This is a genomic window from Mesorhizobium shangrilense, assembly GCF_028826155.1.
In the GTDB taxonomy this organism is placed as follows: Bacteria; Pseudomonadota; Alphaproteobacteria; order Rhizobiales; family Rhizobiaceae; genus Arvimicrobium; species Arvimicrobium flavum.
Window position 1 is genome coordinate 1,109,017 of the sequence record NZ_JAQGPN010000001.1, and the last position, 223,021, is coordinate 1,332,037.

Consider the following 223,021-nt stretch of genomic DNA (forward strand, 5'->3'; position numbering starts at 1 on the left):
AACGGGTCTGAACCTGGCGCTTGGGCTCGGTGGACTGGTCTCCTTCGGCCACGCCGCCTTCTTCGGCATCGGCGGCTATGCGGCCGGCATCCTTGCCTCGCACGCGCTCTACATGCAGCCGCTTCTCACCTGGCCGGTGGAGATCCCGGGCAGCGAGAGCGCCCTGGTGATCTGGCTGGTCGCGGCAGCCGTGGCGGGGGTCGTCGCGCTGGCCATCGGCGCGATCAGCCTGCGCACGTCGGGCGTCTACTTCATCATGATCACGCTCGCCTTCGCCCAGATGATCTACTACTTCGCGATCTCCTGGCCGGCCTATGGCGGCGAAGACGGCCTTTCGCTCTCCGGCCGCACGGTGCTGCCCGGCGTCAACACAGCGGTCCCGTTGAACTTCTTCCTCGTCTGCTACGTCGTCCTTCTGGTGGCGATCCTGCTCTTCGCGCTGATCCGCAACTCGCGTTTCGGGGCCGCACTCCAGGCTGCGCGGCAGAACGAGACGCGGCTCGCGGCTGTCGGCATCGCGCCGTTTCCGGTTCGCCTCACCGCCTTCGTCATCTCCGCGATGATCACCGCCGTCGCCGGTGCGCTGTTCGCCGACCTAAACCGCTTCGTAAGCCCGTCGATGCTGTCCTGGCACATGTCGGGCGAGCTGATCGTGCTGATCATCCTCGGCGGCGTCGGCCGGCTGTTCGGTCCCGTGGCCGGCGCGATCCTCTACGTGCTGATCGAGTTCATGCTGGGCGGCCTCACGGAGCATTGGCAGTTCTTCCTGGGCCTGATCCTGCTCGGCGTGGTGCTCTTCGCGCGCGGCGGCATCGTCGGCCTGCTCGCCGGAAAGGCGCGCCATGGCTGATCCGATCCTCTCGGTGCGCGACCTGCGCAAGACGTTCGGCGCGCTGAAGGCGACCGACAATGTGAGCCTGGACCTGCGGGCGGGGGAGATCCATGCGCTGATCGGCCCGAACGGGGCCGGCAAGACGACGCTGATCCACCAGATTTCCGGCTCGCTGAAGCCCGACAGCGGCGACATCATGTTCCGCGGCGAGCGGATGAATGACCTCGGGCTTGCCCAGCGGGCTCGCAAGGGGCTCGGCCGCTCCTTCCAGATCTCGTCGCTGGCGCTCGAGTTCTCCGCGCTGCGCAACGTCATGCTGGCGGTCCAGTCCCGGCAGGGCGGCAGCTTCCGCTTCCTGCGGCCGGTCATGGGCGACAGTTCGCTCACGGAGCCGGCCATGGCGGCGCTCCGCCGTGTCGGCATCGCCGAGCGTGCGCGGGTGCCGGCCGGCGACATGTCGCACGGCGAGCGCCGGAAGCTCGAGATCGCGATCGCGCTGGCGCTCGGCTCGCAGGCTTTCCTCTTCGACGAGCCGATGGCCGGCATGGGACCGGAGGGCTCGAAGGAGCTGACGGGGCTTCTCGACGGCCTGCGGCAGGAGGCGCCGATCCTGCTGGTCGAGCACGACATGGACGCTGTGTTCGCGCTGGCCGACCGCATCTCGGTTCTGGTGTACGGCCGCGTGATCGCCACCGGCACCGTCGATGAAGTCCGGCGCGACCCGGAGGTGCGTCGCGCCTATCTCGGGGAGCAGGGTTGATGCTGCTTGAGGTTTCTGGTCTCGAAACGTCCTACGGCCACTCGCAGGCGCTGTTCGGTGTCGACCTCGCCGTCGCCCAGGGCGAGGTCGTCGCCCTGATGGGCCGCAACGGCATGGGCAAGACGACGACGATCGGTTCCGTGCTCGGTCTGCTGAGGCCGCGCCGGGGCAGCGTGCGATTCGACGGCGCCGAGATCGCCGGGCGACCCGCATATCGCGTCGCGCGGCTGGGCATAGGCCTGGTACCGGAAGGCCGGCGCTGCTTCCCCAACCTCACCGTGCATGAGAATCTTGTCGCGGCGGCGCGCGGATCCGGCTGGACGCTTGATGCGGTTCAGCAGCTCTTCCCCAGGCTCGGCGAGCGCGCCGGGCAATACGCCAACACCCTGTCAGGCGGCGAGCAGCAGATGCTGGCGATCGGGCGGGCGCTGATGACCAACCCCAAACTGCTGATCCTCGACGAGGCGACGGAAGGGCTGGCGCCCGTTATCCGGCACGACATCTGGGCGGCCATAAGGGCCCTCAAGGGTCGCGGTCAGTCGATCCTCGTGGTCGACAAGACACTGTCAGAACTGCTGCCGGTCGCCGACCGCGCCTTCATCCTTGAAAAGGGCCGGACGGTCTGGTCCGGAACGCCTGACGACCTCACCCCTGATATACAGGATCGCTATCTCGGCGTTTGACGCCGTCGAACCATGGAGACGCCAATGTCTGCACCCCATCAAATTCTCCAGCCCTCCCACTGGAAACCCGCCAGAGGCTATTCCAACGGCATCGCCACCGATTCCGGGCGGGTCGTCTTTCTCGGCGGACAGATCGGCTGGAATGCGGAGCAGGTCTTCGAGACCGATGACTTCGTCGGCCAGACGAGGCAGGCGCTGCAGAACATCCTTGCGATCCTTGCGGAAGCCGGCGGCGGCCCCGAGCACATCGTTCGCCTTACCTGGTTCGTCACCAGCAAGAAGGAGTATCTGGAAGGACTCAAGGAGCTGGGCGCGGCCTACCGCGAGGTGATGGGCCGCAATTTTCCGACGATGAGCGTCATGCAGGTCGTGGCGCTGATCGAGGATGCGGCCAAGGTCGAGATCGAGGCGACCGCCGTCCTTCCCTAGCCCCGTTCTCAGGCAGTATCCCCGACATCCCCACCCGACGCCATGCAACCCGTGTTCACCGACGGGAACAAATGTCCGCGCCGGGCGTTAGGTACGGTCGTCACTTGCCGCTCGCGGCTTGCCGATCGCACCCGCCAGTGGATGCCGATCACATAGCGCGCCGCGACGGTTCGTAAAGAGGCGAGACCTCAGACGGGCAATCAAGCCCGCCGCCGCGGGAGCGCAGGACAATGGAAGAGACGGCCAGACGCGCGTTGATCCGCGCCGCGATGAAGGCGCCCTATCTCGACAGGCAGGAGGAGCAGGAACTGGCGTTGCGCTGGAAGGAGCGCCGCGATCAGCAGGCGCTCCACCGCATCACGGTGGCGCACATGCGCCTCGTCATTGCTATGGCCGGCAGGTTTCGCCATTTCGGACTGCCGATGGGTGACCTGATCCAGGAGGGTCACGTCGGCTTGCTCGAGGCAGCGGCGAGGTTCGAACCGGAGCGGGAGGTGCGCTTCTCGACCTATGCCTCGTGGTGGATCCGCGCTTCGATCCAGGACTACATCCTGCGCAACTGGTCGATCGTGCGCGGCGGCACCAGTTCGACGCAGAAGGCGCTCTTCTTCAATCTGCGCAGGCTCAGGGCGCGTCTGGCTCAGGGCTCGGAAGTGCTTTCCAACGCCGAGGTCTACAAGCAGATCGCAGCCACGCTCGGCGTATCGGAAGGCGACGTGGCCGTGATGGACGCCCGGCTCTCCAGTCCGGACTCCTCACTGAACGCGCCGGTGAGCGACGAGGCGACGGGCAGCGACCGCATGGACTACCTCGTCGCCGACGAGCCTCTGCCGGACGAGGTGGTGGAAGACCTGATCGATCTCGAGCGGCGGGCTGGCTGGCTGAACAACGCGCTCTGCGTGCTCAACGAACGCGAGCTGCGGATCATTCGCGAGCGCCGGCTGCAGGATGAAGGCGCCACGCTTGAAGCGCTCGGCGCGCGGCTCGGCATCTCGAAGGAGCGCGTGCGCCAGATCGAGACGCGGGCGCTGGAGAAGCTGAAGACCGCGCTGTTGCGGGCTAATCCGGACATCGCCTATTACGCGGCGGCGTAGCGAGGCAACTCGCCACGCCATCGCTGACCTTCACGCGGCCAAGGCAGCGCGCGTCCTGGCAATCATCAGGGCCGCCTGCGCGGCCTCCTGGCCCTTCTTGATGAAGTGCGCCCGGTAGATCTCGGCGTGGTGCTCCGTTTCCTGGTAGTGGTGGGGCGTCAGCGATACCGACAGGACCGGCACGCCGGTGTCGAGCCCTGCGCGCATCAGGCCGTCGACCACCGCCTGGGCCACGAATTCGTGGCGATAGATGCCGCCGTCGACGACGAAGGCCGCGGCCGCGACCGCCTTGTAGCGGCCGCTGGCGGCGAGGTCGCGGGCAACGAGCGGCAGCTCGAATGCGCCGGGGACGTCGAAGACATCCACCTCACTGGCCGGGATGACCTGGCAAAAACCTTCCAGCGCGCGATCCACGATGTCGGCGTGCCAGTTTGCCTTGACGAAAGCATAGCGGGTCTGTGTCAACTTTGATCTCCTTGCGACGGACACATTCCCCAAGGCGATCACGCGCCCTCCACGGCTGACGCCGCGTGGACACGTTCTCTCTCATCCGGACTGTGACCGTCGGCTCAGGCATCTCACCTGATCTGCTGACCCTTCGATGAAGGCGCTCGCGGGCTCGCGGCGTCTGCCGCATACCGCCGGTGGGGAATTTCGCCCCGCCCCGAGAACGGGCGGGAACATAGGCAGGGCTGCGGTGCAGCGCAAGATGCCAGCGGAGCGGCTATGCAGGATTGTAAACGTCAGGCCAGCTAGTGCGCGGCCAGCTTACGCACCTTGCGCATGTCGGCCAGAAAACGCTCCCGTTCGGCCTGCTTGTCGTCGGGATCGCGGATGCGCAGGATGTAGGAGGGATGGATGGTGATGAACACCCTCAACCCGTCCTCGCGCTCGATCACCTCCCCGCGATGCTTGGTCACCGGCACCGACTTGCCAAGCAGAGACTGGGCCGCCGTGGCGCCGAGCGCGACCACCAGGTCCGGCTTGATCAGGTCCAGTTCCCTGTCCAGCCACCAGCGGCAGGCCTGGATCTCGCCTGCGTTGGGCTTGCTGTGAATGCGCCGTTTCCCGCGCGGCTCGAACTTGAAATGCTTCACCGCGTTGGTGACGTAGACCTTTGTGCGGTCGATCTCGGCGTCGTCCAGGATGGAATCGAACACGCGGCCAGCCGGCCCGACGAATGGCTTTCCCGCCAGATCCTCCTGATCGCCCGGCTGCTCTCCGACGAAAATCCATTTCGCGCTATCCGGACCTTCGCCGAAGACGGTCTGCGTGGCGTCTCGCCAGAGCGGACAGCGCCGGCAACCCTTCGCTGCTTCCCGTAGTGCGGTAATCGTGGCCGCATCGGCGCCATCCCCCCTGTCCGTCTCCTCGCGCTTCCAATGTCGCGCCTGGATCTTTTCGTGGCGGGTTGGAGCTTGTGTCGGTGTTCTGGCGATCATCTCTCGAGCGGCCTGGTCCGCGCCTGCGATCATGCCAGGAATGAGCGTCGCCTCCGGAAGGTTCCGCCAATATTTTCTGGGCATCTCCGCCTGCATCGCCTTCACCTTCAAGCGGGCGGGATTGAAGATCGACCTGAAGTAGGTCTTCCAGAGCTCTTCGGCATCGTCCTCGCGCGGCGCGCTTGCCCGGCTGGCGCCCGGCCCGAAGGCGAGCGTCTCGCCGTCCCAGGTCGCCGAGGCATAGGGTATCAGGATTGCCCAGTGCATGCCGGTGAAACGTCGTACGAAGAACTCCGCATTGCGCTCCAGGATGAAATGGTCTGGCTCGAACCAGGCGACATAGTGCTCGCCGCTCCCGTCTTTGATGCGCCGGAAGCGCACGAAGGCGCGCATCTTGTGGATGTCGCGGCGCACCGCCTTGTCCATGGCCTCGAAACGTCTCACCTCGGGATCGGAGGCGATCTGCATCAACTCCGGTTTCCGGGTGAGCCGCCACAGCAACTGGTAGAGAAAACCAAACCGGGCGGGATCGGAGTGGCAGAACACGGCTTCCGCCCGCTCGACGAAGCTGCGGGGCACGTTGAGCACCGCGCCGGCAGGAATCGCCGGCAGAGACGCCGCGAGCTCTGCCGCGCGAACTGGATCGACCGTCCAGGCGACATCCTCGGGCCTTGCGCCATTCAGCACCAGCCGTCGCGCTGCGTCCCGCCAGCTGGCGAAATCGATGTCGGACTTCAGGGCAACGGTGAAGCGCGCCAGCGAGAGCTGCGGGGCGGCGGTCACAGCAGGCTCAGCTGTCGGGGAGGCGGCGCGAGCTTCTGGCGCAAACGCTCGGCATCGAGCAGGCAGCCGGGCGACCAGTCCGCCGCAACGATGAAGGGCCGCACCGTGGCGATCGACCGGCAGATGCGGCCGACATCGGCGAGCCTCAGTCGTGCGTGCGGGCGCGTGTCCAGGATGCGCGTCACCGCGCGTGTGCCCAGGCCCGGCACGCGCAGCAGGTCTTCGCGGTGCGCCCGGTTGACGTCGACCGGAAAGCGCCCGCGGTTGCGTAGCGCCCAGGAGAGCTTCGGGTCGATGTCGAGATCGAGCATGCCATCGGGCGTGCCGGCCAATATCTCGGGCTGCAGGAAACCGTAGAAGCGCATCAGCCAGTCGGCTTGATAAAGCCGATGCTCGCGCATCAGCGGCGGTCTCTTCAGCGGCAGCGCCGAGGAGGCGTCGGGGATGGGGCTGAAAGCGGAGTAATAGACCCGCCGCAACTGATAGCTGCCGTAGAGCCGCGAGCTGGTGCGCAATATGCCGTCGTCCGATGTCGAGTCGGCGCCGACAATCACCTGCGTTGACTGCCCGCCGGGCGCGAAGCGCTGACGTTTTTTCGTCTTCAGCGTGGGTTCGGATTTCTCTTCCATCTTCTGGCGCAGCGACGCCATGGAAAGGCGGATCGTCTCCGGTCGCTTTTCCGGCGCAAATCGTTTCACGCCCTCGTCGGTCGGCAGTTCAATATTGATCGACAGCCGGTCTGCATATTTGCCCGCCTTCTCCAACAGGTCGGACGCGCATTCTGGAATGGTCTTCAGGTGAATGTAGCCCGCGAAGTTCTCCTCCTCGCGCAATCGGCGCGCGACCTCGACCATCTCGCTCATCGTCTCGTCGGGCGATCGGACGACGCCGGAGGAGAGAAACAGGCCCTCGATGTAGTTGCGCTTGTAGAACTCGATCGTGAGGCGAACGACCTCTTCGGTCGTGAAGCGGGCGCGGCGCGTGTTCGACGATGACCGATTTATGCAGTAGGAGCAGTCGTAAATGCAGAAATTGGTGAGCAGTATCTTCAACAGGGAGATGCAGCGCCCGTCCGGCGCATAGGCATGGCAGATGCCAATGCCTTCGGTCGAGCCGATGCCCCTGGATTTTACCGAGTCGCGCCGATCCGTGCCCGAAGATGCGCAGGATGCATCGTATTTCGCGGCGTCGGATAGGATCGCGAGCTTTTCGCGTGTGGAAAGCGCGGCCATGCGTTCATGATATGTTCCGCAAAGCCCTGCCGCTACTAAATTTGTTAGTCCCGCTCGATAAACGCGGTCACTGATCGGTGATGATCTTGACCTTGTCGCCGACCGAGACCGTCGCGCCCGGACCGAGCGCGTTGATGACGCGGAAAAGGTCGAGTTTTTTGTCGACGCCCACCATGCCCGCCGAAAGCGAAGCCACGGTCTGGCCGGGCTTTACCGTCACCACCTTGATCCGCAGCGGCTTCAGCGCCGCCTTCTCCCGTGCCGAGAGCATGCGGAACGAGCCGCTCACGGCGCGGGCGATCTGGTCGAGCCCGGTGCTAGCCGCCGGCGCTGCGGTCAGCAAGCGGTAAACCTGGTCGCCGGCACGGATCACGGCAATATCGAACTGCCACCCCTCCGCGCGCGCGCTCGCGACGGCCGCTTCGTTGCCGTTGATCGTCACCGCGCGCACGCTGGCCGGATCGAGGCCGGCCACCCAGCCGCTGCGGACGTAGGTCGTCAGCGGTGTGCGCGGATTGAGCTCGACGCCATCGAAGCGCACGGCGGTCTCGCCCGGGCCCGTCGCCGTCACTGCGGTCGCGCTGTTGTCGATTGCGAAGCCCGGCGGCACCGAGAAGGAGATGCCGAGCTTCGGATGCAGGAAGGTGTTGCCGCGCACGTAGCCTTCCTCGGGCGTGTCGCCGAAGAGCAGCCCGTCGATGCCTGCCAGGAAGGAGTCGCGGTCGCGCGCGCCGACGCCGGGCGCGCCGAACGAGCGCGCATGCCGCAACGCCAGTTCAATGCGCTGCGGCGCGTTGGGATGGCTCGCCAGGAAGTCGAGGCTGGGGTCGGTGGCGCCGCTTACCGATCGGAAATCCGTATAGGCCGACATCGACTGCAGGAAGCGCGACGCGGCGAAGGGATCGTAGCCGGCGCGCCCCGAGGTGCGGATGCCGATGGTGTCGGCCTCGAGTTCCTGGTTGCGCGAAAACTGCGCCAGGCGCAGCTTGCCGCGCACCAGCGCCAGCTTGGCCGACGGGCTGTCCGCCAGCACGTCGGACACCACGCGCGTCGCCAGGCCTTCCTCGGCCTCCTTGCGCTGCCGCGCCTGCCCGTGGTTGGCGGTGACATGGCCCATCTCGTGGGCGATCACCGCGGCAAGCTCGGCCGAATCGTTGGCGAGCGCCAAGAGCCCGCGGGTGACATAGAGATAGCCGCCCGGCAGCGCGAAGGCGTTCACGTTGGGCGAGTTAAGGATGGTGATGCGGTAGGTCTGCGTCGGGTTGTCGGTCTCCAGCGTCAGGCTGCCGACGACCTTCGCCACCATCCGTTCAAGCTTGGGGTCGGAGTACTCGCCGCCATAGGTCGCCAGGATGCGCGGATGCTGCGCCCTGGCGAGCTCGGCCATGCGGTCGTTCCGGCTCACCGTGTCGACGGTGACCGGGTTGTCGGAGGGCTGGAAGGCCTGCGCGTTGATCTGATCGACGGCGGACTGGCAACCGGCGAGCGAGAGCGCAAGCGCGACAAGCAGCGCGCCGCGCGGCATGCGCCGTGCTACGCTCGAAACTGCAGGCGTCTTCATGCACAAGCTCGACAGAGCCTTCTCCTTCGCGTCAGGGCAATGCGTCGCGGGAACCTACCACGAACGCGCGGCGAACAGAAATTGTCCTAACGTCATGCCATGTGACGAGGAATTATGTCTGCAACCGGGCAATATGTGGTGCTCATGACGCTGTGCTGCCATCACCGATGTAGTCGCGAAAGCTTTCCGGAGCCTTGTCGGAGAAAAAATCTTCCGCCTTTCCGGCCGCAGATACGTTGCCATCCCCGAGGAAGATGAGGTTTTCGGCAATTCTTCGCGCATCGTCGGGGTGGTGTGTCACAAATACAACGGTCATGCGCCGTTCTGCGTGAAGGTCCGAAAGCAACTCCAGCATGTCGCCGCGCAGTGCCGGTCCCAGCGACGCGAAGGGCTCGTCGAGCAGCAGGACGGGGCGGTCCCGCACGAGCACACGCGCCAGCGCCACCCTTTGGCGCTCGCCGCCGGAGAGCTCGCGCGGCAGTCGCTTCTCCTTGCCGGCAAGGCCGACGCGGGCGAGCGCATCTGATATCGCGGCGCGGTCGGGGGCGGTGAGGGTGAGAGAGGGCGACCGGCCGAGCCCGACGTTCTTCTCGACCGTGAGGTGGCCGAACAGGTTGTTCTCCTGGAACACCATGGACACCGGCCGCGAGGCTGGCGGAAGCGTCGTCACGTCCTCGCCGCCGATGCGGACCGCACCCGATTCCGGCGTCTCGAAGCCGGCAACGAGGTTGAGCAGCGTCGACTTGCCCGAACCGCTCGGCCCCATCAGCGCCGTCATCGCACCGGCCTCGATGGCGACGTCGAAGCGGAATTTCTGTTCGCCGTAGCCGAAGACGACCTTTTCCAGGGTGATCGGAAGCCCGCCCGTCATCGTTCCTCTCTCCTGCCAAGCCAGTCCGCGGCGAGGATCAGCGCCAGGCAGAGCGCCCCAAGCAGAAGCGCCAGCCCGGCCGCGTCGGCCGTACGGTAGCTGCCCATGCGCTCGAACAGCAGATAGGGCAAGGTCTTCACCGCGTCGCTGCCGAACAGGGCGATGACGCCGAGGTCGCCGAGCGACAGCGCCATGGCGAAGGCGAGGGCGGTCGCCAGCGGCCGCCTGAGCACCGGCCAATCGATCAGGCGCAGCCGGTTCCAGCCGGAGATTCCCAGCGAGGCGCACAGCCGCTCGTGCCGCCCGGCCGCGGCATCATGAGCCGGCCGCACCGCACGCAGCGCAAAGGGCATGGCCATCACCGCGTTCACCGCAACCACCATCACCGGCGCGATCGCGAAGACGTCGGCGACGTGCCGGATCAGGATGAACCAGCCGGCCCCGATGACGATCGGCGGCACGACCAGCACGAAGCTGGCGCCGGTATCGAACAGCCGTTCGAGCAGGGGGAGGCGTCCGCCGGCGGCAGCACGTCGTGATGCGGCCAGCGCCCAGGCCATCGACGCGGCGAGGCTGGCCGAGAGCAGGGCCAGCACGACGCTGGTCAGCGCGGCCCGGTGGAATGCGGGTTCGGCGAGCAGCCGGCCGAGATCGGCCTCCAGCCCCGAGGCGACGATCGCCGCCATCGGTCCGGCGACGAACACCAGCGCCAGCAGGATCGCCACCGTGTTGAACACGCGCTCAGGCGTCTTGACGGTGACGAAGCTTCGCCGCGCGACGGCCAGGTTGGCATCCCCCGTAACATTTGCGCCAAGCCGCATCAGCACCGCCACCACCGCCAGCGTCATGGCGATCTGCGCCAGCGTGAGCGTCACCGCGCGCGCCGGATCGAAGTCGAACCGAAGCGCCTGGTAGATCGCCACCTCGAGCGTCGATGCGGCCGGGCCGCCGCCCAGCGTCAGCACGATGGTGAAGGAGGTGATGCACAGCATGAAGACCAGGCCGGCCACGCCGGGCAGCGCGGCGCGCAGCACCGGCCATTCGATCAGCCGGAACGATGCGCGCGCATCCATGCCGAGCTGGCTTGCCAGCCGCCACTGGTCGGCGGGCACCGTGTCCAGCGCCTCGACGAGCAGTCGCGTCGCCAGCGGCAGGTTGAAGAACACGTGGGCGACGAGGATGCCCGACAGGCCGTAGATGCCCGGCCACGTGCTGCCGGTCGCGGCGGAGAAGACCGGCGCGAGGTATCCCGCGCGCCCCAGCAGCGCCAGCACGCCCATCGCCGCCACGATCGCCGGGAGCGCCAAGGGAACGGCAAACAGCTTCAGGATGAGACCCCGTCCCGGGAAGCTGGGATGCCGGGAAAGCGCCCGCGCCACCAGGATCGCCGGCGTCACCGCGAACAGCGTCGAAAGCACTGCCTGCAGCAGGGTGAAGCGCGCCACCCGCAGCATATAGCCGTCGAACGCCGCAGCGGCCCCGGCCCAGTCCCGCGCGCCTTCCAGGAGAAGGCCCGCAAACGCGCCGCCGATCAGGAGCGTGATGGCCGCGAGGGCTGCGATACCGGGGGCGATGCGGGCCGTCGAATGGGCGCGGTTCAGCATTGGAGCGGCTCAAACGTCAGGCGGACGGCCTCCTGGATGCCCCCCTCTCCGTCGCGCTTCGCGCGACACCTCTCCCCCACTCCGTGAGGGGAGAGGATCGACGGCCGCAAGCCTGGCGCCCATCCTCGCCCCCGCATCGCGGGGGAGAGGTGCCGAGCGCAGCGAGGCGGAGAGGGGGACGTGGCCTCCTCTGCGTCAGCCCAGTTCCGTTTCTCCGTTGGAGAGGGAAGTGTTCGATAGAACGGAGAGGTGTGCCGGAGCATCAGCGCAGCGAGCAGCGGTGTGCTCACTCGCTCATCACGGAAAGCCACTCGTCCACCCAGGCCTTGCGGTTCTTCGCCACCTCTTCCGGCGTGAAGGCCAGCGTCTTGGCGGGCTTCACCAACCGGTCGAAGGCCGGGTTCAGCGGCTTGTCCGTCTTGCCTGCCGGCAGCATCCAGTTGGTCTCGGGGATGGCGTCCTGGAAACCGGGTCCGGTCATGAACGCCAGGAACTTTGCTGACAGCGGGTTCTTGGCGCCGTTGACGGTCGTCCCGGCCACCTCGACCTGAAGGTAGTGCCCGTCGGAGAAGGCTGCCGCCTGGTAGCGGTCCGTGCTCTCGGCAACCATGTGGTAGGCCGGCGAAGTCGTGTAGGAGAGCACCATCGGCGCTTCGCCCTTGGTGAACAGGCCATAGGCCTCGCTCCAGCCGGGCGTCACCGTCAGCACGCGGCCGCGCAGCTTCTCCCAGGCCTCTCCGGCCTTGTCGCCATAGACGGACTTGACCCACAGCAGCAGGCCGAGCCCCGGCGTCGACGTGCGCGGATCCTGGATCACGATCTTCTGCGACGGATCGCCATCGACCAGCTCCTTGAGGCTCGCCGGCGGCGTCTTCACCGTCTCGGTGTCGTAAACGACGGCGAAGTAGCCGTAGTCGAACGGAACGAAGGTCTTGTCGGTCCAGCCGCCCGGCACGTTGACGTTGGCGAGGTCGATATCGGACGGTGCGAACAGTCCGGTCGCCTGCGCCTCGGCGGTCAGGTTGGTGTCCAGCCCCAGCACGATGTCGGCCTTCGTTGAGGCGCCCTCCAGCTTGATGCGGTTGAGCAGGGCCACGCCGTCGGCCACCGAGACGAACTTGATGTCGCAGCCGCACTCCGCCTCGAAGGCCTTCTCCACCTGCGGCCCAGGGCCCCATTCGGAGGTGAAGCTGTCATAGGTGTAGACGGTGAGCGTGTCCTGCGCCCGGGCGGCCGCGGTCAGGCCGACCAGCGCGCTGGTCGCCGCGAGAATAGAGAGTATGCGCATCCGAGGCCTCCTCAGTTCAAGGTTGAAAGGGAATTGGCGCCGGATGAAGCGTCTAATCCCTCCGCCGGTACGAGCCGGATCAGGTTCAGCGGGTTGGCAGGAACTCTCGTTCCCTTGCCTCTCAGCCTGTGCGCGTCACCGCGCACGGCACCCCGTTAGAGCGCGGCCAAACTAGACCGAACGCTGCGCCCGTGCAACGCCCGGCGCATGGCCCGCGCGCATGGCTGCCTTTCGCTTTCGCGCGACCTCGTATAGAGGCGCGGCATGAGCCGTTTCACGCTTCTCCTCGGTGGCGATCTGGTCACGACGCCGCGCCTTCTCGCGCAGGTCGCGCAGACGCGCGTCATCGCGGCCGATTCCGGCATGCGCCATGCCCGCGCGCTCGGCCTCAGCCCGGAACTCTGGGTCGGCGATTTCGATTCCGCCACGGCGCTTCTCGAACGCGCCTATCCCGACGTGCCGCGCGAGGTGTTCCCCGCCGAGAAGGATATGACCGACGGCGAACTGGCGGTCGCGACCGCAGTACGGGAGGGCGCGACGTCGCTCGTGCTCGCCGGCGCTTTCGGCGGCAGCCGGGCCGACCATGCCTTCCTCCACCTGGCGCTTGCGATGCGCATCGCGGAGAAGGGGATGGAAGTCATCCTCAGCAGCGGCTCGCAGGAAGGTCGCCCGCTTTCGCTCGGCGGAACGGCCTTTGACTTCGCCGACGCGACGCTGTTTTCCGTCGTCGGCTTCACGCCGCTCTCGGGCCTGACGGTGCGGGGGGCCAAATGGCCGCTCCATGACGTCGAGGTGCCGCTCGGTTCGTCGCTCACCATATCCAACCAGATCCAGGGGAGACTCGAGATCGAACTCCGCTCAGGCCGCGCCATGCTGATCGCACATCCGTTTCCCGCCGAGGGGGCCTGAGCCATGGCGCCGCCTCTCCTGAAACTCGACGACATCCGCCTCACCTTCGGCGGTACGCCGCTGCTGCAGGGCGCAAACCTGTCTGTCTCCCCCGGCGATCGGATCGCACTGGTCGGCCGCAACGGGTCGGGCAAGTCCACCCTCCTCAAGATCGCCGCCGGGCTGGTCGAGCCGACCGACGGCGAGGTGTTCCGCCATCCGTCGGCGACCATCCGCTACCTCCCGCAGGTGCCCGACATGGACGGCTTCGCGACCGTGCGCGCCTATGTCGAGGTAGGGCTCGGCCCCGCCGACGATCCGCACCGCGCCACCTACCTCATGGAGCATCTCGGCCTGACCGGCGACGAAAAGCCGTCCGACCTCTCCGGCGGCGAGGCCAGGCGCGCCGCGCTCGCCAAGGTCATGGCGCCGGAGCCCGACATCCTGCTCCTCGACGAGCCGACCAACCATCTCGACCTCGCCGTCATCGAGTGGCTGGAAGAGGAACTGATCCGCACCTCGTCGGCCGTCATCCTGATTTCGCACGACCGCCGTTTCCTGGAGCGCGTCTCGAAGGCGACCGTTTGGCTCGACCGCGGCGAGACGGCGCGACTCGATCGCGGCTTCGCGCATTTCGAGGAGTGGCGCGACAAGATGCTGGAGGAGGAGGAGCGCGACCAGCAGAAGCTCGGCCGCCAGATCGTGCGCGAGGAGCATTGGCTGCGCTACGGCGTCACCGCGCGGCGCAAGCGCAACATGCGTCGTCTGGGCGAGCTGCACGCGATGCGCCAGAAGCACCGCAGCCATCGCGGCGCCGAGGGCGTGGCGACGATGGTCGCTTCCGAGGCGGCCGAATCCGGCAAGCTGGTCATCGAGGCGAAGAACATCGACAAGGCCTATGGCGACCAGGTCGTCGTGAAGGGCTTTTCTACGCGCATCCAGCGTGGCGACCGCATCGGCCTCGTCGGGCCGAACGGCGCCGGCAAGACCACGCTCCTGAAGATGCTCACCGGCGAGCTGGCGCCCGACGCCGGCAAGGTCCGGCTCGGCGTCAACCTGGAGATCGCCACGCTCGACCAGAAGCGGGCCGCGCTCGATCCGGAGGAGTCGCTGGCGCACTTCCTGACCGACGGCCGCGGTGAAACGGTGGTGGTCAACGGCGAGGAGCGCCACGTCGTCTCCTACATGAAGGACTTCCTGTTCAAGCCCGAGCAGGCGCGCACGCCGGTTCGCGAGCTGTCGGGGGGCGAGCGCGCGCGGCTCATCCTTGCCCGCATCCTGGCGCGGCCGTCTAACCTCCTGGTGCTGGACGAGCCCACCAACGACCTCGACATGGAGACGCTGGACCTGCTGCAGGAACTGGTCGCGGGTTACGCCGGCACGGTGCTGCTGGTCAGCCACGACCGCGATTTCCTCGACCGCACCGTCACGTCGATCATCGCGCCGGAAGACAACGGCCGCTGGCTCGAATATGCGGGCGGCTACGCCGACATGCTGGCGCAGCGCGGCGGCAAGAAGCTGGAAGACCGCAAGGCGGCCAAGGTGGCGTCGTCCGGCAACGGTAGCGGGTCGACGAGCGGCGCCGCGTCCGCAGCGGACACCCAGAAGGCCCCGGCCAAAAAGCTCTCCTACAAGCAGAAGTTCGCGCTGGAATCGCTGCCGGGCAAGATGGAAGGTGTCTCCGCTGCGATCTCGGCGCTGGAAGACAGGCTTGCCGATCCAAAATTCTACGAACGCGACCCCAAGGGCTTTGGCCAGAGCATCGCCATGCTCGACAAGGAACGCGCCACCCTCGCCACGATGGAGGAGGAGTGGCTGGAACTGGAGATGCTCAGGGAAGAGCTTGAGGGGTAGTTGGGTGGCAGTTTTGCTGCGCCCTCGGCCAGCGGGGCAAATTTGTCCCCGGTGATATGGCTCCGGGTCAGGCGGGCCGGATGCTCATGATGCAGAGAACGAGCAGGGCAGCGGCAAGCGCGGTCATTACGATGTCTCTTCGACCGAGTTTCGGCGCACCCATGACGGTGCGCGGCGATCCGGGTTCGAGACCCCGCGCCTCCATCGCGATCGCAGTCCTTCCGGCGCGCCTGATGGCATAGGCCAGAAGCGGGATGAGCAGACCGGACAGTTCGATGGGCCCGGGGATCCGTCTTGGGGCTTTTCCGAGCTTCATGGCGCGCGCCAGCCGCATCTGCTGCACTTCGGCGGCAAGGTCCGGCACGAGCTGCATGGCTGAAAAGAGGGCATAGGCAATCTGGGGCGGAAGCCGCCAACTGGCCATCAGCGACCGCACAAACGCTCCAGGGTCGGTGGTCAGCGCGAACAGCGCCGAGATCATCCCGCACGCGATCGCCCGCAGGAAAAGCGTGATGCCGGCGGAAAATGCCGGCGAGGCCAACACCGACTCGGCCGCCATCTGAAGCGCGAAGCCGCCGTCTTGCCGGAAAAGGACGCTGGTGGTCAGGAAGCCGAATCCGAACAGCGCGAACGGCAACATCAGGGCCAGGATCAGAGCCAGCGAAAAACGCTCCACAACGAGGAGCAGGAGCACCACGATGACAATGGTCGCCAGCTGAAAGCGCGCGTCGAAGATCAGGACGGATGCCGCGACCCACACGAGGCAGACGACCAGCTTGGCGAGCGGATGCAGCGTCTTCAGCATGCGGCTGTCCCCTTCAGCCAGCGCAGGACCGGCGCGATGGCCGGCTCGGCCAGCCCCGCCCTTGCCACGAGATCGGCGTTTGTCAGGAGTTCGGCCGTCGGACCTTCCGCCAGGATCCCGTTCTCGCCGAGCACGATGGAGCGTGAGCAAAGGCGCAGCGCCAGATCCATGTCATGGGTGATCAGCGCGACCGCACGTCCTTCCGCGGCGAGGGCCTCGATGTGGTCGAAAACCGTCTCCGCGCCTCTCGCATCGAGGCCGGCGAACGGCTCGTCGAGGACGAGGAGCGGCCACCGGCTGCTCGACGTCAGGCACGCCAGCGCCAGCCGCCGCTTCTGCCCTTGCGACAGTTCGGCGGGGTGGCGCTCCTCCAGACCGTCGAGACCCCACCGGGCAAGGATCTCCCCCAGGCGAAGCGCATCGGCCTTTAGCCAGGTGGAAAGCTCCTCCCTGACGCTGGCGGCGGTGAAGTGGTGCTCTGGCTTCTGCAGCGCGATTGCGCCGGCCGCGCCATCGCGACTGCCGCCCTTCAATCGAAGCAGGCCCGCGAGGCTTCCGCCGAGCGTCGTTTTGCCGGCGCCGTTGGCGCCGAGAAGGCCGAGCACCTCGCCTTCGCGAATTTCGAGGTTCACCTTGCGAAGGACGGTCGGCCCCAGGAAAGGCGCGCAGTCGGCCTCCGTCAGCCGCGCCACGGTGCGTCCGTGCGATGCTGGCGGCGCGGCCCGTCGCGCGCTGGCGAAGCTTGCGAGGGCGTCCCGCGCGCGGCTCCGTTCTTCCGGCGGCAGATCTTCGAGGTGACGCAGCACGGCGTCAATGCTGAGCGGCGGCTCGGCAGGCGCCAGCCCGGCCTGCGACAGTTCGGCATCGAGATGGCTGGCAAGGGGACGCCAGACACCCAGGGCGTCCAGGCGCTCGCGCTGTTCCCGAAACAGCGCCGCCGGGGGACCCTGGGCGACGATCCGGCCGTCGTCGCCCAATACCGCGACACGGTTGATGACGCCGATCAATCCGTCGAGACGATGGTCGACGATGAGAGCGGCTTCCATCCGTCTGTTGTCCAGCAGAAGCCGGTAGAGCTGCGCGGCGGCCGCGGGCGCGAGATGCGCGGTGGGTTCGTCGGCGACCAGCAGCGGCGCTTCCTGTGCGAGGGCCGCGGCCAGCGCGACGAGCTGCCGTTCGCCTCCCGACAGTGTGGTGCTGCGGCGGCTCCGCCACTCCTGCGGCAATCCGACGAGATGCATGGCCTCGAGGATCTTCGCCTGGATGCAGGCTTCCGGAAGTGCGGCGTTTTCCAAGGCGAAGGCGATCTCGTCCTCGACCCGCATTCCGCAGAGCGTCCTGTCCGCGTCCTGGAACAGATGCGCGACCGTATCGGCCCAGCCGGCAGGGCTGCGGTTGGAGACCGGCTCTCCGCGCAGACGTGTGTAACCCGCTACCTCCGCGGGGATGCTGACGGGCATCAGACCCGTCAGCGTCATCAGGAGGGTCGACTTTCCCGATCCCGATGCGCCCAGGAGCAGCACCCGCTCGCCGCGCCCGATGGCGAGCCGGACGGGTCCGACGGCCGCTTCCTTCGCATAGGGGTAGCGGACCGCAACCTCGTCCCATTCTGCCAGGGCGGCGCGGTCAGCGGCGCGCGGTTCGCCGGTCATGGTCTATCGCCAGGCCGGAGAGGACGCCTGTGCCGTAGAGGCCCTGGACGATCACATGACCAAGCCATCCGCCCAGCAAGGCGCCGCTCAGGCAGCGCAGCACGAACATGGTGACGAGAAGGCCGGGCGCAAGTGCGCCATAGTCGAAGCGGATCCAGGTGTAGATGAAGGAAAACACCGCCGCTCCGACGCCGGCCGCCAGCAGGACCGGAAGGCGATAGTTCCGCCAGCGCGTGGCCGCGAACACGACCTCCGCACCGGCGCCCTGTACCGCCCCCGTGACCAGGAGGAGCAGGCCGGCCGGGCTGCCGAGCATGATCTGGACCGCCGCCGTCAGCATCTCGGCTGCGAGGGCGACGCCGGGCTTGCGGATGATCGCCGCAGCGACAATGGAGGCGACGAACCAGAAGCCCATCACCACATCCATGGTGACCGGGCCGAAGACCGCCTGGGCGAGAAGCCAGACCTGCACCCAGGCGAGATAGAGGGCGCCGAACACCGCGCCGAGCACGGCGACGATCATGGTTTCGCGCAGGGTCCACCTGTTTTGACGGGTCATGCCATTCCTGCCTGGAATTGAGAAGAATTGGTTCGGCGCTGGATGATCGCGCCGAGGAGCGGATGCCGATTGTCGGCAAAAGTGATGCGAAAACAAAAGGCTAAGGCAACCGTGCGATTTTGATCGCGCTGGGGCTCCCTAGCGGGGCGTCGGGCTGTTGGCCGAGACGGTCAGATCGAGTGCGACGTGCCCTTCAGGCGAGCCGAAGCGCAGGAACGCCTGTTCCAGCGTGGCGAAGACCTGGCCTGCGTCGCCCCTGAGCTTGGTGCAGAAATTCTTCGATCGTTCGAACACGCCGGACGATTTCAGAAAGTCGATGCAGCCGTAGATCTCGTCCATGTGGTGGCCCCGGCCGAGCGGGTAGAACGAGAACTGGACTGCGATTTCCTGGCCGGTGTCGGCCGCTTGCGCCGCCGTCCGCACGGCCAGCGCGACCCGCTCCTCAAGCGGAGCGGGAACCTCGGGCCGCTCCGCCGGCGTGCAGATCGGATCGTCGGGTTCACCGGGACAGCCGCGCGAGACCGTGGCGGACAGCACGCAGTGCCTGCCGCTCGCCGCGGCGGCGACGAAAAGGTCGCGCATCGCTGGAAAGAGCTGTTCGGGCGGACCGACGAGCAGGGTGGACAGGTCGTCCGTTTCGATGCGGAACGAATCCCGGTAGGGATCCAGCGCCTTGATGGCGTTCAGGATGATGTCCACGAAATCGTCGGACATCGGATAAAGGGATATCTGTGCGCCGGAAAACATGACCGCCTCGCTCCGCTGGCATTACCCAGATCAGCTTTAGGGTCTGAAGGCTTGCCGCCTCGCATCTCAGCCCCGACGGTACGGAGCACCCCTGTGGATGTCTGCCGTTAGCATCAACGATCGGCGCGGCGCAAGGCGCTGCGGATCAATTGTGGACAATGGCTGTTGACGGCCGCGGCAGCGAGCCCGGGGGACGGATCCCCGTCCGGAACCGCCGTGGGGATGCCGATCGCGCCGGGGAGGGACGCGCGAGAGCAGCGTGTCGAGGAAAGCGGAACGCCGGTCGCTGGGAACTGCCGGCCTTAGTTCGCCTTGCGAACCGCCAGGCCTTCCGCCAGTGTTTCCATGCGCTGCGCCAGGCCTGTCAGTGCCCCGGTCAGCGCCGCGTCGTTCTTGTCGGCTTTCACAAGAGCCTCGTCGCGCGTCTTCCTCAGCGTTCCGATCTCGCTCTCCATGCCCTTGACCCGCTTCTGCAGCTCCGAGAGTTCGTCCATCACCATGATGGCGGCCATGATTGTCAGCCGCTGGTCGCCGATCTCGCCGAAGGAGCTCTTGAGATAGGAGACGTAGCGGTCAAACTTCTGGCCCATCTCCATGAGGTGCTCTTCCTGCCCCTCGTCGCAGGCCATGCGATATTGCTTGGCGTCGATGGTAATCGTGACTTGCGCCATGTCGCACCTACCTGTCCAGCACGGCGCGGATGGTCTCCATCGCCGTCACCAGCCTTCGCGAGACTTCCTTGTTGGCCTCCTCGAGCCGCTCGGCGCGCGATTCAGAATTGTCGAGTTCCTGCGCCAGTCGGCTGCGGTCGGCATTCATCCGCTGCACCTCGGCTTCGGCTTCGGAATAATCCTGTTCCTGCTCGAGGCGTGCGGCGACGGCATTTTCCAGCCCTTCGATCGCCTTGGTGAGGCGCGAAATGGCCTCCCTGAGTGTGGTTTCGCCGGTCATCGTTTCCGTCTCAACCCGCCCGCCGTGGAATCTCCGCGTTCAGAACGCGTTACACGGAAAACATTAGGCAGCGCTGGAAGCGCACGTCAACAAAGCTGTTCATCTGTCCCCTGCTAATGCGCCGGCGGCCTTTCAGCCGGGGAGCCGAGTTCGGCCAGGGAAACGCGCGGACGCGCCTTTTCGCCGCGTCTGCGCGTTTGTTGACACCCGGACGGCACCTGCTATGTGTCCGCTGCCTTTTTGGCCCGAGCCACCCCAACTGCGAGCGATCCATGAGCAACAGCGAAAAGCACGACCGCATGGCCAACGCGATCCGCTTCCTGTCCATGGATGCGGTGGAGAAGGCGAATTCCGGCCATCCCGGCCTGCCCATGGGCGCTGCCGACATCGCGACTGTGCTGTTCACCCGCTATCTCAAGTTCGATCCGCAGAACCCCCACTGGGCCGACCGCGACCGCTTCATCTTGTCGGCCGGCCACGGCTCGATGCTGCTCTACTCGCTGCTCTACCTGACCGGCTACGAGGACATCACCCTCGACGAGATCAAGAATTTCCGCCAGCTCGGCTCCAGGACCGCCGGCCATCCCGAATACGGCCACGCGGCCGGCATCGAGACGACGACCGGCCCGCTCGGCCAGGGTCTGGCCAACTCGGTCGGCTTCGCGCTCGCCGAGCGCATCATGAACGCCGCCTATGGCGACGACCTCGTCGACCACTACACCTACGTGCTGGCCGGTGACGGCTGCCTCATGGAAGGCATCAGCCAGGAGGCGATTACGCTCGCCGGCCACCTGAAGCTGAACAAGCTGATCGTCTTCTGGGACAACAACAACATCTCGATCGACGGCGCCGTGTCGCTGGCCGATTCGACTGACCAGCAGGCGCGCTTCGCCGCCTCCGGCTGGTCGACGATCGCCTGCGACGGCCACGACGCGGAGGCCATCGCCAAGGCGATCGACTTCGCCCGCGCCTCCGACCGCCCGACGCTGATCGCCGCCAAGACCACCATCGGCTTCGGCGCGCCGACCAAGGCCGGCACGGCCAAGGCCCACGGCTCGCCGCTCGGCAAGGACGAGATCGCCACCACCCGCAAGACGCTCGGCTGGGACTACGCGCCGTTCGAGGTGCCCTCCGACATCCTCGACGCATGGCGTCTCGCCGGCCTCAACTCGGCCAAGAAGCGCCAGGACTGGGAGAAGCGGCTCGCCGCTGCCGGCTCCGACGTGCGCAGCGAGTTCGAGCGCCGCATGCGTGGCGAGCTCTCCGGCGGCCTCGACGGCGCCATCGCCGACTACAAGAAGAAGCTCGCGGCCGACAAGCCGAAAGTCGCCACCCGCAAGTCGTCCGAGATGGCGCTGGAGGTCATCAACGGCGTGCTGCCCGAGACCATCGGCGGCTCGGCGGACCTGACCGGCTCCAACAACACCAAGACCAGCCAGACCAACCCGATCCAGGCCGGCAGCTACGGCAACCGCTACGTCCACTACGGCATCCGCGAGCACGGCATGGCGGCTGCCATGAACGGCATGGCGCTGCACGGCGGCATCATTCCCTATGGCGGCACCTTCCTCTGCTTCTCGGACTATGCGCGTCCGTCGATGCGCCTTGCCTCGCTGATGGGCATCCGCTCCATCTTCGTCATGACGCACGATTCCATCGGCCTGGGCGAGGACGGCCCGACGCACCAGCCCGTCGAGCATGTGGCTGCGCTGCGCGCCATCCCGAACCATCTGGTCTTCCGCCCGGCCGACGCCACCGAGGCGGCCGAGTGCTGGCAGCTCGCGCTGGAAAGCGCCAAGGCGCCTTCGACGCTGGCGCTCACCCGCCAGAACCTGCGCGCCGTGCGCACCGAATATGTGGAGGAGAACCTCTGCTCGTTCGGCGCCTACGAACTGGCGACCGCCGACGGCGAGGCCCAGGTGACGATCTTCGCCACCGGCTCCGAGGTCGAGATCGCTCTCGACGCACGTACGGCGCTGCAGGCGCACGGCCACCCGACGCGCGTCGTCTCGGTGCCCTGCATGGAACTGTTCGAGGCGCAGCCGGCCGCCTACCAGGAAGCGATGATCGGCGTCGCTCCGGTCAAGGTCGCCATCGAGGCCGGCATCCGCATGGGCTGGGACCGCTTCATCGGCGCCGACGGCATCTTCGTCGGCATGCATGGCTTCGGCGCTTCCGGCACGATCGAGCAGCTCTACAAGCACTTCGGCATCACCGCCGAGGCCGCGGCGCAGGCCGTCGAGGCGCGCCTGCACCCCGCCAAGCGCTGATCGGCGCGACACGCGAACGCGCCCGGCTCCCGCTTCGGGGCCCGGGCGGCACGCCCTATCTGGATCGGGACCGCCGATGATCCGCCACATCGTCTTCTTCAGTGCGCCGCCCGGCGGCGATGTCGTCGCCATCCGCGACGGCCTGATGGCGCTGGCCGAGATTCCGTTCTCCACCCATTTCGAGGTGGCGCTCAACCGCAAGGTCGATCCGCTGTGCGACCAGATCGACGTGGTGGTCTACGCGGAATTTCCGGACGAGGCGGCGCTTGCCGCCTACAAGGCCCACCCAACCTATGACGCCACGACCCGGGCGGTGCGGCCGCTCCGCGAGCTGCGCTTTTCCGCGGATTTTCCGGCACAGCCCTGATCGAGACCGCCAAGGCGCCGTCTCCCGGTGCGCCTTTCGCCGCCCCGCGCCGAGATGTCGCGTGGAGCAACCGGCGTTAATCGATTTGACCAGACGGCATCGCCGCTGGATTCCTGACCACGTCGCGTTTAAGAAGCGGCTGCACGCGCGGCGCCTCCCAGGCATCGCAGCAGCCGCGCCGAATTGACCCCGGCCGCCTTGTCTTGGTCGGCTTACGCTCCGCAGGAGGACTATTCATGACCGTAAGAGTCGCAATCAACGGATTTGGCCGCATCGGCCGCAACATCGTACGCGCCATCTACGAGTCGGGTCGGACCGACATCGATGTCGTCGCGGTGAACGACCTCGGCCCGGTCGAGACCAACGCCCACCTGCTGCGCTACGACAGCGTGCATGGCAAGTTCCCGCATGAAGTCGGCGTTGACGGCGACACCATTTCGATCGGCAAGGAGAAGTTCAAGGTCCTGGCGATCAAGGATCCGGCCCAGCTCCCGTGGAAGGATCTCGGCGTCGACATCGCGCTCGAGTGCACCGGCATCTTCACGTCCAAGGACAAGGCCTCCGCGCACCTGACCGCCGGCGCCAAGCGCGTGCTCGTGTCGGCGCCTGCCGACGGCGCCGACCTGACGGTCGTCTATGGCGTCAACCACGACAAGCTGACCAAGGACCACGTCGTCGTCTCCAACGCCTCCTGCACCACCAACTGCCTGGCCCCGGTCGCCAAGGTCCTCAACGACGCCTTCGGCATCGAGAAGGGCTTCATGACGACGGTCCACGCCTACACCGGCGACCAGCCGACGCTGGACACCATGCACAAGGACCTCTACCGCGCCCGCGCTGCGGCCATGTCGATGATCCCGACCTCGACCGGTGCGGCCAAGGCCGTCGGCCTCGTGCTGCCGGAGCTCAAGGGCAAGCTGGACGGCGTCTCGATCCGCGTGCCCACCCCGAACGTCTCGGTCATCGACTTCAAGTTCGTGTCCAGGAAGACGGTCACCGTCGACGAGGTCAACGCCGCCCTGGTGGCCGCCGCCGACGGCCAGCTGAAGGGCGTCCTGGCCTACACCAAGGAGCCGCTGGTCTCGATCGACCTCAACCACAACCCGGCTTCCTCGACCTTCGCGCTCGACCAGACCAAGGTCATCGACGGCAACCTCGTGCGCGTCATGTCCTGGTATGACAACGAGTGGGGTTTTTCCAACCGCATGGCCGACACGGCCGTCGCTTTCGGCAAGACCATCGGCTGATCCGAGCCACATTCTCATCAGCGAAAGCGCCCGGCATCGTCCGGGCGTTTTTCGTTTGCGGTCAAGGCAGCGTGGCGCCACCTGCAGCGAGTGTGGCAGCCCGGCAGGCGGCGGCGTCGGGTCCATGCCCGCACCACTGGGCGGGTATCCGAACGTAACGGCATGGGTCCCAGGGTCGCGCTCCGCTTCGCTGCGCTTGCCCTGGGATGACGAAGTAGGGGTGTCAGCGGCCAATCATCGAAGTTGGACTGCTAGCGGCCAATCATCAACGTCGGCGCTGTCGATTGGCGAACTCACTTCCCCCCTTCGTCATCCTGGGCCGAAGCAGGAGCGAAGCGAACTGCGGAGAGCCTAGGACCCATGCCGTGACGCCCCGGCAGCACGCCGACGGCGCAATGCAACACCCCGTCGCCAAACGGAACGCCCGCCCAGAGCGCGAAAATGGGAGTTGCGCAGGGAGAAAAACGCCCCCTTTCGCAGCCACTCGCAGCGCCGAGCTTCTCCTAACATATTGTTATCGCTTGCATTTCAGAGCGCCGACATCTCCCGCTCGAAAAAAGATTCTCCCCACCCCAAGAACCGCCCTCATAATCCGTCTCGCCCCTGCACGGGAAACGGATGGCCACCGACCCTCCGGGCAGGCGACGGTGCCGGATCGGCAGCGCTACGGTGGCGCTGCTGGGTGATGAGCCCCCAGGTCCGGGCCCCGACCGCCGACCGCGACCCGATGGGCCGGGCGGGACAGGTGGGGCAAGACCACCGGACGGGCGGCCGCGAGGCCGCATATTCTATGTTACGAGCGACCGGACGGCCGCCCGTCTTCCCGGTCGGGTCCCCCGACCCCCATCGGGACCGTTCTTTGACAATGGCCAGACGCGACAAGCGGGCGTGGCGATGCGAACTGATGGGGAGGCTTCATTCTCTGCGGGGGGAATGGCAGTCGCTTCCGGGCGGAGGCGATAAAAAGCAAACTGCTCCTCGGAACTGTGGCTTGCGCGGTTCCCGTCTTCGCCGCACTCTGTCGCAACGAGGAACGGAGATCGGAAAGGGGGCAGGCGACGGATGGATCATGCGATCTACCTCGTGACGCTGATCGGCACGGCGCTCGTGCTGGTCGCGTCGTTCTCGAGCCTGATCGCCTTTCGCTTCGGTGCTCCGCTGCTTCTCCTGTTCCTGAGCATCGGCCTGCTCGCCGGCAACGACGGCCTCGGCGTCGATTTCAACAATGCCAGCCTGGCCTATTTCGTCGGCTCTCTCGCGCTGGCCGTCATCCTCTTCGATTCCGGCTTCGGCACGCCCTACAATGTGCTGCGACAGGCGGCACTGCCGGCTTTGTCGCTGGCGACTGTCGGCGTTGCCCTGACCACCATCATCTTCGGCATCGCGGCGCACGCGCTGGTCGACTTGTCCTGGCTGGAATCGTTCCTGCTTGGAGCTGCCGTTGCCTCGACCGACGCCGCCGCCGTCTTCTTCCTGTTGCGCGCCGGCAACCTGCATCTGCGCGACCGCGTCAGGTCCACCCTCGAGATCGAATCGGGCACCAACGACCCGATCGCCATCTTCCTGACCATCACCCTCGTCGAGGTCATCGCCGCTGGCCAGAATCCCGAGGCCGAGATCCTGCTGATCGACATTCTGGTCGGCTTTGTCACGCACATGGTGCTGGGAGGCCTCGTCGGCATTCTCGGCGGCTTCGCCATCGTGCGCCTCATCGAGCGGCTCGACCTCGACCACGGGTTGGTGCCGATCTTCGTTCTCGCGTTGTCGCTGATGGTTTTTGCTGGGGCCGGGGCCATCGGCGGGTCCGGCTTCCTTGCCGTCTACGTGGCCGGCCTCATTGCCGGCAATTCGCGCGTTCGCTCGACGGCGGTGCTGAGGCGCTTCCAGGCGGGCGTGTCCTGGCTGGCGCAGATCATCATGTTCCTGGTGCTCGGGTTGTTCGCCACGCCCTCCCAGTTCCTCGGCATCCTGCCTGCCGCAGTGGCGCTCGGCCTCGTGCTCATCTTCATCGCCCGGCCGGTGGCGGTGTGGCTCTGCCTGGCGCCTTTCCGCTTTCCCCGCGCGGAAACAGCTTTCATCGCCTGGGTGGGCTTGCGCGGCGCCGTGTCGATCCTGCTGGCGATCACGCCTCTGCTCGGCGGGCTGGAGAACGGCCGGTACATCTTCAACGTCGCCTTCATCGTGGTGCTGGTCTCGCTGCTGGTGCAGGGCTGGACGGTGGGCCCGTTCGCCCGGCTGCTCGGCCTCGTCGTGCCGCCGCGCATCGGGCCGCTGGACAAGTTCGAGCTGGAGCTTCCCGGTTCCGCCCACCACGAACTGCTCGCTTACCGCATCGTGGCCGACAGCCCGGTGGCGCGCGGCGAGCGCATTCCGCGCTGGGCGCGACCGTCGCTGATCGTGCGCGACGGGCGTTCCATGCGCTTCCAGGATGCCGGCCGGCTGGTCGCGGACGACCACGTCTACATCTTCGTGCCCGACCGCTATCCGCGCCTGCTGGACAAGCTGTTCGCCAGCCGTGCGGCCGTGGACCCGGAGGACGCGGATTTCTTCGGCGCTTTCGCGCTCGACCCGCAACGCCCGGCGGAAGAGCTGGAGATGGCCTATGGGCCCGGCCTCACGGAATCCGAGCGCCGGCTCACCATCGGCGAACTGGTGCGGGCGCGCGTCGGCGGTCATCCGGAATATGCCGACCGCGTGGCGCTCGGCCCGATCGAACTCATCGTGCGCGACGTCGACGAGAAGGGACGCATCACGGAAGTGGGCGTTTCCTTCGAGCCGCAGGCCGCGCACGGCCACGGGCCGGTCGTGAGCGCCGGGGATATTTTCGAGCGCCTGCAGAAGGTCATTCGCCGCATCCGGAGGAAACCGGGAACGGAGGAGCCGACGTCGGATCTCTGAGCTGGACGAGCGACCCAGAATCCTGCCGGAGGGGTCTCGAAATGCCTTGCATCGGAGCCTTCGCGCGATAATGTCCGCCGCGATTTGCACACAGGAGACGCCGGTGACCAAGTTCAAGACACTCGATCTGATCGGCGACGTGAAAGGCAAGCGCGTGCTGGTGCGCGTCGACCTCAACGTGCCCATGGCCGACGGCAAGGTCACCGACGCCACGCGGATCGAACGTGTCGCGCCGACCATCATCGAACTCTCGGACAAGGGCGCCAGGGTCATTCTGCTGGCGCATTTCGGCCGCCCGAAGGGCGGGCCGGACCCGCAGTTCTCGCTCGAGCCCATCGCCCGCGCCACGTCGGACGTCATCGGCCGCACGGTCACCTTCATCCCGGATACGATCGGCGAGAAGGCCCAGGGCGCCATCTTCGCCATGAACCCGGGCGACATCGCACTTCTGGAGAACACCCGGTTCGACAAGCGCGAGGAGAAGAACGATCCGGCCTTCACCGAGGAATTGGCCAAGGATGGCGACGTCTTCGTCAACGACGCCTTTTCCGCAGCCCACCGTGCCCACTCGTCGACCGAAGGGCTGGCGCATTTCCTTCCGGCTTTCGCCGGCCGCACGATGCAGGCCGAGCTCGAGGCGCTGGAGAAGGGCCTCGGCAGCCCGGTCAAGCCGGTTGTCGCCATCGTCGGCGGCGCAAAGGTGTCGACCAAGATCGACCTGCTGATGAACCTGGTGAAGAAGGTCGACGCATTGGTGATCGGCGGCGGCATGGCCAACACCTTCCTCGCTGCGCGCGGAACCGACGTCGGCAAGTCGCTCTGCGAGCACGATCTCGCCGACACCGCAAAGCAGATCATGATCGAGGCCGCCTCAAGCGGCTGCGCCATCGTCCTGCCGGTGGACGGCGTCGTGGCCAAGGAGTTCAAGGCCGGCGCCGCAAACGAGACGGTGGCGATCGATCAGGTGCCGGCCGACGGCATGATCCTCGACGTCGGTCCGAAGACCGTCGAGGCGGTGAATGCCTGGATCGATCGCGCGAAGACGCTGGTCTGGAACGGCCCGCTCGGCGCTTTCGAGATCGAGCCCTTCGACAGGGCGACGGTCGCGGCGGCCAAGCATGCCGCCAAGCGCACCAAGGCCGGCGAGCTGGTCTCCGTCGCCGGCGGCGGCGACACGGTGGCCGCGCTCAACCATGCCGAGGTCGCCGACGACTTCACCTACATCTCGACCGCCGGCGGAGCTTTCCTTGAATGGATGGAAGGCAAGGCGTTGCCCGGCGTCGAAGTGCTCAAGGCCTAGGCATCGGCGGGGGGCGCGGTGGCGAGGGACAAGTTCAATCCGGCCGCGCTGCTCACCTGGCTCGCCTCTTCGATCTACGTCTGGCAGGGCGTCGGCGTCAGGCTGCGCACCGAGCGGCTGGCGCCGGCGAAAGGCCCGGTGCTGCACCGGATCGACGGCGCTGAGCCGCCGATCGGACTGCTGGTGCTTGGCGACTCCTCAGCGGCATCCGTCGGCGTCGGCAATTCCGAGCAAGGCCTGGCGTCGCAGCTCGCGGCGATGATGGCCGAGCGGACGGGCAGGGCGGTCAACTGGCGCGCGGCGGGTTTCAACTCGGCGACCGCTGGCGGCATCCGGGACCAGGTCGTGCCCAATCTGCCGCACGAGCCGTGGACCCATATCGTGCTGTCCATCGGCACCAACGACACCAAGAATTTCCACTCCGTGTCGCGCTGGGGCAGGGAGTTCGGCACGCTGCTCTATGCGCTGCGTGCAAAATGGCCGGAGGCGCGGCTGATCTGGTCGCCGGTCGTCGACATGACGCGCGTGCCCGCTTTGCCCAAGGCGCTCGGCAGGATCCTCGAGGTCCGGGCGCAGGCGATCAACGGCATGGGCGTCCGGCTCTGCCGCGAGCGCAGCGCGCTCGGCGCGCCGCGCCTGCCGATCCTGGATCCGGCCGCCGGCTTCTCCACCGATGGTTTTCATGCGTCGGAAGCCGGATATCTCGCCTGGGCGGAACACCTCGTCGAGCTGTTGCTGGCGGAAGACTGAAGATGGCCGCGGCGCAAGGCGGCGTGCCTTTACTGGCCGTGGCCCAGCAGCGCCGTCGCCGAGATCGCCGCGAGTGCCGCGACCGCCAGCTTCCAGAAATCGCGCCGCTGCTTCAGACCCGGCAGGCCGAGGGGCCTGATGATCTGAATCACCATCATGCCAAGGATGAGAAGCGAGAGTATCTTGGTCATGCCGCCTTTGATCAGGCCGGATGCGTCCTGTCAAAGCATCAGCCTTTCGTCACATGGACTGACTGGCGACAGACCTTTAAAGCAGCGCCCAAGACCGGGAGAAAAGACATGGCGTCACGCTATCGCGAAGTCTACGCGGCATGGAAAAGCGACCCAGAGAAGTTCTGGGCGGATGCCGCCAGGGATATCGATTGGTTCAAGCCCTGGGAGAAGGTCTTCGATGCGGATGCGGGCGTCTACGGACGCTGGTTCGCGGGCGCTGAATGCAACACCTGCTACAACGCGCTCGACCGCCACGTGGCGGGCGGTCGCGCCAACCAGCTTGCGCTGATCTACGACAGCCCGGTCACCGGCAAGGTCAGCAAGTTCACCTATGCCGAGGTGAAGCAGCAAGTCGTTGCACTCGCTTCCGTCCTGAAGAACCAGGGCGTCGGCAAGGGCGATCGCGTCATCATCTACATGCCGATGGTGCCTGAGGCGGTGTTTTCCATGCTGGCCTGCGCGCGGCTCGGCGCCATCCATTCGGTCGTGTTCGGCGGCTTTGCCGCGCGGGAACTCGCAACCCGCATCGACGATGCGCAGCCCAGGATGATCATCTCGGCTTCCTGCGGCGTCGAGCCGGGCCGCATCGTCGCCTACAAGCCGCTGCTCGACGGCGCCATCGAGATCGCCCACCACAAGCCGGAGCGCTGCCTCGTCCTGCAGCGCGACGAACAGCGCTGCGACCTGGTCGATGGGCGCGATCTCGATTATGCCGACCAGGTTGCGCGCGAGCGCGCCGCCGGCGCGAATGTGGATTGTGTTCCGGTTGCCGCCACTGATCCGCTCTATGTGCTCTACACCTCCGGCACGACCGGCCAGCCCAAGGGCGTGGTGCGCGACAATGGCGGCCACATGGTCATGCTCAAATGGTCGATGGAGAACGAGTTCGGCGTGAAGCCGGGCGAGGTGTTCTGGGCGGCATCGGACGTCGGCTGGGTGGTCGGGCACTCCTACATCGTCTACGCGCCGCTGCTGCACGGCTGCACCACCGTCCTGTTCGAGGGCAAGCCGGTCGGCACGCCTGACGCTGGCACCTTCTGGCGGGTGATCGCCGAGCATGGCGTCGTTGCGCTGTTCACCGCCCCGACCGCCTTCCGCGCCATCAAGGGCCAGGATCCCGAGGGCACGTTCGTGCCGAAATACGACCTGTCGCAGTTCCGCACCCTGTTCCTGGCCGGCGAGCGCGCCGACCCGGAAACCATCAAGTGGGCGGAACGGCAGCTGAAGAAACCGGTCATCGACCATTGGTGGCAGACGGAAACCGGGGCTCCCATCAGCCAGAACCCGATCGGCCTCGGCCAGCTGCCGGTGAAATACGGCTCGCCCGGCGTGCCGATGCCCGGCTACGACATGCAGATCCTCGACGATGCCGGCCATCCGGTTCCGCGCGGCACGCTCGGCAATGTGGTGATCAAGCTGCCGATGCCACCCGGATGCCTGCCGACGCTCTGGCATGCCGACGAGCGCTTCCGGCAATCCTACCTCGCCGAGTTCCCCGGCTACTACAAGACCGCGGACGCCGGGATCATCGACGACGACGGCTACCTGTTCATCATGGCGCGCACCGATGACATCATCAACGTCGCCGGCCATCGCCTCTCGACGGGCGGCATGGAGGAAGTGGTCGCCGAACATCCTGATGTCGCCGAGTGCGCCGTCGTCGGCATTGCGGATGCGATGAAGGGCCAGATCCCGTGCGCATTCGTGGTGCTGAACGCCGGCGTGGCGCGGGAACTGGTGACGGTGGAGAAGGAGATCATCCAGCTCGTCCGCGACCGCATCGGCGCGGTAGCCGCGTTGAAGACGGTGGTCACGATCAAGCGGCTGCCGAAGACGCGCTCCGGCAAGATCCTCCGTGCGACGATGCAGAAGATCGCCGACAAGGAGGAGTGGAAGATGCCGGCGACCATCGACGATCCCGCGATCCTCGACGAGATTACGGCGGCGCTGAGGGATCGGGGCATCGGGGAGTAGCGGGCCCCGCGCGTCGGACCGGCGCGGGACAATCGCTTGAAGAGATTACCCCCACCCCTCACCCCTCCCCACAAGGTGGAGGGGACGTGCCTGCCGCCATGCCCGGCCAACATCATCATCGTTTCGCGCTGAGCGAAGCCGCTGCAGGATTCCCCCTCCCCCTTGTGGGGAGGGGTTGGGGTGGGGGGTACACCCGGGTGGTCCTTTAAGCGATTGCCCCACGGACTCACGACGCCGTGTTGCGAACATATCGGAAACGATGCTTCATGCCCGGCATGAACGTCGCCGTCCGTGATTCGACCGTCCATCCCGAGCCGATAGACCATCTCGCCCGCCTCAATGCCGAGCAGCGGGCGGCGGTGGAGCATGGGGGCGGGGCGGTGGCCGGACCGCTGCTGATCATCGCCGGGGCGGGTTCCGGAAAGACCAACACGCTGGCGCACCGCGTCGCGCACCTGATGGTCAAGGGCGCCGATCCGCGCCGCATCCTCTTGATGACCTTCTCCCGGCGCGCTGCATCGGAGATGACCCGGCGGGTCGAGCGGATCGCCGGGGAGGTGCTGGGCGACAAGGCGGCGGTGCTGAGCGAGGGACTGTCCTGGGCGGGGACGTTCCATTCGGTCGGTGCGCGCCTGCTTCGCGACTACGCGCTCGAGATCGGCCTCGACCCGGCGTTCACCATACACGACCGCGAGGATTCCGCGGACCTGATGAACCTGGTCCGGCACGACCTCGGGCTGTCGAAGACCGAGAGCCGCTTCCCGGCCAAGGGCACCTGCCTCGCCATCTATTCGCGGGCGGTGAACGCCCAGGCGGAACTCGGTCAGGTGCTCGGCGCCTACTTCCCCTGGTGCATCGGCTGGGCCGACGAGCTGAAGTCGCTGTTTGCCGCCTATGTCGAGGCCAAGCAGGCGCAGAACGTGCTCGATTACGACGACCTGCTGCTCTACTGGGCGCAGATGGCCGAGGAGCCAGGCATCGCCGCGCATCTCGGCGGCCGCTTCGACCATGTGCTGGTCGACGAGTACCAGGACACCAACCGACTCCAAGCCTCTATCCTGACGGCGCTGAAGCCGGACGGGCGCGGACTGACGGTGGTCGGCGACGACGCACAGTCGATCTATTCGTTCCGTGCCGCGGAAGTGCGCAACATCCTGGACTTCCCAAAACTGTTCCCGGCGCCGGCGGACGTCGTCACCCTGGATCGCAACTACCGCTCTACCGAAACCATCCTCGCCGCCGCGAACGCGGTGATCGAAGAGGCGGAGGAACGCTTCACCAAGAACCTCTGGACGGAGCGTCGTTCTCTCGAGCGGCCGCAACTTGTGACGGTGCGCGAGGAGGCCGAACAGGCGAACTACGTCTGCGAGAAGGTGCTCGAGGCGCGGGAGGAGGGTATCGCGCTGAAGCAGCAGGCGGTGCTGTTCCGCGCGTCGCACCACTCCGGTCCGCTGGAGATCGAGCTGACGCGCCGCAACATCCCCTTCGTGAAGTTCGGCGGCCTCAAGTTCCTGGATGCCGCGCATGTGAAGGACGTGCTGGCGGTGCTGCGCATGGCGGAGAATTTTCGCGACCGCGTGGCAGGGTTTCGCGTTCTCCAGCTGCTGCCGGGCGTCGGGCCGTCCAGCGCCGCCCAGGCGCTGGAGACCATGGAGCGCTCGCTTGACGCGGCGATGGGACTTGCCGGCTTTTCCCCGCCGGCGCGCGCCGCGCCCGACTGGGCCGCCTTCGTCGACCTGTTCACCGGATTGCGGCAGAAGGCGGCGGCGTGGCCGTCGGACTTGGAGCGGGTGCGCCTGTGGTACGAGCCGCACCTTGAGCGCATGCATGAGAACGCCGCCGTGCGCCGCGCCGACCTGCTGCAGCTGGAGCAGATCGCGGCGGGATATGCGTCGCGCGAGCGCTTCCTGACCGACCTGACCCTCGACCCGCCCGACGCGACGAGCGACGAGGCCGGCCCGCCATATCTGGACGAGGACTATCTGATCCTGTCGACCATCCACTCGGCCAAGGGTCAGGAGTGGGCGAAGGTTTTCGTGCTCAACGCGGTCGACGGCTGCATTCCCTCAGACCTTGCCGTTGGCGAGCGCGAGGAGATCGAGGAGGAGCGGCGCCTGCTCTATGTCGCGATGACGCGGGCGAAGGATTCGCTTCACCTGATCACGCCGCAGCGCTTCTACGTGCACGGCCAGGCGTCGCGCGGCGACCGCCACGTCTACGCGTCGCGCACGCGCTTCATCGCGGACCACATGCTGGACAGGTTCGAGCGCGTTTCCTGGCCGCCGCCTGCGGCATCCGGCGGACGCGCGCCCCGGCCGGACGTCCGCGTCGACCTCAAGAGCCGCATGCGCGGCATGTGGCGCTAGGCGACGCACCGGGCGGCCGGCGTGCACCCTCGGCGGCGATTACGCGCCGTCAGGACGCCGGCACGTTGATTTCCGTCCGCCGTTTCGCCACTGTCCGCATCGAAAATCCGGCAGGACCGGCGAAAAAATGGAGATCAGCATGGCACTGGATGGCAAGACGGCGATCGTGACGGGAGCGGCGAGCGGCATCGGCTACGCGATCGCGGAGCGCTTCGTGCGCGACGGGGCCAAGGTCCTGCTGGCCGACCTCGACCAGGCGAAGGGCGAGAAGGCCGAGAAGGACCTGTCCAAGCTCGGCGAGGTGCGCTTCCTCAAGACAGACGTGGCGAAGCGCCTCGATGCGCACAACCTGGTCGCCGCGGCCATCGACGCGTTCGGCGATATCGATGCGCTGGTGAACAATGCGGGCATCGTGCACGGCGCCGATTTCCTCGATCTGAAGGAGGAGGATTTCGACCGTGTGCTCAGCATCAACCTGAAAGGGTCGTTCCTCGTCGGCCAGGCGGTCGCGCGCTACATGGTCGACAAGGTCAACAAGGGGGGAACGCCTGGGGTCATCGTCAACATGTCGTCTGTCAACGCGGTGTTCGCCATCGCCAACCAGGTACCGTACTCGGTCTCCAAGGGCGGCGTGAACCAGCTCACCAAGGTGATGGCGCTGTCGCTCGCGCCCTACGGGATCCGCGTCAACGCCATCGGGCCTGGCTCGATCATGACGGAGATGCTGGCATCGGTGAACTCTGACCCGGCCGCCAAGAACCGCATCCTCTCGCGCACGCCGCTCGGCCGCATCGGCGAGCCTTCGGAAATCGCCTCTATCGCGGCATTCCTGGCGTCCGACGATGCGAGCTACATCACCGGCCAGACGATCTATGCCGACGGTGGACGACTGCCGCTGAACTACACCGTCCCCGTGAAAGGTGCATGATACGATCCGCTGCTGACGGGCTGTTGTCAGGAGGCATGTGAGAGACTGGGTTCCCAGGAATGAAGAGGAACCCGTCATGAATCTCACCACGCCGTTTCGCACCGTCCAGCGCTACATCGGCAAGATAAAGACTTTCCGCGACGAGATTCGCACGGAACGTTTCATGAACGCCTTGCCGGACGAACTGCGCAAGGACATCGGCTGGCCCGACCGTTACACGAGCCGGTTCGATTGACGATTTGGAAGCATCGATTGTGCCACGCGTTTGTCTCGCGAGGCCCGCGACACTACTTGAAGCGGAGTCGCCACGGAGGACGACCAATGAACGCTCCGGCCAGGACCATCGGTTTCGTGTTCATCGACCGCTTTGCCGACTGGGAGTACGGCCTTCTGTCCGCATCGGCGGTCGAGTGGTTCGGCGCCAGCGCCGTGGCCCTGACGCCGGACGGCGAGCCGGTAACCTCCTGCAGCGGCTTCGGCCTCACCCCCGCCAGATCCACCCGGGTCGCTGACAACGGCGACCTCAATGCCGTCGCAGTCATCGGGTCGGACGCCTGGGCGAGCGAAACGCCGCCAGACGTCGCCGACCTGCTGACAGCCGTCAACGAGCGTGGCGGGGTCGTCGGCGGCATCTGCGCCGGCACCCTTGCGCTGGCCCGGGCCGGCCTGTTCGAGAATGCCAGGCACACCAGCAACGGGCGTGACTGGATCACGCACCACATGCCCGACTATGTCGGCAAGGCGCATTATGTGGACGTGCCGCACGCGGTGGCCGACCACAGGATCGTTTCCGCCCCCGGGTCGGCTCCCGGCACGTTCGCGCACCAGTTCCTGCTGACGCTGTATTCCGACCAGGAAGCGGCGTTGGCCGAGATGCGGGCCATCTTCGCGAAGGAGTACGGGGAGGCGGGACAGGCCTCCTGACAATATGCTGTCAGTAGACCCATGGCATAAGGAGAGCGTCAAACAGCGGGAGTGAGACGATGACGCAGTCCGCAGCGCCCCAGCGCGCCGCCGTCTGGTTCGAGATACCGGTTTCCGATCTCAAGCGCGGCATGGCCTTCTACGGCAGCGTGCTCCAGGCGGAGCTGAGCCTGGACGAGACGGGAGCCAACCCGACCGCCGTGTTCCCTTCACTGGATCCCATGCAGGCGGGGCACCTCTATCCCGGCAAGCCGGCCACCGGCGGCATCGGACCAACGGTGCATCTCGCCGTCTCCGATCCGATCGAGGCGGCGCTGGAGCGCGTCACGGAAGCCGGCGGCAAGGTCGTCTCGCCGGTGATCACCATACCGCCCGGCCGCTTCGCCTATTGCGTCGATCCGGACGGCAACAGTTTCGGCGTTTTCGTCTGAGGACGCGATGAAGAGCTGGACCGACAAGCTCGACGCAGGGCATTCCGTGGTGAAACCTACGCCGCGGACTGTGGGCGACGTGGTCGAGGGCCAGACGATGCTGGTTCCGACCGCACGCCAGGTCGACGACTTCATCCGCTCCATTCCTGCCGGCGTGAAGATCGACGTGCGCGCGCTGCGCACGGCGCTCGCCGTCGAGCACGGCGCCGAAGTCTCCTGCCCGGTCTACACGGGCTACCATCTGCGGACCGTCGCCGAGGCTGCGCATGAGGCGCTGGAGCGCGGCATGCCGCTGTCCGACATCACGCCGTTCTGGCGGGTGCTCGACGACGAAACCCCGACAACCAAGCGCCTCACCTTCGGCACCGAGCTGCTGAAGAGCCAACGCGCCAAAGAAGGGCTGGACTGACCAATGCGCCGCGCCGACCGTCTATTCCAGATCGTGCAGCATCTGCGTGGCGGCCGGCTGGTCACCGCCCAGAAGCTCGGCACATGGCTCGAAGTTTCCGAGCGAACCATCTACCGTGACATCGCCGACCTGCAGTCGACCGGCGTGCCGATCGATGGCGAGGCGGGTGTCGGCTACATGATGCGGGAGGGCTACGACCTTCCGCCGCTGATGTTCACACGGGACGAGATCGTCGCCCTGGTCGCCGGCGCGCGCATGGTGCGCGCGTTCGGGGGCGCCACCATGGCGCGCGCTGCGGAAGAGGCGCTGGTCAAGATCGGCGCCGTCCTGCCGGAGCAGGAAAAGGACCGCATCGCCCGCACCGAGATCCATGCACCGATGTATGTGGTCAGCGACGCGGCGCGCGCCGCGATCGACCTGATCGAACGAGCCATCGAGAAGCGGCAGGTGCTGAGCCTCGACTACCGCGACGAGGCCGGCCGCGGCACGATGCGCGACGTGCGTCCGCTCGGCCTGTGGTTCTGGGGGCGCGTCTGGACGCTGGTCGGATGGTGCGAGATGCGCGCAGACTTCCGCGCCTTCCGCATCGACCGTATCGCCGAAGTGCGCTGCGCCGAGCGCCAGTTCAAACCCGAGCGTGGCAAGCAACTCGCGGACTTCTATCGGGCCATCGAGCGCAACGAGGACATGCTGGAGACCGGTGTGCGTACGCAGGGGCGCTGACCCCCGCGTCGCCACGCGGAGTCCATTCCATTGACGATCACAACGATTGCGCGCGGGAAGGGCGTGGCTGAACGCTCTCCATCCCCTTGCACGGGGCTTACTTTCCGCGGCCTGCAATGATGCGCTGCACCATCAAAAGCGGCGGCGGCGGCCGGCATTCGCCTTGCGCAAACGTTTGCTGTTGGTTAGGTTTTTCGAGCCGGCGCTTGTGGAGGACAAGAGGCGCCAGGCCATTGGGAGGAGAGTTCCATGAACAGACGTGAATTCTTGTTGTCGTCTGCGGCAACCGGCGCGCTGATGCTCGCCCCCGCGGCATTCGCCCAGGACAAGCTGACGGTTCTCGGTTCCGTGCCGAGCCTGAGCTTTCCGTTCTTCGTGCACATGTTGAACCAGATCAAGGTGGAGGCCGGGGCTCAGGGCGTCAACCTCATCGAGAGCGACGGCCAGAATTCCGCGCCCAAGCAGACTGCCGACATCGAGTCGGCCATCGTGCAGAAAGTCAACGCCATCGTGATCTCGCCGCTCGACGTGAACGCGCTGGCGCCTGCGGTCGAGCAGGCGGTGCAGGCGGGCATTCCGGTGGTGACGATCGATCGTCGCGTCGACGGGGTCGAAGGCATCCTGGCGCATGTCGGCGCTGACAACGTGAAGGGCGGCGAGGCCGAGGCGCAGGCCGTGGTCGACGCATTCCCGAACGGCGCCAAGCTGTTCCACCTGCAGGGCCAGCCGGGCGCGGGTCCCGCGATCGACCGGAACAAGGGCGTGCACAACGTTCTCGATCCGGTGAAGGACAAGTACCAGATCATCTTCGAACAGACCGCCAATTTCGCACGCGCCGAAGCGCTGTCGGTGACGGAAGCCGGCCTTGCCGCCAACGGCAAGCCGGACGCCATCATCTGCGCGAACGACGACATGGCGCTGGGCGCAGCCGAGGCATGTGCGGCGCGCGGCTACAACGACGTCAAGATCTATGGCTTCGACGCGCTGCCGGAAGCCCTCGTGGCGGTTCGCGACGGCAAACTCGCGGGCACGGTCGAGCAGTTCCCGGGCGAGCAGTCGCGCACGGCGGTCCGCATCGCGGTCGCCTACGCCAAGGACAAGACCGAGCCCGCCGAAAAGCTGGTGCTGCTGACGCCGGTCGTCATCGGCAAGGACAATCTGGACAAGGCCGAGCGCATCGGCGAAGCCACCTGAGCTGCCTCCCAGGGCGAAAGCGATGCGCGGCGGGTCCCTTGCCCTTCAGCCCGCGCATCGCAACCGCCCGTGGTGGCTGCACCGCCTTCCTGCTTGACTTTACCGCGCAAAGATTCTGCGTTGGTGATGGCGGCCGGATGTGGACCCGACAAAACACATGACCTCCGGGAGGGAGCGAATGTCGCCAGCGCAGGTGGAGGAGCCGGCGCCGGACGACGTCCTGTTGGCCGTCGACGGCGTGACGAAGCACTTTGCCGGGGTGACTGCCCTGAACGACGTCTCGCTCGACGTGCGGCGCGGCGAGATCCTTGGCCTGCTGGGCGAGAACGGCGCCGGCAAGTCGACCCTGCTCAAGATCCTGTCCGGCGTGCAGCCGCCGACCAGCGGGCGCATGGTCTTCGACGGACAGGATTACGCACCGTCGAGCCCGCAGGACGCCAAGCGTCTCGGCATCGTCACCATCTACCAGGAACTCAGCCTCATCCCGACGCTCACCGTCGCCGAGAACATTTTTATCGGCAGGGCCCCGACCGGCCCGCTGGGCCTGGTCAATTGGCGACGCATGGAGCGCGAGTCGCGCGACATCGTCGCGCGGGTGGGCCTTAGGATCGATCCGCGCACGCCTGTTTCGGCGCTGTCGGTCGCCGAGCAGCAACTCGTCGAGATCGCCCGGGCGCTGTCGCTCCAGAGCCGCCTCATCATCATGGACGAGCCGACCTCGGCGCTCACCGAGACCGAAGTGCAGAAGCTGCTCGGCATCATGGACCAGCTCCGCAGGGACGGCGTCTCCATCATGTTCGTGACGCACCGGCTCGAAGAGGCGTCACACATCTGCGATCGCATGACCGTGCTGCGCGACGGCAAGCTGGCCGGCCATCTGAACCGCCGGGGCGGGCCGATCGAAATTCCGCGCATCATCGAGCGGATGGTCGGCCGGGCCGCGTCGGAACTCTACGCGCGGCCGACGGAACGCCACCAGGCCGGCGAGGTGGTGCTGTCGGTGCGCGGACTGCGCACCGCGCGCGATCCCGAGGCGCCGCATGCGATCGTGCTGGAAGGTGTCGACCTCGACCTGAAAGCGGGCGAGATCCTGGGCGTCGCGGGCCTCGTTGGTTCTGGCCGCACTGAGTTGGCGCGCGCCATCTTCGGCGCCGACCGCATTGCGGCCGGGACGATGACGCTCGAAGGCAAGTCGATCGCCCCGGCCTCACCTGCCGACGCCATCCGCCTCGGCATCGGGCTCGTGCCAGAGGACCGCAAGCACCAGGCGATCTTTGCGGCGCTGGGGATACTGAACAACTTCTCCATCGCGGCGCTGGGCTCCTACAGCACCGGGTTCGGCTTCATGTCCGAGAAGCGCGAGCGGGAAGCGCTGGCCACCTATAGGAAGATGCTGTCGATCCGCATGGCATCGCCCGAGCAGGCCATCGAGGGGCTGTCAGGCGGCAACCAGCAGAAGGTCATCCTGGCGCGCTGGCTGGCGCGCAACCCGAAGGTGCTGATCGTCGATGAACCGACGCGGGGCGTCGACGTCGGCGCGAAGGCGGAGGTCCACCAGATCCTGGTGCAGCTCGCCTCGCGCGGCATCGCCGTCATAATGATCTCGTCGGAACTGCCCGAGGTGCTCGCCGTCAGCGACCGGATCGTCACCATGCGGCGCGGGCGCATAACCGGCGAGATGCCGGCGACAGAAGCGAGCGAGGAGGGGCTGATGGCGCTGATGGCGCTGGACCAGCGGCAAGGGGAGGCTGCATGAGCACGACAGTTGCGGATGAGGCACGCGGCATCAACATAGCGCGGCTGCTGGTCAGTTTCGGGCCGCTGCTCTTCCTCGTGGCGCTGATGATCGTCTTCACCATCATGAAGCCGAGCTTCATTGACCCGATCAACATCTTCAACATCCTGCGCCAGATCTCGATCACCGGGTTGATCGCGCTCGGGATGACCTTCGTCATCCTCACGGCGGGCATCGACCTGTCGGTGGGTTCGCTTCTCGCGTTTTGCGGCATGGTGGCTGCGGTGGTCGCCAAGGGCGGCACAGCGAACACGCTCTCGCTCGATCCCTCCCAGGCAGCCGGCTACGGATGGTTCGCCGCGCTGATGGCGGCGATCACGGTCGGCGCTGCGGCCGGCGCCGTGCAGGGGATCGCGATCACCAGGCTCAAGGTACCGCCCTTCGTCGTCACGCTGGGCGGGCTCACCATCTTCCGAGGCCTGACGCTGACCATCTCCAATGGCGGCCCGATCTCCGGCTTCGACGCTTCGATGCGCTGGTTCGGCACCGGTCTCGTCGGGCCGGTTCCGGTGCCGGTGATCATCTTCGCCATCGCGGCGGTGCTCTGCCATATCGTCCTGCGCTACACGCGCTACGGGCGGGCGGTTTACGCGGTCGGGGGCAATGCCGAGGCGGCGCGGCTCTCCGGTCTGCGGGTCGACCGCATCCTCGTCTCGGTCTACGTCATCGTCGGCTTCTTCGCCGGCCTTGCCGCCTTCGTGCTCTCCGCGCGGCTCAATTCATCCGAGGCGGTGGCCGGCATCGGCTACGAGCTCAACGTCATCTCGGCGGTCGTGATCGGCGGCACCTCGCTGTTCGGCGGCGTCGGCTCTATCAGCGGCACGGTGGTGGGGGCGGCGCTGATCGGCGTGCTGCAGAACGGGCTGCAGTTCAACAACGTCTCTTCCTACACGCAGAGCATCGTCATCGGCCTGATCCTGATCTTCGCGGTGGCCTTCGACCGGTGGCTGAAGTCGCGGGTGAGGCGCTAGGCGCATGCAACAGAGCTTCCCCTGATGGTGACCATCAAGGACGTTGCCCGTCGCGCCAACGTCTCCTTCACGACGGTCTCGCATGTCATCAACAAGACGCGACCGGTGAGTCCGGAGACCGCCATTCGAGTGCAGGAGGCGATCGTCGACCTCGGCTATCTTCCGTCGGAAGTGGCGCGGTCGCTGAAATCCAACCGCACGCGCACGATCGGCATGATTGTGACGACGACCTCGAACCCGTTCTTCGGCGAGGTTATCCGCGGCGTCGAGCGGGCCTGCTTCGAAGCGGGCTACGCGCTGATGATCTGCAATACGGACGACGTGACCGAACATCTCGTTGCCTACATGCAGACGCTTTTCGCCAAGCGCGTCGACGCGGTGATCGTGATGACCTCCAATGCGAGCCCGGAATTTTTCGGCAGGCTCGGCCAGATCAAGCGGGTTCCGGTTGTGGCGATCGACGCGCCGTCTGGTTCGGTCGCCTCCGTCGTCTCGGACGATTCGTTCCTCGGCGGCCGCATCGTTGCTGATTTCCTCATGGACGGAGGGTTCACGCGCATCGCCTGCGTGTCAGGTCCGGTCGAGCATCCGCGCATGAAAGATCGGCTGGAGGGCTTCGCGAGCGCATTGCGCACGCGAGGGTTGGCGCTGGAGCCGGCGCTGCTGTGCCGCACGGCGCTCACGATCGAGGGTGGACGCGACGCGGCACGACGGCTGCTGGAGGCGACGCCTGAACAGCGCCCGCAGGCGATCTTCGCGCTCAGCGACATCATGGCGATCGGGCTGCTCCACGGCATCCGCGAGCTGGGCCTGACCATCCCGGAGGACGTCTCGGTGGTCGGCTATGACGACATCGAGTTCGCCGCCTATACCTTTCCCCCGCTCACAACGGTGCGCCAGCCAGCGGCGGACCTCGGAGCGGCGGCGGCGCACTCGGTCATGAACCATCTCGACCACGACCTGCCGCTACCGCCGACAGTGGCCCTGCATCCGACGCTCATCGTCAGGCAGTCCGTCAGGACCGGAGGGCCGGGACGTTCATAGGCGATGCCCGCCGGGACGCCTTTTCGTCAGGCCCGCACGTCGTTCCATTTCGGGGCGTGGCGTTTGAACTCGTCGGCCACGAACCAGCATGTCGGGGTGATCTTGAGCCCCTGTTGCCGAGCGTCGGCGAACAGCCGCTCCACCATTGCCTCGCCGATGCCGTCGCCACGATAGGGTGGCGGCACGAAGGTGTGGTCGGCGATGATGTGGTTCTCGCCCTCCTTCACGAAAGTCAGGCGCGACTGCTCGCCATTGGGCATGACCAGAAAATATCGGCCGCCCTTCGGTGTCGCCTCGAATTGAATCTGGCTGGCGATGTCGTTCATGCGATCCTCAGCAAAGCAAATGTGGCAGGCTACTGGTTCAGAACGTCCGCCCATTCGGGGTGGCGCTTGAACTGGGCGTTCGCGAACGGGCAGAGCGGGATGATCTTCTTGCCGGTGGCGCGCGCGTCCTCCACGGCGCGCGTCACCAGCCGCAGACCGACGCCCTGGCCGCGAAAGGCGTCCGGCACTTCGGTGTGGTCGATGATGATGCGCTGCTCGCCGACCCTGGTGAAGGTCATCTCGGCCTGCGCCCCATCGGGACTGCGGACGAAGTAGCGGCCCTTGGAGCCGCCGTCCTCGAGTTCGATCGCAAGGGGTGTGTCGTTCATGATGCCGTATCCGTCGCCGCGTTTTCCAGGAAGCGTTTTGCCGCCGCGACCTCGTTCGGCCGCAGTTCGTGCCCGCCCTCGTGCCACTCCAAGGTAGTGTCTGCGCCGTCGTCGCGCAAATAGGCTTCGAGGCGCGACGTCAGGCTCGGCGGGCAGATCGGGTCGCGCCGCCCGGCGGTGATCAGGATGCGCTTGCCGGCAAGGCTGCCCGCGATCTTCGGCTCGAACGGGATCAGCGGGTGCATCAGCACGGCTGCGTTGAAGAGGTCCGGCGCGGCGAAGAGGGTCGAGGCGAGGATGTTGGCGCCGTTGGAATAGCCGAGGCCGAACACCTTCCCGCCACCCTCGACGTGGGCGCGCACGAAGGCGGCCATCCTGGCGGTGGCGCGGGCCAGGTCGTCCATGTCGTAGACGCCTTCGCCGGTACGGCGGAAGAAACGGGCGGCCCCCATCTCCGAGACGTCGCCGCGCGGCGAGATGATCGCAGCATCGGGCAGCAGTTCGCGGCCGAGCGAGACGAACTGGTGCTCGTCTCCGCCGGTGCCGTGGAACAGGAAGAGAAGCGGCGCGCCGGGCGAACCCGGCAGCGTCTCGTGGATGTATGCGTCCTTCGACATCTCAGTCCTCCAGCGGTTGCAGGTGCTGTTCGAGATAGGACCGCAGGTGCGCATGCTGCTTCGGCAGCTTGAGCGCCTCGCCGAGATGGGCGGTGTCCTCGTCGCGGTCGAAACCCGGCTCGTGGGTGGCGACCTCGAACAACACGCCACCCGGCGTGCGGAAGTAGATGGCCCAGAAATAGTCGCGGTCGATCACTGGCGTCACCTGGTAGCCGGTGTCGATCAGCGCCTTGCGCACATCGAGCTGCTTTGCCTTGTTCTCCACGGCGAAGGCGACGTGGTGCACGGAACCTGCGCCGAGATCTGCGAAGGGCGCGCCCGGCAGCGTCTCGATGTCGACCACATTCGCCCCGTTTCCGTGCGGAGCTGCGAGCCGGGTGATGTTGCCCGCGATGTCGACCTCTTGGTAGCCCATGAACTTCAGCAGTTCCTTGGTGCGGTCGGCGTCCCGCAGGCGCATCGAGACGGAATGGAAGCCGCGTATCGCATCGTCGTCCGGCACGCCTCCCTTCACCCAGGCGGCGCGCTGGTCTCCCTTCGCCTCGATGAGGGCAAAACCGTCGCCGTCAGGTCCGTCGAAGTGCAGGCGGTTCTCGCCAAATCGGCTTTCGGGGTAGAGGCCGCCGACACCTTCGTCCGCAAGCCGCTTCGACCAGTAGCCGAGCGAGCCTTCCGGCACTGCGAAAGCTGTCGTGCCGACTTCGCCTGTCCCGTGGCGCGCCGCGCCGATGTTCGGGAACGGGAAGTAGGTCATCACGGAGCCCGGGGTCCCGAACTCGTCGGCATAGTAGAGATGATAGACGTCCGGCGCGTCGAAATTCACGGTCTTCTTGACCCGCCTCAGCCCCAGCGTATGGGTAAAGAAGTGGTTGTTCTGGCGGGCGTCGCCCGCCATCGATGTTACGTGGTGCAGTCCCTTGATCTGGTCGAGCATGGATTGGCTCCGTTCGTTGCGGACGACCTGGCCGTCCGTTCGCTTGGCCCCAATGTCGTGCGGCGAGCCTATCATGAAAAGCGCCGCTCCTCAGAATTGACTGTTCACACTGCGGAGACAGTGACGAGATATCGTTCAGGTCGGAGTGACGAGCCTCGGTTGCGCGGCGACCAAAATTCGGCTCCATGGATGGACTGACCTGAGGGGAAACAGATGGCCGAAAAGCGTAGGAAGCCGAACGTGTTGCTGATCACCTGCGACCAGTGGCGCGGCGAGTGCCTGTCGTCGGCGGGACATCCGGTCGTGCAGACACCGAATGCCGACCTTTTGGCAAAGGGCGGGGTGAGCTTCCGCCGGCACTATGCCGGAGCAGCGCCCTGCTCGCCCGCCCGCGCCTGCCTCTACACCGGCCTGTACCAGATGAACAATCGGGTCTGCTCGAACGGCACGCCGCTCGACGGACGCCACCTGAACATCGCACTTGCGGCGCGTGCGCTGGGCTACGACCCGACCCTGTTCGGCTACACCGACGTATCGCCCGACCCGCGACGGCACCATCCGAACGACCCGCTGCTCAGGAGCTATGAAGGCATCCTGCCCGGGTTCTCGGTGCGGCGGCAGCTCTTTGAGCATCACAGGCCCTGGCTTTCCTGGCTGTTGGCGCGCGGCGTCGATTCCAGCGCCGGTTATCCCGACATCCATCGGCCGGTGGGCGGCGCGTCCGAGCCGGTGACGTCCGCGCCGCCGATCTACTCGAGCGAGGAAACGCCGGCTGCTTTCCTGACCGACGAGTTCATCCGCTGGCATGGCGAGCAGAGCGATGCCGGCGCCTGGTTCGCGCACATATCCTTTATCAGCCCGCACCCGCCCTTCATCGTGCCGCCCCCCTTCAACACGATGTACGATCCCGCGGACGGGCCGGCCTTCAGGCGGGCGGGAAGCGTGAAAGCGGAGGCGAGGCAGCACCCCTTCGTCGAATACATGATCGACCGCCAGCGACGCGACAGCTTCATTCCCGGCGCCGAAGGAAGGGTCGCCAAATGGGACGAGGCCACGTTCCGCCAGATCCGCGCGATCTACTACGGCATGGTCTCGGAGGTGGACGCCCAGATCGGCCGCATCTGGCAGGCAATTAAGGCCGCGGGCGAATGGGAGGATACGGTGATCGTGCTGACCTCCGACCACGCCGAGCTGATGGGCGACCACTTCATGCTGGGCAAGGGCGGCTATTTCGAGGGTAGCTATCACATCCCGCTGATCGTCCATGCCCCGAACGTCACCGCGGCCGGCAGCACCGTCACCGCGTTCACCGAGGCCGTGGACGTCATGCCGACCTTGGTTGACCTGCTGGGCGGCGAGCCGCCGGCCTGGGTCGACGGCCGCTCGCTAAAGCCGTTCCTGAAGGGCAAGAAGGCGAAGAAGTGGCGCGACGCCGCGCATTGGGAGTTCGACTTCCGCAGCGTGGAACGACAGAAGCCGGAGGCCCATTTCGGCTTGCCGACGCAGCGCTGCAATCTCGCCGTCATCCGTGGCGAGCGCTACAAGTACGTCCACTTCGGCGGTCTGCCACCGGCGCTCTACGACCTTGCGGACGATCCGGACGAGACCCGGAACCTTGCAGACGACGCCGGCTACCTCGGCGTCCGCCTGGAGATGGCCGAGCAACTGCTTGCCTGGCGCGCCGAACACCTGGACCAGTCGCTGGCGCTGTCGGAACTGACGGAGAAAGGCGTGGCGGGGAAGTACGCGCCGCGGCTCTAGGAAGTCCCTAAAGCGTTGCGATCGTCTTCAGTGCGCCGTCCAGCATGTCGCCCTTCTCGTCCTTCAGCGCCGCCTCGCGCAGGCGGCGCAGCCAGTCGGCTGCGTCGGGGCGGCCCCGGAGCATGGGCAGCGCCGACAGCACGCGGTCGAACTTCGACTGCGCGCGGAGGTGCGTGTCCGAATAGCCCTTGATCAGCCGGCGGCAGTTCAGGATCTCGACGCCAAGCGCGTAGTTCTCTGCCGCCTCGTGGAGGGCCAGCCGATACCAGCGGTCGAGATGCGCCGCCTCGACCTCATGCCGGAGCAGTTTTCTGCGCCACTTGCGCAGGCCGCCGATCACCCAGAGCATGGCGAAGCCGGTCATGCTGTCGGTGCGGATACGGCGGCCGCGGTTGATGCGGCGGTCGAGCCAGGCCGCCAGCTTCGGACGGTCCTCGATGTAGTGGCCGAGCCGGGCCGGCAGGGTGCCGCAAAACTCCTCGATGCGCGGGTGGAAGAACTCGGTCACCTGCAGCACTGAGCCGTCCTTGACGCCCACCTCGCTGCGGACGCGGCGGTCGCGCGCCGAGCGCGTCTTCAGGTCGGCGACGCGGATCATGTCGTCGTAGCACATGGCGTTGGCGAGGTGTTTTGCGGCTGCGAGCGAGAGCGCATGGCCATGCTCATCGCCATCGACAGCCACGGCCCGGTCCAGCCGGTCCAGATATTCCCGCCCGTAGGCGATGTCCTGGTAGTCGACCACCTTGCGCACGCCGCGCAGCGCCATGTCGCGCACCGGCTCGGGCAGGGCGGCGACGCGCGCCGCGAGCGCCTGCCAGCAGTCGAGCAGGGACTGGGGTCCGACCGCGCCCACGAGGTCCGCGCCGCCTTTCATGGCATCGTGTGCCGAGGCCGCCCCACCCGCCTCGCTTCGCTGGGAGGGGGTGGCATGGGGCGCGATACCTGCCGACATTGCCTTCGCGGCGTCATGGGCCGCCGCGAAGGCCGCGAGGCTGGCCTTGACGCCCCGCTCGGAGGCCTTGACCGTTTCCTCGTAACTTTCACGGGGGAAGGGCAGCACGCCGGAGCCCGCCAGCGCGCCGAACAGGCTGGCGGAGATGACGGTTCCGTTGGCGGCGGCGATCTTTTCCATGTCGAAGGCGACGAAGCGCTTCGATGTGGCTTCCGCGGCTTCCCAGACTTTCTCCGACGAGGCGCGGCCGTCGCCCGGCTCGATCTTCTCCGACACGGCGGCGATGCGGTGCGACGAGGCGATCAGCGTCGTGCGCTCGGGCGTGACAAAGCCGCGCATGATGGCGCGTCCGGCCTCCATCAGTTCGGCGGCGATCAGAATGTCGACGTCGCCCTGTGACGGCGACAGCGCGAAGATGGGCAGCCTGCCGGTGTCGGGCGCCATCTCGACATAGTAGATCGTCGCCCCCGTGCGCTGTGCGACGCCTGCGACCGATGTCGACTGTGCGACGTAGCCGCTGCGCTCGGCGGCCTCCACGATCCAGTCCGACAGCACCCCGCCGCCTTGCCCGCCGACTGCGAGCACCGCGAGCTTGATGACGTCGCCCTGGCCGGGCGCGACGGGGCGGGCGGAGAGAGGGGGCGTCTTGTCAAGCATCGGCAAAGTTCAACCGGCGGCTCTCCCGGCGGCGCTGGAGGAAGCCGATCGCCCTGCGGCGAACGCCTTCGATGAAACGATCCCACCCGGTCGGGTTGTGCACCACGTCGGCGCGATAGAAGGACGGGCAGAGCACCGCCGCGTCGGCCACCTCGCCGCAGTTGCCGCAGCCGACGCAGGACTGGTCGATATGCGCCACCGGATCGTCGCGCAGCGGATCATCGAGCGACTTCACCGACAGCGAAGGGCAGCCGGAAAGCCGCATGCAGGCGTGGTCGCCAGTGCAGACGTCCTCGTCCACGCCGAAGCGCGGTTTTACCACGCGCTCGCCCTTCTTGATGGCCTCATTGACGAGGGGGCGCTCGCGGCGCTGGCGGTTCAGCATGCATTCCGACGAGGCGACGATGACCTTGGGCCCGGTCTCCCCGGTGGTCAGCGCCTCCTTCAGCGTGTCGCGCATCTTCGGCACGTCATAGGTGCGGTCGAGATGGCGCACCCACTTCACGCCCATGCCCTTCACCGCCTCGGTGATCGGGTGCTTGGTGGATTTGGAGCGGTTCGAGGCGCGCGACGAAAGGATGTCCTGCCCGCCGGTGGCAGCCGAGTAAAAATTGTCGACGATGACGATGACGCCGTCGTTCTTGTTGAAGACGGCGTTGCCGATCGAGGAGGTCAGGCCGTTGTGCCAGAAGCCGCCGTCGCCGACGAAGGAGATCGAACGCCTGGTGGCCTCGGGCGAGTTGAACGCGGAGGCGGAGGCCGGCCCCAGGCCGTAGCCCATCGTTGTCGCGCCGAGCTCGAACGGCGGCATGATCGAGAACAGGTGGCAGCCGATGTCGGACGCGATGTGGTGTTTTCCCAACTCCTGCTCGACCAGCTTCGTCGCGGCAAAGATCGGCCGCTCCGGGCAGCCGGTGCAGAAGCCGGGCGGGCGCCCGGGCACCACGCGCGACAGGTCCGGGATCTCGTCGACGTCGCCCGCCTTGTTCGGCGCGCGCACCTCGCTCGGCAGGAGCTGCGGCGCGTTCTGGCGCAGGAACGCGCCGATCCCGTCGAGCATCACCTGGCCGGTGTACTCGCCGGCCATGGGCAGCACTTCCTTGCCGACGATCTTCGTGCCGCGCCCGGCCTTGTGCAGCATGGCGGCAAACGCCTGCTCAATGTAGTTGGGCTGGCCTTCCTCGACCACGAGCACCGCATCCTTGCCCTCGCAAAAACCCAGGAACTCGTCGTCGATCAGCGGATAGACGGCGTTGAGCACGTAGATCGGGATCTCGGTGTCGCCATAGGTATCGGCGAGGCCCAACCGCTGCAGGGCGCGGATGACGCCGTTGTACATGCCGCCCTGGCAGACGATGCCGACCGTACCGCCGTCCGCACCGAAGAACTCGTTGATGCGGTTGCGGCGGATGAAGTCGACCGCCGCCGGCCAGCGTTTCGCCACCTTCTCCTTCTCATGGAGGAAGGAGGCGGGCGGCAGCACGATGCGACCGGTGTCGCGGCGGGGCGACGACAGCGCGTCGGCCACCGTCATGGCGGGCCGCTTGTTGTCCTTGGCGGTGAAGCGGCCATGCACATGGCAGCAGCGGATGCGCACCTGCAACATGACCGGCGTGTTGGAGACTTCCGACAGCTCGAATCCGTCCTCCACCGCCTTGACGATCGACGGCAGGTTCGGTCGCGGGTCGAGCAGCCAGACCTGGCTCTTCATGGCGAAGGCGTGGCTGCGCTCCTGCATGATGGAGGAGCCTTCGCCATAATCCTCGCCAACGATGATCAGCGCGCCGCCAGTGACGCCGCCGGATGCGAGATTGGCGAGCGCGTCGGACGCGACGTTGGTGCCAACCGTGGACTTGAAGGTGGCGGCGCCGCGGATCGGGTAGTGCACCGATGCGGCGAGCATGGCGGTCGCCGTGGCCTCGGAGGCGCTTGCCTCAAAATGCACGCCGAGTTCACCGAGGATGTCCTGCGCGTCGGCCAGCACGTCCATCAGATGGCTGATCGGCGCGCCCTGGTAGCCGCCGACATAGCCGACGCCGCATTCGAGCAGGGCCTTGGTGATGGCGAGAATGCCCTCGCCGGAGAATTCTTCGCCGGCTCCGAGGCGAAGTTTCTCGACTTCCTTGGCGAATGATCTCTCAGCCATGAGGCGTCTCCATTCGAGTGTCGAGCGCCCCCTCCACCACGCTTCGCGTGGGCCCCCTCCCCCGCTTCGCAGGGGAGGATCCGAGATTGCGGCCGTCAACACCGTGGGTCCTCCCCCGTTTACGGGGGAGGGGGATCGCCGAAGGCGGTGGAGGGGGCGCGCTTCTCATTCCCTCAAATCTCGTGCATGCGGATGTTGTTCAGCATCTTCTGCAGCGTGCCGATCAACGCGGCGTATTCGGCGTCGTCGATGCCGTCGAACATGCGTTCGAACGCGTCGTGCATGGCCGGCCAGGCGCGGTTGAACTCCGCGCGGCCCTTGTCGGTCAGGTACACCTTGCGCACACGGCTGTCGGACGCGTCGGGTTCGCGGCGCACGAGGCCGTGGCCTTCGAGCGCGTCCAGCGTGCGCGAAAGGGTCGACTGCTCGATGACAGTGTAGACCGAGAGGTCGCCGACCGTGACGCCGTCCATCACCGAGAGCACCGCAAGCGTGCGCACCTGCGGGATCGTTCGGTGCTGCCGCCGGAAGTTGTCGCGCAGCGTCGCGTTGTAGCGTCCCATGATGCGGTTCATGAGATAGGGCGCGAACTGCTGCAGCCCGATCTGTCCGAGGGTGGAGATGCGCTCGCGCTTGTCGGGGGCCTTCTGCTCCATCACAGCCTCTGCGCCAGGAGGAAGCCGGAGCCGCCGCCGAGGCCAGCCCCGGGATGGGTCGACGCGCCGATGTGATAGAGGCCGGGGATCTCCGTCTGGTGGTTGATGCTGCCCTTGAACGGCCGCCACAGGAACGACTGGTCGATGGTGGACGAGCCGCCATAGGGATCGCCGCCGACGAGATTGATGTTCATCGCCTCGAGGTCGGCCGGCGAATGGGCGCGTCGCGCCAGCACCGTCTCGCGGAAGCCGTCGATGTGACCGGCAAGGATCTCCTCGACGCGGTCGGCATAGGCTTCGCGCAGCACCTCGTTCCACTTGCCGTCAGCGGGCGCCGGCAGCTTGCCGGCAGCGTCGCCCCGGATATGGCGCGGCGCTTCGGGCAACTGCAGCCACAGGATCGCCCTGCCGGGCGGGCAGCGCGACGGATCGAGCGCGTGCGGCTGGCCGACGCAGATGGTGGGCGTCTCCGGAAGCAGGCCGCGCAGCGCCTCGTTGCAGGCCTTGGAAACGCCGTCGAGGCCGGGCGTGAGGTGCAGCAGGGCGACCTGCCCGAGTTCGGGATTGCGCCATGCCGGCGGACGGTCGAGCGCGTAGTGGACCTGGAAATTGCCCTTGCCGTAGCGATACGTTCTGGCGGGCTCGTCGTCCTTCCTGGGAGCTTCGCCCGCGAGCAGCCTGTCATAGAGCTGTGTCGGCGTGACCGAGCAGATGACGCCCTTCGTGGCCGAAATCTCCTCGCCGGAGGTGAGCCTGACGCCGGTTGCGCGCTCTCCGAATCGCACGACGGAGGCGACGTCCGCCCCCGTGCAGATTTCGCCTCCGCGTTCCTTGATCAGGGCTTTGAAGGCGGAGAGCAGATTGTCGGCGCCGCCCTTCACGATCGGTGCGCCGGCAGCCTCCAGCGCGAAGCCGATCACCTTGCCGATCTGGCCGGAGAAGGCGTCTTCGGGGCCGAGACCGGCGTGCAGCACCCACGGCGCCCATAGCGCGCGCGAAACGTCCGACTGGTAGCTTCCCTCCAGCCAGCTGCGCGCCGGGGTGAGCATGTCGCCGGCAAATGCCTTCAGGCCACGCGGCCCGCGCCGCCAGCCTTCGGCCAGCAGCAGCTTCAGCGTCGGCCAGCTCCACAGGCCGCCGCCGAGCAGCCCGAACAGCAGGCCGGCGTTCTTCTCGATGCCGCCGACGTCGCGGCCATACTGGTCGCCGTCGCCAGCCGCGAGGGCGTTGAGCGCCGCGATGTTGGCGGACCGGTCCATCCTCAGGATGGCATGGCTGCCGTCCGGCCGGAGCACGCCGGTCGGCGCCTTGGTGTGGCAGAACTGCAGGCCGTGGCGTGCGAGATCATTGCCGAGCGCGGCGAAAGCCGGCCCGGTGACGAACAGAACGAAGGTCGTCGCCATCACGTCGTGGGCGAAGCCCGGCGCCGTCACCTCCTCGGTGCGGATGCAGCCCCCGATGCGGTCGTTGCGCTCCAGCACCAGCACCTTGCGGCCCTTGCCGCCGAGAACGGCGGCGCAGACCAGGGCGTTGATGCCGCTGCCGACGATGATGTGGTCGGGGGAGGTCATGGTTGTCGAACGGCTCTGCACGTCTTCCCCCAGACCTTCGACCTACCCTATCTCTTCGCCACCAGCGCGAGCGCGCGCAGCGGGCTGCCGGTGCCGCGCTCGATCTTGAGCGGGGCGGCGACGAGGATCGCGCCGCGCGCCGGCAGCCGGTCGAGGTTGCACAGGCTGGCGAGCCCGTACTTGTTCGCCTTGTGCATCAGCGTGTGGGCGGGGAAGGGAGGCTCCATGCCGCCGGCCATGCCCGCGTCGGTGCCGATGGTCTCGCTGCCCCAGCCGCAGACGTCCCTGGAGATCAGGTAGTTGATCGCCTCGGCGGTCGGGCCGGGCGTATGCGGGCCGGTCTCGTTGGCGTTGAGGAATTCGGCCTCCGAGCCGTTGCGCTTGTACCAGTCGGTGCGCATGACGACCCATTCGCCGGCGTTGATCTCGCCGTGCTGCTTCTCCCACGCCTTGATGTGGTCGACGGTGAGGAGGAAGTCGTGGTTAGCCGCCGCTTCCTTCGAGCAGTCGATGACGTTGACGGGCGCGACGAACTTCTTCGCCGGGATCGTGTCGGTGGCGCCGTCGGCGTAGTCCTTGCCCGAGATCCAGTGGATCGGGGCGTCGAAGTGGGTGCCCGAATGCTCGCCCAGCTTCAGCCAGTTCCAGGCCCACCATGGGCCGTTCTTGTCGTAGTGCGAGATGGTGTGGATCTCGACCTTGGGCGTGTCGACCGCCAGGTCCGGCGGCAGCTTGATCAGCGGTGTGTCCGGCCCGAGCACGGCCGTCAGGTCGACCACCTCGATGCCACCAGAAAGCAGTTGATCGGCGAGTTCGCCAAGAAGTTTCTGTGCGTCCATCCTCGATTGTTCCCTTATAGCTCCATCCCAAGGCTCTAGCGGCCCTCACTATCCTACTAGACGAAAACATATGCATCTGCAATTATCTTTAAGCCTAAAGCAATTCGAGGGGGAGGCGTGAGCGAGTTCGACGCCATATGCATAGGTGCCGGCCACAACAGCCTGGCCTGTGCAGCGCATTTGGCCCGGAAGGGTTGGAAAGTAGGGGTTTTCGAACGAAATCCCGTACCCGGCGGCGCGGTCCAGACCCGCGAACTGACACTCCCTGGCTTTCGCCACGACTTCGGCGCGATGAATTTGAGCCTGTTTGCCGGCTCCGCGTTCCATCGGATGCATGCAAATGAATTGAAAGCGGCGGGGCTGGAGTTCGCTCCCGCCACGGACTGCTTCGCCAGCGTGTTCCCGGACGGCCGCTGGTTCGGCGTGAGCACCGATATCGAGAAGACGCTAGCGCGGCTGACCGCGTTCTCGTCTGATGACGCCGAGACCTGGCGCAAGCTCGCAGGCGGCTTCATGGACCGGGCGGAGCATCTCTTCCGCCTGCTCGGCTCGCCGATGAGCGGTCGCGCCCTGGCCGGCACTGTCTGGAACCTCTGGCGCAAGAAGGGCGCAGCAGGCGCTCTCGACCTCACCCGGCTCTTGCTTTCGTCGCCGCGCGAGTGGCTCGACGAGACGTTCCAGTCGGCTCATGTCAAGGCGACGCTCGCAGCCTGGGGCATGCATCTCGACTTCTCGCCCGATATCGCCGGCGGCGCCGTGTTCCCCTATCTCGAATCCATGGCCAGCCAGAGTTTTGGCATGGTCATCGGCAAGGGTGGAGCCGACACCATGATCCGCGCACTGGAGCGCATGGTGAAGGACGCCGGCGGCGAAGTGTACACAGGCGCGGAGGTTGCCGAGATCACGGTCGCGAACGGGCGGGCGACCGGCGTGCGCCTTGCCTCCGGCGAGACGCACAGCGCTTCCAAGGCGGTCATCGCGGGCGTCGCCCCTCGGGCGCTTGCGGACAAGCTTTTGCCCGGCGGTTCCGGCGACGCCCGCTTCGACGGGGCGATGAAGCGGTTCCGGCATGCGCCCGGCACCATGATGATCCATCTGGCGATGGACGACCTGCCCGACTGGAGCGCGGGCGAGGAGCTGCGGAAATTCGCCTATGTGCACATCGCACCCTCCCTCGACGCGATGGCGCGCACCTACCAGCAGGCGATCGAAGGGCTGCTGCCGACCGAGCCGGTGCTGGTCGTCGGCCAGCCTACGGCCATCGACCCGTCGCGCGCGCCGGAAGGCAAGCACGTGCTGTGGGTGCAGGTCCGCGTGCTGCCCGCCGACATCGTTGGCGACGCGGCCGGCGGGATCGAGCACATGCACTGGGACGAGGTGAAGGAGCTCTACGCCGACCGCGCGCTGGCGATCGCCGAGACATACGCCCCCGGGCTTTCGCGGAAGATACTCGCGCGCACGGTGTTCTCGCCGCGCGATCTGGAGCGCGAGAACCCGAATCTCGTCGGCGGCGACCAGATCTGCGGCAGCCACCACCTCACCCAGAATTTCCTGTTCAGGCCGGCGCGGGGCTTTTCTCGCGGCGAGACTCCGGTCGGGAACCTGCATCTCGTCGGCGCGGCTACCTGGCCCGGCGCCGGCGTCGGCGCGGCCTCGGGCTTCCTGCTCGCACAACGACTCGGCGGGAGGTGAGCGCCGACGTCCAGACGACATCCAGGGAAACCGGGATCGCATCTCCCGGCTGAGGAACATCAGACAAACCAAGAAAAAAGGGGAATGACGATGACACTCAACAGACGACAGATCCTGGGCTACGGCGCATCGACCATCGGCGCCGCCGCGCTCGGTATGCCTGCCATCGCCCGGGCGCAGGCTAGCAACGAACTGACCATTGCCTACAACGTCAACCTGCCCTCCTGGGACCCGACCACCGGTCCGTCGGCGGTGAACCCGACCATCCAGGGCTTCTACCAGTCGGTGTTCGACCAGTTCATCCCGCAGAAGCCGGACCTCTCCTTCGCGCCGGGGCTGCTGACCGAATGGGGCTGGAACGAGGACCGCACCAAGGTGATGATGACGGTGCGCGAGGGCGTCACCTGGCATGACGGCTCGCCCTTCACGCCGGAGGACATCGTCTGGTCGCTGGAGCGCGCCGGCAAGGAGGAGACCGGCAACCCGATCCAGTTCGTCTGGAAGAACGTCAACAACTTCAAGATCGACGGCAACAAGATTACCGGCGACGTCGTCCAGTTCGATCCGGTCTACTTCAAGTGGATGTCGTTCCTGACCGGCTACGTGATGCCGAAGGCCTATTACGAGAAGGTCGGCGCGGAAGGCTTCGAGGCCAAGCCGATCGGCACCGGCCCGTACATGGTCGACAAGTTCGAGCGCAACGCGTTCCTGCGCCTGAAGGCCAATCCGAACTACTGGGGCGGCAAGCCGGCCTTCGAGAACGTGACGATCAAGTTCGTCACCGACGCCGCGAGCCGCGTGGCGGAGATCGAGTCCGGCTCCTCGCAGGTGACGCTGGAGATCCCCTACGAGGAGTACGACCGCCTGATCGCCAAGGACGGCCTTGCCGGCTCGATGACCAACATCTCCGACATCGGCATGATCTTCTTCAACGACATCGACGTCATGAAGGACAAGAACGTGCGCCAGGCGGCCGTGATGGCCGTCGACAAGAAGCTCTTGGTCGACCGCCTGCTGCGCGGCTATGGCCTGCCGCTCGACACGCTGGAGACGCCCGAATACGCCGCCTTCGATCCGTCGATCAAGGTCGAGTACAATCCCGACAAGGCGAAGGAGCTGCTTGCCGCCTCGGGCTTTTCGCCCGACAAGCCGGTAAAATTCACCATCCAGACGACCAAGGGCTTCAAGCCGAAGGACTACGAGATGGTGCAGGCGATTGTCGGCATGTGGCGCAAGGTGGGCATCGAGGCCAATATCGAGGTCTACGAGATCGCCAAGCACTACGAGCTGCGCGCCGCCGACCAGCTTGCTCCGGCCGCCTTCTACAACTGGGGCAACTCGATCGGCGACCCGACGACCTCGACCGGCTTCGCCATGTATGGCCCGAGCCCGCACTCGGTGTGGGACGGACAGGACGTCATCGACGCCATCAACCCGCTCTGGGGCGAGAAGGACGAGGCCAAGCGCATCGCCGGATGGAAGGCCGTCAGCAAGCTGATCGCGGACGAGGCCTATGTGCTGCCGCTGATCCAGTACGCACAGCCGATCGTGCATGCGAAGAGCGTCAATGTCGTGCCGCATGTATCGGGCGCGCTGCTGCCGCACCTGATGACGCCGGCGTCCTGAGAACTTCGTGGTGAGGGGTGGCGCTGACGTGTCGACCCCCTCTCCGTCTCGGCTTCGCCTCGACACCTCTCCCCCGATCGACGGGGGAGAGGATGGGCGCCAGAATCGCGGCCGTCCATCCTCTCCCCTCACGAAGTGGGGGAGAGGTGTCGTGCGCAGCACGACGGAGAGGGGGCTGCCGACCCGAGTCCAGATGCGGGCGATGTTTCCGGATCCCGCCGTGCACCATGCAGTCTCAGTTCCATGATCCTCCAGCGCTTCCTCGTCCGCCTGCTCACCATGCTGGTCACGCTGCTCGGCGTGTCCGTGGTGGTCTTCGTCATCATCCGCGTGGCGCCGGGTAACCCGATCGCCATGATGCTGCCGCCCGGCGCGAGCCAGGCCGACATCGACCGCCTGCGCGCGCTCTACGGCTTGGACAAGTCGCTGGTCGAACAATACGTCATCTGGCTTTCCGGCGTGCTGCGCGGCGATTTCGGCACCTCCATCTCGCTGCGCCAGGACGTGATGTCGCTTGTGCTCGGCCGTCTTCCGGCGACGCTCGAGCTGAGTTTTGCGGCGCTGCTGATCGCCGTCTCGCTGGGTGGCACGCTCGCGGTGCTCGGCGCGCGGGCGCAGGGCACGGGCGTCGAGGCCGGCATCGACGTCGCCAACGGCGCGGCGCTGTCCATTCCGGACTTCCTGTGGGGCCTGGTTCTGATCCTGCTGTTCGGCGTGCTGGCCCCGATCTTCCACATATCAGGACGCGTCTCGCCGCAGCTCGACCTGCCCTTCGCGACCCAGTTCTACCTGTTCGAGAGCATCTTCCGGCTGCGCTTCGACCTGACCAAGGATCTCGTCAGCCACATGTTCATGCCGGCGCTGGCGCTCGCCCTGCCGCTCGCGGCGATCATCTCGCAACTCCTCAAGCTGTCGCTGAAGGAGGTGATGACGCTCGACTACGTCGTGCTCGCCCGGGTGAAGGGATTTTCCGAGACACAGGTCATCCTGCGCGAGGCGCTGAGGAACGCGGCGCTGCCGACGCTGACACTGATCGGGGTGCAGTTCACCTTCCTCATCGGCGGAACGGTCATCGTCGAGCGCCTGTTCTCCTACGAGGGGCTCGGCAACATGGCGATCGACGCGGTGATCAACCGCGACCTGCCGCTGATCCAGGGCATCGTGCTCGTCTTCGCGCTGCTGTTCGTGCTGATCAACCTGGCGGTCGACCTCATGTATGCGCTGCTCAATCCGAGGCTGCGTCATGGCTGAGGCTCGCATCGCGCCGCGCCGCGTGGACACGCGCCTGTGGCTTGCCGGCGGCTGGCTGCTGATAGCCATGCTGGCGGCGCTGTTTGCGCCGCTGATCGCACCCCAGGATCCGCTGGCGCAGGACCTGCTCTACGAGCGGCTGCCGCCGTTCTGGATGCAGGGCGCAGAACCCGGCTTCTGGCTGGGCACCGACAGCCTCGGGCGTGATCTGCTGTCGCGCATCATCTATGGCGGGCGCGTCGCCTTCGTGGTCGCCTTCGCCGCGGCCTTCGCCGCCTGCTTCGTCGGGTCGGCGCTCGGCCTCATCGCCGGCTACTTCGGCGGCTGGGCGGACCGGATCATCTCGCGCATTGTCGACATCTGGATGGCGTTCCCGCCGGTTCTGTTCGCCATCCTGCTGGTCGCCGTCTTCGGCACCGGGCTGGGCTCGGTCATCATCGCGATCGCGGTGATCGACTGGACGCGTTTCTGCCGCGTCATCCGCGCCGAGGCGATGAGCCAGGCTCGCATGGACTATGTCGAGAACGCCCGTATCGCCGGCTTCGGCCGCATCGCCATCATGCTGCGCGAGGTGCTGCCCAACGTGCTGCCGACGATCGTGGCGCTGCTGTCGCTCGAGATGGGCATCGCCGTGATCGTGGAGGCGATCCTGTCCTTCGTGAACTTGTCGATCTCGACCGACGATCCGACCTGGGGCGGCATCATCGCCGAGGGGCGGCTGTCGATCCACCAGGCGTGGTGGGTGCTGGTGTTCCCGCTGATCGCGCTGTTCCTCACCGTGCTTTCATTCAGCCAGTTCGGCGAAGGGCTGAAGGGGCGCTTCGATCCGGTGCTGAGATGAGCGAGCGGGGAGACGACTTCAGAATACCCCCTCTCCGTCGCGCCTTTGGCGCGACACCTCTCCCCCGTTCCGGGGGAGAGGATGGGAGCCAGGCTGGACGCCCATCCTCTCCCCTCACGAAGTGGGGGAGAGGTGTCGAGGCGAAGCCGAGACGGAGAGGGGGTGCCTTCGCTGACCGACCCGACACAGTGGGGCCATCATTTTGACCCCCGCTCTCGAGATCTCCAACCTCAGCGCCGTCCTGCCCAACGGCCTGCGGGTCCTGCGTTCCGTTTCCCTGGCGGTGAGGCCGGGAGAGGTGCGCGCTCTGGTGGGGGAGAGCGGTGCGGGCAAGAGCATGATCGGCAAGGCCGTGCTGGGCGTCCTGCCGCCCAGCGTGCGCATCGTCGAGGGCACGATCCGGATGGAAGGCGACGACCTCGGCGCATTGGCGCCGAAGCAGCGCCGCGCGCTGATCGGGGCCAAGACCGCGCTCATCCCGCAGGATCCGCTCACCGCGCTCAACCCGTCGCGCCGGATCGGTCCGCAGATGACTGACCGGCTGGTACATATTCTCGGCTGGGAGGCATCGCGAGCGGAGGCGCGCATCCGGCAACTGCTTGACGAGGTGCAGATCCGTGACCCCGAACGCGTGATCCGATCCTATCCGCACGAGCTCTCAGGCGGCATGCGGCAACGCGTGCTGATCGCTGCAGCGTTTGCGGCCGAGCCGCGCCTGATCGTCGCCGACGAGCCGACGACCGCGCTCGACGTCACCGTCCAGAAGCAGATCCTGCGGCTGATCGCCGACATGCAGCGCGAGCGCGGGACCGCGATCCTGTTCGTCACCCACGACCTCGGGGTGGTCGCGAAGATCAGCCAACGGGTCTCCGTGCTCTATGCGGGCAAGGTGGTGGAGGAGGCGGAGACGCCAGCCCTCTTCGCGCATCCCAACCATGCCTACACCAAGGCCCTGATGGCGGCGACGCCACGCTACACCGATCCGCAGGCGTCGCTGAAGCCGGTGGACGGGACTGTGCTCGCCGGGCTCGCCGCCGAGATCGACGCGGCCGACCGGGAATGGAAGTCGCCGCATGTCTGATCCGCTGTTCAAGGTCACCGGCCTCAAGGTCGCGCTGCCCGATATGGCGCGCAAGCCGATGATCGGCCGTGCGCCGATGGTGGAGATCCTGAAGGGGCTCGACTTGGAGCTTCCGCGCAACTCGGTCACCGGCATCGTCGGCGAATCCGGCTCCGGCAAGTCGACGCTCGGGCGCGCCCTTGTGAGGCTGCTCGAGCCGTCCGCGGGCAGCGTCGTCTTCGACGGACGCGACATCACCCACCTGACCGACACGGAGCTTCGGCCGCTGCGGCGCGACGTGCAGATGATCTTCCAGGACCCGATGTCGTCGCTCAATCCGCGCCGCACCATCGCTTCGATCATCGCCGCGCCGCTGAAGCACAACGGCCTCGGCGACCGGTTGAAGGAGCGCGTCGCGGAGGCGCTGGACCGCGTCGGCCTGCCGCAAAACTTTGCGGGCCGATACCGGCACGAGCTCTCCGGCGGCCAGCGCCAGCGCGTTGGCATCGCACGCGCCTTGGCGCTGTCGCCGAAATTCGTGCTGGCCGACGAGATCGTGTCGGGCCTCGACGTGTCGACCCAGGCGCAGATCCTCACTTTGCTCGAAAGGCTCGCCGCCGAGATGGGCCTGACCGTCGCCTTCATCAGCCACGACCTTTCGGTCATTCGCCGCCTGTGCCGGCAGGTGATCGTCATGCGCCACGGCGAGATCGTCGAAGCCGGCCCCACGGACGCGCTCTTCGCCGCGCCGCGGGAGACCTACACGCGCGAGCTCATCGCGGCGATCCCGCTGCCGGAGATCGACGAGGAATGGCTCGCCAGAGGCGTCAAGGCAGAGACCGGCTGAGGGAGCCGGTTCCGCGCCGGGCCAGCGGGCGCCCGGCACGGCAAAACGACCGCCCGCCATGGGAGAGGTCACATGAGACGCATGCTTCGCAGTGCAGTTCTGACCATCGCCGCATTCGGCAGCGCAGCCACGGCATACGCCGACTCCATTCCCGGCATGCGCGGACACGACCATACCGGCGTGACCGTGCCTGACATGAAACAGGCGGTGGACTTCTTCACCAACGTCATCGGCTGCCAGAAGTCGATGTCGTTCGGGCCGTTCGCCGACGACAAGGGCACGTTCATGCAGGACCTCCTGGGCGTCCATCCCAAGGCGGTGATCGAGGAGATCACGCTGGTGCGCTGCGGCTTCGGCTCCAACGTCGAGCTGTTCAAGTACAGTGCGCCGGACCAGAAGGACCTGCAGGCGAAGAACAGCGACATCGGCGGCTTCCACATCGCCTTCTACGTGGACGATGTGGCGGCGGCGAAGACCTATCTCGAAGGCAAGGGCGTGGCGACGCGCATGGGGCCGCTGCCGGTCAACGAGGGTCCGGCCGCCGGCCAGACCATCCTCTACTTTCAGGCGCCGTGGGGCCTGCAGTTCGAGGCTATCAGCTACCCGAACGGCATGGCCTACGAGAAGGACGCGGAGACGGTTCTGTGGAGCCCGAAGGACCCGGCGAAATAGCGGGTCAGTCGGGGACCACGGCTTCCGCTTCGATCTCGACCTCGTAGTCGCCGATCAACCCGCCGGCCGCGATCATCGTGTTGGCGGGCATGATCTCGCCGAACACGCGTCCGTGCGCCCGCGACACCGGCTCCCACTGGCTGGCGTCGCGCAGGTAGATGCGGGTGCGCACCACGTCTTCCGCGCGGCCTCCGAGTGCCGATATGGAGGCGAGGATCTTGTCGAGGATGTAGGTGGCCTGCGCGCCCGGATCGCCCGGCGCCACGCAGCGGTCGCCGCCATGCGTGGCGGTGGTGCCCGAGACGCGGATGGTGTCCTTGACCCGCACCGCGCGGCTGTAGCCGGCAATCGGCTCCCAGACGCTGCCCGAGGAAACGCGCTGGCGTTCGCGCGCACCCGGCACGGGCGCCGCCTTGAACACCGACGGGATGGCGTCGAGATGGTGGCTGAGATCGCCGGAAGCCGTGAGATAAGGCGGCTTGCGGTACTCGTCGCCGCAGTCGCCGGGGATGGGCTTCGTCACCGCGAAGGCCGCGTCGAGGCGAGCCAGATCCTCGGCGTCCAGGGCGAAGTCGAAGACCTTCAGGTTGTCGTCGCGATGCTCGCTCTCGCCGAGCCGCGCGCCGACGATGGTCGCCGCCACCGCCGGATGCTGGAGCACCCAGCGCGAGGCGACATTCGAGATCGAGACGCCGTGCTTCTTCGCGATCTCGCCCGCAGCCCGCAAAATGCCCTGGAACGCCGTCCAGCCGCCGGCGACGTCGATGAAGCGCTTGTACTTCATGCGGCTCCAGTCGGCGATGTCCGTCGGTTCCGGCTTGCCGACCCATTTCTCCGAAAGGAAGCCGCCGCACAGCGTGCCGTAGGCGAGCAGCCTGACGCCGGTTTCGGCGCAGAGAGCGGACAGGTCGCCGGCGGCGCGGCGGTCGACCAGCGAGAACGAAACCTGGTTGCTGACGAGCGGAATGCCGTCGGCGATGGCGACGCGCAGGTGCGCGGAGTCGAAATTGGTGACGCCGATCTGGCCGATCAGACCCTCTTCCTTGAGGCGTTTCATCTCGTGCAGCGCGTCGAGCCACGCCGGATGCTCGAACGTCCACCAGTGGAACTGGAGGAGGTCGACCTTGTCCACGCCGAGCCTGTCGAGGCGCTCCTGCACGCCCTTGCGGACGATCTCGGCCGTCATCGGGCCGGGCTCCGGGCACCATTTCGTGAAGGCCAGCGGCCGGGCCGGCTTGCCCTTCGACCGCGCCAGCAGGCGACCGGTGATCAGCTCCGCGCTGCCGTAGTGGTCGGCCATGTCGAAGGTGTCGAAGCCGGCCCGCGCATAGGCGTCGAGCGCGTCGGCACCCTTCTCCGGATCGAGCGTCGTGCCGTCCTTCTCCAGGTCGGCGACCTGCCACAGCCCGCAGACGAGGCGGCTGATGTCGAGCCCGTCGGCGAGGCGGATGCGGTCAGGTGTTCTGGACATTCGATGTCCCTTCTTGTGCTTGAGGGGTGGCCGGCGCGTTCGGGCGGGCGGAGAGCTTGCCGAGGTGGCGCGATACCACGCGTTCCTCGCCGAGGATGCCGCGCGGTCGGAACAGCAGGATGGCGCAAAGCGCGACGCCGATCATGACGATCTGCAGCGCGGCCGCGCGGGCCTGCTCGCCGGGCGGGAACAGGGCCGAGATCGCGCCCGCGGACCCTGCCCAGATGCCCCACACCAGCACTGCACCAAGGATCGCGCCGCGATTGTTGCCGGAGCCGCCGACGATCAGCATGGCCCAGACCTGGAAGGTGAGCATCGGGATGTAGTTCTCAGGCGCGATGAAGCCGATGAAATGCGCTTGCGCCGCGCCTGCCAGGCCCATGATGCCGCCGCCCAGCGCAAAGGCCTGCAACCGGAATTTCGTGGCGCTCTTGCCGAGCGCAAGGGCGGCCTGCTCGTCCTCGCGGATGGCGCGCAGGACGCGGCCCCACGGGCTGCGCGCCAGCCGTTCGAGGAGCAGGTAGGTGGCGGCGACGGTGGCGACGAGGATCGCCAGGTTGAGGAGGCTGAACAGCAGCGGGTCGCCCGCCAGCTCCGCGAAGGGGCGGGGAATGAAGCCGATGCCGAAGGGGCCGCCCGTGAGCCATTCGAGGTTGAGCGCGCAGAGCTGCACGACGACCGCGACGCCGAAGGTTGCGATGGCGAGGTAGTCGGCCCTCAGGCGTATCGTCAGGGCGCCGATCAGGAACGAGGCGACGCTCGCCGCAAGCGCCCCTCCGATCCAGCCGACGACGATCGGCAGGCCGAAGCCGCCCACGCGAGCGGGATCGTCCGGCGTGGTCAGCAGGGCGGAGGCATAGGCGCCGATGGCGACGAAGCCGGCGATGCCGACGTTGAAGAGGCCCGTCTGGCCCCACTGCACGTTGAGGCCGAGCGCGATGATCGCGTAGGTCAGCGCCATGGTGAGGAAGAAGGCGCCGTATCCGATCAGCTCGACGCTCATTCCGCTCTCCCGAACAGGCCCTGCGGACGCAGCAGGAGCACCGCGACGAGCACGACGAAAGCGACCGCGGCGCGCCATTCCGCGCCGATGAGCTGCACGGCCAGCGCCTCGGAGAAGCCGACGATCAGTCCGGCGATCATGGCGCCCGGAACGCTGCCGATGCCGCCGAGGATCGAGGCGGCGAACAGAGGCAGCAGGAGGTCGAAGCCCATCTGGGGGCGGATCTGCACCAGCAGTCCGGCGGTCACGCCGGCCACCGCGGCGAGCCCCGCACCCAGCAGCCAGACGACGCGGATCACCTGCCGCACCTCGATGCCGACGACGCCGGAAAGCTGGGGATTCTCGCTGACCGCGCGCATCGAGCGCCCGATGGCGGTGCGGGTGAGCAGGAGGTGCACGGCCACGACCAGCACGGTGGCGACGCCGAGCGACAGAAGCTGGTCCGGGGTCGCACGGATGCCGCCGCCGAGCGGCATCGCGATCTGCAGCGCCTTGCTGTAGTAAGCCGGGTTCGAGGTGAAGATGAACTCCAGCAGGCTGCGCAGCGTCAGCGCTGCGCCAAAACTCGCCATCACGAGGATGATGATGGTCGAGCGTTGGCGGCGGAGCCGTCCGAACAGCAGCCAGTCGATCAACAGCGCAAGCCCGCCGTTCAGCGCTACCGCGGCGATCGCTGCGATGGGCACGGCCCAGCCGAAGGAGAACGGCCCGATCGGGGTCGTGAGCCCGCCCGCCAGCGAGCCGAGCAGGCCGGCGACGGCGAGCGCGAGGTAGGCGCCCCAGGAAATCAGCTCGCCATGGGCGAAGTTGGCGAAGCGCAGGATGGAGTAGGTGAGCGTGATGCCGACCGCGCCGAGGCCGATCATCGAGCCGGCGACCAGACCGTCCATGATGACTTGCGGGTTCATCGCGCGCCCCCCTCGCGCCGGGCGCCGAGATAGAGTTCCGCAACGAGCGGATTGTCGGCGAGCCCTGCCGCCGTCCCTTCGTGGCGCAGCTGGCCCTCGACGAGGATCACCGCGCGATCGGCGATGGCAAGTGCGGCCTTCACGTTCTGCTCCACGAGGATGATGGTGACGCCGGTGGCGTTGATGGCCTTCAGGCGTTGGAACACTTCCGAAACGATCTTTGGGGAAAGGCCCGCCGACGGCTCGTCGAGGATCAGCACGGACGGCTCCACGATGAGCGCGCGCGCGACGGCCAGCATTTGGCGCTGCCCGCCGGAAAGGGCGCCCGCACGCCGCGACGGCTTTGTCGCGAGATCCGGGAACATCGCATAGACGTCAGCGATGCGCCGGCTGCGGGCCGGCTTGGGCAGGATCTGCGCCGCGACCTGCAGATTGTCGTGGATCGAGAGCGTGGCGAAGATGTTTTCGGTCTGCGGCACGAAGGCCAGGCCATGCCTGATCTTCTCGTGCGTGGGCACCTCGGTGACGTCCCTGCCGGCCAACGAAACGGAACCGGAATGAATGGGCACCAGTCCGGCGACGGCCTTGACGAAGGTGGACTTGCCGGCACCGTTCGGGCCGAGGACAATCACCAGCTCGCCCTGGCGGACGGCCAGGGCGACGCCGCGCACGATCGGCAGGTCGCGCTCGTAGCCGGCGACGAGGGCGCTGGTCGAGAGCGCGATGGGAGCGGCGGCGGTCATCAATGAATGCCGCCGAGGTAGGCGTCGATGACTGCCGGGTCGCGCGCTACCTCGTCCGGCAGCCCTTCGGTCAGGTGGCGGCCTGCCGCCATCACGACGACGCGTCCGCAGAGCCTCGCCACCATGTCCATGTTGTGCTCGATGAGCAGGATCGACTTTCCCTGCGCGTTGAGGTCGAGGATGCGGTCCATGATCAGTTCGAGCAGGGTCGGATTGACGCCCGCGGCCGGCTCGTCGAGCAGGATGGCCTTCGGATCGGCCATCAGGATACGCGCAAGCTCGAGCAGCTTGCGCTGTCCGCCGGACAGGACGCGCGCCGGCTCGTGCTCCAGCCTGGAGAGCGTCACGAAATCGAGCAAAGCGCGCGCTTTCTCCACCGCTGCACGCTCCTGGGCGGCGACGCGCCCAGGGCGCAGCACGTTCATCCAGATGCGCTCGCCGAGCTGGTTCTGTTCGCCGGTGAGCACGTTCTCGAGCACCGTCATCTCCGCGAATGGCCGGGGAATCTGGAACGTGCGGCCGACGCCGGCGCCGATGCGCCGTTCGGCGCCGGCGTTCGTCACGTCGATCCCGTCCAGGACGATTGAGCCGCTGGTGGGCTTCAGGCTGCCGGCCAGCAGATTGAAAAGGGTCGTCTTGCCGGCGCCGTTCGGACCGATCAGGCCCAGCATCTCGCCGCGGCGAAGGTCGATGGACATGCCGTCGACGGCGCGCATGCCGCCAAATGCCTTTACCAGGCCGCGCGCCTCGATGAGCGGGCCTGCGCCGCCGGATTGATGCGGTCGTGGAGAAGATTCAATATGCACGCTTGACCCAGCAAAGTTTGATTGCTGATGTTTGATCAAACTTTACATCCGCAGTCTTTGCAAGTACCAATTTTCCCATCGCCCTGGCGGCGAGGCAAACTCTGAACGGCGGCCCTGCATGTCCGATCGGGAAGTCCAGATCTTGCGAATGGGCGCGGCCGCATGACCCGGCAGGCCGCTCTGTCCCCCGTCACCCGCGAGACGCTGCAGGAACGCGTCTATGCCGAGCTGAAACGCTCCCTGATGCACGGTATGTTCGATGCCGGGGAGATGCTGCGCATCCAGGACATCGCCGCGCGGCTGCAGACGAGCACCATGCCGGTGCGCGAGGCCTTGGGCAGGCTGGTTTCCGAACAGGCGCTGGAAGCGCTTCCCAGCCGAAGCATGAGGGTTCCGCTCATCGACCGCGAACGGCTCGAGGATCTCGCCCGGGCGCGCTGCCTGATCGAAGGACAATTGGTGTCGCTCGCGCTGCCGCGGCTCTCCGCAAAGGATTTCGGACAGCTGAGGTCGCTCACCCATGCCTGCGAGGCGGCCTTCGAGAGCGACGAAAGCGTGCGGGCGCACCGCAGCTCCGAACTCAACCATGCTTTCCATTTCTACATCTACCGGGCGGCCGATTCGGCCGTGCTGATCCCCATCGTCGAAAGCCTGTGGCTTCAGTCGGGGCCTTACGTCCGGGCGGCTGCACGCATCCATGACCAGAGCCGCGACCTGTCGGCGACCCACTTCCACTGGGCCCTGATCGAAGCGCTGGAGCGCGGCGATCAAGCAGCCGCGCTGGAGGCGTTGACGGAGGACATCACCCGGTCGTTCAATCTTATCCGGGCGCGCCTCGATGCGCCCGAGACGAAGGCGGCAGGCTATGGCTGAGAAGCGGGACGACACATTCGAGCTTTACGATCTCCGGGTCGAGGTGGTGGCGCCGGAAGGCGCGCCGATCTATTGCGGGGCCAAGGTGGGCGACCAGTTCGAACTGCGCGGCGAGATGCTTCACCTGCCGCCGGGCCAGGGCATGTCGATCTACTCGCTGGCCTCGGTGCTGCCGCTGCTAGCGGCCAAGCAGCGGCCTACTCACAGGAACGACTGGATGACGACGGACGCCGAGATCGCCTGCCCGGATCCGAACTGCGGGTCCCGGCTGAGAATCACGCGGCTCGGACTGCGCCGCTTCAGCCATGCCGAGACGACGGCGGTACCCCTCGATGAGTGAGACGATGCAGAGAACCAAGCTTGCCCCCGACTACGAAATCTCGCGGGTGATCCGCGGCGGCTGGCAGCTTGCAAGCGGCCACGGCTCGGTGAAGAGCGAGGACCCGGTCGCCGACATGATCGCCTTCGCGGATGCGGGCATCACGACCTTCGACTGCGCCGATATCTATACCGGTGTCGAGGAGACGATCGGCCGGTTCCGCCTGCGCTATCGCGACGAGCGCGGCCAGGAGGCGCTGGATCGCATCAAGGTCCACACCAAGTTCGTGCCCGACCTCGACATCCTGCCGGTCATCACCAAGGCGCATGTTGAGAGCGTCATCGACCAGTCGCTGCGGCGGCTGAAGCTGGAGCGGCTCGACCTCGTGCAGTTCCACTGGTGGGATTATTCGCACCCACTCTGGCTGCAGACGTCGGTGTGGCTGGAGGAACTGCGGCAGGCGGGAAAAATCCACAAGGTGAGCGGCACCAACTTCGACACCGACCGCATGCTGGAGATGGTGAAGGCAGGCGTACCGCTCACCTCGATGCAGGTGCAGTACTCGCTGCTCGACGCGCGGCCGGCGAAGCGCATGGCTGCGGCCGCGGCCCAGCACGGCGTGTCGCTGCTTTGCTACGGCACGGTCGCCGGCGGGTTCCTGGGCGACCGCTGGCTCGGCCAGCCCGAGCCGACTGATGCGCTCGAGAACCGCTCGCTGGTCAAGTACAAGCTTATCATCGACGACCTCGGGGGCTGGGACTTCTTCCAGGCGCTGCTGCGGACGCTGCGCACCATTGCGGACAGGCACGGCGTCGACATCGCCACCGTCGCCAGCGCGGCGATGCTTTCGAGGCCGAGCGTGGCCGGCGTCATCGTCGGCGCGCGAGACCGGTCGCACCTGGCCGCGAACCTTGCAATATCCAGCGTCGAGCTAACCGAACGGGACGAGGCCGAGATGGCCTCCGCGCTCGGGATGGCTCGGGAACTCGAAGGCGACGTCTACACGCTTGAGCGCGACCGCACGAGCCGGCACGGCTCGATCATGAAATACAACCTGAACAAGGGGGCCGCCTGAGGAGTCGGGGGCTCCGGTCACTGCGTGGCCGCGGTGACGGGAATTTACGTCTAGCCAGGCCGCACGAGCGGCGAACAAACAGGGGAATGCCATGAGGAACATTTTGCTGACGACCACCTTTCTCGCCGCGATCGGGGCCGCCGCCCCGGCTGCGGCGCAAGGCTGCGACATCACCGTCGGCCTGGTCATGGAACTGACCGGTCCGGCCGGGGCCTACGGGCAGGCGGGCGCGAAGTCCGTCGAAATGGCCTTTCGCGACTTCAATGAGGCTGGCGGTGTCGACGGCTGCAAACTGGTGATGGACACGCGTGACAGCCAGAGCCAGGGCAACGTCGCCGTCGACCAGGCGACCCAGCTCGTCAACATCAAGAAGGTGCCGGTGATCATCGGCGGCATCATCTCGTCGGTGTCGATCCCGATCCTGACGTCGGTGACCGCGCCGGCCGGCGTGGTCCAGGTCTCGCCCGCCTCCTCCTCGCCGACGCTGACGGCGCTCGGCCGCGACGGCAAGACCAACGGCGTCTTCTTCCGCACCATCACGTCGGATGCGCTGCAGGGCACGGCCGCCGCCAAATACGCTGTCGACCAGAACATGAAGAAGCTGGCCATCATCCACGTCAACAACGATTTTGGCGTCAACATGGCCCGCGAGTTCGCGGCAGCCTACGAGAAGCTCGGCGGCACCATCACCTCGACGACGCCCTACAACGAGAAGCAGGCGAGCTATTCCGCCGAGGCGAGCGCCGCCATGGCTGGCGAACCGGAAGCGCTCTACCTGATCAGCTATCCGGTCGACGGCGCCACCATTGCGCGCGCCTGGATCTCCGGCGGCGGCGCGGCAAAGTTCCTGCTCAACGACGGCATGAACGCCAGCGAGTTCATCGACGCGGTGGGAGCCCAGTACCTGAACGACGCCTATGGCACCTCGTCCGGTACCTCGAAGACGGCATCGACCGAGTATTTCTACGGCAACTACGAAGCCTTCTCGGGCGGGATCAAGCCGGATGCGCCGGCCGCCGACCGTTCGTATGACGCGGGCGCCATCGTGGCGCTTGCCATCGCCAAGGCAGGCAAGGGCGACGCTGCGGCCATCAAGGCGGCGATCCCGCAGGTCGTGGCGGCCGATGGCGAGCCGATCTATGCCGGCAAGGACGAGTTCGCGAAGGCGCTGAAGCTGATCAAGGAAAGCAAGCCGGTCAGGTATGAAGGCGTGATCGGCCCGGTCAGCTTCGACCAGTATGGCGACATCACCGGCCCGTTCCGCCTCTGGCGCGTGCAGGAAGGCAAGGTCACGACAGTCGGCGAAATGAGCGCGGCCGACGTCGAAAAGATCAAGACCGAGACGTCGAAGTAAGCAGCCGCAAGACATGAAAAAGCCGGTCGGCGGGGTTCCGCCGACCGGCTTTTTCGTCGGTTGGGGCTGTATCAGCCGATCTTCTGGCCGGTCTTTGCCCAGTCGGCCAGGAACGCCTCGAGGCCCTTGTCGGTGAGCGGATGCTTCACCAGCGCCTTGAGCGTGGCCGGCGGTACGGTCGCCACGTCGGCGCCGAGCATGGCCGCCTGCTTCACGTGGTTTGCGGTGCGGATCGAAGCGGCCAGGATCTCGGTGTTGAAATCGTAGTTGTCGTAGATGGTGCGGATCTCGGAGATCAGCTCCATGCCGTCGATGTTCATGTCGTCCAGCCGCCCGATGAAGGGCGAGATGAAGCTCGCGCCCGCCTTGGCGGCGAGCAGCGCCTGGTTGGCCGAGAAGCACAGGGTGACATTGACGAGGCGGCCTTCCGAGCGGATTGCCCTGCAGGCCTTCAGGCCATCGAGCGTGAGCGGCACCTTGATGCAGACGTTGTCGGCGATCTTTGCGAGCGCACGGGCTTCGCGCATCATCTCGGAATATTCGGTTGCGGTCACTTCGGCGGAAACAGGCCCGTCGACCATCTCACAGATCTCGCGGGTCACATCCTCGATCTTGCCGCCCGACTTGAGAATCAGCGACGGATTGGTGGTGACGCCATCGAGCAGGCCGAGATCGTTCAACTCGCGGATTTCCTTGACGTCGGCGGTATCGACGAAGAATTTCATGATGGACTCCTTCTGATCTCACTCGCGGGGGCGCCCGCTTATCGTTGGCCTTTGCTCTAGACCAAGATCGGGATTACGTCACGGGGAATGACGAGCGAATCGAGGAAGTGCGGCGCGGTGCCGGTGCTGGTGCCGATGCCGGCGGACCGTCCCTACAGTTATGCGGTGCCCGACGGCATGTGCGTCGTGCCGGGTTCGATCGTGCGCGTGCCGCTCGGGCCGCGCGAGGTCGCGGGCATCGTCTGGGACGGAGAATGCGAGCAGATCGACGCCAAGCGGCTGCGTCCCATCAGCCAGGCATTCGACTGTCCGCCGGTCTGCGCCGACATGCGCCGCTTCGTCGACTGGGTCGCCAGCTACACGCTGTCCGCGCCCGGCATGGTCGCCCGCATGATCCTGCGGGCGCCGGAAGCCTTCGATCCCGAGCCGTGGATCGAGGGTATCCAGCTGACCGAGGCGCGGCCCGACCGCATGACGGAGGCCCGCCAACGTGCACTTGAAATGGCCGCAGACGGTCTTGCCTGGACGCGGTCCGGGCTCGCACACGCCGCCGGCGTTTCCCTCTCCGTGATCGATGGCATGAAGGCGCAAGGGGTCTTTTCAACGACCATGATCCCGCCGCGTCCGGTGGTTCCCCTGCCTGACCCGAGCTACGCGACGCCCGAGCTGACCGCCGATCAGGAAGCTGCCGCAGCACAGCTGCGCCAGGCGGCAGCCGCCGGCAGGTTTTCGGCGACGCTCATCGACGGCGTGACCGGCTCCGGCAAGACGGAGGTGTATTTCGAGGCGGTTGCCGAGGCTGTGCGGCGCGGCCGGCAGGTGCTGATCCTGCTGCCGGAAATCGCGCTGACGCAGGCCTTCCTCGCCCGCTTCCACGACCGCTTCGGCACGAAGCCCGCGGAATGGCACTCCGACCTTCCGCCCCGCATGCGCGAGCGGGTCTGGCGGCAGGTGGCTGAAGGCACGGTGCGCGTCGTGGCCGGTGCGCGGTCGGCGCTCTTCCTGCCGTTCAACGAGCTTGGCCTCGTCATCGTCGACGAGGAGCACGATCCCGCCTACAAGCAGGAAGACCGCGTCTTCTACAACGCCCGCGACATGGCCGTGGTGCGCGGCCATATCGGCGGCTTCCCCGTCATGCTGGCTTCCGCGACCCCTTCCGTCGAAACCCAGGTCAACGCGCTGCAGGGGCGCTACGAACGCGTCGATCTGCCGTCGCGCTTCGCCGGCGCCGCCCTGCCCGAGATAAGGCCGATCGACATGCGCCGCGCGCCGCCGGCCCGCGGAGGGTTCCTTTCGCCGCAGTTGATCTCCGGAATGCGGGAGACCCTTGCACGCGGGGAGCAGTCGCTGCTCTTTCTCAACCGTCGCGGATACGCGCCGCTGACGCTCTGCCGCGCCTGCGGCCACCGCTTCCAGTGTCCCGACTGTTCGAGCTGGCTGGTGGAGCACCGCTTTCGCGGCCAGCTCGTCTGCCACCAGTGCGGGCATCACGAGAGGCGTCCCGACGCCTGCCCGGAATGCGGCACCTTCGATCACCTGGTCGCCTGCGGGCCGGGCGTGGAGCGCATCGCGGAGGAGGTCGTCGGGCATTTTCCGGAGGCGCGCACGATCGTGCTGTCGTCGGACCTGCTTGGCGGTGTGAAGCGCATGCGGCTGGAGTTCGAGGCCGTCGCCAAGGGTGAGGCCGATATCGTCATCGGCACGCAACTAGTCGCCAAGGGACACAATTTTCCGGGCATGACGCTGGTCGGCGTGGTCGACGCCGACCTCGGCCTGGCAAACGGCGACCCACGCGCCGCCGAGCGCACCTTCCAGCTGCTCAGCCAGGTGACGGGGCGGGCGGGGCGCACCGGCAGGAAGAGCATCGGCCTGCTGCAAACCTACCAACCCGACCACCCGGTGATGCAGGCGATCGTGTCGGGCGATTCGCAGGCATTCTACGAGCGCGAGATCGCGGAGCGGGAGCGTTCCGCCCTGCCGCCCTTCGGACGGCTCGCGGGCGTCATCGTCAGCGCCGACAACCGGGCCGACGCGGAAGGCCATGCGCGCCAGCTTCGCCGCGCCGCGCCGCAGGCGCACGACATCGCCATCCTCGGGCCGGCAGAAGCGCCGCTCGCGCTGGTCGGCGGACGCCACCGCTTCCGCCTTCTGCTGCACGGCGAGCGCAAGGCGGACATGCAGGGTTTCGTGCGGCGCATGCTGGCGGATGGACCGAAGCCACGCGCCTCCATCAGGGTGCAGGTCGACATCGACCCGCAGAGCTTTCTGTGAGCGAAGAGGAGGAGCGCGGATGAGGACACTCGGTCTGATCGGCGGAATGAGCTGGGAATCGACGGCGATCTACTATGGCCTGATGAACGAGACGGTGCGCCAGCGGCTGGGCGGGCTGCATTCGGCAAAGCTGCTGCTCTGGTCGTTCGACTTCGCCGAGATCGCGGAGCGGCAGCACGCGGGCGACTGGGAAGGCGCAACAGCGATGATGGTCGACGCGGCGCAGAAGCTTGAGGCCGGCGGCGCCGAGGCGCTGGTGATCTGCACCAACACCATGCACCGGATGGCCGAAGAGGTGCAGGCATCCGTTTCGATCCCCCTCATCCACATCGCCGACGCCACCGCCGCCGCCATGAAGTGTGCTGCCGTGTCGAAGCCGATCCTGCTCGCCACACGCTTCACCATGGAGCAGGATTTCTACAAGGGCCGGCTGGCCAGCCGGCACGGCATCGACGCAATGGTTCCAGACGAGGCCGGACGCACGGTGGTGCACGACATCATCTACCAGGAACTGGTGCGCGGCGTCGTGACCCCGTCCTCGAAGGCGGCCTACATCGCCGAAGTGGAGCGCCTGCGCGCTGCCGCGGATGTCGACAGCCTGATCATGGGCTGCACCGAGATCACCATGCTGATCGGCGAGGGTGATTTCGACATACCGGTGTTCGACACGACCCGGATCCATGCGGAAGCAGCGGTGGAGTTCGCCCTGGGGTGACGGTTGGTTCTGTGAGCAAGGTCACATCCTCACAATTCAGCGGTTGCGGGATCCAGGTGCCTGACCTTCAGAACGTCGAAATGCCGGCTGTTTGACGTCAAGACGACAAGATCGTTCACGAGCGCAGTCGCCGCAATGACGATATCGGCGAGCCCCGGATGTCGCCCGCCCGCGACCAGGGCATCCTCAAGGATGCCTGCCTCGCGAGCGATGGTCGTATCGACAGCCAAGGTTTGCTCGGAGAAATCGTCCAGTAGAGACATCAGCCAGCCCTCCAGCCGGGCCGCCCTTGTCGCCCCGCCCGAACGGTGTAGCCTCGATATTCCCCTCTGGATTTCCAGGACAACGATCGAGGATGTGAACAGCGTGTTCTTCGCGCCCTGGTCAATAATCCAGCGCTGCAGGTGGGGCGGGACGGGAGGCCGGTCGGGGGCAAAAGTCGAAAGCACGGAGGTGTCGAGGAGGAAACCGCTCATAGATCGACATCGCGCGACGGCGATTGGTTGCGCTCGAGTTCAATTCCTCCGGGATAGGTCAGCAGAAACTCGCCAAAGTTAAGCTTGCGATTAGGGTGCAGCTTGCGGAAATCCTCAACCGAAACGAACGCTCCGGCAGGTTTCCCGTGCTTGGTGATGATGGTCGGTTCGCCTTTTTCGGCCGCCTCAAGGACCGCTGAAAAGTGGGCCTTTGCCTCACGTGCCGGCATCGTTTTCACGGCAGACTCCGTTGTGGTCTCATGAGGTCATAATATAGAAGCTCATGGTGTGCGAAGCGAGTAGCTCCGAAAAGAAAACGGCGGGCCGAGGCCCGCCGTTCGCGTTGATCAAGCGGCTGCTGCCGGCAATCAGCCTGCGGCTTCCTCGGTGGCGCCGGCGGCTGCTGCTGCTGCGGCAGCTTCCTCGGCCTGCTTCTGCAGGGCGAGGCGCTCCTGGGCCTTCTTGCCCGGCTCACCCTTCTTCGGGTTGGAGCGGGCGTCGCGCTTGGAGATGCCTGCCTCGTCCAGGAAGCGCAGCACGCGGTCGGTCGGCAGCGCGCCGTGCGACAGCCAGTGCTTGACGCGGTCGGCGTCGACCTTCACGCGGTCGCCGTCGCGCGGCAGCAGCGGGTTCCAGGAGCCGACCGTCTCGATGAAACGGCCGTCGCGCGGCGAGCGCACGTCGGCGATGACGATGTGGTAGTAGGGACGCTTCTTCGAGCCGGCGCGGCTCAGTCGGATCTTCAGGGACATGGTTTTCTCCTAAGGTCTGGTTTCGTGGCTGAGGTCAGCCGGTTGTGGCGGCGCCCTCAGCGCCGGTTGCAGTCGCCCCGTTGGTGGCGGCGATCTGTTCGTGGTGGCGGATCACTTCCTTGATGACGAAATTGAGGAATTTTTCCGCGAAATCGGGGTCGAGATGGGCGTCCTGCGCCAGGCGGCGCAGGCGTTCGATCTGCTGGGTCTCGCGCGCCGGGTCGGCCGGCGGCAGTCCGTAGGTCGCCTTCAGCACGCCCACCGCCTTGGTGCAGCGGAAGCGCTCGGCCAGCATATGTATCAGCGCTGCGTCGATGTTGTCGATCGAGGCGCGGTATTCCGCGAGTTGTGCGCGTGGATTCTCGGTCATCTCCCCCTCACTTCTTCTTGCCGAGGCCGGGCAGTCCGCCAGAACCTCCGAGACCCGGCAGCTTCATGCCGCCTGGCAGGCCGGGCAGTCCTCCTCCCGGCATGCCGGGCAATCCGCCCGGAAGCCCACCCGGGAGGCCTTTGCCCAGGCCCGCGGCCTGCGCCTGCTTCTGCAGCGCCTCGAGCTGCTTCGGATCCATCTTCGAAAGATCCGGCATACCGCCCATGCCGCCCGGCATCATGCCGCCGAGCCCCATCTTGTTCGCCAGGCCGCCCATCAGGCCGCGCATCATGCCGCCGCCTTTGCCCTTGCCCCCCATCGCTTTCATCATGTCGGCCATCTGGCGGTGCATCTTGAGCAGCTTGTTGATGTCGGCGGCGTCGGTGCCGGAGCCAGCGGCGATGCGCTTCTTGCGGCTGTGCTTCAGGATGTCCGGGTTGGCGCGCTCGGCCTTGGTCATCGACGAGATGATGGCGAGCTGGCGGCCGAAAATCCTGTCGTCGAGGCCGGCGGCGGCCATCTGGTCCTTCATGTTGCCCATGCCGGGCATCATGCCCATGATGCCGCCCATGCCGCCGAGCTTCTGCATCTGCTTCAACTGATCGGCCAGGTCGTTCAGGTCGAACTTGCCCGACTGCATCTTCTTGGCCATCGCCGCGGCTTTTTCCGCGTCGAGCGTTTCGGCGGCCTTCTCGACCAGCGAAACGATGTCGCCCATGCCGAGGATGCGGTCGGCGATGCGCTTGGGATGGAACTCCTCCAGCCCGTCCATCTTCTCGCCGGTGCCGATCAGTTTTACGGGCTTGCCGGTGACGGCGCGCATCGAAAGCGCGGCGCCGCCGCGTCCGTCGCCGTCCATCCGGGTGAGGATCAGGCCGGTGATGCCGACACGCTCGTCAAAGCTCTTGGCGAGATTCACGGCGTCCTGGCCGGTCAGCGAGTCGGCGACGAGCAGGATCTCGTGCGGGTCCGAGACGCGCTTGATCTCGGCCATCTCGGCCATGAGCGGCTCGTCGATATGGGTGCGGCCGGCGGTGTCCAGGATGACGACGTCATGCCCGCCGAGCTTTGCTGCCTGCACCGAGCGCTTAGCGATGTCGACCGGCGATTGGCCGGCGATGATCGGCAGCGTGGCGACCTTCACCTGCTCGCCGAGCTGCCTCAGCTGTTCCTGTGCGGCCGGGCGACGCGTGTCGAGCGACGCCATCAGCACCTTCTTGCCCTGGCGCTCGGTCAGTCGCTTGGCGATCTTGGCGGTCGTCGTCGTCTTGCCGGAGCCCTGCAGGCCGACCATCATGAGGACGACGGGCGACGGCGCATTGAGGTCGATGGTCTGACCCTCGGCGCCGAGCATCTCGACCAGCTCGTCATGAACGATCTTGACGACCATCTGGCCGGGCTTGATCGACTTCAGCACCTCGGCGCCAACCGCCTTGGTGCGCACGCGGTCGGTGAAGGAGCGCACGACCTCGAGCGCGACGTCGGCCTCGAGCAAGGCGCGGCGCACTTCGCGCAGCGCGGCGGAGACGTCCGCCTCGGACAGCGCGCCGCGGCCGGTCAGGTTGTTCAGGATTGCGCCAAGGCGTTCCTGGAGGCTCTCAAACATTCGCTTTCCTTCGGTCTCGGAATCGGTCCCGGTCCGAGAAGTAGTCGTTCAGCCGAGCCCAACCAAGCGCCAAAACCAAAAAGCACCCGGGGGCGCATCGCGCTGCCGGGTGTTGGCCTCCGGGATCGATTTATACCACTAAGGGTCCCGGTCGGCGGCTCGGAGTGTTCAACTCGTCGCTGAATTGACGCGCTTACAGCCCAAAACAGGCGTAAAGTCAAGCTATGGCGGGCCGTAGTGGCCAAAACGCCGCCCGCCAGTCTGTGCAGGGAGGCTAATCATGACCAGCGCGATGCTCGCCGAACCCGCCAGGGAGGGTGTGCCGCTGCCCCAGACTTCAGGTGAGCGGATCACCGTACTCGCCCACTTCCACCGCGCCGAGGTCGGGCGGATGGCCGGCTGGCGCGACCGCATCGACCGCACCAGCAACTGGGCGATCACCGTTGTCGCCGCCATGCTTTCCGTCTCGCTGTCGACCCCCAATGCACATCATGGCGTGCTCTTGTTCGCCATGCTTCTGGTGTTCCTGCTCCTTCGCATCGAGGCGCGGCGCTATCGCTTCTTCGACGTCTACCGGTCGCGGGTGCGGCAGTTCGAGCGCTACTACTTCGCCCAGATCTTTGCGCCTGCCGCGGATTTTTCCGCCAACTGGCAGCAGATCCTCGGGCAGGGGCTGCGCGAGCCGCGCTTCCGCATCTCCTCGGCTGACGCTTTCTCCCGGCGTCTTCGCCGCAATTACATCTGGATGTTCCTGATCCTGCTGCTTGCCTGGGTGCTGAAAATCACCACGCCCGCCCTGCAGGGTGGCGGCAACAGCCTCGAATTGGTGCATTCCGCGCAGGAAGCCGTCGCTAACGCCAGCCTTGGGCCTATTCCCGGAACTCTGATCCTGCTCGGGGTACTGCTCGTCTACGCCTTCCTAATCTACGCCTGGTTCCGGCCGATGGACGATTCCGACGAGAGCGCCTACGGCGAGGTACATGTGTGAAACGCAACACGGCTGCCGGGTCGGTCAGGACCCGGCGGCCTTCCGTTCAGTGAGCCAATCCGCCTATCGGTAGACGTAGACGATCCGGCGCGTGCTCGGCTCCACCAGCGCAGGCTGGCCGTTCACGTAGACATAGCGGTAATCGTATTCGGGAATGTCGACCAGCTCGACGGTGTCGGGCAGGCCGGCGCCAACCACGACCTCACCTTCAAGATAGACTGGCTCAACCCTGTTCGAGGTGACGTAGGTCCGGACGGTGTCCGGCGGGTCGATCATATCGACATGACCGACAGGGCCGATCAGTTCGCCCCTGATCGAGCCGGTTGCGCCCTCCATCACCTTGATCGAACCCTCTGCGGGCGGATCGATGTAGACGACGCCAGCCTCGGCCGGCCGCTCGGTGATGACGACCTGCGCACCGCCAATGTCGGCCGTCAGGTAGCTGGAATAGACGAAACCCGGCTTGCCGCCTTCGTCGACAGCGCACCATCTGCTGTTCTTGACGCAGCCCGTCAGCATGGCGTTCTGGCCGGCGCCGATCACGCCGATCACCGGATACTGCGTTCCCGGCCCGGCGCGCACGTTCAGGTCCGTGGTGGCTGTCACGGAAGTGTCCGCGGCCGCGACGCCTACGGTGACCAGCAGCGCGCCGGCCGCAAAGGCAATCATTCGGCTGCTCTTGTTCAAGCTCATGTGGCTCTCCTGTCGTTGGTTCCTCACGGCCGAAAACGAGCTCAGCGGAGCAAGGTTCCGAAGTTGAGAGCCGCCGAAGGGGAATGAAAGCAACGTCGACGCGCAGTTTGCGGATCGGCTGAGGCTGCGTCCCGGGGGCCAGTCGCGACCTCTGCTCAGCCTCCGGCGAGTGTGGCGATAACCTTCGTGGCGACGGATTCGCCGGAGATCCGCGCCCCGCCACAGGTCTGCACCAGTGGTCCTGCAAGATGCTCGCCCGCGAAGAAGATGCGATCCGCCACCGGCATCGCCAGGATCTGCCGGGCGCTGGCCTTGCCGGGGCGCGCCGCGGCGTATGCGCCCCGCACGAACCGTTCGGCGCCCCAGTTGGTCATCATGGCGCGGCCGATATGCTTGCGCAGGTCGCTGCCGAAGATGCCGCACAGGCGGTCGGCAACGAAGTCGATCCCGGCGGCCTCGCCGGCTGCCGACAGCTCCCAGGCGAAGTCGCCGCCGACGAAGCCCACCATCAGGTCGGTGTCGAAGGGAAAGCAGAGAAAGTAGATGTCGTGCTGGGCCGGCCTTTCGATCAGGAGGTCGTCGAACGGATTGAGGCCGAGCCGCGTGCCCCGGATCTCGATGGGCAGCTTGGTCAGCATCCCCATCGGCAGGTTGAAGAACGACTCGATATGGTCATCCGGCAAAGCCGGGGAGAAGGCGATTTCCTCGAAGGCAAGCACTGCGGGGGAGGCGGTGACGATCACCGCGCGTGCGCGGATGGTCCCGCGGTCGGTCACGCAGGCAACGCCTGGCACGTCCCACAGGATCTTGCGCACCGGTGTCGACAGCTCCACCGGGACGTCGGCGCCGTATTGCGCGACGAGCGCCCCGAAGCCCTCGCGCGTAAAATAGTTCGGGTCGAGGTCGGCGGCGTTGCGAAAATCCTCGACGGACATCTCGTCATAGTCGGCGCCGAAATCCATCGGACCGGCAAATGTCGCCGCCGCCCGCGCCGCGTGTCCGCGCGCCAGAAGGGTGGAAACGCGGTCATCCTTGCCGTCCCAGCCCTCCATGAGTTGCGCAAGTTCGGAGTCGGCGAACTTCATCGCGGTCTCCTCGGCCTCGCTCGCCTTGCGCTTGCCGTAGTAGAGATGGTCGATGTTCATGTCGTGGTGATGAATCGTCCAGCCGGACGTCTGGGCCTCGGGGAAATAGGGGTTGCGGTCCGCAGCGTGGAGCCAGGCGCAGCCGATGTCGAAGGGGAGGCCGAAGTGGTCGCTGCTGGTCCAGGCCCGGCCGCCGATGCGGTCCATCGCCTCGAGGACCCGGAACGACAATCCGGCGCTCCGGAGGGTCTTGGCGGCGGCCAGACCGGCCGATCCGGCTCCGACGACGACGACATCGACATCCCGCATGCAACCGACCCCCGAATATACCCCGAGTGGCAACAATGCTGCAGAAACTAGGGAATTTCCGCGACTCAAGCCAGCGTGACTTGCTTTGGCCCCAAACATCCCATTAACGGTGGCGAATTAGGTGATCATCTGCAGACTTCCGTAGGGAAGTGTATTTCAAGGCAACCAGGAGAACTTCATGGCACGCACGGCCAAGGGACTGGCATTCGCCGCGGCCTTCGCGGTTTTCGCATTCGGATCGGGCGCCGCGCAGGCCGCGACCTGCGGCAACAATTCCGGCGGGTTCGAGGCATGGAAGCAGGAGTTCATGGGCGAGGCGCGGGGGAACGGGATCGGCAAGAAGGCGCTGTCGGCGCTCGCCAACACCAACTACTCCTCCAAGACCATTTCGGCGGACCGCAACCAGAAGAGCTTCAAGCTCAGCCTCAACCAGTTCATGGCGAAGCGCGGCGCAAACACCATCATCTCCAAGGGCAAGTCGCTCAAGCGGCAGAACGCGGCGCTGTTCGACAGCCTGGAGCGCCGCTACGGCGTGCCGGCCGGCCCGCTGATCGCCATCTGGGGCATGGAGACCGGCTTCGGCAGCTTCATGGGCAACTCCAACACCCTGTCGGCTGTCGCGACGCTGGCCTATGATTGCCGCCGCAGCGAATACTTCACCGAGCAGCTCTATGCGGCGCTCCAGCTCGTGCAGAACGGGACGCTCAGCGCGCAGTCCGTCGGAGCCATGCATGGCGAGGTCGGCCAGACCCAGTTCCTGCCGGTGAACGTGCTGCGCTACGGCGCCGACGGCGACGGCAACGGCCGCGTCGACCTGCGCAACAAGGCGGACGCGCTGGCCTCCACCGCAAACTTCCTGCGCGGCCACGGCTGGCAGCCGGGCGGCGGCTACCAGCCGGGCCAGACCAACTACGGCGCCATCCAGGGCTGGAACGCCGCCAGCGTCTACCAGCAGGCGATCGCCATCATCGGCGCCGAGATCGACGGCTGAGTTCAGGCCCCGATATTATCTGACTTGCTGCAAACCCGGCCTCGTGCCGGGTTTGTCATTTGCGGAACTACGGTCCCGATCCTACTTCACCTCGACGCTGTAGGAGCAGCCGGCGAGAGTGGCGCCGGGATGGGTGTCCACCGTCGAAACGTTCAGCACCACCGTAGTCTCGATCGTCGTTCCGCCGACGTCCTCGGTCTTCTCTTCCAGAATCTTTTGACCGAGGAATTTTTCAGGCGTGTCGATCATCGGGTCCACACCAAGCGTTCCGGCCAGCTCTCGCGGCGCGACATCCTTCAGCACGGCAAGCGGGCCGGTCGAGGTGAAGGCGATGTCGCGCGTCGCATGGCCGAACACCTCGACGGGCGTTTCAATGGAATACTGACCAAGGAAAGGGTTCTGGCTGTCGGCCGCCGACCAGCCGAGCCGCGCCGCCGCGTCGGGGTTGGTTGCGAACCACATGGCGAAGGCGTTGTAGTCGCGGGCATCCATGTCGCAGCGGATCATGGCTGCGAGGTCCAGCCCAGCCGGATCGAAATCCTGTGCGGCCGCCGGAGCCGAGCAGGCGGCGGCCCCAAGAACGGCGATGATGGTCCTGTGCATGCCCGTCCCCCCAATTGCCGGGGTCGGCTCCCGCAAAGTGGGGACGCCGAGACCCGTCGGTCGACGCAGCCTCAGGAACCGGCAGGCGGTGTCGGGGCGGCAAGCGCCCCGTCCGCCCGCGGGCACTCAGCCGTTGCGCTTGCGCGCGGCCAGCGTCCGCAGTCTCAGCCCGTTGAGGCGGATGAAGCCTTCCGCGTCCTTCTGGTCGTAGGCGCCGCGGTCGTCCTCGAAGGTCACCAGCGCATCCGAGTAGAGCGTCTTCTTCGACTTGCGGCCGGTGACGATGACATTGCCCTTGTAGAGCTTCAGGCGGACCGTGCCCTCCACGTCCTCCTGGCTCTTGTCGATCAGCGCTTGCAGCATCTCGCGCTCCGGCGAGTACCAGAAGCCGTTGTAGATCAGCTCCGCATAGCGCGGCATCAGCTCGTCCTTGAGATGCCCTGCGCCGCGGTCGAGCGTGATGGACTCGATGGCGCGGTGCGCGGCGAGCAGGATGGTGCCGCCGGGGGTCTCGTAGACGCCGCGGCTCTTCATGCCGACGAAGCGGTTCTCGACGAGGTCGAGGCGGCCGATGCCGTTGTCGCGGCCGAGGTCGTTGAGCGCAGCGAACAGCGTCGCGGGCGACATCTTCTTGCCGTTCAGCGCGACCGGGTCGCCCTTCTTGAACTCGATCTCGATCTCGGTGACGACGTCGGGCGCGTCCATCGGCGAGACGGTGCGCTGGTGCACGAACTCCGGCGGCTCGACCCACGGATCCTCCAGCACCTTGCCCTCGGAAGACGAGTGCAAGAGGTTGGCATCGACCGAGAACGGCGCCTCGCCCTGCTTGTCCTTCGGCACCGGGATCTGGTGGTCGCGGGCAAAGTTCAGCAAGTCGGTGCGCGACTTGAAGGTCCAGTCGCGCCACGGCGCGATCACCTTGATGTCGGGGTTCAGCGCATAGGCGCAAAGCTCGAAGCGAACCTGGTCGTTGCCCTTGCCGGTGGCGCCGTGGGCGATGGCGTCGGCGCCCGTCTCCTCGGCGATCTCGACGAGATGCTTGGAGATCAGCGGACGCGCGATCGAGGTGCCGAGCAGGTAGGTTCCCTCATAGACCGCATTGGCGCGGAACATCGGGAAGACGAAGTCGCTGATGAATTCCTCGCGCAGGTCGAGGATGCGGATGTCCTTGATCCCCATCATCTCGGCCTTCTTGCGGGCCGGCTCGAGCTCGCCGCCCTGGCCGAGATCGGCGGTGAAGGTGACGACTTCGGCCCCGAGTTCGGTCTGCAGCCATTTCAGGATGATCGAAGTGTCGAGGCCGCCCGAATAGGCGAGCACGACCTTCTTGACGTCTTTCCAATTGGACATCTTGCTTCCGTCAGTTTCGAGGAGTTCCGGCTGCCGCCGGACATTCTTTTTGCGACCGCACTCATAGCAGGAAAGCGCATCCGGACAAGCGATGCGCGGCCCGGCGGCGCGATTGTGTTGTCGCAGTGCGGGCGGAAAACGGCCGGCGGGCTTCCTCGAAGGGCGCGCCGCGCCACGGAGACGCTGCGCCGTCAGTTCATCGCCTCCCGCGGGCGCGCAGTTCCGTCCATATGTCGAAGGCGGCGAGCGCCAGAACGACGGTCACGATGACGGCAAGGTCGAGGCGCGGGACGCGCCAGGCCACCACGCCCAGGAACAGCGCGAAACAGAGATAGGCGATCACGGCGAACACCCGATTGCGCATCATGTGCGTGCCTCTCTGCGAGTCATCGTCCGTACACCAGGTTGGGCAGCCAGTAGACGGTTCCCGGCAGCAGGTAGATGATCACCATGCAGAGGATGACGATGCCCATATAGGGCATCATGCCGGCGAAGATGTCGACCAGCTTCACATGCGCCGGCGAGACGCCCTTCAGGTAGTAGGCGGACATCGCCATGGGCGGCGACAGGAAGGCCGTCTGCAGGTTTACCGCCACCAGGATCCCGAAGAACAGCGGGTCGATGCCGAAATGCGGGAGCAGCGGCAGGAAGATCGGAATGAAGATGACGATGATCTCGGTCCACTCCAGCGGCCAGCCGAGGATGAAGATGATGATCTGGGCGACGATCAGGAACATCAGCGGCGACATGTCGAGGCCGGTCACGAAGTTGCTGATCAACTGCTGTCCGCCGAGATAGGCGAACACCGAGGCGAAGGTGGCCGAGCCGACGAACAGCCAGCAGACCATGGCCGACGTGCGCGCCGTCAGATAGACGGACTCCTTCAGCCGCTGCCACGTCAGCGCGCGATAGGCGACCGCGAGCACCAGTCCCCCGATCGCGCCGACCGCCGCCGCCTCGGAGGGGGTCGCGATGCCGAAGAGGATTGCCGCCAGCACCGCGAGGATCAGGAACGCCATCGGCACGAAGGAGGTGAGCAGCATCCAGGCGACCTCGAGGACGCTGTGGTCGCCGACCTCCTCCTTGCTCGGCCGCGGGGCAACGTTGGGCTGCATCACGGCGCGGCCGACGACATAGACGAGATAGAGGCCGGCGAGCAGGAAGCCGGGGATCATGGCGGCGGCGTACATCCGAACGACCGAGACGCCTGAGGTCGCCGCGTAGACGATCAGCATGATGGAGGGCGGGATGAGGATGCCGAGCGTGCCGCCGGCGCAGATGACGCCGGACGCATAGCGGATGTCGTACCGGGCCTTCAGCATGGCCGGGAAGGCGAGCAACCCCATCAGCGTGACCACGGCGCCGACGATGCCGCTGGCCGTCGCGAAAAGCGTGCACGTCACCAGCGCGGCCACCGCCATGGAGCCCGGGATGCGGCGGGACGCTACGTATAGCGCCCCGAACAGCCGGTCGACGACGTTCGCGCGCTCGACGATGTAGCCCATGAACAGGAACAGCGGGATCGACGTCAGCACGTCGTTCGACATCACCGAATAGGTCTGGTTCACGAAGAGATCGAAGATCCGGTTGTTGAAGAAGCCGGCGACCCAGGTCTCCGTCAGCATCCAGCCATCGGCGCCGGATTCCAGCGCGCGCTCGTAGGGCCGCCACATCCGGTCAGCATCAAAATAGGCGTAGTAGCCGACGCCCACCCCCAGGGCCATCAGCGTGAAGGCTACCGGGAAGCCGAGAAAAATCGCCAGCAGAAGCACCAGCAGCATGCCCACGGCAATCATCGGATCGGTCATCGACGGCTCCCCTCGTCGTCGTTGCGGGTCAGGCCGGACGGCACGTCGACCGCCTCCGAGCCATGCTGGAGGACTTCGAGGCTCTTGGTTTCGAGGAGGACCTTTTCCAGTTCCTCGACATCCTGCGCGGCAGCAGGCCAGGCGCCGCTGCGCAGGCAGATGATGCAGCGAAACACCTGCGCGATGCCTTGCAGGAACAGCAGCACGCCGGCCGCGACGATGATCGACTTAAACTGGAAGATCGGGATGTTGGCGGGGCTCATGGTGCTGACCTCGAGATAGCGCCAGGAGCGGCCTGCATAACGCCATCCCGCGAAGATCAGCGCCAGGATGCCGGGGAAGAAGAACAGGAAGAACAGCACCAGTTCGACGCCGGCCTGCGTTCGCGGCTGCCACAGGCGGTAGATGAAGTCGCCACGCACGTGGCCGTCACGCGAAAGGGTATAGGCGCCGGCCATCATGAAGAGGGCGCCGTAGAGCATGTAGGACAGGTCGAACGCCCAGGGCGTCGGCGCGTTGAACAGGTAGCGGGCCACGACCTCGTAGCCGACCCCCAGCGTCATCGCCACGATCGACCAAGCGAAGACCTTTCCGAACCATGCCGACAGGCCGTCGGCGAACCGGATGTAGCTTTCCACTCTGTAGTCCCCAGCAGGCGATGGTCGACGTCAGCGGCCGCCGCGCTCGTGCGCGGCGCAACGTGCAACGGCCGCGATTCGAGGCAGCCTTTCCCGGCGGAAATCCGGAACCCGCCCGGTCCATCGGGGCGGGGCGGGTTCGAATGCACTCCCGGCAGGCAGGCGCCTGCGGCCAAAACGGCCGTCAGATCTTGCCCGGATAGTAGTGCTGGTAGGCCAGCTTGTAGTCCGGCGCGTTGAGCAGCGAGTAGTAGACCACCCGCTCGCACCAGACTTTCTGGCTGTCCACGACCTTCTTGAAGAAGGGTTCCTCCATCAAGGGCGGCAGGATCTTGTCCCAGGCCTCGAGCTGCGCCTTCAGCACGGTGTCCGGCGTGCGCTTGACGTTGACCCCGGACTCCGTCGCCAGCGACTGCAGGTCGGCGGAGTACTGGTTCATGGCGAGGGCGTAGTTGGAGAGATGCGCCGCCTCGACGCCATACTTCAGGATGGCCTGGAGATCGGGGTCCAGATCCTCGAACGTATCCCGGTTGAAGATGTACTCGAAGGATTCGGATGCCTGGTGGTAGGAGGCGAGCATGTAGTTCTTCGCCACGTCCTGCGCGCCGAACCGCTTGTCCGAGGTCGGGTTGTTGAACTCGAACCCGTCGATGACGCCGCGTTCCATCGCCGGCACGATCTCGCCGCCCGGCAGCTGCGCGACCGATGCGCCCATGGCCTGGAACAGGTCGGCCGCAAGCCCGACCGTGCGGTACTTCAGCCCGGTCAGCTGTCCGGCGTCGGTGATCTCGGACTTGAACCAGCCGAGCGGTTGCGCCGGCATTCCGAACGAGAGGAAGCCGACGATGTTGAGGCCGAGGACATCCTGGGTCAGCTCGCGATAGAACTCGTAACCGCCGCCATGATAGAGCCAGGCGATCATCTGGTTGGCGTCGCCGCCGAACACAGGGCCCGTGCCGAACAGCGAGGCGGCCTTGTGCTTGCCGTACCAGTAGACCGGCACCGTGTGCGCGGCGTCGATGGTGCCGTCATGGCAGGCGTCCTGCACCTGAAAGGCTCCCACCACGGCGCCCGCCGGCAGCAGGTCGATCTTCAGGCGGCCGCCCGACATTTCTTCGACGCGCTTCACATATTCCCTGGCCATGTCCTGGAAGACGTCGGATTCCGGCCAAGACGACTGCATCTTCAAGGTCTTGGGGGCCTGCGCCAGAACTGCCGGCGCGGCCAGCGTTCCGGCGGCAGCAGCGGCGCCCGCAATTGCTGCATTGTTGAAGAATTTACGGCGTGAAATGCTCTCCGTCATGTTGCTCCTCCCTCGCCACATGTTTTCGTTTTGGTGGCGAATCCACATTATTGGATGCGACACGGGATGCAACAGTCGTCGGTGAAAAGTCGTGATTTGTCGATAAGATGTTATGGAAGCTCTGCTTCCAGAGAGAGCTGTCGGTCAGCTTTCCCACGGAAGATGGGTGGATATCGGGGGCGAGGACGATTCGGTCACGACTGCCTGACTCGATGTCGATTCGCCTTGCGGAGTTTCCTCTACTGCAGGCATCTTCCGGGCGCGGCCGCGACTGCATCGCATCGATCAGGCGATCTCACGTGCGGACTGGCGCTTGCGCCGTCGTTGATGTAATCCGCGCCGTTGCTGCGCGAGGCCGACATGAATTTCATCCCGGAGACTTCCCTCATCCTGCAGTTCGCGGTGGCGGTGTTCATCATCGCGATCACGCCCGGGCCCGACATGACGCTATTCGTGGGGCGCGCTCTTTCGGAAGGCAGGGCGGCCGGTTTCGCCTGCATGTTCGGCGCGCTGACCGGCATCGTCGTTCACACCACGCTGGTGGCGGTCGGTTTGTCTGCGCTGATCGTCGCGTCGCCGGAGGCGTTTCTTGCCTTGAAGATCGGAGGAGCGGGCTACCTGGTCTGGCTCGCCTACCAGGCCATTCGCCATGGATCGGCATTTTCGCCGGAGAAGCGGGCCGGGTCGGGGCGCTCCCTTTTCCAGAACTGGCTGACCGGGCTTGGCATCAACCTGCTCAATCCCAAGATCATCCTGTTCTTCATGACCTTCCTGCCGCAATTCGTGTCGCCCACCGACCCGAACGCGCCCGGAAAGCTCTTCTTCTTCGGGCTGATGTTTATCGTGCTGGCGATTCCGGTCACTGCGCCGATGGTGATCGCGGCCGACAGGTTCGCTGGCCTGCTCCGCAAGAGCCCGCGGGTGACGCGCATTGTCGATTATCTGTTCGCCGGCGTGTTTTCTGCCTTCGCGCTGAAGATCCTCACCGCGCAGGCGAAATAGGCCGTTCCCCAAGCTGCATGCATGCAGGTGCGCCTACCAGGGCAGGTGCTTCCTCAGCCATTCGCCCGGCCTCTTGGCCAGCCAAGGGCCGACCGTCTTGAGATGGCCGATTGTCTGGCCGTTGATCAACGGAATGCAGGTGCCGTTCGAGCAGAACTGCCCCTGCTGGATCTCGTCGATGTGGAAGTCGCTCGCGGGGTAGTTCTCGTTGGAGAGTGCGCGGCCTGTCGCATTGGTGACGCAGATGTGCAGACCCGGGCCGCCTGACACGATCTCCCGCCACGAATCGCGCTCCCCGTGAACGTTCAAGGCATCCTTGCAGAATGGCGAGTCGGTCACCGAGAAGGCTCTGGTGATATCGCTCAGGTTGGGATTGGGGTGGTGGGTGGGTCCCGTGGAGAGCGCCTGCATGTGGGCGTAGGCCCTGGCATGGTCGTGCGGGTGGCAGAACATTCCGCGTGAGCCCTCACCCCAGACCACGCCGCGGATCGTGTTGATCAGTCTCCAAATCGCGAAGGGCCGCATGCGATTGTAGAGCTCGAGCATCAGCCCCCTTTCGCCGTTGAACTTCGCGAACCTCCTGCACAGTTCGTCGCTGTCGAGTGGGCCCTCATGATTGGACACGAAGGGATACATCGAGGGCGTGCCTTCGATCTTTGCGAGGTTGCTCCGCCAGACCACCTCCTGCATGTCCGCCGGCAACTCGGACAGTGGCGGCGTGAAGGCGCCGCGCACCGGCAGGCCGGCGGTGACGGCACCGGTGGTGGCGAACGCAACCATCTGTCGGGGATTGCTTGAAACCGGGCCAATGAGCACGCGATCCGGAAACTCGTGGAGCGGGACTGGCGGCACGTTGCGAACGGAGTCGAAAACGGCCATGTGGGCATCGAGCGAGGCGATCGTCATGCGGCCGACGATGTCGTCGGCCGTCCTCTGGTAGGTCCGGTTGACGATGTCAAACATCTGCTTGTAGCGCAGCACGGCGTCCGCGGTACGGGTGCCGTATTCTCCGGCCTCGGCGAGCCCATCTCCGGGCTCGAGAAAGCGAAGGCGGATCAGGGCTGCCTGGATCAGCTCGACGTGCTCGCCCTTACTTCCGTGCAGGACATGCGCGGAATTGTCGATGAGGCAGGCTTGCAGGCGACGGTTCGCGGAGAACAACTGCGAGACCAGTGGCATAGTCTCTCCACCATCGAGCGGGTACGGACATGCGGGATCATCTGCGCGCTTCTGCAGCGGCCGTGACCATAGCACCCGTCTGGCGGGACGTGAAGAATGAAGCTCCCTAGCACTTATGGCGAGGTGCATCCGTTGGATGTGAGAGACCGCCCGGCAGGCGGCTGCGATCAGTCGCCGTGGCCGGCGATCATCATGGCTTCGAGCGCGAGGCGCTCGTGCTTCTTCAGCCGCTCGGATTCCGACTTGAGCTGGCCGCAGGCGGCGAGGATGTCGCGGCCGCGCGGCGTGCGGATCGGTGAGGCATAGCCGGCGTTGTTGATGTAGTCGGCGAACTTCTCGATCGTCTCCCAGTCCGAGCACTGGTAGTTGGTGCCCGGCCAGGGGTTGAACGGGATCAGGTTGATCTTGGCCGGGATGCCCTTCAGGAGCTGAACCAGAGCCTTGGCGTCGTCGAGCGAGTCGTTGACGTCCTTCAGCATCACATATTCGAAGGTGATGCGGCGCGCGTTCGATAGGCCCGGATAGCCGCGGCAGGCGGCGATCAGGTCCTTCAGCGGAAACTTCTTGTTGATCGGCACCAGAAGGTCGCGCAGGTCGTCATTGGTGGCGTGCAGGGAAATCGCGAGCATGACGCCGATCTCCTCGCCGGTGCGCGCGATCTCCGGCACCACTCCGGAAGTCGACAGGGTGATCCGCCGCTTGGACAAAGACAGCCCGTCGCCGTCGGAGGCGATCAGCAGCGCCTTCTTCACCTCCTCGAAATTGTAGAGCGGCTCACCCATGCCCATCATGACGATGTTGGACACTTTTCGGCCTTCCGCTGGCACGATGGCGCCGTCCGGCGTGTCGCGGTCGGGGAAATCGCCCAAGCGGTCGCGCGCGGTCAGCAGCTGCGCGAGGATCTCCTCAGCGGTCAGGTTGCGCACCAGCTTCTGCGTGCCGGTGTGGCAAAACGAGCAGGTCAGCGTGCAGCCGACCTGGCTGGAGATGCAGAGCGTGCCGCGGCCTTCCTCGGGGATGTAGACGGTCTCGATCTCGACAGGCCTGCCGGCGCCGCGCGGCGGGAAGCGGAACAGCCACTTGCGGGTGCCGTCGTTCGAGATCTGCTCCTCGACGATCTCCGGCCGTGCGATAGTGAAATGCTTTGCCAGCGTGGCGCGCAGGTCCTTCGAGATGTTGAACATCTCGGCGAAGTCGGAAACGCCGCGCACGTAGAGCCAGTGCCAGAGCTGCTGGACGCGCATCTTCGCTTGCCGCTCCGGCACGATGCCGGCGCCGATCAGCGCCTCCGCCATTTCGGGACGCGAAAGGCCGATCAGCGACGGCTTTTCTGCTTGCGCGGCGCGGGGAGCAGGGCTTGGGCGCGGCTTTTCGGCGGTGAGGTCGAGGGAAAGGGCCATTATTTTCGTTCGGGTTCGAGTGGGGCGGCCAATAGCACGGATGCAGCCCTGACGTCACGTGGCGCGGGCAGCGGGCCGGCGGACCTTTGCCTTGCCTTAGAGATTTCGTGCGAAAGGGGCGTATGGATGCCGTCTATATCGTGCTGATGCTCGCAGGAATCAACGCTCTCACCTTCACGACGTGCTGGTGGGACAAGCGCCTTGCGCGCGCCGGAGCCTGGCGCATCCGGGAATCGACGCTGCTATGGCTGGCAATCCTCGGCGGCAGCGTAGGGGCCGTGACGGCCCAGCAGGTCCTTCGTCACAAGACGCGCAAGGAGCCGTTCCAGACGTTCCTTCACGTCATCGTCGCCGTCCAGACCGCCGTCCTGGCCGTCTGGCTGTTCGCGGCGGATCGGGTCGCCGGGTTGTTCGTGTGAGCGGTCAGACGCGCAGCTTGCGCCGCGTCATTTGCACTTGGCAATCGACGTCAGCGCGGCCGAGATGCCCTTGAGCGAGAAGACATAGGACGTTTGCGTGCCGCGGCTCGACTTTGCGTCGATCTTCATGTCGGCGCCTGCCTTCATCGCCGCGATCAGCGCTGGCTCCTGGGCGGCGTTCTCCATCCAGGCCGATTTGCCGCGGGTGAACATCGAAAAGCTCTTGCCGTCGACCGAAACCGAGACCTTCGAATTCTCCTGGAAATTGTAGGAGGCGATGAACTGAGGCTCGTAGGTGACGTTCTGGCCGGGCTTTTGGCTGACGAAGAAGAAGATGTCGCCGTGATCGACGCTGGTCGGCTTCTTGTCCGTGGGTACCGTGAGCACGTAGCAGACCTTACCGCCATTGGCGTTGTAGCTGTAAGTGCCCCAGGCGTTGTGCTGACCGATCTTGGTGGCCGACTGGGCCATGGCCGGCGCTGCAAACCCGATCAGCAGAAGGCCGGTGAGAGTCGAAATCAATCCGCGCATGTTGCTTGAGCTTATCCTGTACATCGTATGAGGCGAGCACGGGGCGGCCGGCGGCGGGCGCCCGTTCGCTTCATCTTGATTTAATCTGGGTTACCAAACGGTGAAGATATCCGTCAGAGAACGATTCCACCATCTGGGCCCCGCCCTAATGCCGCCCGCACCCGCATCCGGACACGGACTTCCGTCCCTGGCGAGTTTCAAACGCAGGAAAGCGGCGAGAGTTTGTCTTTTAGCCTCGACGGAATGCTGCCGATCGCCGCAGCAGTCGGGGCGGATAGCGTCTTTCCCGGGGGCTAATCCGCGCCGAGGCCATTGCCGTGCACGCGTCATGACGGCCTGCGGCTTGTCTTGGCGGCGTTCGGATGGCAAGGGTCCGGGCCATCGAAACTCCGGAAAATCCTGGATGCCGCTTTCCGTCGCCACCTGGAACATCAACTCCGTTCGCCTGCGCATGCCGCTTGTCGAGCGTCTGCTCGCCGAGCATCAGCCTGACGTCCTCTGCCTGCAGGAAACCAAGTGCTCGGACGATCATTTCCCGTCCGCCGCCTTCCGCAAGCTCGGCTACGAGCATGTCGCGATCAACGGCCAGAAGGGCTATCACGGCGTCGCTACGGTGGCCCGCCGTCCGCTTGAGATCGTCGAGAAGCGCGCTTTCTGCGACATGGGCGATTGCCGCCACATATCAACAAAAGTTGATGCAGGCGGCATGAGCCTGCTGATCCACAATTTCTACGTGCCGGCCGGCGGCGACGAACCGGAGCCGGAAATCAACTGGAAGTTCAAGCATAAGCTCGATTTCGTCGAGGAGATGCGCGCCGTGCGTGCCGAGCACGGGCAGAATTCGGCCTCCATTCTCGTCGGCGATCTCAACATCGCCCCGCTCGAGAACGACGTCTGGTCGCACAAGCAGCTGCTCAACGTGGTCAGCCATACGCCAGTCGAGACCGAGAATTTCGAGGCGATGCGCATGGCGGGCGGCTGGGTCGACCTGATGCGGCGCCAGATTCCGCCGAGCGAGAAGATCTATACCTGGTGGAGCTACCGCGCCAAAGACTGGGCGGCGAGCGACCGCGGCCGCCGGCTCGATCACGTGTGGTCGTCGGCCAATCTTGCACCGATGCTCAAGCGCATCGACATACTGCGCGACGCGCGCGGCTGGGACCGGCCGTCGGACCACGTGCCGGTGATCGCGCATTTCGATCTGGATTGACGAGAAAACGGCGGAAAACTTGCCCGTCGAAGCGACGCCCCATCTGGCCGGCAGGCCCTGGGAAGGGGTGGCTCCAAAAAACTGAGCCGACGGCGATACGCTATCGGCCCCTGGGCGCCGGACTTGGCACCAACTGACAGCTGTCGTGATGAACTGCGTCAGTGGGTCGTATGCTGCTCTACTTTCAGTCTTTCGATCTGGTCCTTGAGAGCTAGCTTGCGTCGTTTCAACGTCACGATGTCGAGGTCGTCCACGGATGGATGCAACATCGCTTCGTCAATTTCCCGCTCGACTTCGCTGTGCTTGCGCTGCAGCTCTTCAAGATGGGACGCAAGAGACATGAGGCTCTCCCTTCTTTGTTTCCTCGGAGGACCGTCACTCACTGCCGTCCACCGCAGGCTGGCCTGTGACGGTACGATGACAATGTGGCATCAAGTTCCGACAATGTCGAATGCCCGGTAGTAGCATTTCCCGAGAATGTGAAATGTGCTATGCGGCTTCGCCGGTGGAAACCCGAGACCGGTCCCACCGAAGCGCGGCGCCCCGGCGTCGAAAAATGTGCAGACGGAAAACGGAATGTCGGAACAGGAACAAGCCGAGATTCGTCTCGAGTTTGCGCGCCTCAAGCAGGAACATGCCGATCTCGACGCAGCTATCAACGCGATGATCGCCACCGGCTGCGAACCCTTGCAAATCCAGCGTATGAAGAAAAAGAAGCTAGCCCTGAAGGACAAGCTGAAGAACCTCGAGGACCGGATCATCCCCGACATCATCGCCTGAATCTGGCTCCGGCGGGGACCGCTTCTATGTCGATGCCTCAAGTTCGCGCGCCAGCGCCTCGAGCAGCCAGCGCGACCCTTCCTCGCGACCCTTGGCCGAATCAGGCCCGTCGAGAAAAGCGCCCTGCTCGGTGTATCTGAGCAAGGTCCCGCCGTCCGTCGGCGTCAGTTCGATCGTTCCCAGCGAGGCTGATAGCGGCTTGCCCGCGAGAGTCATGCGGTAGGCGATCACGATTCGTCGGTCGGGCACGATGTCCTGGATCACCGAGTGCAGCGTGATCTCGGGACCGTCCTGGTAGCGGAAGCGCGAGAACTCCACCCCGTCAACCCGGAAGTCGAGCCGGTATTCGTCGATCGTCCAGCCCTCGCCCTCGGCGAACCAGCGTCGCTTGGTCGCCTCGTCGGAGTGCGCGAAGAAGACGCGCGAAGCAGATGCCGGGTAAATGCGTTCGATGCTGAAGGTGCTGTGCACCGCATCCTGTGCGGCGGTATCGCCGTTTGTCTGGCTCATCTCCTTGCATCCTCTTGCTTGTGCTGAATTTCGGGGTTTTCCGGCTCCGCCAGGATCTGGCCCAGCCGGTCCAGACGACGCTCCGCCAATTGTTTTCGCTCGGCGATCCAGTCGGACAGCGGCGCCAGGCCGTCGGGCTCGATGCGGCAGGTGCGCACGCGCCCGACCTTCTCGCTGCGGATCAGGCCGCTGGCCTCCAGTGTCTGCAGATGCTGAACCACGGCCGCAAAGGTCATGTCGAACGGGGCGGCGAGTTGCGTCACCGTCGCCGGCCCGCGGCTAAGCCGCTCCAGGATTGCCCGGCGTGTCGGCTCCACCAGCGCACGGAGGCAGGCGTCGATGTCTTGTTGGTTTAGCATCGACTAAAGTATTGCGGACTCGCCCCGAATAGTCAAGTGCGCACTAAAGCGTTCGGTTGGGTGCGGTTCTTGCGGAGCCCACACGCCGCAGGCAAGTTTCCTTGAGGCGGCGGCGCATTTCCGCTAAGGCGCGGTAAAATTGCCTTCCGCCACCCGCCGACGAGGGACCATGAACAGCAGGCAAGCCGACGTAGCGATCATCATGGGCAGTCAGTCCGACTGGGCGACCATGCGCCATGCCGCCGAGACGCTCGACGCGCTGGGCATCCCGCATGAGGCGCGGATCGTTTCGGCACACCGCACGCCCGATCGGCTTGTGTCCTTCGCCAAGGGCGCCAAGGCCGCCGGCTTCAAGGTGGTCATTGCCGGAGCGGGCGGCGCCGCACACCTGCCCGGCATGGCCGCGTCGATGACGCCGCTGCCGGTCTTCGGCGTGCCTGTCGAATCGAAGGCGCTTTCCGGCCAGGATTCATTGTTGTCCATCGTGCAGATGCCGGCCGGCATTCCGGTCGGAACACTCGCCATCGGCAAGGCCGGGGCGGTCAACGCCGCGCTGCTGGCGGCGGCGGTGCTGGCGCTGGGCGACGCGGAGCTCGCCGACCGGCTCGACGCCTGGCGCGCCGCGCAGACGGAGAAGGTGGCCGAGACGCCGTCCGAGGAAGCATGAGCGATTCGCTGAAAGCCGGTCAGACGATCGGCATCATCGGCGGCGGCCAGCTTGGCCGCATGCTGGCCATGGCCGCGGCGCGGCTCGGCTATCGCACGTTGATACTGGAGCCCCAGTCCGATTGTCCGGCGGCGCAGGTCGCCGACGGCCAGATCGTCGCGGCCTATGACGATGCGGCTGCACTTGCCGAACTGGCCGCCCGCTGCGCCGTCGTCACCTACGAATTCGAGAATGTTCCCGTCGCCGCCGCGCACATGCTTGCCGAGCGCGTGCCGGTGCTGCCGCCGCCGCGCGCTCTCGAGGTATCGCAGGACCGGCTGGTCGAAAAGACCTTCCTGAACGGCGCAGGCGCGCATACGGCTCCGTTCCGCGCCGTCGGCAGCGAGCCGGAGCTTCTGGCCGCCCTGGATGCCTTTGGCGGCGAGGGCGTGCTGAAGACGCGACGGCTGGGGTATGACGGCAAAGGCCAGCACGTCTTCCGCAAGGACGCTTCATCCGACCAGGCTGCCGTCTTCGCCGCAATGGGCGGCGTGCCGTTGATCCTCGAGGGTTTTGTCGCCTTCGAGCACGAAATCTCCATCATTGCCGCGCGTGGGGCGGACGGTGCGCTCGCTGCCTATGATCCCGCCCAAAATGTCCATCGCAACGGTATCCTGCATACCTCGACGCTGCCGGCGGCGATAACGCCGGAGACCGCGGATGCGGCGAAGCGGTCCGCCTTCGCCATACTCGAGGCGCTCGATTATGTCGGCGTCATCGGCGTCGAGTTCTTCGTGCTTCCGGACACATCGCTCCTGGTCAACGAGATCGCGCCGCGCGTGCACAATTCCGGACACTGGACGGAGGCCGCCTGCTTGATCTCGCAGTTCGAGCAGCACATCCGCGCCGTTGCCGGCTTACCGCTGGAGGGCGGGCGTCGCCACTCGAATTGCGTGATGGAGAACCTGATCGGCGACGACGTGTTGCGCGCCGAAGCACTGTTGGCCGAGCCGAACGTGCTTCTCCATCTCTACGGCAAGTCCGAAGCCCGCCCTGGCCGCAAGATGGGTCATTTCACACGGCTGACGGGCCCGGCCAGCTGAGCCGCGGCGACGGGCGTCGTGCGGACGGGTTCTGCCGGCAGCCCCGCCCGCGGCCCTGTCGCCTTCCCCTTCCGGCTGTTCATTCCACGTCACTCTCGCGGTTGACAGTTCGCGTCTTCCTCGTTTATGAGCCAGCCATCTTGTCGGCGCGTCCTCGGGCGCGCCTTTCAATTCGGCCCGGACGGGCCAAATCCGACGGGTCAGACCAATGAAGATCAAGAATTCGCTCAAGGCCCTGAAGGGTCGTCATCGCGACAATCGTCTCGTGCGCCGCAAGGGCCGCATCTACATCATCAACAAGACCGATCCGCGCTACAAGGCGCGCCAGGGCTGATCGGCCCGCGGTTTCACGCGAAATTCAGTTTGACGTTCCGATGTGCGGGAATAAGTTCTCGCGCATGCGGAACGTTATTTTGCTTTGTGCCGTCGCCCTTGTTGTCGCCGCTCCAGCCGCAGCGGCGGGGGTCAATTCCGCCGACGTCCAGAAGCCCGAAGACGTCATGCCCGGCGCGCAACTTGACAAGCTCTTCGCCGAGCTTAAGCGCGAGCGCAACGAGAAGGCGGCGGAACGGATCTCCCATCGCATCTGGGCCGAATGGGGCGAATCCGGAAGCGCTTCCATCGACCTGATGATGGAATGGTCCCAGAAGGCGATCGAAGCCAAGAAGTTCGATGTCGCCCTGGATTTCCTCGATCAGGTCACGACCATGAAGCCGGACTTCGCAGAAGGCTGGAACAGGCGCGCGACCGTGCATTTCATGATGGACAACTACGCCAAGTCGATGGTCGACATCGAGCATACGCTAGAGCTCGAACCGCGCCATTTCGGGGCTTTGTCCGGCATGGCTCAGATACTCAAGAGCCGCGGCCGCAAGGAACTTGCGCTGCACGCCTATGAACGCGTGCTCGAGATCTATCCGATGATGCGCAGCGCGCAGTCGGAGGTTGCGACCCTTTCCGAGGATCTCGCGGGCGAGGGGATCTAGGCCCCGCGGCCGGCGCGCGTAGAGATCGAGTGACTCTTCACAATTCTCACGCCCATATGATATCGTTTTGATATCGGATGCGTGACATGGGCCAGATACTCGTAAGGCACCTCGATGACGTTACGTTGCAGCGCTTGAAGCAGCGTGCAATGACGAATAACCGGTCCACCGAGGCCGAGATCCGGGTGATTCTGAACGAAGCGGTGAAGCCGCCAATGTCAGCCCGATCGCTGGTATCCCTGGCAGGCTCCGCTCCAAGCGGGCGATCGCGCAAGGAGATCGTCGACTACGTCCGAGCCCTTAGGGATGAATGGGACCGATGAATTGAGCGGTCCGATCTATTTCGACACGAATGTCATCATCGCCATCGTTGAAGGCGCTACGCCGCTCTCGGGCGGGCAATCGGAACTCCTCGAAAGCATCGATGCTCGAAGAGTGCAAGCGGTCACCAGCGAGTTGACGATCGCAGAATGTCTGGTCAAACCGTTTGCCGAGCGCGACGCCAACGCCGTGGAAATGTTCCTCAGCTTTCTCGACGGACGACCATCGCTCCCCACCATCCCCATAGACCGCACCCTGCTGCTGGAGGCAGCTCGTCTCAGAGCGGACACAAAACTCAAGCTGGCCGATGCCATTCACGTGGCGACTGCCGTTCAGGCGCGCTGCTCGGCCTTCATGACGGACGATCGGAGGGTGAAGCCCATCGGCGAGATGGGCGTCGTGTCATGGAGTTCGCTGGGGACAGGGCAAGATGCTTCGATCTGAATGCATCTTGCCCCAGACTGGTCGGGATCAAAATGACTTGCCGTAGGGGGCGAGCATTCCCATCTTCGTAGCTTGAGAGTCCTCCACCCGGGAGCATAGAGGTGAAGAAGACAGACGAGAGCGGTCGCGAGACTTTCGTGCGCGAGAATTTCTGGCGGACGGCGAAGCGCGCTGCGCGGCACGTTCCCTTCATGCAGGAGGTGGTCGCCGCCTATTATTGCGCCTTCGACAGGGAGACGCCGCTCAAGGCGAAGGGCATCATCCTCGCTGCGCTCGCCTATTTCGTGCTGCCCGCCGACACCGTTCCGGACTTCATCTTCGGCCTCGGCTTCACCGACGACGTCGCCGTCCTCACCGCCGCCATCTCTGCGATCGCGGCGCACATGAAGCCCGCGCACCGCGCCGCCGCCAGGGCGGCGCTCGCCGACGAGAGCTGACGGACCGGCCGCCTCAGCGGTTCCGGTTCTTGCGGTTGACCTCGAGGTTACGCTTGTAGTCGATCTTGAACATGCCGGCGTCAAGCGCCACGCCCTGCTTCACGTTGAACACCATGACCGTGGTGTCCTTGCCCTGCGCATCGGTGATGGTCCACTGGCGCAGCTCGTATGTCGACGGATCGAACATCATCGTGATCTTCGAGTTGCCGAAGATCTGCTTGTCGCCGAGCTGGATCGTGGTCAGGTCGTCCTCCTCCCGGACACTCTTGACCCGATTGCCGGAAAGATCGATGCGTTCGTCGAGCAGCAGCTTCAACGGCGTCTTCGACAGCGGATAGACGTCCATGGTGTTGAGCTTGCGGTTGTCGATGGCGACGGACTTGCCATCGGCGATCACCTGGTAGGCGGACGGCGCCTCGTAGTTGAAGCGGACCCGACCGGGGCGCTGGATATAGAACTTGCCCCCGGTCTGCTCGCCGCGCGGGCCGAACTGCACGAACTCGCCCGACATCGTCTTGATGCCTGAGAAGTGATCGGCAATCTTCTGCGCAGCGTCGGAGGCGGCATCGGCTTCATTGACGAACTGGAGCGCCGGCGTCGTCTGGAGGGCGATCGCGCCGAGGCCGGTGAGGAACAGCCCTAGTGCGGCGCGACGCGTGATAAGGCCTGAAAGAGGGCCCTGGAGCTGGGTTTTCATGTCTCGACACTTTCTTGCGAATCCGGACCGGCCTATCGGGCCAGTGGGGCTGAAGTTTGACGACTGAAACGCATCGAAAACGCGGACGATGCGGGCGCGGTTCCGGAGCGCCCGGTCCTTGATGCGCTAGAACTTGTCGTCTTCTGTCGGCACCAGGATTTCACGCTTTCCGGCGTGGTTCGCCGGGCCGACGATGCCTTCGTTCTCCATCCTCTCGATGATTGACGCGGCGCGGTTGTAACCGATGCCGAGGCGGCGCTGGATGTAGCTGGTCGAGGCCTTGCCGTCGCGCAGCACTACCGCCACCGCCTGATCGTAGGGGTCCTCGGACTCGTCGAAATTGCCTGCGCCTCCGCCGGACGACCCGTTCCGGCCGGAGGGTTCGTCGTCGTCCTCGTCATCCTCGGTGATCGCGTCGAGATATTCGGGCGCGCCCTGCAGCTTCAGGTGCGCGACCACCTTCTCGACCTCCTCGTCGGACACGAAGGGACCGTGCACGCGCTGAATGCGCCCGCCGCCGGCCATGTAAAGCATGTCGCCCATGCCGAGCAGCTGCTCGGCGCCCTGTTCGCCGAGGATCGTGCGGCTGTCGATCTTCGACGTCACCTGGAAGGAGATGCGTGTCGGGAAGTTCGCCTTGATGGTGCCGGTGATGACGTCGACCGACGGACGCTGCGTCGCCATGATGACGTGGATGCCGGCGGCGCGCGCCATCTGGGCCAGACGCTGCACTGCGCCCTCGATGTCCTTGCCGGCGACCATCATCAGGTCGGCCATCTCGTCGATGATGACGACGATGTAAGGCATCGGCGCGAGGTCGAGTTCCTCGGTCTCGTAGATCGCTTCGCCGGTCTCTCGGTCGAAGCCGGTCTGCACCGTGCGCGAAATGCTCTCGCCTCTCTGTGCAGCCTGGCCGACGCGCTGGTTGAAGCCGTCGATGTTGCGCACGCCGACCTTCGACATCTTGCGGTAGCGGTCTTCCATCTCGCGGACCGTCCACTTGAGCGCAACCACCGCCTTCTTGGGATCGGTGACGACCGGGGTCAGCAGATGCGGGATGCCGTCATAGACCGAAAGCTCCAGCATCTTCGGGTCGATCATGATGAGCCGGCATTCGTCGGGCGTCATCCTGTAGAGCAGCGACAGGATCATGGTGTTGATCGCCACCGACTTGCCCGAGCCGGTCGTGCCTGCCACCAGCACGTGGGGCATCTTGGCGATGTCGACGGTGACCGCCTCGCCGTTGATCGTCTTGCCGAGCGCCAGCGCCAGCTTCGACTTTGTCTGCTCGAAATCGCGGCTGCCCAGGATCTCCCGCAGGTACACGGTTTCGCGCTTGGCGTTCGGCAGCTCGATGCCGATCGCATTGCGGCCCGGTACCACTGCGACGCGGCAGGCGATGGCGCTCATGGAACGGGCGATGTCGTCGGCCAGGCCGATGACGCGCGAGGATTTAATGCCCGGCGCGGGCTCCAGCTCATAGAGGGTGACCACGGGTCCCGGCCGCACCTGGATGATCTCGCCCTTGACGCCGAAATCCTCGAGAACGCCTTCCAGCAGGCGCGCGTTCTGCTCCAGCGCGTCCTTCGACAGCGACGGGTCCCTGGCGACGCTCTTCGGCTCGGCCAGGAAGTGCAGGGAAGGCATCTCGAAGCCGTCCGACCCGATCAGCGAGGTCTGGGCTTCGCGGCTGACGCGTGCGCTAGGCTGCGGCCGCGGGGCGGGCGCGGCGATGCGCTGGCCGGCCGGGCTGCGGAAGTTCTGGACGTTGACGTTCGGCCGCGGCGCGGAAACCGGCTCGTCGTCGAGGACGAAATTGGTCGGCTCGTCGTCGAAATCGACATCGTCGCGGGTGATCTGCGGCGCGCGGCCACCCGACACCATCGCCGCGAAGAACTCGGGTTCGACGCGCGCGCGACCGTTCCGACTGACGTGCGCCTCCTGACGTTCGGCGTGATCGACACGCTCGGCGGCCTGCCGCCAGACGGGAACCTGGTTCAGGTTGTCGAGATAATCGTCGTGCTGGCGCATCGCGCCAATGCGGCGGCGCACGAAGCCGCGCGCCGACAGGAACCAGTGCGTCACGGCGCCCATCGCGGCGACCAGCCTCCCCTCGCTCTCCTCGTCGTCGACGGCCTCCTCTTCATAGGCGTCGGGCGCGGCGAAGTCTTCCTCTGCCGGCGGCCGGGAAAGGATGGCTGCGCCATAGGCGAAGAGCCAGATGGCGGGGAGGGCAAAGAGGACGGCCAGCGCGGTGGCCAGGACGCCGGTCGGATAGCCGCCGGCGAAGGCGCTGGGTATCCGCAGCATGACGTCGCCGAACACTCCGCCGAGCCCGGTCGGCAGGGGCCATGTCGGAGGCGGGGTGACGCAGCCGGCGATTGCGGCAGCGAACAGCGCGCCGCCGAACCAGGCGAGGCCGCGCCGCGGCAGCCGATCGACGCGCCGGCCGCCCAGCAGGAACAGCGCCCAGATCACGGCAGGCGCCAGGGCGGCGACGGCGGAGAGGCCGAAGAACTGCATCGCCAGATCGGCGAAGACGGCGCCCGGATAGCCCATCGCATTGGTCACCAGCGCGTCGGTGGCATGGCTGAAGCTCGGGTCGGCGACGCTCCAGGATCCGAGCGCAGCAAGCCCGAAGGCCACGCCAGCGAGCAGCGCCAGGCCGACGGCGCGACCGAGCTGCCGCCGGACGAAGGTGCTGAACCCGGAGCCAGCGTCGATCAGAGTAAGTGGCGCTGTCACACCAGAACGCATGCCTGTCCCCATCCACGCGAAGCAAGCCGCCTTGGGGGAATCGGTCCAAGGGGCGGTCGCGGTCAGACTATCGGCAGGTTGGTAAAGGGGGCATTAACCATCAGAATTTTGGAGGCCTTGCCCCACAAGGCTTTGCGGTCGACGCATTACCGCGCGGTTCTCTGCGCTTCACATGCGCCTCGGCGAACTGATTCGTGGCCTCAAGAACAGCGCGGTCGTAGCGGCCGGTCGTCTTGGTCGAGGTGTGCCCGGCAACTTTGGCCGCGTCATCCTTCGACACATCGGAAGCTCGGTCCTTGAAGATATCCTATACGCGCCGCTCGCTCGCCCGCCATTCCGGTGCGGTGGGTGTCGCCTCGTTCGCCCGGCGCTGAGCGGGCTCTGTCAGCAAGCCGGCGATTGTGCGAGAATGGAGGTTGGCGGGGTCCGTGTCAGAGAGGAATCCGCAGATGACAAGAAAAACTCTAAAAATGCTGTCGTCCGCTCTTGCAGCAATGGGTTTTCTGGTCGCGCCAGCCGCCGCTTTGGATGTCGCCAGTTCCGCCACCGTGACGGGTGCGCCTGATGCCGTCTGGAAAAAAATCGGGGACTTTTGCGCGATTCAAACGTGGCATCCCGCAGTGTCAAAATGCGTGCAAACCGAGGAGGCGGGCGCGACTTTTCGCACGCTGACCACCACCGACGGCGGCGCGATCAAGGAAAAACTCGTGGAGCATACGGACACCAGCTACACATACGACATCATCGAATCTCCGCTTCCAGTCGAGAACTATCGCGCCACGATCGGTGTTTCGGCTGACGGCGATCGGACCAGAGTGGACTGGAAAGGCAGCTTTGAAGCGAAGGGCCAATCGGACGCCGACGCCAAGGCTGTGATCAGTGGCATCTACAAGGCCGGGCTCGACCAAATTGCAAAGATGAGCGGCAACTAGAGCGACGTGCACTCAGATATGCCCGGGGCCTTGAGGCCGTTCGGCGTCTGGTTGTTGGCCGTCAACGGCCCCGCAGACACCGTCGATGGTGCGAATGGAAAGCTCTTCGAGGCGCTCTCAGCTTTGAGCAAGCCTTTGCGGTCGGCGCATCATTGCGAGCGACGGCAAAGCCTTGAGCGGTTTGCTTTGGGCGTGGCAATCGATTCGTCACCTTGATGACGGCGCGGTGGCAGCCATCCGTCGACAACATGGGTGCTGTCAATCACCTTGCCCCACCCCCCTCGGGCGGGTGCACGGCATTCGGCCCTAGCGGAAGCCCGCCATTTCCATGGCTAGGATTTCCTGGTCGCCGGCTTCTTCTTCGCTGCGGTCGTGGCGCTGTCGGCTTGCCGCTCCGCCTCTTCCTTTGCGAGCCGCAAATTCCGGAGGCGTTCGGTCTTTGCCGCTTCAGCCTTGGCTGCAGCGGCATCCTCTTTCAGTACTTCCTGCCACGCGGCATCCCTGCGACGTGCCGCTTCCTCCTTGGAGGACACGACCGACACCTGTTTTTCTGCGCGTTGCGAGATCATGGCATTCATCCCCTGGACGAATTGCGCGCGCCCCCCGGCGTTGCAGGAGACTTCCGCTTGGGTCCGGGAAGGATGCCTTCCCGCTGCGCCAGCTTGCGGGCGGCCTTGCGTGAGCGCCGGATCGCCTCGGCCTTTTCGCGAGCCTTCTTTTCAGACGGCTTCTCGTAGGCGCGGCGAGCCTTCATCTCACGGAAGACGCCCTCGCGCTGCAGCTTGCGCTTCAAAGCGCGAAGCGCCTGCTCGACATTGTTGTCCCTGACTAATACCTGCAAACGTGCCTCCTAAGCTTGAAACAAAAAAGGGGCCGGACTCCCGACCCCTCCCAATGCTCGTGATGTCGCCCGTACCTCCGTGGTCGTCACCCGGAGCAATTTTCACGCAGTGCTTACGCCGCCGAGAGATTGGTGGCTGCGTTCTTGCCGCTGCGACGGTCCTGCTCGATGTCGAAGTTGACCTTCTGGCCTTCAACAAGCGTGTGCATGCCGGAACGCTCGACAGCAGAGATATGGACGAAAACGTCGGCGCCGCCGGTGTCCGGCTGAATGAAGCCGAAGCCCTTGGTGGAGTTGAAGAATTTTACGGTGCCTGTGGTGCTCATTGCGATTTCCTTTCAAACCGGCAGTTGAGTTTTTACGCGCAACGCGAACGTGCGTGCAGCGTGCTAGATCGATTTTGAACGGAAGATCGGCAGAGCGCCCGGGGGCGCGAGACAAGCTAAGCAGCAAGATCGATCGCCGGCATATAGGCGCGACAGGCCACTAAAGCAAGAGTTTTCAGGTCGATGGCCTGCGCATAGACGGACCCGGCGGCCGACGAGGAACGTGCTGGTCCGGATGAGGAAGTAGTATTCACTTCGCGCAAGCTGTTGAAAATAGTCAGGATGACGCAACGCTGCCGCGAGCGTTTTCACGCAAGACGCAATGGTTTGATACGATCAGGCGGCCGTCCTGACGGCAGCGCCGTCAGACAAACATCATGACGACGGCTGCGCCCACCGCAATCAGCAGAAGCCCCACGATCAGCATCGGGAGCAGTGTTCCTTCCTGGTTCGCGTTGGCCAAGTCCGTTCTCCGCTTCGCAATAGATGCAAAAGAACGTGTCCCGGACGCGCGCGACGTACTTTGCGCCGGCGCAAACAAATTCGCTTTTGTGGGATATTCTGGGGCAGACGCTGATCGCTGAACTCGCGCCGGCGCGAAAAGACAGCAGGCGCCGGGATCTCTCCCAGCGCCTCCCTGTCAGCTCGAGGTCCGCCTTCTGCGAGCGTGCCCTGCGGCGGCATCGCATCCTGGTGGCCTTTTGGTGACGGCGCGACATCCAGCGTTCAGGACGTGAACGCGTCTGCCGAACCCCGCTCATGCAAACCCGAAAGCTGCATGTGCGCACCATCAAAGGACTTGCCCGGCCTTCATGGCAGCAGCGGTCCGCCGTCTGCGCTTGCAATCGCATCCTGCGGTCCCGTCGGTCTCCTCCGTCCAGGTCACGGCCGGACTTGCGTCCTTCTGCGACCTTCGCGGCACGGGCTCAGTGTTGCGCCTCCGGGTTCATTCGCCGACCAAGCGGATCAACGTCCAAAGGCCTGAGATGGAGGAAGCTTACGTTACGTAAGCCGCAAGGGGAACGGCGTCGGACCTGTGCATAGCGGGATTAACGTGGATGACCGCGAAAAAAGAGGCCCGGGTCAACGGGCCTCAAGGTGCGACAGGCGTTCCTCTGCCTGTCGCTACGGGAGTGATATGCGCCCCTCCGAGGCAAGGCCGGGCGGTTTTGCCGCTCCGGCCGCTCTGCCTATGAGTGATAGGCCACCTCGCCATGCGAGGTCAGGTCGAGGCCCTGGCGTTCGGCCTCCTCCGTCGGCCGCAGGCCGATGATGGCGTCCACGACCTTGTAGAGGATGGCCGAGACGATGCCGCACCAGAGCACGGTCACGATCACCGCCATGATCTGGGTGGTCACCTGCCCGCCCATCGTCACGCCATCGGCGTAGCCTATGCCGCCAAGCGAGGAGGAGGCGAAGATGCCGGTGCCGACCGCGCCGATGATGCCTCCGACGCCGTGTATGCCGAAGACGTCGAGCGAGTCGTCGTATCCAAGCTTATTCTTCACGACGGCGACGAAGTAGTAGCAGACCGCGCTGGCGATGGCGCCGAGCGCGATCGCGCCGATGGGGCCGACGATGCCGGCGGCCGGTGTCACCGCGACGAGGCCGGAGATCATGCCGGAGGCGGCTCCGAGCATCGAGGCCTTGCCGCGCAGCAGGGATTCGAGCGCCGACCAGGCGATGATGGCGCCGGCGGTGGCGGTGAAGGTGTTGATCATGGCCAGCGCCGCGCCGGCGTTGGCTTCCAGGTTGGAGCCGGCGTTGAAGCCGAACCAGCCGACCCACAGGATCGAGGCGCCGACCATGGTGAGCGTCATCGAGTGCGGGGCCATGTTGTCACGCCCATAGCCGGTTCGCTTGCCGATGATGATCGAACCGACAAGCGCGGCGATGCCGGCGTTGATGTGGACCACCGTGCCGCCCGCGAAGTCGAGTGCGCCCCAGCCGAAGATCAGACCGCTGGCGTCCCAGACCATGTGGGCGATGGGGAAGTAGACGAAGGTCACCCATAGCGCCACGAACAGGATCACCGCCGAGAATTTTATCCGCTCGGCGAAGGCGCCGACGATCAGCGCCGGCGTGATGCAGGCGAAGGTCATCTGGAAGACCACGAACACGTATTCAGGCAGCACGACGCCTTCGGTGAAGGTGGCCGCCGTGGTTTCCGTGGTGACGCCGGAGAGGAAGAGCTTTCCCAGGCCGCCCCAGTACGGACTGGTGCCGCCGCCGAAGGCGAGGGAATATCCCCACAGCACCCAGATGACGATGACGACCGCACAGATCATGGTGCACTGCATCAGCACCGAAAGCATGTTCTTGGCCCGCACCAATCCGCCGTAGAAGAGGCTTAGGCCGGGCAGCAGCATGAACAGGACGAGAAGGCTTGACACGAGCATCCAGGCGGTATCGCCTTTGTTGATGGCCGGGGCCGCCGCAGGCGCGGCTGCCGCAGCGTCGGTCGCCGCCGGTGCGGCTTCCTGCGCGAAGGCTGCGAGTGTGCCGAGCGCGCCCAGCGCCAGCGTGCCGACCAGCGCCGTGCGCGCCGCCGACTTCAATGAGGTTGGAATGTTCATCGAGGTCTCCATGGAAATCGCGGCTCAGAGCGCGTCGGTGTCGGTTTCGCCCGTGCGGATGCGGACGGCTTGCTCGATCGGGTAGACGAAGATCTTGCCGTCGCCGATCTGGCCGGTCTTGGCGGCGGAGCCGATCGCATCGACGGCCTTGTCGACCATGTCCGTGGCGACCGCGATTTCGATCTTGATCTTGGGAAGGAAGCTCACCGCATACTCCGCGCCGCGGTAGATCTCGGTATGTCCTTTCTGGCGCCCGTAGCCTTTGACCTCAGAGACGGTCAGGCCCTGGATGCCTATGATGGTGAGCGCTTCGCGCACCTCGTCGAGCTTGAATGGCTTGATGATGGCCATCACTATCTTCATCAGGTTTCACCTCTTGCTTGCGGGTCCCCGCGTTGCACCGCTCGCCAGACGGCAAACGCCGATCGACCAGCACGGAACTTGATTCAAGCGCCGTGCCAAGTCGTGAGCAGAGATGTTAACTTGCTGAAAAACCGTCGAATTTCTGCCCGGACGGGCAGGCGTGCGCGTGCCGGAGGCTAGGCGAATGCACAGAATTCAGGCAAAATGGAAGAGATGCCTACTTTGTGGACTTCTGGCGCAGCCGAATGAGCCCTTCCTGCGCGACGGAGGCGATGAGGGTGCCGTCCTGTGCGTAGATCGAGCCGCGGGTGAAGCCGCGAGAGCCCTGGGAGGACGGGCTGTCCATCGTATAGAGCAGCCAGCTGTCCAGCGCGTGCGGGCGATGGAACCACATGGAATGGTCGAGGCTGGCGGCCTGGATGTCCCGGTCGAAGACGCCGCGGCCATGCGCGAAGGTCGAGGTGTCGAGCAGCGTCATGTCCGACAGATAGGCGAGCACGGCGTTCTGGATGCCGCGATCGGCGGGGACCTCTCCGGTGGTCCTTATCCAGACGTGCTGTTCGGGGGCCAGACGCTCGCGGCTGGTGTAATGCTCCAGGATCACCGGCTTCATCTCGATCGGCCGTTCGCGCTGCCAGTAGCGCCGGATGCCCTCGGGCACGCTGTCGCCGAAATTCGCGAGGATTTCCTGCTGGGTGGCGAGTGTCTCCGGTCCGGGCACGGCGATCGGCATCGGAATCTGGTGCTCGAGGCCGGTTTCATCCACCTGGAAGGAGGCTTCCAGGGAGAAGATCGCCTGTCCGTGCTGGATGGCGACGACGCGGCGGGTGGTGAAGCTGGTGCCGTCGCGGATGCGGTCCACCTCGTAGACGATGGGCACCTTTGGGTCGCCGCCCAGCATGAAGTAGCTGTGCAGCGAGTGCACATGGCGGCTCGGATGGACGGTGCGCTGCGCAGCCACGAGCGCCTGGGCTATCGTCTGGCCGCCGAAGACGCGCTGCCACGTGGTGTCGGGGCTGCGACCGCGAAACAGATTGTGCTCAAGCTGTTCGAGGTCGAGAATGGAGAGGAGCTCCTGCACGACGGTGGACATAGAGGTCTCCGGGTATGGATTGCTTGAAAAATGGGTTGGCTGGGTGCGTCGGTTAAGTCAAGACGCTGGCGCAAGATAAGGAGATGAGGCGATGGCGAACGATATGGAGAGGCGTCCGATCGACGTGCTGATCGCCGGCGCCGGCTATGTCGGTCTCGCCACCGCGGTGAGCATCCGCTCGGCCGCCCCGCATCTCTCGGTTGCGATCGTCGACGCGGCGCCCGAGGGCGTCTGGCAACGCGACACACGTGCCTCGGCGGTCGCCGCCGCGGCCTGCCGTATGCTCGATCAGCTGGGTTGCTGGGCGGAGGTCGCGCCGCAGGCGCAGGCGATGACCGAGATGGTCATCACCGATTCGCGCGCCTCCGATCCCGTCCGACCGGTGTTCCTCACTTTCGACGGCGAGGTCGCGCCGGGCGAGCCCTTCGCGCACATGGTCGCCAACAAGGTGCTGAACGGCGTGCTGCGCCGCCGCGCCGCGCAACTCGGCATCGACATCATCGAAGGTATAGCCGTCCACGGGTTCGATGTCGGGCCGTCCTGCGTCGTCGTCCACCTTGCCGACGGCGCGACCATCGACGCCCGCCTCCTGGTGGCCGCCGACGGCGTCAATTCACGGTTGCGCGACATGGCCGGCATCAAGACGGTCAGATGGGAGTACGGTCAGTCGGGCATCGTCTGCACGGTCGCCCACGAGCGTCCGCACAACGGCCGCGCCGAGGAGCACTTCTTTCCCGCCGGTCCGTTCGCCATCCTGCCGCTGCCGCCGGACGAGAAGGGCGGCAACCGCTCGTCGATCGTGTGGACCGAGCGCACCGCCGATGCCAACAAGCTGGTCGCGGAGGACGAGTTCGTCTTCGAGACCGAGCTCGAACAGCGCTTCGGCCTGAAGCTCGGCGAGATCCGCGTCGAGGGCAAGCCGCGCGCGTGGCCGCTCGGGCTGACGCTGGCGCGCGACTTCGTCAAGCCGCGCTTTGCGCTGTGCGGCGACGCCGCCCACGGCATCCACCCGATCGCCGGGCAGGGCCTCAACCTCGGCTTCAAGGATGCGGCGGCGCTGGCCGAGGTGGTGGTCGAGGCGGATCGTCTCGGGCAGGACATCGGCGCCATCGACGTGCTGGAGCGCTACCAGCAATGGCGGCGCTTCGACACGCTGTCGATGGGCGTCACCACCGATGTGCTCAACCGGCTGTTCTCGAACGATTTCGGCCCCGTGCGCGCGGTGCGCGATCTCGGGCTCGGTCTCGTCGACCGCCTGCCGAGGCTGAAGGAGTTCTTCATCCGCCAGGCGTCCGGGCTTTCGCCGCACACACCGCGGCTCCTGAAGGGCGAGGCGATCTAGCCTCGTCCCGCCTGGCTTCGTCTTGCCCTAATCCTGCTGCAGCTCGGGATCGCCGATGAAGGAGACGCCGCGCACCTCGATGGCGCCGGTCTTCGCCAGCGGGACCTCGGCGGCGATCTCCAGCGCCTCGTCCATGCTGCCGGCATTCACCAGCAGGAAGCCGATCGGTTGCTCCTTCGTCTTGGCGAAGGGGCCGTCCGTGACGTTTCGCTTCATCGCGCGGACCCGGACGCTCCTGGCGGTCTTCGGCCGCTTGAGGGGGCGGGCGAGGACGAGCCGGCCGGCTTTCTCCAGGGCCGTGTCGTGCGCCAGCGAATCCCGCTGCAGGGTCTGGATCTCCTCCGGCAACATCCGCTCGAAGACGCTTTCGTCGTGATAGACCAGGCACAGGTACTGCATCTTTCTCCTCCTTTCAGCCGCCGCAGGATGACGCGACGTTCCGAGGACGGCCGGAGAGCGGCCGGTTCGACATTCTGGTTCACAAGAATTCACGCTGACGGCGGGCCGACCATGACGCATTGTCAGCCGGACCGGCAACCGGTACTTGTGCCCGCATGAGCCTCTCCTCCGTCCGCGCCTTCTTCTCCGAATACGCCCCCGATATCGACGTGATCGTCACCGAACAGAGTTCGGCCACCGTGGCGCTGGCAGCCGAGGCGCACGGCGTGCGTCCGGAACAGATCGCCAAGACCATCTGCCTGCGCGTTGGCGACGCAACGATGCTGGTTGTGACAGCAGGCACGGTGCGGCTCGACAACCGCAAGTTCAAGGACCGGTTCGGCGGCAAGCCGAGGATGCTCGGCGCCGAGGAAGTGGTGGCGGCCACCAGCCATCCCGTGGGCGGCGTCTGCCCGTTCGGGCTGCCCGCGCCGCTGCCCGTCTACTGCGACGTCTCGCTGAAGGCGTTCGACGAGGTGGTGCCCGCGGGCGGGGCCACCAACGCCGCGGTTCGGCTCAGCCCGGAGCGCATGGCGGTCCTCACCGGCGCGCAGTGGGTGGACATCTGCCAGGCCACGGCGCCGGCCGAAGCCTGAGGCCTTGGCCGACTCGCACCTGGCTGCGCTGCAGACCATGCGACGCGCCCTTCCTCACGCCTGATCATCTTCAGCCGTCTTCGGGCGACCGCGCCGTTTCGCGCAAAATGTTTGCGATTCGGCAGAACTTTGATGAAGATCAAGGATCGATGCATCGATGGAGATCAAGCTTAGAATGCATAGGCTCGGGGCATCCCGGGCCAGCGAGCCGACCTTGTCGGTGGCAAGCACAAAGGAGATCACACGATGAAGCCGCGCGCCCTTCTTCCCCTCGCCACCTATCCGGACGCCAGCGCCGATACCGTTCCGGGATACGCAATCAGCGTCGCCAAGCAGCTTGACGCCGATGTGCACGCACTCGCCCTGGTCGCCGACATTCCGGATGTTGCGAACGCCTTGTCGCGCGTGCTCCTCAAGCTGCCTGAGATGATCCGGGAGGCGGAGGCGACCAGCGCCAAGCGGGCCGCCCACCTGCTCGACGCGGTGAAGCGGGAGGCGGCGGCATCCGGGGTGACCGCCACCACTGGCGAGATCCGGGGGGAAACGGCGCTCCTGGCAGATGAGGCGGCCGTGAACGCCCGCTATTTCGACCTCAGCATCATCGGCCTGGAGGCCGGCAACGACACGTCGCGCATGATTGCGGAAGCCGTCGTCTTCGGGTCCGGCCGGCCGACGCTCCTCCTGCCCGAACAGCGCAAGACCGGCGCAATCGAGCACGTCGCGATCGCCTGGGACGGCACGCGCGTAGCGGCCCGTGCGGTCGCTGATGCCCGCATGTTCCTGGCCCGGGCCAATCAAATTACCGTCCTCACCATCCTCGACGAGAAGCCGCTCAACGAGAAGAACGCCGGCGAACGGCTCGCGCAGGATCTTCAGAGTCGCGGCCTGCCCGCCAAGGCGGCATCGATCCACGCTGAAGACTGCCCGATCGCCGAAACGCTGCAGCGCAAGGCCGTCGAACTGGGATGTGACCTCCTCGTGATGGGTGGCTACGGACACTCGCGGCTGCGCGATTTCGTCCTTGGCGGCGCTACGGAAGGCGTCCTCGGAGATCTGCGGCTGCCGACGCTGATGGCACATTGATCAAAGGTCGTGCGGCTCCGGACCAAACGGACCGCACAACCCTCCCTGCCGCCCGTCAGGGTTGCCGCCTCGGCGAATGGTGCTAAGTTCTCGGATGAGGGCGGCCGCGCGCAACGGAGATCGCCATGTTCGAAGGCTTTGACGCCCTTCTTCTGGCACGCATCCAGTTTGCCTTCACGGTCTCGTTCCATTTCATCTTTCCGGCGTTCACGATCGGCCTCGCGAGCTATCTCGCCGTGCTCGAGGGCCTTTGGCTGTGGACCGGTCGCGAGGTCTTCCTCGACCTCTTCAGGTACTGGATAAAGATATTCGCGCTGAGCTTCGCCATGGGCGTCGTCTCCGGCATCGTGCTCTCCTACCAGTTCGGCACCAACTGGTCGGTCTTCTCCGATCGCGCCGGATCGATCATCGGTCCGCTTATGGCCTATGAAGTGCTGACGGCCTTCTTCCTCGAGGCCGGCTTCCTGGGCGTCATGCTGTTCGGCATGAAGCGGGTCGGCAGGGGGCTGCATTATTTCGCCACGCTGGCGGTGGCGGTCGGCACGCTTTTCTCCGCCTTCTGGATACTGTCCGCCAATTCCTGGATGCAGACGCCGGTAGGCTATTCGCTCAACGAGGCCGGCCAGTTCGTGCCCGACGACTGGTGGCAGATCGTTTTCAACCCGTCCTTCCCCTATCGCCTCGTCCATACGGTGCTCGGGGCCTACCTGACCACCGCGCTCGTCGTTGGCGCGGTCGGCGCCTGGCACCTGCTGCGCGACCGCGCCAACGAGGGCGCGCGGGTGATGTTCGCCATGGCGATGGGCATGATCGTCGTGACCGCGCCGCTGCAGGTGCTCGCCGGAGACATGCACGGGCTCAACACGCTGGAGCACCAGCCGGTGAAGATCATGGGCATGGAGGGGCATTTCGAGAGCCATCCCGAGGGAGCGCCGCTCTATCTCTTCGGGCTGCCGGACGAGACGACGGCGACCGTGCGCTATCCGATCGCCATCCCGCACGCGGGATCGCTGATCCTGCGCCACAGCCTCACCGCACCGATGCAGGGTTTGGACACCGTTCCGCGGGAGGAATGGCCGCCCGTCGCCATCATTTTCTGGTCGTTCCGCATCATGGTCGGGCTGGGGTTGCTGATGTTCGCGCTGGGGCTCTACGCCGTCGTCGCCGGGTTGCGCGGCAGGCTCTACGATACGCCCAATCTGCACCGCTTTGCGGTGGTCATGGGGCCGGCGGGCTTCGTCGCCGTCATTGCCGGTTGGGTCACAACCGAGGTCGGCCGGCAGCCATACACGGTCTACGGTCTCTTGCGTACAGCCGAGGCCGTCTCACCGCTCGACGCGCCGGCGGTCGCCACCTCGCTCGTCGCCTTTGTCGTGGTCTATTTCACCGTGTTCTCGCTTGGCGCCTGGTACATATTGCGGCTGATGTCGCATTCGCCTGCGCCGCACGAGCCCGGCCTCGAAACCAGCGACGCGCCGATCCGCAGCGCCGGCATCACGCCGGCGACCGCCGTGGACCCGGACCGGGCGCTTGGCGCGGAAACGGGAGGCAACTGAGATGGCATCGTTCGACCTCCCCACGCTTTGGGCGTTCATTCTCGCCTTCGCGGTGTTCGCCTACGTCGTTCTCGACGGCTTCGACCTCGGGATAGGCATCCTGTTTCCGACACTGGAGCCAGGCGTCGAACGCGACCAGGCGATGAATTCGGTTGCGCCCGTCTGGGACGGCAACGAGACCTGGCTGGTGCTCGGCGGCGGCGGACTGCTGGCGGCGTTCCCGCTCGCCTATGCGGTGGTCATGCCGGCGCTCTATGCGCCGATCATCGCCATGCTTTTGGCGCTGGTTTTTCGCGGGGTCGCGTTCGAGTCACGCTGGCGCGATCCCGGCCACCAGCGCTTCTGGGACGCAGCCTTCGCGGGCGGCTCGATGATGGCGGCCTTTGCGCAAGGGGTGACGCTCGGCGCGCTCCTGCAGGGCATCACCGTCGAGGGCCGCGCCTATGCCGGGGGCTGGTGGGAATGGCTGACGCCGTTCAGCGTGCTCACTGGCGTCAGCCTGGTCATCGGCTACGCGCTGCTGGGCTCCACCTGGCTCATCATGAAGACCGAGGGAGCCGTGCAGGACCACGCCTTCCGCCACGCTCGCATCGCCGGGATCGCCACCATCGTCTGCGTCGCCGCCGTGAGCCTGGCGACGCCTTTCCTCGAGGAAACCTACTACCAGCGCTGGTTCGCGTGGCCGAGCGTACTGTTCGCCGCCCAGGTGCCGCTGCTGGTCGCCATTGCCGCAGTGGCGTTCTTCGTGAGCCTGCAAAGGCGCTACGAGCGTCTGCCCTTCCTGCTCGCGCTGGGACTTTTCGCGCTCAGCATGGTCGGCCTGGGCGTCAGCATCTTCCCGGACATCGTTCCCGGCGCGATCACCATCCACGAGGCGGCAGCACCTGAATCCAGCCTCATCTTCATGCTGGTCGGAGCCGGCGTCCTGATTCCGATCATCCTCGCCTACACGGGCTATTCCTACTGGATCTTTCGCGGCAAGGTCGGTCACGAGGGGTATCATTGATGCAGGATGCGACAGGCCCGCTCTGGCAGCGCATCCTGTGGTTCGCGGCCCTCTGGGCGGCGGGCGTCGCCTGCGTGGCCGGTGTCGGCTTCGTCATCCGCTGGTGGCTGACTTGAGCGGGTACGCGGTGTCCGCCGCGGCGGGGCGATTCCTGCCTGAAAACGCCGCATCTGCGGCGATGGCCAACGCCAGGATCAGGCACAGGGCGAGCACCAGGCGCATCAACCCCGCGGGAGGACTATCGATTCCGGCGCGGACGTGATGCTTGAGGATACCCTTCCCGGTGCCTGCGTGGGGCAGAGGATACATGGTCCAATCTCCTTCGCGGGTTGCGTCGGAGCAAGGACGCAGGCTCTGCCGGAGAGCCGACGTTTTTGACGTGCGGTTTTTTTGAGCGTTGCGTGCACCAAAGATCAGCGCGCGCCACGGCTCAATACCCGGCGTTGCGGCGCATGTCATCGGCGCCCCGTATTTTCAGGGTATCTGAGATTTCCACCAGTCGCCAAATATGCGCTGTCTGCTACGATGACGGCAAAAGCCTGTGAGTGGGAGGATCGCCTTCGATGGCAGCCACGAGAATGAACGCCGCATCCAGGAAGTCGGCGCAGCCGACGGCTTCGGAGGATTCGAGCAGACTGAAGGACTACCTGCTCTCGCGCGCGCCGACCGAAGACGTAGCCGGATACGACGACGCCGCGCTGGAAAAGGCGGCATCGATCGCGTTTGCGGCCGTGTCGAGGCACCGGAAGGGCGAATCGGTCATCGACATCGCCGCCGAGCCGGAGGTCAGGCGCGACGGACGTCAGCTGACGGTCATCACCGTGGTCAACGACAACATGCCCTTCCTGTTCGATTCGGTGATGGGTGAGATCACCGAAACGGCGGGCGAACCCGCCTTGGTGGTCCACCCGGTGATCGCGGTGGAACACGGGAAGATCGGCGTCGCCGAGATTCTTGCCGACGGCCACCATGCGCGCGGTGAGCAGGCGGACAAGCTGAGCGTCATCCATGTCCATGTGGGCGCTCTCTCGCCCGACCAGCGGCTGGATCTCGCCACCCGGCTGAACGGGATCCTCGCGCAGGTGAAGGCGGCCGTGCACGACTGGAAGCCGATGCTCGCCAGGCTCGACCGCGCCATCTCCGACTTTCGCTATGCGCCCGCTCCGCTCGACCGCGACCATGTGGCGGAGGCGATCGCCTTTCTCGAGTGGCTGCGCGACGACAATTTCACCTTCCTCGGCATGCGCGAGTTTTCCTATTCCGGCGGCGAGAAGAGCGGCATGCTGGAGCCCAAGGCCAGGGGGCTCGGCATACTCGCCGATTCCAACATCCTGGTGCTCAGGCGCGACGCGCAAGGATCGAGCACGACGCCCGAGATCCGGGCCTTCCTCCACGGTCCAGAACCGCTGATCGTGACCAAGGCCAACGCCAAGACGGCCGTCCACCGGCGCGCCTACCTCGACTACATCGGGGTCAAGACCTACGACCAGAAGGGCAACCTCGCCGGCGAACTCAGGATTGTGGGCCTCTTCACCTCGACGGCCTACACGCGCTCGGTGATGAAGATCCCTTACCTGCGCTCCAAGGCGCAGACGGTGGTCCACAAATCCGGCTTCGATCCGGGCGACCATTCCGGCAAGGCCCTGATCAACGTGCTGGAGTCCTATCCGCGCGACGAGCTTTTCCAGGTGTCGGTGCCGACGCTGCGCAAGCATGCCGAGACGATCCTGGCGCTGGGCGAGCGGCCGCGCGTTCGTGCGCTGGTTCGAGTCGACCAGTTCGACCGTTTCGTTTCCGTCATCGTCTTCGTGCCGCGGGACCGCTACGATTCCGTGGTGCGGGAGCGTATCGCGCAATTCCTCAAGACGGCTTTCGACGGGAGGGTCTCAGCCTATTACCCGGCGTTTCCGGAAGGCGGCATGGCGCGCGTCCATTTCATCATCGGGCGTTCGGGGGGCAGGACGCCCAAGGTCGAACCAGCGACGCTGGAGGCCGGGATCCGCGACATCGTGCGCACCTGGGAAGACGGCTTGCGCGAAGCGGCCGCCCATAGCGGCGTCGAGGCCGAAATGGCGCGGATCGCCAAGCTGTTCCCGGAGAACTACCGCAACAGCTTCACGCCGGACACGGCGTTGCAGGATGCACGGCGCATCGCGTCGATCAGCACCGACAATCCGATCGCCATCGACTTCTATCGCGACGTGGCGCAAACACCGGAGCAGGCTTCGCTGAAGATCTTCCATCATGGCGAGCCGGTGGCGCTGTCGCGGCGCGTGCCGATGCTCGAGAATACAGGCTTCCGCGTCATCAGCGAGCGGACCTTCGAAGTCGGCGAAGCCGGCGGCAAGCATGTCTTCGTCCACGACATGGAACTCGAGAACGCCTTCGGCAGGCCCATCGACCTGTCGGACAACGGCGCGCTGTTCGAAGACGTCTTCCTCGCGGTGTGGCGCGGTCAGGCGGACAATGACGGCTACAACGCCCTGGCGCAGACGGCGGGGTTGAAATCGCGGGAGATCACGGTCCTTCGCGCCTATGGCCGCTACATGCAGCAGGTCGGCATCCCGCAGAGCCAGGACTTCATCGCAGCCGCGTTGAACCGCTATCCGGAGATCGCGCGGGCGCTGTCCCAGATATTCGCCGCTCGCTTCGATCCGGCGACGAAGGATGGCGATGTCGCGGTCAAGCACCTGAAGTCGCAGCTCCGCGATGCGCTGGACCAGGTGCCGAGCCTCGACGACGACACCATCATCCGCCGCTACCTCAACCTGCTCGACGCGTCGCTGCGGACCAACCACTTCGTGCCGTATCTGAAGGAAGGCGTGTCGCTAGCGATAAAGCTCGATCCACGGGCGATCGACGGCATGCCGGAGCCAAGGCCCTGGCGGGAGGTCTTCGTCTACGGACCCGAGGTCGAGGGCGTCCACCTGCGGTTCGGATCGGTGGCGCGCGGCGGCCTGCGCTGGTCGGACCGGGCGCAGGACTACCGCACAGAAGTGCTGGGCCTGGTCAAGGCGCAGCAGGTGAAGAATGCCGTCATCGTGCCGGTCGGGGCCAAGGGCGGCTTCTATCCCAAGCGGCTGCCTTCGCCCACCAATCGCGACGTCTGGTTCGAGGCCGGGCGTCAGGCCTACATCAATTTCATCTCCAGCCTGCTCTCCGTCACCGACAATCTGCACGGCGACAAGGTCGTGCCCCCGGCCAACGTCGTGCGGCGCGACAATGACGATCCCTATTTCGTCGTGGCGGCGGACAAGGGAACGGCGACCTTTTCGGACACGGCCAATGCGATCAGCCAGACGCATGACTTCTGGCTGGACGACGCCTTCGCCTCGGGAGGCTCGGCAGGCTACGACCACAAGAAGATGGGCATAACAGCCCGCGGCGCGTGGGAAGCGGTGAAGCGGCATTTCCGCGAGATGAACCGCGACATCCAGACCTCGCCGTTCACCGTCGTTGGCGTCGGCGACATGTCCGGCGACGTGTTCGGCAACGGCATGCTTCTCTCCGACTGCACGATGCTGGTCGCGGCCTTCGACCACCGCGACATCTTCATCGACCCGACGCCCGACCCGAAATCCTCCTTCGAGGAGCGGCAGCGCCTGTTCGCGCTGCCGCGGTCGAGCTGGCAGGACTACGACACGTCGAAGCTGTCGAAGGGCGGCGTGATCGTGTCGCGCTCGCAGAAATCGGTGACGCTGTCGCCGGAAGCCGCCGCCGCCATCGGCCTCGCCAAGGCCACGGCATCGCCGGCCGAGATCATCGGCGCAATCCTGAGGGCCGAGGTCGATCTGCTCTGGTTCGGCGGCATCGGCACCTATGTGCGTGGCTCGGGCGAGACGAACCAGGAGGTCGGCGACCGCGCCAACGACGCCATCCGCGTCACAGCCGCGGAGGTGCGCGCCAAGGTCGTCGGCGAGGGCGCGAATCTCGGCGTCACGCAGCGGGCCCGTATCGAGTTCGGGCTTGCCGGTGGCGCCTGCAACTCGGACGCGATCGACAATTCGGCAGGCGTCAATTCCTCCGACATCGAGGTCAATATCAAGATCGGCCTGGCGGCGGCCATGCGGAAGGGCTCGCTCACCAGGCCGGCCCGCAACAAGCTGCTGGCGGAGATGACCGGGGAGGTCGCCCGGCTGGTGCTCTCCAACAATTACGAACAGACGCTGGCGCTCTCCGTCGCGCAGAAGCATGGCATGACGGACCTGCCGCACCATGCGCGCTTCGTCACCGTCATGGAGCAGCGGGGATTGCTCGATCGCGCGGTCGAGGCGCTGCCATCGTCCGTCGGCTTCTCGCAGCGCGAGGCGCGCAGGGAGCCGCTGACGAGGGCGGAACTGGGAGTCCTGCTCGCCTACGCCAAGATCGTGCACTTCTCCGACATCCTGGCGACCGACGTGCCGGACGATCCGTACTTCTCGCACGACCTGTCGCTCTATTTTCCCGACCGGATGGAGAAGAAGTACGCCGCAGAGATCGCCGGCCACAGGCTGCGGCGGGAGATCATCACGCGGGTGCTGAGCAACGACCTCATCAATCGCGGCGGTCCGGCCTTTGTCACCCGGCTCCAGGACGCCACGGGGCGAACCGTGCGGGAAATCGTGCGCGCGTTCGCCATCGTGCGTGACGGTTTCGGCCTGCCCGCGCTCTATCGCGACATCGACGCACTCGACAACAAGATCGACGGCCAGGTGCAGCTTGACCTCTATGTGGCCGTCGGCCGCCTTCTCTACGCCGCGAGCGCGTGGGACCTCGAGAACGGGACCGGGGACCTTCCCATCGGCGAGCAGATCGCGGGGCTCATCGAGGCGCGCAAGGTCCTCGAGCCGAAGCTCGTCGAGCTTCTGCCGCAGTATACGAAGGAGCGCATCGAGGAGCGCCGGCATGGCCTCGTCAAGGCCGGCGCTCCGGACGCGCTGGCCGAGCGCCTCGCCATGCTGGATGTGATCGAACTGATACCCGACATCGTGCTGGTGGCCCGCGCCGGCGGAGGCGCTGCTGCCGCGAAGAAAGGGCCGGTGGACTTGCTGGCGGCCGGCAAGGCGTTCTTTGCGGTCAGCGACGCCTTCCGCATCACCCGCATCGAGGACGCCGCCCAGGGGATCGCCACCCCGGACTATTACGACAGCCTGGCGCTGGCGCGCGCGCTTGACATGATCGGGGCCGCCCGCCGCGGCATGGCCGTGCAGGCGCTCGCCACCTACGGCAAGACCGACGACCCCGTTGGCGAGTGGCTGCGTGTCGGCGGCGACCGCGTCGCCAGATCGCGCGAACGGCTGCTGGCTCTCACCGAAGGCGACATCAGCGTGTCGCGGTTGACCGTCGCCGCCGGCCTGATGAACGACCTGGTGGCGGTTTGAGAACAGGTAGCCCATTGAAAATAAACTGATATACGGGTGGTATATCATGGCCGTTGAGACGAGACTTGCACCGTTCCTGATGTTCGAAGGACGGGCGGAGGAGGCGATGACCTTCTACATCTCGCTGATCCCCGACAGTCGCGTCCTGAGCATCGAGCGCTATGGAGCGGCGGGACCCGGCAAGGAAGGGTCGGTGGTCGTCGCCAGCTTCTCGCTTGGCGGCACGACGGTCATGTGCAGCGACAGTCACGTGAAGCATGGGTTCACCTTCACGCCCTCGACGTCGCTGTTCCTCACCTGCGCGTCTGAGGAGGAGATCGGCCGCATGGCGGCCGCGCTCTCCGAAGGCGGACAGTTTCTGATGCCTCCGGGCAGCTACGGCTTCAGCCGCAGGTTTGCATGGGTGAACGACCGCTTCGGCGTTTCGTGGCAACTCAATCTGCCTTGAGGCAAGCTCGCCGTTCCAGTGGGGCGGGCGCGCGACCGTCGCGGCATTCAGGATGTTAGGCTACGCATTGCAGCGTCGGGTACGACCGGCGCAACGAGGGGGAGCGAATGACCGCAATCACATCCGAGGCCGCGCCGCGGCGCGGCGTCTACGGCTGGATGTTGTTCGACTGGGCCGCGCAGCCTTTCTTCACCGTCGTCACCACCTTCATCTTCGGACCCTACTTCGTCTCGCGCGTGGCCTCGGATCCGGCGCTCGGGCAGGCGGCGTGGGGCTACGCCATCGCGGCGGCCGGCTTCGTCATCGCGATTCTGTCTCCGGTGCTCGGCTCGATCGCCGACCAGACCGGGCCGCGCAAGCCCTGGATCGGCTTCTTCGCCGTCATCAAGATTGCGTCGCTCTGCATGCTGTGGATTGCGGCGCCCGGCTCCAGCCTCGTACTCGTCCTCTTCTTTTTCGCGCTGGCGTCCATCGCCGCCGAGTTCTCCATCGTCTTCAACGACTCGATGATGCCGCGGCTGGTGCCGCAGGAGCAGATCGGCCGGGTATCCAACATCGCATGGGGCCTCGGCTATCTCGGCGGCATGATCATGCTGATCTTCGTCATGGCGGCGATCTCGGCTTCGCCCCAGACCGGCAAGACGCTCCTCGGCCTCGATCCTCTGTTCGGCCTCGATCCCAGCCAGGGCGAGGATGCCCGAGCCACCGGCCCTATGGCCGCCATCTGGTATTTCGTCTTCATCCTGCCGATGTTCTTCTTCACCCCTGACAGCGGCAAGGGAATGCCGATCGGGAAGGCCGTGAAGGCCGGGCTCTCCGAGCTGAAGGAGACGCTCCGCGAGGCGCGTCGGCGCGGCGGTATCCTGCGCTTCCTGGTCGCGCGCATGATATATCAAGACGGCGTCAACGCGCTGCTGGCGCTCGGCGGCGCGTTCGCGGCGTTGATGTTCGGCTGGTCGATCATCGAGCTCGGCCTGTTCGGCATCATGCTCAACGTCGTCGCCATCTTCGGGTGCCTGATCGCCAGCCGGCTCGACACGAAGCTAGGCTCGAAGGCGGTGGTTCTGATGTCCATTGTATCGCTGACGATTGCGACGATCGGCATCGTGTCCACCGGCCCGGGCTTTACCTTGTTCGGGCTGCTGCAGTTCGGGCCGGCCGATTCCGGCGGGCTCTTCGGCACCGCGGCGGAGAAGTGCTACATCCTCTACGGAGCGCTGATCGGCATCGCCTTTGGGCCGGTGCAGGCCTCATCGCGTTCCTACATGGCGCGCAGCGTCAGCGCGGACGAGGCGGGGCGCTATTTCGGCATCTACGCGCTTGCCGGTCGCGCCACCAGCTTTCTCGCCCCCTTCCTCGTGGCGACCGTGACCGCGACAAGCGGATCGCCCCGCCTCGGGATGGCGACGATCATCCTCTTCCTGGTGGGCGGCTTCCTGATCTTGCTCCGCACACCCTATCCGGCCGACAATCCGAACGGCTGAGGGGCGGCGAGTGATTTTACGGGGAAGGGGCGGTCCATCCTCACCCAGCCCAGAGGGGAGGGACGGGGAGCGCGATAAGCGCGTTGGCTACGCCAAAAACTCCGCCTGCGGGTCCGCCGCCAGCGCTTCGACCGTATGCGCCTGAAGACGGGCGGCCACAGCCGCTGCGTCGCCTTCGAGCGCTGCGGCGGCAATCGGCTTGCCTACGGTGATCTTGTAGGCGCGGCCGGTCTTGTTCAGCAGCTCGTGGAACACGGTGATATCGCGCAGGTCGGTCGAGAAACGTGACAGGAAGTAGAACAGGCCGGAGTTGCGCGCCCGGATGTTGACCGGCACGACCGGGCAGGCGTAGCGACGCGCCAGCGCGACGATGGACGATTGCCAGGGCCTCTCGGTCAGTTTCCCTTCGTGCCAGTAGGCGATGCGGCCCGAGGGAAATAGCACCACCATGCGCTTCGAGGCGAACGCACGGGCGGTCATCTCGAGCGTGTCGCGGCCTTTCGCATGGCTCTTCTCGCCGGCGCGCCATTCCACGGGGATTACGAGGTCGCGAAATCCGGCCGCCACCCTCAGGGCGTCGCGATTGGCGAAGAAGACCATGTCGGCCCGCCGCGCCTTGAAGGCGTCGAACACCGCGATGCCGTCGGCGATCCCCGTCGGATGGCTGGGCGCGAGGATGACCGGACCCTCGGCGGGGACGTTTTCCAGCCCCTCCACCACCAATTCGAGTTGCAGCAGGCGGCTCAGATACTCCATCGCGGCAAAGCCGGACAGGTCGCGCACGTCGTCCGCCATCCGTACCGCCTTGCGGTAGTGGAAGGCCCGCATCAGAAGCGGCCGCACGAACGGCCAGACCGGATTCCGCGCCAGATTGAGCGAGCGCTCGGCGATGAGCTGATCGACGATGTGCGGATGCAGCTGCCCCTCTGCACTGTCCATCAGTCCGGCCGCGGCGTCAGCTTGGGCGCTGGGCAGCGGATTGGGCAGGGGCATTCTCCACTCCATCTGGCGCTGCTTGCGCCCGAACGATGACGGGCGCATGACGAACCGCCATACAGTGGCAAAGTTCCCCGCTATCTGCCACCATGTCGTGCGAGGTCCTGCGCGACCGCGAGACTGAGCAGCTGGGCAAGTTCGCGGGCTGCACGGTTCTCGGCGTCGCGTTGTGCACGATAGGCCGCGAATTCCTGCCGGGGAATGTCGTACTGCGAGGCGATCTGCCGGGATCCGGTGGCGATCGGCTTCTGGGTCGCGGCGTCGAACAGCGTGTAGTTGGAATACACGGTCACGGTGGCCGCCGTGGGCTCGCTCACCGACGTTGTCTGCGAGATGGTCGATATTTCGCGCTGCGCCACGACGCCGAGCTCAAGCTCGTATGTGGGCGTCGAGGTCTGCGCCTGGCCCCCGTTGAACAGGAAGATGAGCTGGTTGCGTACTTCCTGACCGTAGCGCGTCTTCGACGGCTTAATGAAGACCGAGGAAAGCGCGGCGTTGGTGGTTTCGCCGCCCGGCGTCAGTGCCGCATCCGAATAAAGCGGCCTCACCGTGCAGCCCGCGGCGCTCGCGCCGAGAACCGCCGCCAGCACCGCGATGGAGACTGCACGCATCATCCGCATTCCTTCGAGCCTCGTTCAGGCAACGACATTGACGATCCTCTGCGGGACGACGATGACCTTACGCGGCGGCTTGCCGTCGAGCGCCTTGATCACCGCGTCGAGCTCCAGCGCCGCCTTCTCGACGGCAGCTTGATCTGCGTCGCGCGCAATTGTCAAATCGCCGCGCTTCTTGCCGTTCACCTGCACAGGATAGGTGATGTCGTTGTCGACGATGAGCGCAGGATCGAACTGCGGCCATGCCTGGCCGGCCACCATGCCCTTGCCGCCGAGCGCCGCCCAGCATTCCTCGGCCAGATGCGGCATCATCGGCCCGATCATTACGATGAGCATTTCGAGCGCCTGCTTGAGCGCGCCCTTGAATGCCGCATCGGTGGTCGTTGGCAGGGATGCGACCGGCGCCTGCAGGGTGTTCGCAAGCTCGTAGAGCCGCGCCACCGCCCTGTTGAAGGCGAGCTTCTCGATGTCGTCGCCGACCGCCTTCACCGCCTTGTGCGCCGCCTTGGAGATCGCAGCCGCTTCGCTGTCGGCGCCTGCTGCCGCGGCAATGCCTGCCAGATGCGGCGCGGCCTCCGAAACCATGCGCCAGATGCGCTGCAGGAAGCGATGCGCCCCTTCGGCGCCGGCCTCGGTCCAGATCACGTCGCGGTCCGGCGGCGAATCGGACAGCATAAACCAGCGGGCCGTATCGGCGCCGTAGCTGGCGATGATGTCGTCCGGGTCGACCACGTTCTTGCGCGACTTCGACATCTTCTCGATCGAGCCGATCTCGACCGGGGAGCCGTCGGCGAGAAGCGAGGCGCGGCGCTGGCCGTCCACGTCCTCGATCCTGATCTCGGCAGGCGTGACCCAGCCGTTCGGGCCCTTGTACGTCTCGTGGACCACCATACCCTGTGTGAACAGGCCCTCGAACGGCTCCTCGACGGCGTTCAGGTGGCCGGTGACCTTCATCATCCGGGTGAAGAAGCGCGAATAGAGCAGGTGCAGGATCGCGTGCTCGATGCCGCCGATGTACTGGTTCACGGCGAGCCAGCCGTTCGGGCCATCGACATGGGCGAGGTCGGTCGGACGTTCCTCGTCGCACGGATTCACGAACCGCGCGAAGTACCAGGACGAATCGACGAAGGTGTCCATCGTGTCCGTGTCGCGGCGCGCATCCTTGCCGCATTTCGGGCAGGCGGCATGCTTCCACGTCGGATGATGGTCGAGCGGGTTGCCGGGCTTGTCGAAGCTGACGTCGGACGGCAGTTCGACCGGCAACTGGGCCGCCGGCACGGGCTGCGAGCCGCAATCGTCGCAATGGATGACCGGGATCGGGCAGCCCCAGTAGCGCTGGCGCGAGATCAGCCAGTCGCGCAGGCGGAACTGCACCTTGCGCTCGCCCTGCGGCCGGTTGCCGATGGTCTGCTCGCCGAGCAGTCGCGCAACTTCCTCGAAGGCTTCCTTGGGCTTCATGCCGTCGAGGAAGCGCGAATTGATCATCACGCCGTCGTCGACATAGGCCTCGTCGATGATCTGGAAGGTCTTGGCCTCGGCATCCTCCGGCATCACCACCGGAACGACCGGCAGGCCGTACTTGTTGGCGAAGTCGAGGTCGCGCTGGTCGCCCGACGGGCAGCCGAAGATGGCGCCTGTGCCATATTCCATCAACACGAAATTCGCGACGTAGATCGGCAGAGTCCAGGAGGGATCGAACGGATGCACGACCCGCAGGCCGGTGTCGAAGCCGCGCTTCTCCGCCGTCTCCAGCTCCGCGGCCGACGTGCCGACACGTTTGATCTCAGTGATGAAGGCCGCGAGATCCTCGTTGAGCTCGGCCGCCTTCCTGGCCAGGGGATGGTCCGCCGCAATCGCCATGAAGGACGCGCCGAAGATGGTGTCGGGCCGTGTGGTATAGACCTCCAGCTCGCTGGCGCCGGGCGGCGGGTTGGCGATCGCCCAGCGGACCAGCATGCCCTCGGAGCGGCCGATCCAGTTCGACTGCATCAGCTTGACCTTCTCCGGCCAGCGATCAAGCGTCTCCAGGCCGTCGAGCAGCTCCTGGCTCATCGAGGTGATCTTGAAGAACCATTGCGTGAGATCGCGCTGCTCGACCAGGGCGCCCGAGCGCCAGCCGCGCCCGTCGATCACCTGCTCGTTGGCGAGCACGGTCATGTCCTCGGGATCCCAGTTGACCTTGGCCGACTTGCGTTCGACAAGGCCGGCCTTCCAGAAATCCAGGAACAGTCTCTGCTGCTGCTTGTAGTAACTCGGGTCGCAGGTCGCGAATTCGCGCGTCCAGTCCCAAGAGAAGCCCAGCGTCCGCAGCTGGCCCTTCATCGTCTCGATATTGGCGTAGGTCCACTCGCGCGGGTTGACCTTGTTGTCGCGCGCCGCGTTCTCGGCGGGCAGGCCGAAGGCGTCCCAGCCGAAAGGATGCAGCACGTTGAAGCCCATGGCGCGCTTGTAGCGCGTCAGCACGTCGCCCAGCGTGTAGTTGCGCACATGGCCCATGTGGATGCGCCCCGACGGATACGGGAACATCTCGAGCACATAGTACTTCGGGCGCGGGTCGTCGTTCTTCGTCTCGAAGAGCTTGGCGTCGTCCCAGGCTTTCTGCCACTTGGGTTCGGACGCACGCGGATTGTATCGTTCGGTTGCCATCACCGGATTTTCACTTGATAAAGCGGGCGATTTTGGTTCGGGGCGGACCTTCACCATGGTTTGCCGGACCCGTCAACCGCATGTGGCTGTGACACAACCGTGGAAATGACTGAATTGAGTGGCGGTGAGGCATGAACGACGCGGTGCAAAGCCTGGCGCAGGTGCGCCAGAACATCGATGCGGCTGAACGCGGCGCGGGGCGCGATCCCGGCGGCGTGACGCTGGTCGCGGTGTCGAAGACCTTCGGCGCCGACGACATCCGTCCGGTCATCGAAGCCGGCCAGCGCGTCTTCGGCGAGAACCGCGTCCAGGAGGCGCAGGCCAAGTGGCCGGGGCTGAAGGCCGACTTCCCCGACCTGGAGCTTCATCTCATCGGGCCGTTGCAGTCGAACAAGGCCAAGGAGGCCGTCGCGCTGTTCGACGTGATCGAGACGGTCGATCGCGAGAAGATCGCCGCCGAACTCGCCAGGGAGATCGCCAGGCAGGGTAGGGCGCTGCGTCTCTACGTGCAGGTCAACACTGGTTCGGAGCCGCAGAAGGCGGGGATCGAGCCGACAGACGCGGTCGCTTTCGTGAAAAGGTGCCGCGAGGTGCACGGCCTGGCGATCGAGGGGCTCATGTGCATTCCTCCATTCGACGAAAATCCCGGCCCGCATTTCGCGCTGCTGGAAAAGCTCGCCCGGGAGGCGGACGTTGCAAAGCTCTCGATGGGCATGTCGGGCGACTACGAGACGGCCATCGCCTTCGGCGCCACCAGCGTCCGCGTCGGCAGTGCGATCTTTGGCGCGCGATAGCGAATCGCTTTTCTCGGTATCGAGCTACTCGTCGCCCTGTCGCAGGCTGATGTGGATCAGTCCATTCGGGCTTCGTGCGGAAAGCCTGCCGTCGACCGCAAATCCCTGTGCCCCCAGCTTCTCCTCGACGAGCCGCGCCACCTTGTCGGCCTGCCCGGCCGAGGGCGCTTCATAGAACAGTTCGAGCCTGCCGCCGGGCTTCAGGATCCGCCGAATCACAGGCAGTTCGCGGGCTGGATCGAGCCAGAACAGGTTGACGTTGATGGCGAAGGCGACGTCGAAGGCGGCGTCATACCCGCTCAGATCGGCAAGCGTATTGGTCAGTACCTGCAGCCTGCCCGCCTCGGCATGCGCGCGGTTCTCCGGACGTTCGCGCGTCGCCTCCGTCGCCGTCGAGGAGCGATCGATCGCGACAAGACGTCCGCCGGTCAGGCGATCGCTCACCAGCGTCGCGGCGACGCCCCGCCCGCAGCCGATCTCCAGCACCGCTTCATGTCCGCCAAGCGCCAGCCGTTCGACCGCCCATGAGATGCGCTCGGGAATCGCCGGCTTCGCCATTCGCCCTCCATGTCCCGGCACAGGAAAGCCGACTTCCGTGGCGGGTGCAACCTCGACGCGATTCCGGTATTCCGTCGATCGCCTGCCGGTGCGTCTGGAAACTTCCGGCGTTCCAACTAATATCGCGCGAAACCATCCATTGAGGGGTCAAGATGGAATTTGCATTTCCCTGGCCGATGACGTCGGGCGAATGGCGCGCCTGGGCCAGTGCGGCAGCCACGGTGCTGTTCGGGCTCGTCCTCCTGTTTGCGCCGCGCCTATCGTTCCGCCTGCTCAGGCTGAAGACCCGGGACGGCAAGCCGGAAGCGATCGCCGAGGCCAGGAGCACAATGGCCGGCTTCTATCTCGGCCTCGGCGTGTGTTGCGTTCTGTTGGGCAATCAACCCTTTCTTTACAATGCGCTCGGGTTCTCGTGGCTTTTCGCGGCCTTCGGTCGGGTTATCTCGATGCTGTCCGACGGCGGCAACAAGCCGTTCAACTGGATCGCGCTCGTGATACAGCTGGTCCTCGCGGCGCTGCCGCTGGGCTTTGTCTTCGGCGTTTTTCCCTAAGCCGACGGAGGTCGTCGGCTGCGCGGGAGGTGGCTGCGACAAACAGTGCAAAAAGCTTGTCTGTCATCGTGTTGCGACTCTCTAACGCCTGTGCTAGACGGCAATCGACTTTCGGCCGGGGAAGCCGTTTCTCAGCATCTTCCGGGCGCAAAATTTCAACTAGGTCAAAGATTTAGCCAGAGCGTCAAGCTTCGCGCCATCAAATCTTCCGGCCTGTCAGACGAGAGAACCGACGGTCCGTGGCAACCTCCAGCTCGCCAATTTCAGGTGTCGCCGAGCGCTATGCGCGATCTCTTTTCGATCTGGCGCTCGAATCCAAGTCGATCGCGGCCGTCGAGGCCGATCTTGGCCGTTTCGAGGCGCTTCTGGAAGGCAGCGAGGACCTTAAGCGGCTGATCTACAGCCCTGTCTTCTCTGCCGACGACCAGTTCAAGGCGATCGTCGCGATCGCCGACAAGGCAAGGATCACGGGCCTGGTGGGTAATTTCCTGCGCGTCGTCGCCCGCAACCGCCGCCTTTTTGTGCTGCCCGGCATCATCCGCGGGTTCCGTCGCGTCGCTGCCGAGCATCGCGGCGAAGTCGCTGCCGACGTGACGTCGGCGCATGCGCTGACGGCTGCCCAGCAGGCCGAACTCAAGGCGGCGCTGAAGGGCGTTGCCGGCAAGGAGGTCGCGATCTCATTGACCGTCGATCCGTCGCTGCTCGGCGGCATGGTGGTCAGGATGGGCTCGCGCCAGATCGATACGTCGCTCAAAACCAAACTCAATTCGCTTAAGCTCGCACTGAAAGAGGTCGGCTGATGGACATCCGCGCCGCGGAAATTTCCGCAATCCTCAAGGACCAGATCAAGAACTTCGGCAAGGAAGCCGAGGTCTCCGAGGTCGGTCAGGTTCTGTCCGTCGGTGACGGCATTGCCCGCGTCTACGGTCTCGACAACGTCCAGGCGGGCGAGATGGTCGAGTTCCCGGGCGGCATCCGCGGCATGGCGCTCAACCTCGAAAGCGACAACGTCGGCGTCGTCATTTTCGGTAACGACCGTGACATCAAGGAAGGCGACACCGTCAAGCGCACCGGCGCCATCGTGGACGCCCCGGTCGGTCCGGCGCTGCTCGGCCGCGTCGTCGACGCGCTCGGCAACCCGATCGACGGCAAGGGCCCGATCAAGGCGACCGAGCGTCGCCGCGTCGACGTCAAGGCGCCCGGCATCATTCCGCGCAAGTCGGTTCATGAGCCGATGTCGACCGGCCTCAAGGCCATCGATGCGCTGATCCCGGTCGGCCGCGGCCAGCGCGAGCTGGTCATCGGCGACCGCCAGACCGGCAAGACCGCCATCATCCTCGACACAATCCTGAACCAGAAGGCGATCCACGAGAGCGGACCGGAGGGCGAGAAGCTCTACTGCGTCTACGTCGCCGTCGGCCAGAAGCGTTCGACCGTCGCCCAGTTCGTGAAGGTGCTCGAGGAGCGCGGCGCGCTCGAATACTCGATCATCATCGCCGCCACCGCCTCGGATCCGGCTCCGATGCAGTTCCTGGCGCCGTTCACCGCCTGCACCATGGGCGAGTACTTCCGCGACAACGGCCAGCACGCGCTGATCGGCTACGACGACCTCTCCAAGCAGGCCGTCGCCTACCGTCAGATGTCGCTGCTGCTGCGCCGCCCGCCGGGCCGCGAAGCCTATCCGGGCGACGTCTTCTACCTGCACTCCCGCCTGCTCGAGCGCGCGGCGAAGATGAACGACGACAACGGCAACGGTTCGCTGACCGCTCTGCCCGTCATCGAGACGCAGGCCAACGACGTGTCGGCCTACATTCCGACCAACGTGATCTCGATCACCGACGGCCAGATCTTCCTCGAGACCAACCTGTTCTTCCAGGGCATCCGTCCTGCCGTGAACGTTGGTCTGTCGGTGTCGCGCGTCGGCTCTTCGGCCCAGGTCAAGGCGATGAAGCAGGTCGCCGGCTCGATCAAGGGCGAGCTCGCGCAGTACCGCGAAATGGCGGCCTTCGCGCAGTTCGGCTCGGACCTCGACGCATCCACGCAGCGCCTGCTGAACCGCGGCGCCCGACTGACGGAGCTCCTGAAGCAGCCGCAGTTCTCGCCGCTCAAGACGGAAGAGCAGGTCGCGGTGATCTTCGCCGGCGTCAACGGCTACCTCGACAAGCTTGCGGTCAACCAGGTCGGCAAGTTCGAGCAGGGTCTGCTGGCGCACATGCGCAACGCGGGCAAGGCTGTTCTCGATGCGATCCGCACCGAGAAGGCGCTGTCGGACGACCTCCGCGCCAAGCTCAAGGCCGAGATCGACGCTTTCGCCAAGACCTTCGCCTAACGCCGACACTACGGGAGCCGGGATAGGCGCATGCCTTCGCTAAAAGACCTCCGAAACCGCATTGCCTCCGTCAAGGCGACGCAGAAGATCACCAAGGCGATGCAGATGGTCGCCGCGGCGAAGCTGCGTCGCGCTCAGGAGGCGGCCGAAGCCGCGCGGCCCTATTCGCAGCGGATGGGCGCGGTGCTGGCCAACATCACGCAAGCAGTCGGCGGGGGCGGCGACGCCCCGGCGCTGATGACCGGCACCGGTCGCGACGACACGCATCTGCTGGTCGTCTGCACGGCCGAGCGCGGACTTTGCGGCGGCTTCAACTCGCAGATCTCGCGCCTCGCGCGCGATCATGTCCGCAAGCTCCAGGCTGCCGGAAAGACGGTGAAGATCATCACCGTCGGCAAGAAGGGTTTCGACATCCTGCGCCGCGACTTCAGCAATCTGATCATCGACCGCATCGAATTGCGCGACGTGAAGCAGATCGGCTTCGCCAATGCTGACGCCATCGCCAGGAAGATCATCCACCTCTTCAACGACGACCAGTTCGACGTCTGCACGCTGTTCTACTCCGAGTTCAAGTCGGTGATCAGCCAGGTGCCGACCGCGCAGCAGATCATTCCGGCCGCAGCGACCGACTCTTCGGGCGAAGCGGCGAACGGGAATGCCGTCTACGAATACGAGCCGGAGCCCGGCGAGATCCTTGGCGATCTCATCCCGCGCAACATCGCGGTGCAGATCTTCCGCGCGCTGCTGGAGAATGCAGCCGGTGAGATGGGCGCCAAGATGAGCGCGATGGACAATGCCACGCGCAATGCCGGCGACATGATCAACAAGCTCTCGATCACCTACAACCGTCAGCGCCAGGCGCAGATCACCAAGGAACTGATCGAAATCATTTCGGGCGCGGAAGCGCTCTGACGTCGTCGCGACGACGGGAACAGAAAGCACGAGAAGGGTAAGGAAGATGGCGAAAGCAGCGACCCCCAAGGCGCCGGCCGCGGCGAAAGCCCCGGCAAAGGCCGCCGCGACCAAGGCTCCGGCAAAGGCCGCGGCCGTGAAGGCAACTCCGGCTGTCAAGATGGCTTCCGGCGCGACGGGCAAGGTCCGTCAGGTCATCGGCGCCGTCGTCGACGTGCAGTTCGAAGACCATCTGCCGGCGATTCTGAATGCGCTGGAAACCGACAACCAGGGCAACCGCCTCGTGCTCGAAGTGGCGCAGCACCTCGGTGAGAACACGGTGCGCTGCATCGCCATGGACTCGTCCGAAGGCCTCGTGCGCGGCCAGACGGTGACCGACACCGGCGCGCCGATCTCGGTTCCGGTCGGTCCGGGACTTCTCGGCCGCATCATCAATGTCATCGGCGAGCCGGTCGACGAAGAAGGTCCGGTTTCCGGCGTTGGCTTGCGCGCCATCCACCAGCCCGCCCCCGAGTACGTCGACCAGTCGACCGAGGCGCAGATCCTCGTCACCGGCATCAAGGTCCTCGACCTGCTGGCGCCCTACGCCCGCGGCGGCAAGATCGGCCTGTTCGGCGGCGCCGGCGTCGGCAAGACCGTTCTCATCCAGGAACTGATCAACAACGTCGCCAAGGCGCACGGCGGTTACTCGGTGTTCGCCGGCGTCGGCGAGCGTACCCGCGAGGGCAACGACCTCTATCACGAGTTCATCGAGTCCGGCGTCAACAAGAAGGGCGGCGGCGAGGGCTCGAAGGCAGCACTCGTGTACGGCCAGATGAACGAGCCGCCGGGAGCGCGCGCGCGTGTCGGCCTGACCGGTCTGACAGTCGCCGAGTACTTCCGCGACCAGGGCCAGGACGTGCTGTTCTTCGTGGACAACATCTTCCGCTTCACCCAGGCGGGTTCGGAAGTGTCGGCGCTGCTCGGCCGTATTCCTTCGGCCGTGGGCTATCAGCCGACGCTCGCCACCGACATGGGCGCCCTGCAGGAGCGCATCACGACGACGACCAAGGGCTCGATCACCTCGGTGCAGGCCATCTACGTGCCAGCCGACGATCTGACCGACCCCGCGCCGGCAACCTCGTTCGCCCACCTCGATGCGACGACCGTGCTTAACCGCGCGATCTCGGAGAAGGGCATCTACCCGGCCGTCGATCCCCTCGACTCCACCTCGCGCATGCTCGACCCGCTGATCGTCGGCGACGAGCACTACCAGGTGGCGCGCCAGGTGCAGTCGATCCTCCAGCGCTACAAGTCGCTGCAGGACATCATCGCGATCCTGGGCATGGACGAGTTGTCCGAAGAGGATAAGCTCACCGTCGCCCGCGCCCGCAAGATCGAGCGTTTCCTGTCGCAGCCGTTCTTCGTCGCCGAAGTGTTCACGGGTTCGCCGGGCAAGCTGGTCGACCTCGCCGACACCATCAAGGGCTTCAAGGGCCTCTGCAACGGCGATTACGACCACCTGCCGGAAGCGGCCTTCTACATGGTCGGCACCATCGAGGAAGCCGTCGAGAAGGCGCAGCGTCTGGCCGCTGAGGCAGCGTAAGCAAGCGAATAGCGAATAGGGAGTAGCGAGTAGGGAAGTGGCGACAATGACGGCAAATTCTATTTGCCATTCGCTACTCGCTATTCGCTAGATGATGATGGCTCAAGCTTTTCAGTTCGAACTCGTCTCGCCGGAGCGCCTGCTGGTCTCCGAGCAGGTCGATTCGGTCGTCATCCCGGGCGCTGACGGTGAAATGACCGTCATGGCTAGTCACGCCCCCGTGATGACCACCATCAAGCCGGGTGTGGTGACGGTGAATGCCGTCGGCGGCAAGACCGAGCGCTATGTGGTGTTCGGCGGTTTCGCCGACATTCTTCCGACCGGCTGCACGCTGTTGGCGGAATCGGCGGTCGCGGTCGGCGACATCGACCGGGCCGATATCGCCCGCCGCATCCAGGAGGCCAGGGAAGACCTGTCCGATGCCAAGGATGAGGAAAGCCGCTCGAAGGCCGAGCAGTTCCTCAACCAGCTCACCACGCTGGAAGGCGCGATCCTGCCGGCGTAGAGAGCTGGCATCCTGTAAGTGTTGATCGAAGGGCCGGCCTCGCGCCGGCCTTTCGCGTTTCTGATTTCTCGCATAGGTTTTGACCTGCCCTCGACGTGGATTTCGCGCGCCGGTGGCAACGTTCGCCGCTTTCAGCCGTTGTCGACCGGATCACACCAGGAGATGACCATGAGACGCTTCCTCGCCGCCGCCTGCCTTGTCACCCTGTTTCCGCTTTCCGCCGTCGCGCAGGAGGCGAGCGCGAAGATGGTCGGGCCGGACGGCAAGGAACTGGGCGCGGTGGCGATCACCCAGACCAAGTCTGGCATGCTGTCGATCAGCGTCGACATGAACGGTCTGCCGCCGGGCGTGCACGGCTTCCACATCCACACCACAGGCAAGTGCGAAGGCCCGACCTTCGAAAGCGCCGGCGGTCACCTGGCCGGCGGCAAGGCGCATGGTGTCAACGCCGAGAACGGTCCGCATCCCGGAGACTTCCCCAATGTGAACGTCGCGCCGGACGGGACGCTCAAGGTGGAATTCTTCACCGACAGGCTGTCGCTCGGAGAGGGAGAAAACGCGCTACTCGATGCAGACGGGGCGTCGGTCATGCTGCATGAGGGCCCGGATGACTACGCAACCGACCCCTCAGGCCACTCTGGCGGCCGCATCGCCTGTGGCGTCATCGCGCAGGCGACTTGAGAAAAGAAGGAAGGGCAGACGAGTGGATGAGTGGGCGGCAGGATGAGTGCCGCCGTCCCTCGCTTGTCGAATAGTCTTCAGCGAGCAGAGAAATGATTGTTCGGGGCGCCGGCGGCGCCTCCGTCGCTGGACGCAAACACGCTGTCGGCATCGCGTTCGAGCAGCTGACGTTCCACCTCCAGCGCCCATCGGTACTGGTAGTCTGCGAGCTGATAGACCTGATACTCTGTCATTCCCGATGGAATGAACCGCCGTTCTGATGTCGCGCCTTCGCCGCGGGTGCTGTCGACCAGCGACTGCCGGTATTCGCGTTCCAGATCGTAGGCGCTCGCCTTGCCGGAGCGCAGATGCTTGGTGGCGTTGATTGCGGGCCGGTGCTCGGGCGCAGCCGGCGCGCGTTCGGCGACATGGGGAGCCGTCGCTCCGAAGCGTCCGAACTGGTCGTATTCGGTTTCCATGTCATGGAGCGCGGCAACCGGAGTCGCCGCTGCGGTTTGTACCGGCTGGACAGCTGCCGTGGCTACCGGGCGCACGGCCCCGCTTGTGGGCGCCGCCGGGCGAGCGACCCAATGAGACGTGGCAGAACCGATCTGCGAGATCGTGAACTCCAAGTGCAACCTCCGACGCGACGCATCGACAAGACGCGCCGTTTTTACCCGATTCTGCCGCCGCCCGCTGGTGATTCGGTCGTTTCGCTTAACGTGCAGCCTAACGAATCGTTAAAGTTTTATCGGTCCCGCGCAAGTTCTGGCCGGATGAGACGCAATGCCGCGCGCAATGGCCGGCGGCCGTTTACCCTGCGGAGGTGGCGGTTGCGTCGCGTCGGTGAGGCACCCCGCCGGCCGAAGCGCCCCGGGGCAGGGAGGGCGGAAGCAGGAACGTGCTCAGGCGCGGCCAGGTGGCGTCGGCATCGCCTCGATCGCGCGCGCTCTTTCGCGCATGTGGCGATCGTCGGTCGGCAACAGCACCATTTCGGTGACGCAGGCGCGTAGCGGAAGCGTGGCGCAGAACACGGCCGCTGCGGCAACGTCCTCGGGCTGCAGCATCAGCCGGCGCTCTTCGGCGCTGGGCGGCTTCGGGCGCGTGTCGAGGATCGGCGTCTCGACCTCGCCGGGCGAGATGCAGATGCTGCGTATCCCGTGGATGCCTTCTTCGGCGTTGAGGTTCGCGCTCATGGCGACGACCGCGGTCTTGGCCGCAGAATAGCTCGGGCCGCTGACCGTCTGCAGCGACACGCCGGCCTGCGAGGCGATGTGGACGATGCGCCCGTCGCCGCGGCGGCGCATCGCCGGAAGTGCGGCAAGCGTGCAGTAGAACATCGCCTTCAGGTCGATGTCGATCACCTGCGAGGCGCCCTGCGGCGTCAGGTCCTTCCAGTGGCGGCGGGTGACATTCCAGCCGGCGCTGTTGACTAGCACCAGCGGCGCGCCCAGCTCCTGCTCTATGCGCGCGTAGGCGAGCCCAACCGCATCGGCATCGGTGACGTCGCACTGCGCCAGCATCGGGTCGGGAGCGCCCGTCTTCCTTATCAGTGCGGCCGTTTCCTCGAGCGCGTCGGGGCGCCGTCCCGTGAGGGCGAGGCGCGATCCGGCTATGGCGAAGGCAATGGCGCAGGCGCGGCCGATGCCGCTGCCCGCTCCGGTGACCCAGGTGACGCTTCCCTCCGGCAACCGTGTCATGTGGTTCTCCCTGCCTGGGCCCTGTTTAGCGCATTCAAGGACCGACAGCGACCTGCAGCTTGACACTTGACCCGGCGCGGCGTCGGCGCTTCCGTGAAGCCTGCGCGGTCGAACGGTCGCAGTTTCAATCATTGCAGAGGATGCCGGCTTTCATGGACGACAGACAACTTCGCCAGTCGATCATCGACCATTGCATCGGCATGAACGCGTCCGGTCTCAACCAGGGCACGTCGGGCAACATCAGCGTCCGCTCCGGCGACGCCATGCTGATCACGCCCAGCGCCACGCCCTACGCGGCGATGACGCCGGAGCACATCGCGGCCATGCCAATCGAAGGCGAATACGGCTCGTGGAGCGGGCCGCTGAAGCCTTCCACCGAATGGCGGTTTCACCTCGACATCATGCGGGCCCGGCCGGAAGTCGGGGCCATCGTCCACACGCACTCCACCTACGCCACCATCCTTGCCATCGCGCGCAAAGAGATTCCGGCCTGCCACTACATGATCGCGGCATTCGGGGGCAGCACCATCCGCTGCGCCGGCTATGCCCGCTACGGCACCCAGGAACTTTCGGATGTAGCGCTCAAGGCACTCGACGGGCGCAATGGCTGCCTTCTCGCCAACCACGGCATGATCGCGGTCGGACCCAATCTGGAGAAGGCGATGTGGCTGGCTGTCGAACTGGAGACCATCGCCAGGCAGTACTATCACTCGCTTCTCATCGGCGGGCCGGTGCTCCTTTCGGAGGCCGAGATCGCCGAGACGATGAAGGGATTTGCCACCTACGGACTGCAGGACCGGAAGGCAGACGGCGAGAGAAAGACCACGAGGAAGAAGACGACAGTGTGAACACGGGAGACGAGCCATGGACATTCGATCGACGCTTACCGCGCTGGGCGAGGCTTTTAACGCGCACGACCTCGATCGCATCATGACGTTCTTTGCCGACGATTGTGTGCTGGAGATGCCCCGGGGCAAGGAGCCTTGGGGAGCCCGTTTCGAAGGTCGGGAGAGCGTGCGAGCGGCGCTTGCGACCCGTTTCGAGGGGCTGCCCGATGTCCACTATGGCAATGCGGAGCATTTCGTGGACGCCGCTGCCGATGCCGGCATGTCGAAATGGACGCTGACCGGCACGACCCCAGACGGAGAGCGCAAGGAGGTCCGCGGTTGCGACTTCTACACGTTCCGAAACGGCAAGGTGATCCGTAAGGATTCCTACTGGAAGATCGTGGAGTGAAGGCGCGGGGCGACGAAGCCTAATCCGCGAGCGCCACCAGCGCGTCGGGATCGTAGGCCAGGCGGATCGGCGCGCCGACCGGGATGTCGTCGGCGCCGAAATTGTTGGTCTCGGTGACCGACAGCGGCTTCTCGAAACCCGGAACCTCGACGATCAGGTGCGTGATCTCTCCAAAGTAGTGCCGGTCGACGACCTTGCCCGCGACCTCATGGTCGGCGCGGGCGTCGTCCCACAGCACGCGCAGCCGCTCCGGGCGTATGCCAAGCGTCGCGCTGCCGCCGTTGCGCCGGAAGGCCGGGGGCTTTTCCGCCCTGATCCGGCCGAAGCCGGCGGTGTCGACGACGATCGCCTGGGCTTCCTCGTCGACGATCTCGGCCTGGACGAAATTCATGCCGCCGAGGAAATCTGCGACCTGCCGGTTCACCGGCCGCTGGTAGATCTCCTTGGGCGCGGCGACCTGTGCGATCGAGCCGCCGAACATGACCGCGATGCGATCCGACATCGCCAACGCTTCGTACTGGTCATGCGTCACCAGGATGAAAGTGATGCCGACCGTCCGCTGGAGGTGGCGCAGTTCGACCTGCATCTGCTCGCGCAGCTTCTTGTCCAGCGCTGAGAGCGGCTCGTCCAGCAGGAGCACCTTCGGCCGCATGACGAGGGCCCTGGCGAGAGCGACCCGCTGGCGCTGGCCGCCCGACAGTTCGGTGGCGCGGCGTTTGCCCAGGCCCGACAGCGAGACCTGGGCGAGGGCTTCCTCGACGCGCCGGCGCTCCTCGGCGGCGGCGAGCCTCTGGCGTTTCAGCCCGTAGGCGACGTTCTGCTCGACGTTGAGATGGGGGAAGATGGCGTAGCTCTGGAACACCATATTGGTCGGACGCCGGTTGGCCGGGATGCCGTCCATCGGCTGGCCGTCGATCAGGATCGAGCCGGAGGTCGGCGTGTCGAAGCCCGCGATCATGCGCAGCAAGGTGGTCTTGCCGCAGCCGGACGGGCCGAGCAGGGAGAAGAACTCGCCCTCCCGGATCGAGAGCGAGGCCTCGTTCAGCGCCTTGAACGCACCGTAGCTGCGGGTCACGTCGCGGATCTCGATCATGGACCGGTCAGGCAATTGCGACCCCCGTCATCCGGGTTCGGCGCTCGGCGCGCCGGCGCAGGATCTCGGCAAAGCTGAGCAGCATGAACGAGGCCACCAGCAGCAGCGTGCCCAGCGCCAGTACGCCGGGCAACTTGCCGGCGAAACGGAGCTGGCTCCAGATATAGACCGGCAGCGTCACGTCGGTGCCGGTCAGGAAGAAAGCCAGGATGAACTCGTCCAGCGAGATGGTGAAGGAGACGAGCAGCGACGAGATGATCGCCGGCGCCACCATCGGCAGCGTCACCCGGCGGAAGGTGCCGAAGGCCGTCTCGCCGAGGTCGGCGGAGGCTTCCTCCAGGCTTCGGTCAAAGCCGTCGAAGCCTGCCGTCAGCACCGTCATGGAGTAGGGGATGCAGATCAGCACATGGCCCAGCACCACCGTGAGGAGGGAGAGTTCGAGCCCTAGCTGCAGCAGCACGATGAGCAGCGAGACGGCGACGATGATCTCCGGCAGCACTAGCGGCGCCATGATCAGGCCGTTGATGGGCCGCCGCCCGGGAAAGCGGTAGCGGGTGATGGCGCGTGCGGCGCAGATGCCGAGCACGGTGGAAATGAGCGCTGCCGCGACGCCCACCATCAGGCTGTTCCAGGCGGCCTCCAGAAGCGCGGGCGTCCTCGGCAGGTCCTGGTACCACTTGAGCGTGAGGCCCTGGAGGGGGAAGCGCGGGGCGGCCGCCGTGTTGAGTGAGAAGATCGGCAGCAGCATCACCGGCAGGTAGAGGAACGCAATGTAGAGGAAGGCATAGACGGGCAGCCAGCCTGCCAGCAGTCGGCGGACCGTACTCATCGGGCCATCCTCGCAAGTCCCCGCAGCAGGAGCACGGTCGCCGCCGCCATCGCGGTCACGACCGCCATGGTGGTCACCGACAGCGCCGCGCCGAGCGGCCAGTTCGCGCCCTTGCCGAACTGGACCTGGATGGCCGTGGCGATCATGACGCCGTCCTTGCCGCCGACCAGCTTGGGCGTCACGAAATCGCCGACGGTCGGGATCATCACGATGAGGATCGCCGAGATGACGCCGGGCAGCGACAGCGGCAGCGTCACGCGTACGAACCTGCGCAGCGGACCGTCGCCGAGGTCCGTCGCCGCCTCCAGCAGCGTGCGGTCGACCTTTTCCAGCGAGACGAAGATCGGTAGAACGGCGAAGGCGGCCCAGGCGTGGGTCAGGGTGATGACGACCGCCGTCGTGTTGTAGAGGAAGGCGGTGGACGGCTGGTCGATGACGCCGAGGCCCATCAGGCCCGAGTTCAGCACGCCGTTGAAGCCCAGCACGACCTTCCAGGACATCACCCTGAGCAGGTAGCTGGTCCAGAACGGAATTGTGATCAGGAACAGCCACAGGCTCTTGTGACGGCCGCCGTGGAACGGGATGAAGTAGGCGATCGGATAGGCGAGCACCACCGTCGCCGTGCTCACCACGAGAGCCACGAACAGCGAGCGCAGCAGGAGATCGCGGTAGATCGGCTCGGTCAGCGCGATGCGGTACTGCTCGAGCGTGAAGGTGCGGTCGATCGTCAGATAGTCCTGGGTCCAGAAGCTGTGCGCGATGACGACGATGATCGGCACGACCAGCATGACCAGCGCGAAGGCGAGCGTCGGACTGATGAGGGCGAGCCCCTGCGCGGACTCGGATTGCAGCATCGTGCCACGGCGGAAACGGGAAGCGCTGACCTCGGCCGAGCGTTCCGCGACCGCCGTCATTGGAGGGGGGCGTCCGCTGGCGTCGCGCGCGCCGTGCGGGTGCGGCCTGCAATTCGCGGCATGTCCGGTGCTTCCGGCATGCGATCCCCAGTCTGGTTCTGCGGCGGTTCCTGCGCCGATTGCCTTCCATCATGCGCATCCGCGCATTGAAATCAAGCGGGCTTTCTGGTTTATTGATTGAACGGCCATTCAAAATGGACGTTGCAATGCGAGCGTTTGCAAGGGCTTTCGCGTTTGCTGACCTGCGCCAGACAAATCACGGTGAATCGGATGGCGGCCGCCAACGACCTCAGCAGGATCCTCCCCGCGGCAGTGGACGGCTTCGACGCGCAGCGTTCAGCCCAGCGCCACCTCATCCAGCCCTGGCCTGTGGCGAGTTCCATCGGCGCCACCGCGCTCGGGCTCATCGGCAGCGGCGAGGGTATCTACATCACCGATGGCGACGGCCGGCGGCTGATCGACGGGCCGGCCGGAATGTGGTGCGTCAATCTCGGCCACCGGCGCGAGGAACTGGCGCGCGCTCTCTACGAACAGGCGCTGCAGCTCTCCTACAACACCCCGTGGTACACCATGAACGCGCCCTCGGCGCTGCTTGCCGAGCGGATCGCGGCCCACGCCCCTGTCGATCTCGGCCACGTTTTCTTCACCACGGGCGGGTCTTCCGCCGTCGAAACCGCGCTGCGCTTCATGCAGTTCATGAACAATGTGCGCGGACGCCGGGAGAAGAAGCTGATCCTGTCGCGCGGCGCCGCCTATCACGGCTCCACCTACCTCACCGCCTCGCTCAACGGCCGCCCTCGCGAGCGCGACTGGATGGACGGCGTCGAGCAGCTCGTGGTGAAGCTTTCCTGCCCCGACCCCTTCCGCCGTCCGCCCGGCATGACCGTCGAAGGTTTCGCCGACCTGCTCATCGACGAGTTCCGCGAGGTGGTGGCGCGGATCGGCGCGGATCGGATCGGAGCTTTCGTCGCGGAGCCCGTGCAGGCTTCGGGCGGCGTCATCGTCCCGCCTCCCGGCTATCTGAAGCGCATCCGTCAGCTCTGCCGCGACAACGACATCCTCTACATCTCCGACGAGGTCGTCACCGCGTTCGGACGCCTCGGGCACGTGTTCGCGTCCGGCGACGTGTTCGACCTCGAACCTGACATGATCACCTTCGCCAAGGGCGTGACCTCCGGCTACTTCCCGCTGGGCGGCGTCGTCATCTCCGAGCGGCTGCTCGAAGAACTGCGCCGCACCAACAGGCCGGACGCGCTGTTCGGCCACGGGCTGACCTATTCCAGCCATCCAATCGGTTGCGCGGTGGCGCTGAGGAACCTCGACCTACTGGAAGCGGGTGCGCTCGAGCATGCGCGTGCCGTCGCGCCCTATTTCCAGGACAGGCTCAAGGAGCTGGAGGACCTGCCGCTGGTCGGCGAGGTGCGTGGCGTCGGCCTCATGGCCTGCATCGAATGCGTGGCCGATCGCCAGAGCAACAACCCTCTCGCGCTCGACAAGGATGTCGGCCGCCGCATCGACCAGCATTGCCAGGCGCTCGGCCTGCTCGTGCGGCCCCTCGTCAACATGTGCGTGATGTCGCCGCCGATCGTCATCACCACCGGCCAGATCGACGACATGGTGGCGATCCTGCGCGAAGGCATCTCGCGCACCATGGACGACCTGCGGCGCGATGGCGTGTGGCAGGGGTGAGGGTGGAGAGCCAGCCGCGCGAGGCAGCGCATCATTATGGGAAAACCAACTGTGCAGTTTTCGCTGTCGTCGCCCTTTCCGTCGCAATGCGCATGGCCTTCACGGCGGCCCGCTTCTGGCCCTTAGCTCCCGGTAGGGATCAAGCTGCCTTCCGCCGCAGGAGGCTTGCCAGCACGGTGCGCATTCCCGAATATTCAGGGCTATCGATTTTCACTTGCCAATCAGTACCACGCTTCCGAGGATACTTCACGCTGCGCAAAGCATCGCGGAATGCGTCTGGCGCGACACCTACGATCTCAGCCATGTCGGCGGCGGTTGTTTGCTTAATGGTCATTACGTCTCCTATGCTTCCCGCTTGTCATATGGGGATTGAGAGCGCGATGCGCCACAATCAGTTCTAGACTTCGAACTGAGACACTGCACGCAACTCATCGTATTCGCTCTCTCGTGGCAACAGTGCTAGAATTGCCCTTGACCTTATGGAGCCCGAAAAGCGCGAGCGGATGTCATTGCCACGGAGGTTGTCCCTCCGAGGTCTGGATGCGGGTAACTGTCCGTCATGCGTAAGATCGACGTCTTGTGATCCAGCAGACCATCGTAGTGAAGAACGCTGCCTGACGGCTCGACCCGAACGTAAACAGTCAAAGATAGCTTCCGGTGAAGGAGGAATGCAGTGGCTGCCAAAGACGTGAAATTCCACACCGAGGCCCGCGAGAAGATGCTGCGCGGCGTCGACATCCTCGCCAACGCCGTGAGGGTCACCCTTGGGCCGAAGGGGCGGAACGTCGTGCTCGAGAAGTCGTTCGGGGCGCCGCGCATCACCAAGGATGGGGTCACGGTCGCCAAGGAGATCGAACTCGAGGACAGGTTCGAGAACATGGGCGCGCAGATGGTGCGCGAGGTTGCCTCCAAGACCAGCGACGTGGCCGGCGACGGCACCACGACCGCGACCGTGCTTGCCCAGGCGATCGTGCGGGAAGGCGCGAAGGCGGTTGCCGCCGGCATCAACCCGATGGACCTGAAGCGCGGCATCGACAAGTCGGTCGAGGCGATCGTGGCGGAGCTGAAGGCGCAGGCGCGCAAGGTCACCAACAACGACGAGATCGCGCAGGTCGGCACCATCTCGGCCAACGGCGACACCGAGATCGGCAGGTTCCTCGCTGAGGCGATGCAGCGGGTCGGCAACGAGGGCGTGATCACCGTCGAGGAGGCCAAGACGGCGGTGACCGAGCTCGAGGTGGTGGAAGGCATGCAATTCGACCGCGGCTACCTCTCGCCTTATTTCATCACCAACCAGGACAAGATGCGGGTCGAACTGGAGGAGCCCTATGTGCTCATCCATGAGAAGAAGCTGTCGAGCCTGCAGGCCATGCTTCCCGTGCTGGAGGCGGTCGTGCAGTCGGCGAAGCCGCTGCTGATCATTGCCGAGGACGTCGAGGGCGAGGCGCTCGCCACGCTGGTCGTCAACAAACTGCGCGGTGGCCTCAAGGTCGCGGCGGTCAAGGCGCCGGGCTTCGGCGACCGCCGCAAGGCGATGCTCGAGGACATCGCCATCCTCACCGGCGGAACCGCCATCAGCGAGGATCTTGGCATCAAGCTGGAGAACGTGACGCTGGAGATGCTCGGCCGCACCAGAAAGATCGTCGTCGAGAAGGAGAGCACGACCATCATCGACGGGGCGGGCCGCAAGGAGGAGATCCAGGGCAGGGTCGCCCAGATCAGGGCGCAGATCGAGGACACCACCTCCGACTACGACCGGGAGAAGCTGCAGGAACGGCTGGCCAAGCTCGCTGGCGGCGTCGCGGTGATCCGCGTCGGCGGCTCGACCGAGGTCGAGGTCAGGGAGCGCAAGGACCGCGTCGACGATGCCCTGCACGCGACGAGAGCCGCGGTCGAGGAGGGCATCCTGCCGGGTGGCGGCGTGGCGCTGCTGCGCGCCGGTGCGGCGCTGGACCGCGTGGCCCTCGACAACTCCGACCAGGGCTTTGGGCTCGAGATCGTGCGGCGCGCCATCGAGGCGCCAGTGCGCCAAATCGCCGAGAATGCAGGCGCCGAAGGCTCAATCATCGTCGGCAAGCTGCGCGAGAGCCGCGATCCCGGCCATGGCTGGAACGCCCAGACCAACGAATTCGGAGATATGTTCACCCAGGGCGTGATCGATCCCGCCAAGGTCGTGCGCACGGCGCTGCAGGACGCGGCGTCGATCGCCGGGCTGCTCGTGACCACCGAGGCCATGGTCGCGGAGAGGCCGAAGAAGGAAGCGCCGGGGCCTGCGATGCCCGGCCCCGGCATGGATTTCTGAGGCGTCGCCAGCAGGGACGAAAGCCCGGGCTGCGAGGGGCGCTCGCCTCTGCCGCGCGCAGTACCGAAGGGCGTCGGCGGACTTCGACCGTCTCCGCCGGTTATCTGCGGCTCAGCAGCGCCTCGTTGAGGCTCTTCATGTCCTTCTCGTCCGGCGCGCTTTCCAGCGCCAGGACCGGCATGCATGCGCGCAGGTGGTCGTGGTGCGTGCGCACGCCAAACTCCAGGTCGGAGAGATAGAAGCCCCGGAACGCGTCCGAAAGCATGGATTCGTTCGACCAGACCGAAAGCTGGACGTCTTCGGCCATCGTGTCGCGGTCGATGCGAAAGGCGAGGTAGCGCGCCGCAGCCTGGGCTCGGTTCTCGTCGGCATAGCGGTACATTGCGCCGCGCAGCAGCGTCTCGCCGGTCGAGAGCGGGAATTCCTGGTAGAACTGGACCGATTCCGGCATCAGCGCGATCACCTGATTGGGGAAGATGCCGTAGTAGATCCACGCCTTGCGCAGGTGCTGCGGCAGGTGCGTGGGCTCGGGCGCGATGCTGACGTAGTTCCTGACGCTCCAGCGCCGCCCGGCATGCGGATTGTAGCTCGCGAAGGAGCGTGAGACCCCGTTGACGAAGGGCTCGTCGAAATAGGTCGAGCCATAGAGGTCCTGCAGCGCGGGATGCGCCATCGCGACGTGGTAGCCCTCATTGTCCACGTCCCGCACCGACTTCCAATTGACCGGCGTCGTCTGCGTCCAGATGCCATAGGAGGGCCTCATGTCGGCGATGCCGTAGTGAGCAATTTCGTCGGTCACGGGGTGCATCAGCTCGGCCACGGAAGATTGCGCCCCCTGCCGGAAGCGGACGAAGACAAAACCCATCCAGATCTCCAGCTCGAGCGGCATCAAGCCGAATTCCGTCCGGTCGAGTTCGGGGAAGGAGCGCGGACGCGCCGCACCCCTCAAGGTGCCGTCGAGATTGTAGACCCAGCCGTGGAAGGGGCAGACGAGCGCGTTCTTGCAGCTTCCCTGCGTGTCGGCGACGACGCGGCTGCCGCGGTGGCGGCAGAGATTGTGGAAGGCGCGGATCTGGCCGTCTTTGCCCCGCACCACGAGCGCGCGTTCGCCGACGACGTCCATCGCCAGGTAGTCGCCGGCATTGGGCAGGTCCGAGACATGGCCGACGATCTGCCAATGGTTGCGGAACACGTGCTCCTTCTCAAGTTCGAGCAGGGCAGGGCTGTGATAACTCCAGCCGGGCAGGCCGCTTCGGTCCCAATCGTTCGGGACCTCCACATTGAGGATGTGGGCAGGCATGACTCGTCTCTAAATTGCTGAATGTTCATTCAATAGGATCATATTTTGTGTTCGTTTGCAATGGCTTATGGGTGTCGCGGTGTGATGGCTATGTCAGGATGTCGGTTAGCCGCTGGCGCATCGCGGAAATCTGTGGCATTCCCGATGCTTAGCCGAGGCACTGTCGGCTAGCCGGTTTTGACGATATCCGGAGGCGAAAGTCGCGGAACATCCATGGCGCAAGGCAGGCTCATCCTGATCCAGCATGATCGCGGTCCGCGTGACGACCGTGTTTCAGCCTGGGCGGCAAGCGCCGGCCTGTGCGCCGAGTATGTCTATCCGTTCGACGGCGATGCGTTGCCGCCCTTCGGCGAAGACATAGTAGGCAGTGTGATATTCGGCGGCCCTTTCGAGGTATACGAGACGACCAAGTACCCGTTCCTCAAGGACGAGGCGCGATTCATCGAGGCGAGCCTGGCGCGTGGCGTGCCGCTCGTCGGCATCTGCCAGGGCGCGCAACAGATAGCGCACACGCTGGGCGGGCATGTCGGTCCGCCCGACGCTGGCCACTACGAATTCGGTTACTATTGTCTGAATCCGACGTATGCAGGACGGGCGCTCTTCCCGGTCTCACTGTACATGGCGCAGGCGCATTTCCACACATTCGATGTACCGGCCGGCGCGGAGCTGCTGGCCTCGACGGAGCTCTTTCCGCATCAGGCGTTCCGCTATGGCGCTAGTGCCTACGCGTTCCAATTCCATCCGGAAGTCACGATCACGGGCTTCAAACGGATGCAGCAGCGGCTCGGCGGTCACTTTGCGAAGCCGGGGGCCCAACAACGCGACGAGCAGGACCGACTGATGCATGCGCATGACAGTGCGCAGGCTGCATGGTTTAACAATTTTCTCGAAGGGCTTTTTCGCAATCCGGACCGCAGCGCCGCGTGATGCGGCTTTGGGCATCTTTTCCAAATTCGCGGCGCAGTGTCCGGACACACCATGCATCAACCGCCGTGGAGGAGGCACGTGGATGATCCCGACGATCGATATTTCCCCGCTGTTCGAGGGGCCAGCGGCTGCGCGAGAAGAAGCGGATCGCCAGATAATGGAGGCGGCGTCCGGCATCGGCTTCGTGATCGTGCGGCGTTTTCCGGGAACCGAAGTGATCGAGCAGCCGCGGCGACGCAACCTGCTGCAGGTGTTCGCGCTGCCGCATGAGGAGAAGGCAAGGCTTCACCGCTGGAACTTCAATCAGACGAACGACAATGTCTGCCGCGGCTGGTTCACCTTGCAGGACGGCATGATCGTCTATCAAGAGGGAATGGATATCGGCCCTGACATCGCCCATCCCCTGCATGTCTCGGATATCGCCGATCCCTTGCTTGAGCGGACGCCTGTCCCGTCAGAGGCGCTGGCGCCGGGTTGGCGGGCGGCCGCCGCCGGCTATTACCGCGCGATGGAGGCAGTTGGCCACGCGTTGATGCGCTCTGTCGCGCGGGCGCTGGGCTTGCACGAGACGGTCTTCGACGACGTTTTTCGTGGCGGCATCTCGACGCTGAGGCTATCCCGCTATGCACCTCAGCCGGGGGAGGACTCCGCGGGCGGCGAGATGCACGTCATCGCGCACGCGGGCGAACGTCGCCCGCTGGTGAGGCACGCACATGTCGATGCCGGATTCGTCACCCTGCACAAACAGGACGGCGGCCAATGCGTGCAGGTGCAGTCCCCTGGCGGCAGATGGATCGACGTGCCTATTGTCGACGGCGGCCTGACGGTGAACTTCGGCCAACTCCTGCGCTACTGGACTGGCGGCAGGGTTGCAGCCGCCCTTCACAGGATCGTCGCACCCCGTCAGGAGTGCCACTCCATCCCGTTCTTCTACGAACCGCGCGCAAACGCCGAGATCGCGCCGCTGCCGCTGCCCGGCATCGCGCCCTTCGAGCCGTTCCTCTATGGCGACTATATATGGGACGCCGCGATGCGCTTTCCGGAGCATCAAGGCATACACCACCTGCGGGAGCCGCGACGCAGAGCCCGTTGAGCGGTAGCGGGCGGGGCGCATCGCAAGATCGCGTCCGCCCGCGTTCCTGGCGCTACAAACAAATGTCGCTGTGAGATTTGCCACATCGTTCTGTCCGCTCCAGCTGCAGTATCAGGGCAACTCGGTGGGGAGAGCACATGATGGCAGCCGAGATGCTGCCGCGCGCCACCTGCCGCCTTGACTGGAAACATGACTGTCGCAAGGCGCGCCCGGCCTCTCGTTCGCCGAACTGACGCAGCGTAAGCTCAACGTATTGAAAACTTGTGTGGTTTTTCCGCGACGCGGCCGAGATCGGCAGAATGCGTGGAAGTTTGACCGATTGAATGCCTGTTTGTGTTGTTTCTTGATGGTTACAAATGACGTAGCGTCATAGCATCGGTCGGAAACAAACGTGCCGTATTTTCGTTTCATGAGGAATTCGAAACCAAAGGCAACGGCCATGTTCGGAAAAGCGAAAGTTCCGGCCAAGAAGATGTCCCGGCTGCACGAGCACAACAGCCCGTTCTTTCCGGAACTGGCCTTGCGCCGTCGCTCCAACGAACATCCGATGGTGATGTTCGCCGCACTGGCGGGCATCTGCCTCGGCTCGATGGCCCTGATCCCGACGGCCGGACCCGCACTGACTTCGGCCGAGCGCCCGACAGTGAAAACCGCCGAGTTTGTCGAGACGACTGGCAAAGGCGGCCGGCTGGCGCCTCGTTCCGAGAGAGAGATCGCCTGCTACGGTCAGGCGTGGGGGCACGAAGACGCCGAATGCCTGATGATGATCGCCCGTGAGGCTGGTCACAAGGATGCCAGGCAGATCCGCATGATCGCAAGCGCCGAGCCCGACAGGCACCGGCCCAACATTTTCTGAGACCTCCCCGCGCTCACTCCAGCGCACACTCAGCCCCTCATCGTTCCTGCCGATGAGGGGTTCTTTTTTCCGTCGAAGGCCGATGCGGATCCGCCTGCGGCTCACCGTGCCAGCATCACCTGGTCGCTGATTGCGGCAAGCACGCCGCGGACGTCCAGCGTGCTGAACGGCTTCTCCAGGATCTGCGGGCGCAGGTGCGGGGCCATGGCGTCCACTTCGGCGCGGGCGCCGATCATGTCGCCGGTCACGATCACGAAACGTCGCGCAAGATGCGGTCGCTTCTCCAGGATCTGCCGGTAAACGTCCATTCCTCCGGCCCCCGGCATCCGCAGGTCGCAGAACAGTATGTCCGGGTCCCCCTGTACGGAGAGCCCATCGAGCGTCGTGAAGGCGGTCTCGATGCGGGCCTTCACGCCCATCAGCTCGAGGATGTCGGCCAGCGAGGCGGCGACGTCCGGTTCATCGTCGAGGATGACGGCGTTGCGCAGTTCGTTGGAGGTCGCCGTTGCGCCGCCGGCATCCATTTGAGAAGCGCCAACAGCCGGCAGCTCGACCAGGAAGCGTGCGCCGCTCGGCTCCGCCGGCTCGAACCAGATCTTGCCTCCGTGTCGCTCGACGATCGACTTTGAGATGGAAAGTCCGATGCCGGTGCCGACACCTGCCGGCTTCGTGGTGAAATAGGATTCGAAAATGCGTCCGCGGATACTTTCCGGAATGCCGACGCCGTTGTCTTCAACCGAGAAGCCGCATTTCGCTCCGTCCCGGAAGGTTCGCACCTTGATGCGGCGGACACCGCCGACGCCGGCCAGCGCGTGCTGGCTGTTGACCAGGAAGTTGGCCGCCACCTGCGTCAGGTGGTCGGCGTCGCCCATGACGACGAGCTGGCTTGTGGCAAGCTCTGCGTCGACATTGATGCCGGTGCTGCGCGCGCCATAGGCGGTCACCTCCAGCGCCGAACGCACGACGCTGTTGAGGTCGGTCTCGGTCTGCGTGATCGGGTGCAGTCGCACCATGCCCAGAAAACTCTTGACGATGCGTCCGCAGCGTTCGGCCGCGGCGCGCACCTTCTCGGCGCGGGTTTTCGTGCTCGGGTCCACCGCGAACTCGTGCAGCAGCGTCGACTGCGCGACAACCACGGCCAGGGGGTTGTTCAACTCGTGCGAGACGCCCGCCAGCAGGGAGCCCATGGCCGCCATCTTCTCGTTCTGGTGGAGCTTCTCGCGCTGCCGGTTGATCTCGTCCTCGGCCTGACGTCTCTCGCGCAAGTCGCGGATCGAGCCAAGGATCAGGCGCCTGTCGGCGACCTCGACCTCCGTGGCGGTGAGCTCGATCGGGAAAACCTCGCCCTCGGCGTTCATGGAGGTGGTTTCGATGCGGCGGCCGAGCATCGGCCTGCCGCGTCGCTCCATATACTCGGCGCCATTGGCGTGGCCGGTGCGGTAATAAGGCGGGATGAGCGTGTAGAGGATGTCCTTGCCCAGGATATCTTCCTTCGGCCAGCCGAACATGCGCTCGGCGGCCGGATTGTACTCGACGATGCTGCCGGCTTCGTCGATCACGACCACGGCGTCGAGCGAAGCCTGCAGCATCGCGGTGCGGATGACCTCACTCACATGGGCTTCGGATTCGGATCGCTCCACCGCCTCGCCGATCGACATGGCGATCAGCTCCAGCGTCGCCTTCTCGTCGTCGGACCATTCGCGTTCGGTCACGCAGTCGTTGACAGCGAGCGTGCCCCAGAAATGCCCGTGGGCGAAGACCGCCACGGACAGGAACGACCTGATCCTCTGCGTCTCGAAATCCTCGCGCAGGAACCCGATGAGATCGCGCGTGTGACCGGCGAAGATCTTGCCCTGCCGGACATCTCCGGCAAGCTTCTCCAGCAGCGGGTCATTGTCGACCATGGACTGCACGATCAGGGTGGGCGCCCTTTGGATCTCCGGGATAGTGGGCTCCGACCAGTAGGCGGCGATCGATTGCGCAAAGCCGGCCTCCGGCAGGTCGCGCATTCGGAAGAGGATGGCGCGGTGGCAGGTCAGCGCGCGGCCGAGCGCCCCCAGTGCGCCGTCGATCTCGGTTTGCCAGTTCGCCGCCTTGCGCAGGCTGCGCACGATCGCCGCGCAAGCCACCGTGAGCCCGGACGCGCCGTGCTCGGCATCGGTGGCTGCCGTCAATTTATCGGTCATAGATCCTGCCGCCGTCGCGGCGCGCTCACTCCGCGCCTGATCCACCCTGCAGGGAGAAGATGTAACCTTCACCGCGCACGGTGCGCAAGAAGCGTGGGTTGCCCGGATCGCTTTCGATCTTCTTGCGCAGCCGCATGACGCGGATGTCGACCGCACGCGAGGATTCTGGATCTTCCGCGAAGCCGATCGCCTCCGAAATGGCGGAGCGGGTCAGCAGGCGGTTCGGCCGAGCCAGAAACACCTCGAGGACGTCGAATTCGCTCTTGGCCATGTCGATGACGCCGCCGTCGGCGCCCGTCACGGCGCGACCGTCAAGATCGGCGGTAAAGCCGCCGAAGCTGACGAGCCGCCGCGCCGTCTGGCCGGACGCCTGCACGACGGGTCCCGAAGCATCCGGCGGAGGGGTGCGCCGCAGCACGCTGCGTACACGCGCCAGCAACTCCCTGAGTTCGTACGGTTTGACCAGATAGTCATCAGCGCCGAGTTCCAGGCCGACGACGCGATCGATCGACGTGCCCGCCGCCGAGGCATAGATGATGCCCGCGGAGAACTGCGAGCGCAGCCAGCGGCCGAGCGACAGCCCGTCCTCGCCGGGCATTGCAATGTCGAGTATGGCGAGGTGGAAAGGCTCGGTTGCGGCAAGCTCGCGCATCGCCGCGGCGTTCTCGGCGGTCAGGACCTCGTATCCGTTGGCGCCGAGATACTCGGCGACGGCCTCACGCAAATCCGGCTCGTCCTCGACAACCACAACTCGGGCGCGCAGTTGGGCCTCACCTCCGCTTTCCGATGAAATTAGATTAGGTATAAACATAATTCCAGTGTCGCTTGCGATGGGTTGGAGAATGACCGGCAGGACCGTGGTAGCCCTGATCTGCGTAGCGGACCAAAATGGCGCCGGCCTCGAAGATCATCTCACCCGCCGCGGCTACGACGTGCGCAGCGTCGGCGAGGCGTGGGAGGCGGAGGCGCCGCTGTCTGCGCAGGACATAGACATTGCCGTCGTCGGGCATGGCGTGGCGCCGAACGTGGCTCTCGAACTCCTGCGCAACTATGCGGGCGAGGGCGGCCCGTACTTCCTGATGGTCTGGAGCCGGGCGGGTCTTGTCGACCGGGTGCTGGCGCTGGAACTGGGGGCGGCGGACGTTGTCGATGCGTCGATCTCCGCGCGGGAACTTGTTGCGCGGATCGGCGGACTGGCTGCACGCAAGGGCAAGGGCCAGAGGGATCTCTTGGTGCTCGAGAACGCCACGGTCGACCTGCGCTCGGCGCTGGTCATGCATCGCTCGGGCGCGCAGGAGCAATTGTCGGCCGGGCAGGTGGCGCTGATCCGCCTGTTTCTCGCCAGTCCCGGGAAAGTCCTGACGCGCGACGACATCGTCTCGGCCGCGCCGGCGGAGAATGCGGACGCCTACGACCGCTCCATCGATTCCCGAATTGTCAGGCTGAGACGCAAGCTCGATACGGAAGCCATCGTGACGATCCGCGGAGCGGGCTATCGGTTCGACCCGCCATCGCAATTGCCAGGGCCCGCGCGCTGACACTTCGGTCAGCGTACAGCGGAGACGACGAGGGGGTCTGGCTCGCCGGCAGCACCCGCGCGGTCGATCAGCACTGTCGCGACGGCTGCGAAGCCGAGGAGGCCTTGGGCGTAGAGCAAGGTTGCGAGAGCGGCGGCTGCGAATTTCGATCTCATCTCCATGCCCTCTCTCTGATCCTCAAACGCTTGCGGGCCGGCAACAGACCCAGACGTCGCCAGGCGAGGCCGGCTGCGGCAGGTCGGGGCTCGCAAGAATGCCGACAAGCGCCAGCGCCGCGGTGGCGCTTGCCACCTGGCACATCCATCCCGCGATCCGTGCGGACGTTTCGACAACGTGTTTGGCGTGGTTGCGCTTCATTGCACGCATAGGATGCTGCCGATCTGTTTCCGCTTCATGCCGCCGCGCGCAGCGTTGCTGTTGCAATGCGGTTGCGGGACGTCGCGCTCTTTTTCGCCGATACGAGGGTTCAGCGCTGTGCGCCTGTTCGGCTGAAAAACTCCGTTGCGGGTCAGGTTCTCGGAATTTTTGAGGCAATTTGCCCGTGTTCGTGACTTTCACCGATTATATGAGGTTTTTGAAACAGTCGTGAAACCAAATACCTCATGAAGTGAAATCAAGTCGAAACAAAGCGAAGCGATAAGCGCCGTCATGACGTCGGCCGGGGCCGGACGCCGGAACAGACAGGTTGAGGGGAAACGACCATGACAATCGCTGCCAGACTGATCAACATTGCCGCCGCGACCCTTGCGGGTGCGGTCCTCCTAGGGGGTGTGGGCGCCGCGCATGCATCGAACCTTGTCGCCCGGATCTCGATTTCCACGCAGACGATGGAGATCCTGGTGAACGGCCGTTCCACCTTCGAGTGGAAAGTCTCAACCGCCGGCAAGGGCTACGTGACGCCCACCGGTTCGTTCAAGCCCACGCGGATGCACAAGATGTGGTACTCGCGCAAATACGACAACGCGCCGATGCCGCATTCGGTGTTCTTCCACGGCGGCTACGCCGTGCACGCCACCGACGCCATCAAGCGCCTGGGCCGTCCCGCCTCGCATGGCTGCATCCGCCTGCATCCGGACAATGCTTCCGACTTCTACCGGCTGGTCGAGACCTTCGGCCCCGGCAACACGCGCATCGACATCGTGCGGTAGCCCCGGGGGGGCGGAGCGTTTCCTGGAGCCGGAGAGCTTGGGTTCGGAAACGCTCCAACACCGTCAGGACGGCGCGGGCCTCATGGTCCGCGCCGTTTTGCGTTTCCCGAGGTACGGGCTGCTATCGAGGTTTTCGGTCCGGGCTCACACCGTCCACAGGTAGCGGACGATGTGGAAGAAGATCGGCGTGGCGAAGACGAGGCTGTCGGCGCGGTCGAGCATGCCGCCATGCCCCTCGATGAGGTGGCCCCAGTCCTTGACGCCCTGGTCGCGCTTGATGGCCGAGGCCACGAGCCCGCCGAGGAAGCCCAGTGCGCAGATCATGAACGCGACCGCGCCGGCCTGCAGCGGCGTGAACGGCGTGATGACGGAGAGGGCGGCCCCGAGGAGGCTGGCGCTCACCAGCCCGCCGATCAGCCCCTCCCAGGTCTTCGACGGCGACACGTTCGGCGAGACGCGGTGCTTCCCGAACAGCTTGCCAAAAATGTACTGCAGGACGTCGCTGCCCTGCACGGTGACGATCAGGAAGACGATCAGCAACACCTCGCGGCCCTCGAAGCCGGGAATGTCGAGGAACAGCAGGAACGGCACGTGGCTGACGCAGTAGATGGCGATCATGATCGCCCATTGCTGCGCGGCGATGCGCTCCAGGAAGCGCTCCGTGTCGCCGTGCAAGGCAGTCAGCGCCGGCATGATCAGGAAGCAGTAGACCGGGATAAAGATGGTGAAGAGGCCGTACCATTCGGTCCAGACCAGCCAGTACTGGAAGGGCAAGACGATGCCGAACATGCCGAGCAGCACCCAGTGGTCGCTCCGCCGCGTGTAGGTCAGCGTCACGAATTCCCTCAGCGCGGCGAAGGAGATGAAGGCGAACAGCAGGATGACGCCGTTTTTGCCGAACAGGATAGCGATGGAGAGCAGGGTCACCATCACCCACCAGGCATTGATGCGCTGGGTGAGGTTGACGAGGGTCGGGCCCGGCTCCGCCCCGGCGCGCCAGGATAGCACCCCGGCGACGGTGCTTGCGAGCGCCAGCACCGCGAAGGGAGCCAGCAGCACGGGCAGGCTGAGGCCGGTCATGAATGCCTCCTCGATGCCGGACGGCTCTCCGGGCGGGGGTCGAGTTTCAGCAGCTCCTCGTGCGCGCGGGCGAGGAAGGCGTGGCGCTCCTCGTCCGGCTCCGGGGCGATCGGCGCTCCAAATACGACGCGGCAGAGCAGCGGCACCGGCAAAAACTCGCCCTTGGGAAGCACGCGGGACATGTTCTCGATCCAGCAGGGGATGAGCTCAACGTGGGGGCGCTGTGTCGCGAGGTTGTAGATGCCCGATTTGAAGGGCAGCAGCGGCGCGTCGGTCATGTTGCGCGTGCCCTCGGGAAAGATGATGAGCGAATCGCCCTCGTCGAGCACCTGCAGCATGACGGCAAGCGGGTCCTGCTTGCGCTCGGCCGAGGTCCGCTCGACCAGCACGGACGAGAGCATGTCCTCGGCGATGAAGCGCCTCAGCCGCGTCTTGCCCCAATAGTCCGCGCCCGCCACCGCGCGGGTTCGCGCCCGCTCGCGCGGCGGTAGGCAGGCCGAGAGCAGGATGAAGTCGCCATGACTGGCGTGGTTGGCGAAGTAGATGCGCTGCCGATCCGACGGCAAGGCGCCGACCCAAAGCGGCCGCACGCCGGTGACGACCCGCGCCACGGCGGCCAGGACGGCCGACGTCGCCGCCCGCATGAACCGGAAAAGGATCGCCCTCAACTCGCTCATCGTTTCCCCGCCGGATTGGTTACGCGAAGTTGGCGATCATGGCTAGGATCGTCGCGATGGCAGACACCGAAAGTGCCATGATCTGACGCCGCGCGAGCCGCCGTGCCCCGGCGATGCGGTCGGCCGACGGCTGTGTGATCTCGGGCAGGGGCTTCAGCTGCGTCCGGGCGAGGAACTCGTCCACCGCGCGGCCGGCGGCGATCTCCTCGGGATAGGTCGACATCAGCGTGAAGAGCGCCGCGTCGAAGCGCAAGAGCGCGGAAAGTGCGAGCGCTGCGAGGGCGCCGGCGATGCCGGCAAGCGCGAACAGCGCGGTGAGGAAGGGGCGCGATCCGGGCAGGATGATGCTGACCGCCAGGGCTGCCGACATGAATACGATCAGTGCGACGGCGGCGAGCGAACGTCGCTTCAGCTCGCCTGCGATATCGCGGCAGGCGGACTGGAAGTCCGAGTCTTGAGATAGCTCGTTCATCGACGTTTGGTCGCTCCGTCGCGCCTCGACCTTACTCACCCAGATGCACCGGCCTTCCCGTTTTCCGCAGCATGGCTTCCGCCTGCGCCGGATCCTTCACGCGTCCCGTGTCGATCAGCCATTCGGCGACGGCTCCCGCGCTGCGCTGGAAACCCAGCGCGCAGCAGACCAGCACCGGCCCGTCGTCGCGGCATTCCTCCATGAGGCGCGCAGCGCTCGCCAGGTCCGCGGCGGGTGGGCGCACGAGGTCCAGTAACGGGATCGCCCGCCAGTTCGCGGAGATGGCCGGCGGGCGTTCGAACTCGGCGGCGAGATCGACCACCGACGCGAATGCGCCGACCTCGCGCCGGCTCGGGAAGCGGCCGAGATGAACGCCGTCCGCAACCTCGACGCTCGGCGCAAGCCGCCGCGTCCACGCCCAGGCGTTAACGTGCGCGCCAAGCCGGTAGGGCATGAGCAGCCACCGGCTGGCGAAGCTGATGCATCCGTTCGGCGCTTTCTGGAACACTTTTGGTCCTCCGCCGAAATAGCCGAATGCGACGATGGCGAGAGCGAGTGCGGGCCAGAGCAGGAGGAGCCAGGCGGGATGGGGGTGCGCGCCGGCCCACGATGCCGCAAGCAGCAGCATCGCGCCGGCGAGATAGTACGCGCCCAGCCGCCGACGCCGGCCTTCACCGGTCAGCCTGAAGCCGGCCGCGGGGAGCGCCCCTTCGGCCGGAAACAGCCAGACGGCGAAGAGGCCGAGCAGCGCACCGGTCGGGATGTCGATGAAATGGTGCTGGTAGGTGGTCATCACCGATGCGCCGATCAGAATGCACCAGGCGTGCCAGACGGAGCGCACACGCGCCGGCAGCCTGCGGCGCAGGTGATCCCAGATGATGACCAGCAGCGCGATGTGGAGCGACGGCGCCTGGTTGAACGGCCTGTCGAAGCCGGTCAGCACGTCGAACATGAAGCCCGGCAATCCGTCCGTCTCGGGCCGCGCAAAGCTTGCCGCCAGCGGAAAGGCGACGAAGCAGGAGACGGCGACGAGCTGCGCGGTGAGGTAGCGTCCGGCCAGCCTGTCGACGCCGGACCTGTCGTCGTTCACGAAGAGCGAAAGCGCGTAGAAGGCGTTGATCGACCAGTAGGGCAGGATCGACCAGGCGAGGAAGGGTACGGAACGCTCCCAGTCGAACACGATGCTGCCGACATCGGCTTGCGTCGAGGCGTACCAGTTGGCGAGGCCGTAGGTCAGATAGAAGACGGGCGCGAGGAAGGCCAGCCACAGCAGCGCGCGCCGGAAGACGGGAGCGTAGGCAGGGCGAGTGGTGGTGTCCGCGATCGCAGCCGTCATGCCAAGCAAGGCCCGCGCCGCCTCTTTCTCATATCAGTGCCTGCCGCTCGAACGATCTGTGGGGTCGGGCGAGACATTGGGAGCGACTTTCATCCTCGACTTCAATGGCTTGCCGTCGCGTAGCGGGATCTCGGCGGTCGTACCGTCCGGAAACTCCGCCACCAGCTTGAACTTGCCGCCAAGTCCGTCGACGTACCGGTTGAGCGTGCGAAGCTGCACGGTTTCCGGCGCGCGTTCGATGCGGGAAACTTCCGTCTGCTTCAACCCGGTCCGCTCCGCGACGGTGATTTGGGAAACCTTCATCGCCTTGCGCAATTCCGCCAGATGCATCTCGGCCAGAATTTTCCTTGCGCCGGCTTCGATTTTGTCGCGCCGGTCGCCGGTGAGAGCGTCGATCCAGTCGGAGGCCGGCTTGAAATCGGATTTCTTCATCTTCAATCTCCTTCGCTCTGGAGCCACTCGTCGTACCTGGCGTCGGCCGTGCTGATCAGCGTGCGGTAGAACCGGGTTTGCGAAACACCTTCCTTGCTGCCACCGCAGAGCACGATGGCTCGTCGTTCGGGATCGAACGCGAAGGCGAAGCGCCACGCGCCCTTTGCGACCCTCAACTCCTTCATGTTGGTGTGTCTCGATCCCTTGAGCGTATCAACCAGCGGTCGTCCCAGATGTGGCCCGACCTCCTCGATCACACGAATGACCATCGCCAGCTTATCCAGGGTATCGGCGTCCAGCGCGGCGCGTTCACGTGCGAACTCCGGGTGCTCCAACACCAGCCATGGCATGATTATAGGATAGGGCCTCTAGTGGTTCAAACTAATATTCTCTGAAATGCGAAGAAGCGGAGATCGGCGCTGCCCTCACACCCGCTCCGCCATCGACACCGTAAAAATCCCCCATTCGTCGATGCGCTGCTCCAGTTTTCGGAAGCCCGCCGCCTCGACGAGTTGGTCCATCTCGCCCTGAGTCCGCCGGCGCATGACCCAGGCAGAACCACCCCGATGCGAGGTGAGGCTACGGGCGATCATCTCGAGCTGCGGGTGCCAGGGCTGGTTGGTGTAGACGAGCAGGGCGCCGGGCGACATGGCGGGCGCCAGGCCGGCCAGCGACCGTGTGACCAGTGCGTTGTCGGGAAAGAGTTCATAGAGGCCGGAGACGATGGCGAGGTCCGGGGCGGGGCGCAGAGACGCCAGCCCGTCGCGGTCGAAGGCGTCGGCCTCATGGAAGGAGGCGGTTGCGTCGAGTTTCCGTTCGGCGATCAGCCTGCGGCCGGCGGTGACGTTGATGGCCGAATAGTCCTGGAGGCGGACCGAGGCGGGCGGTTCCGGGAGCTTTGCGACGGCGTCCAGCACGTAGCGGCCGTGGCCGGCGGCGATGTCGAGCACGTGTACGTCGCGTCCGGCGGCCTTGAGGCGCTGGGCGGCATTCGCGATCATCTCCTCGATATGGATCTTGCGCTGGCGGATGCCGCGCCAGCCGATCGCGTCGAGATAGGTGCGGTCGACGAGGCGGCCCAGCGCGCCCGCGCCGCGCGGCTCGTTCTCGTAGACGTAGTCGAGCGTCGAGCCGGAATCGAAGCCGGTCGCCACTCCCGTCTCCAGCCCCTTCGACAGCCACGAGCCGGCGCGGATAGAAGCGCGGTTCATCGCCCAGTAGAGCCCTTTCGGGCTCATCAGCGGAAGGGGTGAGGCAAGCGCGTCGGCCTCGTCGCGGGTGTAGCCGGAGCGGTGCGCGTCGGTGAGGTCGATCTCGGGTTCGGGTGCGTCGAACTGGGTCAGGATGAAGCGGCGCGCCTCGGCGACGGCCTTTGCGCGGTCCTTCTCGCCGAGCGTGTCGTGGTAGAAGCCTTCGAGGACGTGGCGTTCCTTCACACGGCTTCCGAGATTCACGAAGAAGCGATGCTGGGGGCCGTGACGCACCACCCAGTCGGCGCCGGAGATCAAAAGCTGGGTGGGCACGATGATGGCGCGCGCGTCGGCCACCACGCGGGCGGCGTGCTGGTAGAGATCGACCAGTATGTTGGAGGCGATCGGCCGCGTGATCAGCGGGTCCCGCTCGAAGGACCTGATGCGCTCCCGGTCGTGGGTCAGGAAGCGGGCCTTGACGTAGGAATTGACGAAGAAGACGCCTTTCAGCCGCTGCCAGAGGGCGATGCCCTCCTTGGCGAATGGCGCGTAGAGCTTGACGCTGAAGGCGGGCGAGGCGAGCACCAGCGCGCGGATCTTCGGTGCATAATCGTGCACCCAGGTCGCGGCGAGCACGGCGCCAACCGATTGCGCGACGACTGCGATGTCGGTCTCGTCAAAACCGTCGCTCGCCCTGATCTCCTTCATGAAGGCGTCGATGTCGCGAACAGAATGGGCGAAGGACGGCGAGTATCCTCGCTTGCCCGGCGAGCGGCCGTGCCCACGTGCGTCCCAGGCGTAGAAGGTGAAATCGGGCAGGTCGAGTTCGTCGATCAGATGCGCCATGCGGCCGCCGTGCTCGTGGCCGCGGTGAAACAGCACGATCGCGCCGCGCGCGGCCCCGCTGGACGTCGGCCAGACGCGGTAGAAGAGTTCCGTGCCGTCATGGGTGACGAAGGTGCGCTCGACGGGCGTCCGCGTTTCCTTCGAGGGCTCGACCTGCTGCAGCATGTGCTTTCCCCTCCCGCTCGTTGGCGCTAGCCCTTCGCCAGGCCCGCGCGCACGCGATTGACGATGGTGACGAATGAGGCGAGCGTCAGTAGCGGAAACAGCCACGCCAGCCAGGCTGGCAGCGCGAAGCCGGAGGCGACGAGCACGGCGATCACGCCGAGCGCCAGCGCGCGGTCGCTCTTGCCGAGCGGCCCCGCATAGCTGCGTCCGATACCGGCCGGAATCCCCAGTACGCCCGCGAACTCGACGACGACAGCCGCGACCGCGAAGGCGATTACGCCCGCCGGCGTAAACGGCGCAACCAGCGCGAAGGGCAGGATGAGGGCGAGGTCCGACACGACGTCGGCCAGTTCGTTCAAATACATGCCAAGCTTCGAGGCCTGGCCGAACTCGCGGGCCAGCATGCCGTCGATGGCGTTCAGCGCCATGCGTACCAGCAGCACTGCCGGTAGCGCCAGGAAAACGAGCCGGTTGCCCGGCAGAGCCGCCATGAGTGCGCCCGCACCGACGGACAGGACGGCCGCCAGCACGGTGACCTGGTTCGCGGTGACGCCGGCCGCTGCGAGCCGGCCCGTCAGCGGCCGGAGGCATGCCTGGAAAGCCGGCTTCACGTCGTAAAGTGTGACCATGTTTCCCCCGCCGCGCCGCAGCCCGCCGTTTCCGCCTCGTCCGGCCATTCCGGCCATTGACGCTGCAGGCGAACGTGTGGGTCGCGCACGGGCGCATCATACGATGCGCCTCGATTCGTGACAAATTCGGGTCGGTGTGTCCGCCGCGGAGGCTGGATGCAGGTGAAACCGCCCGTTGCCTACGGCGCGCCGGGGATCGCCGTCCCGCCGTAGCCGCCGGCCGCGATCGAGTTGCAGAGCTCGCTCCATTCGCAGCCGAGACACGCCGCACGGGTGCGGCCGGCAGCGAACGCGTCGCGCATCTTTCGCAACAGTCCCTGGTCGAGCTCGACGCGTGAGCCGGCCCGGACCGGACGGGCCAGCAGCTCCGCCACATCGCGTGCGGCCAGCCTGTCCCGTACCGTGACGCTGTCGCGCCAGCAGTGCGGGTCGGCATCGCCGAGCAGCGGCGCGCAGATGTCGTCCGGCCCGTCGACGACGAGAATGCCTTCGCCCTGCGAGATCCGTCCTGCGATCGCGTCATAGTTGGCCGTGAACGCAGGACTGTAGCCTTTGCCTGCATAGGTCAGCAGGCAAAGGAGGTGGTGGGCGCGAAGCCTGACGGTCATCCGGCGGGGCGCATCCGGCCACGCGCCATGAGCTTGAGCACCGCCGCGCCAAGGGCGGACTTCAGGACCGCGCCGACGAGGAACGGCGTCACGCCCAGCGCGATCGCCTGTTCCAGCCCAATCATCAGCGCCAGCCATGCTGCACCGAACAGGAGGCAGACGGCGTTGCTGAGGAGCATGCCGGTGAAGGCCCGAATCGGCCGGTTGCCGTTCCATCCGCGTTCGGCCAGCCAGCCGCAAAGGGCCGCCGCGAGGGGGAAGGCGAACAGATAGCCGGCGGTCGGTCCCATGAAATGCTGCGCGCCGCCGGCCCCGCCCGAGAGTACCGGCATGCCGAGCATAGCCTGACCAAGCCAGGCCATGACGGTGAGCGCGCCGAGCCGCCAGCCATATAGCGCACCGACGAGGGCGACGGCGAAGGTCTGCATGGTCACCGGCACCGGGACCATGGGAACCTCGATGTAGGAGGACACGGTCAGCAACAGCGTACCAAAGACGACGGCGGCAATTTTCCACGACAGCGGTCGGCTCTGCAGGTCGAAGGGAGTGGCGAGAGGCTTGATCGCCGCGGTGGCGGAATTGGTCGGCATGGAGGCTCCTTCTCATATTATAGATAATATTGCGAATCTATCGCTAAAGGAGTCCACAAAAATATCGGGATGGCAAGGGGTTCGCGCCCTCAGCGACGTGCGCTCCTGGCAGGGAGGCCTGTCCGTTGGCTCTTCTGGCCCGTCCACTGGACATGTCGCGCCAGCACCGAGGCCGCCATTTCGATCTCGCCGGCCCGGAGCGCCGCCAGGACGGCGCGATGGTCGCGGTCCGTCGGCGCATCCCATTCGGCGCGCCAGCCCGAAAACAGGAAGCGCGCGCTCGCCGTGTGCAGGTCGTCGATCGCCTTCAGCAGGCGCGGCATCCCGCACGGCGTGAGGATGATCTTGTGGAATGCCCGGTTGGCATCCTCCCATGACTGGACGTCCGCGGCCCGGTCGCCGGCCCGGTTGATCTCTTCGGCGCGGTCGAGGATGGCCTTGGTGAGATGCGGGGCGGCGTTGCGCAGCGCCAGCACTTCGAGTGCGGCGCGCATCTCGGCCACTTCGCGCACCTCGTCGAGGCTGAAGCCGGCGACGCGGACGCCGCGGCGCGGCTCGCTGACCACCAGTCCCTGCGCCTCCAGGCGCCGGAACGCCTCGCGCACCGGCACATGGCTGGCGCCGAACTCCGCGGCGATGTGGTCCTGGCGCAGCTTCGCGCCGGCCTCGATCGCACCCGATACGATGCGGTCAGCCAGCGTCCGGCTGATGCGGGCGGCAATGGTTTCGTCTTTGGTCTCGCTCATGTTTTGTAGATAATTTGCTTTGGCCGGGCCGTCGAGCGGGCCGTTCCATCTGCCGGGTGGTCTAGCACCAGATGGCGACCGGCATTCCGTGCCCGTCTGTGCTGGGCGGGCTCGGAAAGGAGCGCGCCGCACCCTCCGCTATGCGCCGCGCCACCAGGTGCATGGCGGTCGCGTCGAGGAAATCGTCGGCGTCGGCGCCGCGCGGCGGTCGAAGTGCCAGGAAATCGGGCGGCACGCCGCATTCGGCGAGCAGCGCCCTGCGCTCTTCCATGCCGGCCGGGTTCACCCGGTTCTTGATCTTCTTGGGCAGGCTCATCGCCCGGCCGCCGTTGAGCAGCCAGAACGCCACCTCGGGATGCGACTCGAACACGCGTGTCCGGAGGTCCGGACGATCCCGCAACAGGCGGTCGATCTCGCGGATTTTCGAGAAAATGCCGAAAGCCTGGATGGAGACGCCGCGCGGCGGGTCTGATGTGCGGCGCGCGACTTCGCTTGCCCGGCGGTGCGCATCATACCAGGCCTCGATCGACACGAAGGCGCTCTCGTCGGCATAGACCGCCGCGCGCGAGGGGATCGAGAATACGCTCGACTGGCGTTCGCCGAGCAGCCGGCGCACCAGCGCCTCGGGTCCGCGTCCGCCGTGACGTGTGAAATCGGGGAGGCCGATCGGCATGTCCACGGCGACGATCGCATCCCCGGGCAGCGCATCGAGCAGATCGGAGAAGGCCGCGAAGACGCAAACCTCGAGCGGGGCGTGCGGCCGGGCGATCACGGCGATCCAGCCGCCCTTGCAGCCGTCCACGCCGGCCGAGATTCGGTCGGCCGGCGTTGTCATGCGCGCCGGTCGCGCCCCGGATGCGTGAGATGCCTCAATTGCACCATCGCCATAGGATGCGAAAGGCTGGCGGCGTCGGTCTCCAGCGTGAGCTCGTCGGCGCCGCGCTTGGCGGTGCGCGCCAGGATCTCGAAGACGGAGGCCGTCGTCGTCTGCAGCGCCTTTGCGGCGCGCTGGCCGGAAAGAAGCCGCGCCAGGAACACCGCGCCGGTCAGGTCGCCGAGGCCGTTCGGCGGGCGCTCGATGATGCGGTGTTCAGCGAGCAGCGCCTCGTTCGGCGTCAGCAAGAGGTTGCCCGTGCCGCCCGCCATCATCGCCGGCGAGGACGTGACGAGCATGGTGGGCGGGCCTGCATCGAGTGCGGCCGCCATCACGGCGCGGATGTCGTCGAGCTTGACGCCGCACAGCCATTCCAGCTCGTAGCGGTTGGGGGTCGCGATGTCGGCGATGGGCAGCAGCCTGTCGCGCATCGCCGTCGCCAGGGCCTCCGGCACGTAGAGGCCGCCGTTGTCCCCTATCACCGGGTCGCACACGTAGGTCGCGCCAGGGTTCTTCGCCTTGATCGCCTGGACCAGCGAAGCGACCGCCTCTGCCTGCGCGGCGCTGCCAAGATAGCCCGACAGCACGCCCGCGACCTCGCCCAGCCACGGTGCGCGCTCGAGGTCCTTCATCAAGGCCGTAAACTGGTCGTCAGGCGGCACGATGCGTGTCGCGCGGCCATGGCCGGGATGCCAGGGCAGGGTGACGGTGGGCACCGCCCAAACCGGAAAGCCCAGCGTCTCCAATGCGAAGACGGCGGCGCGGTTGCCGACCGAGCCGCGCACGACATGGCTGGACACGACGATGACGGCGCGCGGGGCGTCGGCTTGCGGACTGCTCATGGATCTACCCGCCGCGAATCAGGAAAAGGACAAGCCAGATCACCACAGCCACGACGAGGATCAAGCCCAGTCCGCGGCCAATACGCATGCCCCAGCGCTCGATCGCGTCCTCGGCTTCCCCATCCTTGGCCGTCACATGCCTGCGCACGCGGTCGGACGCCCGCATGAGGAGGGAGCTGCTGTCGACCTCACGCGAAACGCGGTCGAGAATCCGTTTGGATTCCTCCCGGCCTCTGTCGTTCTGCTGATCGGTCATGCACCTATCCCCCGACGCGTCTCACTAGACCGCTGCATGCCAGCGTCACAACCTTTGATGGGCAGTAGCGTCGTTTTCTTGCACCTGCTTTATGTTAAAGCTGTGCGATCACTATTTCACGCCTGCCTGATTCATTCACGAGGGAAGTCATGATCTCTCCACGCACTACGGCCGCTTCCTCGTTCCGTCTCATGCCGGCCTTCCTCGTTGTCGCGGTGATCGTGCCGCTGCTCTCGGCGTGCGGCTTCAACACCATCCCGACAGCGGAAGAGAACGCCAAGGCGGCCTGGAGCGAAGTGCTCAACCAGTATCAGCGCCGCGCCGACCTCATCCCCAATCTGGTGGAAACGGTCAAAGGATACGCCGCGCACGAGAAGCAGGTTCTGGAGAGCGTGGTCGAGGCGCGCGCCAAGGCGACCCAGGTGACGGTGTCGCCGGAAACGCTGAGCGATCCCAACGCCTTCAAGCAGTTCCAGGACAGCCAGGCCGGCCTGACCAGCGCCCTGTCGCGGCTGCTGGCGGTGGTCGAAAACTATCCCGACCTCAAGGCCAACCAGAATTTCCTCGCGTTGCAGGCGCAGCTGGAGGGCACGGAGAACCGCATCGCAGTCGCCCGCCGCGACTACATCCAGGCGGTGAAGGACTACAACCTGACGCTCCGCACCTTCCCGTCGCTCCTGTGGGCGAAGCTCTGGTTCACCGACAACGAGCCGTTCCAGAATTTTACCGTCGCCGAGGACAAGATCCAGGCGCCGAACGTGAATTTTGGAACTGGTCAAGGCGGCTCCAGCGCTACGACCGGCAGCGGCTCCGGCGGGTAGGAGATTTCGCTATGCGCAAGAGCGCTGCGTGCGTTTTTGCATTTGTGCTTTTCCTGCTTGTTTTCCCTCTCTCAGCCTTCGCCACCGAACTGCCCGCGCTGACCGGGCGGGTCGTCGACGACGCCGGCATGATCGATCCCGCCACCGAGGCGGCGCTGGCGTCGAGGCTGGAGGCCTTCGAGAGGAAGACGTCGATCCAGGTCGTCGTGGCGACGGTCGACAGCCTCGACGGCGAAGCCATCGAACCCTATGCCAACCGTCTCTTCCGCGCCTGGGGCTTGGGGCAGGCAGGCGACGACAATGGCGCGCTGCTGCTGGTCGCCAAGAGCGACCGCAAGATGCGCATCGAGGTCGGCTATGGCCTCGAAGGAACGCTGACCGACCTGCATTCCAAGCTGATCATCGAGAACACGATGGTTCCGGCGTTCCGGCAGGGCGATTTTGCGGGCGGCATCTCCAGGGCCGCTGACCAGATCGTCATGGTCCTGGAGGGCAATGCCGGGGAGCTGACGCCGCCCGACTATCAGTACGAGGAGCCGGGCAGCGACATCGATCCGGTGGTGGTCATCTTCTTCATCATATGGGGCACGCTGTTTGTCGGCGGCTTCGCCATGGCCATCCTGCCGCCGATCTTCGGAAAGAAGATCGGGCCGAACCGCTATCGCTGGCTGGGCATGGACATCACAGTCGGGGGCGGCGGCTCTTCCTCGGGCGGGGGCTGGTCGTCGGGGTCGTCCTCGGGCGGCTGGTCGTCGGGCAGTAGCGGCGGCGGCTTCTCCGGAGGCGGAGGATCATCTGGGGGCGGCGGCGCCTCGGGGAGCTGGTGATGACGCGAACGATGACGGCTGCCGAGCATCGGCGCGTGACGGCGGCCATACAGGCTGCGGAAAGCCGGACGTCCGGCGAGATCTACTGCGTGGTGGCGCGGGCCAGCGACAACTATTTCTTCCCGGCCGCCTCGATCGCGCTGGCGTCGATCCTCGTCTTCAGCCTGCCCGTCGCCCTGGCGCTCGAATACCGGTGGATCGCGCTTCGGCTGCTGTGGTTCGTCGGCGCGCAACTGCTGGCGGCGGCGTGCGCGCTGCTGGCGCTGTGGCTTGTGCCGGCGCTCCGCCTCGCTCTCGTACCCCACCGGTTGCGCTATCGGCGCGCACACGACAATGCGCGGAAGCAATTCCTCGCCCGCAACGTGCACGTCACCACGGCGCGGACCGGTGTGCTGATCTTCGTGTCGCTGGCGGAGCGTTATGCCGAGGTGGTCGCCGACAGCGGCATCAACCAGAAGGTTTCGCAAGTGACGTGGAATGCCATCGTCGCGGAGCTGGTGGCCGCCGCGAAGGCGGACCGCCTCGCTGACGGCTTCGTCAAAGCTGTGGAAACAGTCGGCGCATTGCTGTCCGCGCACTTCCCGGTGAGTCCGGATGATGCGAACGAACTCGATGACCGCGTCGTCGAAATCTGATTCGACAACGCGGTCGGGCAGGCGCGCAACGGTTGCTTGAATTCCTGTGCCCGTGAGCGGCTGTCAGGAAATTTGGAAAGCTTGTGCGCATTTGGGCCAAGCGACACGCGATCGCTTGCGAACGGCGGAGTCTGCGCTATGGTTAAGAAACTATGACCACGCTGACAGTCGACATACGTAAGGCCGAACCGCGTGACGCAGATGCGATTGCGGACGTGCACCAGGCTGCCTGGCGTGGCGCTTATGCCGGCATCATTCCCCACCGCGCCCTGAACGCCATGATCGGCCGACGCGGCCCGCAATGGTGGGCGCACGCGATCCGGCGGGCAACGTCGATCCTGGTGGTCGAGGTCGGCGGCAAGGTGGCCGGCTACGCCACGATCGGCCGCAATCGGGCGCGCGAGCTTCCCCAGCAGGGCGAGATCTACGAACTCTACCTCAAGCCCGAGTGCCAGGGCATCGGGCTCGGCACCCGCCTCTTCGCGGCGGCGCGGGCCCGGCTCGCTGCGCACAACATGAAGGGGCTGGTCGTGTGGGCGCTGGAGGACAATGTCGGCGCCCTCGACTTCTACACCGGATCCGGCGGCCGCGATGTCGCTGAGGGCGTCGAGGTGTTCGACCAGAAGGCCCTACGGAAGGTTGCCTTCGTCTGGGACTGACGGGTCGGGACGGACCGTCCCCCGATCCAACCTCCTCGATCGAACTCCACTGCCTTCAGGTGCAGGGGCGGAGTGCTGGCCGTGCAGCTTCAATTGAAAAAGGCCGTTGTCGTTTGCCGGCAGCGGGCGCTGTCTCCCGGTGAAGCGCCGGGGTTCTGACCGGGAAGAACGCCCGGACCGCGCGACCTTTTTTCCGCCCGCTTCCTGCCGGTAGCCGATTGCGCGGGGGGCGTGCGCCCGCTATTGCGATGCACAAATTTTCAGGAGTGCCCCCCATGCGTATCGACGCCATCGCGATCGGCAAAAACCCGCCGGAAGACATCAACGTCATCATCGAAGTGCCGGTCGGCGGCGAGCCGATCAAGTACGAGATGGACAAGGAGGCCGGCACGCTGGTTGTCGACCGCTTCCTCTACACGCCGATGCGCTATCCCGGAAACTACGGCTTCGTGCCGCACACGCTGTCGGGCGACGGCGACCCGATCGACGTCTTGGTCTGCAACACGCGCGCCCTGGTGCCCGGCTGCGTCATCAACGTGCGCCCGATCGGCGTGCTCATCATGGAAGACAACGCCGGCGCCGACGAGAAGGTGATCGCAGTGCCGACGCCCGCGCTGACGCTGCGCTACCAGCACACGCACAACTACACCGATCTGCCGGAGATCACGCTGAAGCAGATCGAGCATTTCTTCGAGCATTACAAGGACCTCGAGCCCGGCAAGTGGGTGAAGATCGGCGGATGGCACGACGCCGACTATGCCAAGAAGATGATCGTCGAGGCGATCGAGCGGGCCAAGCAGCACGCCGCCTGACCATTGGCGGGTGAGGGCGGAGCCTGCAGTTCGCCCTCGACCTGCGCCGGTTCTTCGGAATCGGCGATCTTCCGCGTGGGTTATTGCGCCGCCAGCCGGGCGCGCAACGCCTCGGCCAGCGCCGTCGGGTTGCCGTCCACGCGCACCGTCTTGAGCCGCGCCGTGGCGCCCGCCGCGACCCGGACGGCGCTCCTGGGAACGCTCAGCCAGTCTCCGATCACCTTTTCGAGAGCGGCGTTCGCCGCCCCTTTCTCGGGCACCGCGCGAACCCTTGCGGCAACATGCGCCCGGCCGTCGGCCGTCTGCTCGACGCCCATCACCGCATCCCGCGACGAGCGCGGGGTCAGCCGGACGAAGATGGCCAGCCCGTCCGCCTCGGCGCGGAAGGGGTCCACCCCGGTCAGAGGACCAGCGGCGCGATCGACGTCAGCAGGAACTGGCGGAGGAAGAAGATGAGCAGAAGCACGATGATCGGCGAGATGTCGATGCCGCCGAGGTCGGGCAGGAGCCGCCGGATCGGCGCCAGCACGGGCTCCGTGATCTTGAACAGGAAGTTGCCGATGGCGCCGACGAACTGGTTGCGGGAGTTCACGACATTGAAGGCGTAGAGCCACGAGAAGATCGCCGAGGCGATCAGCAGCCACCAATAGATGTCGAGCGCGAGCACAATGGTCTGGATCAGCGCGAGCATTCGGGTCTCCGTGCAACTCCGCGACATGTAGCCATTGGCCGGGAATGCGGCAAGTCCCGTTCCGCAGTCTGCGGATGGTCAGCGGGCGGCCCAGTTCATGCCGCGGCGCAGGATCGTGCGCATCTCGGGCGTCTCGAACTCCGCCGCCTGATGGCCGAGCGAGGAATAGAAGACGCGGCCCTTGCCATGCCGGCGCTTCCACACCACCGGCATGACGACGCCCTCGATCCACCAGGCGTGCTCGCCGCCGAAGGTCGTTGTGGCGAGCACCTCGTTCGAGGGATCGACATGCATGTAGTACTGCTCGGACCGATAGGAAAAACTCTCGATGCCCTGCATCACGGGATCGTCGGGCTGCACGATGTCCACCCGGTAGTCGATGATGTCGCCCGGGTGGGCGACCCACTGGCCGCCGACCATGAACTGGTAGGCGACGCATTCGCGGAACGCATCGCCCATGCCGCCATGGTGCCCGGCGAGGCCGACCCCGCCTTCGACAGCCGCGACCAGGTTCGCGGCCTCCTCCTTGCCGATCTTCGACATGGTGTAGATGGGGACGATCAGGCTCAGTTCCTGGATGGCAGGATCGGCGAAGGCGGTCGTAGTGCCGGCGAGTTCGACCTCAAAACCGTCCTCGGCCAGCCATCGGGCGAAGATTTCGGCGCATTGCAGCGGCTGGTGACCTTCCCAGCCGCCCCAGACGATCAGTGCCTTGCGCATGCAGTGCCCTCCAGCGGCGGCCGGGTTTCTAGGCCGGCGTCGGCGCGTCCTTCGCGATCAGACCCTCGGCCTTCAGGTCCGACCACAGCGACGCCGGTATGGCGTGGTTGAAGTTCTCGACGGTCTTGCGCACGTGATCAGGGTGGATCGCGCCCGGAATGACCGAGGCGACCGACGGGTGGCCGAGCGGGAACTGCAGCGCGGCGGCCGCCAGCGGCACCCCGTGGGCGCGGCAGACGGCCTCGATGCTGCGCGCCTTCTCCATCACGTCGGGCGTGGCGTCGGCGTAGTTGTACTTGGCGCCGGGCACAGGCCCGGTGGCCGTGATGCCGGAGCTATAAACGCCGCCGATGACGATGCCGACATCATGGCGCTGACAGGCAGGCAGCTCCTCCGCCAGTGTCTCGTGCTCCATCAGCGTGTAGCGCAGGGCGAGCAGGAAGAAGTCGAGGTCGACGAGGTCGAGGAAGCGCGGGATCATGCCCAACTCGTTGATGCCGGCGCCGATGCCCCGCACGAGGCCGTGCGCGCGCAGCTCGGCCAGCGCGCGCCAGCCGGAGGTGAAGAGCTGGTCGAGATAGGCGTTCACCTTCTTCTCCGTCTTGTGGAACCAGAAGTCGAGGTCGTGGATGACGAGAAGATCGATGCGGTTCATGCCGAGCCGCATGTGCGACTGCTCATAGGCGTGCATGATGCCGTCGTAGGTGTAGTCGTGGACGTGGTCGAAGCGCAGGCCGCCGGCCCAGCCGGAAGGCTGGAACGCATCGGGATTGGCCGGCGGGAAGAACCAGCGGCCGACCTTGCTGGACAGGATGAACTCGCCGCGCGGCCGATTGTCGAGGAGCCGCCCGGTGCGGATCTCGCTCAGCCCGCTGCCATAGAATGGGGCGGTGTCGAAATAACGGATGCCCACGTCCCACGCCGCCTCCAGCGTGGCCGCCGCGGTCTTCTCGTCAACACGCGTGAACAGCTCGCCGAGGCCAGCGCCGCCGAAGCCGAGTTCCGAAACCGGGACGCCCGACTTGCCGAGACGCCGGGTCTTGAACGATTGCATGCGGTGAGCCCTCCCTTGCCCGCCTCGACGTTCGCCAAGCCGCGGCCAGCGCCGCCGCTCCTTCCGACAGCGTTCTTAAGCGCATTTTGGGCTCGTTTCCAGAACGCCGGCCGCCGGGGCCATCGCTGCCGTCACGTCTGGCGCAGCCTGGCCCAAACCGGCGCATGGTCGCTGGCGCCGTCCAGCCCGCGAAGCTCGCGGTCGACGCCGGCCTGCTCGAGGCGTTCCGCCAGCGGCGCATTGAGCAGGATGTGGTCGAGCCTGAGACCCGCGTCGCGCGGCCAGCGGTTCCGCTTGTAGTCCCAGAAGGTGTAGACGCGCTCGCCCGGATGCAGCGCCCGCAGCGCATCGGTCCACGAGCGCCCGACGAGGCGGCGGAAGGCGGCCCGGCTCTCGGGCTGGACCAGCGCGTCATCGTCCCAGGATCGCGTCGGGTAGATGTCGATGTCGGTCGGCGCGACGTTGAAATCGCCGACCAGCGCCACCGGCGCGCCGGTGCGGCGCAGGCCTGTCGCGTGCCGGTGCAGCCGGTCGAGCCAGGCGAGCTTGTAGTCGAATTTCGGCCCGGGCTGCGGATTGCCGTTTGGCGCGTAGAGACAGGCGACGACGACGCCGCGCACGGCGGCCTCCACGTAGCGGGCCTGGGTGTCGGCCGAATCGCCCGGCAGGGCGCTGCGGATCAGCACCGGCTCGACGCCGCGCGACAGGATGGCGACGCCGTTCCATGTCTTTTGCCCGACCCAGACCGCCCGGTAGCCGACGCTCTCCAGCGCGGAGGCGGGAAACGCCGACGTCGCGGCCTTCAGCTCCTGCAGGCAGACGACGTCCGGCTTGCGGCCGCGCAGCCAGGCGAGCAGGTTGTCCAGCCTGTGGTTGACATTGTTGATGTTGAACGTGGCCAAGAGCATCGACTTGTTCCCGCCATGCGCTGACTGCACCCTCCAGGGCTGCCCGCGGCGGGGCGGCCCGTCGCCTGTCGCCGCGGCCCTGATTGAGCCACCATCGGTGGTGGTATGGCAAGCAGGCTTGCCTGCATTTCGTGTAGGGATTTCGCGTTCCCTGCCGGACTCGCCGGGGGAGTGCGGGCGGTTCGCGCGGCTGCGGCCGTCGTTGGCCCGATATGGGTCGGTCGCTGGCGGACAATTTTCGCCTGCGTCACGTCACGCCTTGACAGGAACCGGCGGCACCACATAAATGCGCGGCATCCGCTGACGGGGCTGTAGCTCAGCTGGGAGAGCGCGTCGTTCGCAATGACGAGGTCAGGGGTTCGATCCCCCTCAGCTCCACCAGCGGTATTTCCGACATCACCAGTTTCAGAGGCAGCTGGCCTTTCTTTCGCGCTGTTTGGTTAAGCGTCATGCAATTGGACGCGGAGGAGCGCTTCTTATTCCCCTTCCAGCGCCGGTCGCCTCGACCACTTCGAGGCGCGGGGCGCTGGCTTCGGAGTCGTAGCGCGGCCTCCTAGCCGCTCGCGCCGGCGCTTGCCGGCGCGATCGTTGCATCTGATTCCGGCACGCCGGCGATGCCAAGAGCGGTGACGTAGCGCTCGGCGAACACCTGGTCCCGCCACGGGTTGATCTGCCTCTGCAGGCCGAGCGAGTAGGTGGGGAACGCGTCCATCAACCGGCGCGCCGCCGCCCGCGCCTCATCCAGCCGGTCGAGCCGGACCAGCGCCATGATCACCACCCGGTGCGAGGAGCCGTAGTTGGGCATCTCGCGCAAGGCGCGTTCGCCCCATGCCAGCGCTTCCTCGTAGCGCTCGAGCATCAGGTAGCTCATGCCGATGCCGGACAGCGCAATGCCCTTCTCTGGGTCGACGGGGCTCAGCCGCATCGCCCTGTGGAAGTGCTCGATCGCGACGAGGGGCCGGCTGGCGTGGGCGTTCACCCAGCCGCTGCCCGTGTAGCCCTGCGCCGAATTGGGGTTGAGCAACAGCGACCGATCGATGACGCCCAGCGCCGTTTCGTAGTCGCGGGCGCTGTAGGCGATCACCTGGGCGGCAAAGCGCAGGCTGGTCGGATCGTCGCGCGCTTCCGCCAGCGCCTCGCGCGCCATGCGCACTGCGACGCGGACATCGTCGGGCTCATGCCAGCACTGGCTGACCGACAGGCTGCGGATATAGGCGCCCAGCGCCCTCGCCAGGGTGAAGCCGGGGTCGATGCTCAGCGCCTCGTTGGTAAGCCGGCGCACGTCGGCAAAGCCCTCGCGCGTCATGCTGTAGAAGCGTGGCAGCGCGCGCAGGTAGAGGTCGTAGGCGCTCATGTAGTCGGTCGGCTTGGTGCGCGCCTGCTTGATTTCCTCCAGCCGGATGCTCGGCTCGACCGCGCCGACGACGCTTTCGGTCACCTTGTCCTGCAGGTCGAAGATGTCGCTGACGTCGCCGTCGAAGCGGTCGGCCCAGACATGATGTCCGCTGATCGCGTCGACCAGCTGGCCGACGATGCGCACGCGCGATCCGGCCTTGCGGATGCTGCCTTCCAGCACGTAGCGGACGCCGAGCTCGCGCGCCACCTGGCGCACGTCCACCGCCCGGCCCTTGTAGGTGAAGGACGAGTTGCGGGCGATCACGAAGAACGACTTCACCCGGCTCAGGGCGGTGATGATGTCCTCGACCAGGCCGTCGGCGAAATACTCCTGCTCGGGGTCGCCGCTCATGTTGGTGAAGGGCAGGACGGCGATCGACGGCTTCTCGGGAAGCGGAAACGCCGCAGCGACCGAGGTGGCGGCTCCCGCGCCGATCCGATAGGCGCGCACCGGCCGCTCGATGTTCCTGAGGCGCAGGTCGCCGAGCGGCGTGAAGCCGCAGTCGAGCTTGCCCTGAAGATGGTCGTAGGCCGTGCCGGAGACGATGATGGCGCCGGGTTCGGCGATGCTCTCGAGGCGGGCGGCGATGTTGACGCCGTCGCCATAGAGGTCGCCGTCCTCCTCGCAGATCACGTCGCCGAGATTGATGCCGATGCGCAGCCGGATCCGCTCGTCGTCGGACCTGTCAGCCTCGCGCTCGGCGAGGACCTGCTGGATCGCCAGCGCGCAGGTGACCGCATTGACGACGCTTGCGAACTCGCACAGCACGCCGTCGCCGGCGAGCTTCACGATGCGACCTTCGTGCTCGCAGACGAGCGGTTCGAAGAGCTCCTTGCGGTAGGCCTTCAGCCGCTCAAGGGTGCCGCGCTCGTCGCGCTCAGTCAGGCGCGAATAGCCGACGACGTCGCAGGCCAGGATCGCCGCCAGGCGGCGCTGCACGGTCATTGCGCTGCCCGGCCAGGCGCATGCCCGCGCCGCAGCCCCGCCAACCTCCAGAGGTCCCAGGTGCATGGCATCATCTCTCCCAGCCGCCGCCCGCATGCGATGCGGAACGGTGGCGTTAGCTTCGCCCTGCCTTCAAGAGATTCACCATACTGCCTGCGGACGCGGAGCGTTTCAGCCGCTCCGTCTACGCCGCCTGCACGACGCGGCGCTCCCACGCCGCCTCCGGGACATACACACGCTTTCCGGAACGGCGGACATTTACGTGTTCGTGTAACAGGCTGACGCTACGGCAGCAGTGTTTTTGTCGCCGCCATGTAACGGGGCGGCGACACCGGGCGCATGCTGGCGCGCCGGAGACGAAGCTCCGGAGCGCCAGGCAATACTTCAGGTAGTGGTCCGGGGTCAGACCACGCCGTCGGCCTTGATCTGGCGGACGGCGCCTTCGAACGCGTCGAGCGTCTGATCGATCACGGCATCGCTGTGCTCGATCGACATGAACCACGCGCCGCGCTCCAGCGCGCGCACGCCGCGGCGCAGCAGCGCCGTGGTGAGGGCGACATAAGCAGGGCGGTTCATGCGCGCCAGATCGCGGTAGTTGCGCGCCGGCTCTTCAAGGCCAAGCGCAACATGGAAGACCTGCGGAAAGCCTTCCACCACCGCCTTGACGCCTTCCCGCGCGAAAATTTCACGCATGCCGGTCATCAGGCGCGTCCCGGTCCTGTCGATCGCCGCATAGAGCGAGGGCTGCAGCGACTTGAGCGTGGCGACGGTCGCGGCCATGGCGATCGGCTGCGAGTTGTAGGTGCCGCCGTGCACGACGCCGCCGGTCGAGAACAGGTCCAGCAAGTCGGCGCGCCCGGCGATTGCGGCGACCGGGAAGCCGTTGGCGATGGCCTTGCCGAAGGTCGAAAGGTCGGGCTTCACGCCGAAACGCTCCTGAGCGCCGCCGGGGGCGAGGCGGAAGCCGGTGATGACCTCGTCGAAGATCAGGATCGCGCCGTGGCGGGTGCAGGCCTCGCGGACGCCTTCGAGGTAGCCCGCCGCCGGATGCACCGCGCCGGCGTTGCACATGGCGGCTTCCATGATGACCGCCGCGATGTCGCCGACGGCCAGCCGTTTGACCAGGAGATCCAGGTCGTTCCATGGCAGGACGACGAGGGTGTCGGCCGTATCGGCGAGTTGTCCCTTGCTGCCGGCGACCGGGTTGGGCGCATCATAGGGCCCCGCCGCATCAGGCGCCGGCGCCGTCGACCAGAGCACGTTGTCGAACCAGCCATGGTAGTGGCCCTCGAACTTGATGACTTTCTGCCGGCCTGTCGCGGCCCGCGCCAGCCGCAGCGCGGCCTGGTCGACTTCCGACCCCGAACTGCCGAAGCGCATGCGCTCGGCCGAGGGCACCATCTCGCACACGAGGCGCGCGGCCTCAGCCTCAACCTCGGTCTGCCCGGCAAAGAGGATGCCGTTCTCGATCTGAGCCTTCACCGCGTCCGCCAGGGCCTTGGGATTGTGCCCGAGGATCATCGGTCCCATGCCGAGGTAGTAGTCGATCAGCCTGTTGCCGTCGATGTCGTGGAGATATGGACCCACGCCGCGTTCGAAGACGAGCGGCGTGGGAGAGATGTTCAGGCGGAAGTTGCTGTTGACGCCGCCGGACATCCATTGCGAATTGCGCTTTATTGTTGCCGCCGATTTATCGAAGGACAGAAATTCCTCCGGCTCCGGCAAAGCGCTTCCAGCGGTTGACGAAATAGACAAGGCCTTACTCCTGCTCGTATTCATTTTAGCAGGCACCAGCCCCGCCCGGTTGTAAATGGGACTTCGTTCCATCAGACGGAAACTTGCCGCCCACCCCGCTTCCGATCAGTCCGCGGTGTCCTTGAGGACCGCAATGCAGTCGATCTCGTAGAGCAATCCGCCCAGGCAGCGGGTCAGGGTGGTGCGTGCGGGATAGGGAGCCTGGAAGTACTCGGTATAGATGCGGTTGAACTCCGCGACGTCGCTGTCGTCGCGGACGTAGTTCCTCGTCTGCACCACATGGGCGAGATCGCTGCCGGCCGACTCCAGCACCTTGCGCAGGTTCTCGATCGAGCGGCGGACTTCACCCTCGAAGCTGTCGGAAACGATCTTGCCGGTGGCGTCGACGGATGCCTGGCCGGACACGAAGATCAGGTTGCCCACGCGCGTGGCGGGGCTGAAGGGCAGGTGGGAGCGGGGCGTGTCGGGATCACCCGGATATTCGATCTTCATCTCAATTTCCTCAGGCGCTGATTGGGAAAACAGGCTGGCGGAGCCGGCGATAGGGGAGAGTGGTCAAGGCGCTGGTGCAGGGGCCGGGCGTCTTGACGGTGTAGCTGCCTGCGGTGATCGGGTCGTAGACGCGCCGGTGGGCCACCGCCGCCTTGACGCCGATGGCGAACAGGTTTTCCGGCACGATGCCCTGGGAGCGCAGCTGGCCAAGATCGTTCGGTGGCGTCTTCAGGCTGGTCAGCAGCACGGTGACGCCCTCAATCCTGACAACCGCCGAGGGCCCCATCTCGATGTGGATGCCGCGCGAGGCGACCATGTGGCTGTTGCGGTCCTCTAGCGTAAAGGCGCCGTTGCTGCGGCTGACGAACTCGACCTCGGCGTCGAGCGGACCGGCGCCCAGCGGACCGGCGCCCAGCGGGCTGCCCTTGCCGCCGATGCTCAGCCTGCGTCGCTCGCCCGGCCGGGCATCGGCCAGCGCCGCCACTGCGTCTTGGTCGGCAATCACCACTGCGGCGTTCGAGAAGCCGTGCCTGAGAAAACCGCGCAGCACCGCCGTGTCGTCGCCCGGCGCGCCGCCGCCGATGTTGTCGGAGGGCTCGACAACGGCATAGGGGCCGCCGCTCTTTCCCTTGATCTCAGACAGGGCCTCGTCGAGGTCCCATTCTTCCGGCTGGCCCATTTCGCGAAGCTCGATCGCCAGCCGCTCCAGTTCGTCGAGGGCCTTTTGGGCGTCCCCCTCTGGACCCGTTGTTACGACACAGAACGCCACGCCCGCATCGGGAACGTCGGAGAAGGCATAGCCGCCAACCACGCTGACGGACCAGACATCGGGGTTCTCAGCCTCTATCCGGCGCGCCAGAGCCGCGAGGTCGCGCATCGGCCGGTCCGCCGTGCCGGTCCCGGGAGGCGCCCATATGACGGGGGCGTTGCGGGAGAATATCCTCGGGGCGACGCCTTCCTTGAGCGAGCGGGCCAGCAGCCGGGCTGCGAGCATCGCGGAATCCCTGGAATCGATGTGCGGATTCTCGCGATAGCCGACGAGGCCGCTGGCGTGCTGCGCCATCTTGGCAGTGAAGTTCGCATGCAGGTCGAATACGGCGAACACGGGCAGCTTTTCCGCGCCTGGCACGGCGCGTATCAGCGCGAGCAGGTCGCCTTCGGGATCCACGGATTGGGCGGTGACCATCGCCCCGTGGAGGGAGAGCCAGATGCCGTCGAGGCCGCCGTTGGCAAGCGCCGTCTTCAGGCCCGCCTCCAGCTCCGCGCAGAACTGCTCGAACACGGCATGGTCGATGGTGGCGGAGGGCATGGCCACGAAGTCGGAGACCGGGATCACCTCCCAGCCCTCGGCGTCGGCTACCTCCAGGAAGCCGCAGATCGTCGAGCTGTCGCCCTTCTTCTTGAGGATGTCGCCGCCTCTCTTGATGGCGAATTCGTCGAACGAGGTGGCGCCCGCGACGAAGCTGTGGGTCTCGTGGAAGATGGAGGCGAGAAGGATGCGTGGCTTTTTCATTGAGCGCTGCCGATGCTGTTGACTGGAATGGGGCCGGCGGCCTTCTTGAGGTCCGCGGTGATCTCGGCGAGGTGAGAGACGAGAAGCTTGCCTGTCCGCGCCATGGTGTCGGGATCGAAGCGCGCCGCCGACCCGGCGACGCTGACGGATGCGATGGCGTCTCCGTTCGGCCCGAAGATCGGCGCCGCGACGCAGGCGGCGCCGATTTCGTTCTCCTCATACTCGGTCGTCCACCCCGTATCCCGACAGCGCGCGAGCAGGTCTTCGAGTTGCAGCGGATCGGTGACGGTGCGATCGGTGGTTGGGCGCAGCTGCCCCAGCCTGTAGATCGCCTGGCGGAATTCGACCGGCTGGTATGCGAAGAGCGCCCGGCCGCAGGCGGTGGAATGATAGGACGCACGCGTTCCGGAGTAGGAGGAGGCCCGCAGCGTGTGGCTGCCTTCCAGGCTCTCCACGATCACCGCGTCGGTCGGGCCGGGTATGGCGAGGTTCACCGTCTCGCAGGTGGTCACGCAGAGGCGCATGAGATGCAGCCTGGCGACCGCCGCGATGTCGAGACGCCGCTCCACCGCCTTGCCGTAAACAATGTGCTGCAGGCTGAGCCGATAGGCGCCGGCCGCGCCATCATGCTCGGCAAGCCCGACGTCGACGAGCGCGGTCACCAGATTGAAGGCCGTCGTCTTTGCCAGCCCGGTCGCCGCGGCGAGATCACGCAGCGAGACCCAGGCGCCATGCGCCATGGCGTCGAGCAGAGCCTTGGCGCGCCCGATCGATTGGATGCGGGCTTCTGGAGCCCGGTCCGTACTGCCTTGCCGTAGCGGCGATGCGACCTTCTTTACGGGCATATCGCTGTCGGTATTTCGGTTTGGAACATTTATCATTCCACATCATAGAATGGCTGAAAGGACGCTGAGTGACCCCAACTGAACTATGAGAAATCCGTGGATGCAAGGCCTCCAAGGCTCATTTTTGTCGTGATCGTGATGGGAGGTTGACAAAACCTCGCCTTTGTCTGCTAGATTTCAATGCGGGATGAGGAGGTTCATTCCACATTATGGGACAGCACATCGCGGATGTGAGACGTAACGAGGAGGGGTTCGATTGCGTGTTTTTGTGGCGTCCCTGGCGACCGAGACGAATACGTTCTCGCCGCTGTTCGTAGACAGGTCGGCGTTTGAGGACGCCTTCTACTGTCCGCCCGGCACGCATCCGCCGACGCCGACGCTGTGCTCGGCGCCGATGGTGGCGGCGCGGCGTCGCGCTGCGGCCGACGGTTTTGCGCTGACCGAGGGAACGGCGACCTGGGCGGAGCCGGCGGGCCTCGTCTCGCGCGAGGCCTACGAGAGCCTGCGAGACGAGATCCTCGGCCAGCTCGAGCGGGCCATGCCGCTCGATGTCGCTTTATTCGGGCTGCACGGGGCGATGGTGGCGCGCGATTATGATGATTGCGAGGGCGACCTGCTGGCCCGCGCGCGTGAGATCGTCGGCCCCGGCTGCGTGATCGGCGCGGAGCTCGACATGCATTGTCATCTCACCGACAAGCGGGTTGCATCCGCCGACGTCCTTGTCGCCTTCAAGGAATTTCCCCACACCGATTTCCTCCAGCGGGCCGAAGATCTCGTCGACCTGTGCCTGCGCGCTGCGCGCAAGGAGGTGGCTCCCGTGTCGGAGGTCTTCGACTGTCGCGCCATGGCCGGTTTCATGACGAGCCGCGAGCCCGGCCGCAGCTTCGTCGACCGCATGCTGGCGATGGAAGGCAATGACGGCATCCTGAGCGTCTCCGTCGCGCATGGCTTCGGCGCGGCCGATGTCTACGATGTCGGCACCAAGGTTCTGGTCGTCGCCGATGGCGAGGCGAACCGGGGCAAGGCGCGGGCGCTGGCGGAGAAGCTCGGGCGCGAGATCATCGGCTGGGGACCCCACGGCGGCACGCCGCCGCACTACACGCCCGAGGAAGCCATTGCCAAGGCGCTGGCCGAAGCGGTACAGCCGATCGTGTTCGCCGATCGCTGGGACAGCCCCGGGGGCGGCGTTGCAGGGGACTCCTCGGTCATGGTCGAGGCGCTGATGCGCCATCCGGAGATCCCGGCCGCGATCGGCGCGCTTTGGGACCCCGTCGCGGTTTCCCTGTGCCGTGGCGCCGGCGCCGGCGCGGAGATCCCGCTGCGCTTCTGCGGCAAGGCCGCGGCGACCTCGGGGTCGCCGATCGACGCGGTGGTGACTGTCCGCGCCACGACGGACGACCTTCTCATTCCGTTCGAGCAAAGCCTGGTCTCGCTGGGGCCTGCCGCGTCCGTCTCGATCGGCAATCTCGACATCGTGCTCGCGACGGGCCGCGCCCAGACGTTCAGCCCGCCAGTCTTCGCCGATCTCGGCATAGACCTGGCCAGCAAGAAGATCGTCGTCGTGAAGTCGTCGAACCACTTCTACGCCGCGTTCTCCAGGATCGCGGCGCAGATCCACTATCTCGACACCGGCGGACCGTTCCCGTCCGATCCGACCAAGGTCACCTACCACAAGGCGCGGCGTCCCCTCTCGCCGCTGGATCCGAACCCATGGCTTTGATTCCACGTCTCGACATTGCGGCGCTCGAAGGCCAGCAGCTCGATCCGCTCAGCAAAAGCCTGCCTTTCGGCCTGCCCCCGATGCGCCTTGGGGACGTCGGCCGGCAGGGCTGGAACCTGCTCGCAGGAGACATCCCGCTGCCCACCGCCGTCATCCGGCAGGACGTGTTGCTCGCCAACAGCGCGTGGATGAGGGACTTCACCGCCGCGAACGACCTTTTGATCGCGCCGCACGGCAAGACCACCATGTCTCCGCAGCTCTTCGATCTGCAGGTCGCGGATGGCGCATGGGCGATCACCGTGGCGACCGTGCAGCAGATGGAGGTCTGTCGGCGGTTCGGCGTGAAGCGGGTGCTCATGGCCAACCAGCCGGTCGGCCGGCTGGCCGCCGATGCCTGCTTTCGTGCGCTCGGCGACGAAACATTCGAGCTCTACTGTCTGGCGGACGGGGAGGCGGGGCTGGCGCTGCTGGCGGAGGCGGCCCGCCGCAACCCGCCGCCGTCGGGAAATCCGCTCCGTGTGCTGGTGGAGGCCGGTTTCCACGGTGGGCGCACCGGCGCGCGGACGCGTGAGGAGGCCATGGCGCTTGCGCGGAAGGTCGCCGTGACGCCCGGTCTGCAGCTTGGCGGTTTCGAGTGCTTCGAGGGCGTACTGCCGACGCCTCAGGCCGCCGACGGGCTCATCGACGATGTCGCGGAACTGGCGCGGCTCGCGATCGACGAGGGCATGTTCGCGGCGGGCGCGCCGGTCGTCATCAGCGCCGGCGGTTCGGCCTTCTTCGACAGGGTCGGCGAACGGTTCGACCGGGTCTCCTTCTCTCGGCCGGTCCTGCGGGTGCTGAGGTCGGGGTGCTACCTGACGCACGATGCAATGAGCTATGCCAAGGCTTTCAGCCGCATCCAGGCCGAGACCACGCTCAAGCTGCCCGCGGGCGGCCTGGAGCCGGCGCTCGAAGTGTGGGCGCTGGTGCAGTCGCGGCCCGAGCCGGGACGCGCGATGCTGACCATGGGCAAACGCGACGTGGGCTTCGATGCGGGGTTTCCCGTGCCCGTTCGCTGGTATCGGCCGGGGTCGGACATGAAGGCTCCGCAGCCGATGCCCGACAGGCATGAGGTGGTGGCGCTCAACGATCAGCACTGTCATCTCGCGGTTCCCGCCGACAGTCCGCTCGCGTTCGGCGACATGGTCGGTTTCGGGATCGGCCATCCGTGCACGACGTTCGACAGGTGGTCGATGCTGCTGATGGTCGATGAGCAGTACGGGGTGACGAGCGCATTGCGGACGTATTTCTAGCGGCCGTAGGGCCAGGAGAAAGGTTGCGGAAATCGCGTCGGGCCGCACGACCGGCGCAAGGCATGGCACGAAAGGGGACGCCGATGACCAAGAAGATTGGTGACGACTATGTCGTCCAGCCAGTGATGAAGGCCCTGCAGGTGCTTGAGTACGTGACGCGGCAGGGTCGCGATGTCACCCTGACCGAGGCGGTGCAGGAGTTGAAGCTGCCGAAGACCACGGTCTTCCGCTACCTGCAGACGCTCTCCGCAGCGTCCTTCCTGGAGCACGATGTGAAGCGCGACCGCTACCGGTCAGGAGGCCGCTTCCGCGAGCTGGCGCGGGTGGACCGCAGCTTTCAGGAATTGCGCGACCACGCCCAGCCGGAGATGCGCAGGCTTGCGGAGACGTTCCGCGAGACGGTCAATCTCGCGGTGCTGTCGGCGAGCGAGATCGTCTACATTGACATAGTCGACACGGGGCGGCCCGTGCGCATGCAGGCGAGGGTCGGGCATCGGCATCCGGTGCATTCCACGTCGCTCGGCAAGGCGATGGCCGCTTACCTGCCCAGCGAGTCCCTGGACCCGATCTATCAGATGGCCTTGCCGGCGATGACCATCAACACCCTGACCGATGGGCGCAGCCTGCGCCGCCAGGTGGACGACGTGCGCCGCCGCGGCTACGCGATCGAGGTCGGGGAGAACGAGGACGGGCTGATGTGCATCGGGGTGCCGATCCTCGACGGATCGGGCTATCCGGTCGCAGCCATGAGCCTTTCGGCGCCTGAAAACCGCATGCGCAGGGATATGACCGCGCAGGCGGCAGAGGCGCTGAAGGACGCAGCCATGCGGATCTCGACCCGCATTCGTGACGTGCCGGGGTCTTTCCCCGGAATGCATGGGTGAACGGCGTCGCGTTGTTCCTTGAGGCGAAACCCGGCGTGATTGACACCCGGATTTCGGTTGATAGCGTGGTCCCGCTGCTTCCGTAATCCAAAACAAATCCAAGTAAGGCGGAGGCGGAAGGAAATACCGAAAAGCGAAGGTACATTCCTCCGCCGGGGCGTGTAATCGAAGAGGATGTATATTGCGTATCGCCGTTATACATATCGCGCAAGAAACCAACGACTTCAATCCGCTGCACACCACGCTGGATGACTATCGTTCGTTCGGGATATTCGAAGGCGCTGAAATCTTCGAGAAGCTGCGCGGCTACGGGCAGATCGGCGGCTACCTGCAGGCCGTGGAGGACAGTGGGATCGAGGTGGAGTCCATCCCCATCATCCGCGCCTTCGCGGTCGCGGGTGGACGCATCACCCGCGAAGCCTTCGACTTCTTCCAGGGAAAGATCCGTGAAGGGCTTGCCGCTGCGGGCAGGATCGATGGCCTTGCGCTGCAGCTTCACGGCGCATGCTCGGCGGAAGGCATCGACGACGTGGAGGGCGCGCAGGTCGAGCTCTGCCGCAGCCTCCTCGGCAAGGACGTGCCCATCGTTCTCGGTCTCGATCATCACGCCAACGTCACCCGCAAGATGGTCGAGAACTGCGATGCGATCGTCGGCCACCGCACGCAGCCGCACGACACCTTCGACACCGGCGTCATCGGCACGCAGCTGCTGCTGCGCATCGTCGGCGAGAAACTCAAGCCGGCGATGGCGTGGCGCAAGATTCCGCTGGTCTCCCATCAGGAGCAGTTCCTCACCTCGCAAGGACCGATGAAGATATGGTTCGACCGGGCGCGCGCGATGGAGAGCGACCCTCGGGTGCTGCAGGCATCGAACTATCCGATGCAGCCCTGGCTCGACGTCGCCGAAGGCGGATGGTCCACTGTCGTCGTCACCGATGGCGATCAGGCGCTGGCGGAAAAGCTGGCCGATGAACTGGCCGACCTTTGCTGGTCGATGCGTGACGACTTCCAGGTGCGGGAAGCCGTTTCCGTGGACGAGGCCGTGCGGCGCGCCGATGCGGCGCAAGACGGCGTCGTGGTGATCAGCGACACCGGGGACACGGTGTTCGGCGGCGCCGCAGGCGACAGCAATGTCATCCTCGAGGCGATGCTGCGCCTCGGCATCAAGGGCAAGGCCCTGGTCCCCATGATCTCGCCGGCAGCGGCGAAGACGCTTTCGGAGGCCGGCGAAGGAGCGGAGGTTAGGCTTCAACTCGGCGGCGACGCGGCAACGGCATTCTTCAAGCCTCTCGAGGTCACCGGCGTCGTTCGCAAGGTTGGCGGCGGCGTCGTCAAGCTGGACTACAGCCAGCAAAGCGAGGTCGACCTCGGCCGCGCTGTCGTCTTCGAGGTTGGGCCGGTGACGATGCTGATCACCGAGTACCGCGGCGTGGCCGGCAATGTGCCGAGCGTCTATCAGGTCATGGGCGTCGAGCCCAAGGACTACCAGATGGCGGTGCTCAAGACGGCGTCGAACTTCCAGTTCTTCGCCCCGATCAGTTCGCAGGTCATTCGCGCCGACACGCGGGGTCCCGGCCAGTCCGACGTCTTTACCCTGCCGTGGCAGCGCGTGCCGCGGCCAATGTATCCGCTTGAAAGCTTCGATGACTGGCGGGCGCATTCGTCCCAGCCGGGCCCGGAAAGGAACCCATAGCGGCCGATTTTCCCATCACAGAAGAACGACAACCACAGAGGAGCGGGAGTGACGAAATGAAGAAAGCTCTTTTTCGACCGATGAGATTGCTTAGGACCCTGCTTCTGGCGGCAATCATGCCCCTCGCGCTGGCGCCGGTCGCCATCGATGCCTATGCGCAGGAGATGAAGGGTGGAACGCTGCGGGTGGCCATCCTCGAGGAGATGACCAATTTCGACCCGATGCAGTTCTCGGCGGTCAACTTTCCGCTGATCAAGAATCTCTATGACAGCCTGATCGAGTACACCCCTCAGGGAGAGGCCGTTCCGAGCCTGGCGAGCGAATGGAAGATCGCCGACGACCACTTGTCGGTCAGCGTGACGTTGCGCGACGACGTGAAGTTCCACTCCGGCGCGCCGCTCACCTCTGCGGACGTCGCTGCAACGCTCGCCAAGGCGGCCAATCCTGAGAAGGGAAAGAACGTTTTCGCCACCATGGCGATCGTCAAGGACTGGCAGACGCCGGACGACCGCACGGTGGTCATCAATTTCAAGGCGCCCACGCCGGAGCGCCAGATGCTCGACCTGCTTCAGTTCGTGATGCCGATCGAGGCGGCGGGCATCGACAACGTGGAAGCCGTAGCGGCCGGCACCGGCGCCTATGTGGTCGCCAACCGCGCCGTGGGTCAGGCCATCACGCTGAAGGCGAATCCGAATTACTGGCGCGAGAGCCAGCCGCTCATCGCCGATGTGCAGTTCACAATCTTCAGCGACGATGCATCGGCCAGCGCCGCGCTTGAATCGGGCGGCGTGGATATGGTCTACGGCGGCACGGCGCGCAGCGCGGTGCGCCTCAGGGACGCCGGCTACCAGCTGATCCGCGGCCCCGGGCCTCTGGTGCAGGTCTTCCGTATCAACGCGACGCGGGCGCCCTTCGACAACGCCTCCTTCCGTCAGGCGTTCAACTATCTCCTCGACCGCGATGGGATCCTGCGCGTGGGCTATGCCGGCCTGGGCGAGGTGGTGGCGCTGCCTTGGGCGCCGGCTGGCCCTGCCTTTGATGCCGCCTATAACGAAAAGTTCGCCTACAACCTCGACAAGGCGCGCGAGCTGCTCGCCGCGTCGGGTCTCAGCAAGGAGGCGATGAGCAACTGGAAACTGCTGGTCTACGGAACCGACCAGGCCTCCGTCACCATCAGCCAGATCGCGCAGGCCACTCTGGCTGAAGTGGGCATCAATATCGAACTCGATGTGCGTGAAGGTACGGAATACGTCGAAGCGCAGCTCGCCGGCGACTACTCGGCGACCTTCGGCGGCGTCGGCAACATCCAGAAGTTCCCGTCGCGCGTTGCCACCAACAGCATCTACAGGACGGTGAAGAATCCGGTCCTGAAGGATCCGCATCCCTTTCCGGACTATGTCGCAGCGATCGAGCGGGTGAACAAGACGCTCGGCCCGGACGAGGACGTGAAGGCTGCCTACGCCAATCTCAACCAAGTGCTCGTGGACTCGTCCTTCGCCATTCCGACCAACTCCTACGACGTGGGCCTGATCGTCGCCTCGCCGAAACTGGGCGGGTTCACGCTCGACATCGACAACCTCTTCGTGGCCCGCACCATCGGCTTCAAGGAATGATGTTGGGAAGGGAGGCCGGCGCGTCCGCCGCCGGCAGTTCCGCAAATACAGACCCCGTGCTCTCCGTGCGGGGTCTGAAGGTTGATTTCATGGTCGCGGACCGCGCGATATCCGTGGTGCGGGGCGTCGATTTCGACGTGTTTCCCAACGAAGTGCTCTGCATCGTCGGCGAATCCGGGTCGGGCAAGAGCGTCACGTCGCTCGCGGTCACCGGACTGCTCTCCGAGACGGCGAGGGTCCAGGGCAGCATCAGGCTCGGGAACGTGGAAGTGAACGGGGCCGACGCGGAAGCGCTGCGCCACATGCGGGGCGAGGACGTCGGTTTCATCTTCCAGGATCCGGGCACCACGCTCAACCCGGTGCTGAAGGTGGGCCGTCAGATCACCGAGGGCCAGGTGGCGCTGGCGCGGCTTCGGGCAGGCGACGCCGAAGCGCGCGCCGTCGAATTGCTGCACGAGGTGGACATCGCCGATCCCGAACGCCGCGTGCAGCAATATCCCCACCAGTTCTCCGGCGGCATGCGGCAGCGAGCCGTCATCGCCATGGCGATGGCCGGCCATCCGAAGCTGATCATCGCGGACGAGCCGACCACGGCGCTCGACGTCACCGTGCAGGCGCAGGTGCTTTCCGTCCTGGCCCGCCGCCAGGTCGAGATGGGCGCCGCCGTCATTCTCATCACGCACGACCTCGGCGTCGTCGCGCAGGTGGCCGACCGCGTCGCCGTCATGTATGGCGGCCGCATCGTGGAGACGGGGCCGGTGGACGCGATCTTCCGGTCGCCGCGCCACCCCTATACCCGCGCCCTGCTGCGCTCGATCCCTCGCCTGGATACGGCAGAGGCCAGGCTCGATCCCATTCCCGGGCAGCCGCCCATGCCGCACGCCTTGCGTGGCGGTTGCGCCTTCGAACCGCGCTGCGCGATCGGGTCGGGGCGCACGCTGTGCCGGAGCGAGGATCCTTCGCTGAGTGAAATAGGCGAGGCGCAGCGCGCCGCCTGCCACTACCTCGACGAAGCACCGCCAGCGGTCCGCGTCCATGCCGCGCCAAGGCCGAAGCAGGCGGACGTCGACGCTCCGCCGCTGCTCGAGGTCGAGCGCCTCAAGGTGCACTTCCCGATCAAGACCGGCCTTCTCAAGCGCACCACGGGATGGGTGCGCGCGGTCGATGGCGTGAGCCTCTCGGTGCGGGCCGGCGAAACGGTCAGCCTCGTGGGCGAATCGGGCTGCGGCAAGACCACGATCGGACGAACCGTGATGGGTCTGATCCCGGCAAGTGGCGGCGAGATCCGCTTCGAGGGCAAATCCACACTCGGCCTCGGGCGCGGCGACATGCGCACGGTCCGCCGCCACATGCAGTACATCTTCCAGGATCCCTATTCGTCGCTCAATCCGGTGCGCACGGCCGAGGACATCGTCGCCGAGCCGCTGCGCATCCACGGGCTCTACGAGGAGATGGGCGGCGCGCGCCGCATTGCCGAGCTGTTCGAGATGGTGGGGCTCTCCCGCTCCATGCTCGGTCGCTTCCCCAACGAGTTCTCGGGCGGCCAGAAGCAGCGCATCGGCATCGCCCGTGCGCTGGTGCTGAAGCCGCGGCTGCTGATCCTTGACGAGCCTGTGGCCGCGCTCGACGTTTCCATTCAGGCGCAGATCCTCAACCTGCTGCAGGACCTGCAGGCGGAGTTCGGCCTGGCGTATCTTTTCATCGCGCACAATCTCTCCGTGGTGCGTCACATCTCCGATCGCGTCGCCGTGATGTATCTCGGCCGGATCGTCGAACAGGGCACGCGCGACGAACTGTACGAGAACCCGGTGCATCCCTATACGCAAAGCCTGCTCTCGGCAGCGCCGGTTCCCGATCCTGCGGCCCGGCACGATGCGAGGCGCATCGTTCTGGAAGGCGAGATTCCCAGTCCGGCAGCCCCACCGAGCGGCTGCGTATTTCACCCGCGTTGCTTCCGCGCCAGCGAGCGGTGCGTGGACGAGATACCGCAGTTCGGTCCCTATTCCGGCCTGTCGACATGGACTGCCTGCCATCATGCCGGCCCCCTTGATCGAAGTGCGGCCAGGGGTGTGGAGGAGGGGGCATGACCCGGGCGCTGAACTCGACATTGTCGCTGCTGGCGGGGCTGATGGCGCGCAAAGCCAGCGCTGCCGCGCTGCTTTTCCTGTTCCTCCTGGCGCTCCTTGCCGCCCTGGCCGACTTCCTTCCCATCGATCCGTTTGCCCAGAAGCTCGTGAATGCGCTGAAGGGACCGTCGTCTTCCAACTGGTTCGGCGCCGACGAACTCGGCCGCGACATCTTCGCGAGAGTGGTCTACGGCGCCCGCACGTCGCTGAGCACGGCAGCCGCCGCGGTTCTCATCGCGGCGTCGGTCGGCATTCCCATCGGCCTTGTCGCTGGCTTCTTCGGCGGATGGCGCGACGCTGCGCTGATGCGCTTCATCGACGTGTTGCTTGCGTTGCCGGCAATCCTCTTCGCCATGGCCCTCATCGCGGTCCTCGGGCGCAGCCAGATCGCCGCCTTCGTAGCGGTCGGCATCACCGGGATACCGAACTTCGCCCGCATCACGCGGGCCCGCGTGCTGTCGCTGCGCAAGCGCGACTTCGTTACGGCGGTGGAAGCCTTCGGCGGCACGTCGGGCTACAACATGTTCCGCACCATCCTGCCCAATTCATGGAGCCCGATCCTAGTCCAGGTGGTGGTGCTGTGCTCCGTCGCCATCCTGCTCGAGGCGGCGCTCGCGTTCCTCGGCGTCGGCGTGGCGCCGCCCACGCCGAGCTGGGGCGAGATGCTGCGCACGGGCAAGTCATACCTGTATGAGGCGCCCTACTATGCGATCCTGCCCGGCATCGTGCTGACGCTCACGATTCTGTCCTTCGACGTGATAGGGCGCGCGCTGGCGTCGCTTCTCGAGGACCGCCACGACGTCGGGGCAGCCGAGACCGAAGGGGCTGCGTCATGATCGGTTTCGTGCTTCGACGGCTGGCGCAGATGGTGCCTGTCGTGTTGTTCGCTTCGATCGGCATCTGGGCCATGCTCTACGCCGTGCCCGGCGGCCCGATCGCCGGGCTGGTCGGCGAGAATGCGTCGGCCGAGCAGATCGCCGCCGTCACCGCCCAATACGGCCTCGACCGGCCCGTCGTCGTGCAATATCTCGATTGGCTCGGGCGCGCCGCCGCTGGCGACCTGGGCACCTCGATCTACGGCCGCGCGCCGGTTCTCGAGCTCATCGGACAGCGGCTGCCCGCGACGCTTCATCTCGCCGTCGCGGCAACGCTGGTGGCGCTGGCCCTTGGCATTCCGGTCGCCATCGCCAGCGCCGTTCGCCCCGGATCATGGCTGGACCGCATCCTGTCCGGCTGGAGCGCGCTGGCGCTTGGGGTGCCAACCTTCTGGCTGGGCATCCTGCTGATCCTGTGGTTCTCGGTGGAGCTTCAGTGGCTGCCATCGGTGTCGGGCTATGTGGCGATCTGGGCGGATCCAGTTGGCTCCATCCGCAATCTGCTGCTCCCAGCGGTGACGCTCGGCGTCTATGTTTCCGCCATACTGGCCCGCTTCCTGCGCGCCTCGCTGGTCAGCGAATTGCGCGCCGACTATGTGCGGACCGCGCGGGCGAAAGGGTTGCCGGAACGGCAGGTCGTGGGCGTGCATGTCATGCGGAACGCGCTGCTGCCCTTCATCACCATCGTAGGGCTGATGATGGCCAGCTTCATCGGCGGCGCCGTCGTGACCGAGGCCGTCTTCACCTATCCGGGCCTTGGACGTCTGCTCATCCAGGCGATCAGCACCCGCGACTATCCGCTGATCCAGGGATGCATCGTGGTGATCCTGGCGCTCTACGTGGTCATCAACCTGTCTGTGGACGTGCTCTACGCCTACGTCGATCCGCGCATCGACTACGATTGAGGGGGGCTGGACGGCTGCGCGGCGTCGCCTGCCGCGCCGCGTTAAATGCGATCGTTGTTCCATAGCGTGAAACGGCGGGCCATTTACACCGCGGCCCGCGTGGTGCCTGTTACGGCCAGTAACAAGTTCGCATCAGTCTGTGGCAATGTCGTTAGCATCCGCGCCTGCACCGAGATCCCTGCCGTCTTCCCAGTTTGCCAAGGAGCGCCGAGCGCCCATAAGTACGGGGAACTCGTTGCCATGGTCCGCTGCGCCCGAACGCTAGTCGCGGGTTGATCCCGCCGCCGAATACGCCGCCAATCGAAACATCGAGTACGGGAGGGTTCTGAAAATGTCGAAAAAATTGTCGGGTGTGGAAGAGCTTCAATTGGGCGATGCCAGCCCCTTCGTGCTGTCGCGGCGCAGCCTTCTGCGGCTGAGCCTTGCGGGAGGCGCCCTGCTGATCGGCGCGCCCGGTTCGGCTTTCGCGGCCGGCGAGCCGAAGGCTGGGGGGACGCTGACCATCGGCGCCGATGCCGATCCGATCGGGCTGGACCCGACCACGGTCACCGCATTCTCTTCCTACGATTTCACCGGGCTGATCTACAGCGGTCTGCTTCGCTGGACGGCCGACATGAAGATCGAGCCGGATCTGGCGGTCAGCTATGAGGTCGAGGGCGGCACGACATATGTCTTCAAGCTGCGGGAAGGGGTGAAGTTCCACAACGGCCAGCCGTTCACCGCCGAGGACGTGAAGTACACGTTCGATCGAATTCTCGATCCTGCGACGGCAAGCCGCCTCCGCGCGCAGTATGAGATCATCAAGGCGGTCACCGTCGTGGACCCTCTCACGGTGAAGTTCGAACTCACCGGGCCGGATGCGGCCTTCCTCAACTACCTCGCGACCAATCCGGACGGCGCGATCGTGCCGAAGGGCCTCGCCAACATCGATACGAATCCTGTCGGGACGGGTCCTTTCGTCTTCGAATCGTACCAGCCCAACCAGCAATTCTCGCTGAAGGCCAATCCTGACTACTACGAGGACGGCTTGCCTTATCTGTCGTCGGTTGTCTTCAAGTTCTACAAGGACCAGGCGACCATCACGTCCGCGCTGCGCTCCAAAGCCATCGACATGACCTGGCTCAAGGATCCCCGGGTTGCCGCGCAGATCTCCAAGACGTCGCCGGATCTGGCGTCCGCGCCTGGTCAGACGTCGCGAACCTTCCCGATCTGGCTCAACATGAAGGCGGCGCCGCTCAACGACGTCAGGGTGCGCCGTGCGCTGAGCCTGGCCACGGATCGCGAAGCCTGCGTCCAGACGGTGCTCGGCGGCTCCGGCAAGGTTGGCGCGATGGTCCCGGAAAGCCACGTCGGCGGCTACGACGGCGTGAGCGAGTTTCCCTACTACAAGTACGATCCGGCCCAGGCGAAGCAGTTGCTGGCCGAGGCCGGGCATCCCAACGGCATCGACCTTGGCGAGTACATCGTCGTGGCGGCCAACCCGCTCGACGTTGCCTGCGCCCAGATCCTGCAGCAGCAGTGGCAGGCGGCGGGCATCACCGTGAAGATCTCCGCGATGGAAACGGCGCCCTTGCTCGCCAAATGGTCATCAGGCGATTGGCCGACGCTGCTTTCGGTCGCGCTCAGCTGGTCGCCCGATCCCGATGCGATCTTTGCGCGCCTGAAATCGGACAGCGCGTTCGGCGCCGGCATGGGAATGGCCGACACGGCGCTCGACGCCATGATCTCAGAAGCCCGCGCGGAGCTGGATCCGGCGAGCCGGGCCGCCCGGAACCTGGATATACAGAAGCATGTCGCCGACAACGCCTATGTGCTTCAGATCTACCAGTATCCGCTGCGTTGGGAGCTGTGGTGGAACCAGGTCCAGGGCTACGCGCCCCTGGCCGCCAACACCCGTCTCTTCGTGCGCACGACGTGGGTCGACAAATAGCATGGTCAGCGCCGTTTCCATGACGGGTCCTGTCGCCTGATGACGCGCGTAGTCCTTGTCCGCTTCGCCTGGACGGCGGCGATCCTGCTTGGCGTGTCATTCATCGCGTTCATGCTGATGCGTGCGCTGCCGGGCGATTTCGCTGTCGCGGCAGCCGGCACCACGAGCGTCGCCCCGGAAGTGCTGGAAGCCATCCGGCGCGACATGGGGCTCGATCAGCCGCTGATCAGCCAGTATCTGCTCTGGCTGGGCAACGCGCTGTCGGGGGATTTCGGAACGTCATTCGTGACCAAGCGACCCGTGCTCGAGGAATTGCCGCCGCGCTTCATCGTCACCGTCCAGCTGACCGCCGTCGCGGCGGTCATCGCCATGGTGATGGGCGTGGCGACAGGCCTGGCTTCCGCGCGATTGCGCGGGCGGGTGGACTGGGTCGTGCGGATCTACAACGGATTGATCCTGGCGGTGCCGAACTTTGTCGTGGGCACCCTGATCGTGCTGCTGTTCGGCCTCTATTTCCCGCATATCCCGCTGTTCAACTACACGCCGTTTCTTGCCGATCCGATCGGCAACATCGGCAGTCTCCTGCTTCCCGCCTTTGCGCTCGCGCTGGCGGTCTCCGTGACGATCTCGGAGAACACGCGAGCCGCAGTGCTCGAAGTGGCAAACCAGGACTTCGTCATGGTCGCGCGGGCGAAAGGCCTGCGGCCGCGCACCATCGTGGCGAACTATCTCGTCCGCAATGCCCTGACGCCGGTGATCACGGTCACCGGACTGCAGGTGGCCTCCCTGCTCGGCGGCAGCATCCTCGTGGAGACCATCTTCGCCATTCCGGGCATGGGCCAGTATCTGTTCGATTCGATCACCAGCCGCGACTATCCCGTGATCCAGGCGATCGTTCTCCTGGCGGCGGCCGTCGTGGTCTGCGTGAACATGCTGGTCGACATTGCCTATGCGCGCGCCGATGCGAGGGTGAAGATATGAGCGACAACGTTCAGACTTCGGCCGCTGCGGTCGGGCGGGATCAGCCTCCTGCAAAGCGTCGCGCCGCGATCACCAACGGTGATGTCCTGTTGGGATTGGGCATAGTCATGCTCGCCGTGATGATGGTCGTCACGCTGTTCGCACCGTGGATCGCTCCCTTCGATCCATCGGCCACATCCGGCGAATCGCTGGCTGCGCCGAGCGCCCGGCATTGGCTCGGCACCGACCTGATCGGGCGTGATGTCCTGAGCCGCCTGCTTGTCGGGGGGCAGACCACCCTGCTCATCACCAGCCTCGCCGTTTTCCTGGCGCTGGCGGCCGGCCTCGTGCTCGGTCTCCTGTCCGGTTACATCGGCGGCGTCGTCGACGAGATCGTCATGCGCGTTCTCGACGTCGTATTCGCGTTCCCGGTCTTCCTCCTGGCGATCGCCGTGGTTGCGGCGCTCGGCCCCACGGTGCCCAATCTCATCCTCACCATTGCCATCGTTTATACGCCCGCCATGGCGCGCGTCGTCCGAGGCCCGGTGCTCAGCGTGAAGCAGTGGGACCACGTCGAAGCGGCGAAAAGCGTCGGCGTCAGCGAGTTCTGGATCGTCGTGCGGCACATCCTGCCGCTGGTCGTATCGCCCATCGTGGTGGCCACCAGCCTTACCCTCGCGCAGACGATCTTCACGGTGACCGCGCTCTCGTTCCTCGGCCTCGGTCCGCCGCCGCCGGATCCGAACTGGGGAAGCATGCTGGCGGAGGCCAGGCAGTTCATGGAACTGGCGCCGATGACGGTGGTCGGCCCGGCGGCAGCAATCGTCTTCGCCACGCTTACCTTCATCGTGCTGGCCAACGGCCTGCGCGAGGTCCTCGATGTCGGGAGCAGGCGTTGACCGATCGGCAGTCCATACTCGAAGTGCGCGATCTGACGGCTGAGATCGCGACCCGCCGGGAAGTGGTCCAGGCGGTTCGTGGCATCTCGTTCGACATCGGCCGGGGCGAGTCGGTCGGTTTTGTCGGCGAATCCGGCTGCGGCAAGAGCGTCACCGCCCGGGCGGTTATGCGCCTCGCCGCCGAAGGGACCAGGATCTCGCTGGGCGGATCGGTGCGTTTCGACGGCAAGGACATCCTGCGGCTGGACGAGGCGGCGATGCGCGACATCCGCGGACGCCGCATCGCAATGGTCTTCCAGGATCCGATGACATCGCTCAATCCGGTGATGACCATAGGCTCGCAGATCGACGACATGCTGCGGCGGCACACGGCATTGACCGGCCGGGCCGTGCGCGAGCGCACGATCGACCTCCTGGACCAGGTGGGCATCGTGGCGCCAGCGCGCCGCGCCGACGACCATCCCCATCAATTCTCGGGCGGGATGCGCCAGCGCGTGCTGATTGCAATGGCTATCTCGTGCGACCCGGATCTGTTGATCGCCGACGAACCCACGACCGCCCTGGACGTGACGGTGCAGGCGCAGATCCTGCGCCTGCTGATGCGGCTCAGGGAGGAGCGGGGCATGTCGCTCATGCTGATCACGCACGATTTCGGCGTCGTGGCCGGCATGGTGGAGAAGGTGAACGTTATGTATCGCGGCGAGATCGTGGAGACCGGCGGGGTAGAGGAAATCCTCACCCACCCGAACCACGAGTATACGCGGGCGCTGCTCGAGGCGGTGCCACGTCTCGACACCGCCCGGCGGCGCCAGTGAGAAGCGGGGCGCAGCACTCATGAGCCTGGAATCAAAGCAGCCGGTGCTGCAGGTCAGGGACCTGTCGGTGACGTTTCCCGCCAGAGGCGCGAGCCAACCGGTCGTCGCCGTCGATCGCGTGTCGTTCGACATCGGTCCGGGCCGGACGCTCGGCCTCGTCGGACAGTCGGGTTCAGGGAAAACAACGACCGGCCGCGCCGTGCTGCAGCTGCAGAAGGCCCACGCCGGATCGGTGAAGCTGCTGGGCAAAGACCTGACGACGCTGTCGTCGTCCGAACTGCGCCGGATGCGCCGGCACATGCAGTTCGTTCTCCAGAACCCGTATTCGAGCCTGCACCCGCGCATGACGATCGGACAGACGCTGAGCGAGCCGCTGCGCGTGCACCGGTCGGTTCCGGCCGCCCAGGTGCGGGAGCGCGTCGAGGAATTGCTTGAGCTGGTGGCGATGGATCCGGCCGTCATGCACCGGTATCCGCATGAATTTTCGGGCGGCCAGCGCCAGCGCATCGTGATTGCGCGCGCGCTTGCCGTGAGTCCGGATTTCGTCGTCTGCGACGAACCGGTATCGGCCCTCGATGTCCGGACCCAGGCGCAGATTGTGACGCTCCTGCAGTCGCTCCAGGAGAGGCTCGGCCTGTCCTATCTGTTCATCGCGCATGATCTGGCGATCGTACGCGAGGTCGCCCACGACGTGGCGGTGATGTTCGGCGGCCGGATCGTTGAGATGGGCAGTTCGTCCCAAGTCTACGACACCCCGGGGCACCCCTATACGCGGATGCTGCTGGACGCCGTTCCGGTGCCGGATCCCGTCCTGCAACGCGAGAAGCTGCGGCAGGCCGCTCCTGATCTTCGCCTTGCCGATACGCCGGCCGCCGGACCTTGCGCCTATGGCGTGGACCATGAGGCGACAGGTTCCGCCCCATGGCACCAGATTGCCGACGGCCATGGCATCTCCTGCCGCTTCCTGCCGGCGGCATTTTCTGCGACAGCCGAGTCTGAGCCTCGGGCGCTGGCGGACCGGTAAGACAGACAAAACAGTTCGACGCATGGCGCCTTTGCGATCCCGGGGTTGGGTCGCAGGGCGATGCTCGTCAACTTGCGGACCATCCTGGCCTCCATGGCCAAGGATAGCTGAAGCGAGCCCGTTGACTAACGGTATACCGTATGCGACTGCTATGACTCGACGCTGATGGCGTCGTATGTCGCATCGGAGCATCGTTCGCCTTCCCATGACCAGTCGCAATGCGCAGACCCAGCAGGACCGAGCCTGGGGCGTGGCTCCGATCCAGCGCGGCAGGACGACTGCCGACGAGGTGGAGGAGCGGCTGATCCTCGCGATTGCGCGCGGCGACAAGGCGGCCGGCGAGCGCATCACCGAGGCCGAGGTCGCCGCAGCGCTGAACGTCAGCCGGGTTCCGGCGCGCGAGGCGATGCAGAAGCTGCAACTGCGCGGCATCCTCGTTGGGGGCAGGGATCAGCGCGGCCTGCGCGTCGCCGACTACAGCCCGCGGCGCATCGCCGAGCTGTTCGAGCTGCGGCTTGCCCTCGAGACAATCATATTCCAGCACGTCATGCGGCCGGGGCACGACCGCGCGCCGCTGGTCGGGGAACTCGACGGGATTATCAAGGCGATGGGTTCGCTGTCCGGGTCGGGCGACCCGGTGGCGCTGGGTTCGGTTGACCTCGAGTTCCATCGCGCCGTGGCGCGCCATTCCGAGAACGAGCTGGCGGCGCAGATTTGGGAAGGCCTGGCGCAGCACATGATCATCGTGTTCTGCCGCGACTGGGCGGACGCCGCAGACCGCACGGGCGAGGTGCAGCTGCATGCGCGCCTCGTCGAATTCATTCGCAACGGGGATGCGGCGGACATCCCCGAGCAGTTGCTCAGACATTTTACCGCGCCGATGACGCGTGCGCGGGGAGAAGCGAACGGGGTCTAGCCCCAACGAACGACAGGTGCGGCGCTGCTGGCGTTGCCTGCACGATCGTGCGGGCGCGACGGGGCTCGTTGCGCCTGCAAACAGGGAGATTGCAAGCATGAAGATTGCCAGTGTCGAGGCGCTCGGTCTGTTCGGAAAGTCGCCGAAGGGGGGCTGGAGCAACGAAATCCAGCCCGACGATTCCATTCACGCGCTGGTGGTGGTCCGCTCGGATGAAGGCCATGTCGGCATCGGCAGCGTGTTCACGGATGCGCGGCTGGTGGAGGCGGCGCTGGCGGTGCTGCGTCCGCTGCTGATCGGCGAGAGCGCCATCGAGCCGATGCGGGTCAGCGAGAAGCTGCACCAGAACACCTTCTGGATGGGACATGGCGGCTCGATTACCCACGCCATCAGCGGCGTAGACATCGCGCTGTGGGACATTTTCGGGCAGGTCACCGGCCAGCCGATCGGCCGCCTGCTCGGCGGCACTTACCGGACACGGGTGAAGGCCTACGCCTCGATCCTGATGGAAATGCCGGAGCTGATGCGCGAGCGCACCGCCTTCTACCGCAGCCAGGGTTTCCGGGCGATCAAGATCGGCTGGGGTCCGTTCGGACGGCGTGAGAGCGCCAGGCTCGACGAGGAGATCGTGCGTGCGGCCCGCGAAGGGGCCGGCGACGACTGCCTGCTGATGGTGGACGCCGGCGCCAGCGACGCCTTCTGGCCGAACGGCCTCAACTGGGCCGTCAACACGGCGGCGATGCTGAAGGACTACGACGTCTACTGGTTCGAGGAGGCGTTGCGGCCGGATGCCGTCGACGACTTCCGCAGCCTGCGCGAACGCAGCCCGGTGCCGATCGCGACCGGCGAATGCATCACGCGTCGGCAGAACTTCCTGCCCTGGTTCGAGAAGCGGGCGCTCGACATCGTTCAGCCCGACGTCACCAAGGTCGGCGGCATCTCGGAGCAGATCCAGATTGCGCGCATGGCGAACGCCTTTGGCGTCCGCTACATCGGCCACGGATGGAACACGGCCGTCGGTCTCGCCGTCGATCTGCAGCTTGCCGCCGCGATCCCCACGGCCGATCTGGTCGAGTACATCGGCGGCTCGCCATACATCGACGAGATCACGGTTGGAGGCTGGTCACTGGATGCCGACGGCATGCTGCAGATCCCGTCGGCGCCGGGCCTCGGCATCAAGCTGAACAAGGATGCGCTGCGCGAGGTGACGCGCGATCTCGATCGCGTTCTCGGAGACTGATCTGGCTGCTTGACATACGGTATACCGTACGCAATAGTTGTTGAGTTGGAGCCCGGAACGTCGTTCGGGCATGCAAGAGCGGGGGATGCGCTGTGGCGCTGCAGGTCGAGAAAAGTCGCATTTCAAATCCCATCGATTTCGACAGGAACGGTCGGCAGGCGGGCTATCTGCGCGCGCCGCTTTCGCGCAATACCTCGGGCTGGGGCGTCGTGGAGATCCCGATCATCTCCGTGAAGAACGGTTCCGGCCCGACCATCCTGCTCACCGGCGGCATCCACGGCGACGAGTATGAGGGGCCGATCGCCATCTCACGCCTCGCCCGCACGCTCGATCCGGCCCGCGTTCAGGGCCGGGTGATCATGATCCCGGCGTACAACATCCCGGCGGTGCTCAACGACACGCGGCTCAGCCCCGTCGACAACCGCGACATGAACCGCTGCTTCCCCGGCAATCCGAAGGGCACGTTCTCGGAAATGCTGGCCCATTTCCTCGACGGCTACATCCTGCCGCTGGCGGACGTGTCGGTCGATCTGCACACAGCCGGTCACAGCGGCGATTCCGCGCCATCGACCAACATGCACTACCTGCCGGATCCGGCCATGCGCAAGAAGACCATGGAGGCCGCCGCAGCCTTTGGCGCGCCTTACAACACCGTCTTCTGGGGCGTGGACGAGGGCGCGACCTTTACCTCCTGCGTGGAGCGCCGTGGCGCGATCTCGCTGGGCACCGAGCTTGGCGGGTGGGGCCGCGTCAACGTCGAGGGCGTGCGCATCGGCCGCCGTGGCGTCGACAATATCCTGAAGCACTTCGGCGTCGTCGAGGGCAAGCCCGAGACCGCGCAGCGCGACGGCTCGGCGGGCACGCGCCACATGATGGTGCGCGATCCGGCCTGCTACTCCTTCGCGCCTGCAGGCGGGCTTTTCGAGCCGACCAACCTCGTCGGCGAGGAGGTCAAGGCCGGGCAGCCGGCCGGATGGGTCCACTTCGTCGAGGACGTCGACCGCGATCCCATCCAGGTCAACTACCACCGCGACGGCGTTCTCTGGATGTCGGCCGGTCCTGGGCGGGTGGCGCGCGGCGATACCATCGCCGTGGTCATGAGCGACTATGACGACAAGCTGGCGGCGGGATGAGCCTGCCGCTGATAAAGGGCCCGGGCAGCCGCGCCGCCCGCGCCGGGAGAGCTTCAAGCAAAAGGGGGAAGTGATGTCTGTAAGAATGAAAGCACTGGCGTTCGCATTCGGACTGATGAGTTCGGTCATGGTCGCGCCGATGGCGATGGCTGCCGGCGGAGAGATCGTCATCGCCTCGGTGCAGGGGCCGCCGTCGCTCGATGCCCACGTCACCAATGCTCAGGTCGCCCGTAACATAACGCTTCATATCTACGAGACCCTTTACGCACGCAACGAAAACGCCGAGCCGGTCCCCGACCTGGCCAGCGGCGTCAGCGTTTCGGATGACGGCCTCACCTATACGTTCAAGCTGCGCGAAGGCGTCAAATTCCACAATGGCAAGGAGATGACGTCGGAAGACGTGGTCGCCTCCATCGAGCGCTACCGCAAGATCGGCGTGTCGCCGGCCTTGGTCGCCGCGATCGACACTGTCTCCGCCGTCAGCCCCTACGAAGTGGCGATCAAGCTGAAGCAGAAGCAGTCGGTGTTCCTCGACAATATCTCGTCGCCGCGGGCGCCGATCGCGATCTATCCCGCGGAGGAAGCCGCCAAGGGCGCCAACGAGGTCCAGTACATCGGCACCGGCCCGTTCAAGTTCGTCGAATATCAGCCGGACAGCCATGTCACGCTGGAGAAGTACGCCGAGTACGTTCCCAATCCCGCCTACGACAAGCGGGACGGACTTGCAGGCAAGAAAGAGGTGCTGATCGACCGTGTCGTCTTCCGCTTCATCCCTGAGGCGGGCGCGCGCACGGCGGCGCTTGAATCGGGCGCGGTTCAGATCGTCGAGACCGTCGACGGGCCGACCGCGGAGCGTCTGCGCGGCGACTCGAAATACGTCGTGCACGACGTGCTGCCCTTCGCCTTCCAGGTGATCAAGCTGAACCACAACCAGGCGCCCACCGACGATGTCAACTTCCGCAAGGCCGTTCAGGCTGCGCTCGACATGGAAGAGGTGATGGAGATCTCGTATGCCGGGATCAACCAGGTGGACGGCGGCTGGGTCTTCCCGACCTCGCCCTTCGCTTCCGACGCCGGGCTCGACCAGTACAACGTCGCCGACTTCGACAAGGCGAAGGCGTTCCTCGACCAGTCCAACTACAAGGGCGAGCCGGTCACCTTCATCACCGACAACCTGCGGCCCAACGTGGATATCGCCACCGTCTTCCAAGCGCGGCTCGAGGCGATCGGCGTGAAAGTAGACATCGTCGTGGCCGACTGGCCGACGACCACCAAGGTCGGCTTCTCCAAGACCGGCTGGAACTTCTGGACTCACGGCTTCGGCATCGAGCCTTTCGAGGGACCCGGCACCGTCATGTCGGCTTTCGTGAACGGCAACGCCCAGATCGTGCCCGATCCGGAGATCGACCGCATCGCCGGCGAGTTCAACGCCACGCTTGACGAGGCGCAGAAGAAGGACCTGTTCAAGCAGTTCCAGCTGCGCATGCTGGACAACGTTGTGGCGATCAAGACCGGCAACTACGGCCTGTTCCAGGTCACCAACGACAAGGTCGAGAACTTCGTTCCGTTCCGCATCCCCCGCATGTGGGGTGTGACGCTGGCGCAGTAAGCAAGCCGGCACCCATGATCTGGCATCGCCGCTCGGGCGGCGATGTCTCCCCAAACCAGCGCACAGGAGGTGGGCATGCGAGACTATTTGCTGCGGCGCTTCATCTCCGTCGTGCCGGTTCTTTTTCTGGTTTCCTTGATGTCGTTCGCGGTCATCTGGATCATTCCGGGCGACCCGACCGCAGCGTTCCTCGGTCCGAGCTCGACGGCGGAAGACGCGCAGCGGCTGCGCGAGCAGCTCGGCCTCGATCAGCCGCCGCTGGTGCAGATGGCCGAATGGTACGGCCGCGTGCTCACGGGCGATCTCGGCCAGTCGATCCTGCTGCGCACCCCCGTTCTCTCGGCCATCCTCGAACGCCTTCCGCTTACCCTGATGCTGGCGGCAATGGCGCTGGTCGTCGCCATCGGCCTGGGTGTCGCGGCGGGCATGCTGGCCGCCGCGCGCCGTGGAACCTGGGCCGACCAGACGGTGATGACCTTCGCCTTGCTCGGCCTGTCGGTTCCCGACTTCTGGTTCGGCCTCCTGCTCATCGTGGTCTTCTCCGTTCAGCTCGGCTGGTTGCCCTCCGGCGGCTACGTCCCGCTCTTCGAGGATCCCGTCGGCTGGGTCAGGTCGATGGCGCTTCCCACAATCACGCTCGCCGTGGTGCAGATTGGCTTCATCGCGCGCATGACGCGCTCGGCCATGCTCGACGTCATCAGCCAGGACTTCATGCGCACCGCGGAATCGAAGGGGCTGTCGGGTCTCTACATCCTCATGCGCCACGGCCTGCCGAATGCCATGATGCCGATCCTCACCGTCACCGGTATCATTGCCGGCGCGCTGCTCGGCAGTGCGGTGGTCGTCGAGCAGGTCTTCGCGCTGCCCGGCGTCGGGCGGCTGATCATCGGCGGCATCCTCAGCCGCGACTATCCACTCATACAGGGCGGACTGCTGTTCCTGACCGTGATCTATCTTCTCATCAACCTCGTCGTGGACCTGCTCTACGCCGCCATCGATCCGCGGGTGCGCCTTGAGTAGCGCCGGCCTGACCATGCGCGCCGAGGAGGCGCTGCCGGAGCGGCAGAATCCGTTCGCGGTGTTCCTGCGACGGCTTGCCGGAAACCGCGGCTTCGTCATCGGCGCGGGGTTGTTCCTGGTAGTGTTGGTTCTCGCCCTGTTTGCGGACCAGATCGCGCCCTACAAGCCGAACCTGAACAATTTCCGGGCCCGGCTCCAGCCGCCCAGCTGGGAACACTGGTTCGGCACGGATCATTTCGGCCGCGACATCCTTTCCCGCTCGATCCATGGCGGGCGGCTGTCGCTCTTCATCGGGCTGTCGGTCGTCGTCTTCACTGGCGTCTTCGGGACGCTGATCGGCGCGGTCTCAGGTTACTTCCGCAAGCTGGACAACGTGCTTATGCGCATCATGGACGCCATGATGGCGTTCCCGGCTATCCTGCTTGCCATCACGGTTGCGGCCACGCTCGGCTCTTCGGTGCCCAACGTCATCCTGGCGCTGGGAATTGCCACCACGCCGCACACGGCGCGCATTGTCCGGGCCTCTGTTCTGGTCGTGCGCGAGATGGAGTATGTCGAGGCCGCGCGCGCTCTCGGCGCCAGCCACATGCGCATTCTCTTCCGCCATATCCTTGCGAACTCCCTGGCGCCGCTGATCGTGCGCCTGACCTATGTGTTCGCCTCGGCGATCCTGGCGGAGGCCATCCTCTCCTACATCGGCGTTGGCCCGCCCCCGCCGGCCGCGACCTTCGGCGGCATCATCGCCAACGGCCGCGACTTCATGGTCGAGGCGCCGTGGGTGACGCTGTTCCCGGGGGTGATCATCCTCGTCGTGGTGCTTGGCCTCAACCTGCTCGGCGACGGCCTGCGCGACGTCCTCGATCCACGCATCCGGATGTGACCATGCTGACGGTGGAAAATCTCACGACCGTCGTCGGGTCGAACGCATCGGCGCCAAGCGTGCTGGAGGACGTGTCGTTCACGCTGGCAGCCGGCGAAGTGCTGTGCGTGGTCGGCGAATCCGGCAGCGGCAAGTCGATGCTGGCGCTGACGATCATGGACCTGCTCGGCTTCCCGGTGCGGCGCAAGTCGGGCCGCATCGTGCTCGACGGCGAGGACCTGTCGGCCCTCCCGCCGGCCGCCTGGCGGCAGAAGCGCGGCAGGGACATCTCCATGATCTTCCAGGAGCCGATGACTTCGCTGAACCCGATCATGCGCGTCGGCGACCAGATCGACGAGGTGCTGCGCATCCGCAAGGGCATGAGCGCGGACGCCGCCAGGCGGCGCGCCATCGAACTCCTGGAGCGCGTCGAGATACCGTCGGCCTCCTCGCGCCTCGCTGCCTATCCGCACGAGCTTTCCGGCGGCATGCGCCAGCGTGTCATGATCGCTGTGGCGCTGGCCGCCGAGCCGAAGCTGTTGATCGCCGACGAACCGACCACCGCGCTCGACGTGACCATTCAGGCGCAGATCCTCGACCTCTTGCGCAACATCCAGGCCGAGAGCGGCATGGCGCTGATGATGATCACCCACGATCTCGGCGTCGTCGCCGAAATGGCCCACAAGGTCATGGTGCTGTACGCTGGCCGCGTCGCCGAGATGGCGGATGTGGAGACTCTGTTCGACAACCCTTCCCATCCCTACACGCAGGCGCTGCTCGCCTCGATCCCGTCGCTCGACGATACGGGCGACCGTTTGACGACCATCGCCGGCTCGGTTCCTGCCGTCGGCCAGATGCCAAAGGGCTGCCGTTTCGCGCCGCGCTGTGCGCACGTCCGGGAAGCGTGCCGCGTCGCGCCTCCGCCCCTGGCCGAGCTCGCGCCGGGACAGGCCGCGGCGTGCATCCGGCCGTTCGGCTACGCGCAGCCGTCTCCGATCCTGCAGGCGAGCGCGACATGACCGACGAGATCCTGATCGAGGCGCGCCGCCTCACCAAGCATTTCGAGCCGCGCAGCGGGTTGCTCGGGAAAGGGCAGCGCGCGGTGGTGCGTGCCGTGGACGGCATCGATCTGGCGATCCGTCGCCAGGAGACCGTTGGACTCGTCGGCGAGTCCGGTTGCGGCAAGTCGACTGCCGGCCGCCTGTTCCTGCGCCTGCTCGAGCCGACGTCCGGACAGGTGATCCACAAGGATGCGGATCTCACCGCGCTGACCGCCGCCCAGATGAACGAGCGGCGGCGCGACCTCCAGATCATCTTCCAGGACCCGTTCGGATCGCTCAACCCGCGCATGAGCGTCGGGACCATCGTTGGCGAGCCTCTCGCCATCCATGGCCTCGCACGCGGCGCAGAGCGCCAACGCAAGGTGGCGCGCCTTCTGGATCTCGTCGGCTTGCCGGCCGCTGCCGCGGACCGCTATCCGCATCAGTTCTCGGGCGGCCAGCGCCAGCGCATCGGCATCGCGCGCGCCCTGGCGCTGGAGCCGGAATTCCTGGTCTGCGACGAGGCGGTGTCGGCGCTCGACGTGTCCGTCCAGGCGCAGGTGATCAACCTGTTGCAGGATTTGCAGCAGGAACTCGGCCTCACCTACCTCTTCATCTCGCACAACCTCTCGGTGGTCCGTCACATCTCGGACCGGGTGGCGGTGATGTATCTCGGGCGGATCGTGGAACTGGCAGATGCGGCGACGCTCTTCGCCGCTCCGGCCCATCCCTATACGCGGGCGCTGCTGTCGGCCATTCCGCCGGCGCATCCGCGCGCCAAGCGCAATCGCGAGAAGCTGCAGGGCGACGTACCGAGCCCGCTGGCGATCCCCGCCGGGTGCCGCTTCGCCCCGCGCTGCCGCTTCGCGGTCGACCGCTGCCGCTCGGAAGACCCTGCGCTCTCCACCCTGGCCGATGGCCGGTCGGTGGCCTGTCATCTCGTGGCCGACGGCACGCTCCCGGTGCCGCCCCGCCTCCCGTCGATTTCCGGAGTCGTCTCATGAAGATCCTCATTGCCGAATGCATGCAGGAGATCTCGTCCTTCAATCCGCTGCCGTCGCAGTATGAGGACTTCAAGATCGACCATGGCGACGCGCTGCTGTCGCGTCGTGGGCTCAACACCTCGGTCGGCGGCGCGCTGTCGGTGTTCGACGAGCGGAGCGACGTCAGCATCCTGCCGACCATTTCGGCGCGCGCCGACAGCGCGGGCATCTTGTCCGCCGAGGGTTGGCAGCGCCTTTCGCGTGAGGTTCTGCAGGCGGTGCTGCCGCACGCCGGCAAGGTCGACGCGCTCTACGTCTCGCTGCACGGCGCCATGGGCGCGATCGGGGAGCATGACCCGGAGGGCTTTCTGCTGGAGGAAATCCGCCGCGCCTTCGGGCCGGACGTGCCGATCGTCATCTCGCTCGACCTCCACGGCATCCTGACCGACCGCATGCTGCGGCAGGTGGACGGCCTGGCCATCTACCAGACCTATCCGCACGTCGACTTCGCCGATACCGGCGTGCGCGCCGCACGGCAGCTCCTCGATATCGTCGACGGCAAGCTGAAGCCCACAATCGCCCGCGTCGTCGTGCCGATGCTGGCGCGCGGCGACGAGTGCATCACCAAGACCGGCCTTTATGGCGACGTGCTGGCCGACGGCCAGCTCCTCGAGCATTCGGGCAAGGCGCTGGCGGCGGGCGTGATGATCGGCAATCCGTTCACCGATGCGCCCGAGCTCTGCACGCAGGCGATCGTCGTGACCGAACAGGCGGACGGCTCCGCCGAGACCTCGGCGATCAAGCTGGCCGAGGCGATGTGGGCCGGCCGCCATCGGCTGGTCGGCAAGCTCGTCGCGCCTGAAAAGGCCGTTGCGCTCGCGCGTCATATGAAGGGCCCGGTCATCTTCACCGACGCGGCCGACGCGACATCGTCGGGCGCAAGCGGCGATTCCAATGCACTTCTCAAGGCGCTTCGCGACGGCGACTACGAGCGCCGCGCGCTGGCGCAGATCGTCGATGCTCCGGCCGCCGCCGCGGCGCATGCTGCGGGCGTGGGCGCGACGATCGAGGTCATGCTTGGCGGAACGGTCGATGCGGCGCGCTTCCAGCCGATGAAGGTGACGGCGACGGTCGAGAGCCTGTCGCGCGGCAAGGCAGTTCTGGAAACCATGGGGCTTCCACTCGATGCAGGCCCAAGCGCCGTGCTGACCTTCGGGAACTTCACCGTGCTCGTCCTCAGCAAGCCGGCCTTCCTGTTCGACCGCTCGCTCTACTACGCCAACGGTCTCGACCCGCAGGACTTCGACCTGACCATCGTCAAGTCGCCGCACACCGAGTTCCACATGTACGACCAGTGGGTCGCGAAGAACTTCAACGTGGACGCGCCGGGATCGACCTCGGCGGATGTCGCGAGCCTCGGACACGAGCTTTGCGCCCGCCCGATCTATCCGATCGAGCCGGACACGCCCTTCATCCCGCGCGCTGTCGTCTACCGGCGCAACGCCTGATCCACGACACCCATTCATCGAGATAACGCTGCAAGGCGCAACAAAGACAAGGCGGACCATGAAAGTCGATAGCGTTGATTTCTTCTATGTCGCGATGCCGGAGGTGACCACCGAGGCTGACGGCAGCCAAGACGCGCTGGTGGTGCGCGTCAGCGCCGGCGGGCATGTCGGCTGGGGCGAGTGCGAGGCGGCTCCGCTGCCGTCCATTGCGGCGTTCGTCAGCCCGATGTCGCACGGCGCCTGCCGCCCGGTATCGGACTCGGTGCTGGGTCAGACGCTGGACGGGCCGGACGACATCCGCCGCATGTCGGCGGCGCTCGCCTTCAACAGTATGGACCTGCTGCAGGCGGCGCACACCTGGTCGGGCATCGAGATGGCGATGTGGGACCTGCTCGGCCACGCCCGCGGCGTACCCGCCTGGAAGCTGCTCGGTTATGACGCCGCCTATCCGAAGATCCCCTATGCATCGGTGCTGTTCGGCACGACGCCGCAGGGCACGCTGGAGCGCGCCAGGGAAATGCGCGGGCGTGGGTTCCGGGCCGTCAAGTTCGGCTGGGCTCCGTTCGGCGATTCGCTGGCGGGCGACATCGCACACCTGGATGCAGCGCGCGAGGGCCTTGGCCCCGACGGCATCCTGCTGATCGACGCCGGCCAGATCTTCGGCGAGGACGTCGATGCCGCCGCCGCGCGCCTCGACGCCATGGAGCGCAACCGTGTCACCTTCTTCGAGGAGCCCTTCCACGGCTCGGCCTACGGCGCCTACGGGGCGCTGCGCGACCGCGTGAAGACGGTAAAGACCGCCGGCGGCGAGGCCGCCCACAACCGCTACATGGCCGAGCACCTGATCGACTTCGGCCGCGTCGGCTACATCCAGATCGACTGCGGCCGCATCGGCGGCCTGTGGCCGGCCAAGCAGGTGGCCGACTACGCCGCCGCACGTGGCGTCACCTACATCAACCACACCTTCACGTCGAACCTCGCGCTCAGCGCCTCGCTGCAGCCTTTCGCCGGGCTGAAGGACCATGTGATCTGCGAGTATCCGACGACGCTGAAGCAGCTCGCCGTCGACCTGACGCGCAACCACATCGCGCCGAACGCGAACGGCGAAATCGAGGTGCCCGACGCGCCGGGCCTGGGCATCGAGGTCAATACGGACGCACTGAAGCAGTACAAAGTGGACGTCGAGATCAAGGTCGGCGGTAAGACGCTGTTCTCGACGTCGGCGAACTAGGGAATTCATCGACGCCTAAGCGGGCGCATGGGGCGCCCGCGCCAACCGCGCAGGACGCTGTGATGGTTCTGGAGGACGCACTTTTCCCGGAGTTGGAGCCGTACGACAGCGGCATGCTGGCCGTTTCGGACGGACACGCTCTCTACTACGAACAGTGCGGCAATCCTGGCGGGCGTCCCATCGTCTTCCTGCACGGCGGCCCGGGGGGCGGCTGCAAGCCCCGCCATCGCCGCTACTACGATCCGTCCATCTGGCGCATCGTACTCTTCGACCAGCGCGGCTGCGGGCGCTCGGCGCCGCATGGCGTCATCGACAACAACACGACGCAGCATCTGGTCGATGACATCGAGGTGCTTCGCCAAAAACTCGGCATTGAGCGCTGGGTGATCAGCGGCGGTTCGTGGGGCAGCTTCCTCAGCCTTGCCTACGCAGAGAGCCATCCCGAAAGATGCGAGGCGCTGCTGATCCGCGGCATCTTCCTCGGCCGCGCCATCGAGCGCGACTGGTGGTGGGGAGGGACGCGCTGGCTGTTCCCCGCGGAATGGGAGAGGTTCCGCGACGCCCTGCCGGTCGACGAGCGGGACGACCTGCTGACCGGCTATGCGAAGCGGCTGTTCGATCCGGATCCAGCCGTGCATCTCCCGGCGGCGAAGGCCTTCGCCACCTACAACGCGTCGACGCTCCTATTCCGCTACGATGCCGAGTTCGTCGCCCAGTCGAGCCAGGCCGACAAGGCCCTGCCGGTGGCGCGGCTGTTCACCAACTATTGCCGCAACGACTTCTTCGTCGAGGACGGCCAGCTCCTGGCCGACATCGGCCGCATCAGGCACCTGCCGGCGATCATCGTGCAGGGGCGCTACGACGTCATCACGCCGGCGCGCAGCGCGTGGGATCTGGCGCGCGCGTGGCCCGAAGCGGAGTTCGAGATCGTCACCGACGCCAACCATTCCATCGAGGAGCCGGCGATGGCGGCAGCGCTGGTCGCTGCGCAGGCCCGCCTCGCCAAACGCCTGGAGGTAGGTTGGTGAGCGCACACGTCATCGGCCAACCCCTGCTCGACGTGCGCAACCTCAGCGTGAGCTTGAGGGACGCCCATGACGCCGTACTGGTCAATGACGTGTCGTTCTCCGTGTCGCCGGGCGAAGTCGTCTGCATCGTTGGCGAGTCGGGATGCGGGAAAACGGTGACCGCGCGCTCGATCATCGGCCTGAACCGGACCGATCCGAATTTTCGTCTGTCGGGCCAGGTCGTCTTCGAAGGCCAGGATCTGCTCGCTCTCGACGAGCACGCGATGCGCCGCTTGCGCGGTTCGCGCATGGCGATGATCTTCCAGGACCCGATGAGCAGCCTCAACCCGCTGCACCGCATCGGCGCCCAGATCGATGAGGCGTTGTCGATCCACACAGAAATGGGTCGCGGCGAGCGACGGCTGCGCACGCTTGAGCTCCTCGCACAGGTCGGCATCCCCAATCCCGAGGTGCGCATCGACAACTATCCGCATCAGTTCTCCGGCGGGATGCGCCAGCGTGCGATGATAGCGATCGCGCTTGCCGGCAATCCGGCCCTGCTGATCGCCGACGAACCGACCACCGCGCTCGACGTGACCATGCAGAAGCAGATCCTGCTTCTGCTTGCGCGGCTGCGCGCCGGATACGGGATGGCGGTGATCTTCATCACGCATGATCTCGGAGTCGTCGCGGAGATCGCGGATCGCGTGCTCGTCATGTACGCCGGGCGCTGCGTCGAGAGCGGTCCCGTGCGCGAGGTCTTCCGTTCGCCGCAGCACCCCTACACGGCCGGCCTGCTCGCTTCGATCCCGGCCGCAAATCGCCTGAAGACGAGTCGCCTGCCTTCGATCAGGGGAGCGCCGCCGTTGTTGGCGGAGGGCAAGCCGGAAGGCTGCGCCTTTCGTCCGCGCTGCGATCACGCCTTTGGCCGCTGCCTGGAGGAGCCGCCATTGGCGGCCGCCGGAGATGCGGACCATCTCGATCGGTGCTGGCTTTCGCCGGTGGCGAAGCAGCATCTGGCTCAACGCCCGGCTGGCGGGACGGCGTCATGAGTGCGAGCCAACGGCCCCTGGTAAGTATCCGGGACCTGCGAAAGGTCTTCCCTATCCGCGGTGGCCCGTTCCGCCGGATTCAGCGCCATCTGCATGCGGTCGACGGCGTCAGCTTCGACATTGCCGAAGGCGAGACGCTGGGGCTGGTGGGCGAATCCGGCTGCGGAAAGTCCACCCTCGCGCGCTGCGTCGCCCGGCTGGCGGAACCGAGCGACGGCAGCGTGGTGTTCGCGGGCGAGGACATCACCCACCGCACGATGCGCGAGATGCGACCGCTGCGTCGACGGATCCAGCTCATCTTCCAGGATCCGATGGCGAGTCTCAATCCACGCAAGAAAGTCGGCTCGATCCTGCGCGACGCCTTGCGCATCCAGGGTGTCGCCGGCTCGCGGCAGGAGGAGCGCGCGCGCGTTTCGGCGCTGCTCGAACAAGTGGGCCTTTCCCCGGCCTATGCCGACCGGCTGCCGCGCGAGCTGTCCGGCGGGCAGCGTCAGCGTATCGGCATCGCGCGCGCCCTCGCACTGGAACCCGGGCTCATTGTCGCCGACGAGCCCGTTTCCGCGCTCGATGTTTCGGTGCAGGCGCAGATCCTCAACCTGATGAAGGACCTGCAGGAGCAACTCGGCCTGACGATCCTGTTCATCTCGCACGACCTTGGCGTCATCCGGCACGTCTCGGACCGCATCGGCGTCATGTATCTTGGCAAGCTGGTGGAGCTGGCGCCGGCAAACGCCTTCTATGAAGCGCCGTTGCATCCATATTCCAGGGCGCTGCTGGCCGCCGTCCCGTTGCCGGACCCCGAGGCTCGGGGACGTTCGGGCAAAGGTATCGAAGGCGACATTCCGAGCCCGCTCAACCCGCCGTCGGGATGCCGGTTTCACACGCGCTGCCCGATCGCGCAGGACATTTGCGCGCGGCTCGAGCCTGCGCTGGAGGATCATGGGGGAGGGCGGTTGGCCGCGTGCCATTTCGCATCCACCGAGGCAAGGGGAGGCCAAGCGGACGTCGCAGATCCGCATGTTGTCACGTGAATAGTTGAGACAATCCACATGGGGAGACAAAAATGACTTTTCGCAGTGAGACCATGAAACTGAACCGGGCGCAGTTCCTGCGCCTCCTCGGCGGTACGGCCGCCGCCGCCATGTTGCCGGCGGGGCTGGCGCTCAGCCCGGCGGCGTTCGCGCAGGAAGGCGGCGATCTCGTCGTCGGCATTTCCAGCGACATCAACACACTCGATCCGCAGATGTCGCCGAGCGACGTCTTCCGCCACAGCATCCGTTCGACGGTGTTCGAAGCCCTTGTCTTCATCAATCCGGAGACGCTGAAGGCCGATCCGCTCCTCGCGGACAGCTGGGAGATCGCGGCCGATGGACTGACCGCGACCTTCAAGCTGAAATCGGGCGTCACCTGGCACGACGGCTCGCCGTTCACCGCGGCCGACGTCGTCTATTCGTACAAGCGCGTTCAGGACAAGAACGTCGGCAGCCCGTTCGCGCCACAGCTGGTGGCCGTCTCCGCCGTGGAGGCTGTTGACGATGCTACGGTGAAGCTGACGCTCGCCAATCCGGTGCCCGGGATCCTTGCCAACCTGGCGGTTGTCCAGATCGTCAAGGAAGCCAACATCGGCGCCATCGGCACGGCGCCGATCGGCACCGGCCCGTTCAAATTCGCCAACTGGGCCCCGGGCGACCGTATCCGTGTCGAACGCTACGCCGAGCATCGCAGCGCGCCGAAGGTCGCCGCCATCGAATGGCGCATCGTGCCGGATTCGCAGGCCCGGCTCGCCGGCATGCAGGATGGCACGCTGCAGATGGTCGCGCTCGTCGAAGGCAAGGACGTCGTCCAGGCGCAGAGCGCCGGCATCGAGGTCATCCAGACCAAGCCCTACATCCTCTACGAGAACTTCAACATCAACACCAAGCGCGCGCCCTTCGACGACAAGCGCGTACGCCAGGCGCTCGCCTACGCCTTCGACCGCGAGAGCTACGCCAAGACCGTCTGGTTCGGCTTCGCGCGTCCGACCATCAATCCGGTGCCGCCGGAAATGGCGACCTACTGGGCGGATTCGGCAACGATGTATCCGTTCGATCTCGACAAGGCCGCGGCGCTTCTCGCCGAGGCCGGGTTCACCAAGGACAAGCCGCTGAAGATGGAGATTCTCACCATCCAGGGCTTCGATTCGCTGAAGTCGATGGCGCTGATCCTCCAGGACAACCTGAACCGGCTCGGGCATCAGGTGACGGTCAGGGAGCTGGAGGCGACCGTCTGGCTGGAGCGTGTGCTGACCAAGCCCGACTACGACATCACCACAGACAACTTCAACACCGGTCCCGAGGACCCGGCGAGCATGTTCAACTCGCCGAACCTGGCGCCGACAGCCAACGTGAACCAGTGGAACCCGGACGGCTATGCCGATCTGGTCAAGCGCGCGGGCGCTGAACTCGATCCGGGCAAGCAGGCCGAACTCTACCACGAACTGCAGAAGCTGATCCTCGAGGAGATGCCGCAGATCACGGTCGACCACCTGCCGCTTTTCTTCCTGGGCGCCGAGGGAGCGAAGTCGCTGGTCATCGGGCCGAGCGGGATCGATGACTATACGAAGGTCACAGTATAGCGGCGGAACTGCAGCGCAAGGCGGCGGCGTCCGCGCCGCCGCCGGCAACTGGGGCGTAACGGATGGGAGCATTCCTCTTCGGTCGTGTCGTGGGCGGGCTGGTGACGCTGTTCTGCGTCAGCGCTCTCGCCTTTTTCGCGACTGCACTCGCGCCCGGCAACCCCGCCTCGGTGTTGCTGGGCAATATGGCGACGCCCGAGCGCGTGGAGGCGGTCACTCGGCAGATGGGGCTCGATCAGCCGCTGCCCATGCGCTACCTGCTGTGGCTGAAGGAAACACTGCAGGGCAACCTCGGCACGTCGAACCTGAGCTTCAAGCCGGTCAACGATCTGTTGCTGGCGGCGCTGCCGCCGACGCTCGAGCTGGCGCTCGCCAGCCTCGTCCTCGCCGTCGCGGTCGCGTTGCCGCTGGGTCTAGTCCTGGCGCAGAACCGCAGCCGCTGGTGGAGCCGGCCGACCTCGGCGCTGGTCACGCTCGGCATTTCAGTACCCGGCTTCTGGGTCGGACTGCTGCTCATCATCACCTTCTCCGTCTGGCTAAAACTCCTGCCGTCGGCCGGCTACGTGCCGCTATCGCGCAGCGTGACCGGCAACCTGCATTCCATGGTCCTGCCCGTGATCACGCTGGCGATCTATCTCGTGCCCTCGCTGGTGCGCTTCGTCCGCGTGACCGCCATCGAGGTTCTCGGCGAGGGATATGTCGACACCGCGCGCGCCAAGGGCGTGCGGCCCTTGGCTATCCTGCTGAGGCACGTCGCGCCCAACACGCTGATCACCACGATCACCTACATCGGCCTCCAGCTCGGCGTGCTCATCTCGGGCGCCATCGTCGTCGAGGTCATCTTCTCTATCCCCGGCATCGGCCGGCTTGGCATGAACGCTGTGCTCAACCGCGACTACCCCGTCATCCAGGGCGTCGTGCTGGTCGCCGCCTGCGGCTACGTCCTGGTCAATCTGCTGATCGACCTGGCCTATGCCTTCATCGACCCGAGGGTGAGGACACGATGAGCCTGATGTCTGTCGGTTCCCAGCCTTCCAGGCGTGCAGCGCGCAGGAACGTGCTTGGCTTCCTTGCTCGCCGCTCGCCATTCGCGCTGGCGCTCGTGAGCCTGTTTGTCGTGGCGGCGCTGGTCGGACCGCTCGTTGCGCCGCATTCGATGACGGACACCAATCTGGCGATGGCGTTGCAGGGCCCGAGTTCAGCGCATTGGCTGGGAACCGATCCGCTCGGCCGCGATGTGCTCAGTCGCCTGCTCGGGGCATCGCGCGTGGCGGCGCAGGCCTTCTTGATCGTCGTGCTCATCGGCGGCGTGATCGGGACGGCGCTTGGACTGATTGCCGGCGGGCGTGGCGGCCTTGTCGACCTGGTCGTGTCGCGCGTCACCGAAATCCTGCAGGGATTTCCGACGATCCTGGTCGCCATCGTCATCGTCGCCCTGCTGAACCCCTCGCTCACCAACGCGATGGTGGCCGTCGGGCTGGCGGCGATCCCGGATTTCGCGCGCGTGTCGCGCAGCGTGGCGATCCAGCTGCGCGACCGCGAGTTCATCGAGGCCGCGCGCGGGCTGGGCGCCAGCGAGTGGCGGATACTCTGGAGCGAGGTGCTTCCGAACATGGTCGGCCCGCTGATCGTCATCGCCAGCTTCGACGGCGCGCAGGCCATCCTGTGGGAGGCCTCATTGAGCTTTCTTGGTCTTGGCGTGCAGCCGCCGGCGCCATCCTTCGGCTCGATGCTGCGCGAGGCCCACAGTTACCTCGCGATCCAGCCCTTTCTGGCCGTCATTGTCGGCCTCGCGGTCTCCGGCTTCATCCTGGGGCTCAACCTTCTGGGTGACGCGCTCGGCGACTATTTCGATCAGTCGAGGCGGTAGACCAAGGCGGCGTTCGGAATCGGAGTATTGCCGGAACCACGAGAGCTGTTGGCCCGAACGCGGCCCACCGGAGCGGTTGCGGTTCCAGTTCGCTTGGCGCGCTCCCATCCAACCGTGTCATTTTTGAATTCCATTTGACTTAATCGAGGCGCGGTGAGAACCTTCCCTTAGGAGAGGGGCGGGGCTGCTATGGCGCTGCGGGGGACAAACCAGGAGTTCGGGCGGCCGTACAACCGGCGCATCGTCCTGGAATCGATCCGCCTCCATGGGCCGACCACGCGTGGCGACATCGCCGAGCGCGTCGGCCTTACCGTTCAGACAGTCTCCACCATCGTTCGTGAACTCGAGGACCAGGGTTTCATCCTGTCGCTGCGCGACGAGCCCAAGGGGCGCGGCCTGCCGCCGGCAACGCTCAGGATCAATCCGGAGGGCGGATACGCCGTCGGCATCCATGTGACGCCGCTTGGCATCAACACGGCGCTCATCAATCTCAGCGGCGAGGTGGTGGAGAGCGCCTATCGTGAAGCGCCGAATGCAACGCCGGACGAGGCCTTCGCCCTCATCGCCGCCATGACGCCGGAGCTGACCCGACGCAAGGCGGGCGGGCGCATTCTTGGCGTCGGCATGGCGCTGCCCGGTCCCTTCGACGTCGAGTCGATGAGCTTCGTCGGCCCGACGACGATGGCCGGATGGAAGGACGTGGCGCTGAAGGAGCGGCTGGCGGAGGCGACCGGACTGCCCGCCTTCCTCGAGACGGACATGGCGGCGGCCGCGCTCGGCGAACAGCTGTACGGGCTCGGAACCGAGTTCGCGGAATACTACTATCTCTATTTCGGCGTCGGGCTCGGCGGCGCGATGGTGCACGAAGGCGTCGTCATGCGCGGGGCCTGGGGCAATGCCGGCGAGATCGGGCACATCCCGGTCGTGCCGGGCGGCGAGTCCTGCCCGTGCGGCAATCGCGGCTGCCTGGAACGCTACGTCTCGCTGGAGGCGCTTGGCCGCTGGGAAGGCGGCAGCGCCGAATGGGTGGAGGCGGTGGCGCCGATCTTCCGCAACGCCGTCGCCACGATCGAGAATCTGTTCGACCCGCAGACAGTCATCCTGGGCGGGCTGGCGCCGACCGGACTGTTGGAGCAACTGGCGGATGCTGCCGCGCAAGACCTCCCGAATTCTGTCTCCGCGCGGCGGGACCGCAAGACGCCGCGGGTGATCGTGGCGCGTGGCGGCACGCAGACCGTGCTGCTCGGCGCCGCCGCGCTCGCGGTATCTGGCGTGCTGTCGCCGCGCTTCGGCCAGATGTTCGCGGCCGAGCGCGCAAACGGGCGCGAAGCGCCTGCAGCCAAGGGGATTGCTGCATGACCGAGCCGTTGCTCGTCCTCGATGACATCCGCAAGAATTTCGGCGCCATCGAGGCGCTGAAAGGCATCAGCTTCTCGATCGGCAAGGGAGAGGTGGTGGCGCTGCTCGGCGACAACGGGGCGGGCAAGTCGACGCTGGTCAAGATCATTTCCGGCGGGCTGGAGCCAACGTCCGGGCGCATGCTGTTCGGAGGCCAGGAGTTCCTGGCCAAATCTCCCGCCGAGGCGAAGGCGGCCGGCATCGAGACGGTCTATCAAGATCTGTCGCTCTGCACGAATGTCGACGTCGTCGCCAACTTCTTCATGGGCCGCGAGATCACCCGCAAGGTGCTCGGCATCCCGGTGCTGGACGAGCGTGCGATGGAGGAGGTGGCAGGCAATGCGCTCGCCAATGCAGGTACACGCATTCCCTCGCTCAGAACGAATGTCGAGCACCTGTCCGGAGGCCAGCGGCAGGCGATCGAACTCAACCGCTTCGTCCACTGGGGCGGCAAGCTGGTGCTGCTCGACGAGCCGTTCGCCGCACTCGGCGTCGAGCAGACGCGGCGCGGCCTCGACATGATCCGCCAGGTGGCGGCCCAGGGTATCGGCGTCGTCATCATCACCCACATCATGCAGCAGGCATTCCAGGTCGCCGACCGGATCGTCGTGATCCGGCATGGCGTGGTCGCGGGCGATGTCCCGTGCAGTCAAACCAGCCCCGATGCGGTGGTCAGGATGATCACCGGGGAAACACCCGCCGGCGCCGGACCGGCAGGCTGAGGGGCGCATAAAAGGGGTCCGGCAAGAGGAGCGAACGAAATGAAACGACTACTTCTTTCTGCGTTGGGCGTGGTGGCAGTCGCCGCTGCGATGCTGACGCCGGCCTTCGCCCAGTCGAAGGGAACCGTCTACTACCTCGTGCCGACCCTGCTCGACGAGTTCCAGACCGGCTCGGTGAGCGCGCTGGAAATGTTCCTGAAGCAGGTCGGCTACGACATGAAGTCGCTCAACGCCGACAACAAGACGGACCAGCAGCAGAGCCAGATGAACGACGTCATTGCCTTGAAGCCGTCGGCGGTGGTGCTCGCCGCTGTCGATTTCAACGCGCTGAAGCCGTCCATCGAGGCGGCGCGCGCGGCCGGCATCCCGGTGGTCGAGTTCGACAGGCAGATCACCTCGACACCCTCGGACTTTACCTCTGTTGCCGGCACGGTCGAGATCGGTCATGTGGCGGCTGAGCAGGCCGAGAAGCTGCTGACCGCGAAGAACGGATCGGTGAAGGGCAAGATCCTGCAGGTGCTGGGAGATCCCGGCGACCCCTACACCCTCGACATCCAGAAGGGCTTCGAGGAAAAGATGAAGGAATACCCCGAAGTTACCATCATCTCGCATCCGGCGATGCTGTGGGCTGCGGATGCGGCTGGCACCATCGTGAACGACCAGCTCATCGCCAATCCCGACATCGACCTGATCTTCAGCCACGCCGCGCATCTCTCGGTCGCCGGCGTCGCCTCGCTCGAAGCCGCCGGCAAGAAGCCCGGCGACATCATGATGATGAGCTCGAACGGCGCACCGGTCGGCCTCGACCTGATCCGCAAGGGCTGGCTGAACGTCGAGGTGGAGCAGCCGCTCTACGCGCAGGCGGCGGCGGTCGCCATGTTCATGGACAAGGTGGTCAACAAGCAGGAGATCAAGGCCGGCAACTACGACGTGCTCGGCCTGCCTTCGGTGGTGACCATCGAGGCCTGGGGCCCGAACATCAAGATCCCAGGCGCTGCCATCGACAAGAGCAACGTCGATAACCCGGCCTTCTGGGGCAACATGAAGCCGCCCGCGGATACCGTGAAGGCGGTGGAGTGAGGCAGTTGCCGCTCACGCCCCCTCCACCACACTTCGCGTGGTCCCCCTCCCCCGCTTTGCAGGGGAGGATCCGGCGGCGCCGTTCGATCCTTCCCCGTTTACGGGGGAGGAGGACCGCCGAAGGCGGTGGAGGGGGCGCAAGGCGCGGAAATTCGTATCCTGGTCGCTTTTATCCGGCTTGTTCATGAACCTTCGCACCCGCCGTATCCTCGAGTTCGTGCTGGACAATCTCGTCTGGTTCATGCTGCTTTTCGTGCTGGCGATCTTCTCGATCTTCGTCCCGAACTATTTCCAGCTCGGCATCTTCGCCAACATCATCGAGGCATCGAGCGTGTTGGGCGTGATGTCCATCGGCCTGGCGCTGGTCATCATCACCGGCCACATGGATCTGTCGGTCGAATCCGTCGCCGCCCTCGCTGCGATGACGGTCGGCATCCTGTTCTGCTCGGCCGGCATCGGATTGGGCGTGCAGCTCTACCCGGAATGGCTGATGGTGCCGGTGTCGCTGCTCATCGCGATCAGCGTCGGGGGGCTCATCGGGACGCTGAACGGCGTGCTCGTCGTCAAGCTGAAGATGAGCGCGTTCATCATTACGCTGGCGTCCTACATCTGGGTGCGGGGACTGGTGGTCGCGGTATCGGGCGGCCGCTCGGCGCAGGATCTCGCGCCGGCGATCCGCTGGTTCGGCATCCAGCGCGTGCTCGGCCTGCCGCTGACGGCCTGGATCGCGATCTCGTGCTTCGTCGTGTTCTCGCTGATCATGGCAAAAACCCCCTTCGGCCGGCACCTGAAGATGATCGGCGGCAACGAGCAGGCGACCTATCGCGCCGGCATCCGCGTGACGCGCAACCTGATCCTCGCCTTCGTCATGGCCGGCGCCATCGCCGGGCTGGCCGGCTGGTTGCTGACGATCCGCACCTCGGGCGCGACCGCCAATCTCGGCGTCGGCCTGCTGTTCAACGCCTTCGCCGCGGTGGTGATCGGCGGCGTCAGCCTGAAGGGCGGCGTCGGCTCGCTGCCGGGCGTCTATGCCGGCGTGCTCCTCTTGTCGTCGATCAATACGGCGATCAATCTCATGGGGCTTCCGGCCAATTTCACGCAGGTCATCCACGGCCTGCTGGTGCTGGCGGCCGTGCTGCTCGACACGCTGAAGCAGACGATCCGGCAAAGACTCGCATAGGAGCAGGGATGACTGGAAGACTGGACGGCAAGGTCGCGCTCGTCATCGGGGCCGCGCGCGGCATTGGCAGGGGCATCGCCGAGCGCTTCGCCGAAGAGGGCGCCCGGCTGGTGCTGGCCGATACGGAGGCGGAGGCCGGGGAGGCGACGGCCCAGGAGCTGGATGCCGTCTTCCTGGAGACCGACATCTCCAAGATGGCGGATGCCGAGGCGGCCGTCGCGCTGGCTGTCGAGCGCCATGGGCGGCTTGATGTGCTGGTCCAGAACGCAGGCATCTACCCCTGGCAACTGATCGAGGATACCAGCCCCGACGACTGGGACCGCGTGATGGCGGTCAACCTGCGCGGCACGTTCAACTCGGCGCGGGCGGCGCTGACACCCATGAAGGCGCAGCGGTCCGGTCGCATGCTGTTCACCTCGTCCATCACCGGGCCGCATGTCACCAGCCCCGGCCACGGCCACTACTCGGCCAGCAAGTCGGGCATCAACGGTTTTATCCGCTCGGCGGCGCTGGAGTTTTCGGGCTACGGCATCACCGTCAACGGCGTCGAGCCCGGCAACATCATGACCGAAGCCATCCGCCTGCATCGCGGACCGGAGTTCATCAAGAGCATGGAGGACGCGATCCCGCTCGGCCGGTTGGGCACTCCGCGCGACGTGGCCAGCGCCTTCCTGTTCCTGGCGTCGGGTGACGCGGACTACATCACCGGCACGACCATCGTCGTCGACGGCGGGCAGTTGCTGCCCGAGGGCGCCGACTTCCGCATCCTGCCGCCATGATTCTCGACCTCGGCGACGGGTTCTTCCTGCGCCGGGCGAGCGTGCAGGATCATGCGGCGTTCTGCCGGATCTGCCTGAGGACGGGAGATGCCGGCAGGGATGCGACCGGCCGGGAAGACGTCCCGGATCTGATGGGAATGATCTATGCCGTTCCCTATCAGGTGTTCGAGCCCGACTTCGCCCATGCGATCGATGGCCCGCAGGGGGTCGCGGGCTATCTGCTCGGCGCGCCGGACACGCAGAGCTTTAATGCGAGGCTCGCGGCGGAGTGGTATCCGAAGCTGCAGAAGCGCGTTGCGGATCCCGGGCCGGATGCCTCGAAATGGACCGGCAGCGATTGGGCGCGGCGCTGGATCCATCATCCCGACCTTACGGTGCCGGCCGCGCTCGCCGCCTACCCGTCGCACGGCCACATCGACCTGCTGCCAGAAGCACAGGGCAAGGGTATCGGCAGAAAGTGCATGGCGTTCCTGGAGCAGCGGCTCAGGCAGGCGGGCTCGACCGGAATGTATCTAGACGTCAATCCGCGCAACGAGAAGGCGCAGAAATTCTATCGAGAACTGGGGTTCGAAGCCTTGAGAGATGAGAGGCTACCCGAGACATCCACGTTCATGATGAAGTCGTTGAGGTGAGTGGAGCGCGGTGGCCTCCTAAATCCGCCGTCCTTCGCTGTCGAACAGATAGACCTTCTGCGGATCGATGCCGAAGCGTGTCTCCGCACCGTCCACGAATTCCGCATCGCCGCGGCTTTCGACGGTGATCATCGAGTCGTCCGCCAGGGCGGCGTGCCCGTAGGTGACGCCGCCGAGGCGCTCGACCATCGTCAGCCGCCCCTCGAGCGTCGCGGCCGCAGCGCCTGCCGGCAGGAAATGCTCGGGGCGGATGCCGACCGTGATGGTCGCGCCGGGCTTCGGCGCTGCACCGCGCGGGGTCGCCGTGAGCCGGGCCAGCCCGATCGCCGGCGCCGCGACCCCGACGCCTTGCTCGCCGGCGTCCACGACGGTCGCGGCGAAAAAATTCATGCGCGGGGAGCCGATGAAGCCGGCGACGAAGGCGTTATCCGGGTTCTGATAGAGCTCGAGCGGTGCGCCGACCTGTTCGATCCGGCCGGCGCGCAGCACGACGATGCGGCTCGCCAGCGTCATCGCCTCGACTTGGTCGTGGGTGACGTAGATCATCGTCGACTTCAGCTGCTGGTGCAGGCGCGCGATCTCGATGCGCATCTGCACGCGCAGTTCCGCGTCGAGATTGGAAAGCGGCTCGTCGAACAGGAACACGCCCGGCTTGCGAACGATGGCCCGGCCGATGGCGACACGCTGCCGCTGACCGCCGGACAGCTCGCGCGGCTTGCGCCGGAGGTAGGGCTCGAGATGCAGGACCTTCGCCGCCTCGGCCACCTTGGCGTCGATCTCGGCCTGCGCGAGGCCCGACATTTCCAGCGGAAAGCCCATGTTCGCGGCGACCGTCATGTGCGGGTAGAGCGCGTATGTCTGGAAGACCATGGCGATGCCGCGCTTGGCGGGATCGAGCCCGGTAACATCCTTGCCGCCGATTTCGATGCGACCGTCGCTGGTAGTCTCCAGCCCGGCGATCATGCGCAGCAGCGTCGACTTTCCGCATCCGGACGGGCCGACGAAGACGACGAACTCGCCGTCGGCGACGGAGAGGTCCACGCCGGTGATGACCTCGGTCTGGCCGAAGCGCTTCTTGACGCCGTGCAGTGAAAGTCCGGCCATCCGTTCTCCTATTTGACCGCGCCTTCGGTCAGGCCGGCGACGAACCAGCGGCCCACGAATGCGAAGAGGATGACGACGGGGATGGTGGCGATGGTCGCGCCGGCCAGCAGCAGTCCCCAGTCGATCTGATATTGTCCGATGATGCCGGCGAAGCCGACGGGAATCGTGCGCCTGGCGTCCGACACGATCAGCACCGAGGCGAACAGGTATTCGGTCCACGAGGCGATGAAGGTGAAGATCGCCACGCTGGCGATGCCCGGCGCGATCAGCGGCGCCATGATGCGCAGCAGGATGACGCGGGCGGGCGCGCCGTCGACGATCGCCGCCTCCTCGATCTCGCGCGGCACCGAAGCCAGGAACGAGCGCATCATCCAGATAGAGAAGGGCAGGGCGAAGGCGATGTTCACGATCACCAGGCTGGTGCGCGTGTCGATCAGCCCGAATTTGGCGAACAGGCCGTAGATCGGGATGAGCACGACGACGGTCGGGAAGGCATAGGTGAGCAGGATCAGCCGGTAGAGCGCGGCGCGCCCAGGAAACTCCATGCGGAAGAAGGCGTAGGCAGCCGGCAGCGCGAGCGCGACGGTGAAAGCGGTCGAGAACAGGGCGACGCCAAGGCTGTTCAGCAGGTAGGCGGGAAAGTCCGTCGACTGGAACAGCTTGTCGAAGTGCTGCAGGGTGAAGCTGCGCGGAAACATCGTCGGGTCGCGGCTGATGATCTCCTTGGGCAGCTTGATCGAGCCGGTCATCACCCACCAGAAGGGCAGGCCGATGAGCAGGACGATCAGCCCGAGGCCCGAGAAGAGAGCGAGCGATTGCGGCAGGGTACGTTTCATCGTGCCTCCTCGCTCGCGGTCATCGCGCGCGTCGCCACCAGCGCAAAACCCATCAGGAGCAGGCTGGTCAACACCGAGATGGTCGCCGCTTCGCTGAGGCGGTAGCCCTTGAACGCGGTCTCGTAGATCAGCACGGGCAGCGTCTGTGTCGCCTGAGACGGCCCGCCGGCGGTGAGCAGCCAGATCACGTCGAAGACGTTGAAGGAAAGCAGCGTCCCGACGACGCCGAGCACGATCAGCGTCGGTTGCAGCAGCGGCCAGGTAATGCGTGTAAAGCGCTTCCAGGCGCTCGCGCCGTCGATCCGAGCGGCTTCGTAGAGGTCGCCGGGAATGCGGGTGAGGCCGGCCAGCATCATCAGCGCCACGAACGGGAACCAGCGCCAGGAATTGATCATGACCAGCGTGGTCATCGCCCCCTCACGCGTCGCGAAGAAGCCGACGGGGCGATCGATGATGCCGAACTGAATGAGCAGCGGATTGACCATGCCGCCCGACGTCGACAGCAGCCATCGCCAGATGATGACGACGACGACGGTCGGCACGATCCAGGTCAGGATGATCCAGGTGCGGGCGATGCGCACGCCCGGGAATTTCTGGTTGAGGATGAGCGCCACGCCGAGCGCGACCGCGGTCTGCACGACGGCGTTGGCGACGACCCAGACCACGCTACGCCCGAACGCCCGCCAGAAGCCGCTGCCGCCGAGCACGGCCGCATAGTTGTCGAAGCCGACGAAGGTTCCGGCGGATCCGATCACGCCGACATTCTGGAAGCTCAGGATGACCGCCTGGACCAGCGGCCATCCGAGCACTGCCAACAGGAACAGCAGGGCCGGGGCAATGAAGAGAAAGGCAAGGCGCGGGTTGGTCATGGTTGGACGAATTGCGCCCCCTCCACCATGCTCCGCATGGTCCCCCTCCCCCGCTTCGCAGGGGAGGATCCGCGACGACATCGCCGGCACGACCCGGATCCTCCCCCGTTTACGGGGCAGGGGGACCGCCGCAGGCGGTGGAGGGGGCGAAGCAACAGACTAAGCTCGATAGGGCGATTACTTCCCCGCGATCTCGCTCATCTTCGCCTGGCCGGCTTTCACGGCGTCGGCCGCGCTCTGACCGTCGACCACCATCTTCTGCAGAGTCTCGGCGATCACGTTCTGGCCGGAGATGGCGCCGATCGACGGGAACACCTTGCCGGTGGTGAAGCCGAACAGCTTGCCGTTCTGGGAGTTGGCGATCATCGTCTCGACCTGCGACTTGTACTTGGTCACGATCGGATCGGCCCAGAAGGACTCGGCCTTCGCGCCATCATTGGTGACCGGCAGGAACAGACCCGGCTCCATGGTCAGGAAGCGGCCGTAGTTGGCGGGCTCCAGCAGCCAGGCGAGGAACACCTTGGCGCCAGCCTGCTTGGCTTCGTCCTTGGTGGTCAGCATGATGGCGTTGGAGTAGGAGATCGTGGCCGATTCCGACTGCCCGTCGGCATGCGGCACCGCCGCGACGCCGAGATCGGCAGCATCCGCTTCGGCTTGCGTCTCATAGGTGTTGATGACGCTGAACTGCAGGATCGTGCCGCAGGAGGCGCTGGCGAAGCAGGCTTCGGCCTCGCCCCAGGTCCAGCTCGTGGAGTCGGGCGGGGAGAGCTTCTGCAGATCGCCATAGGCCTGATAGGCGGCCACCGTCTCCGGCTTGTCGAAGGAGATCGTGCCGTCCTCGTTGTAGATGTCCGCGGCCCCACCGTTGACCATCAGCGAGTAGACGGTCTGGTCGGTGTAGAGCTGCTTGTTGGCGGGCAGGCCGACGCCGTACTTGCCGTCGGTCGAGAGCTTCTCGGCCGCAGCCTTCCACTCCGACCAGGTCTTCGGCACCTCGATGCCGGCGGCCTTCAGCGCGCTGTTGCGGTACCACATGGAGATCGCCATGTTGTAGGCCGGCACTGCCCAGGTGTGGTCGTCATACTGGTAGGGCGCGATGGTGGACGGGACGAAACCGTGCTTGGCCTCCATGTCCTTGACGAGGTCGTCCACCGGAACCACCGCGTCGATGCCCTTGATGACCGTGGTGAAGTCGGGAATGGCGAACAGCATGTCCGGACCGGTGCCCGCTGCAAACGCGGCCGGCGCCTTGGCGTAGACCTCGCCCCAGCTCTGCGGCTCCTGCTTTACCTGGACGTCCGGATGCGCCTTGTTGAACTCGTCCAGCAGTTCCTGCATGCGCTGAACGCGATGCGGCGGCTGTTCCATGTGCCACAGCGTCAGGCTGACCGGCTCCGCATAGGCGGTCCCGGCGAGCAGCAGCGCGGCGAAGCCGGCGGCGGTGAAGAGTCTGGCTTTCATCATTGTTCTCCCTGTTGTCCGCGGATCCAGTTCGCGGAGTTCCTCAAAGATGCACGTTGCGGGGCCGGTAGCGCGCCACCAGCCGCTCGTTGTTCTCGGCAGCGCCGGGCATGTTGGCGCTGAGATAAATCGGGGCGTCCTCACCCGACGCCTGCAGGCGGGATGCGACTTCGGCCAGCACGGCGTTCATCAGCGCCGCGCCGATCGAGGTCGAAACCGGACCCACCTTGAGCTCGCTGCCGGTGACGGGAATCGTCGCGTCGCCCGACGGCGCGCCGTTGTCGAGCACGATGTCGGCGACATCGGCGAGACGCGTACGGCCCCTGGCGGCCTCCCTCGAATAGGTTTCGGACGTGATGGCGATCACAGTCGCGCCGCGCTCCTTGCCGATCTGGGCCGCCTCGACCGGCGCGGGATTTACGCCGCTGTTGGAGACGACGAGCAGAACATCGTTGGCGCCGATCGGATAGCGGTCGAAGATCGGCCGCACGATGCCGGTCATGCGCTCGAAGGCGGTGCTGGCTATCGCGCCCTCGTGCAGCATCGTCGCCGAGGCGAGGATGGGCACGGTGAGCGCAAGGCCGCCGGCACGGTAGTGCGCCTCCTCGGCCAAAACGTGGCTGTGGCCGGTGCCGAATATGTAGACCAGCCCGTCCTTCTTGGCCGTCGCCTCCACGGCGTCGGCTGCCTTGGTGAGCGAAGCGGCATTGGCCGCGAAAAGTACGTCAATGCGGGCGGCCAGTCCGTGGAGATAAGCCTTGGCGGTGGATGCGTCTGTCATGATGGTCTCGCAAGGGTGAGCCTGACCCGCATCGAGAAGCAGTCGGCGCGGTAGACCGAGCGGACATATTCGAGCGGACGGCCGGCGGCGTCGAACGTCCGGCGGGTGAATTTTAGCACGGGCGTCACGGCGGAAAGGCCGAGCGCCGAGATCGCGGCGGCATCGGCGAGATCGGCGCGCACCGTCTCCTCGGCCTCGGCCGGCATGAAGCCGTAGTGCTCGCGCAGCACGCGGTAGAGCGAATCCTTGGAGAAGTCGGTCTTCTCCAGCAGCCCCGGGGCCAGCGCGACGGGTATCTCGGTGCGCTCTACCGCCAGCGGCTCGGCGTCGACGAGGCGGACGCGCACCAGCCGGTGGACCAGCGTGTGCTCGGGAATGTCGAGGGCGCGGGCAACTTCCTGATCGGCCGCGCCGATACCGGCGTCGAGCACGACGCTCGACACTTTTCGGCCGCCGCGCTCCATCTCCTCGGTAAAGCCGTGGAGGGTGCGCGATTCCTTTTCGATCATCGGATGTGCGACGAAAACGCCGCGTCCCACGCGGGTTTCGACGAGGCCGCGCTTCTCGAGCGATTTGAGGGCCTGTCGCGCCGTCATGCGGCTGGCGCCGGTCTCGTCGGCTATCTGACGCTCGGAGGGAAGCCGATCGCCGCTCGCCAGCGCGCCGGAATCGATCCTGTCCTCCAGCAGACGCGCTATGCGCTGATAGAGTGGCGCGTCTTCCAGAACGAGATCAATTGCCATTGGCGGTATATTCCGCTGTCCCCAGTGGTATGTACCACGCCGGCAAAAGGCGTCAAACGGATTTACGGAGAAGCATCTCTCGCCGCGCGGCGTAGGCCGCGAAGGCGCGGTCCCAGTCGGCCATGGCGTCTGGCTGCGGCTCCTGACGCCGCGCGATGCGGCGCGTGGAGACAGACGCCTGCCGGATCGACGGGAAGAGACCGACGGCGGTGCCGGCGAGAAGCGCGGCGCCGCGCGCTCCGAACTCGGAGCCGGCGGGCACGGCGATAGGCTTGCCGAGCGCGTCGGCCAGCATCTGCGTCCAGATCAGGCTGTTGGCGCCGCCGCCAGTCAGCAGGATGTCGCCGTCGACCGCCGGCAGATGCTGCATCAGGTCGCGCACGGCGAGCACGACACCCTCATAGACGGCGCGCATCATGTGGGCGCGGCCGTGGCGCGGCGTCAGCCCGAAAAAGCCGGCACGCGCCTGCTGGTCGAAGACCGGCGCAATAATGCCGCTGTCGGAGAGATAGGGCAGGAAGACTACGCCGTCGGAGCCGACCGGGACGTCCGAGATCATGGCGTCGAGCCGCTGGAACAGCGCCCTGTCGCGCGTCGTCTCGCCGAGGATGGTGTCGATCGCCCAGTCGAGATTGAGGGTGCCTGCGACGTTCACCATGGAGCGGAACCAGGCTTCGGCGGGCAGCGTGAACAGCAGGCCGAGGTCGGGCGGCGTGAAGACCGGTTCGTCGGAGACGACGCCGGC

Annotated in this window: 221 protein-coding genes, 1 tRNA gene and 2 riboswitches (2 of these 224 running past the window's edge); of the genes, 120 read left to right on the forward strand and 102 right to left on the reverse strand. The window is 65.9% G+C overall.

Translation table 11 applies throughout. The features are described 5' to 3' along the window. The 5 genes from PD284_RS05470 to PD284_RS05490 form a co-directional block, all read left to right on the forward strand. A protein-coding gene (locus tag PD284_RS05470; protein WP_274630548.1) for a branched-chain amino acid ABC transporter permease crosses the window boundary here: on the forward strand, positions 1–850 show its 3' portion. Its footprint begins 131 nt before the window's first position; only the last 850 of its 981 coding nucleotides appear in the window; its start codon lies beyond the left edge, outside the window; it ends in the stop codon at positions 848–850. Continuing rightward, on the forward strand, positions 843–1,592 hold the full coding sequence (locus tag PD284_RS05475; protein WP_274627205.1) for an ABC transporter ATP-binding protein: 750 nt from the start codon (positions 843–845) through the stop codon (positions 1,590–1,592). The genes PD284_RS05470 and PD284_RS05475 overlap by 8 nt, the downstream gene beginning before the upstream one ends. Continuing rightward, positions 1,592–2,275, forward strand: a complete 684-nt coding sequence (locus tag PD284_RS05480; RefSeq protein WP_411956179.1) for an ABC transporter ATP-binding protein — start codon at positions 1,592–1,594, stop codon at positions 2,273–2,275. Before PD284_RS05475 ends, PD284_RS05480 begins: the two co-directional genes overlap by 1 nt. 24 nt (positions 2,276–2,299) lie before the next feature. Further along, entirely contained in the window at positions 2,300–2,704 is a 405-nt protein-coding gene (locus PD284_RS05485; RefSeq protein ID WP_274627207.1) for a RidA family protein, read from the forward strand. 230 nt (positions 2,705–2,934) lie between these two features. Then, positions 2,935–3,798: an RNA polymerase factor sigma-32 gene (locus tag PD284_RS05490; RefSeq protein ID WP_274627208.1), complete on the forward strand. Its 864-nt coding sequence runs from the start codon at positions 2,935–2,937 to the stop codon at positions 3,796–3,798. Positions 3,799–3,828: 30 nt separating this feature from the next. Here PD284_RS05490 and PD284_RS05495 read toward each other — a convergent pair whose 3' ends face one another. The 7 genes from PD284_RS05495 to thiB form a co-directional block, all read right to left on the reverse strand. Then, positions 3,829–4,263, reverse strand: a complete 435-nt coding sequence (locus PD284_RS05495; RefSeq protein WP_274627209.1) for a 6,7-dimethyl-8-ribityllumazine synthase — start codon at positions 4,261–4,263, stop codon at positions 3,829–3,831. A gap of 69 nt (positions 4,264–4,332) precedes the next feature. Beyond that, positions 4,333–4,474: riboswitch (FMN riboswitch) on the reverse strand. A 76-nt stretch (positions 4,475–4,550) separates the two neighbouring features. After that, complete coding sequence (locus PD284_RS05500; protein WP_274627210.1) at positions 4,551–6,023, reverse strand: UdgX family uracil-DNA binding protein; 1,473 nt, start codon at positions 6,021–6,023, stop codon at positions 4,551–4,553. Further along, positions 6,020–7,255 carry a putative DNA modification/repair radical SAM protein gene (locus PD284_RS05505; RefSeq protein ID WP_274627211.1) on the reverse strand — a complete coding sequence of 412 codons (1,236 nt, stop codon included), beginning with the start codon at positions 7,253–7,255 and terminating at the stop codon, positions 6,020–6,022. The genes PD284_RS05500 and PD284_RS05505 overlap by 4 nt, the downstream gene beginning before the upstream one ends. A gap of 67 nt (positions 7,256–7,322) precedes the next feature. Then, the gene (locus tag PD284_RS05510; RefSeq protein ID WP_411956252.1) at positions 7,323–8,780 is read right to left on the reverse strand and encodes a M48 family metalloprotease; all 1,458 of its coding nucleotides are present in this window, start codon (positions 8,778–8,780) and stop codon (positions 7,323–7,325) included. A 178-nt stretch (positions 8,781–8,958) separates the two neighbouring features. Next, positions 8,959–9,687, reverse strand: coding sequence for a thiamine ABC transporter ATP-binding protein (gene thiQ, locus PD284_RS05515; protein ID WP_274627213.1), 729 nt, complete (start codon positions 9,685–9,687; stop codon positions 8,959–8,961). Beyond that, entirely contained in the window at positions 9,684–11,291 is a 1,608-nt protein-coding gene (thiP, locus tag PD284_RS05520; RefSeq protein WP_274627214.1) for a thiamine/thiamine pyrophosphate ABC transporter permease, read from the reverse strand. Before thiP ends, thiQ begins: the two co-directional genes overlap by 4 nt. 286 nt (positions 11,292–11,577) lie before the next feature. Then, positions 11,578–12,579: a thiamine ABC transporter substrate binding subunit gene (gene thiB, locus PD284_RS05525; protein ID WP_274627215.1), complete on the reverse strand. Its 1,002-nt coding sequence runs from the start codon at positions 12,577–12,579 to the stop codon at positions 11,578–11,580. Positions 12,580–12,618: 39 nt separating this feature from the next. Continuing rightward, a riboswitch (TPP riboswitch) is annotated at positions 12,619–12,744 on the reverse strand. A 99-nt stretch (positions 12,745–12,843) separates the two neighbouring features. On the opposite strand from thiB, the gene PD284_RS05530 reads away from it, so the two are divergent. Together PD284_RS05530 and PD284_RS05535 are read left to right on the forward strand one after the other, a co-directional pair. Continuing rightward, positions 12,844–13,488, forward strand: coding sequence for a thiamine diphosphokinase (locus PD284_RS05530; RefSeq protein ID WP_274627216.1), 645 nt, complete (start codon positions 12,844–12,846; stop codon positions 13,486–13,488). Positions 13,489–13,491: 3 nt separating this feature from the next. Continuing rightward, positions 13,492–15,321 carry an ABC-F family ATP-binding cassette domain-containing protein gene (locus PD284_RS05535; protein ID WP_274627217.1) on the forward strand — a complete coding sequence of 610 codons (1,830 nt, stop codon included), beginning with the start codon at positions 13,492–13,494 and terminating at the stop codon, positions 15,319–15,321. A 67-nt stretch (positions 15,322–15,388) separates the two neighbouring features. On the opposite strand, the gene PD284_RS05540 is transcribed toward PD284_RS05535, so the two are convergent. From PD284_RS05540 to PD284_RS05565, 6 genes are all read right to left on the reverse strand, one after another. Beyond that, positions 15,389–16,126 carry an energy-coupling factor transporter transmembrane component T family protein gene (locus PD284_RS05540; protein ID WP_274627218.1) on the reverse strand — a complete coding sequence of 246 codons (738 nt, stop codon included), beginning with the start codon at positions 16,124–16,126 and terminating at the stop codon, positions 15,389–15,391. Then, positions 16,120–17,778 carry an ABC transporter ATP-binding protein gene (locus PD284_RS05545; RefSeq protein WP_274627219.1) on the reverse strand — a complete coding sequence of 553 codons (1,659 nt, stop codon included), beginning with the start codon at positions 17,776–17,778 and terminating at the stop codon, positions 16,120–16,122. Before PD284_RS05545 ends, PD284_RS05540 begins: the two co-directional genes overlap by 7 nt. After that, entirely contained in the window at positions 17,753–18,337 is a 585-nt protein-coding gene (locus PD284_RS05550) for an ECF transporter S component (RefSeq protein WP_274627220.1), read from the reverse strand. The genes PD284_RS05545 and PD284_RS05550 overlap by 26 nt, the downstream gene beginning before the upstream one ends. Positions 18,338–18,475: 138 nt before the next feature. Further along, entirely contained in the window at positions 18,476–19,084 is a 609-nt protein-coding gene (locus PD284_RS05555; RefSeq protein ID WP_274627221.1) for a YkoF family thiamine/hydroxymethylpyrimidine-binding protein, read from the reverse strand. A gap of 302 nt (positions 19,085–19,386) precedes the next feature. Next, positions 19,387–19,755, reverse strand: a complete 369-nt coding sequence (locus PD284_RS05560) for a cell division protein ZapA (protein WP_274627222.1) — start codon at positions 19,753–19,755, stop codon at positions 19,387–19,389. A gap of 7 nt (positions 19,756–19,762) precedes the next feature. Next, a complete protein-coding gene (locus tag PD284_RS05565; RefSeq protein ID WP_274627223.1) occupies positions 19,763–20,035 on the reverse strand; it encodes a DUF4164 domain-containing protein in 273 nt (90 codons plus the stop codon). Between the two features lie 272 nt (positions 20,036–20,307). Here PD284_RS05565 and tkt point away from each other — a divergent pair, with 272 nt between their 5' ends. The 6 genes from tkt (at position 20,308) to PD284_RS05595 (ending at position 28,867) form a co-directional block, all read left to right on the forward strand. Further along, positions 20,308–22,305 (forward strand): transketolase, encoded by a 1,998-nt coding sequence (gene tkt / locus PD284_RS05570; RefSeq protein ID WP_274627224.1) that lies wholly within the window; start codon positions 20,308–20,310, stop codon positions 22,303–22,305. A 76-nt stretch (positions 22,306–22,381) separates the two neighbouring features. Then, positions 22,382–22,672: a Dabb family protein gene (locus PD284_RS05575; protein WP_274627225.1), complete on the forward strand. Its 291-nt coding sequence runs from the start codon at positions 22,382–22,384 to the stop codon at positions 22,670–22,672. Positions 22,673–22,908: 236 nt separating this feature from the next. Next, positions 22,909–23,919 (forward strand): type I glyceraldehyde-3-phosphate dehydrogenase, encoded by a 1,011-nt coding sequence (gene gap / locus PD284_RS05580; protein WP_274627226.1) that lies wholly within the window; start codon positions 22,909–22,911, stop codon positions 23,917–23,919. A 1,062-nt stretch (positions 23,920–24,981) separates the two neighbouring features. Beyond that, positions 24,982–26,817, forward strand: coding sequence for a potassium/proton antiporter (locus PD284_RS05585; protein WP_274627227.1), 1,836 nt, complete (start codon positions 24,982–24,984; stop codon positions 26,815–26,817). 103 nt (positions 26,818–26,920) lie between these two features. Beyond that, complete coding sequence (locus PD284_RS05590) at positions 26,921–28,117, forward strand: phosphoglycerate kinase (RefSeq protein WP_274627228.1); 1,197 nt, start codon at positions 26,921–26,923, stop codon at positions 28,115–28,117. A gap of 18 nt (positions 28,118–28,135) precedes the next feature. Beyond that, on the forward strand, positions 28,136–28,867 hold the full coding sequence (locus PD284_RS05595; RefSeq protein ID WP_274627229.1) for an SGNH/GDSL hydrolase family protein: 732 nt from the start codon (positions 28,136–28,138) through the stop codon (positions 28,865–28,867). Between the two features lie 29 nt (positions 28,868–28,896). Here the strand turns inward: PD284_RS05595 and PD284_RS05600 are convergent, their stop codons facing one another. Continuing rightward, on the reverse strand, positions 28,897–29,058 hold the full coding sequence (locus tag PD284_RS05600; protein ID WP_274627230.1) for a hypothetical protein: 162 nt from the start codon (positions 29,056–29,058) through the stop codon (positions 28,897–28,899). Between the two features lie 108 nt (positions 29,059–29,166). Between PD284_RS05600 and PD284_RS05605 the strand changes: the two genes are divergently transcribed. From PD284_RS05605 to PD284_RS05660, 12 genes are all read left to right on the forward strand, one after another. Next, positions 29,167–31,074 (forward strand): propionyl-CoA synthetase, encoded by a 1,908-nt coding sequence (locus PD284_RS05605; RefSeq protein WP_274627231.1) that lies wholly within the window; start codon positions 29,167–29,169, stop codon positions 31,072–31,074. 275 nt (positions 31,075–31,349) lie between these two features. Then, positions 31,350–33,440 (forward strand): ATP-dependent helicase, encoded by a 2,091-nt coding sequence (locus PD284_RS05610; protein WP_274630549.1) that lies wholly within the window; start codon positions 31,350–31,352, stop codon positions 33,438–33,440. A gap of 139 nt (positions 33,441–33,579) precedes the next feature. Next, complete coding sequence (locus PD284_RS05615) at positions 33,580–34,368, forward strand: SDR family NAD(P)-dependent oxidoreductase (protein WP_274627232.1); 789 nt, start codon at positions 33,580–33,582, stop codon at positions 34,366–34,368. Between the two features lie 76 nt (positions 34,369–34,444). Then, complete coding sequence (locus PD284_RS05620; protein ID WP_274627233.1) at positions 34,445–34,603, forward strand: hypothetical protein; 159 nt, start codon at positions 34,445–34,447, stop codon at positions 34,601–34,603. 86 nt (positions 34,604–34,689) lie between these two features. Next, entirely contained in the window at positions 34,690–35,292 is a 603-nt protein-coding gene (locus PD284_RS05625) for a DJ-1/PfpI family protein (protein WP_274627234.1), read from the forward strand. Positions 35,293–35,351: 59 nt separating this feature from the next. Further along, entirely contained in the window at positions 35,352–35,723 is a 372-nt protein-coding gene (locus PD284_RS05630) for a VOC family protein (RefSeq protein WP_274627235.1), read from the forward strand. Positions 35,724–35,730: 7 nt separating this feature from the next. Beyond that, positions 35,731–36,132, forward strand: a complete 402-nt coding sequence (locus tag PD284_RS05635; protein ID WP_274627236.1) for a hypothetical protein — start codon at positions 35,731–35,733, stop codon at positions 36,130–36,132. A gap of 3 nt (positions 36,133–36,135) precedes the next feature. After that, on the forward strand, positions 36,136–36,855 hold the full coding sequence (locus PD284_RS05640) for a helix-turn-helix transcriptional regulator (RefSeq protein ID WP_274627237.1): 720 nt from the start codon (positions 36,136–36,138) through the stop codon (positions 36,853–36,855). Between the two features lie 249 nt (positions 36,856–37,104). Further along, a complete protein-coding gene (locus tag PD284_RS05645) occupies positions 37,105–38,049 on the forward strand; it encodes a substrate-binding domain-containing protein (RefSeq protein WP_274627238.1) in 945 nt (314 codons plus the stop codon). Positions 38,050–38,227: 178 nt separating this feature from the next. Then, positions 38,228–39,805, forward strand: a complete 1,578-nt coding sequence (locus PD284_RS05650) for a sugar ABC transporter ATP-binding protein (protein ID WP_274627239.1) — start codon at positions 38,228–38,230, stop codon at positions 39,803–39,805. Next, positions 39,802–40,815, forward strand: coding sequence for an ABC transporter permease (locus PD284_RS05655; protein WP_274627240.1), 1,014 nt, complete (start codon positions 39,802–39,804; stop codon positions 40,813–40,815). Before PD284_RS05650 ends, PD284_RS05655 begins: the two co-directional genes overlap by 4 nt. Positions 40,816–40,839: 24 nt before the next feature. Further along, the gene (locus PD284_RS05660) at positions 40,840–41,859 is read left to right on the forward strand and encodes a LacI family DNA-binding transcriptional regulator (protein WP_274627241.1); all 1,020 of its coding nucleotides are present in this window, start codon (positions 40,840–40,842) and stop codon (positions 41,857–41,859) included. Positions 41,860–41,885: 26 nt separating this feature from the next. On the opposite strand, the gene PD284_RS05665 is transcribed toward PD284_RS05660, so the two are convergent. Genes PD284_RS05665 through PD284_RS05680 form a run of 4 tightly spaced genes read right to left on the reverse strand, consistent with a single transcriptional unit; the run spans position 41,886 to position 44,065 of the window. Continuing rightward, the gene (locus PD284_RS05665; protein ID WP_274627242.1) at positions 41,886–42,185 is read right to left on the reverse strand and encodes a GNAT family N-acetyltransferase; all 300 of its coding nucleotides are present in this window, start codon (positions 42,183–42,185) and stop codon (positions 41,886–41,888) included. Positions 42,186–42,214: 29 nt separating this feature from the next. Further along, a complete protein-coding gene (locus tag PD284_RS05670; RefSeq protein WP_274627243.1) occupies positions 42,215–42,514 on the reverse strand; it encodes a GNAT family N-acetyltransferase in 300 nt (99 codons plus the stop codon). Further along, positions 42,511–43,131: an alpha/beta hydrolase gene (locus tag PD284_RS05675; RefSeq protein ID WP_274627244.1), complete on the reverse strand. Its 621-nt coding sequence runs from the start codon at positions 43,129–43,131 to the stop codon at positions 42,511–42,513. The genes PD284_RS05670 and PD284_RS05675 overlap by 4 nt, the downstream gene beginning before the upstream one ends. 1 nt (position 43,132) lies before the next feature. Further along, positions 43,133–44,065 (reverse strand): VOC family protein, encoded by a 933-nt coding sequence (locus PD284_RS05680; RefSeq protein WP_274630550.1) that lies wholly within the window; start codon positions 44,063–44,065, stop codon positions 43,133–43,135. A gap of 213 nt (positions 44,066–44,278) precedes the next feature. Here PD284_RS05680 and PD284_RS05685 point away from each other — a divergent pair, with 213 nt between their 5' ends. Then, positions 44,279–45,826, forward strand: a complete 1,548-nt coding sequence (locus tag PD284_RS05685) for an alkaline phosphatase family protein (RefSeq protein ID WP_274627245.1) — start codon at positions 44,279–44,281, stop codon at positions 45,824–45,826. Between the two features lie 7 nt (positions 45,827–45,833). Here PD284_RS05685 and PD284_RS05690 read toward each other — a convergent pair whose 3' ends face one another. The 5 genes from PD284_RS05690 to PD284_RS05710 all read right to left on the reverse strand — a co-directional run bounded on the left by PD284_RS05690 (position 45,834) and on the right by PD284_RS05710 (position 52,647). Next, entirely contained in the window at positions 45,834–47,435 is a 1,602-nt protein-coding gene (locus PD284_RS05690; protein WP_274627246.1) for an indolepyruvate oxidoreductase subunit beta family protein, read from the reverse strand. Further along, positions 47,428–49,581 (reverse strand): indolepyruvate ferredoxin oxidoreductase subunit alpha, encoded by a 2,154-nt coding sequence (locus tag PD284_RS05695; RefSeq protein WP_274627247.1) that lies wholly within the window; start codon positions 49,579–49,581, stop codon positions 47,428–47,430. The genes PD284_RS05690 and PD284_RS05695 overlap by 8 nt, the downstream gene beginning before the upstream one ends. Positions 49,582–49,754: 173 nt before the next feature. Next, complete coding sequence (locus PD284_RS05700) at positions 49,755–50,237, reverse strand: MarR family winged helix-turn-helix transcriptional regulator (RefSeq protein WP_274627248.1); 483 nt, start codon at positions 50,235–50,237, stop codon at positions 49,755–49,757. Next, entirely contained in the window at positions 50,237–51,808 is a 1,572-nt protein-coding gene (locus tag PD284_RS05705) for a phytoene desaturase family protein (RefSeq protein WP_274630551.1), read from the reverse strand. Before PD284_RS05705 ends, PD284_RS05700 begins: the two co-directional genes overlap by 1 nt. A gap of 47 nt (positions 51,809–51,855) precedes the next feature. Further along, complete coding sequence (locus tag PD284_RS05710; RefSeq protein ID WP_274627249.1) at positions 51,856–52,647, reverse strand: cyclase family protein; 792 nt, start codon at positions 52,645–52,647, stop codon at positions 51,856–51,858. A 117-nt stretch (positions 52,648–52,764) separates the two neighbouring features. Between PD284_RS05710 and PD284_RS05715 the strand changes: the two genes are divergently transcribed. From PD284_RS05715 to PD284_RS05745, 7 genes are all read left to right on the forward strand, one after another. After that, positions 52,765–54,339, forward strand: coding sequence for a phytoene desaturase family protein (locus PD284_RS05715; protein ID WP_274627250.1), 1,575 nt, complete (start codon positions 52,765–52,767; stop codon positions 54,337–54,339). Between the two features lie 90 nt (positions 54,340–54,429). Then, positions 54,430–55,965, forward strand: coding sequence for an ABC transporter substrate-binding protein (locus PD284_RS05720; RefSeq protein ID WP_274627251.1), 1,536 nt, complete (start codon positions 54,430–54,432; stop codon positions 55,963–55,965). A gap of 243 nt (positions 55,966–56,208) precedes the next feature. Beyond that, the gene (locus PD284_RS05725; protein WP_274627252.1) at positions 56,209–57,216 is read left to right on the forward strand and encodes an ABC transporter permease; all 1,008 of its coding nucleotides are present in this window, start codon (positions 56,209–56,211) and stop codon (positions 57,214–57,216) included. Beyond that, positions 57,209–58,057, forward strand: a complete 849-nt coding sequence (locus PD284_RS05730; protein WP_274627253.1) for an ABC transporter permease — start codon at positions 57,209–57,211, stop codon at positions 58,055–58,057. The genes PD284_RS05725 and PD284_RS05730 overlap by 8 nt, the downstream gene beginning before the upstream one ends. Positions 58,058–58,259: 202 nt before the next feature. Continuing rightward, positions 58,260–59,138, forward strand: coding sequence for an ABC transporter ATP-binding protein (locus PD284_RS05735; protein WP_274627254.1), 879 nt, complete (start codon positions 58,260–58,262; stop codon positions 59,136–59,138). Next, on the forward strand, positions 59,131–59,964 hold the full coding sequence (locus tag PD284_RS05740) for an ATP-binding cassette domain-containing protein (RefSeq protein WP_274627255.1): 834 nt from the start codon (positions 59,131–59,133) through the stop codon (positions 59,962–59,964). Before PD284_RS05735 ends, PD284_RS05740 begins: the two co-directional genes overlap by 8 nt. Positions 59,965–60,045: 81 nt before the next feature. Beyond that, a complete protein-coding gene (locus tag PD284_RS05745) occupies positions 60,046–60,636 on the forward strand; it encodes a VOC family protein (protein WP_411956253.1) in 591 nt (196 codons plus the stop codon). A gap of 4 nt (positions 60,637–60,640) precedes the next feature. On the opposite strand, the gene PD284_RS05750 is transcribed toward PD284_RS05745, so the two are convergent. Genes PD284_RS05750 through PD284_RS05770 form a run of 5 tightly spaced genes read right to left on the reverse strand, consistent with a single transcriptional unit; the run spans position 60,641 to position 65,567 of the window. Next, on the reverse strand, positions 60,641–62,107 hold the full coding sequence (locus PD284_RS05750; RefSeq protein WP_274627257.1) for an aldo/keto reductase: 1,467 nt from the start codon (positions 62,105–62,107) through the stop codon (positions 60,641–60,643). Further along, complete coding sequence (locus PD284_RS05755) at positions 62,091–63,110, reverse strand: branched-chain amino acid ABC transporter permease (RefSeq protein WP_274627258.1); 1,020 nt, start codon at positions 63,108–63,110, stop codon at positions 62,091–62,093. Before PD284_RS05755 ends, PD284_RS05750 begins: the two co-directional genes overlap by 17 nt. Next, a complete protein-coding gene (locus tag PD284_RS05760) occupies positions 63,107–64,018 on the reverse strand; it encodes a branched-chain amino acid ABC transporter permease (protein WP_274627259.1) in 912 nt (303 codons plus the stop codon). The genes PD284_RS05755 and PD284_RS05760 overlap by 4 nt, the downstream gene beginning before the upstream one ends. After that, positions 64,015–64,761: an ABC transporter ATP-binding protein gene (locus PD284_RS05765; RefSeq protein ID WP_274627260.1), complete on the reverse strand. Its 747-nt coding sequence runs from the start codon at positions 64,759–64,761 to the stop codon at positions 64,015–64,017. The genes PD284_RS05760 and PD284_RS05765 overlap by 4 nt, the downstream gene beginning before the upstream one ends. After that, positions 64,761–65,567 carry an ABC transporter ATP-binding protein gene (locus PD284_RS05770; RefSeq protein WP_274627261.1) on the reverse strand — a complete coding sequence of 269 codons (807 nt, stop codon included), beginning with the start codon at positions 65,565–65,567 and terminating at the stop codon, positions 64,761–64,763. The genes PD284_RS05765 and PD284_RS05770 overlap by 1 nt, the downstream gene beginning before the upstream one ends. Before the next feature lie 162 nt (positions 65,568–65,729). On the opposite strand from PD284_RS05770, the gene PD284_RS05775 reads away from it, so the two are divergent. The 4 genes from PD284_RS05775 to PD284_RS05790 all read left to right on the forward strand — a co-directional run bounded on the left by PD284_RS05775 (position 65,730) and on the right by PD284_RS05790 (position 69,188). Beyond that, positions 65,730–66,440, forward strand: a complete 711-nt coding sequence (locus PD284_RS05775; RefSeq protein ID WP_274627262.1) for a GntR family transcriptional regulator — start codon at positions 65,730–65,732, stop codon at positions 66,438–66,440. Then, positions 66,433–66,780 (forward strand): TIGR04076 family protein, encoded by a 348-nt coding sequence (locus tag PD284_RS05780; RefSeq protein WP_274627263.1) that lies wholly within the window; start codon positions 66,433–66,435, stop codon positions 66,778–66,780. The genes PD284_RS05775 and PD284_RS05780 overlap by 8 nt, the downstream gene beginning before the upstream one ends. 4 nt (positions 66,781–66,784) lie before the next feature. Further along, a complete protein-coding gene (locus PD284_RS05785; RefSeq protein WP_274627264.1) occupies positions 66,785–67,834 on the forward strand; it encodes an aldo/keto reductase in 1,050 nt (349 codons plus the stop codon). 91 nt (positions 67,835–67,925) lie between these two features. Next, positions 67,926–69,188 carry an ABC transporter substrate-binding protein gene (locus tag PD284_RS05790; RefSeq protein WP_274627265.1) on the forward strand — a complete coding sequence of 421 codons (1,263 nt, stop codon included), beginning with the start codon at positions 67,926–67,928 and terminating at the stop codon, positions 69,186–69,188. Positions 69,189–69,259: 71 nt separating this feature from the next. On the opposite strand, the gene fsa is transcribed toward PD284_RS05790, so the two are convergent. Then, complete coding sequence (gene fsa, locus PD284_RS05795; RefSeq protein WP_274627266.1) at positions 69,260–69,913, reverse strand: fructose-6-phosphate aldolase; 654 nt, start codon at positions 69,911–69,913, stop codon at positions 69,260–69,262. Between the two features lie 87 nt (positions 69,914–70,000). Between fsa and PD284_RS05800 the strand changes: the two genes are divergently transcribed. Together PD284_RS05800 and PD284_RS05805 are read left to right on the forward strand one after the other, a co-directional pair. Next, positions 70,001–72,184 carry a primosomal protein N' gene (locus PD284_RS05800; RefSeq protein WP_274627267.1) on the forward strand — a complete coding sequence of 728 codons (2,184 nt, stop codon included), beginning with the start codon at positions 70,001–70,003 and terminating at the stop codon, positions 72,182–72,184. 19 nt (positions 72,185–72,203) lie between these two features. Further along, positions 72,204–72,899 carry an aspartate/glutamate racemase family protein gene (locus PD284_RS05805; protein WP_274627268.1) on the forward strand — a complete coding sequence of 232 codons (696 nt, stop codon included), beginning with the start codon at positions 72,204–72,206 and terminating at the stop codon, positions 72,897–72,899. A gap of 29 nt (positions 72,900–72,928) precedes the next feature. On the opposite strand, the gene PD284_RS05810 is transcribed toward PD284_RS05805, so the two are convergent. The 5 genes from PD284_RS05810 to ffh all read right to left on the reverse strand — a co-directional run bounded on the left by PD284_RS05810 (position 72,929) and on the right by ffh (position 76,103). Beyond that, entirely contained in the window at positions 72,929–73,375 is a 447-nt protein-coding gene (locus PD284_RS05810; protein ID WP_274627269.1) for a type II toxin-antitoxin system VapC family toxin, read from the reverse strand. Beyond that, a complete protein-coding gene (locus PD284_RS05815; protein WP_274630552.1) occupies positions 73,372–73,605 on the reverse strand; it encodes a type II toxin-antitoxin system Phd/YefM family antitoxin in 234 nt (77 codons plus the stop codon). The genes PD284_RS05810 and PD284_RS05815 overlap by 4 nt, the downstream gene beginning before the upstream one ends. 138 nt (positions 73,606–73,743) lie before the next feature. Continuing rightward, a complete protein-coding gene (gene rpsP, locus PD284_RS05820; RefSeq protein WP_274627270.1) occupies positions 73,744–74,127 on the reverse strand; it encodes a 30S ribosomal protein S16 in 384 nt (127 codons plus the stop codon). Between the two features lie 34 nt (positions 74,128–74,161). Next, positions 74,162–74,497 carry a chorismate mutase gene (locus tag PD284_RS05825; RefSeq protein ID WP_274627271.1) on the reverse strand — a complete coding sequence of 112 codons (336 nt, stop codon included), beginning with the start codon at positions 74,495–74,497 and terminating at the stop codon, positions 74,162–74,164. Between the two features lie 7 nt (positions 74,498–74,504). Further along, on the reverse strand, positions 74,505–76,103 hold the full coding sequence (gene ffh, locus PD284_RS05830) for a signal recognition particle protein (RefSeq protein ID WP_274627272.1): 1,599 nt from the start codon (positions 76,101–76,103) through the stop codon (positions 74,505–74,507). A gap of 280 nt (positions 76,104–76,383) precedes the next feature. Between ffh and PD284_RS05835 the strand changes: the two genes are divergently transcribed. Then, positions 76,384–77,091, forward strand: coding sequence for a DUF2270 domain-containing protein (locus tag PD284_RS05835; protein WP_274627273.1), 708 nt, complete (start codon positions 76,384–76,386; stop codon positions 77,089–77,091). Between the two features lie 63 nt (positions 77,092–77,154). Here the strand turns inward: PD284_RS05835 and PD284_RS05840 are convergent, their stop codons facing one another. Further along, positions 77,155–77,784 carry a DUF1236 domain-containing protein gene (locus PD284_RS05840; RefSeq protein WP_274627274.1) on the reverse strand — a complete coding sequence of 210 codons (630 nt, stop codon included), beginning with the start codon at positions 77,782–77,784 and terminating at the stop codon, positions 77,155–77,157. Positions 77,785–77,939: 155 nt separating this feature from the next. Continuing rightward, positions 77,940–79,178, reverse strand: a complete 1,239-nt coding sequence (locus tag PD284_RS05845) for a flavin monoamine oxidase family protein (RefSeq protein WP_274627275.1) — start codon at positions 79,176–79,178, stop codon at positions 77,940–77,942. A 178-nt stretch (positions 79,179–79,356) separates the two neighbouring features. On the opposite strand from PD284_RS05845, the gene PD284_RS05850 reads away from it, so the two are divergent. Beyond that, the gene (locus PD284_RS05850) at positions 79,357–80,169 is read left to right on the forward strand and encodes a lytic murein transglycosylase (RefSeq protein ID WP_274627276.1); all 813 of its coding nucleotides are present in this window, start codon (positions 79,357–79,359) and stop codon (positions 80,167–80,169) included. 81 nt (positions 80,170–80,250) lie between these two features. Here the strand turns inward: PD284_RS05850 and PD284_RS05855 are convergent, their stop codons facing one another. The 6 genes from PD284_RS05855 to PD284_RS05880 all read right to left on the reverse strand — a co-directional run bounded on the left by PD284_RS05855 (position 80,251) and on the right by PD284_RS05880 (position 85,871). After that, positions 80,251–80,772: a hypothetical protein gene (locus tag PD284_RS05855; protein ID WP_274627277.1), complete on the reverse strand. Its 522-nt coding sequence runs from the start codon at positions 80,770–80,772 to the stop codon at positions 80,251–80,253. Between the two features lie 126 nt (positions 80,773–80,898). Continuing rightward, positions 80,899–82,122: an argininosuccinate synthase gene (locus PD284_RS05860; RefSeq protein ID WP_274627278.1), complete on the reverse strand. Its 1,224-nt coding sequence runs from the start codon at positions 82,120–82,122 to the stop codon at positions 80,899–80,901. Positions 82,123–82,318: 196 nt separating this feature from the next. Further along, positions 82,319–82,489 (reverse strand): hypothetical protein, encoded by a 171-nt coding sequence (locus tag PD284_RS05865; protein ID WP_274627279.1) that lies wholly within the window; start codon positions 82,487–82,489, stop codon positions 82,319–82,321. A 19-nt stretch (positions 82,490–82,508) separates the two neighbouring features. Beyond that, the gene (locus tag PD284_RS05870; RefSeq protein ID WP_274627280.1) at positions 82,509–83,930 is read right to left on the reverse strand and encodes a TRAP transporter large permease; all 1,422 of its coding nucleotides are present in this window, start codon (positions 83,928–83,930) and stop codon (positions 82,509–82,511) included. After that, complete coding sequence (locus tag PD284_RS05875) at positions 83,927–84,568, reverse strand: TRAP transporter small permease subunit (RefSeq protein WP_274627281.1); 642 nt, start codon at positions 84,566–84,568, stop codon at positions 83,927–83,929. Before PD284_RS05875 ends, PD284_RS05870 begins: the two co-directional genes overlap by 4 nt. 184 nt (positions 84,569–84,752) lie before the next feature. Continuing rightward, positions 84,753–85,871, reverse strand: coding sequence for a TRAP transporter substrate-binding protein (locus PD284_RS05880; protein ID WP_274627282.1), 1,119 nt, complete (start codon positions 85,869–85,871; stop codon positions 84,753–84,755). A 360-nt stretch (positions 85,872–86,231) separates the two neighbouring features. On the opposite strand from PD284_RS05880, the gene PD284_RS05885 reads away from it, so the two are divergent. After that, positions 86,232–86,873: a LysE family translocator gene (locus tag PD284_RS05885; protein WP_274627283.1), complete on the forward strand. Its 642-nt coding sequence runs from the start codon at positions 86,232–86,234 to the stop codon at positions 86,871–86,873. A gap of 33 nt (positions 86,874–86,906) precedes the next feature. Here the strand turns inward: PD284_RS05885 and PD284_RS05890 are convergent, their stop codons facing one another. Then, a complete protein-coding gene (locus PD284_RS05890) occupies positions 86,907–88,052 on the reverse strand; it encodes a hypothetical protein (protein ID WP_274627284.1) in 1,146 nt (381 codons plus the stop codon). A 167-nt stretch (positions 88,053–88,219) separates the two neighbouring features. Next, positions 88,220–89,452 (reverse strand): dual-specificity RNA methyltransferase RlmN, encoded by a 1,233-nt coding sequence (rlmN, locus tag PD284_RS05895; protein WP_274627285.1) that lies wholly within the window; start codon positions 89,450–89,452, stop codon positions 88,220–88,222. A 122-nt stretch (positions 89,453–89,574) separates the two neighbouring features. On the opposite strand from rlmN, the gene PD284_RS05900 reads away from it, so the two are divergent. Continuing rightward, the gene (locus PD284_RS05900; RefSeq protein WP_274627286.1) at positions 89,575–89,871 is read left to right on the forward strand and encodes a DUF1294 domain-containing protein; all 297 of its coding nucleotides are present in this window, start codon (positions 89,575–89,577) and stop codon (positions 89,869–89,871) included. Positions 89,872–89,898: 27 nt separating this feature from the next. Here the strand turns inward: PD284_RS05900 and PD284_RS05905 are convergent, their stop codons facing one another. Further along, complete coding sequence (locus PD284_RS05905) at positions 89,899–90,402, reverse strand: invasion associated locus B family protein (protein ID WP_274627287.1); 504 nt, start codon at positions 90,400–90,402, stop codon at positions 89,899–89,901. Between the two features lie 403 nt (positions 90,403–90,805). Between PD284_RS05905 and PD284_RS05910 the strand changes: the two genes are divergently transcribed. Then, on the forward strand, positions 90,806–91,612 hold the full coding sequence (locus tag PD284_RS05910) for an exodeoxyribonuclease III (protein WP_274627288.1): 807 nt from the start codon (positions 90,806–90,808) through the stop codon (positions 91,610–91,612). Between the two features lie 158 nt (positions 91,613–91,770). On the opposite strand, the gene PD284_RS05915 is transcribed toward PD284_RS05910, so the two are convergent. Continuing rightward, positions 91,771–91,953 carry a YdcH family protein gene (locus PD284_RS05915; RefSeq protein WP_274627289.1) on the reverse strand — a complete coding sequence of 61 codons (183 nt, stop codon included), beginning with the start codon at positions 91,951–91,953 and terminating at the stop codon, positions 91,771–91,773. Between the two features lie 235 nt (positions 91,954–92,188). Between PD284_RS05915 and PD284_RS05920 the strand changes: the two genes are divergently transcribed. After that, complete coding sequence (locus PD284_RS05920) at positions 92,189–92,392, forward strand: YdcH family protein (protein ID WP_274627290.1); 204 nt, start codon at positions 92,189–92,191, stop codon at positions 92,390–92,392. A 24-nt stretch (positions 92,393–92,416) separates the two neighbouring features. Here PD284_RS05920 and PD284_RS05925 read toward each other — a convergent pair whose 3' ends face one another. Beyond that, a complete protein-coding gene (locus PD284_RS05925; protein ID WP_274627291.1) occupies positions 92,417–92,902 on the reverse strand; it encodes an SRPBCC family protein in 486 nt (161 codons plus the stop codon). Further along, positions 92,899–93,261, reverse strand: coding sequence for an ArsR/SmtB family transcription factor (locus PD284_RS05930; RefSeq protein WP_274627292.1), 363 nt, complete (start codon positions 93,259–93,261; stop codon positions 92,899–92,901). Before PD284_RS05930 ends, PD284_RS05925 begins: the two co-directional genes overlap by 4 nt. Positions 93,262–93,430: 169 nt before the next feature. Between PD284_RS05930 and purE the strand changes: the two genes are divergently transcribed. From purE to PD284_RS05960, 7 genes are all read left to right on the forward strand, one after another. Further along, positions 93,431–93,928: a 5-(carboxyamino)imidazole ribonucleotide mutase gene (gene purE, locus PD284_RS05935; protein WP_274627293.1), complete on the forward strand. Its 498-nt coding sequence runs from the start codon at positions 93,431–93,433 to the stop codon at positions 93,926–93,928. Then, complete coding sequence (locus PD284_RS05940; RefSeq protein ID WP_274627294.1) at positions 93,925–95,010, forward strand: 5-(carboxyamino)imidazole ribonucleotide synthase; 1,086 nt, start codon at positions 93,925–93,927, stop codon at positions 95,008–95,010. Before purE ends, PD284_RS05940 begins: the two co-directional genes overlap by 4 nt. A gap of 208 nt (positions 95,011–95,218) precedes the next feature. Beyond that, positions 95,219–95,344, forward strand: a complete 126-nt coding sequence (gene ykgO / locus PD284_RS05945) for a type B 50S ribosomal protein L36 (RefSeq protein ID WP_274627295.1) — start codon at positions 95,219–95,221, stop codon at positions 95,342–95,344. 64 nt (positions 95,345–95,408) lie between these two features. Then, positions 95,409–95,996 carry a tetratricopeptide repeat protein gene (locus tag PD284_RS05950; protein WP_411956180.1) on the forward strand — a complete coding sequence of 196 codons (588 nt, stop codon included), beginning with the start codon at positions 95,409–95,411 and terminating at the stop codon, positions 95,994–95,996. An 86-nt stretch (positions 95,997–96,082) separates the two neighbouring features. Continuing rightward, entirely contained in the window at positions 96,083–96,319 is a 237-nt protein-coding gene (locus PD284_RS26930) for a FitA-like ribbon-helix-helix domain-containing protein (protein ID WP_411956181.1), read from the forward strand. Further along, positions 96,303–96,761 carry a type II toxin-antitoxin system VapC family toxin gene (locus PD284_RS05955; protein WP_274627296.1) on the forward strand — a complete coding sequence of 153 codons (459 nt, stop codon included), beginning with the start codon at positions 96,303–96,305 and terminating at the stop codon, positions 96,759–96,761. Before PD284_RS26930 ends, PD284_RS05955 begins: the two co-directional genes overlap by 17 nt. A 101-nt stretch (positions 96,762–96,862) precedes the next feature. Next, the gene (locus tag PD284_RS05960) at positions 96,863–97,198 is read left to right on the forward strand and encodes a YkvA family protein (RefSeq protein WP_274627297.1); all 336 of its coding nucleotides are present in this window, start codon (positions 96,863–96,865) and stop codon (positions 97,196–97,198) included. Positions 97,199–97,211: 13 nt separating this feature from the next. Here the strand turns inward: PD284_RS05960 and PD284_RS05965 are convergent, their stop codons facing one another. Beyond that, positions 97,212–97,895, reverse strand: coding sequence for an outer membrane lipoprotein carrier protein LolA (locus PD284_RS05965; protein WP_274627298.1), 684 nt, complete (start codon positions 97,893–97,895; stop codon positions 97,212–97,214). A gap of 126 nt (positions 97,896–98,021) precedes the next feature. Further along, a complete protein-coding gene (locus PD284_RS05970) occupies positions 98,022–100,652 on the reverse strand; it encodes a DNA translocase FtsK (protein WP_274627299.1) in 2,631 nt (876 codons plus the stop codon). 449 nt (positions 100,653–101,101) lie between these two features. On the opposite strand from PD284_RS05970, the gene PD284_RS05975 reads away from it, so the two are divergent. Then, positions 101,102–101,584: an SRPBCC family protein gene (locus tag PD284_RS05975; RefSeq protein WP_274627300.1), complete on the forward strand. Its 483-nt coding sequence runs from the start codon at positions 101,102–101,104 to the stop codon at positions 101,582–101,584. A 332-nt stretch (positions 101,585–101,916) separates the two neighbouring features. Here the strand turns inward: PD284_RS05975 and PD284_RS05980 are convergent, their stop codons facing one another. The 6 genes from PD284_RS05980 to tesB form a co-directional block, all read right to left on the reverse strand. After that, on the reverse strand, positions 101,917–102,162 hold the full coding sequence (locus tag PD284_RS05980; protein ID WP_274627301.1) for a hypothetical protein: 246 nt from the start codon (positions 102,160–102,162) through the stop codon (positions 101,917–101,919). Further along, positions 102,159–102,425, reverse strand: coding sequence for a 30S ribosomal protein S21 (gene rpsU / locus PD284_RS05985; RefSeq protein ID WP_274627302.1), 267 nt, complete (start codon positions 102,423–102,425; stop codon positions 102,159–102,161). Before rpsU ends, PD284_RS05980 begins: the two co-directional genes overlap by 4 nt. A 113-nt stretch (positions 102,426–102,538) precedes the next feature. Continuing rightward, on the reverse strand, positions 102,539–102,751 hold the full coding sequence (locus PD284_RS05990; protein ID WP_274627303.1) for a cold-shock protein: 213 nt from the start codon (positions 102,749–102,751) through the stop codon (positions 102,539–102,541). Positions 102,752–103,941: 1,190 nt separating this feature from the next. Beyond that, the gene (locus tag PD284_RS05995) at positions 103,942–105,327 is read right to left on the reverse strand and encodes an ammonium transporter (RefSeq protein WP_274627304.1); all 1,386 of its coding nucleotides are present in this window, start codon (positions 105,325–105,327) and stop codon (positions 103,942–103,944) included. A gap of 24 nt (positions 105,328–105,351) precedes the next feature. Further along, positions 105,352–105,690 (reverse strand): P-II family nitrogen regulator, encoded by a 339-nt coding sequence (locus PD284_RS06000; RefSeq protein ID WP_274627305.1) that lies wholly within the window; start codon positions 105,688–105,690, stop codon positions 105,352–105,354. 217 nt (positions 105,691–105,907) lie between these two features. Then, complete coding sequence (gene tesB / locus PD284_RS06005; protein WP_274627306.1) at positions 105,908–106,783, reverse strand: acyl-CoA thioesterase II; 876 nt, start codon at positions 106,781–106,783, stop codon at positions 105,908–105,910. A gap of 91 nt (positions 106,784–106,874) precedes the next feature. Here tesB and PD284_RS06010 point away from each other — a divergent pair, with 91 nt between their 5' ends. After that, complete coding sequence (locus PD284_RS06010; RefSeq protein ID WP_274627307.1) at positions 106,875–108,125, forward strand: ubiquinone biosynthesis hydroxylase; 1,251 nt, start codon at positions 106,875–106,877, stop codon at positions 108,123–108,125. Between the two features lie 27 nt (positions 108,126–108,152). On the opposite strand, the gene PD284_RS06015 is transcribed toward PD284_RS06010, so the two are convergent. Beyond that, a complete protein-coding gene (locus PD284_RS06015) occupies positions 108,153–108,524 on the reverse strand; it encodes a YciI family protein (protein ID WP_274627308.1) in 372 nt (123 codons plus the stop codon). Between the two features lie 155 nt (positions 108,525–108,679). Here PD284_RS06015 and PD284_RS06020 point away from each other — a divergent pair, with 155 nt between their 5' ends. From PD284_RS06020 to PD284_RS06055, 8 genes are all read left to right on the forward strand, one after another. Beyond that, a complete protein-coding gene (locus PD284_RS06020; protein ID WP_274627309.1) occupies positions 108,680–109,159 on the forward strand; it encodes a YbaK/EbsC family protein in 480 nt (159 codons plus the stop codon). A gap of 246 nt (positions 109,160–109,405) precedes the next feature. Then, positions 109,406–110,242, forward strand: a complete 837-nt coding sequence (locus PD284_RS06025) for a universal stress protein (RefSeq protein ID WP_274627310.1) — start codon at positions 109,406–109,408, stop codon at positions 110,240–110,242. A gap of 125 nt (positions 110,243–110,367) precedes the next feature. Further along, positions 110,368–111,798 carry a cytochrome ubiquinol oxidase subunit I gene (locus PD284_RS06030; RefSeq protein WP_274627311.1) on the forward strand — a complete coding sequence of 477 codons (1,431 nt, stop codon included), beginning with the start codon at positions 110,368–110,370 and terminating at the stop codon, positions 111,796–111,798. A gap of 1 nt (position 111,799) precedes the next feature. Further along, positions 111,800–112,804: a cytochrome d ubiquinol oxidase subunit II gene (gene cydB, locus PD284_RS06035; RefSeq protein WP_274627312.1), complete on the forward strand. Its 1,005-nt coding sequence runs from the start codon at positions 111,800–111,802 to the stop codon at positions 112,802–112,804. Continuing rightward, on the forward strand, positions 112,804–112,920 hold the full coding sequence (locus PD284_RS06040; RefSeq protein ID WP_274627313.1) for a DUF2474 domain-containing protein: 117 nt from the start codon (positions 112,804–112,806) through the stop codon (positions 112,918–112,920). The genes cydB and PD284_RS06040 overlap by 1 nt, the downstream gene beginning before the upstream one ends. A 447-nt stretch (positions 112,921–113,367) precedes the next feature. Continuing rightward, positions 113,368–118,164 (forward strand): NAD-glutamate dehydrogenase, encoded by a 4,797-nt coding sequence (locus PD284_RS06045; RefSeq protein ID WP_274627314.1) that lies wholly within the window; start codon positions 113,368–113,370, stop codon positions 118,162–118,164. 46 nt (positions 118,165–118,210) lie between these two features. Beyond that, a complete protein-coding gene (locus PD284_RS06050) occupies positions 118,211–118,612 on the forward strand; it encodes a VOC family protein (RefSeq protein WP_274627315.1) in 402 nt (133 codons plus the stop codon). 107 nt (positions 118,613–118,719) lie between these two features. Then, the gene (locus tag PD284_RS06055) at positions 118,720–120,096 is read left to right on the forward strand and encodes an MFS transporter (RefSeq protein WP_274627316.1); all 1,377 of its coding nucleotides are present in this window, start codon (positions 118,720–118,722) and stop codon (positions 120,094–120,096) included. Between the two features lie 87 nt (positions 120,097–120,183). Here the strand turns inward: PD284_RS06055 and PD284_RS06060 are convergent, their stop codons facing one another. The 3 genes from PD284_RS06060 to leuS all read right to left on the reverse strand — a co-directional run bounded on the left by PD284_RS06060 (position 120,184) and on the right by leuS (position 124,352). Continuing rightward, entirely contained in the window at positions 120,184–121,089 is a 906-nt protein-coding gene (locus tag PD284_RS06060; protein WP_274627317.1) for a 1-acyl-sn-glycerol-3-phosphate acyltransferase, read from the reverse strand. An 80-nt stretch (positions 121,090–121,169) separates the two neighbouring features. After that, complete coding sequence (gene lptE / locus PD284_RS06065) at positions 121,170–121,706, reverse strand: LPS assembly lipoprotein LptE (protein ID WP_338036635.1); 537 nt, start codon at positions 121,704–121,706, stop codon at positions 121,170–121,172. 21 nt (positions 121,707–121,727) lie between these two features. Then, entirely contained in the window at positions 121,728–124,352 is a 2,625-nt protein-coding gene (leuS, locus tag PD284_RS06070; RefSeq protein WP_274627318.1) for a leucine--tRNA ligase, read from the reverse strand. 131 nt (positions 124,353–124,483) lie between these two features. Between leuS and PD284_RS06075 the strand changes: the two genes are divergently transcribed. Further along, positions 124,484–125,146: a YggS family pyridoxal phosphate-dependent enzyme gene (locus PD284_RS06075; protein WP_274627319.1), complete on the forward strand. Its 663-nt coding sequence runs from the start codon at positions 124,484–124,486 to the stop codon at positions 125,144–125,146. Positions 125,147–125,170: 24 nt separating this feature from the next. Here PD284_RS06075 and PD284_RS06080 read toward each other — a convergent pair whose 3' ends face one another. After that, complete coding sequence (locus PD284_RS06080; protein ID WP_274627320.1) at positions 125,171–125,704, reverse strand: class I SAM-dependent methyltransferase; 534 nt, start codon at positions 125,702–125,704, stop codon at positions 125,171–125,173. 152 nt (positions 125,705–125,856) lie between these two features. On the opposite strand from PD284_RS06080, the gene PD284_RS06085 reads away from it, so the two are divergent. The 7 genes from PD284_RS06085 (at position 125,857) to PD284_RS06115 (ending at position 132,267) form a co-directional block, all read left to right on the forward strand. Next, positions 125,857–126,255, forward strand: a complete 399-nt coding sequence (locus tag PD284_RS06085; protein ID WP_274627321.1) for an AGROH133_08824 family phage infection protein — start codon at positions 125,857–125,859, stop codon at positions 126,253–126,255. Between the two features lie 239 nt (positions 126,256–126,494). Next, entirely contained in the window at positions 126,495–127,055 is a 561-nt protein-coding gene (locus tag PD284_RS06090) for a F0F1 ATP synthase subunit delta (RefSeq protein ID WP_274627322.1), read from the forward strand. Then, complete coding sequence (gene atpA, locus PD284_RS06095) at positions 127,055–128,584, forward strand: F0F1 ATP synthase subunit alpha (RefSeq protein ID WP_274627323.1); 1,530 nt, start codon at positions 127,055–127,057, stop codon at positions 128,582–128,584. Before PD284_RS06090 ends, atpA begins: the two co-directional genes overlap by 1 nt. Before the next feature lie 30 nt (positions 128,585–128,614). Further along, complete coding sequence (locus PD284_RS06100; RefSeq protein WP_274627324.1) at positions 128,615–129,496, forward strand: F0F1 ATP synthase subunit gamma; 882 nt, start codon at positions 128,615–128,617, stop codon at positions 129,494–129,496. Positions 129,497–129,542: 46 nt separating this feature from the next. Continuing rightward, positions 129,543–131,081 (forward strand): F0F1 ATP synthase subunit beta, encoded by a 1,539-nt coding sequence (atpD, locus tag PD284_RS06105; protein WP_274627325.1) that lies wholly within the window; start codon positions 129,543–129,545, stop codon positions 131,079–131,081. A 97-nt stretch (positions 131,082–131,178) separates the two neighbouring features. After that, positions 131,179–131,586, forward strand: coding sequence for a F0F1 ATP synthase subunit epsilon (locus tag PD284_RS06110; protein ID WP_274627326.1), 408 nt, complete (start codon positions 131,179–131,181; stop codon positions 131,584–131,586). Positions 131,587–131,754: 168 nt separating this feature from the next. Then, entirely contained in the window at positions 131,755–132,267 is a 513-nt protein-coding gene (locus tag PD284_RS06115) for a superoxide dismutase family protein (protein WP_274627327.1), read from the forward strand. A gap of 77 nt (positions 132,268–132,344) precedes the next feature. On the opposite strand, the gene PD284_RS06120 is transcribed toward PD284_RS06115, so the two are convergent. Both PD284_RS06120 and PD284_RS06125 read right to left on the reverse strand, forming a co-directional pair. Continuing rightward, entirely contained in the window at positions 132,345–132,878 is a 534-nt protein-coding gene (locus PD284_RS06120) for a hypothetical protein (RefSeq protein WP_274627328.1), read from the reverse strand. A gap of 273 nt (positions 132,879–133,151) precedes the next feature. Continuing rightward, positions 133,152–133,946, reverse strand: a complete 795-nt coding sequence (locus PD284_RS06125) for an SDR family oxidoreductase (RefSeq protein ID WP_274627329.1) — start codon at positions 133,944–133,946, stop codon at positions 133,152–133,154. 152 nt (positions 133,947–134,098) lie between these two features. On the opposite strand from PD284_RS06125, the gene PD284_RS06130 reads away from it, so the two are divergent. Continuing rightward, entirely contained in the window at positions 134,099–134,794 is a 696-nt protein-coding gene (locus PD284_RS06130; protein WP_274627330.1) for a class II aldolase/adducin family protein, read from the forward strand. A 16-nt stretch (positions 134,795–134,810) separates the two neighbouring features. Next, a complete protein-coding gene (locus tag PD284_RS06135) occupies positions 134,811–135,182 on the forward strand; it encodes a nuclear transport factor 2 family protein (protein ID WP_274627331.1) in 372 nt (123 codons plus the stop codon). Positions 135,183–135,201: 19 nt separating this feature from the next. Here PD284_RS06135 and PD284_RS06140 read toward each other — a convergent pair whose 3' ends face one another. From PD284_RS06140 to PD284_RS06150, 3 genes are read right to left on the reverse strand one after another with little or no spacing between them, the layout of a single operon-like run. After that, positions 135,202–136,275, reverse strand: coding sequence for an ABC transporter ATP-binding protein (locus tag PD284_RS06140; protein ID WP_274630554.1), 1,074 nt, complete (start codon positions 136,273–136,275; stop codon positions 135,202–135,204). Between the two features lie 7 nt (positions 136,276–136,282). After that, the gene (locus tag PD284_RS06145; RefSeq protein WP_274627332.1) at positions 136,283–137,104 is read right to left on the reverse strand and encodes an ABC transporter permease; all 822 of its coding nucleotides are present in this window, start codon (positions 137,102–137,104) and stop codon (positions 136,283–136,285) included. After that, positions 137,101–138,018 carry an ABC transporter permease gene (locus tag PD284_RS06150; RefSeq protein ID WP_274627333.1) on the reverse strand — a complete coding sequence of 306 codons (918 nt, stop codon included), beginning with the start codon at positions 138,016–138,018 and terminating at the stop codon, positions 137,101–137,103. Before PD284_RS06150 ends, PD284_RS06145 begins: the two co-directional genes overlap by 4 nt. 270 nt (positions 138,019–138,288) lie before the next feature. Between PD284_RS06150 and PD284_RS06155 the strand changes: the two genes are divergently transcribed. Beyond that, positions 138,289–139,707 (forward strand): aminotransferase, encoded by a 1,419-nt coding sequence (locus tag PD284_RS06155; RefSeq protein WP_274627334.1) that lies wholly within the window; start codon positions 138,289–138,291, stop codon positions 139,705–139,707. 139 nt (positions 139,708–139,846) lie between these two features. Here PD284_RS06155 and PD284_RS06160 read toward each other — a convergent pair whose 3' ends face one another. Next, on the reverse strand, positions 139,847–140,041 hold the full coding sequence (locus tag PD284_RS06160; RefSeq protein WP_274627335.1) for a hypothetical protein: 195 nt from the start codon (positions 140,039–140,041) through the stop codon (positions 139,847–139,849). Between the two features lie 339 nt (positions 140,042–140,380). Between PD284_RS06160 and groL the strand changes: the two genes are divergently transcribed. Next, positions 140,381–142,009, forward strand: coding sequence for a chaperonin GroEL (groL, locus tag PD284_RS06165; protein WP_274627336.1), 1,629 nt, complete (start codon positions 140,381–140,383; stop codon positions 142,007–142,009). 100 nt (positions 142,010–142,109) lie between these two features. Here groL and PD284_RS06170 read toward each other — a convergent pair whose 3' ends face one another. Beyond that, complete coding sequence (locus tag PD284_RS06170) at positions 142,110–143,309, reverse strand: aromatic ring-hydroxylating oxygenase subunit alpha (RefSeq protein WP_274627337.1); 1,200 nt, start codon at positions 143,307–143,309, stop codon at positions 142,110–142,112. 213 nt (positions 143,310–143,522) lie between these two features. On the opposite strand from PD284_RS06170, the gene PD284_RS06175 reads away from it, so the two are divergent. The 3 genes from PD284_RS06175 (at position 143,523) to PD284_RS06185 (ending at position 146,185) form a co-directional block, all read left to right on the forward strand. Further along, entirely contained in the window at positions 143,523–144,236 is a 714-nt protein-coding gene (locus tag PD284_RS06175) for a glutamine amidotransferase-related protein (RefSeq protein ID WP_274627338.1), read from the forward strand. 82 nt (positions 144,237–144,318) lie between these two features. Next, positions 144,319–145,329 (forward strand): 2OG-Fe(II) oxygenase family protein, encoded by a 1,011-nt coding sequence (locus PD284_RS06180; protein WP_274627339.1) that lies wholly within the window; start codon positions 144,319–144,321, stop codon positions 145,327–145,329. A 439-nt stretch (positions 145,330–145,768) separates the two neighbouring features. Then, positions 145,769–146,185, forward strand: a complete 417-nt coding sequence (locus PD284_RS06185) for a hypothetical protein (protein WP_274627340.1) — start codon at positions 145,769–145,771, stop codon at positions 146,183–146,185. A 101-nt stretch (positions 146,186–146,286) separates the two neighbouring features. Here PD284_RS06185 and PD284_RS06190 read toward each other — a convergent pair whose 3' ends face one another. Continuing rightward, complete coding sequence (locus PD284_RS06190; RefSeq protein WP_274627341.1) at positions 146,287–148,371, reverse strand: ATP-binding protein; 2,085 nt, start codon at positions 148,369–148,371, stop codon at positions 146,287–146,289. A gap of 25 nt (positions 148,372–148,396) precedes the next feature. Then, positions 148,397–149,182, reverse strand: coding sequence for a response regulator transcription factor (locus PD284_RS06195; RefSeq protein ID WP_274627342.1), 786 nt, complete (start codon positions 149,180–149,182; stop codon positions 148,397–148,399). A 31-nt stretch (positions 149,183–149,213) separates the two neighbouring features. Here PD284_RS06195 and PD284_RS06200 point away from each other — a divergent pair, with 31 nt between their 5' ends. Then, the gene (locus PD284_RS06200; RefSeq protein WP_274627343.1) at positions 149,214–149,909 is read left to right on the forward strand and encodes a response regulator transcription factor; all 696 of its coding nucleotides are present in this window, start codon (positions 149,214–149,216) and stop codon (positions 149,907–149,909) included. 8 nt (positions 149,910–149,917) lie between these two features. Here the strand turns inward: PD284_RS06200 and PD284_RS06205 are convergent, their stop codons facing one another. Beyond that, positions 149,918–150,064 carry a hypothetical protein gene (locus tag PD284_RS06205; protein WP_274627344.1) on the reverse strand — a complete coding sequence of 49 codons (147 nt, stop codon included), beginning with the start codon at positions 150,062–150,064 and terminating at the stop codon, positions 149,918–149,920. A 546-nt stretch (positions 150,065–150,610) separates the two neighbouring features. Between PD284_RS06205 and PD284_RS06210 the strand changes: the two genes are divergently transcribed. Further along, positions 150,611–151,057, forward strand: coding sequence for a L,D-transpeptidase (locus PD284_RS06210; RefSeq protein ID WP_274627345.1), 447 nt, complete (start codon positions 150,611–150,613; stop codon positions 151,055–151,057). Between the two features lie 144 nt (positions 151,058–151,201). On the opposite strand, the gene PD284_RS06215 is transcribed toward PD284_RS06210, so the two are convergent. From PD284_RS06215 to PD284_RS06280, 14 genes are all read right to left on the reverse strand, one after another. Further along, complete coding sequence (locus tag PD284_RS06215; protein WP_274627346.1) at positions 151,202–152,137, reverse strand: phosphatidate cytidylyltransferase; 936 nt, start codon at positions 152,135–152,137, stop codon at positions 151,202–151,204. Further along, complete coding sequence (locus tag PD284_RS06220) at positions 152,134–152,814, reverse strand: lysophospholipid acyltransferase family protein (protein WP_274627347.1); 681 nt, start codon at positions 152,812–152,814, stop codon at positions 152,134–152,136. The genes PD284_RS06215 and PD284_RS06220 overlap by 4 nt, the downstream gene beginning before the upstream one ends. Positions 152,815–152,833: 19 nt before the next feature. Continuing rightward, a complete protein-coding gene (locus PD284_RS06225) occupies positions 152,834–153,286 on the reverse strand; it encodes a hypothetical protein (RefSeq protein WP_274627348.1) in 453 nt (150 codons plus the stop codon). 31 nt (positions 153,287–153,317) lie between these two features. Next, entirely contained in the window at positions 153,318–154,622 is a 1,305-nt protein-coding gene (locus PD284_RS06230) for a phosphatase PAP2/dual specificity phosphatase family protein (protein WP_274627349.1), read from the reverse strand. A 33-nt stretch (positions 154,623–154,655) separates the two neighbouring features. Beyond that, entirely contained in the window at positions 154,656–155,054 is a 399-nt protein-coding gene (locus tag PD284_RS06235; protein ID WP_274627350.1) for a helix-turn-helix domain-containing protein, read from the reverse strand. A gap of 2 nt (positions 155,055–155,056) precedes the next feature. Beyond that, positions 155,057–155,404 carry a type II toxin-antitoxin system RelE/ParE family toxin gene (locus PD284_RS06240; RefSeq protein ID WP_274627351.1) on the reverse strand — a complete coding sequence of 116 codons (348 nt, stop codon included), beginning with the start codon at positions 155,402–155,404 and terminating at the stop codon, positions 155,057–155,059. A 75-nt stretch (positions 155,405–155,479) separates the two neighbouring features. Then, positions 155,480–157,255 (reverse strand): bifunctional alpha/beta hydrolase/class I SAM-dependent methyltransferase, encoded by a 1,776-nt coding sequence (locus tag PD284_RS06245; RefSeq protein WP_274627352.1) that lies wholly within the window; start codon positions 157,253–157,255, stop codon positions 155,480–155,482. Positions 157,256–157,281: 26 nt separating this feature from the next. After that, the gene (locus PD284_RS06250; RefSeq protein WP_274627353.1) at positions 157,282–157,884 is read right to left on the reverse strand and encodes a CDP-alcohol phosphatidyltransferase family protein; all 603 of its coding nucleotides are present in this window, start codon (positions 157,882–157,884) and stop codon (positions 157,282–157,284) included. Positions 157,885–158,063: 179 nt separating this feature from the next. Then, on the reverse strand, positions 158,064–158,492 hold the full coding sequence (locus PD284_RS06255) for a DUF1284 domain-containing protein (RefSeq protein WP_274627354.1): 429 nt from the start codon (positions 158,490–158,492) through the stop codon (positions 158,064–158,066). Further along, complete coding sequence (locus PD284_RS06260) at positions 158,489–159,082, reverse strand: biotin transporter BioY (protein WP_274627355.1); 594 nt, start codon at positions 159,080–159,082, stop codon at positions 158,489–158,491. Before PD284_RS06260 ends, PD284_RS06255 begins: the two co-directional genes overlap by 4 nt. An 89-nt stretch (positions 159,083–159,171) precedes the next feature. Beyond that, a complete protein-coding gene (locus PD284_RS06265; RefSeq protein ID WP_274627356.1) occupies positions 159,172–159,828 on the reverse strand; it encodes a GntR family transcriptional regulator in 657 nt (218 codons plus the stop codon). Positions 159,829–159,889: 61 nt separating this feature from the next. Further along, positions 159,890–160,663: a DUF429 domain-containing protein gene (locus PD284_RS06270; protein WP_274627357.1), complete on the reverse strand. Its 774-nt coding sequence runs from the start codon at positions 160,661–160,663 to the stop codon at positions 159,890–159,892. Further along, the gene (pdxY, locus tag PD284_RS06275) at positions 160,660–161,544 is read right to left on the reverse strand and encodes a pyridoxal kinase PdxY (RefSeq protein WP_274627358.1); all 885 of its coding nucleotides are present in this window, start codon (positions 161,542–161,544) and stop codon (positions 160,660–160,662) included. The genes PD284_RS06270 and pdxY overlap by 4 nt, the downstream gene beginning before the upstream one ends. Positions 161,545–161,548: 4 nt before the next feature. After that, complete coding sequence (locus PD284_RS06280; protein WP_274627359.1) at positions 161,549–161,800, reverse strand: hypothetical protein; 252 nt, start codon at positions 161,798–161,800, stop codon at positions 161,549–161,551. 149 nt (positions 161,801–161,949) lie between these two features. Here PD284_RS06280 and PD284_RS06285 point away from each other — a divergent pair, with 149 nt between their 5' ends. The 5 genes from PD284_RS06285 (at position 161,950) to ppa (ending at position 165,554) form a co-directional block, all read left to right on the forward strand. Next, positions 161,950–162,621, forward strand: coding sequence for a LemA family protein (locus PD284_RS06285; protein WP_274627360.1), 672 nt, complete (start codon positions 161,950–161,952; stop codon positions 162,619–162,621). Positions 162,622–162,632: 11 nt separating this feature from the next. Beyond that, positions 162,633–163,448: a TPM domain-containing protein gene (locus tag PD284_RS06290; protein WP_274627361.1), complete on the forward strand. Its 816-nt coding sequence runs from the start codon at positions 162,633–162,635 to the stop codon at positions 163,446–163,448. A gap of 11 nt (positions 163,449–163,459) precedes the next feature. Then, a complete protein-coding gene (locus tag PD284_RS06295; protein WP_411956182.1) occupies positions 163,460–164,083 on the forward strand; it encodes a TPM domain-containing protein in 624 nt (207 codons plus the stop codon). 152 nt (positions 164,084–164,235) lie between these two features. Then, positions 164,236–164,742: a GNAT family N-acetyltransferase gene (locus PD284_RS06300; RefSeq protein ID WP_274627363.1), complete on the forward strand. Its 507-nt coding sequence runs from the start codon at positions 164,236–164,238 to the stop codon at positions 164,740–164,742. 275 nt (positions 164,743–165,017) lie between these two features. Further along, on the forward strand, positions 165,018–165,554 hold the full coding sequence (ppa, locus tag PD284_RS06305) for an inorganic diphosphatase (protein WP_274627364.1): 537 nt from the start codon (positions 165,018–165,020) through the stop codon (positions 165,552–165,554). A gap of 80 nt (positions 165,555–165,634) precedes the next feature. Here ppa and PD284_RS06310 read toward each other — a convergent pair whose 3' ends face one another. The 5 genes from PD284_RS06310 to PD284_RS06330 all read right to left on the reverse strand — a co-directional run bounded on the left by PD284_RS06310 (position 165,635) and on the right by PD284_RS06330 (position 168,927). Beyond that, positions 165,635–165,949: a DUF167 family protein gene (locus tag PD284_RS06310; RefSeq protein ID WP_274627365.1), complete on the reverse strand. Its 315-nt coding sequence runs from the start codon at positions 165,947–165,949 to the stop codon at positions 165,635–165,637. A gap of 5 nt (positions 165,950–165,954) precedes the next feature. Beyond that, the gene (locus tag PD284_RS06315; protein ID WP_274627366.1) at positions 165,955–166,245 is read right to left on the reverse strand and encodes a YggT family protein; all 291 of its coding nucleotides are present in this window, start codon (positions 166,243–166,245) and stop codon (positions 165,955–165,957) included. A 78-nt stretch (positions 166,246–166,323) separates the two neighbouring features. Next, positions 166,324–166,965 carry a ThuA domain-containing protein gene (locus PD284_RS06320; RefSeq protein ID WP_274627367.1) on the reverse strand — a complete coding sequence of 214 codons (642 nt, stop codon included), beginning with the start codon at positions 166,963–166,965 and terminating at the stop codon, positions 166,324–166,326. Positions 166,966–166,993: 28 nt separating this feature from the next. Continuing rightward, positions 166,994–168,019, reverse strand: coding sequence for an aldo/keto reductase (locus PD284_RS06325; RefSeq protein WP_274627368.1), 1,026 nt, complete (start codon positions 168,017–168,019; stop codon positions 166,994–166,996). Positions 168,020–168,150: 131 nt separating this feature from the next. Next, positions 168,151–168,927 carry an exodeoxyribonuclease III gene (locus tag PD284_RS06330; RefSeq protein ID WP_274627369.1) on the reverse strand — a complete coding sequence of 259 codons (777 nt, stop codon included), beginning with the start codon at positions 168,925–168,927 and terminating at the stop codon, positions 168,151–168,153. Between the two features lie 305 nt (positions 168,928–169,232). On the opposite strand from PD284_RS06330, the gene PD284_RS06335 reads away from it, so the two are divergent. Beyond that, positions 169,233–169,308: transfer RNA gene (locus PD284_RS06335), tRNA-Ala, on the forward strand. Positions 169,309–169,480: 172 nt separating this feature from the next. On the opposite strand, the gene PD284_RS06340 is transcribed toward PD284_RS06335, so the two are convergent. From PD284_RS06340 to PD284_RS06360, 5 genes are all read right to left on the reverse strand, one after another. Then, positions 169,481–171,334, reverse strand: coding sequence for an adenylate/guanylate cyclase domain-containing protein (locus tag PD284_RS06340; protein ID WP_274627370.1), 1,854 nt, complete (start codon positions 171,332–171,334; stop codon positions 169,481–169,483). Positions 171,335–171,670: 336 nt separating this feature from the next. Continuing rightward, positions 171,671–172,924 carry an aspartate aminotransferase family protein gene (locus PD284_RS06345; RefSeq protein WP_274627371.1) on the reverse strand — a complete coding sequence of 418 codons (1,254 nt, stop codon included), beginning with the start codon at positions 172,922–172,924 and terminating at the stop codon, positions 171,671–171,673. A gap of 204 nt (positions 172,925–173,128) precedes the next feature. Then, entirely contained in the window at positions 173,129–173,515 is a 387-nt protein-coding gene (locus PD284_RS06350; RefSeq protein ID WP_274627372.1) for a RidA family protein, read from the reverse strand. Between the two features lie 10 nt (positions 173,516–173,525). Then, positions 173,526–175,028 (reverse strand): M81 family metallopeptidase, encoded by a 1,503-nt coding sequence (locus tag PD284_RS06355; RefSeq protein WP_274627373.1) that lies wholly within the window; start codon positions 175,026–175,028, stop codon positions 173,526–173,528. Beyond that, positions 175,025–175,873, reverse strand: coding sequence for an IclR family transcriptional regulator (locus PD284_RS06360; protein WP_274627374.1), 849 nt, complete (start codon positions 175,871–175,873; stop codon positions 175,025–175,027). Before PD284_RS06360 ends, PD284_RS06355 begins: the two co-directional genes overlap by 4 nt. Positions 175,874–176,129: 256 nt before the next feature. On the opposite strand from PD284_RS06360, the gene PD284_RS06365 reads away from it, so the two are divergent. The 35 genes from PD284_RS06365 (at position 176,130) to PD284_RS06535 (ending at position 216,482) form a co-directional block, all read left to right on the forward strand. Next, positions 176,130–177,593 (forward strand): M81 family metallopeptidase, encoded by a 1,464-nt coding sequence (locus PD284_RS06365; protein WP_274627375.1) that lies wholly within the window; start codon positions 176,130–176,132, stop codon positions 177,591–177,593. Next, complete coding sequence (locus tag PD284_RS06370; protein ID WP_274627376.1) at positions 177,584–178,885, forward strand: type III PLP-dependent enzyme domain-containing protein; 1,302 nt, start codon at positions 177,584–177,586, stop codon at positions 178,883–178,885. The genes PD284_RS06365 and PD284_RS06370 overlap by 10 nt, the downstream gene beginning before the upstream one ends. 83 nt (positions 178,886–178,968) lie before the next feature. Then, entirely contained in the window at positions 178,969–179,769 is an 801-nt protein-coding gene (locus PD284_RS06375) for an IclR family transcriptional regulator (RefSeq protein WP_274627377.1), read from the forward strand. Positions 179,770–179,950: 181 nt separating this feature from the next. Further along, positions 179,951–181,462 (forward strand): M81 family metallopeptidase, encoded by a 1,512-nt coding sequence (locus tag PD284_RS06380; protein WP_274627378.1) that lies wholly within the window; start codon positions 179,951–179,953, stop codon positions 181,460–181,462. A 56-nt stretch (positions 181,463–181,518) separates the two neighbouring features. Continuing rightward, a complete protein-coding gene (locus PD284_RS06385) occupies positions 181,519–183,075 on the forward strand; it encodes an ABC transporter substrate-binding protein (RefSeq protein ID WP_274627379.1) in 1,557 nt (518 codons plus the stop codon). Between the two features lie 89 nt (positions 183,076–183,164). Next, positions 183,165–185,162, forward strand: a complete 1,998-nt coding sequence (locus tag PD284_RS06390) for an ABC transporter ATP-binding protein (protein ID WP_338036636.1) — start codon at positions 183,165–183,167, stop codon at positions 185,160–185,162. Next, positions 185,159–186,037 carry an ABC transporter permease gene (locus tag PD284_RS06395; RefSeq protein WP_274627380.1) on the forward strand — a complete coding sequence of 293 codons (879 nt, stop codon included), beginning with the start codon at positions 185,159–185,161 and terminating at the stop codon, positions 186,035–186,037. The genes PD284_RS06390 and PD284_RS06395 overlap by 4 nt, the downstream gene beginning before the upstream one ends. Then, a complete protein-coding gene (locus PD284_RS06400) occupies positions 186,034–186,981 on the forward strand; it encodes an ABC transporter permease (RefSeq protein ID WP_274627381.1) in 948 nt (315 codons plus the stop codon). Before PD284_RS06395 ends, PD284_RS06400 begins: the two co-directional genes overlap by 4 nt. A gap of 331 nt (positions 186,982–187,312) precedes the next feature. Next, the gene (locus PD284_RS06405; RefSeq protein ID WP_274627382.1) at positions 187,313–188,911 is read left to right on the forward strand and encodes an ABC transporter substrate-binding protein; all 1,599 of its coding nucleotides are present in this window, start codon (positions 187,313–187,315) and stop codon (positions 188,909–188,911) included. A 39-nt stretch (positions 188,912–188,950) separates the two neighbouring features. After that, complete coding sequence (locus PD284_RS06410; protein WP_274627383.1) at positions 188,951–189,892, forward strand: ABC transporter permease; 942 nt, start codon at positions 188,951–188,953, stop codon at positions 189,890–189,892. Next, on the forward strand, positions 189,889–190,770 hold the full coding sequence (locus PD284_RS06415; RefSeq protein WP_274627384.1) for an ABC transporter permease: 882 nt from the start codon (positions 189,889–189,891) through the stop codon (positions 190,768–190,770). Before PD284_RS06410 ends, PD284_RS06415 begins: the two co-directional genes overlap by 4 nt. After that, complete coding sequence (locus PD284_RS06420; protein ID WP_274627385.1) at positions 190,767–191,585, forward strand: ABC transporter ATP-binding protein; 819 nt, start codon at positions 190,767–190,769, stop codon at positions 191,583–191,585. The genes PD284_RS06415 and PD284_RS06420 overlap by 4 nt, the downstream gene beginning before the upstream one ends. A 19-nt stretch (positions 191,586–191,604) precedes the next feature. Further along, positions 191,605–192,609, forward strand: coding sequence for an ATP-binding cassette domain-containing protein (locus tag PD284_RS06425; RefSeq protein ID WP_274627386.1), 1,005 nt, complete (start codon positions 191,605–191,607; stop codon positions 192,607–192,609). A 205-nt stretch (positions 192,610–192,814) separates the two neighbouring features. Further along, entirely contained in the window at positions 192,815–193,525 is a 711-nt protein-coding gene (locus PD284_RS06430; RefSeq protein ID WP_274627387.1) for a GntR family transcriptional regulator, read from the forward strand. Between the two features lie 97 nt (positions 193,526–193,622). Next, positions 193,623–194,765 carry a mandelate racemase/muconate lactonizing enzyme family protein gene (locus PD284_RS06435; protein ID WP_274627388.1) on the forward strand — a complete coding sequence of 381 codons (1,143 nt, stop codon included), beginning with the start codon at positions 193,623–193,625 and terminating at the stop codon, positions 194,763–194,765. Between the two features lie 92 nt (positions 194,766–194,857). Next, positions 194,858–195,898 (forward strand): succinylglutamate desuccinylase/aspartoacylase family protein, encoded by a 1,041-nt coding sequence (locus tag PD284_RS06440; RefSeq protein ID WP_274627389.1) that lies wholly within the window; start codon positions 194,858–194,860, stop codon positions 195,896–195,898. 73 nt (positions 195,899–195,971) lie between these two features. Next, complete coding sequence (locus PD284_RS06445) at positions 195,972–197,507, forward strand: ABC transporter substrate-binding protein (RefSeq protein WP_274627390.1); 1,536 nt, start codon at positions 195,972–195,974, stop codon at positions 197,505–197,507. Positions 197,508–197,582: 75 nt separating this feature from the next. Continuing rightward, complete coding sequence (locus tag PD284_RS06450; RefSeq protein ID WP_274627391.1) at positions 197,583–198,527, forward strand: ABC transporter permease; 945 nt, start codon at positions 197,583–197,585, stop codon at positions 198,525–198,527. 13 nt (positions 198,528–198,540) lie between these two features. Further along, positions 198,541–199,407, forward strand: a complete 867-nt coding sequence (locus PD284_RS06455; RefSeq protein WP_274630556.1) for an ABC transporter permease — start codon at positions 198,541–198,543, stop codon at positions 199,405–199,407. Positions 199,408–199,409: 2 nt separating this feature from the next. Then, positions 199,410–200,405: an ABC transporter ATP-binding protein gene (locus tag PD284_RS06460; protein WP_274627392.1), complete on the forward strand. Its 996-nt coding sequence runs from the start codon at positions 199,410–199,412 to the stop codon at positions 200,403–200,405. Further along, positions 200,402–201,430 (forward strand): ABC transporter ATP-binding protein, encoded by a 1,029-nt coding sequence (locus tag PD284_RS06465; RefSeq protein ID WP_274627393.1) that lies wholly within the window; start codon positions 200,402–200,404, stop codon positions 201,428–201,430. The genes PD284_RS06460 and PD284_RS06465 overlap by 4 nt, the downstream gene beginning before the upstream one ends. Beyond that, a complete protein-coding gene (locus tag PD284_RS06470) occupies positions 201,427–202,917 on the forward strand; it encodes a M81 family metallopeptidase (protein WP_274627394.1) in 1,491 nt (496 codons plus the stop codon). Before PD284_RS06465 ends, PD284_RS06470 begins: the two co-directional genes overlap by 4 nt. A gap of 58 nt (positions 202,918–202,975) precedes the next feature. Then, positions 202,976–204,148: a mandelate racemase/muconate lactonizing enzyme family protein gene (locus PD284_RS06475; RefSeq protein ID WP_274627395.1), complete on the forward strand. Its 1,173-nt coding sequence runs from the start codon at positions 202,976–202,978 to the stop codon at positions 204,146–204,148. A gap of 62 nt (positions 204,149–204,210) precedes the next feature. Beyond that, complete coding sequence (pip, locus tag PD284_RS06480) at positions 204,211–205,176, forward strand: prolyl aminopeptidase (protein WP_274627396.1); 966 nt, start codon at positions 204,211–204,213, stop codon at positions 205,174–205,176. Next, positions 205,173–206,207 (forward strand): ABC transporter ATP-binding protein, encoded by a 1,035-nt coding sequence (locus PD284_RS06485; RefSeq protein WP_274627397.1) that lies wholly within the window; start codon positions 205,173–205,175, stop codon positions 206,205–206,207. Before pip ends, PD284_RS06485 begins: the two co-directional genes overlap by 4 nt. Further along, positions 206,204–207,238 carry an ABC transporter ATP-binding protein gene (locus PD284_RS06490; RefSeq protein ID WP_274627398.1) on the forward strand — a complete coding sequence of 345 codons (1,035 nt, stop codon included), beginning with the start codon at positions 206,204–206,206 and terminating at the stop codon, positions 207,236–207,238. Before PD284_RS06485 ends, PD284_RS06490 begins: the two co-directional genes overlap by 4 nt. A 32-nt stretch (positions 207,239–207,270) precedes the next feature. Beyond that, positions 207,271–208,821, forward strand: coding sequence for an ABC transporter substrate-binding protein (locus tag PD284_RS06495; RefSeq protein ID WP_274627399.1), 1,551 nt, complete (start codon positions 207,271–207,273; stop codon positions 208,819–208,821). A gap of 62 nt (positions 208,822–208,883) precedes the next feature. Next, positions 208,884–209,828 carry an ABC transporter permease gene (locus PD284_RS06500; protein ID WP_274627400.1) on the forward strand — a complete coding sequence of 315 codons (945 nt, stop codon included), beginning with the start codon at positions 208,884–208,886 and terminating at the stop codon, positions 209,826–209,828. A 5-nt stretch (positions 209,829–209,833) separates the two neighbouring features. Next, a complete protein-coding gene (locus PD284_RS06505; protein ID WP_274627401.1) occupies positions 209,834–210,691 on the forward strand; it encodes an ABC transporter permease in 858 nt (285 codons plus the stop codon). Positions 210,692–210,880: 189 nt separating this feature from the next. Then, positions 210,881–212,050, forward strand: a complete 1,170-nt coding sequence (locus tag PD284_RS06510) for an ROK family transcriptional regulator (RefSeq protein ID WP_274627402.1) — start codon at positions 210,881–210,883, stop codon at positions 212,048–212,050. Further along, complete coding sequence (locus PD284_RS06515) at positions 212,047–212,811, forward strand: ATP-binding cassette domain-containing protein (RefSeq protein WP_274627403.1); 765 nt, start codon at positions 212,047–212,049, stop codon at positions 212,809–212,811. Before PD284_RS06510 ends, PD284_RS06515 begins: the two co-directional genes overlap by 4 nt. Positions 212,812–212,850: 39 nt before the next feature. Next, a complete protein-coding gene (locus PD284_RS06520; protein WP_274627404.1) occupies positions 212,851–213,891 on the forward strand; it encodes a sugar ABC transporter substrate-binding protein in 1,041 nt (346 codons plus the stop codon). 184 nt (positions 213,892–214,075) lie between these two features. Further along, entirely contained in the window at positions 214,076–215,071 is a 996-nt protein-coding gene (locus PD284_RS06525; RefSeq protein WP_274627405.1) for an ABC transporter permease, read from the forward strand. Between the two features lie 8 nt (positions 215,072–215,079). Next, the gene (locus PD284_RS06530; RefSeq protein ID WP_274627406.1) at positions 215,080–215,850 is read left to right on the forward strand and encodes an SDR family NAD(P)-dependent oxidoreductase; all 771 of its coding nucleotides are present in this window, start codon (positions 215,080–215,082) and stop codon (positions 215,848–215,850) included. Continuing rightward, on the forward strand, positions 215,847–216,482 hold the full coding sequence (locus PD284_RS06535; RefSeq protein ID WP_274627407.1) for a GNAT family N-acetyltransferase: 636 nt from the start codon (positions 215,847–215,849) through the stop codon (positions 216,480–216,482). Before PD284_RS06530 ends, PD284_RS06535 begins: the two co-directional genes overlap by 4 nt. Before the next feature lie 18 nt (positions 216,483–216,500). Here the strand turns inward: PD284_RS06535 and PD284_RS06540 are convergent, their stop codons facing one another. From PD284_RS06540 to PD284_RS06570, 7 genes are all read right to left on the reverse strand, one after another. Further along, positions 216,501–217,586, reverse strand: a complete 1,086-nt coding sequence (locus PD284_RS06540; RefSeq protein ID WP_274627408.1) for an ABC transporter ATP-binding protein — start codon at positions 217,584–217,586, stop codon at positions 216,501–216,503. An 8-nt stretch (positions 217,587–217,594) separates the two neighbouring features. Then, a complete protein-coding gene (locus tag PD284_RS06545) occupies positions 217,595–218,422 on the reverse strand; it encodes a carbohydrate ABC transporter permease (protein ID WP_274627409.1) in 828 nt (275 codons plus the stop codon). Continuing rightward, positions 218,419–219,291 carry a carbohydrate ABC transporter permease gene (locus PD284_RS06550; protein WP_274627410.1) on the reverse strand — a complete coding sequence of 291 codons (873 nt, stop codon included), beginning with the start codon at positions 219,289–219,291 and terminating at the stop codon, positions 218,419–218,421. Before PD284_RS06550 ends, PD284_RS06545 begins: the two co-directional genes overlap by 4 nt. A gap of 177 nt (positions 219,292–219,468) precedes the next feature. Next, positions 219,469–220,752 (reverse strand): ABC transporter substrate-binding protein, encoded by a 1,284-nt coding sequence (locus PD284_RS06555; RefSeq protein WP_274627411.1) that lies wholly within the window; start codon positions 220,750–220,752, stop codon positions 219,469–219,471. A 43-nt stretch (positions 220,753–220,795) separates the two neighbouring features. Then, entirely contained in the window at positions 220,796–221,533 is a 738-nt protein-coding gene (locus PD284_RS06560; RefSeq protein ID WP_274627412.1) for an SIS domain-containing protein, read from the reverse strand. Beyond that, positions 221,530–222,276 (reverse strand): GntR family transcriptional regulator, encoded by a 747-nt coding sequence (locus PD284_RS06565; RefSeq protein WP_274627413.1) that lies wholly within the window; start codon positions 222,274–222,276, stop codon positions 221,530–221,532. Before PD284_RS06565 ends, PD284_RS06560 begins: the two co-directional genes overlap by 4 nt. 52 nt (positions 222,277–222,328) lie before the next feature. Beyond that, positions 222,329–223,021 carry the 3' end of an FGGY-family carbohydrate kinase gene (locus PD284_RS06570; protein WP_274627414.1) on the reverse strand. It continues 807 nt past the right edge of the window, so the window shows 693 of its 1,500 coding nt (coding positions 808–1,500); its start codon lies beyond the right edge, outside the window; the stop codon is at positions 222,329–222,331.

Excerpts from the sequence above, each read along its gene's own strand:
- PD284_RS06430 (WP_274627387.1), top strand. The coding sequence starts at position 192,815 with ATGACCAGTCGCAATGCGCAGACCCAGCAGGACCGAGCCTGGGGCGTG.
- PD284_RS05900 (WP_274627286.1), top strand. The coding sequence starts at position 89,575 with ATGGATGCCGTCTATATCGTGCTGATGCTCGCAGGAATCAACGCTCTC.
- PD284_RS06415 (WP_274627384.1), top strand. The coding sequence starts at position 189,889 with ATGAGCGACAACGTTCAGACTTCGGCCGCTGCGGTCGGGCGGGATCAG.
- PD284_RS05725 (WP_274627252.1), top strand. The coding sequence starts at position 56,209 with ATGATCCTCCAGCGCTTCCTCGTCCGCCTGCTCACCATGCTGGTCACG.
- PD284_RS05890 (WP_274627284.1), bottom strand. The coding sequence starts at position 88,052 with ATGCCACTGGTCTCGCAGTTGTTCTCCGCGAACCGTCGCCTGCAAGCC.
- PD284_RS05620 (WP_274627233.1), top strand. The coding sequence starts at position 34,445 with ATGAATCTCACCACGCCGTTTCGCACCGTCCAGCGCTACATCGGCAAG.
- PD284_RS06080 (WP_274627320.1), bottom strand. The coding sequence starts at position 125,704 with ATGGCGAAGCCGGCGATTCCCGAGCGCATCTCATGGGCGGTCGAACGG.
- PD284_RS06300 (WP_274627363.1), top strand. The coding sequence starts at position 164,236 with ATGACCACGCTGACAGTCGACATACGTAAGGCCGAACCGCGTGACGCA.
- lptE (WP_338036635.1), bottom strand. The coding sequence starts at position 121,706 with ATGATGCGTGCAGTCTCCATCGCGGTGCTGGCGGCGGTTCTCGGCGCG.
- PD284_RS05530 (WP_274627216.1), top strand. The coding sequence starts at position 12,844 with ATGAGCCGTTTCACGCTTCTCCTCGGTGGCGATCTGGTCACGACGCCG.
- PD284_RS06465 (WP_274627393.1), top strand. The coding sequence starts at position 200,402 with ATGACCGACGAGATCCTGATCGAGGCGCGCCGCCTCACCAAGCATTTC.
- atpA (WP_274627323.1), top strand. The coding sequence starts at position 127,055 with ATGGACATCCGCGCCGCGGAAATTTCCGCAATCCTCAAGGACCAGATC.
- PD284_RS05835 (WP_274627273.1), top strand. The coding sequence starts at position 76,384 with ATGACCAGCGCGATGCTCGCCGAACCCGCCAGGGAGGGTGTGCCGCTG.
- PD284_RS05575 (WP_274627225.1), top strand. The coding sequence starts at position 22,382 with ATGATCCGCCACATCGTCTTCTTCAGTGCGCCGCCCGGCGGCGATGTC.
- PD284_RS06500 (WP_274627400.1), top strand. The coding sequence starts at position 208,884 with ATGGGAGCATTCCTCTTCGGTCGTGTCGTGGGCGGGCTGGTGACGCTG.
- PD284_RS06290 (WP_274627361.1), top strand. The coding sequence starts at position 162,633 with ATGCGCAAGAGCGCTGCGTGCGTTTTTGCATTTGTGCTTTTCCTGCTT.
- PD284_RS06195 (WP_274627342.1), bottom strand. The coding sequence starts at position 149,182 with ATGTTTATACCTAATCTAATTTCATCGGAAAGCGGAGGTGAGGCCCAA.
- PD284_RS06495 (WP_274627399.1), top strand. The coding sequence starts at position 207,271 with ATGACTTTTCGCAGTGAGACCATGAAACTGAACCGGGCGCAGTTCCTG.
- PD284_RS06180 (WP_274627339.1), top strand. The coding sequence starts at position 144,319 with ATGATCCCGACGATCGATATTTCCCCGCTGTTCGAGGGGCCAGCGGCT.
- PD284_RS06110 (WP_274627326.1), top strand. The coding sequence starts at position 131,179 with ATGGCTCAAGCTTTTCAGTTCGAACTCGTCTCGCCGGAGCGCCTGCTG.
- PD284_RS06050 (WP_274627315.1), top strand. The coding sequence starts at position 118,211 with ATGGCCGTTGAGACGAGACTTGCACCGTTCCTGATGTTCGAAGGACGG.
- PD284_RS06560 (WP_274627412.1), bottom strand. The coding sequence starts at position 221,533 with ATGACAGACGCATCCACCGCCAAGGCTTATCTCCACGGACTGGCCGCC.
- PD284_RS06235 (WP_274627350.1), bottom strand. The coding sequence starts at position 155,054 with ATGAAGAAATCCGATTTCAAGCCGGCCTCCGACTGGATCGACGCTCTC.
- PD284_RS06340 (WP_274627370.1), bottom strand. The coding sequence starts at position 171,334 with ATGCACCTGGGACCTCTGGAGGTTGGCGGGGCTGCGGCGCGGGCATGC.
- PD284_RS05675 (WP_274627244.1), bottom strand. The coding sequence starts at position 43,131 with ATGTCGAAGGACGCATACATCCACGAGACGCTGCCGGGTTCGCCCGGC.
- rlmN (WP_274627285.1), bottom strand. The coding sequence starts at position 89,452 with ATGGCCCTTTCCCTCGACCTCACCGCCGAAAAGCCGCGCCCAAGCCCT.
- PD284_RS05510 (WP_411956252.1), bottom strand. The coding sequence starts at position 8,780 with ATGCCGCGCGGCGCGCTGCTTGTCGCGCTTGCGCTCTCGCTCGCCGGT.
- PD284_RS05665 (WP_274627242.1), bottom strand. The coding sequence starts at position 42,185 with ATGAACGACATCGCCAGCCAGATTCAATTCGAGGCGACACCGAAGGGC.
- PD284_RS06130 (WP_274627330.1), top strand. The coding sequence starts at position 134,099 with ATGGACGACAGACAACTTCGCCAGTCGATCATCGACCATTGCATCGGC.
- PD284_RS06125 (WP_274627329.1), bottom strand. The coding sequence starts at position 133,946 with ATGACACGGTTGCCGGAGGGAAGCGTCACCTGGGTCACCGGAGCGGGC.
- PD284_RS05600 (WP_274627230.1), bottom strand. The coding sequence starts at position 29,058 with ATGACCAAGATACTCTCGCTTCTCATCCTTGGCATGATGGTGATTCAG.
- PD284_RS05670 (WP_274627243.1), bottom strand. The coding sequence starts at position 42,514 with ATGAACGACACACCCCTTGCGATCGAACTCGAGGACGGCGGCTCCAAG.
- PD284_RS05885 (WP_274627283.1), top strand. The coding sequence starts at position 86,232 with ATGAATTTCATCCCGGAGACTTCCCTCATCCTGCAGTTCGCGGTGGCG.
- PD284_RS06535 (WP_274627407.1), top strand. The coding sequence starts at position 215,847 with ATGATTCTCGACCTCGGCGACGGGTTCTTCCTGCGCCGGGCGAGCGTG.
- PD284_RS06015 (WP_274627308.1), bottom strand. The coding sequence starts at position 108,524 with ATGCAGTACCTGTGCCTGGTCTATCACGACGAAAGCGTCTTCGAGCGG.
- PD284_RS05925 (WP_274627291.1), bottom strand. The coding sequence starts at position 92,902 with ATGAGCCAGACAAACGGCGATACCGCCGCACAGGATGCGGTGCACAGC.
- PD284_RS06115 (WP_274627327.1), top strand. The coding sequence starts at position 131,755 with ATGAGACGCTTCCTCGCCGCCGCCTGCCTTGTCACCCTGTTTCCGCTT.
- ppa (WP_274627364.1), top strand. The coding sequence starts at position 165,018 with ATGCGTATCGACGCCATCGCGATCGGCAAAAACCCGCCGGAAGACATC.
- PD284_RS05860 (WP_274627278.1), bottom strand. The coding sequence starts at position 82,122 with ATGTCCAATTGGAAAGACGTCAAGAAGGTCGTGCTCGCCTATTCGGGC.
- PD284_RS06320 (WP_274627367.1), bottom strand. The coding sequence starts at position 166,965 with ATGCGCAAGGCACTGATCGTCTGGGGCGGCTGGGAAGGTCACCAGCCG.
- PD284_RS06160 (WP_274627335.1), bottom strand. The coding sequence starts at position 140,041 with ATGACCATTAAGCAAACAACCGCCGCCGACATGGCTGAGATCGTAGGT.
- PD284_RS06390 (WP_338036636.1), top strand. The coding sequence starts at position 183,165 with ATGGTCGCGGACCGCGCGATATCCGTGGTGCGGGGCGTCGATTTCGAC.
- PD284_RS05550 (WP_274627220.1), bottom strand. The coding sequence starts at position 18,337 with ATGACCCGTCAAAACAGGTGGACCCTGCGCGAAACCATGATCGTCGCC.
- PD284_RS06425 (WP_274627386.1), top strand. The coding sequence starts at position 191,605 with ATGAGCCTGGAATCAAAGCAGCCGGTGCTGCAGGTCAGGGACCTGTCG.
- PD284_RS05785 (WP_274627264.1), top strand. The coding sequence starts at position 66,785 with ATGCAGAGAACCAAGCTTGCCCCCGACTACGAAATCTCGCGGGTGATC.
- PD284_RS05625 (WP_274627234.1), top strand. The coding sequence starts at position 34,690 with ATGAACGCTCCGGCCAGGACCATCGGTTTCGTGTTCATCGACCGCTTT.
- PD284_RS06245 (WP_274627352.1), bottom strand. The coding sequence starts at position 157,255 with ATGCTGCAGCAGGTCGAGCCCTCGAAGGAAACGCGGACGCCCGTCGAG.
- PD284_RS06520 (WP_274627404.1), top strand. The coding sequence starts at position 212,851 with ATGAAACGACTACTTCTTTCTGCGTTGGGCGTGGTGGCAGTCGCCGCT.
- PD284_RS05680 (WP_274630550.1), bottom strand. The coding sequence starts at position 44,065 with ATGCTCGACCAGATCAAGGGACTGCACCACGTAACATCGATGGCGGGC.
- PD284_RS05540 (WP_274627218.1), bottom strand. The coding sequence starts at position 16,126 with ATGCTGAAGACGCTGCATCCGCTCGCCAAGCTGGTCGTCTGCCTCGTG.
- PD284_RS05740 (WP_274627255.1), top strand. The coding sequence starts at position 59,131 with ATGTCTGATCCGCTGTTCAAGGTCACCGGCCTCAAGGTCGCGCTGCCC.
- PD284_RS06410 (WP_274627383.1), top strand. The coding sequence starts at position 188,951 with ATGACGCGCGTAGTCCTTGTCCGCTTCGCCTGGACGGCGGCGATCCTG.
- PD284_RS06515 (WP_274627403.1), top strand. The coding sequence starts at position 212,047 with ATGACCGAGCCGTTGCTCGTCCTCGATGACATCCGCAAGAATTTCGGC.
- thiB (WP_274627215.1), bottom strand. The coding sequence starts at position 12,579 with ATGCGCATACTCTCTATTCTCGCGGCGACCAGCGCGCTGGTCGGCCTG.
- PD284_RS06225 (WP_274627348.1), bottom strand. The coding sequence starts at position 153,286 with ATGAACGAGCTATCTCAAGACTCGGACTTCCAGTCCGCCTGCCGCGAT.
- PD284_RS05655 (WP_274627240.1), top strand. The coding sequence starts at position 39,802 with ATGAGCACGACAGTTGCGGATGAGGCACGCGGCATCAACATAGCGCGG.
- PD284_RS06230 (WP_274627349.1), bottom strand. The coding sequence starts at position 154,622 with ATGACGGCTGCGATCGCGGACACCACCACTCGCCCTGCCTACGCTCCC.
- PD284_RS05805 (WP_274627268.1), top strand. The coding sequence starts at position 72,204 with ATGAGGACACTCGGTCTGATCGGCGGAATGAGCTGGGAATCGACGGCG.
- ffh (WP_274627272.1), bottom strand. The coding sequence starts at position 76,103 with ATGTTTGAGAGCCTCCAGGAACGCCTTGGCGCAATCCTGAACAACCTG.
- PD284_RS06395 (WP_274627380.1), top strand. The coding sequence starts at position 185,159 with ATGACCCGGGCGCTGAACTCGACATTGTCGCTGCTGGCGGGGCTGATG.
- PD284_RS05585 (WP_274627227.1), top strand. The coding sequence starts at position 24,982 with ATGGATCATGCGATCTACCTCGTGACGCTGATCGGCACGGCGCTCGTG.
- PD284_RS05650 (WP_274627239.1), top strand. The coding sequence starts at position 38,228 with ATGTCGCCAGCGCAGGTGGAGGAGCCGGCGCCGGACGACGTCCTGTTG.
- PD284_RS06375 (WP_274627377.1), top strand. The coding sequence starts at position 178,969 with ATGACCAAGAAGATTGGTGACGACTATGTCGTCCAGCCAGTGATGAAG.
- PD284_RS06255 (WP_274627354.1), bottom strand. The coding sequence starts at position 158,492 with ATGACCGTCAGGCTTCGCGCCCACCACCTCCTTTGCCTGCTGACCTAT.
- PD284_RS05990 (WP_274627303.1), bottom strand. The coding sequence starts at position 102,751 with ATGAGCACCACAGGCACCGTAAAATTCTTCAACTCCACCAAGGGCTTC.
- PD284_RS05635 (WP_274627236.1), top strand. The coding sequence starts at position 35,731 with ATGAAGAGCTGGACCGACAAGCTCGACGCAGGGCATTCCGTGGTGAAA.
- pip (WP_274627396.1), top strand. The coding sequence starts at position 204,211 with ATGGTTCTGGAGGACGCACTTTTCCCGGAGTTGGAGCCGTACGACAGC.
- PD284_RS05940 (WP_274627294.1), top strand. The coding sequence starts at position 93,925 with ATGAGCGATTCGCTGAAAGCCGGTCAGACGATCGGCATCATCGGCGGC.
- PD284_RS06040 (WP_274627313.1), top strand. The coding sequence starts at position 112,804 with ATGCAGGATGCGACAGGCCCGCTCTGGCAGCGCATCCTGTGGTTCGCG.
- leuS (WP_274627318.1), bottom strand. The coding sequence starts at position 124,352 with ATGGCAACCGAACGATACAATCCGCGTGCGTCCGAACCCAAGTGGCAG.
- PD284_RS26930 (WP_411956181.1), top strand. The coding sequence starts at position 96,083 with ATGGGCCAGATACTCGTAAGGCACCTCGATGACGTTACGTTGCAGCGC.
- PD284_RS05980 (WP_274627301.1), bottom strand. The coding sequence starts at position 102,162 with ATGAATGCCATGATCTCGCAACGCGCAGAAAAACAGGTGTCGGTCGTG.
- PD284_RS05610 (WP_274630549.1), top strand. The coding sequence starts at position 31,350 with ATGAACGTCGCCGTCCGTGATTCGACCGTCCATCCCGAGCCGATAGAC.
- PD284_RS05865 (WP_274627279.1), bottom strand. The coding sequence starts at position 82,489 with ATGATGCGCAATCGGGTGTTCGCCGTGATCGCCTATCTCTGTTTCGCG.
- PD284_RS06260 (WP_274627355.1), bottom strand. The coding sequence starts at position 159,082 with ATGCCGACCAATTCCGCCACCGCGGCGATCAAGCCTCTCGCCACTCCC.
- PD284_RS06280 (WP_274627359.1), bottom strand. The coding sequence starts at position 161,800 with ATGACCGATCAGCAGAACGACAGAGGCCGGGAGGAATCCAAACGGATT.
- PD284_RS06010 (WP_274627307.1), top strand. The coding sequence starts at position 106,875 with ATGGCGAACGATATGGAGAGGCGTCCGATCGACGTGCTGATCGCCGGC.
- thiQ (WP_274627213.1), bottom strand. The coding sequence starts at position 9,687 with ATGACGGGCGGGCTTCCGATCACCCTGGAAAAGGTCGTCTTCGGCTAC.
- tkt (WP_274627224.1), top strand. The coding sequence starts at position 20,308 with ATGAGCAACAGCGAAAAGCACGACCGCATGGCCAACGCGATCCGCTTC.
- PD284_RS06450 (WP_274627391.1), top strand. The coding sequence starts at position 197,583 with ATGCGAGACTATTTGCTGCGGCGCTTCATCTCCGTCGTGCCGGTTCTT.
- PD284_RS05975 (WP_274627300.1), top strand. The coding sequence starts at position 101,102 with ATGACAAGAAAAACTCTAAAAATGCTGTCGTCCGCTCTTGCAGCAATG.
- tesB (WP_274627306.1), bottom strand. The coding sequence starts at position 106,783 with ATGTCCACCGTCGTGCAGGAGCTCCTCTCCATTCTCGACCTCGAACAG.
- PD284_RS06240 (WP_274627351.1), bottom strand. The coding sequence starts at position 155,404 with ATGCCATGGCTGGTGTTGGAGCACCCGGAGTTCGCACGTGAACGCGCC.
- ykgO (WP_274627295.1), top strand. The coding sequence starts at position 95,219 with ATGAAGATCAAGAATTCGCTCAAGGCCCTGAAGGGTCGTCATCGCGAC.
- PD284_RS05840 (WP_274627274.1), bottom strand. The coding sequence starts at position 77,784 with ATGAGCTTGAACAAGAGCAGCCGAATGATTGCCTTTGCGGCCGGCGCG.
- PD284_RS06205 (WP_274627344.1), bottom strand. The coding sequence starts at position 150,064 with ATGAGATCGAAATTCGCAGCCGCCGCTCTCGCAACCTTGCTCTACGCC.
- PD284_RS06555 (WP_274627411.1), bottom strand. The coding sequence starts at position 220,752 with ATGAAAGCCAGACTCTTCACCGCCGCCGGCTTCGCCGCGCTGCTGCTC.
- PD284_RS06200 (WP_274627343.1), top strand. The coding sequence starts at position 149,214 with ATGACCGGCAGGACCGTGGTAGCCCTGATCTGCGTAGCGGACCAAAAT.
- PD284_RS06350 (WP_274627372.1), bottom strand. The coding sequence starts at position 173,515 with ATGAAGATCGAATATCCGGGTGATCCCGACACGCCCCGCTCCCACCTG.
- PD284_RS05685 (WP_274627245.1), top strand. The coding sequence starts at position 44,279 with ATGGCCGAAAAGCGTAGGAAGCCGAACGTGTTGCTGATCACCTGCGAC.
- PD284_RS06185 (WP_274627340.1), top strand. The coding sequence starts at position 145,769 with ATGTTCGGAAAAGCGAAAGTTCCGGCCAAGAAGATGTCCCGGCTGCAC.
- PD284_RS06490 (WP_274627398.1), top strand. The coding sequence starts at position 206,204 with ATGAGTGCGAGCCAACGGCCCCTGGTAAGTATCCGGGACCTGCGAAAG.
- PD284_RS05810 (WP_274627269.1), bottom strand. The coding sequence starts at position 73,375 with ATGAGCGGTTTCCTCCTCGACACCTCCGTGCTTTCGACTTTTGCCCCC.
- PD284_RS05815 (WP_274630552.1), bottom strand. The coding sequence starts at position 73,605 with ATGCCGGCACGTGAGGCAAAGGCCCACTTTTCAGCGGTCCTTGAGGCG.
- PD284_RS06135 (WP_274627331.1), top strand. The coding sequence starts at position 134,811 with ATGGACATTCGATCGACGCTTACCGCGCTGGGCGAGGCTTTTAACGCG.
- PD284_RS05950 (WP_411956180.1), top strand. The coding sequence starts at position 95,409 with ATGCGGAACGTTATTTTGCTTTGTGCCGTCGCCCTTGTTGTCGCCGCT.
- PD284_RS06435 (WP_274627388.1), top strand. The coding sequence starts at position 193,623 with ATGAAGATTGCCAGTGTCGAGGCGCTCGGTCTGTTCGGAAAGTCGCCG.
- PD284_RS05775 (WP_274627262.1), top strand. The coding sequence starts at position 65,730 with ATGACCCGGCAGGCCGCTCTGTCCCCCGTCACCCGCGAGACGCTGCAG.
- PD284_RS06325 (WP_274627368.1), bottom strand. The coding sequence starts at position 168,019 with ATGCAATCGTTCAAGACCCGGCGTCTCGGCAAGTCGGGCGTCCCGGTT.
- PD284_RS06460 (WP_274627392.1), top strand. The coding sequence starts at position 199,410 with ATGCTGACGGTGGAAAATCTCACGACCGTCGTCGGGTCGAACGCATCG.
- PD284_RS06470 (WP_274627394.1), top strand. The coding sequence starts at position 201,427 with ATGAAGATCCTCATTGCCGAATGCATGCAGGAGATCTCGTCCTTCAAT.
- PD284_RS05730 (WP_274627253.1), top strand. The coding sequence starts at position 57,209 with ATGGCTGAGGCTCGCATCGCGCCGCGCCGCGTGGACACGCGCCTGTGG.
- PD284_RS06565 (WP_274627413.1), bottom strand. The coding sequence starts at position 222,276 with ATGGCAATTGATCTCGTTCTGGAAGACGCGCCACTCTATCAGCGCATA.
- PD284_RS06060 (WP_274627317.1), bottom strand. The coding sequence starts at position 121,089 with ATGCCCCTGCCCAATCCGCTGCCCAGCGCCCAAGCTGACGCCGCGGCC.
- thiP (WP_274627214.1), bottom strand. The coding sequence starts at position 11,291 with ATGCTGAACCGCGCCCATTCGACGGCCCGCATCGCCCCCGGTATCGCA.
- PD284_RS05485 (WP_274627207.1), top strand. The coding sequence starts at position 2,300 with ATGTCTGCACCCCATCAAATTCTCCAGCCCTCCCACTGGAAACCCGCC.
- PD284_RS05750 (WP_274627257.1), bottom strand. The coding sequence starts at position 62,107 with ATGTCCAGAACACCTGACCGCATCCGCCTCGCCGACGGGCTCGACATC.
- PD284_RS06315 (WP_274627366.1), bottom strand. The coding sequence starts at position 166,245 with ATGCTCGCGCTGATCCAGACCATTGTGCTCGCGCTCGACATCTATTGG.
- PD284_RS06505 (WP_274627401.1), top strand. The coding sequence starts at position 209,834 with ATGTCTGTCGGTTCCCAGCCTTCCAGGCGTGCAGCGCGCAGGAACGTG.
- PD284_RS05855 (WP_274627277.1), bottom strand. The coding sequence starts at position 80,772 with ATGCACAGGACCATCATCGCCGTTCTTGGGGCCGCCGCCTGCTCGGCT.
- PD284_RS06075 (WP_274627319.1), top strand. The coding sequence starts at position 124,484 with ATGAACGACGCGGTGCAAAGCCTGGCGCAGGTGCGCCAGAACATCGAT.
- PD284_RS06190 (WP_274627341.1), bottom strand. The coding sequence starts at position 148,371 with ATGACCGATAAATTGACGGCAGCCACCGATGCCGAGCACGGCGCGTCC.
- PD284_RS06220 (WP_274627347.1), bottom strand. The coding sequence starts at position 152,814 with ATGAGCGAGTTGAGGGCGATCCTTTTCCGGTTCATGCGGGCGGCGACG.
- PD284_RS06025 (WP_274627310.1), top strand. The coding sequence starts at position 109,406 with ATGAAGCCGCGCGCCCTTCTTCCCCTCGCCACCTATCCGGACGCCAGC.
- PD284_RS06530 (WP_274627406.1), top strand. The coding sequence starts at position 215,080 with ATGACTGGAAGACTGGACGGCAAGGTCGCGCTCGTCATCGGGGCCGCG.
- PD284_RS06385 (WP_274627379.1), top strand. The coding sequence starts at position 181,519 with ATGAAGAAAGCTCTTTTTCGACCGATGAGATTGCTTAGGACCCTGCTT.
- PD284_RS06455 (WP_274630556.1), top strand. The coding sequence starts at position 198,541 with ATGCGCGCCGAGGAGGCGCTGCCGGAGCGGCAGAATCCGTTCGCGGTG.
- PD284_RS05645 (WP_274627238.1), top strand. The coding sequence starts at position 37,105 with ATGAACAGACGTGAATTCTTGTTGTCGTCTGCGGCAACCGGCGCGCTG.
- PD284_RS06270 (WP_274627357.1), bottom strand. The coding sequence starts at position 160,663 with ATGACAACGCCGGCCGACCGAATCTCGGCCGGCGTGGACGGCTGCAAG.
- PD284_RS05690 (WP_274627246.1), bottom strand. The coding sequence starts at position 47,435 with ATGCTTGACAAGACGCCCCCTCTCTCCGCCCGCCCCGTCGCGCCCGGC.
- PD284_RS06475 (WP_274627395.1), top strand. The coding sequence starts at position 202,976 with ATGAAAGTCGATAGCGTTGATTTCTTCTATGTCGCGATGCCGGAGGTG.
- PD284_RS05825 (WP_274627271.1), bottom strand. The coding sequence starts at position 74,497 with ATGACCGAGAATCCACGCGCACAACTCGCGGAATACCGCGCCTCGATC.
- PD284_RS06170 (WP_274627337.1), bottom strand. The coding sequence starts at position 143,309 with ATGCCTGCCCACATCCTCAATGTGGAGGTCCCGAACGATTGGGACCGA.
- PD284_RS06400 (WP_274627381.1), top strand. The coding sequence starts at position 186,034 with ATGATCGGTTTCGTGCTTCGACGGCTGGCGCAGATGGTGCCTGTCGTG.
- PD284_RS06100 (WP_274627324.1), top strand. The coding sequence starts at position 128,615 with ATGCCTTCGCTAAAAGACCTCCGAAACCGCATTGCCTCCGTCAAGGCG.
- PD284_RS06000 (WP_274627305.1), bottom strand. The coding sequence starts at position 105,690 with ATGAAGATAGTGATGGCCATCATCAAGCCATTCAAGCTCGACGAGGTG.
- PD284_RS05490 (WP_274627208.1), top strand. The coding sequence starts at position 2,935 with ATGGAAGAGACGGCCAGACGCGCGTTGATCCGCGCCGCGATGAAGGCG.
- PD284_RS06175 (WP_274627338.1), top strand. The coding sequence starts at position 143,523 with ATGGCGCAAGGCAGGCTCATCCTGATCCAGCATGATCGCGGTCCGCGT.
- PD284_RS05910 (WP_274627288.1), top strand. The coding sequence starts at position 90,806 with ATGCCGCTTTCCGTCGCCACCTGGAACATCAACTCCGTTCGCCTGCGC.
- PD284_RS06030 (WP_274627311.1), top strand. The coding sequence starts at position 110,368 with ATGTTCGAAGGCTTTGACGCCCTTCTTCTGGCACGCATCCAGTTTGCC.
- PD284_RS05930 (WP_274627292.1), bottom strand. The coding sequence starts at position 93,261 with ATGCTAAACCAACAAGACATCGACGCCTGCCTCCGTGCGCTGGTGGAG.
- PD284_RS05965 (WP_274627298.1), bottom strand. The coding sequence starts at position 97,895 with ATGAAAACCCAGCTCCAGGGCCCTCTTTCAGGCCTTATCACGCGTCGC.
- PD284_RS05780 (WP_274627263.1), top strand. The coding sequence starts at position 66,433 with ATGGCTGAGAAGCGGGACGACACATTCGAGCTTTACGATCTCCGGGTC.
- PD284_RS05700 (WP_274627248.1), bottom strand. The coding sequence starts at position 50,237 with ATGGAGCAGAAGGCCCCCGACAAGCGCGAGCGCATCTCCACCCTCGGA.
- PD284_RS05705 (WP_274630551.1), bottom strand. The coding sequence starts at position 51,808 with ATGACCTCCCCCGACCACATCATCGTCGGCAGCGGCATCAACGCCCTG.
- PD284_RS05870 (WP_274627280.1), bottom strand. The coding sequence starts at position 83,930 with ATGACCGATCCGATGATTGCCGTGGGCATGCTGCTGGTGCTTCTGCTG.
- PD284_RS06405 (WP_274627382.1), top strand. The coding sequence starts at position 187,313 with ATGTCGAAAAAATTGTCGGGTGTGGAAGAGCTTCAATTGGGCGATGCC.
- PD284_RS05905 (WP_274627287.1), bottom strand. The coding sequence starts at position 90,402 with ATGCGCGGATTGATTTCGACTCTCACCGGCCTTCTGCTGATCGGGTTT.
- PD284_RS05970 (WP_274627299.1), bottom strand. The coding sequence starts at position 100,652 with ATGCGTTCTGGTGTGACAGCGCCACTTACTCTGATCGACGCTGGCTCC.
- PD284_RS06020 (WP_274627309.1), top strand. The coding sequence starts at position 108,680 with ATGAGCCTCTCCTCCGTCCGCGCCTTCTTCTCCGAATACGCCCCCGAT.
- PD284_RS06540 (WP_274627408.1), bottom strand. The coding sequence starts at position 217,586 with ATGGCCGGACTTTCACTGCACGGCGTCAAGAAGCGCTTCGGCCAGACC.
- PD284_RS05745 (WP_411956253.1), top strand. The coding sequence starts at position 60,046 with ATGCTTCGCAGTGCAGTTCTGACCATCGCCGCATTCGGCAGCGCAGCC.
- PD284_RS05720 (WP_274627251.1), top strand. The coding sequence starts at position 54,430 with ATGACACTCAACAGACGACAGATCCTGGGCTACGGCGCATCGACCATC.
- PD284_RS05850 (WP_274627276.1), top strand. The coding sequence starts at position 79,357 with ATGGCACGCACGGCCAAGGGACTGGCATTCGCCGCGGCCTTCGCGGTT.
- PD284_RS05560 (WP_274627222.1), bottom strand. The coding sequence starts at position 19,755 with ATGGCGCAAGTCACGATTACCATCGACGCCAAGCAATATCGCATGGCC.
- PD284_RS05545 (WP_274627219.1), bottom strand. The coding sequence starts at position 17,778 with ATGACCGGCGAACCGCGCGCCGCTGACCGCGCCGCCCTGGCAGAATGG.
- PD284_RS06355 (WP_274627373.1), bottom strand. The coding sequence starts at position 175,028 with ATGAAAAAGCCACGCATCCTTCTCGCCTCCATCTTCCACGAGACCCAC.
- PD284_RS05800 (WP_274627267.1), top strand. The coding sequence starts at position 70,001 with ATGACGAGCGAATCGAGGAAGTGCGGCGCGGTGCCGGTGCTGGTGCCG.
- PD284_RS06510 (WP_274627402.1), top strand. The coding sequence starts at position 210,881 with ATGGCGCTGCGGGGGACAAACCAGGAGTTCGGGCGGCCGTACAACCGG.
- PD284_RS06155 (WP_274627334.1), top strand. The coding sequence starts at position 138,289 with ATGGCGGCCGCCAACGACCTCAGCAGGATCCTCCCCGCGGCAGTGGAC.
- PD284_RS06550 (WP_274627410.1), bottom strand. The coding sequence starts at position 219,291 with ATGACCAACCCGCGCCTTGCCTTTCTCTTCATTGCCCCGGCCCTGCTG.
- PD284_RS05660 (WP_274627241.1), top strand. The coding sequence starts at position 40,840 with ATGGTGACCATCAAGGACGTTGCCCGTCGCGCCAACGTCTCCTTCACG.
- PD284_RS06265 (WP_274627356.1), bottom strand. The coding sequence starts at position 159,828 with ATGAGCGAGACCAAAGACGAAACCATTGCCGCCCGCATCAGCCGGACG.
- PD284_RS05995 (WP_274627304.1), bottom strand. The coding sequence starts at position 105,327 with ATGAACATTCCAACCTCATTGAAGTCGGCGGCGCGCACGGCGCTGGTC.
- PD284_RS06250 (WP_274627353.1), bottom strand. The coding sequence starts at position 157,884 with ATGGTCACACTTTACGACGTGAAGCCGGCTTTCCAGGCATGCCTCCGG.
- PD284_RS05915 (WP_274627289.1), bottom strand. The coding sequence starts at position 91,953 with ATGTCTCTTGCGTCCCATCTTGAAGAGCTGCAGCGCAAGCACAGCGAA.
- PD284_RS05480 (WP_411956179.1), top strand. The coding sequence starts at position 1,592 with ATGCTGCTTGAGGTTTCTGGTCTCGAAACGTCCTACGGCCACTCGCAG.
- PD284_RS05920 (WP_274627290.1), top strand. The coding sequence starts at position 92,189 with ATGTCGGAACAGGAACAAGCCGAGATTCGTCTCGAGTTTGCGCGCCTC.
- PD284_RS06445 (WP_274627390.1), top strand. The coding sequence starts at position 195,972 with ATGTCTGTAAGAATGAAAGCACTGGCGTTCGCATTCGGACTGATGAGT.
- PD284_RS06085 (WP_274627321.1), top strand. The coding sequence starts at position 125,857 with ATGGAATTTGCATTTCCCTGGCCGATGACGTCGGGCGAATGGCGCGCC.
- PD284_RS06345 (WP_274627371.1), bottom strand. The coding sequence starts at position 172,924 with ATGTCCGGCGGCGTCAACAGCAACTTCCGCCTGAACATCTCTCCCACG.
- PD284_RS05475 (WP_274627205.1), top strand. The coding sequence starts at position 843 with ATGGCTGATCCGATCCTCTCGGTGCGCGACCTGCGCAAGACGTTCGGC.
- pdxY (WP_274627358.1), bottom strand. The coding sequence starts at position 161,544 with ATGAGCAGTCCGCAAGCCGACGCCCCGCGCGCCGTCATCGTCGTGTCC.
- PD284_RS06370 (WP_274627376.1), top strand. The coding sequence starts at position 177,584 with ATGGCTTTGATTCCACGTCTCGACATTGCGGCGCTCGAAGGCCAGCAG.
- PD284_RS05710 (WP_274627249.1), bottom strand. The coding sequence starts at position 52,647 with ATGGACGCACAGAAACTTCTTGGCGAACTCGCCGATCAACTGCTTTCT.
- PD284_RS05640 (WP_274627237.1), top strand. The coding sequence starts at position 36,136 with ATGCGCCGCGCCGACCGTCTATTCCAGATCGTGCAGCATCTGCGTGGC.
- gap (WP_274627226.1), top strand. The coding sequence starts at position 22,909 with ATGACCGTAAGAGTCGCAATCAACGGATTTGGCCGCATCGGCCGCAAC.
- PD284_RS06360 (WP_274627374.1), bottom strand. The coding sequence starts at position 175,873 with ATGCCCGTAAAGAAGGTCGCATCGCCGCTACGGCAAGGCAGTACGGAC.
- PD284_RS05695 (WP_274627247.1), bottom strand. The coding sequence starts at position 49,581 with ATGGCTGAGAGATCATTCGCCAAGGAAGTCGAGAAACTTCGCCTCGGA.
- PD284_RS06055 (WP_274627316.1), top strand. The coding sequence starts at position 118,720 with ATGACCGCAATCACATCCGAGGCCGCGCCGCGGCGCGGCGTCTACGGC.
- PD284_RS06215 (WP_274627346.1), bottom strand. The coding sequence starts at position 152,137 with ATGACCGGCCTCAGCCTGCCCGTGCTGCTGGCTCCCTTCGCGGTGCTG.
- fsa (WP_274627266.1), bottom strand. The coding sequence starts at position 69,913 with ATGAAATTCTTCGTCGATACCGCCGACGTCAAGGAAATCCGCGAGTTG.
- PD284_RS06295 (WP_411956182.1), top strand. The coding sequence starts at position 163,460 with ATGACGGCTGCCGAGCATCGGCGCGTGACGGCGGCCATACAGGCTGCG.
- PD284_RS06210 (WP_274627345.1), top strand. The coding sequence starts at position 150,611 with ATGACAATCGCTGCCAGACTGATCAACATTGCCGCCGCGACCCTTGCG.
- PD284_RS05765 (WP_274627260.1), bottom strand. The coding sequence starts at position 64,761 with ATGACCGCCGCCGCTCCCATCGCGCTCTCGACCAGCGCCCTCGTCGCC.
- cydB (WP_274627312.1), top strand. The coding sequence starts at position 111,800 with ATGGCATCGTTCGACCTCCCCACGCTTTGGGCGTTCATTCTCGCCTTC.
- PD284_RS05615 (WP_274627232.1), top strand. The coding sequence starts at position 33,580 with ATGGCACTGGATGGCAAGACGGCGATCGTGACGGGAGCGGCGAGCGGC.
- PD284_RS05760 (WP_274627259.1), bottom strand. The coding sequence starts at position 64,018 with ATGAACCCGCAAGTCATCATGGACGGTCTGGTCGCCGGCTCGATGATC.
- PD284_RS05790 (WP_274627265.1), top strand. The coding sequence starts at position 67,926 with ATGAGGAACATTTTGCTGACGACCACCTTTCTCGCCGCGATCGGGGCC.
- PD284_RS06150 (WP_274627333.1), bottom strand. The coding sequence starts at position 138,018 with ATGACGGCGGTCGCGGAACGCTCGGCCGAGGTCAGCGCTTCCCGTTTC.
- PD284_RS06330 (WP_274627369.1), bottom strand. The coding sequence starts at position 168,927 with ATGCTCTTGGCCACGTTCAACATCAACAATGTCAACCACAGGCTGGAC.
- PD284_RS05565 (WP_274627223.1), bottom strand. The coding sequence starts at position 20,035 with ATGACCGGCGAAACCACACTCAGGGAGGCCATTTCGCGCCTCACCAAG.
- PD284_RS06525 (WP_274627405.1), top strand. The coding sequence starts at position 214,076 with ATGAACCTTCGCACCCGCCGTATCCTCGAGTTCGTGCTGGACAATCTC.
- atpD (WP_274627325.1), top strand. The coding sequence starts at position 129,543 with ATGGCGAAAGCAGCGACCCCCAAGGCGCCGGCCGCGGCGAAAGCCCCG.
- PD284_RS06045 (WP_274627314.1), top strand. The coding sequence starts at position 113,368 with ATGGCAGCCACGAGAATGAACGCCGCATCCAGGAAGTCGGCGCAGCCG.
- PD284_RS05845 (WP_274627275.1), bottom strand. The coding sequence starts at position 79,178 with ATGCGGGATGTCGATGTCGTCGTCGTCGGAGCCGGATCGGCCGGTCTG.
- rpsP (WP_274627270.1), bottom strand. The coding sequence starts at position 74,127 with ATGTCCCTGAAGATCCGACTGAGCCGCGCCGGCTCGAAGAAGCGTCCC.
- PD284_RS05535 (WP_274627217.1), top strand. The coding sequence starts at position 13,492 with ATGGCGCCGCCTCTCCTGAAACTCGACGACATCCGCCTCACCTTCGGC.
- PD284_RS05505 (WP_274627211.1), bottom strand. The coding sequence starts at position 7,255 with ATGGCCGCGCTTTCCACACGCGAAAAGCTCGCGATCCTATCCGACGCC.
- PD284_RS05605 (WP_274627231.1), top strand. The coding sequence starts at position 29,167 with ATGGCGTCACGCTATCGCGAAGTCTACGCGGCATGGAAAAGCGACCCA.
- PD284_RS06285 (WP_274627360.1), top strand. The coding sequence starts at position 161,950 with ATGATCTCTCCACGCACTACGGCCGCTTCCTCGTTCCGTCTCATGCCG.
- PD284_RS06545 (WP_274627409.1), bottom strand. The coding sequence starts at position 218,422 with ATGAAACGTACCCTGCCGCAATCGCTCGCTCTCTTCTCGGGCCTCGGG.
- PD284_RS05555 (WP_274627221.1), bottom strand. The coding sequence starts at position 19,084 with ATGTTTTCCGGCGCACAGATATCCCTTTATCCGATGTCCGACGATTTC.
- PD284_RS05755 (WP_274627258.1), bottom strand. The coding sequence starts at position 63,110 with ATGAGCGTCGAGCTGATCGGATACGGCGCCTTCTTCCTCACCATGGCG.
- PD284_RS06140 (WP_274630554.1), bottom strand. The coding sequence starts at position 136,275 with ATGATCGAGATCCGCGACGTGACCCGCAGCTACGGTGCGTTCAAGGCG.
- PD284_RS05880 (WP_274627282.1), bottom strand. The coding sequence starts at position 85,871 with ATGACGGAGAGCATTTCACGCCGTAAATTCTTCAACAATGCAGCAATT.
- PD284_RS05630 (WP_274627235.1), top strand. The coding sequence starts at position 35,352 with ATGACGCAGTCCGCAGCGCCCCAGCGCGCCGCCGTCTGGTTCGAGATA.
- PD284_RS06145 (WP_274627332.1), bottom strand. The coding sequence starts at position 137,104 with ATGAGTACGGTCCGCCGACTGCTGGCAGGCTGGCTGCCCGTCTATGCC.
- PD284_RS05955 (WP_274627296.1), top strand. The coding sequence starts at position 96,303 with ATGAATGGGACCGATGAATTGAGCGGTCCGATCTATTTCGACACGAAT.
- purE (WP_274627293.1), top strand. The coding sequence starts at position 93,431 with ATGAACAGCAGGCAAGCCGACGTAGCGATCATCATGGGCAGTCAGTCC.